The organism is Clostridium sp. KNHs216 (assembly GCF_006714885.1).
In the GTDB taxonomy this organism is placed as follows: Bacteria; Bacillota; Clostridia; order Oscillospirales; family Acutalibacteraceae; genus Caproiciproducens.
In genome coordinates this window covers 3,167,399-3,398,084 of sequence record NZ_VFMF01000001.1, presented here as the reverse complement: position 1 = coordinate 3,398,084, position 230,686 = coordinate 3,167,399, and the positions used below count along the sequence as shown (strand labels likewise).

The window sequence follows — 230,686 nt, the reverse complement described above, 5'->3', positions numbered from 1 at the left end:
TAAGCGTTCGCCTAATCATGATCCACCATCCTTTCTTCCCGTATGCCCTCAGGCTGTGTGGTTAATCGTTATAGAGGTCGAGAATTAAACGCTGCGGTGGGGTAGTAAACTCGGACAGGTCTATCGTTCCTCCGTTCATTAAAAGCCCCCGAATGATATCGCCGCGCTGTTCTTCTGTGCATTTGACTGCCTCGTCGAAGGCAGTCATGTCTGGGTACTTAATAACATTGTCGCCGGTGGTAACTTTGATGCCGTCGAAAATTTTGATGGTTTTCATTACGCTTGCCCTTTCTGCCCTCGTTACCTCCGGGGCGGGAGTCCGTTAGTGGTTGATTCTGAATTCGCACCAGGCAGCGCTCTGTTCGTGGTCCATTGGTTCCGGGGAATCCGTTTCGATGTAATCCTGCGGCCCGAAAACCGTCAGCTCATCGGAAAGGAAGTCAGCCTGCGTGATTACCTTTGCCGGAATAAATTCGTTACTGCTGGGAATTTGAATGCGGTGCAAAAACAGGTTGCTGTCAAAGAAATAATCAGCCTTCAGGTATCTCTCTTCGGCGTCAGTCATCTCGATCTCGTAGATGTACTTAGCAAGGCCGCCGAATACTTCCAGTCTAGCCGGTGCTTTGCTTTCGTCGTTGATGTCATAAAGTATGATCTCTGTTGCTTTTCCGCTCTTGTAAGTGAGGCTTGAGATTGTTCCCTCATACTTATAGAGTCTTTCCATTTTGACCGCTCCTTTCTTTACTGTAACTATAATTATACACTAATAATAGTGCATAATCAAGATAATATATGCACAAATATCAGGGCATATATTTGTTTAATAATGCACTGTTTTTTGTGTATGTTATCAGTTATACTATTTAGAAAAGGAGATGAGTAAATGCCTATCAAGTTTGATAAATTATTTATAATGATGAAGGAAAAAGGTCTTTCGACATACAGGATAAGAAAAGAGAATATTATAGGGCAAGCAACGCTTCAAAGCCTGAGAAGCAACGAGCCTGTCAGTACGGAAACTATAGCGATCCTATGTGATACTTTAGATTGTCAGCCCGGAGATATAATGGAGTTTGTGAAAGATGATCCGAGTCGGCCGGGAACGCCTAAAGCAGAGAAAAAATAACATGTTTTTTTCAACTGCTGGGCATAAAAAAACCATCGGATTTTTGTTTCCGATGGCTCTAAATGATATCTGTTATTCTAATGTAATTTCCTGTTCTTCAGGTTCTTGTTCATGCTCACTCAATTCCTCATAAATGTTCAAGGATGATGCTCCTTTTGGCATCACATGTCGAATGTATTCTTCCTGCTCTATAGACGATATGGGCGATGTAATCCTTCGGAATATATCTGTCATTTTGCGGTAGTCACAGTTAAAGGCGTCGGCACTGGCTTCTATCATATCGTGGGCTGACACATTTGTAAAGTTCACTTGATATCCCGCGATCCGTGCCAGGCTTTCTATAAACACTCTCTGTGTTCGCCCATTACCTTCCCGAAACGGATGAATAACGTTGATCTCACCCAAATAATAGGCCAGCTTCTCGCCGATCACATTGGGAGCCGTTCCGATCAAGTATCGATCTTCCTGTTTTAATTTGTCAAAGACAGGTTTTGAACCGGATTCAATGTACATGCAGCTGCAGAACTGATTCCCCTTTGAAATGTTCACCGTGCGCAGCTGGCCGGCCCATGAATAAACATCATGAAAAAGGAACCGATGTATCGCCTGTAGATGTTTTAGGTCAAAATCGCCTTCGACCGGCTCTTTCCTAATATCAAGTAGCCGCAGGGCGGTGAACTTTCTTTCGGCTTCATTCAGGATTACCTGATCTGTAATATTTAACTTATTTTTTAGTGTAAAAGAATTGGGATAACAATATTTGTTATCCCATTCATATTCATATTGATAAAAATCATTCATGATACTCACCTACTCAGGTATCACAGTATATTGTTTAATAAGCCGCTTAATCATTTCATCTGTAGAAGTTTCGCCATTCATGCATCTTCGGAGCATGTCTTTATCGTCTTCTGTTAAAGGCATTCCTTCTATAGCTAAGGTACCATTGATTTCACCTATAATTTTCTCTATACGATCCATTGGAAAGCCTCCTTTTATTATTTATTATAGCACATTTTTGGTTAATATAACATCAATCAAAGGGATAAGATTAATCCAATCTTTTCTGAAATATGAGGGTTACGAACGAAAACATCGCGGATACGAGTTATTTCATTATAAGATTGATAATAAATTTCAGCAGATTTTTCGTTATGAAGTCTGAGTATGCTCTTTTGACCAACATTTGCAATAATAGATATTTTTGATTCAATAGACTCCATTAATACATAATTCCCATAAATGCGCAGCCGAGGATGACGTGTACCATCTTTGCGTCTCCCTAAATCCGCAGAATGATGCAATTCAATCCATGCGGAACAGAATCCCTTGTCATCATCTGTTTTCGGATAAACTCTGACGTCATTGTTTCGGAGCGTCCAGCCGAACTTATACAGTTCCTCAAATTCTATGGGGATATTAACGGTGTATTGGATACCCGTGCGACTCATCTGGGTGCGAACATGACCGCCTAATTGTGAAGCTACATAATCGGGGTAATATTTGTCTTTGTGCCGGCAAAGCAGTCTGTTATGATGAGGTGTACAGCACCCCCAAAGAATGCCTAGTAAATAGCCATCCATCATATCATAGTTTCTTTTCCGATTTCCGGAATAAGATTCGGAAGATTTTCTACAGTTATCTTGTAATCTGTAATATTTTGTGGGAATTCTGTCATAGGAACAACCGCTACCGTTCTATGTACTTTTGCAGGTGGATATTGCCCTATGGAATTGTTATGACGCCACCAAAACACCTGATAAACTTCCATGCTGCCGGCAGGTCGCGCGACTGAGCTATCCCCTTGAAAAAGTGAGAGTAACGAGCGATGAATTAGATCCGCATCTGCCTCAGAAAATCCAGTTAAGCTGGCAAGCTGAGGGAATATACTCCCCGCAAAAATGAACAGCCCATGTCGAATATAAGCTTTGCGCCCTATGGTATCATGCCCTTTGGTTTCTGAAGCTTTGCCGGATGTGCTTTTTACAATGATATCTTCCATTGTATCAACCGGAGAGACCGTAAACGCGGTCTGCACTGATACCGGTCCCCGGATTGATATGGAATTGGAACCTTTGAATGGAAAAAGCTGTCCAAAGCTACGGACATCTATCCATTGACTGCAAGCTATCTCTGCGTATTTCTCGTTGTCGTTCACCTGTTCTGCGACTTTCAGGCTTTTTATGGAATTCGCACGTTCTTTTAGGCTTTTAAAGCCATCAATACATTTAGTATCGGGTTGAACAAAAACAGGTTGCCCCATATCCATGAGGCGATTACGAATTTTACGCTTGATGCAGACGTCGGTCATTATTCCGTAACCTTCCGGAGTAATGCGCGGCCTGTTGCCGTTGATCGGATCTCCATTCGCGTTTGCATTGTTAACGAGCAGAAGCACCTTAAAATCGATCCTGTTTTTTAGCATTTCCATCGACTCGTCTCCTTTACAGAGTTCGTATCCAGGCACGTACAAATTCTGACAATGATTTATTTCCGGCAGCAGCACGGACATGTTCAAGTTCAGAAGGTGAGACCCGTACTCGGATCACTTCAGAAAGACTCTCGTTAGATTTATCAAGATTGTAATATGGATAAAGCGATGTTGGAACCGGGACGCCGTGTAGCTTACGTGGGTGCTGACCTTCATATATCGCAGTATCATCCAAAGTTATTTCACGATATGGACTGATAGAAAAAGATATTAAGGCCCCATCTTCCAACTCTGCAACAATGTACCCCGGCAAGCTTTCGATGTACCAGGCACCCGATATTGTAAGGGCGTTCTGATTAAGTTTCGGGACGTGGACGCCTAGATAATGTGAAACGATTTCATCAGGATTGCCACCCGCGCGTTTAAGAGCGGTTTCATGGTCAATCTGTTCGGCTCCTGGCTCTGAAAGACACTTCTGCATATCTTCCTCTCCGAAAAATCTAGTGACACTGTAGCCGGATGCAAGGCTCTTTTTAGGTACGCTTACAAAAAATTCTTTCATAACTTTCCTTTCTTCCCCTTAACGCTGGGTAGCGATAATTAGCACATCTGCCGGTTTCCCGTTGCCCGCTCTCGCCGCTTGGAGGCTGTGTTGTGAGAGCAACCGCCAAAAGGCGGCTGGATTACCATTCCATCCGGAATAAATCATAATCGTAGACAGGTTCATCGTTTTCATCAAGAGCAGTCAGATCGATGTCCAGAATTTCGGCCGCATCCTCAATGCTCATGCTATGGTTGGTAGTAATATCGCCTAATAATTTTTCACCATAATAAAGTTTCATGATTCTTCTCCTTTGCCCTTGTCGCCGGACCGCGTTATTTTGTAATCTTTTTGATTACACATTTATTGTACCACATGTGTAGAACACTGTCAATGCTTTTACTATTTTTGATCTCAAAATAGGATGATTTTTTAGGCTCAAAAGCTGTTAATAAGCGCCTAAAGCAGAGAAAAAATAACAGTTTCTATTTCAGAAAACCCATCGGGTCAACAGCCTTTCCGTTTACACGGATTTCGAAGTGGCAGTGGTTTCCGGTGGATTCTCCGGTACTTCCGACCAGGGCGATCACCTGACCTTTCTGTACGGAGTCGCCTTTCTTCACAAGCAGTTGTGAGCAGTGGCCATACAGAGACATTGTAGAGGATGAATGCTGAATTGCCACAACGTTTCCATAGCCCCCGTAGCCGCCTCCTGTGACTCCGAAATCAGAGAAGATCACCTTTCCTGATTCACCGGCGTAGATCGGCGTCCCATAAGCTGCCGCGAAGTCCACACCCTTATGAAGGGTGTTCTTGCCTGTCGTTGGGTCTGAACGGTAGCCGAAGGGGGACGAGATCGTGTATTTGCCCGCTTTGATCGGATAACCGAAGATGCCGCTTCCGGAGCTTCCGGCCGTACTGTAATAGCGCAGCACATGGCTGACGTAGTTGACGTCACCGTAGCTGTCCCAACCCAGCCGCTCCGCTTGCTGCTGTGAGAATTCGACGGCATTCGCCTGTGTGTAGCCGCCTTTTTTCAGCGCCCAGTTGATGTATCCATTTCCAAAATTGTAGCCCTGCAGGGCAAGGCTGATGCCCTGAACGTCATCAGGAGACTTGCATTTTGCGGCTCTCAGACAGCTTTCAAAGTATTTGATTCCTATGTTGATGGAATATTCCGGATCGGTGATCCCGTTATGCCTTTGCGGGTACTCCGTATTCAAGGGACTCTCGCTGCACTGCATTGGGTCGTTGCCGCTCCCTCCGCTTTCATTCTGCATGACGGCCATAACGAGGGAAGCATACTGAGGAATGCCGTATTGAGAGCAGTATTGGCTGATCAGTCCTTCATAAGCTGTCACCTGTTCCGACACTGTGGACGGGCTGTAATCCATCAAAACCTGCGAAAGGTTTATTATGTATTCGCGCTCTGACTCGCTGATGGAAATCCGGAAAATAGATTCAATCTTCTGAAAAATCTCCGTGGAATGCGTAACCGGAACCGTGTATTCTTTCACAGTGTAGGTCCTGTTTCCGTTTCCATCCAGAACAGGATTACCGTCAGCATCACGCACAAGGACTTTCTTTGTTTTCCTTTCGTAAAACGCCCGGATGAGCTGTTCCCGGATGTTTGCTTTGTCCGGATACCTGGGGTTATCAAAGATGGTGATGTAGGCCGCGTATAGCAGCTGCGTGTTGATCTCCTGCCCATCATCCATATCGCTGTTGACAGACGCGACGAGAGGGGCAAAATCCGGTGCAACCTGGTTCGTCACATATACCTGCAGGTTATGGCCTGTTATGCCGGTGCCGACCGCCGTAGCGACCAACAGGATAAGGACCAGCAGCCCCCCGATTACTTTCCATACCCTTTTATCCTTGGCAAGCCGGATGAGCAGAGCAGACGCCGCGGCGCTCATTATCGCCCACCAGCGTCCCCGAACAGCTCTCTCTTATACGGCGGCGCAATAACATGCAGATGGTATCGTTCGTTTCCACATTTGAACAGGCAGAAGCCCCGGTTCGGTTCGCGGATCAGATTGTATTCGCACTGCTGCAGGGATAACAGACGCTGGAAATCGGCCTCGTCGCAGTTCTCGCCGGGGTTAAACAGGAAGCTGTGGGTCGGGATGCTCAATAGAGGTCGGGTGTATTCCACAATACCCGGCAGCATCAGATCCTCCACATTCTGACTTGCAATGATAACGCCGGAATCTTTTTTGCGGCCGCGCTTCATGAAACTGCGGATATAGTCGATTGCGATTTTGTTCTGCAGGAAAAGATGCAGCTCGTCCACGGCCAGCTCCGTAGCTCCTTCTGTCAGGAACTTATGGCTCATATAGGAGAAGATATTCAGGAACATAGCATTTTTCAGGTTTTCGTTGGTGTCCATCATTCCCTTGACGGAGAAGTCAATGAAATCCGCGCTGACAATATTCGTGTAACCGTTAAAAAAGGTACTTTCAGAGCCGACGCAGATCGACCGCAGGCCCAGCGTCAGGGAACGCAGAATATCTTTTGTGTAAAGCTGACTGCCGGTATCCTGATAGGTTTCCAGTTCATGGTGAGCCAAATGAAACAGATCGGAAAGAATTGGATAATCTTCAGACGTGAGCTTATTGTAATCCGTATCGTCGGTAATTCCAAAGTTCGCATAGAGTTTTTCCAGTAGAATTTCCAATGTGTCCAGCTGCTCCGTCGGAAAATCTTTGTAGCAGCGGAAAAAATCGCGCAGATAGGCGATATGCTGACTCAGCCGTGTACCTTTCCGGAAAGCGGGGGGAACATCTTCTTTTTCGTCAGTAACCGGCTCCAATGTCCATAGACGGGGTTCCAGAACATTGATAAAGTACCGGCCGGCCATCATGTCAATATAACAGCCTCCGAGTCCAATTGTCAGGTCTTTGTACTCGTCGTCCGGGTCAAGAATGTAAAACTTTTTTCCCGCCTGCCTGAAATTTGTTATTAAGAGCTTGAGCAAATACGATTTTCCTTCGCCGGAATTTCCTAAGATCAGGATGTGGCCGTTGGTTTTATCCTGTGCTCTCCGGTCGAAATTGACGATGATATTCGTACCGCTGACATCGATGCCTATGTACATTCCGTCCGGATCTGTCTTGCCGGAATAGGAAAAAGGATAAAGGTTCGCCACACTGCCTGCTGGCAAGCTGCGTTCAAACTGCGACCGGAACACGTTGCTGCCGGTGAGCATGACCGTCTGAAAGCCTTCCTTCTGACGGAGCCACAGGCGGTCATATACGATTTTTGTCCTTGTGCAAAAGAAGATCACCTTTTGCTGCAGATCCTGCAATTCTTTTAAGGATTTTCCTATAATCTCAATGAACACGGCGCTGTGCATCAGGGTTTCTTTGGTTTTATGCATTCTGCGGACAATCACCTGAACATCATTGAGGTCTTCTTCCGCTTCAATATTCTGCTTCATGCCGTTGGCGTTGTTTTTCTTATGCCGGTTCCTCCGTTCCGACTTTTCTATGATTTTGTTTTCTTCATATTCGGAAACTGGCCGGACAAAGATTCGCAATGTAACGCCGTCCATTTCACCGAGTTCCCGCAAAATGGCTTGATCCTCCGTTGAGGTAGGATATTCCCGAATGGCCCATACGCAGCGGAAGGTATTGCCGCAAACATAATAATCCTGATGCTTAAAATCAAGCACCGAGGGCGTAATCATGTCCAGAAAGCTCTGCATGTCACTGCCGGTGACTGGTGCAAAACCGGAAGCACTTCCGCTTTTCGGTAATGCTTTCTCCTTATGGATGCGTTTTTCTTTCTTCTTTTTATTGCTTTGGCTTGCTTGGGATTGCTGGCGTACTGAAAGTAGGACTTGGTTAAAATCATCGAAAGGAGAACCTTGCACGCCCTGAGGGATGATTTTCGATGTCGGCGTTTCCTCTACCAGCTTTTTGTTGCTTTCGCTTGCCAGAGTCCGCCAATACTGCGCAAGGCCCAGATCGCTTTCCCCGGCAAGCCCCTTCTCATAAATGGCGGCGAGCTTCAATTCAATATTGGAATTCGGCCTTTTTCTTTCCTGCTGCTGAAATTCACGAAACGCTTTAATGAACAGTTGATCGGAGGAAGCCTGGTCCTTTTCTAAGCCAATTCCATCACGAAGAATTTTTGCCAGTTCGTAATCTGCAAGTGACAGATCAGGAGCTCTAGAAAACCACATCGCTGCTTTCGTATAATTCTGAGTAAGGGATACGCCCCAATAATACATCATCCCCAACGTATAACAGGCGTATTTATCACCCCGGTTGGCAGCGGAAAGGTACCATTCCGGTTCCTGATTGGGATTGTATACCTTACAAAGCCCCGCTTGTTCCTCATTCCCGTCCGTGACTGCGGCAAGCTCGTACCAGGACTGAGTCCTTTGCTCCGGGGTTTCCTGCTCCATCATCATTTCATCATTTTGTATTTCCGGGTTCATAAGCCTGTTCATAGCTTCATCTCCAATATCTCCGCGTATTTTTCTCCGTCGAAATCCTGCATTTCCGTTTCAAAGATGTTTTGTTCCAGATAAATGGCCAGCATCCGCTTGATATCCGGCTTTGCGGCAAGACGCACTATCATTCCGTTATCCTTGAAAACCTGCACTATTTTGCTCATGGTGGACTGTATCTGCTCGCCTGTTTCCTTCACTGAGAACCGCAGAACGGCCAGAAACTCTCGACTGGTGGCCATTGATATCCGCACCTGGTCAAAAAATTCTATGTCCTTCTGATCGAGATCCCTCAGCGTATCATTTGTTTCCCGCTCTTTCAGCTTTGCCAGATAGTGTTTATTGCTGTCGTAGCTCTGAGAGGAATTCAAGCACAGGAAATCCACAGTGCCGATATTTTCGAGCGTATCGGTCATCTTCGTGATCCTGCTCTGGATGTTGATCGATGACAGAACATTCAGATTGACAGGCGTAATCATAATGAAGCACAGCCGATCTCCGGAGTAAAGAGCGAGGCAGCTGTCCTCAATGCCAGCTGCCCCGATAAGATCCTGTACGCTTTTTCGTTTCTTCTGATTTTTGTCGGTTGCTTTTCTCAAGTCCGGTCCTCCTTCTCCCAATAAAAAACAAGCTGCTGCGTGATGAAATACCTGCAGAGCTTGCTCAAATATTTGAATATGGAAATGTCATCAAAGGTGACGGTCATAAATGCATAAAACGCGGTCATGGCCAACGGAACAAGGCTGTGCGTCAGGGGAAACAGGACTAAGGAAAAAACGCCGGCCAGCCCGAAGATGAAGATATCGCGCAGTTCCCAAAGGCCCAGTAAAGGCGGCGCCTCCATGTTGGACGGATAATAGTATTTCATTTTACATAACCTCCCGTTAGTGTATAAATGTTCTTCCCAGATTAATAATGGACGTAGTCGTGTGTACTGCGCTGGATAAATTCCCCTTCATTGAAGTGTCCAGCCCAAAGGATTGCGCAATTCGGGGAACCTCCGACGCTGCCAGAATCACGCCGGTTGCAATAACCATCTGATCTTTGAAGATGTTCAGGCCGATCATGAGCATAAGGTTTTGCAGAAAAGCGGTAAAGCAGATGCCAATGATCTGCTTGCACCAGGAAAGAAACTGGTCAAGGTATCCTCGTGGAATACTGAATAAGTACAGGGAACAGACACAGATCTGAATGAACAGGATTCCTCCGCGTTTCAAGTTTCCAAACAGGATTTTGAAGAAGCCGTAAGCAAACGCGATGATGAAGAAAATATCTGTAATCTGCGGTACATGCTGCTCAGTCCCCGTAATGCCCGCTAAGACGCTTCCGACCGCTCCCGTGACGTTGACCAACGGGTTTGACGCAATCAGGCCCAGGAAGAAATTAACAGTATTTGAAATGGTGCTTCCAGAGGAAACGGGTTCCGACAAGGCCGGGTCGCTCATAACGCCGGCGATATTCATGAGCTTCCCCATCACAGCCTGCATATTCACAGACAGCTGATAGAGCTTCACGGGAAGCGTAGTAAACAGAAGCAGGACGCCCAGCCCTTTGAAAATGTTCATGCCGGTGTCCTTCAAACTTCCTTTTCCCTGTTCGATCGAAGCAAAATACTCTAATATTGCCAGAACGAAACCTACGGCAAAGAGGCCGTTCCCCAGCAGCTGAAAGAAATACAGGATTCCCTGGACGTACTGGTTGTCAAACAGATCGGCCCCCATATTTCCCATATATTGATTGAAGGAATTAATGGCGTTCAGGATAGTGTAATAGAACCATGCTTCCAGCTGCTCCATGGAATTTCCGACAGTAAACATTTATCTCACCATCCAATTGCGCCCCACATCCAAAATGGGGCTGTAATTGAGACAATCAGTCCCGCAAAAAGACCGGCAGGAACCTTCCATTCTATTTGCCCACCGTGCTGCTTGTAATCCACAACCGCGGTAGAGAGTTTTGCAACGAACTGTACCAGCAAATAGGCATCAATCGCCCCGAACACAGTAATATTAACACCATTTTTTATTTGGGGCTTAACATACGTATTAAAGGCATTGTTAACTGTATCAGATACGTTTGCCGTGGCATAGGCCGGGATGGCAAATATTGATACGAGAACCGCTATCACCACAATCAGTAATAGTGTCTTTTTATGTTTTTTCATAGTGCATACTCCTTTTTATGAACGGAATCACTGTTCCATTTCCATTGTGTTTTCCTCTACCGGTGCCTCTGCATGTTTCCGGCTGCCTGCAAAAGCAATATAACGTTCCACCTCCTTGACATCTTTCTCACTCATGGAGCTGTGAGCTTCTTGCGGAAGAATTACGCTGGTAATGTTCCCTCTGACCTCATCTTTCGTAAAAAAAATTTGACCGTAATTCTCTTGTATTTCTAAAATCTTCTGCTTCATTTTTTGGTCGTAGTCCTCTTTTGGAGGAAATGCGATTTGGTTCTGAAAAATAATCTTTGGGAAATACAAGATGTTCATATTGTGCTTTTCAGCGTATTCGATTTCCTGCCTCATACCTTCTGAAATAACATCACCACATACCCATAGCTCATCACATCGTTTGAGAAGTTCCAACCCCATCTGCAGTCCTTTCTGCCGCTGCTGCGGGTTCGTATCATCGAGATACTGGGTAAAAATCGTATGCGGCGCCAAAGGAATAACACCCTGCTCCGCAGCATAGGAGCAATACGAAACCGCTTTTTTAATGTTTTCCTGGATGTCCCCCCTTAACGGGGAACAGATATAAACCATCTTCATAAGGATCTCCTTTCTTAAAAAGCGGAAGGACTTCCGCTTTTCTACATGGCCATTTCCGGTCCTTCTTCTATTTCTTCTGAATCAATCACCTGTTCCTGATCGCTGATATCTGCTGCCATTTCAATACCAAGCTGATTCAGCCTTTCCGTTTTTTCGTTGTATTCCTGTTCATGTTCCCATGGAACAGCCAGCTGCGCTTTTGCCTCTTTCAATTGCTCCTGTGCTTTATCAATCTCAATCTGACATTTGGATACTGCTGTTTCCAAATCCCGGAGAAGGTTATCCATGCGCGCGGTGCAGCCGATCGCACTGTGTCCCATCTCCGTAATCCGGCGCGTGGCTCCGCAAAGGACAATGGAATGTGCCTGCTCCCATTCACTATACGTCAGCTCTATCCGGAAGCCTCTGTATTCTCCAATTGGAAGATATTCGCCGGCTTTCCGGAAGCTTCCCGCCTTTTTTAAAATGGCTGCGCCGGCGTCCTCTCTCTTCACGTATGTTTTCCCGGATAACTGAATGGAGAAATCATCGGAAGCGTTGCTGTCCCGCAGGGCAATGTCTTTTCTGAGCCCTTCCATAGTCTGCTGGTTAAGCTTGATCTTTTCCGGCAGATGCTTCAGTACGTCGTCCTCCAAGTCGTATTTTTCATGATTATATTCCGCTCTAAGCTGAGAGAGCTGTGCGACACGCACCCGCAGTTCTTCACGCTCCTTGATACGGGGGTCCTTGCTCGCGATCATCTTGACGGTCGCATAGTCGAGCGCGGTGTTGTCGATGTCGGCCGCATGGCGGTCCACAACATTTCCTCGCGAGATCTGACTGATGAATCGCTGTTTCTGCTCGAGGATCTGCCAGGAATAGGCATCGAAAGTTCCTTCCGTCACATACCGGTAGATTCCAACCTCCGGATTTTCATTTCCCGGCCGGAGAGCTCTTCCTTCACGCTGTTCCACATCAGATGGCCTCCAGGGCGCGTCCAAATGATGCAGGGCGATCAGATGGCGCTGCGCGTTGGTCCCCGCCCCCATGAGGGAAGTGGAGCCTAAGAGAATGCGTACCTTTCCGGTACGCACGGACGCAAATAATGCTTCCTTCTGCTTTTCCGTTTTCGCGTCATGGATAAAGGCAATTTCATCTTCCGGCACGCCCAGCTGCAGCAGCTTGTGACGGATATCATAGTAGGCGTTAAAGCATACCTTTCCGTTCGGGTTTACCATCCTTGCCACACCGTCGATCATTTCCATGTGGATCACTTCATGCGGTGTGGAAAGGTCGCAGAAGACCATCTGAGTCCCTTTGATGCCTGCCGTTCGCTTCCAGATGTCATAAATATTGCCGACAGCCATATTGATTTTGCTTCCCTTGAAGTCCTCCGCATATGGGTCGATCATGCGCATATCGAGCGCACAAGCCCTTCCGTCATTGGTGGCTTTCAGCGCGTTGTCCTCCCATGGCTCTACATCACCGTTATGGATTTGCTCAAATCGGCGGACAATTTCATTGACATATCGGACCTGTCCCTCGCTTGGTTTGGATAAGACAATAATGGGTTTACCCGTTTTTAATGCGGGGACAGGAAGTTTGAAGGAATTCTCATCAGGAAAGTCAGCAACGAGAGAAAAAATAGACATCAGCTCTGGCAGATTTACAAACTCTGCAAATCGTGACTTGTACCGGTACTGCGTTCCATCAGGGGCAAGCTCAAGCGATGACACAACCCGGCCAAAATTCGCCGCCCAGGCATCAAAGTGTGACAATCCCCGTTTCTCAAGTTCGTCAGGCTGCAGGTAAATCTGTGTAGTGTATTGCTCTGCCATCGAATTTGAAACATGAGTTCCTGTCGCAAATACTATTCCGCGCTGTCCGTTATGGATCTCATTGATATACCTGCACTTCATCAGCATATCGGAAGCCTTCTGTGCCCTTTGCTGCCCGATGCCGGCAACGTTGATCATTTTGGTGGCGACAAACAGATTCTTGTAATAATGCGCCTCATCCACAAACATCTGATCCACTCCGAGTTCCTCAAAGGTCAGAAGGTTATCCTTTCGGGACTGGTTAGTGAGTTTTTCCAGCTGTTCTTCCAGACTCTTTTTGGTACGTTCCATGGCCTTGACGGTCCAGTCCTTTTCATCCTCCTCTTTGGCTATCTCCATGGCTTCCATGATGTCATCGATTTGCTTGTTCAGAAGCCTTTCAATCCGCTCCGGGCTGACCGGAATCTTCTCAAAGCTGCTCTGGGCAATGACCACCATATCGTAGTCCCCTGTGGCTATCCTGCTGACAAGGCGCTGGCGGTTATGCTTTTCAAAGTCTTTCTTTGTTGCAAGGAGGACATTTGCTCCGGGATACAGTTTTAATATATCCGCACCCCACTGATCTACCAGATGCCCTGGAACCACCATAATATTTTTGCTGCATAAACCAAGCTGTTTGCTTTTCATTGCTGCTGCAATGTTGGTAAAGGTTTTACCCCATCCTACTTTATGAGGAATCAGCGAATTTCCGCTTTGCAGAATACGGGCAACCGCATTCTTTTGATGCGCCTGCAATGTGATTTCCGGGTTCATCCCGGGGAATGTGAGATAGGAGCCGTCATATTTTCTGATACGGGTGTTGTTATAGATCTGATTGTATTTCCATACAAGCCGTTTCCGGCGCTGCGGCTCCTGGAACACCCATTCCTCGAATTTCCGTTCAATGATGCGCTGCTTTTCCCGCGCGGCTGCGGTCGCGCGCGGATTCATTTTGTAGGAGTTGTCCAACTGTTTATCCCGAATGGTGGGTATTTTTTGATTCAGTGAGATTTCTATCAGCTCATAAGCATCAATTCGGGAAGTTCCGTAGGTTTTCCCCGGCAGCACTTTCTGACGCTGCCCGGCATGATATACGCCGTTTATTTTCCATGTTGCCTGCGACGGGATATATCTTACCTTCAGATGCTGTTCGTCGGAGTCGTCCGGCTTCAACAAGTCGACAATAAACTCTTTGATATCATCCCTATCCAGCAAGGGAGAACCTAATTTTACTTCAATCTGAGATGCATCCAAATCCTTTGGCTGAACCAGCCTGAGAGCCTCCGCATTTGCAGCGTATTGATCGTCTTTCTCCGCCGCCGTTTCCGCTTCGGTCAGCTTTTGCCGAACGTTTCCGGACAGATAGGCATCGGCGGTTTCCAACATGCCTGTCTGCGGATCCCGGTAAATCAATCCCTTCAGATCATCCAGTATCTCATTCTCCGGTTTCCCGACAAGCTGCGCTATGTAGGGGATATCCACGCAGCCCTTTCTGTCCAGACAGTGAGGCAGGGCTTCCACTGCGGTTTCGCAGCTGGTGATCTCCACCGGAGGGCGGATAGTGCGCTTGGTAAAGATGGCCGCTTTACTGGCCTTTCCATCTTCATCGACGTTTTCCAGACTGGTCAGAAGGGGGTAATCGGAATCGCTGGAAAAGGCAAGCTTGTTGCCGATTCCGGTCAGATAGCCATATTTATAGGTGAAACTGTCATAGAGCTGCTCCAGCTTGGCCTGTGTCTTGAGGATGACATCATCAGGATAATTCTCACTTTGTACCCGGATCACCTCTCGCAGAGTGTCGCGGATTTCAATCATGCCGCGTATTCTCTGTTCCCGGGTTCCGGTGATGTTCTGAAGAATCATCTGAGAGTTTTCACGGAAATACAATTCATTCTCAACAATGGTGTACGTGTAATTCCTGACGTTCGGGTCCGCCGAAATGCTGATCGCCGCTTCGCCGTCTTCCATTTCAATTTCCGGTTCCTGCACCTTCCAGTGCAGGGAATTGATGGCCGGAATCAGTTCTTCCCTCCAATCTTTCCCTTTGTGCGGTATCAGCGCCGTATCCTTTGCGTTGCCGTACATGCTCTCGTCAAACACCATGTCTCCCAGCATCATTTCCGGATGGTCCGCAAAATAGGTGTTTACCGGCACCCCGTTATCAAGATAGGTCAGGTTTACCCACTCCGGCTCAATGTCCACCATGCGGTCGCGTTTCTGCAGAAAAATCAGATCGGACGTTACCTGCGTATTGCCTTCGGTGTACATCATCGTGTTGGGAAACCGGACCGCGCCGATCAGCTCCGCTCGCCGGGCAATGTAACGCCGTACTTCCGGATTTGCTTTATCCAGTGTCCCCTTGGACGTCACAAAAATGATTAGGCCGCCCGGACGGGTCTTGTCGATCGCTTTCGCAAAGAAATAGTCATGGATCAAGAGATTCTGTTTACTGTAGCGCATGTCCGGTACTTTATACTCTCCAAACGGGACGTTCCCAAATGAAAGGTCAAAGAAATTATCCGGGAATGCCGTTTTCTCAAAGCCCCGGATCTGGATTCTTGCCTTTTGATACAACTGCTGGGCAATTCTGCCCGTAAGGCTGTCCAGCTCAACTCCGAAAAGATTGCAGAAATTTTCGGTGTTTTCCGGAATAAAACCAAAAAACCGCCCTGTTCCGCAGGACGGTTCCAAAATATTGCCGCCGGTAAACTCAAAGTTTTTCAAGGCGGTGTGTACGGCACTGATGACGGTCGGCGGTGTGTAGAATGCGGTGAGGGTGGAAGCACGGGCGGCGGTGTATTCTTCCGGTGTCAGTAATTGATTGAGTTCTTCATATTCTTTCTGCCATTTCTCATTCTTTTTATCAAATGCCTGCGGGATGCCTCCCCAGCCGACATAATTGACCAATGTCTGCTGTTCTTCCCGGGTTGCCAAACGCTGTTCCTTTTCAATGGTTTTCAGAAGTTTAATCGCTTCCACATTCGCCTTGTAATGGGTTTTCTGCCCTCCGGCAAATTCTTTCGTATCAGGATACCGAAAATTAATTCGTTCCGTGTCCTCAGACGAAACCGGAAGCACTTCCGCTTTTGCTGGGGACACAGGCAATGAATCAATTGTGCTGGTATCACTATTTGCTTCCGAAAATTCTCTATCCGGTTTCTCAAAAGCGGAAGTGCTTCCGCTTTTCACATTCTCATATTCAATGACTGATTCCTGTACCGGAAGACCTGCAGGCTTTTGCTCCGGGATAGCGGCTGACACGGGGGTGAGAGTGCCAAAGGATAACTGCTGCGGCCCATACGCCGGTTTCCCCTCTATGAAGTCCCCCGTGTCAATCAGATTCCGAATGTACTTCTCGCATTCATTCCAGCTTAGTTTTCGGGAATAGTCTCCCTCCTTCATAGCAATGTCAAGCGATATTCCGGTTGGCTGAAACCAGACCCATGCATCGCCGCCGGTGCTGTGAACGATCATGGAAGGATGTTCGTTGAATGTTTTTTTCAGAAACCGCGCCGCTTCTTTTCTGTCCGGCTCTTGGCCGACATAAAAAGAATATATTTTCTCCCGGATGCCGGCCAGCGATTCGTTTCTTAAAGCAGGGAAAAAATAGGAGTGAAGAAAATCATAGTCGGAAAGGAAAGCGGTGTATGCCGGTTTCCCATTCATTGTTGGCATTAAACGAAAACCAACGGAGCTTTCTTCTTGAAAAAGCCCCGTTGGTTCGTTTTCTGTTATAGAGGTTACCGGTTCCGGAACACCACGTTCTCCAGCGTCATTTCTTCCGCCGTCTTGTACAGCCAGTTGTTGTACTGCACCGTCTTCAAGAAGTCGTCCGTTTTCGGTGCCGGGTGATCTTTGCGCAGCTGCCGGAGAAGATCGTCCTCGTACTCGTTCGCTTCCCGTTCCACCCGATGGCAGACCGCCATCAGCTCCAGATTGTTTCTCAGAATTGCGTACCGTCCCGGATGTTCTTCCTTCAGGTATTTTTTGAACCTCGTTCCGTACTTCGTCAGGGGTTTGTCGTCCTCCGGCTCCGCGACTGCCAGTTCCGGATACAACAATCCGTCTTTCTCCTGATACTCCATGGCGCATTTTTCCTTTCTGTTCATGTTCTATCTGTCTGACTGTGCCTTCGATCTGCCGCAGCAGGGTACATGACCGCCTGATGGTTTCCTCGCCCAACAATGTGAAATGCTCTGGATGCTCTAAAAGGGATAGCCCGGTGAAAGCCAAAGATGGAGGAATTTCATGCGGCAGAACACGGCTGTAAACCATGTGCTTTATGCTGTCCGAAACAGTCTCCATAAACATTTCCTGTGTGTTAATGCCTTCTAGCTCCGGAAGCGGATTTTCCTGCAGAGCATCCATAATGCTGTCGCAGTCGTGTTCCAGCGTATGTGTGATAACGGTGCTGAGAAAGTCCCCGAACGGCGCACCGTCCGCGGTGATGCCGTATCGGTCCTCAAAATCCGTGATAGCTATATTATATTTATCGGGCGAAAGCTCCCAATGTTGAGGAAGTGTTTTTTTCTCCCCATTCGTATCGGACACGTCAAACAGAAATTTCAGTGTTACCCAATGGTCGGTGTCGATGATTACCGGAATCCCCTTTGCGCCTGTGTTCACTCGGCGGCCGACACGGTTCCACGTCTCGATCGGAGCCAGGGCGGTAGCATCCGGCCGGCGCGCGTAGATCAGAAGGGCCGACGTAAAATCATATTTGTAGATTCCTGACGCAAACCGGAGAAAGGATGTCCATTCCTGCGTGGAGGATACAACACGTTGCTGAGTCTTTTGCAGTAATTCTTTGCATTCATTTAATCTGTCCAATTGCAGACCTCCATTCACATAAAGTGAGCAGCCGAATTGCTCCGGCTGCTATAACCTATAGTTTAAGATTGATCTGAACAACCAGAATTGTTCAAATAAAACGGTGCGCGGTCTGTAGGAAGTAATTGAACTGAAATCCAGCCGTCATTACCATCCCATCCGCTTGGAAAACTATATGATGTACAATTCACGAAAACTTTCATGTTAGTAATTGATGTGAATTTAGAAGTGTCTATCGTAAATGTTCCTGCTTTTGATGAACTCCATACAGAAGTACCAGAGCTACCACTTGCGAAGTTTCCATTTGCATATACACTAAACGAAAAACTCTGCACATTACCGCTGCTATTTATGTCCTGCCCGCCGGTTTTGATAACAATGCCTCCGGATGATGGTAAATTAATTGGTTCTGAGAATGTAAATTCCACCGATCCTCCTCTGGTTTTGCTGCTACCGCTTTTTTCCCAACACTGTGAAGCTGCTGTCGTTTCACCAGAGTAAACAGAAAACCAGTCCGTACCCTCTGTGTTATATGAACTTGGTAGTTCCGTGTAAGTCCATGTTACTCCGTTAATAAAGAAGTTGGCAGTTAGATCTGCATCGCCAGTTACCGTATAGGTACGGGTTTGATCGGTATTCCCATCTGACCAGTCTACAAAATGATAATGAGAGTCTGGCGTGGCAGTCAATGTAATAGTACTGCCATAAGCAAAGCTGCCACTACCTGTGACAGAACCATTTGCTCCGGCAATTACAGTGACCGTGTGGTAATCGATTGTAAAGTTGGCCGTGATGGTCATGTCAGCGTGTAATCCGTTAATGACATAAGTCGGCGTTGTTCCTATTATCGCTCCACTGGAATTAGTCCAGTTTGTAAAATGGTAGTGCTCATCAGGGACTGCTGTCAGGGTGACAACATCTCCGACATGATGGTCACCGACTCCGTCTACGTGACCATTTACACCGATTCCAGTGATGGTATACGTGTCCGGAGTTACCGAAATCGCACAAACGTCAGTAAATCCTCCGTCCTCTGTGGTTGCGCGGATCAGCGCTGTCCCGGTCCTAACGCCGGTTACATTACCAGAGCTGTCCACAGAAGCGATGGACTCATCAGAGGAAGTCCAATTGACATTTTTATTTGTTGCATTCTCCGGTTCAACCGTCGCAACTAACTCAGCGACGGTACCCCGTATCATACTAATAACGCTCTTGTCCAGTGAGATGCCGGTGACCGGCGTAACAACATTCGCTGTACATTGAGCGGATAAATTCCCGTCTTCGGTTGTGGCTGTGACAATCGCAGAGCCAAAATCTTTCGCAGTAACTTTGCCGGTGCTGTCCACAGATACGATGGAGTCATTTGAGGAAGTCCAAACGATTTTCTTGTTGGTGGCGTCCTCCGGTGTAATGGTCGCTGTGAGTGTCTCAGTTGCATTTTTCATTATGGACAGAGTATTTGCACTGAGGGTAATTCCCGTAACCGGTACGGAAACCGTTACCCTGCACTCCGCAACATGGGAACCGGCCTGAGCCGTTATAGTGGTTGTGCCGCCGGTGACCGCCTGAACGTTGCCGTTGGCGTCAACAGTGGCAATCTCAGGATTGACGGAAGACCACTCGACAGTTTTATCATCTGTGGTATCCGGCGGATCTATTGTTGCGGTAAGCATCTCCTGAGTCCCTTTGATTAGATTAAGTTCACCTTTATCTAAAGTCAGAGTTGATATAGAAATTCCTACGGAAACATCACAGGTGGAAGCTATTTTGCCGTTTGCGACGGATGCGGTGATTACTGCCGTACCCACATCCTCTGCGGTGACTCTTCCGTTGTGATCAATAGACAACACGTCCGCGTTACTGGTTGCCCATGCAATCTCCCGATCTGTTGCATCATTAGGAGTAATTGTGGCGGTTAAGGTTTTGCTGGAACCCTTATCGATTTGAAAAGATTCGGAGTCGATGTGTATAGAAGTGGCCGGAACTAAGACCGTAACCTCACAGACGGCGGTTTTACCGTTTGAGGTATGAGCGACCACCTCTGTTTTTCCTGCCCCGGCAGCAGTGATCTGTCCGGAAGAATTTACTGTGGCTACGTCTTCATCGGATGATGACCAGGTAACGGTTTTATTGCCGGTTGCATTGGAAGGCGTAATAGTTGCAATCAGCAGATCTGCAACGTCGCCTTTGTCCAATGTAATCTCTGTTCTGTCAAGGCTAATGCCGGTGATGCTCCTTGTTTTGCCGGATCCGGATCCTGATCCGGATGAACCGGACCCACCGGGGCCCCACGGATTGTCGGGATTATTGGGAGCCGGAGAACTGGGTGCCGGGGGGCTGGTCCCGGGATCCTGTGGAGTCGGATCAGGATCTGCCGGCTTTGACGATGCTCCATTTTCATTTTGAGGCGTCGTCACACCTACCGGTATCGTCGGAATGGAATATCCGTCGGAATAACTAATTTGGTTTGTATCGTTGTCGATTTTCGCGTCCGGGTCAAACGGATCCTCCGAAGAATCTTTATGGGTAACGGATTCTGAATGGGAAATCTCACCTGGATCAATCACTAAATCGGGGGAATCCTGGGGATGAATCAAATTGCTTTGTACAGTGCTTTGCGCCGGTGAAGAAAAAACGCCGGATGAAATCGCGCCTAAAATCGGCGGAACTTTCCCTGTCACTACCGCGTAACCGGAGATCCCGGACACGGAAATCATGTACAGCGAAAAGAGGGAGAGAAAAGCAACCTTCCTTTTGTTTTTCATAGCAATAACCTCCTAACACAAAAAAAGCGAAATCAGTTCCGCTTTTTAAAACTTTGCGGAGTAATCCGCTTTTACTTTCATAGGGATTTCTAATGGGGGTAAATTCCTCCATCCAAAGGACAACGGAATTATTACGGTATAGGTGGCAGTACCGGAAAATTTCTGTTCCCTCTCTGGGTCTTCCGGAGTCAGAGGAGTGTTGGTCATTTGAATAGATAAATCTGTAATACGGAATTCCAATGTACTGCCGTTATATTTCGCATGGCCGGAGCCGTCGGATTTGGTACCGAATTGCTGATCCATGATGGCGTAGGCGTCATCTGTATTAATATCCTCTTTCCAACTGCCCTTGTCTAATTGATAGCCGCCGCTATATCCTTCCCGAAGCCCGTTGTACAGTCTGTCATAATTGGCGGTGCAGGCCTGAGTGATTACCGATTCCATACCGTTTCGTGTTCCCTGGGCAATGACATTCAACCTGAGATACTCAAGTCCAGTGGCCACTACCACAATCAGAAACATGGCCACAGCAACAATCCAAAAACTGGTACTGCCTCGATTGCTTTTCAGTACCCCTTTCAGTTTATTCATTTCCAATAGACCTCCGAACGGCCTGTTTGTTTGGCTTTTAGGGGGACAGGAAAGGAACCGAATGAGCCAAAGCCGATATCTTTTGTTATGCTGCAGGTCACAGTGAATTCGTCATCCAGCTGTATCTTTCCGGTTTTTGACCACTTAATTTCAGGATTCAGGCCGATTTCCTCAGAAAGCTGCTGTGCTTTTTGTGTGGTTTCCGTTCCGATCATGCCGCTTAATTCAGCGGTGCGTTTGAGCTCTGCAGCATAAGTGTCGAGTTGCTGCTTTGCAATAATAGCGGGGAACGAATAAAGAGCAAGACAAAGAATCATCACAACTATCAACAGCATGAACGGAGCATCAAATATCACACTCCCTTTATTTTCTTTGAGAATCTTTGAAAGCTTTTTCATGATGTTACCTCACACCATTCCATTAATTAAATTCATAAGATACATTCCGATTGGCAGCAATAAAGTAATAAAAAATCCGGCCAAGATCAGGTAATTAAATACTCTGACTTTGTCCGGGCGCTTTTGAGCTACCATTTTCAACTGTTGCAGTTCCTGCTGTTTAAAGTCATTGGCAAGCATGGCAAAGTGCATGGTTCCGTTATCTCCGCGAATTACCGCCAACAAACCGCGAACAGTCTGGCTCATCATGACGGTATTTACACGCGATTCCAAATGGATCAGCGCTTGTTCCTGCGAACCGGTTTTCATTTGTGCGATCGTAATTTCCAGCTCGTACCGGAAAGCCCGGCCGGCACTTGCCTTATAATCCTCAAGGATTGATAAGATATTGCTCGTACTATTCAAATCCTGTTCCACCGTGGACACAAACCGGGGAAGCTCCCGGTTGATTTCCTCATGTCGCTGTCTTACCTTTTTCTGTGCTTCTGAAAAATCGTTGAATACTCCCCATACCGCCCATATCAGAACAGCTATATCCATGATGGGTGCCAGAATAGAAAATGGAATCAGGAACAGGAGCTTAAACAGGGCTTTTACGAAACACCTTGCAAAATAGGTTTCCGGCCGCATGGGAATTTCCGCTACTTTCAGAGCTGATTTCCAACTTTTTTTCTGAACATCATTCAGGCGAATGAACTTGCTGAGCCGCGACGCCAGCCACATTTCTATATGATCAATACTGAATATTCGATGCTTTTCGGGCTGCATGATGTTCATTACTGCGTTTGAAGCCGCCAGTGTGGGAACATGACATAAATCACAAAGTATCATAAAAATACCGAATGCCAAAAATATAACAAATAAGATTTCCATGTCTACCTCCTGTATTCAACAGGCCGGGTGTTTCGGATCACCGCAACCAAAGAGATAATCAGTATGACTGCATCAATCGCAATCACAATCTTTCCCGCTAAGGATGCCATTAAGAGATTTGACCACTCTTCATTCATCATTCTGATAATAGGTATTTCAGCAATCAGCAAGAGGGCCATTACCACAAATTCCTGCAAGGGTTTATACATCAGATAGTCCAGTTCTCCCGCAACAGAGCGCATGTCGGACAGTTTATTTACAATTGGCAGCAAGGTGCTTTTACGGTTGCGGTCCTCCTGACATAATTCCAAAGCATCTATCCACTCATGAAACACGTCGCTGTCTATCCCGGATTTCATTTGTTCCAATAATGCAGGAATATCAGAGCTGATCATTTCAGCCTGTATCAGAAAACGTTGGAAAGTGGGTTTTACCTGAGGATCAAATTGGTCAATATTCTCTGCGACTGCTTTGAGGATAGAATCTGTACGGATATAAGTAGAGGTGATGGTCGATAGTGCAGTTTCCAAAGCGTTATTGAGATTTTTTCTGTTTTTTGTTGCCATGAGCAAAATACTTAAAAAAGGCAGCAGAGAAAATCCGATGCCTAAGACCGGTGCCAAAAAGAGATTGTTCATGGCACTGGAAATCAAAATTCCGATAACGGAGAGGATTCCCGATGCGGTTAGCAGTTGAGCAAACCGATTGCTTTTGTTTTCCTGTTTAAGGGTATCCTGAGTATCCTTTACGATTTTTTTAATTCCTCGTATTTTTGGGGGCCGTATGCTCTCTTTCACAGCTTTTTTTAGCTTTCTTTTTCGCTGGATCGGGAGACTTGTGAGTTGGCCGATAAAATCCGCGGGAGATAACCCCAATAAAATAAAGCAGCCTCCTACCATGAGGAAAAAGGCGATCGCATAAAAGAAAGTCAAGCTGCTTCACCTCCGATCAGTGTTTCCAGCGCCTGTTCATCAAGACCTTTTCTTCTCAGCTTTGCTTGAAGTCTTTCGGAAATCGGGTTGATCTTTTCGAACCGGCCTTTTATTTCCGTCTTTCCTGTAATTGGATTGATTGTGTTTTGAAACACACGATATTGGTACAGCGTGTGGACACGGTATTTGCCGTTTCCCAAGCTTTCCCCCTCGGCGATTTCGACAATCCGGCGAACGCCGTCTTCCATGGTATCCGTGTAAAATACTACGGGGAAAGCTTTGATAATGAGATCCATCAGCTTGTTTTCACTGAGATTGGTAGACCTTTGCACACATAGGGTAAGAATGCGGTCGTAAATATCATCACAGGAATCCGCGTGGACGGTACTCAAATCCGCATGGCCGGTTAAGGCCGCCTCCACAGTCTCATAGGCTTCCGAACCCTTCATTTCGGACATACATATGTATTTGGGGTGGAAAGTCAAGGCCTGTTCCAAAAGCATCTGGGCGGTTACCACCTGTTTGGGGTCGTTGGATTCCCTGGTAACGGTACTCATTACACTGTTGACGACTTGTTCAGAATCATTCCTCAAAACTAAATCAAATTCCCGGTTGCCAACCTCTATGGTAAACAACCTGTTTTTCTTGTTCGTTGCTACGGCGGAGAGAATATAGCCCATGAGCGTGGTCTTCCCTGAGCCGGTCGGCCCGGCAAGACACATAGAAACGCCGTGACGGTACAAGGTCACAAGAAAGTCCAGCATTTCTTCGGTGGCAAGTCCATTCTTTAAGAATGCATCCCTCCCCAGGTGCTGAGGATTTACGAATCGGATGGATGCCTGAACACCAATGTCATCATCAATGACGCCCGGCCCGTTCACTGTTACACGGATATTTTTATTTAGATGTCCCCGGACACAGGGATTAGAACCGTCAAGGGTAATTCCTGACTTGGAAAGAATCCGTTTAACCACATTTGTAGCATGGATTGCTGAATAGAACTGACCGTTGGCCGGTTCCACTCTACCGCCGCTGAACCAAACTTCTACATCGTCCCATGCATTGATATTCACTTCTTCCACCCCGGGGACACGTAAATCAATATACTGAGACAGAAAGGAAAAACCCGCCATTTCGTCATAGAGCTTATCAACCAGCTGGTCGAAGTCGTAACCCTCCACGGCATATCCCTTTTCTGAAAGGTACTGCTGGATATAAGATCGAAATTGGGTACTGTTTTTGCTGTCCAAACTGGACGTTAATTCACGGTAATTTTCAGTCATATACGGCTGAATTTCATCCAGCAGATCAGGAAAAGGCAGGATCTTCTTCTGTGATGAGAATATTGCCGCATTCCTACTCATTCAAAAACACCTCTTTAATTAGCTGTGACATGACTGGTTCAAACTGCCGGGCGTCCTTCCCAAGCAGGGGATCGAGCAACTTTTGCTCATGGTATTGATTTTCAAGTGATGGACAATGGTTGAATATATAGGGCGCTCCGCCCAGTGCTTCCCGGTATGGGTAGGTATCCTGATTAGGCAATACATTATTTAGCACATTAATGTGGTCATTATAGCGAAACTTTTCTTCACGGAGCAATGACCGCTGAGATTCCAAATAAATTGTGCTTCTCAGGTTTGTGTTGGCAACCTTAATGACTGCATCGGCGACCTCCAACGCTACCGCCGTCAAAAGGTTGTCCAGAATATGGTGGGAACAATCGACCAGAATATAATCCACACTGGAAATTGTACGGCATAGCTGAAATATTTTCTTTGCTTCTCTTTCACTGTATTGACGGTAGGAAACGGCGCTTTCGCCCAACTGATAACCCAGGAGACTGATATAGCCACTCCGTCCGTATACTGTGCAATGCTGCAGGACAGAGATCTGAGTCGGATTAGACATGTTCAGAAGATCTCCCAGTGACTGATGGCACTGGGAGACCGGCACAAGCAGGGGCAAAACCGGGGTTTCATCATCACAGTGAATGATCAGAACATTCTTTTTGTTTGATGCCAATTCTTTTGCTATTTTGATGGAAAGTGTGGTTTTACCGCTCCCGCCTCCGCCCCAAATTGCTACAAATCGGTTATTTGACAACTTCGCTACCTCCGTTCTGTGTTTGCTGATTTAAATATCGCATCTGCTTATCCAAAAACTTCTGCGCATTTTCCTGCGTCCCTCGATATACCAACGCAGCATGTAATGTGCCGTTGTTTTCATAGTCTACCAGCTTTTGCATCTGCGCCGGGGTAACCAGTACCGTCAATGTTGACGGCATATCCTCCTGCTTGGCATCTTTGACGTTTTCCGCATCATTGTCAGATCCATTGTCATTGGTCGCTGCGAGCAGCTGCACATAACGCAGTTCTTCCGGGGCGAGGGTTTGTTTCAGATCTCCGTAATTCGCAACATCCAAACAAATGATGTCGCCCGACTCCAATTTCCCGGATACTCCGGATGCAAAATTCTTTATTGAAATGGACACTGCAACCTGTTTGCCATTCAGCTGCGATAGGTAGGCGCTTGGAGCCTGTTCGGCAATCTTTGAATCCAGTATGTTATCTCCCGGCTGTAAGGTGGCCGTTGCATACCTGCCAATGACTTTATTTGGATCGGTTACAGTATTAGATGGTAAATTATAGCCGCCAACTTTTACGGTTTGAACCATGTCTTTGGTCACCTGAGCACTCTCCGGAATTTTTTTGATTACCCGTACTACCTCCACTTGTCGGGATCTTGATACACTCAAAGTCGGCGCAATGACAAGGCAAACCAGAACAGCAAGCAGGATACTTCCAATTCCTAAGAAAGTGCGGCTTCGGAATAGTTTTTTCATATATGTACTCAACTCCTAAATCAAAATAAATGCAAAAAAGCACCCAATGCTAAAGCTGGGTGCTAACGCATAGGTACTCCTTTTTTTATTAATGTGTGCATAGAGATGTGTGATAGTGAAAAGGGTAAACCCGAACAGCATACCCATGATAGCGCAGCGCCCCAGGACAAAGCCACAGGCGGCGAGCATCTTAATATCGCCGCCTCCAATAACATTTTTGGTTGCAAGGGCAAAGATTAAAAAAGGTAAGGCAATAGCAATGCCTGCAACAGATTCCCAGCCTACATCTATTAAGCCAATCGGTATTAACAGGATGAGCAGAGAATCGGGAATCGTTTCCGTCTTTGCATCGCAGTAACTGATGGCTGTCATGCAAAGCGTGAACAAAATGCCCTTTATGACCAATATCGGGTTAGAAAAAGTGTAGAGAAGGATAAGAACTGCGGCAATCAGAATAAGGCATGTCACAATAGCCTCATAAGGACTTATGGTTTGTTTCATATCAGGCCATTGAGAAGATGCCTTTTATTTTATCCTGAATACCGGGAATGATGGTATCGGAAAAGATTCCGGTGAATGCGTTAATTAAGATACAAATCAGAACAATTGCCATTACCGCAGCTCCGGCGATTTCTATTGCAGATGCTCCTCTTTCATCGGTCAAGATTTCATTGAGCCTATGAACACCACAACGCAACTGCGCTCTGAACACCAAAATCTTTTGTCTCTGATTCTCCACAAAATTATGAATTGTTTTCATTGTTTTACCTCCTAATTTTTAGTGTAGTATGAAACTTGAATGAGAACTGTGTTACCACTTCCTTTAAAGCGGAACTGGTTCCGCTTTTGCTATGTATATAAAATAAGAATCGTCAGATATAAATCCGCGATTCTTATATGTTTTTACTTTCCATAAATTAACTTTGACATATTAGAACACATGTTCTATACTTGATATGCATAAAATAGAACATGTGTTTGAATCGGTGGTGACGAAATGGAACGGGTAATACTGCATAGCGACTGCAATAGCTTCTACGCATCGGTTGAATGTTTGCATCACCCGGAGATACGCGACAAGCCGGTCGCGGTTGGCGGGGATGTAGAGCAGAGGCACGGGATAATACTGGCCAAAAATCAAATTGCAAAGAGGTATCATATCCAGACCGGTGAAGCTCTATGGCAAGCGCGCCGTAAATGTCCCGATCTTGTCATTGTGCCGCCCCGGTTTGAGTTGTATATGCGGTTTTCTAAACTTGCACAAAAAATCTACCTCGACTATACTGACCAGGTCGAGTCGTTTGGCCTTGACGAGTGCTGGCTTGATGTCACTGGCAGCGGAATTAAGGGTGACGGTATGAGCATCGCTCGGGAGATCAGCTCCCGCATTAAGTATGAGCTTGGAATCACCGTTTCCATCGGAGTATCGTATAACAAAATATTTGCAAAGCTGGGAAGCGACTATAAAAAACCGGATGCCATAACCCGGATCGGCAAGGATAACTACCGAGAAGTCGCATGGCCGTTACCGGCCGGTGATCTGCTCTATGTTGGTAGAGCGACGCGGAGAAAGCTTGAAAGCTATGCAGTCCATACAATTGGAGAATTGGCAAATGTGCCGGAGCGTACTCTTAAAAGCTGGTTTGGGAAATGGGGAGAGGTCTTATATGCGTTTGCAAACGGATATGACATCACTCCTGTAGCAATTTTTAACAATACACCTCCTGTGAAATCCATCGGGAACAGTCAAACCACACCGCGCGATCTGAATACGGATGAAGAAGTCAAGATACTTTTATATGTTCTTACTGACAGCATTGCCCGGAGGCTCAGAGAGCAGGGATTTAAGGGTAGGACGATAACGATATATGTCAGAGATAATGAGTTATCCAGTATTACCAGGCAACACACCTTAAAACATTACACCAACATCACTTCTGAGATTGCCAACGGGGGGATGGAGCTGTTCCGGATGAATTATCGTTGGTACAACCCTATCCGGAGTATTGGCATCAGTATATCTGATTTGGTCGCGGACACGACGCCGACGCAGACGGACCTGTATTGTGACGAACGGGCAAGAGAGAGAAAGGAACGGTTGGATGCTGCAACTGATTGGCTCAAAAAGCGATTTGGGACGACGACAATACAGCCGGCCGTATTGCTGACGGATACGCAGCTCTCCGGCTTCGATCCCAAGCGTGACCACAACATTCATCCGGTCGGATATTTCTAAGCAGGAGGGTAACAGTGGCATATAAAAAATATGTAGAAATGATCGTAAAATATCTTGAAGACGGAACAATTATGCCTCTGGCCATTCACTGGGGGGAAGGAGAACTCTATGAGATAGACCGTGTCGTTGATATCCGTCCATGTGCTTCACTTAAAGCCGGTGGCGCTGGAATTCGTTACACCTGTATTATACAAGGTCATAAAAAATATATTTGGCTGGAGGAAAACAAGTGGTTTGTAGAGGCTAAAGGTGATAAACTAAATGTGGGGTGATAGAAATGTGCGGACGCTATGTGCTTTTCAGCGATACGGAAATAGCTGAAATCCGGGAGATAATTGAGGAAGTGCAGCGCAAGATCAACGGAGAGATCAAGACCGGCGAAATTTTCCCGACTGATAAAGCACCAGTGCTGATTCAGGAACAAGGCATCATCACGCCCGAAGCTGTTAAATGGGGATTCCCTAAAAAGACTAAGGGCGTCATCATAAATATTCGCACAGATACGACAATGGAAGATCCAAAGTGGAAATACAGATTAGAGACCAGCCGTTGCATCATCCCGTCTTGTGGTTTTTATGAGTGGACGAAAAAGGAAAAAAAGATAAAATATCAGTTTAATTTGTCCGATTCTAGAGCGCTCTACATGGCCGGTCTCTGGAAGGATTTTAATGGAGAGCGGCGGTTTACAATACTGACCACAGAGGCAAATGATTCAATAAAGGAGATTCATAGCCGTATGCCTGTAGTTTTGACTCACTCGGAAATGGAACGATGGATGTGGAGCTATAAGGATGCCCTTGATATATTGAAAACTGAGCGGCCAGAATTGGTCAAGGCACCAGCTTAATAATTATTATATGAACAGCCATAATAATACCATCTTAAGAGAGAGGGTAATGTCATGGCTGTTTTTCATGGATTAGTAAGGTTAGAAGAGTAATGGATATATTTGAATCACGGAGCGCCAAACCTATGCTGATAGACGAGACAAGAGATCCTTTTGATTCGCCAAATTATATCTACGAGTTAAAGTTTGATGGTATTCGATGCATATCATATCTTGACCCAGACGCTTCTACCATCTTACAAAGCAGGCGGCTTTCTAATCTGAATCCCCGTTTTCCGGAGATTAATGAGATTCATAAAGCAGTTAGTAAAAAATGCATCCTGGATGGAGAAATAATAGTTATGACCGGCGATCAGCCAAACTTTCAAGAGGTTTTGCGACGCTCCGTAATGAGCAATAAATATCGAATTAAGGGGGCTGCAGAGGAATCCCCAGCATCCCTTGTTGTGTTTGACATTTTGTATTATATAGATCATCCTGTCTTTAATTTGCCGCTAATGGAGCGCAAAAAGCTCCTTGATGAAGTTGTAAAGGAAAACGACAGGATATCCATATCACGTTATATAGACGAAAAAGGAACTGCATTATATGAAGCTGTAGCTAAACAGGGGCTAGAGGGAGTCGTTGCCAAAAGAAGGGACAGTACTTATCAGATGGGGAAACAAACAAAAGACTGGTTCAAATTCAAGAATCTCAAAGATGACGATTTCATAGTCCTCGGCTACATCGAAAATGAAAGTAATACCGTCAGCGTTATATTAGGTCAGTACCGAGGCGACACGATTGTTTATAAGGGGCATGTATTATTAGGTAAAGCTAGAGAGGATTACAAGATCATATCCCGGACTCCCAAAACAGAAAACCCGTTACCGACATTACAAGGGAGCGAAAGCGCACATTGGATTGTCCCTGAGTTGGTTTGCACTGTGCAGTACATGGAGATTACAAGTGGCGGCGGTTTGCGTCAGCCAATGTATAAGGGGCTGCGTGATGATAAGGACCCGGAAGATTGTATTGAATCAAAGGAATGACCCACAGGATTATCTGTGGGCCATTCCTTTGAAGACTCGGCAACAAAAATTCTATCCTGCGTGGATCGCGGCATCGCGTTCTTTCGTGATTGCTCTCCAATATTCCTGTAAAATGGCACCTTCAATCATGTGGCGTGTCTTGGGGTTGAGCGGAACAATGTATTCCAGATGATTTTTCTTTGCGAACTGGTGCTTTGGGAATTCAGCAAAAAAGCGGCCGTCCGATTGAATGATTTTGATATCGTTTATAGTAAGGTCACCATCCAAAGTGATACTGGACAACCCCTTAAGGCGCGGCTTGTCAGGAATCAGCCTGACTTTTACTCTTGTTATCTGCATCATTATTCTCCTTCATCAATGTTTTCTAAGTGTTTGCTGAGTACATCGGAAACCTCTTTTTCTGTCAGTAATCGTCCTTTTCGTATCATATCCCTGACATAGCCGTCAACCTGCGAATAGTTGAGCTGCAGATGTTTTCTGTTGTATTCAATATCCATATGGGACGAATGGCAGGTGCAATCTCCATGCACTCCATCCGGAAACATCACGCTGCCGCCGGAATAGCCGTAGGTCGGCTTAAGAACCTCTTTTATTGCTTCCGCCGTCGTGGGAACCTGAAAGGTGTAAAACTGAAAAAGCCGCCCTGCATCATAGTGGCTTTTGATGGCAAACTCAATTTTTGATTTCCAATAGGAATCGCTAAAACCGGAAGTGCTTCCGCTTTTTTCCTCCTGAGCTGTTTCTTCGGTTGGGGTGCCGCTCTGAATTGAAACCTTCCGTTCATTGGCAAAAGGAAAAGCAGCGTCGGTATTATTGTTCTCTCTCGGTACAGGAGCCGTAATGCTTGTATTCACCATCTGATCGTGATTATCCTCTGAAACAAAATCATCCACATCATCAATCACCTGCTCCTGCCGATCTTCTTCCTTTTGAGATTGGACAATTTGGTAAGCAGTGTCAACACTGATCTCTCCTTTCATAACCTGCTGTTGATCTTCGTCGGAAAGATTTTGAAGAATGCCTTTATATTTTCTTACCTGACGTGTGCTGACGCCCAGCAGCTCCGCAAGCCCCTTTTGGATAGGGCCGTGATAGCTGCCTGACTCTTTCATTCGGGTCAGCAAAAGTTCAAGTTCCCGATAACGCTTGAATTTCTGCTCAGAAGTATATTCTCTTTGCCGGTTGGCTTCGTACAGTTTTAACTGGGCCTCATCATCGGAGATACCTTCAAAGACCATAGAGGAAATATTCTTGAATTCCGGAAGATATTGCTTGATTGCAGTAAAGCGATGTTCCCCAGCGATCAGCTTATAGCAGGTGTCGGATTTTTTATTCAGGACAAGCGGCTCCAGAAGGCCGTTCGCCTGAATGCTCATGGCAAGTTCATACCGGCTTTCATCCGTATCGTTTTCAGCAAACGGATTATTATCTGCCGGCTCAATGTATTCTGCCGGAATCATTTCATGACGCGATACCTTTGACAGCGCCTCTGTCAGTGATTTTACTTTATTAAGACCCGCCGTGATATTGCCGACGTTGATTTTTCCCATAGCTGTTGCCTCCTCTATCTGCCTTAATACGATCTGTTTTTCGTCTGCGGGTGAAACGTCTTTTCTGCTCCCATCCGGATTGAAGAATTTTTCAAGGATGAGCTGCTTTGCCCGGATTCCTTTCTTGTTCTGCTCCGGATAGACAGCCAACCGGTATCTTCCGTCACTGCCGTATTCGGCCGGTCTGCTGGAAAAGGCTTCGTGTGAGGGATGAAGTCCATCCAGCTTGTCAGCAAAATCCTGAATCCGCTTTAGAAAATTGAAATCAAGGCTGTAAATGCTGCCAACACTTTTACTGCCAATAGACAACTGCGCATAGCTTTCGTATTCCAGCCGCTTGCTGCACCGGCATTCATAGGCGGTTACTTTTCTATTTGGCCACCCTTCATAAATCGGAATGATAAAAGGGCAGCCATAGCACTCGTGACCTTCTCCGTAACCGGGCAGTCGGTATCCCGTAGTGTCGGCAGGTGTATTTTTCTGAAAGGTCTTCCCGCATTTACAAACAAAAGTGGTTTTCATCTTGTCACCAGCTCCACGATTTCATCAGTCAGAGCATTGTAGTCTATATTTCCGTTGCTTTTCGGCTCGTAGAGATTGATCGGCTGGTGGGCATTGATGGCTTCCGAAAGCTTTGTGTTTTTCCGGATCGCGGTTTTAAAGCAGGGAAAAATATCCTGATTCTGCAAAGCTTCCTTGTAGGCCATTTTGTTGGCCGTCCTCTCATCGATGGTGATGAGAACTCCCAGCACCTGCAGCTTTGGGTTAACGCCCTGTTTGATATCCACAATGGTTTCTGCCATACACTGGAGGCCGTGTACGGCGTAATCATCGGGAATGGTGGGGAGTATCAAGTAGTCGGCAAAGGCAAGAGCATTTGTTTTTACCCTGTCGCCGCTCGGTGGGCAGTCCATCAGGATGAAGTCATAGTTGCTTTCAACATCTTTCAGAGCATTTTGGAGAGTGTATTCCTGGCGCGATATCTTCATCATTAAAACAGTTTCCATGGCACGGAAAGAGTAGGTTGATGGCACCATATCCAAATTGGGGATCCCGGAAGGGACAATTACTTGCTCCGCTTCCGCAGCTCCCTGCATCAGTTCAAAGATTCCCAGCCGGGTATCGTCATACAGGGCATAGTAGCTTGTGGCATAACTCTGATGGTCAAGGTCAACTAACAGGACTTTGTATCCCCTGTCGGCGAGGATCGCGGCCACATTCACAGCAGTGGTTGTCTTGGCTACGCCGCCTTTTTCGTAGGTAATCGCAATTTTAATACTCATAATCGTCTGTCTCCTTTTCGTTTTGAATATAAAAAATACCGGCTTTTATACCGGCAGTCTTACGGATATTGAATTTCTGAACAGGGATTGCTGGGCCTGAAATGCTTCCAGACGGTTCCGTGCCTTTCTATATGTCCAGCAGTCTTTTTCAAAACCTATGTAGTCATAGCCCATTTCATAACAGGCAATCAGGCTTGACGCGCTTCCGACGTGCGTATCCAGTATTTTGTAACCCGGCGGCGCAAAGTCGGTCAGGCATTTTCTGTAAAGAGCGACAGGCTTTTGTGCACAGCAGATTTTTTCTTCGCCGTTACTGCCGCCCGTATTGGAAATGCGGTACATCTTGGCGGGTCTGTCAAAAGACGTCCATGCCATTTCCCATTGAGAGAACGCATCCCATGGCTGTAATTTATCCCAGCAGATAACGCAGCGTGTGGGCGGTAGGTCAAAATAGTTTCCTCCCCAGATGATCTGATTCTGTGAAACTCGGAAAAGCTCCTGAAAGTATTCTTTGGCCGACGGTTCCGAATCCCACGACGAATCAGCGCCGGATCTCAGCAGTTTTTCAGTCGTGCTGGTAGAAGCATAACCGTTTTTCCTTCTGTGCTTATTGGTTCCCATGCTCATCTTAGGTGTGTCTATTCCGTACTGGGGATCTACAATGGCAAGATCAAAGTATTTGTCAGGAAATTGTTTTAGCCCTTCCATGCAGTCCATGTTATAAAATCCGTTCAGTTCAAACATATCGTTCACCCTAAATCTGAAGTTTCAGAAGTTCCTGCGCTCTGAGGAAGTTGATGAAAGAGGAACGCCAATAGGCATTGACATTTTTTACTTCCGACATATCTTTGCCTTTCATCGCCTGTAGGAATTCCCGGATTGTGCAGCTGTCCACCCGGTCTATGTAGGCTTTCAGAGCTTCCCGGCTCTGAACGATACCGCCGATCTTGGTGGAAGGGGATGAAAGCATGTCCGCCATAAATCCGACAATCGTTTCAATGCCGGCGATATCTTCCGGGCAGTTTTCCTCAAAGTACTCATACTCAACCTGCTCTTTTAAACTTTCTCGAATTTCATCGATCTCTCCTTCCTTCTGATAGATAGATTGAGTATTATTAAACTTATTCTTATTAGACTGATTATTATTATTACCACCCCCATTAAGCATAGCATCCTCGGAGCATACGGTGCTTTGAGCATACGGTGCTAAATGGGGGGTATGGTCAGAAGGGTTTTCCTGATTTTCACCATATACCCCCTTTTGGGGGGTATGGTCTGATTCTCCATTTCCGGTCTGCTTTTCAACTGGTTTCGTTGCTTCTCCGTTCCTATTAAAATTAACGATAGAAGGGGTCGAGAGATCTGCTAATTCCAACAGTTCATATTCATATGTGAACTTTCCCTTTTCTCCGCTCGGAATGCGGTACTGCTTTAAGTATCCAGCCTTTTTTAATTCCATCCATGCCCCGTCAAAGGCTTTTTTTCCTTCCTTGCAGGACTGAATCAACTTCCATTTACGAAGGTCGTAATTGGGGATATTGATATAACTCTGAATGAGGGCGTAAAGCCCTTTTGCTTTCAGAGACAAATTCTCATCCTGCAGAGCGGAATTGGATACAGCGGCAAAATTTATTTTTCGATGGCGAAATCTGCCGTTTTGGTTTCCTTCCACATTGGTTCTCTCCTTTAAAACTCTTATTCGTCTATGAGGAATGTAATTGATCAGCTTATAGGCCCATCGACATTTCATCTTCCTCTATTTCTTCTTCTGCTTCTTCATCAATGCAGGTGCAGCACTGCATACAGTCAAGCAGTGATAATTGGGTGCCTGGTGGAACAGGGGTTTCCTTGATCTTTTTAGCGTTCTTCAAGCATTCCTTAAACGAGTTCAGATATCGATCAGGATCCCGATGCCTTCTCATTGTCACCAAATCATCCTGTGAAATTGCTCGCTGAAGCGCTTCCACATATCCCAATACTCCAATAATGGAACAAGCTTCCGCTTGTTTCGAAGAAAGGATGTCTTGCAGCTTCACAAGGCTCTTATATGAAGAATCATTCAAGTAAACTTGTAGGGTTTCTTCCGCTTTTGCCCGAATCAGATCGGCCTGAGCCATATAGTTGCTATCCACTTTCTGGGGAGTTGGAATATCCGCTTCCGGAGGGACCGGCAACGCATATTCTTCACAGAGCTTTTGAATGTCCATCTTGTATGAAATGATATGATTCCTTGTCAAATTCAGTCCGCTTCCGTCAGGCCAAAACGGGTCCTGTCCCCCAATTTGATAAAGGTAGTCCCACTGCTTAAGTTCCCTTTTGATGCACAGTGCATATTCAGCTATCTGAGATTCCGGCGTTTGCTTTTTCAAGTTAAATCCCCCTTTCGATTATTATCCCAAACGTGAATTTTGTATAATTAGGCACCGCTCAGATCATCTATAAAAGTCAACCCCGAGAAACGGCCAATTTTTCAAATTAGCTGTTTTTCGTGGTCAAAAATGGTGGCCAAAAAGCCACAATATGTAGTGCTTTGATTAAGGAAGTACAATCTCCTGAATTCTCACATTTTCTTATGTTTTCTCTCAATAAGCTTGAGTAAGCCACTCCTTCACGCATTCTACACGCTTTTGAGGTGTGCAATATGATTTGTTATCTAAGCACTTGTCACTGCAATACGGGATATCGTGATCTTCGGCTTTTAAAAGAAGCAAGGATAATTTATTCAACGTCAACGGCTTGTTCTCCGGGGCGGTGGCTTCCCTTAGAATTGATATTGCATACTCCACAGCATCAACATCTAAGGCCCAAACCCGCGAACCGTCGTCGGTTTCGCTTTCATCCATGCTCTGGCAATAGTCGCGCAAACTCTCTAATTGCATAAGGGACGGTTTCAATACATCCATTACTTATCCTCCCATGTACTCAAATCAACAATTTTCCGCACCCTATCAAATGCTTCCTGGGGATCGTCAAACGGCCCTTCTTCTTCATATTTCACAGCTAAGTTATTAATATCGGTAAGCCGTCGTCGCAAATCAGAATTCTCTGTACGCAAATCATGTTTCTTGATTTTACTTTTAACCGCATCGGATTTTTTTGATGAAGTACGGCGTCTCTCGTCAATAAAGGTGACTATTACCGCTATAGGGCTAAGCAAGGCTATTGATAATAATACAAAGGGCAAAAGCCAATACATAATAACATCATTTTCAATTACCCCCATTTTTGCTACCTACTCCTTCTTCCGCACACGAGCTGCAGAGATCATCTTCCACCCACCAGCACCCTCCCGGACAAGAGTGATACCAATCACAGCCGCATACTCGGCATTTACGATTAAAGAGATCCGGGTCCATCTGCTCTATCACTCCCCGGAGCTGGGCGTTTTCATATTTTAGTAGCTCTGTCTCATTTTCAAGCATGATCGGTAGCCTCCTCTGCTGGTGAAATCTGGTATTCAATGCTTTCAAATACTTCAAGTAATTTTCTACAGTGAGGACATTCTACTTCGTAGCTGTGGCCCCATGCAGATGACTTTAATCTGACTGGATCAAATTTCTTTCCGCAGCAAGGGCAAATTCCGTTATCTATGCATCGGGTTTCTTCTGGCATTATTTTCTCCCTCCTGAATTGAAATTGTGATTATTCATACATAAAAAAAGTGTGTCTTTCTAATGGGTCTTTAAAATGATCGCCAACATTTAGTTGGTCGTAAGTTGTTTTATCCACTTCAAAGGTGGTTGTTTCCCACCGATCAGCTGATGAATCATATCTCCGAATATTGATCTGCCATTGCTCCGGATAGAATTCCGTATGGGATGCGAATATTGAGCTATAGGTATTGCTGTGTGCTGCACAATATTGTTTTCCGCTCACGGTGCCTTCTGTAAGAGCGCTTACCCCCCTTGAATTCAGGTACTCGTCTGCGAGAGCGTTCGTCATTTTTGGCACAACAAATGATGAAAACAAAACGATAAACACAATAATTATTGCTATGGCTGATATGTAACAAGATGATTTTTCCATTTTCTTCCCTTCTTTCGTTGCTTTGGCGGCTACGTATCGGCCGGGGGAACTTCCGATCGGCAGCATTCCTGATAGAGATCCTCTAATGGAATTCCCAGCACATGTGCGATATCTCCGATTGATTTGAATCCAGGGCATTTGTTATAACCAGTTTCAATCCCATGGATAGTAGAAACGGCATGTCCGCTTTTTCGAGCAAGCTCGGATTGCGACATGCCGATTTTAATTCTAATATCGCGAATTTTGTCGCCTAACATCTTTATTCTCCTTTCGATATATGGTAAAATAACTTCGTTGGATTTATGTTTCTGGAGGATTGAATATGGATACTTTGGATACTATCTTGAAAGTTGTATCTGTTTTTACTGCTGCAATTACTCTTGCTAAGACTATTATTGATATAAGAAATAATAAAAAAGATACTGAAACTACTAATTACACCCATAATATAAAAATTAAAACTAAAACCAAAAACACTCAAATTAATAATTGTAAGACATATCAGCAGACCATTAACCAATATTCTAGTAGTAATCACCCTGCTCAAAGCAATAGTCGTGTTAATGATGATTCTTCATATTTTCTCTTTTTACTTATTCTTTCTGTCATATTCATATTTGTCGCTTTTATTGCTTTAAAAAGATTAAAAGTTATTATTGTATCACTATTGCTTTTATTATCAATTTTTACAATATTATATAATTGGATTAAGCTAAACCATGAACCTGAACTAAGAAATGATCGAGAATACTTAAATCACATTATTTTATGTGTAATCGGATGTTTTCTTCCTTTGGCCTCATACATACAAATTGCACCACCATTGGCTTATGATGTATTTTATGATCAAATATTCGCTGGAGAGAAATCCAATCTAAGTGCCATTATAGCTAATATGTTTTTACATATAATTAAACTTGAAAAACCGACCTATTACTACCTTTCTGTTTTTGTTGGTATTATCTTAGCGGCAATGGTATTGATTTTTAACTTGAGAGTTAGTGTTAGTTATTACAAATTTAAAAGACCATTAATAATATTTCGGCTTTGTTTAAGCGTTCTTACGATACTTCTAATTACCGGCTGTCTATTTTGGATCATGACAGGAACAATTCAGACAATTAATAAATTGCTCAGTTGGGTTAAGGATCTTATAATATCTTCGGTTTGACCTAAAAGAAAGTATCAATTAAGACCAGTAGAATAAATAGTGGTAGCCATATTTGAAATAATCTCCAACAAAAACGAGATCGCAATCTGGATTTTCGTGAAACTAGCTTTTGGTAATTTTCCCACCCATATAATGAAAAATAAGTATAGAATACTTCAATAAAACAGTCTTTAAGTTCCTTTGGAAGACAACACTTTAGAGTATAGCAAAAAACTATAAAAGCTATAAACACGAGTGTCCATTGTAGAGTTTCATTTTCGACAATAAACGAAAGAATTTCTAAGCAAAGAGTTATTACAGCCCATACCCATTTTTTCATATCTTTCATTTCCCTTCCAAAAAGAGGGCCTCCTGATCAATCAGGGGGCCTCTTTTCGCAATATACAAAAAAATCAATCCACCAACTTCGGGCCAATATGCCAATCGTCGTAGACGCTGCCGTTTATTGTTACGGAGTCGTTCAAATTCAAGCACAGCATACCGGCCGGTGTCCATGCATCTTCCAGGTATGTGTACGCCTTGTAACTGGTATCTGGAAACCAAACCGGTGTAAAATGCACTCGCCGGTTATAGGTGGAGTAGATATTGTTCTGAAACTGGAAGACAGATGATTCACCAGACTCTAATAAATCCAACTGACGCCAATAAGTTTTATATAAGAATTCCGGGAAGTATGTGATTGCTGTCTGAGCGCCGGTAATGTGAGATGACGGTGCTGATGAGCGGATTAGAGTATCAACGGTCTCTTTAATTCCGTATCCGGATCGCATTTGCTTTCCTGTTGCAGTTGGTGATTTATCGTCAGGAAAGATTGTCATATTTGCAGAAAGCGTTGCATGATAGCTTGTAAACGAATATTCCCAGTACCCTTCATCAACCCATTTCCCATGGTCTTCCCATTCGCCACCCGATGGCCAATCAGGATGATCTACCCATACCCAATTTTCATGCCACACCCATACCGGTATCCACTCAGCATTCCAAATGCCCCACGAGCTGGCGGTACGTTCAGTTTGATTTGGAATGTCCGGGACAATAAAGCTATTATTCCGATCCTTCGCGGTGGGGTCGGGTGGCTCATGGCCGATGAGGCTTTCTATTTTGGCCGAAATTGAACGGTGATCCAGAGATCCTTTTGAAGAAGTGACAGAGATGTTTACATCCTGCGGAGTTGACGGGGTATGCCATTTCACCCATACTAGCTGTGATTCATTCTCCGGGATGACGATGTTATTAACGGTGTAGCTGCCACCCAAAATATGAAATGTTACGGAAGCCGGGCTGTTGGGAGTGATTTCAGAATTTGTTGACAGTGTCACGGAGGTTATTACATCGGTATTAACACGATATGTTGCGCTACTGGCATCACTGTCATCACCTTCATCATCTTCACCATCTGAGTCAGGCTTAAACTTTACAATGCCTAATCCAAGATAGGAGATAATAGTCGCATCAGATTGAGCCTTGCTGGTAGATCCGGTATAAGCAGCAAACCCTAAATCAGAGCGTTCGAGAAATAAAGAGAGCGGTAGGTTTTGATGTGTCAAAGAAACCATCTTTGACCGTAACCCGCCGCTCAATTTTTGATCATATAGTGCTGCTTCCGTAGCTGTCATTGCAAATTTGTTGCCCTGAAATGTAAAATAGGCAATTGGTTCAATCAACAACTTGTAATTGCCGTTTACCAGTGTGTTATATGATGCACCGATAATAGAAGCAATATTTTTAAGAGCCCATTCCGAGCAAAAATATTTTTTTATTTCTGTGATGTTTGCATTACCACGATCACTAATAATTTTTGGCAAAGGAACAGATGGTCTATCAGCATAATATTTAGAAGAAGATGGGTATAAAACGGTGCCGTTCCGATATTGCATTTTGCAAACTTTTCCAAAATGATAGCCTGGTAAAATACCACTTTCGTTCTTATTTGTAAGATCGATCGGTAGGCTGACCGCTTTGTTATCACTGGCACGAATTATAGTAACTCTTACGCCGTCCTCACCATCGTGCCAAATGTTATTGTTTGTACCGCTGCCCATATCACCCCCGCCGCCATCCATATTTCCATCCCCGTCAGCGCTGGCTGCGCACGGGATGGAAAATACAATGATCACGCATAACATCAGTGAAATAATCCGTTTCATATTTCCTCCCAAAAGAGAAAGCATGGTCATTATCAACCATGCTTTCACAATGTAATCATTTGTTTTTATTAGTCCATGATGCCAACTTGCTTATTAATATCTCCACCAGCGTCAGAGACTGTTTTTGTTTCCCCAGGAGTATTACCTGCAGTTATCCACCCGAAGCCCGGAACATATTTCTGTCCTGGCTTGCCACCGCTCGGAGCGCTACTAGATGGTTTACTGGTCGTAGCGGTAGGCTTACTGGTATATGTCGGTTTCTTAGTTTTATCGGTCAGAGCCGAATTGGTGGGGGGTGTGGTTTTGCCATTACTGGCAGTACTGGCATCACCTTTAACTACAGGCTTTTGTGGCGTAGAGGGAGCTTTCTCAATCTTTGTCAGATCTGTTGTTTGGCTTACTCCGCTTGATGGGTCAAAAACCTTATTCCCTTCTGTGGGGGATACGCTTGAAATAGTTTGAATATCTTCCACATTAACCGAAACTGAGGTAACCGTAGAATCGGTTGAGTTCGTTTGGTTTGTATCTGGAGCCGTAGCTGCCGTGGAAAAGGATACTATTAATAAGACCGTTCCTAAGCAAATTACTCCTGAACCCACAGCGAGAAGGCTTTTCTTAGCCTTAGAACTTAATGTCATAATATTTCCCTCCGATCAATATAAAATTTGTTCTACAATAGCTCCATGCTCTGTTCCTCATCCTCATCTAAATCAGGTTTGCTTTCCTGCATGAGAATGTCAAACTGGTCAATAATCTTGGAGCAGTATGCTTTCAATTGTGGAATATCTTCTGTTATGGTTTCCCATAGGCTCTGGCTATCAATTTTACCGTAATTATGAGCCACTATATTCCGAAGGGCCTTGATCTGTACCCATGGGACTTGATTATAACTCTGCTTAAAGTCATCGGTAAGATGCTTAGTAAGCTCTCCGATCTGCAGGACACACAATGCCGTTGCATTTTTATAAACGGGGTCTCCTTCAAATATATCATACTCTTTTCCGAACCGATGGACAGTGTCTTCTATTTGATTACAATACGATATGATATGTTTAAGAATATCTGCGTTGCGGGAATTGTTCTGCATATAAAAGCACCTCCTCATTTTTTATCCGGTCAAGAAAATCATCATCCAGACTCGCTGTAGTTAGCAGGTCAATTTTTTTATTCAATGCAGCTTCCAACTCCGTATACAAGCCGCACAGAGCAAACATTCCTCTTAATGCACCTTTATCAATACGCAGGTCAATGTCGCTGTTATCGTCAGCATCTCCGCGGGCATAAGAGCCAAACAGATAAACACGCTCAACATTGTATTTTTCCGCAATTGGAGCCACTGTACTTCTTATTTCATCAATTGTCTTTTTCATACCCGTCCCTCCTGACGTCGATTAGCATTGTTCCTTGATTTAATTATCCTCTTTTGTGCTAAATTGTCAATAGATTGCTTCACATCTCCATTTCAGGACCTTCCTCTTCAATAGTGGATTCTTGAAAGGAGTGATGGTTTGAAGATGTCTCTTTCGCAAACATTTGCGGGATGGTTATGCATTTTTCGTGTAACCCGTCTGGCCTACGACCTGTATCGTAACATAATTGCCTTTTGCCATCCATTGAATAAGGCTGCCAATCCTGATGCTCGCGATCCCACTGGAACATAAGCCATCCCGATGTTGTTTCCTGGTTATTGTTGACATCCCTCGTTACTTCATTCATCCACCATTTCATCTGAGTCTCGTCAAAAGGGCCGGTTTCGGAGTAGGGCTTACCTTGTAAATCACAAACGCGGATTTTGAAAAGATCATGCCCGTGTAATAACTTCCCTTGAAAATTGTCCCATGCAGCTTGCTCCATAATTCGCTGATGTTCAAGCTCTTGTTTCTCAGACAACTTGCCCGGAATGGGAATGTTTTGTTGGCTTTGGCCGTGAAAGTGGTTCCAGCTTTCATCCTGCGCTTCTCTTTTCAAGCGATGTAAAGTAGGATCAGCTTTCGAATTCTCCATGGATTCACAGAATATCTCTCGATTTTGCCATTCGGTATACTTGTTAGCATATTCAAGAGTATCTCCGAAAAAATACTCCGTTGTACCTTTAGAACTATTTTCGTGAGTAATGCGTAATGCGACCATCAAATCAGTGTATTTCCCTTGATTGATTTCTTGTGTGTACACGTCGATTCTCTGGGTGCCGGCAGAAATGGTATACCATGGGCGATTCGGATTTCCGTTCATTTCAGCTGGTGCGGTAAGATCTATAGAACTAAGTCCTATTTCGCGGTTGATCAGGCTCCCGACCTGACTGATAGATAAGCGTTCCATTTTTGCATCCTCCTTTTATTTTCATATATAAAAAAATGAGCCATTCTATTGGCTCATAAAAATTGGAATGATATGATTGGTAAAAGATGGTATAATTATTGAGTTCGCGAACAGAACAAAATTTGGAGGGCTATCATGGACATCATTAACCATTATTGCTTATTAAACAGTAATGATTCTTTTCGGCAATGGGGAGAAATGTTTATTAAAAAGAAGCAAAATAAAGTCTCCCCCTCTCAATTAAAGAACTTGAAATGTTATTTATCTCATCTATATAATTATTTTGGTGAAATCCCTATTAAAGAAATTCGCACCGATGATATGGATTTTATCCTTGACGAATTGACTAGAAATAATCCTAACACAAAACGACCTGCATCGCATCAATATCTAACAGATGTTCGCAGTGCGGCTTCCAATGTTTTTGAATTAGCAATTGATCGTGACGCTTTAGCGAAAAACCCGGCACGGAAATGTGAAATTTCAAAATATGCTCCAAAAGAAGAACGACGTGCCTTGACATTATTAGAGCAAAGGCTTATTGTGTTTACTCCCCATCGGGCACGAATTGGTGCTCTTATAATGATGTTGGCCGGTTTGAGAAGGGGTGAGTTAATTGCTCTTACATGGGATGATATCCACTTGGATGATCTTTATATTAGTGTAACCAAACGTGTTGAAGAGCATCAAGCAAATCATTTCGCCATAAAAAATGGGACTAAAAATGGTAAGTGGGGAAGAAATATTGGCATAACAATTGATTTGGCTTTAGAAATTCAGAAAGCAAAGGAAAATGCGGCCAGCAAATATGTATGCTGTAAATTGGATGGTACCATGCATACACCTACTTCCTGGAGACGAATGTGGTCAAACTATATTAAGACTATAATAGATATTAATCCAATTGCAAAACAAACAGGAATTAATGAGATAACGGCTCATTATTTGCGGCATACTTTTGCAACCCTGCTTTACATATCGGAAGTCGATCTTGAAACAGCTTGTAAGCTATTAGGTCATGCTAATATAAAAACCACTTTAGAAATATATATGCATTTTGATGAAATGATGCTTATAAAGTCGGTTGATAAATTAGACGATTATGTTTCAAAGACAATTTTCAGACCATTCCAGTAAAAACCAAATTGGACTATAAGCTTGACGTGCGAAAGGTCATAGATTCGAGTTCTATAACGTCCACCATAAAAGGCAAGCAGTTTTTCTGCTTGCCTTTTTTATTTTCCCGATTGGCGCTGACTACTTTCCCAATCACCCCAAGTCCTTCCAACCATACCGCCGCGTCCCAATAAGCTCTGCAATTTTCAAGTCCGTTAAAGGAAAGCCGCAACCATTCCAATCGGTTTGGCTGCGGCTTTCTGATAGGATATCGTGCTGAATTTTCAGATGCTCCGGATAGTATGTAAGCGCAGGAAAATGAAGCTACAGATAGTATTCGATCGACAGGGAAGAATCCTCGAAAAAATGGGTGTAAATTTCTTTGCGGATTTCGATAAATCGGGCGCTGCTGCGGTCCCTGGGGCGGTTCAGACCGACGGAGATCACTTTTTTGACCTCTCCCGGACGATTTGACAGCAGCACAATCCGGTCGCTTAAAAAAATCGCCTCGTCCACGTCATGGGTGACTAAAACCATCGTCGATTTTTCTTTGTCCCATATCCGCAGAATCTCATTCTGCATGTGGATTCTGGTGAGAGCGTCCAGCGCGCCGAACGGCTCATCCAGCAGAAGCACGTTGGGCTGATTGATCAGCGCCCGGGCGATGCTCACCCGCTGCTGCATTCCGCCTGAAAGCTGCTTTGGCAGCGCCTTTTCAAAGCCTTTCAGCCCCACCAGTTCAATATGCTCCGCGATGGACCGCGCCCTTTGCTCTTTATCGATTTTTTGATGGATACCGAACGCGATATTTTGCTCTACGTTCAGCCATGGGAACAGTCTGGATTCCTGGAAAATCACACCCGTAAGCACGCTGGGCCGCTCCACTCTGCGCTCGCCGATTCTCACCTCGCCCGTGGTGGCTGTTTCCAGCCCGGAAAGAATCCGTAAAAGGGTGCTTTTGCCGCACCCGCTGGCACCCACCACACTGATAAACTCACCGCTTTCGATCTGCAGATCGATGCTGTTGAGCACCGGGAGGTCCCCGGACGAAAGCTTAAAGGTCTTTGAGACGCCTGCTATATTTATGTTTTTATTTTCAGCCATTTCGATATCTACTTTCCATCAGTCTCGTTCCAGCGTAAAACGTACTTTTCGATCCGCTGCAAAACCGTATCCAGAAGCAATCCCACCAAGCCGATGGTGATTACGCCGGAGAACATTACGGGCGGCTGTGAAAGCTCGCGCGCATACATGATCAGGTAGCCGATGCCCGAGGCGGCCGCGATGGCTTCCGCCGTTACGACACAGGTCCACGCGCTGCTCACTCCCAGACGCAGGCCGGTAAAAATAAAGGGAAACGCGCCGGGCAGAACCACCTTGGCAAGCATCTGGAATCGGGTTTTCTCCAGAATGGTGCCCACCTCCAGCAGCTTTTTATCGCTGTTGAGTATCCCGCGGCTGGTGTTTATCACTACCGGCCAAAAGGTACCGATTGAAATGAGCGTCACCTTGGAAGCTTCGTCGATCCCCATCCACAAAATGAGCAAGGGGACCCACGCGATCATAGGGATCGGGCGCAGAAGCCCGATGATGGAGGCCGCAAGGCTGTTTGCCGTTTTGGAAAGGCCGATGACAACGCCGATACCCAGCCCGAGCGAGGAACCGATACAAAAGCCCTTGATGACCCGCCCCGCACTTACGGTTAGATCCTTTTGTATGCTGCCCTTCCGCACCATATCCAGATAGGTTTCAAAAATACGTGTGGGATAGGGGAAGATGGAGCGGTTGATGATTCCCTGCCGCCCCAGGATTTCCCAGGTGAGGATCAGCACCGCCGGCAGAACGCACCCCAGGCCGATCTTGACGAACCGGTTTTTCAGGTTTGAAGTCATACAAAAGCGTCCCTTCCGGTTAATTTTTGCTGATTCCTGCTTCCTCCAGATAAGAGGTGTCGATAATCTGGTTTAGATCCACGTCTTTTATGGTACCCTGTTCCTGCAGGAACTCCTTGGTGTCCTGTAGAGTGCCAAGCCGTTCTTTGTCCAGATATAATGAAAAATCGGTGGAAGCAAAGGACGCTTTATAAGAATTTTCCGCCACGCCGTTTCTCTTGGAAAGAATCTTGATCGCCTCGTCCTCGTGCTCCTTGCAATAAGTAACCGTTCTGTCCAGCGTCTTCAGGATGCGGGGAATCAGCTCGGGATATTTTTTGGTAAATTCCTCCGAAACGATAATGACGCTCGATGTTCTTGGAAATTTAGAGCCGTCCACCTCCAGCAGGGTGGCAGTCCCGTTGTCGATTACAGTCTGCAGCTGCGGAAGCTGGCTGACGCCGGCGTCGATATTGCCGGCTTCCAGCGCGGTGTTGATGTCCGTGAAGGAAAGGTTTACCAGCTGGATATCTTTTTCGGTCAGGTTGACCGACTCCAGAATCCGCAGCAGGAGCATATGGGAATTGGAGCCGATCTGCACGCCGACTTTCTTCCCGCGGATATCCGCGAGGGCATTGATGCCGGAACCCTTTCGGGCAAGCAGGCCGTCGCCCTTGCCGTTGCCGGTCATATAAGCGGCGATGATTTTAAGCGGAATATCGTTGGCGGCCGCCTGAACAGCCGGCTGTGCGCCCACCTGGCCGATATCGATATCGCCGGCGGCAAAGGCCTCGATGATCGGGGGGCCGGAAGCAAAGGTACGCACATCGAAATTGATGTTGTTCTTTCCGAATTCCTCTTTAAAATAGCCAAGCTCCTCCGCCAGGGCGGGCTGGGTCTGGCTGGGCTGGGTGGCAATATGGATGGTCAGCCCGCCGTAATCTTTTTCGGACTCCTGCGCCGAAGCGGGAGCGGAGGACGCAGGAGCGGAGCCGCCCGCCTGCGAGGTACCGGAGGACGGAGCCGCGGACGAGCAACCGGATACCGACAGAAGGATCGCCAGAATCAGCACCGGAATGAAAAGCTTACTCCTTTTTAAATGGTTTTTCATTATGAAATTTCTCCTCAAATTTTAAAAATAGTTATTGACCGGTTACGGTCAGGCGGTCCAAATGCTGCAGCAGGGGATGTGCCGCCTCTTCCTCCACCCTGCGTTTGTCAAAGCTCTGTTCACAGGTCGCAACCGGTTCGATCACCCAGACAGCGGCCAGATCGATATCTCCCCGTTCTTCCCGGGCCGCTGTGTAATGCGTACGGAATTCCCTTCCCGCTATCAGCACCCGAAGGGGACGCCCTACGATGTTGTAGCTGCGCCGGTCCGGGGTAAACAGGCTGATGGAAACGGTTTTCCCGAACCAGATGGAATACACAAGATTTTTATTGGTTTGGGATGTTTCGATCCCTTCGTCGTACTCAAGGTTTCCATCCCTGCGCAGCCTGAGAGACTGTTTGAATGCGATATGCGGATCGCCGTCCTTCCCCACGGTGGACACGGCCCGGACCGTTCCGGGATCGGCAAGCGCCCGCCTGATTTCCTCGCTGAGTATCACGCTCATTATGATTCCCCCCTAAATTCTGGAAAGATCCGTATCGGGATGGTTGCCGCACCGCCGGTAATTGTCCATATCGATACTAAGGTTGTATTTCCGGCGTATTTGGTCAAGCCCCAGGGCAAGACGCACGTAATATTCCAGGCTGGGAGACGTCTGCTTACGAAAGATAGAACCGGGATGCACCTTCCACACGCAGCCGACCACGCCCACGCCGTGGGAGGATATTTCGTCCGCTTCGGAGAGGGTGGATTCCAGCGCCTCTTCCTCGGTTTGAAAGCCGTTTGGCTGCGCAAGCTCCACACCCGCCACGATTCCGGTGTCCACATTGCCGCGCCCGAATATCTCCACAGCCTCATACAAACGGTTTTTCCATTCCTCATAACCGATCGTCGCCGCCTTGCCCGGGCAGATCCATTCAAACAGGCTTTTATTGAGCACCTCGAGGTCCGCCGTATAGGAAGTAAGGCCCGTGCTGTCGTGCAGGCGCCGGAGCTGCTCCCGTGAGAAGGCCGTGCTGATCAGCTGGCTCGGGAAACGCTTTCCCCCAAACAGCCCGGTGATTCCTGCCAGAATGTCAATATAACAGTCGAGCTCCTCGTCCAGGAAATTTTCCCCGCCTCTGAGCGTTCCGCCCGTCAGGAAGATATTGACATTACGCCCCGGCTCCTTGAGCGCCTCGGCGACGGTCTCCACAATATCCTGCGTGTTCAGCAGCTCCGGCTTGTTGCCCGCATGGTAAACGGCGGACATGGTACAGAACTTGCAGCCGTAGCCGGGCGTTTTCCAAAAGTCGCATTGCTGGTGGGGATGGATGCACAGCCGCTGCGGGCGGGGAGAAACCATATGCCACATGGGAGTACCCCGTGAGGTTACTTTTTCATAATAATCCGGCTTTTCCCAGTAAGAAACCTCTTCAATGACGTTTCCTTCATCCACCAGTACGATTTTTCCATCCACCACATCCACCTGATAGGGGTCTCTGTCGCCATGTGCCTCCCCGCTGCCCTCGTCCCCGACGTTAATGGAGGTGCCGTCCCTCATCGTAAGAGAAACAGGCGTCAAATCCTCCTTATTGCTGTAATCGCTGCGCAATTTGGTAAGATGGACATCGGGATCGACGGCGGCGAGAGCTTTTTCGGTATAGAAAACTCCTCTGCGCTGCACATCGGTTTTTATAATGACAAACGGGGAAACGTCGGGATATTTCCGAATCACTTCCGAAAGGCTGAGCTCTTTTTCCCGCCAATTGCGATCATTACTCAAGCTGTATCCGCCTACTTTCTTTTTCATTGAATAATCAACCATTCCTTTGAATACGGCCGAGCCGGGGCCGTTCCCATCTACAGGAGCCGCAACAGTACTCCCGGACCCCCCTTGGGATTATAAAATGATAAAGCATGCGCATCTCCCCCTGTTTCTGCCTTGTCAATCAGTTCCTGATCCGGGCGCATCATAGCAGAAACAGGAGCATAGAAACTTCTGTTTCCGAGCGTTTTACAGATAACCGGGGCTACCGATAAAACCACCGGAGCAGGCCTTTCCGGTCTGTAATGCTGACAGCAAGGTTTATAATCTACTAAACATATATAAATTATATAACTTGGAAATCTTTTCTACAACATGACTAACTTTTGCATGATAGCAGAAATTGTTTAGATAGAACTTTACAATGCTGTGAACCGCATAAAAAACACCCCGATTATCGTTCCGTATATGGAACAACAATCGGGGTGCGGTTTGCGCATTGGACCGGCAGATACGATCTATACGGCAAAGGTGCGCTCCCATACTCTGGAAACGCACCTTTCCATATTTACATATATCAGAGGTTCATGAGCTATAAAAACTTCGTCCCGCTTTGGCTAAAGGATGGGGAATTTCATGGATGCTTTCAGGCATCCCGCTTTCCCATCCGATCTGCGGTGCAGGAAAACCGCCGTCTATTTTTCACACGGATAGGCCTTATGAATGATCTCAACGATCCTACGGGTAAATTCGGCGAACATGCGGTCGCCCTTTTCCTTTGTGGCCAGCGTCGGATCGCCGTACACGCCGCTCTTGCTGATTTCCCCGATTGACGAGTCGTCCATGCCGTAGAAATCCGGGCGCGGAGGATACTCCTTACAGACCAGCTGCATGTTGACCTTCGATTCATCCGCGGAAAGCATCAGCGAGGTTTCAAATTCGCAGGCGTGGAACATTCCTCCCCAAGTCGGGGATTCCATATATTTTTCATAGACCTCGCCCAATCCGGGATAGAACATTCCAAGGACTTTCATGGAGGTATCGTCGGATACGTCCCGGATTGCGTATTTCATCGAAGAGCCGTTTGCTTCGTGGCCGTTCAGGAAGATCAGAAGCTGAACCCCGTAGCGTTCCATGCTTTTCACGATATCTGTCAGAACGATCTGAAAATGCTCCCGCTTCAGAGATACCGTGCCGGCAATGTCTCGCCAGCCCCAGGAATAGCCGAAATTCAGTGAGGGGAACACCAGCGCCCCCGTTTCATCCGAAACGAGCTCCGCCAGCTTTTCCGCCAGAAAAACGTCGGTGCCCAAAGGGAGGTGCGGCCCGTGCTGCTCGGTGGAACCGATCGGCACGATGGCGACCGGATACTGCCGGATGCGCTCCGCAACCTGCAGCCGTGTCATGTCCTGTACGCGATATATCATTCCTTCGCCTGCTTTCCCAGTGCGCCGACGAACGCTCTGGCATTCTCCGCGATAGCGGGCAGGTCCGCGTCGGTGGCCCTGCGCGGCACCAGCCCGCCGCCAATGGCGGCTCCGTGGAAGCCGTGCTTCAGAAAATCGGTAAAATTGTCTCTGGTAACCCCGCCGACCGCGACAAATTCAGCCTGCGGAAACGGACCTTTCAGGTTGGAAACATAGTTCATCGGAAGAGAATCCGCGGGGAACAGCTTCAGGAGAGTGATTCCCCTGTTCAGCGCCTTCTGGACTTCTCCCGGCGTAAACACGCCGGGCAGAATCTCCATTCCCTTTTCCTGAGCGTATCCGACCAGCTCGTCGTCATAGCCGGGGGTAAGGATGAAATCGGCGCCCAGCTCCGACACCCGGTCCACCTCGCTCCTGCGGACAACGGTCCCCACCCCCAGATGAAGCTGATCCTTTGAAAAAGCGCGCTGTAAAGCCTCAATGCAGGCATATCCCCTTTCGGGGTTGCTGAGGGAGACTTCTACCGTGTCGATGCCTTCCCGGAGCAGTACCTGCACAATGCCGGTCACGTACCGCGCGTCCACATCCCGGATAATCGCGACGAGTTTACTTTCCGTCAGCATTCCGGACCCTCGAAGACCGCGAGCCAGCGCTGCGGATTTTTGATAAAGATCTTCTCGATCTCGGCCTGCGTCACTCCTTCATCCAGAAGGCGCGGAATAAACTTTGTTTTGATATAGCGGAAGCCGGGTCCGCCGCCGTAGGCTTCCAGATAGGAGGCCCTTCCCATATCGCCGGAAATCAGGAGCTGGTCAATATGACCGTGGGCGATCAGGGATTTGATCAGGGCGACGCGGACACTGTCCGGATAATACTTTACTTTGCCGGGGCCGTCAAACTGGATGTAGATGCCGCGGTCGGCAAGCTTCAACAGGTAATACTCGTCCGCGTTTCTGTCAAGGTGGCCCAGAGCCGTGGTGGTCAGGTCGACCCCGTTGCCCTCCAGAAGATCGAGCACTTCCATGCCCATCGTTCCGGCCTCGGTGTGTCCCCAGATAGGCGCTCCGCATTTTTTCTGGGCAATCGCCGTGGCGGTAATGGTCTTTTTCTCCAGCGGATGGATCAGGTTGTAATAGGTACCGATTTTCATGAAACCGGCCCTTGAGCTGCCCCCGTCCCCGCCGACCAGAACGTCGTTGCTGAGGAGGTCCGCAATTTCTTCCACGGATTTTTCTTCGACCCATTCCGGATAATAAATATGCTTATTGAATCCGGAAGTGGCAATAACATTTACCCCGGTTTCTTCGGACATTTTCCGAAGCACGTTGAGGTCCCTGCCGTAATCCAGAGTGGAGGCCTCCACCAGCGTGCAGCCGCCCACTTCCTTAAAATTCAGCAATTCGGCAGTACTCTTTTCATAGCTGCTGAGTTCCAGGTCCCTGTCCTTCTGGCACGGAGGCGGAACCGCGTGAAGATGCTCGTGCGTATATGTAAAGCCCATCTCCTCCGCTTTGATATCGCCAAGAACCGTTCTTGCATATTTCATTTGAATACCGACCTTTCCGGCTCACAGACACAGGAATGCACAGCTTAACGTGAGCCCGATTAAGATGTACATAAAACGGAATGAGGAATCAATGTGCGATGCCGAACAGCATGCCCAGCAGTTTCATGACTGCGGAAACAATGATCGCGTCGGAGGATGCGAACCACAGTCCCTTTACGCCATAGCGCGCCACATCGATCAGCGGGTAAGCCACCGCGACCAGCATAGTGAACACAAAGCCGAGGAACAGGCCCGACACGACGGCGCCGCGCTTGCCGCCCAGCTTGTCGCCGAACACACCGGCCGCCGCGCCCATAAAGTACAGCCCGATGACTCCGGGCAAAACCACGACGGACATCTGTGAGGTAATGGTCGTTGCAATGAATCCGCCGACCATCGCGGCGATAAATCCAACGGTCGTAGCAACCGGGCCGCTGGCATAGAAAATCGGGATATCCAGCGCGGGACGCGCACCGGGAACCAGCTTTTCACTGATGCCCTTGAACGCGGGAATGATTTCGCCAAGGAACATACGCACGCCCTGTAAAAGGACGATGACGCCGGCAACGAAGGTCAGGCCCTGCAGGAGCGCGTAGATAATGTAGTTTGACCCGCCGCTCAGTTCATTGACCACTGTAGGTCCGGCAGCAATCGCTGTGACAACATAGACAACAGCCATGACGATCGCCATCAGGACGGACATATCCTTTAAAAAGCTCAGCTTCTCCGGAACATTGACCGATTCCCAGGTGTCCTTTTCAGGGTCTCTGTCCTTCTTCGCCGTCAGCCCGCCGACCCAGCCGCTCAGGCAGACAAGGGAGCTTCCCCAGAAGCCGAAGGCCACGTCGTCCGTTTTCAGGATCTTGCGGACAAAGGGCTGGGCAATGGCCGGGAACAGAACCATGGAAACGCCTTCTACCACAGAGCCGATCGCGACGGCAGTCCAGCCGCGTATGCCGAGCTGGTCGAGCACAATGGCCATGGTTCCCGCAAAGGAAAACATCATATGCCCTGTCAGGAAGATGTATTTAAACGGTGTGATTCTCGCGAGAATCAAGTTAATGACAAAGGAGAACAGCATAATCAGCGGCGTTTCAAAGCCGAGGACCGTCTGTACCGCCGCCACAAGGGAATTATCCTCCGGGACGATTCCGGCCAGACCGAACGCCTGGGTGAACATTGTGCTGAACGGGACTAAAGCGCCGCAGATGATCGTGGAGCCCGCGCTCAGAACCATAAAGCCCAAAATGGTTTTTACCGTTCCGGTAACGACGTTCGAGGGCTTGTTTTTCATCGCAATCAGGCCGACACATGCCACAAGACCCAGTACGATAGCCGGTTCGCTAAGAAGTTTGACTAAAAAAGATACCATGGTGGTCCCTCCCTTTCGCTCGTTATTTCGTTAATAACGGCATTATTTTTTCCTCAATTTCACTTTTGCTCAAAAGATTGTCAATGGAAACAACCGGGACATTTTCCCCTTGAATCTGCTTTGCGATTTCCGAGGACGCCGCAATGAAATCGCATCTTTTTCCCTTGTATGAGCCCAGGTCAACCGCTTCGCCGCTGATTTCCATGCCATGCTTTTTCCCAATATCCTTGATCGACATCAGCAGCATCAGGCTGGTTCCGAAACCCATACCGCATACTGTAACAACGTGTATCGTGCTCACCTCCTTTGAGGGATTTCCCCTCTGCTGATCATCTGCCGTTCCCCGATTACCGGACGCTCTGAATGAGCTTTTCCAGTTCCTCGTAACTTTTTAAGGAAAGCAGCTGCTCTATGTTCTTCTCGTCGCCCAGCAAGCCGCTCAGGGCCTCCAGAACTTCAAGATGTCCATTATGTTGAACTCCGCCCAGCGCAAACACCAGTTTGACGGGGTCGTTTCCCGGATGATGGAATGCAACCGGATTTTTCAGCCTGACGAAAGAGATACAGGGCTCCAGAACATCCCCCGAGGGTCTGGCGTGCGGAAGCGCGATCCCGGGCGTCATAACCATGTACGGCCCGATCGTTTCATACGCCTCCACCATTTTTGCAACGTATTCCTCTTTCACTTTTCCCGCTTTCACCAAAAGGAACCCGCTATAACGAATCACTTCCTGCGGAGAATGCAGGCCGTCCACATCCAGCGCGACCAGTTCTTTCGTAAGAATTTCCGACAACATTCCATTAGCCTCCGTTAAATTTTTAAATTTTCCAGGAATTCATTGTAATTGGTACTTGATATTAAATTTGCGGTCCTGCGCGGGTCCGAAACAATGGCAAACAGCTGGGACAGCAGCTTTTTGATCTGAACGTCCCCCTCGTGGAAACAGCCGAAAATCAAAAGGCTGATTTTTGCCTTGCCCCACATGACCGGCGTGCGAAGGATATAAAAGGAGATAAAGCTCGGCCCCTGAATGATGCAGTGCGGCATGGCGATATTTTCAGCGATCTCCGTCGACACCAGCGCTTCGCGGTCAAAAACCGCCTGCTTCTCTTCGGCGGTGAGCAGTCCCCGCCGCACAAAATCGTCGGTCAGCATTTCGAGCAGCTCCGTCTTTTTACAGGGCTTTTCAATAATGGAAAACCGTTCGGGGGAACAGATGTCCTGAATGGTTTCCGTCTGGGAAAGCTTTGCAAGCATATCGGCCAGCGCCTTTTTGTCGTCCTCTTTCAGAAACGGGGACAGCAGCAGGACGGGCTTGCCGTTCAGGGACATCTGCTTCACGGGGACCGTGGTAATATAGAAATCGACATCGGAGCGGATTCGCTTCGCATCGTTGATCGCGCACACATCGACGACATTGATTTCCTCATACTGGGTAGAAATCCGGCTGTTCAGAAGCGCGGCCGTACCAAACGCCGTATTGCAGAGGATGATCACACGGTACTTGTCGTGCTTTTCATTTCGCTCAATGGACGATGCGAAATACAGCGAAATATAACCCAGCTCATTGTTGGAAATCCGTATTCCCGTCTGCTCCCAGATGCACTCGGACAGCTCAATGGAATAGTAATACGCGCTGGGATAGTTCTTTCTCGCTTCCGCAAGAAACGAATTGTCCGTTTCCAGATCCAGAAGATATTTGCCGAAGCAGGACGAGATATGATCCACAAGCCCAGTGAAAAGGTTCGTGTCCTTCGTAAGATCGACCCCGTACTTTTCCTCAATGTTCTCCAGAGAATTTTGCACGAGCGTACGGAAAAACGGCGCAGAGGACGGATTGTTTTCCTTTCCGGGGCTGCGGGTAAAAAAGGACTGCTCCCAGATCAAAGTAAGGTAGGTAATTTCCTCTTTTACCGAATGGGCCGATTCAAAATTGGGGATAAAAAGGGACAATAAGCTGAAAAGAAACCCACGGTTCTCAGAAGACTGCGAAGACAGGGCAGCCTTTACTAGGGAAACCGCCTGCCTGTCAAAGCGTATTCCATGACCGCCCCTGATCCGGTAAACCGTCACAAACAGATATTTCAGAAACTGTTCGCAGCTCTGTGAGGTACAGCGAAGGCTGTTTTGTTCCACAAAGCCGTCAATGCTCTGTCTGGCACCGGAAATCTGCTCTTCGGAAAGCTGCATATTCGCTGCCGCTTCCTCAAGCCCGGCGCCGGAAAAGAACACATGGCACATGCAGTTGCGCACGGCTGTTTCCTTCCCCTGCACGGTCAGGCCCGCGTGGGCCCTGCTTCCCAGACGGACGCCGTAGCTTTTGAACAGCTTTGCGACGGAAGCGGTCATGCGGGACATGCTCGAGCGGCTGTAATGGAACTCTTCCGCCAGATCATCCAGTCTGATATTGTCATAAGTAAGAATGAGCGCGGCAACCTTCATCAGAATTTTCTCCGAGGACGGCAGAGGAAGACTGTCGCCGCCTTCGCCGATAAACCGCCCGAACTTTTCCTGATCCGTAACCGTCAGCGTATATCCGCGCCCTTTGTGGGCCCGGATTTCAAAGCCGTTTTCGGCGCTGACCCGCTGCGCTTCCTGAACGTACCGGAGCGCCGAACGGCTGCTTACGTTCAGAAGGGCGCTCAGCTGCACGGACGTTGTATATTCTGTTTTCGCATTGGCCAAACATTTGACAACCGCCATTCCTTTTGCACACATTTGGCTGCCCCCGCTTCTCATTTTGCTTACTCCTTTTCATCATTATATTTTTTTTGATTTGGAAAGTCGACATCAACAAATGACAGCTTGTAAGTGACATTTTCCATCTGTTTTTAGCTGGGAAAATGTCGTCCGGCAACCGAAGAATCCTTGCGTTGACACTCTTTTCAAGATGGGATTATAATTTTTTTATTGATAATCAGGCGTGACAACACCTTAGAAACGCCGTTATTTTGGAAATGAGGAAGAAATATGAAGAAATTTAAATGGACGGTACGTGACGAATACGGGCTGCACGCAAGGCCGGTCGGCCTTCTGGTGAAAATCGCGGGCAAATTCCCCTGTAAAATCACCATCGCAAAAGACGCAAAAAGCGCGGACGGAAAGAAGCTGTTCTCCGTAATGGGTCTGGCCGTCACAAAGGGCGAGACCGTAGAATTCTCTTTCGACGGGGAAAACGAGGACCAGGCCTGTCAGGAAATCAAAGCCTTCTGTGAAGGAAACCTGTAACCGGCAATATACGATGGGCAGATCCCGGAATCCGGAAATTGGGTATTTCTATTTTACAGCAGACACAGGGTATCGGTATTTCCGCAGATGATTTGCTCCCGCTTTTTACACAGCGTTATCGAAAGCTTAGCTTTATATTCCCCCTAAACGGAAAAAAATAAGCCCTCCCGGCGTTTACAGCTGGGAGGGCTCTTTTTTGACGGAAAGGAAGCTTTCACACACCCCGGAATTTTCACATATATTGTGAAAAAAGAAGGTGACGTTTTATGTTTATTCATGTAGTCATGCCGGGCGAAACGCTTTGGCAGATTGCAAATCGATATGGTGTTTCCGTGGCGGAAACAGTGGCGGTGAATGGGCTGCAAAATCCCAATCGGCTTGTTATCGGTCAAGCCCTGGTGATTCCCAGTGAGGATTTTTATACCGTACAGCCCGGAGACACCCTGTGGAAGATCGCTCAGACGTACGGAACCACCGTACGGGAGATCGTACAGGCCAACCAGATCACGGACCCGGACAGTATCCGTCCGGGAATGATCCTGTATGTCCCCGCCCCCCGGCACCGTGTACAGCCCGGGGAAACCCTGGGAGGGATCGCGCAGATGTACGGCGTATCGCTGCAGTCCCTCATCACAGTCAACAGAATTACCGATCCGGACAGGATCCTTCCCGGGACCGTACTGGTTATTCCGCGCAGGGCAAGGCCCCCTCTCAATGTAAACGGCTATCTTTATACGCTGGGGGAGGACGCCGTTCCGATCGTCAGGGAGGACGGCAGATTTCTGACCTACCTGAGTCCGTTTGCTTATCTGATCAAAGAGGACGGAACGCTGCAGCCGATCGATGACGAGCCCGCCGTACAGGCCGCTCTGACGGAAAGAGTGGTCCCCATGATGTCCATCACCAACTTTACTTCGACATCCCAGGGAGCGAATCTTGCGTCCGTCGTGCTGAACAGCCCGCAGCTCGTGGAACGTCTGCTGACCGAGATCATTTCCCTGATGAAAGAAAAAGGATACCGGGGGCTAAACATCGATCTGGAGAACGTGCTCCCAGCCGACCGCGAAGCTTACAACCGCTTTCTCCAGCGCGCGGTGGACCGTCTGCATGCGGAAGGCTTTTTTGTATCCACGGCGCTCGCACCAAAAACGTCCGAGGGGCAGGCCGGTTTGCTCTATGAAGCGCACGATTATGCGGCTCACGGCAGGATTGTCGATTTCGTGATTCTGATGACTTATGAATGGGGCTATCGGAAGGGGCCGCCTCAGCCGATTTCTCCTTTGAATCAGATCGAGCAGGTTCTGGACTATGCCGTCACGGTCATTCCCCGGGAGAAGATCTACTTCGGCTTCCAGATTTACGCCAGAGACTGGTTATTGCCCCATACCGAGGGGCAGGAAGCGGAAACGTTCAGCTCCCAGGAAGCAATCGCGAGGGCCGTCAGATACGGTGCGGAGATTCAGTACGATCCGGTCGCCCAGGCTCCTTTCTTCCGGTATTGGGACGAACAGAGCAGGGAGCACGAAGTGTGGTTTGAGGACGCGCGCAGTGCCCAGGCAAAATTCGATATGGTGAAAAGCTATAACCTGCCGGGGATAAGCTATTGGGCCCTGGGCTATCCATTTCCACAGAACTGGACCTTGCTTGAGGATAATTTTACGATCAGAAAATGGAATTTTTCCTCATAATCCCTCCCGCAATGCTGCTGCGAAAGTATTCTCCTCCGAAGCATCGTCCGGCCGCACTCCCATGTCCCCAAAGAAATTCCACATACCCCGCATTCAAATGCAAAAGCCCGAAAAAACGCGAAAAAGCGTTTTCGGGCTTTTTTTGTGTGATGCTGTTTTACGGGGCTATTTTGCAGCAGCTTTCCATGACCACCGGGCAATTTTTGAGCTGCAGGCTCCGGTACTCCGCCGGGCTTTTGCCAATGTAGCTCTTAAAGAGTCTGGAAAAGTAATTGATATCGTGATACCCCAGCTGATAGCAGATTTCATAGGTTTTCAAATCCGTATTTTTAAAAAGGTATTCCGCGCGCGCCATCTTTACCATCGTGACGAAGCTGTTGTAGTGCATTCCGGTTTTGACGGCAAAGGTATTGCTCAGATAAGTATTATTGATATAAAATTTTTCCGCGAGCACCTTCAGCTTGATATCGTCCTCCGAATGGCTCAGTATGTAAGAGCAGATTTCGCTGATGGTGCCGTCTTCCACCTCCGGCTGATACCTGCGGATGAAGTTCAGCAGAAAAGCTATTTTCCCGCAGTAATATTCTTTGTAGGTATCCGGTCCGCTTTCCTGCAGATATTCCGTGGCGTCAAAGAAGCGGATATCGATGAAATCGCCCAGCCAGGGAATTTTTGAATAAACCTCTTCGATGATATGGTGGTACAGCTTCCGGACAAGGATGTCGGCCTTGATCATATTGTCCCCCATCATGGTGTACACGCTTTTCACGGCGCTTTCAAAAATCTGCACCGTATCGGCTCCCCGGTTCAGGAACCCGTCGACAACCCTTTTTTCCTCCGCAGAGGGGTACGCCCAGCCAAAGTCGGCCTCCAGCGGGTTTCCATAGCCGTTTTCCCCTTTTTTGCGGGTTTCCAGAAAGCGGTGCGCCCGCTGGAACAGCTCCAAAATCTTTTCCCGGCTGGGGGGCTTGACAAGATAATCAAAAGCGCCCAGCACAATTCCCTGACGGGCGTAATTGAATTCACTGTACTCGCTCAGGAGCACTACGCAGGAGCACAGGTTCTCCTGATTGATGACCCGCAGGAGCTGCAGGCCGTCGACCACCGGCATGCGGATATCCGTAAGGACCAGATCATAGGAAGAGGATTTCAGCATTTCCATTGCCTGTCTTCCGTTATTGGCCTTTCCCGCTACCTCGAACCCGGAAACATTCCCCCATACCTTCAGCCTTTTCAGCTCCATGAGAAAAATATCCCGGTCATCCACCAATAAAACCCGATACATCTGCCGACACCTCCTAACAGAACAAGCGAACCATACGGCTCTATTTTAAAATATTGCCCGGGGGAAGGGTAAAATACACACAGGCCCCCTTTCCGACCTCGCCGGTTATCCAGACTCTGCCGCCCATTGCCTGAATGAGCTTTTTCACGATGGAAAGGCCTACGCCGCTTCCCTCGAATTCATCATCGGAATGCATGCGCTGGAACATGCCGAACAGATTCTGGGAATATTCCATATCGAACCCCACGCCGTTATCGCGGATATAAAATACATCCTCCCCATTTTCGGGATGGAAGCCCGCGGTAATGACGGCGGTCTGTTCTTCGCGGGTAAATTTCAGCGCGTTTGAGACCAGATTCACGACCACCTGATGCATCAGGGTCCCGTCGCACAGGACGAACGGAATCTCTTCCTGAAATTTCAGCACGGTAGCTTTTTTGCTTGTATAGCCCGCCGCAAGTTTGTCACACACGTCCTGGATCATCTGCTGCAGATTGACCGTTTCCTTGACGGGCTCCACCCCGGAAAGCCGGGTGTATTCCAGAAGCCTGTCAATCATGGAAAGCGTTTCCCTGCATATCGCGCGGATATTGGAGATCAGCAGCAGGCCGTCCTCATCGATTTTATCGCGGTAATCCTCAATGAAAATCCGCGCGTAGCCGTCAATAGCGCGTACCGGCGCTTTGATCTCATGGGAGATCGTAGAACTGAGCACCTGCAGGTCATGGCTGCCGCCGCGCGGGGATTTCTGCTCCTGTTCCTGAATTCCTGCAAAAGCCTCGTGTTCACGGGGGTCCATGACAAACTCACTCCAAACTTTTTATTTCTTCTTTCTCCACGGATTGATTCCGTATCAGAAAACTGTTCAGCACCGGCTCCCGACTGTTCGCAAGGGAAAGGATCAAATAGCTCAGCGACGGGTCAAAGGCCAGCCGGATGTCCTCCCGGGAAGGGCGGGACGGCGTCTGCGGATGGCTGTGAAAATTGCCGATCAGCTTCCAGCCGTTCTTTCTCATATCCGCGACCGCCGCAAACTGCTCCCGCACGTCCATGGAAAAATGCTCCGGGCTTTCGTCGATGTTCCTCAGCAGATATACCCTTTCAATCGTTTTACAATCGTTTTCGACAGTTCCCGCAATCAGCCCGCAGCTTTCGTTGGGAAGCCCGGCAATGCTGTGGCGTATCATTTCCCCTATCTGCTGTTTTTTTAATATTATCACAATAAACCTCCCGTATCTTCTAAAAAAGATATTAACTTAATTTAACATATATGTTTTATATGTTATAAAAATGTTGAAGAAAAGGGTGTACACTTCAAAGCATCTTCCTGAAATGCGGCGCTTTAAAGTATATAATATACATATGTTTACTATATTCACCATGAAAACAGTTTAACATGCCGGCGGGCAAAGTCAATCGTCCGGTTTTGACAGCCAAAGATATTCCCCCCTTATGCTAAATTTATTCGCCTTGTCAGAGCGGGGACCGTATTCTATAATTAAATGTACATTTTAGAAGTACGGTAAGGAGGGATACTCAGATGGATGAGTCGATATATAAAGAGCTTAAAAAAGGCGGATTTATGAGGCAGATTCAAAATAATAAATTTTCGCTGAGAATCCGGGTGGTCGGCGGTCAGCTGCAGGGAAATCAGATCAAAAAAGTCAGCGAGATAGCCGATCGGTACGGAAAGGGCTATATCCATATGACGTCGAGGCAGGGAATTGAAATCCCGTTTATCGACTTTGCAGACGTGGAGGCGGTAAAGGGCGAGCTGGCCGAAGTAGGGCTTCAGCCGGGGGCATGCGGCCCGCGCGTGCGCACGGTCACTGCGTGCCAGGGCAGCGCCATCTGCGGAAGCGGTCTGATCGAGACCAGCGGCCTCGCCAGGGAACTGGACGCCAAATATTTCGGCAGGGACCTGCCCCACAAATTTAAAATCGGCATTACCGGGTGCAAAAACAACTGCCTGAAAGCGGAAGAAAACGACCTCGGTATTAAAGGGGGGCTTCGCCCCGAATGGCACAGCGGAGACTGCACCTACTGCGGCGTATGCGCGGCCGCATGCCCCGTAAAGGCGATCAGCGTCAGCCGCGGGCCAAATTCGCTTGCGTTTGACGAAAGCCGCTGCATTTACTGCGGGAAATGCGTGAAATCCTGCCCAACGGATGCCTGGTCGGGGAAAAGCGGCTACATTACCTCCTTCGGCGGCACCTTCGGGAACGATATGGTCTTTGGGAAGCCGCTGCTTCCGCTGATTACAGAGAAGGAACAGCTGTTCCGTGTGGTAGACGCCGCCATCGCCTTCTTTCAGGAACACGGAAAGCCGGGCGAACGTTTCCGCCGGACGATCGACCGCATCGGCGAGGATCAATTAAAGGAAAAACTGGAGGAGGCAATCCGATGAGCAAGCAAAGCTATGACGCTTTTGTCGATATTACGGATGTGGTGTGCCCGATCACCTTCGTAAAGACAAAAGTCGCACTGGAGGAACTGGAAAACGGACAGACCCTGCAAATCCGGCTGAATGACGGAGAACCGATTCAGAATGTTCCCCGCAGCCTGAAAAATGAAAAACACAAGGTGATCGAGGTGGTTCAGAACAGCGACGGAACCTACCTGCTCGGCGTGATAAAGGGCGGATTGGAATGAGGTTCAATACTGCTCTGCTTCACAAAAACAACGGACCGGACAGGGCGACGGGAGCCACCCATACGCCCATTTACCAGTCCAGCGCCTTTGAACACAAAACCGCAGAAGAGCTGGAGGCGATCTTCAACAACCGCGCGCCGGGCTTCTCCTACACCAGAATCAACAATCCCACCGTCGAGGCTTTTGAGCGCCGCGTCGCCGCGCTGGAAGGCGGTATCGGGGCGGTGGCCTGCGCTTCCGGCATGGCCGCCATCTCCCTGTCCGTTTTGAATCTTTTAAGCGCGGGGGACGAAATCCTTTCCGCCGCGGGAATCTTCGGCGGAACGATCGGCCTGTTCCGCGATCTGGAATGCTACGGGATCACCACCCGTTATGTCGCGGACAGCACGCCCGAAAGCTTTGAAAATCAGATCATCGGGCGTACCAAACTGATATTTGTCGAAACCATCGGAAACCCAAAGCTGGACGTTCCCGACATCTCCGCCCTGTCGGAAATGGCGCACAGACACAAAATCCCGGTAATCGTCGACAATACCGCCGCCACCCCCTTCCTTGTGCGCCCCATTGAGCTTGGCGCGGACATCGTCGTACATTCCGTATCCAAGTATATCAACGGCAGCGGAAATTCCATCGGCGGGATCATTGTTGACAGCGGAAACTTTGACTGGGACCCGGAACGATATCCCGCAATAGCAAAATTTGTCAGGTTCGGGGAATTTGCCTACCTTTCCAAGCTGAGAGGCGGTCTGTTCCGCAACACCGGCTCCTGTTTTTCCCCGTTCAACGCCTTCCTGTGCAGCTTGGGGCTGGAAACGCTGGGCATCCGGATGGAGCGTCTCTGCGGCAATGCCCAGAAGCTCGCGCAACAGCTTTCGGACAATCCCAAGTTAGCGTACGTCAACTATCCGGGGCTGGAATCCAGCCCGTGGCACCAAACGGCCCGGCGGCAGTTTTCCGGCGGTTACGGGGCGATATTGACCCTGCGGGCCGGCACGAAGGAAAACGCTTTTTTCATCATCAATCATTTGAAATACGCGTGCAATATTGCAAATATAGGCGACCTTAGGACGCTGGTCATCCATCCCGCTTCCACGATCTATGCAAACAGCAGTACGATGGAAAAGGAAAACGCAGGCGTTTACGAAGATCTGATCCGTGTCAGCGTCGGTCTGGAAGATATTGAGGACCTGACCGAAGATTTTGAAAACGCTGTCGGCGGACTATAAAACGATACGGAGGATTGCCGAATGCAAACCATCAACGTCCTCATTGTGGAGGAATTCCGGTATATTGCCGATCTGAATGTCCTGGAACTGAAGCGGGGAGGCTACAGCGTCTGCAGCCGGTACGTTTCCAGCGAGCTGGCCATGTGCCAGGCACTGCTGCAGGAAAAATGGGATATTATTCTTTCCGACGATTCCACGCCGCACTTTAACGCCATTCAGGCGCTGTCCGTGCGCAACCGCCTGACACCGAAAACGCCGTTTATCATCGTTTCCGAAGACGTTGCGCCGGAAAGTATCCGCTATGCGATGAAGAACCGCTGCTGTGCCTATCTTCTGAAAGAGAATTTGCATCAGCTTGCCATTCTTGTGCGTAAAATACTGGAAAGCCAGTCCACCGGCCAAATTCAAAAGGAGACTTCCCTATGAAATTCACGAACGAACAACTTGAGCGGTATTCACGGCACATTATTTTGAGCGATGTCGGCGTAAGCGGACAGAAAAAGCTTCTGAACGGGAAAGTGCTGATCATCGGCACCGGGGGACTGGGCGCGCCCGCCGCCATGTATCTGGGTGCCGCAGGCGTGGGCACCATCGGCCTGGTCGACGCGGACTGCGTGGACCTTTCCAACCTGCAGCGCCAGATTATCCACGGCACGCAGGACGTCGGCAAGCCGAAGGTACTCTCCGGCAAAGAGACGATCAACCAGATGAACCCCGACGTAGACGTCGTTACGTACCACGAGTATGCGACTTCGGCAAACATTCTGGATATTATCAGGGACCGGGATTACGACTTCATCATCGACGGCACGGACAATTTCCCCGTGAAATTTCTGATCAACGACGCCTGTGTCATGCTGAAAAAGCCCTTTTCACACGCGGGAATCATCCGTTTTCAGGGGCAGACCATGACGTTCCTTCCCGGGGAAGGTCCCTGCTACCGCTGCGTATTTAAAAATCCCCCGCCGCCGGACGCCGTTCCGACCTGCCAGCAGGCCGGGGTGCTGGGAGTCATGGGCGGCGTCATCGGAACGATTCAGGCGGCCGAGGCGATAAAGTATCTGCTGGGAGTCGGCGATCTGCTGAACGGGAGCCTGCTTACTTACGACGCGGCGAAAATGGAGTTCCGTAAAATTAAAATCACCCGTGACCCTGAATGCGCGGTTTGCGGAGACCACCCGACCATCACTCATCTGATCGACTATGAACTGAAGGCGTGCAGTTTTTCACCTGCCGGCCGGCACGAAGAAAGTAAGGAGATTTAGCTATGATAATTACGATCAACGGCAAGCAAAACAGTTTTGAAGCGGAAATGTCCGTTCAGGAGCTCCTGGAAAAGACCGAGGTCGATATGCAGGAATATGTAACGGTGCAGCTGAATGATGAGATCATCAGCCGGAAGGATTTCAGCTCTATCCCCGTCCGGGACGGGGACCGTGTGGAGTTCCTTTATTACATGGGCGGTGGACAGTACAAAAAAATCGCATGATGAAAGCGTTGAAAAGACAGCCGTTCCGGCAAATGCCGGAACGGCTGTCTTTGTTTCGCAGGATTCTCAGATATAGTAATCCGGCGTGATTTCGGATTCCTCCAGAAATTCGCGGTATACCTTCTGGCGTATGACGGCAAAGTTTTCACTCGTCCGGCTGCGGGGGCGGGAAAGCTCCACAGGGATGATCTTTTTGATGGCCCCGGGGCGCTTGGACATGACCACCACCCTGTCCCCCAAGTAAATCGCTTCGTCAATATCGTGGGTGACAAGCACCATCGTTGTTTTCTCCGCCTCCCAGATGCGCAGGATCTCCTGCTGCATATTGATGCGGGTCAGGGCGTCGAGGGCTCCGAAGGGCTCGTCGAGCAGCAGCAGTTCAGGCTGTCCGACAAGCGCCCTGGCGATGCTGACCCTTTGCTGCATTCCGCCCGAGAGCTGGTTCGGCCTGGCCTTTGTAAACTCGGTGAGCCCCACCAGCGCGATATGCTCGTCAATCCGTTTTTTCCGCTCCGCCGCGCCGACGCTTTTCGGGATACCGAAGTCAATATTCTGCTCCACGTTGAACCAGGGAAACAGCCTCGATTCCTGAAAGACCATGCCGCACAGCTCCGAAGGCTCCACAAGGGGCTTGCCGTCCAGAGTAATCTGTCCGTCCGTCGCGCTTTCCAGCCCGATGATCAGCTTCAGCAGCGTGCTTTTTCCGCATCCGCTCGAACCGATGATGCTGATGAATTCCCCTTTATTTACCTCCAGGCTGATATCTGAAAGGACTTCCACCTGTTTTTTATCGATGATAAAATTCTTCTTGATGTGATTGATAGACAGTAATCCGCTCATAGCTACCCCCTCAGTCCTTCGTTTCCGTTTCATTCCAGCGCAGCAGGCGCTTTTCGAGGTGAACGAGCAGAAAATCGATCAGCAGGCCGAACAGTCCGATCATCAGGATACCGACCAGCATGACGTCCGGCTGAGACACCTCTCTGGCAAACATCACAAGGTAGCCGATTCCCGACGAGGCGGCGATCATTTCCGCCGCCACCACGCAGGCCCACGCGTTGCTGGCCCCTAGCCGGATCCCCGCAAAAATGGACGGGAGGGCGGCGGGCAGCACGATCTTCAGAAGCGTCTCCATGCGGCTTTTCTTTAAAATAAAGGCGACCTCCACCAGCTTTTTGTCGACGCTTTTGATTCCATAAATCGTATTGATTAGAACGGACCAGAAAGAGCCGACCGTAATCACCGCGATTTTTGAGGTTTCATCGATTCCCATCCAAAGGATAAACAGAGGAATCAGCGCAATCATCGGAATCGGTCGGAGAACGCCGATAATCAGCGTCAGGGCGCGGTCGATTTTGTGGAACAGCCCAATCAGAATGCCCAGCACCAGCCCGCCGGCACTGCCCAGCAGAAACCCAGAGCACACGCGAAAAGCGCTCATCCGCATATGCCTTGCGATTTCACCGCTGGTAAGCATGGACCAGCAGGTAGAAAAGATGCTTGACGGCGCGGGCAAAATGGCAGGGTTGATGATGCGCCGTGTGCTCAGTGTCTCCCACACGAAAAGCAGCAGCAGGGGAAAAAGCACGGGCAGCACCAATTCCGTAAAAACGCCGCTGTTTCCCACCTTCTTTTTTTGATTGATCATAAGAATATTTCCTTCTTTGCAGGTTTGTCAGAATCGGTCAAGGTGCCCGATCAGCGGGTAAGCTTCCCGCTCCCGCGAGGCCTGCACGCTGAACGTTTCCTCCCTGATTTCTTCGGGATCAATGATCCATACGGTCGAAAGGTCCGCGTCCTTACCGAAACGTTCCCTTACGGCAATATAATTCTCTTCAAATAATTCTCCGCAGATCACGGCCCGTACCGGAGTGCCCTTGATCTGATAGCTTCTGGAATCCTGTGTAAGGATACCGACGGCGACCTGACGCCGGAACCAGATGCTGTGCACCAGATTCCTGTTTGTCTGAGAGGTTTCGATGATTTCAAGATACTGCAGCTTCCCGTCCGCATTGACGGAGACGGAGCCTTTAAAGACCACATGGGGAATTCCGTTTTGATCGGCGCTGGCCAGTACCTTCAGTGTTTTGGGATCGTTGATCAGTGCGATCACCTGATCGTTCAATTGTATGCTCATTTTTTCCGCTCCTTATATCCGCGCCAGATCGGTGTTGGGATGGTTTCCGCAGGTACGGTAGTCGTCGAAGTACGCTTCCAGACGGTACTTGCGCTGAAGCGTGTCAAGCCCCTTTGCAAAAGCGGTCAGGTAATCCAGGGACGCCGCCTTCTGCTTCTGGAAGTACGAGCCTTCCGCCACACGGTAAACCGTCTGGGCGACTCCGACGCCGTGCCGCGCGAGCTCCTCGGCTTCCGCCAACCCTTTTTCCAGCGCTTCCTCTTCGGAGCGGAAGCCGTTTGGCTTCACCAGCTCCACACCGGAAACGATCCCGGTATTGACGGCTCCCGGACCGAAAATTTCAGCCGCCTGATACAGGCGCCTTTTCCATTCCTGATAGCCGATGTACTTCGCTTTGCCGGGGCATATCCAGTTAAAGATTTCTTCGTCCAGGACTTCGATGTCGGCGGTATACCCCGTCAGGATCGTTTCCTCGTGCAGGCGGCGCAGCTGCCGTTCGTTATGCGCGGTGGAAATAAGCTGGGTCATCACCTTTTTATGGCTGAAATTCTTTTCCAGCAGCTTCAGCATGGTGATATACTGATCAATTTCATCGTCCAGCAGCTCCTCCCCGCCCAGCAGGCTGCCCGAACAGAGCTGGATCATCCGGAACCGCCCCGGCTGCTTGAGCGCCTCGGCGACCGCCTCCGTGACGTCCTGATAATCCAGATGCTCGCACTTTACTTTTTTGGTTTTGCTGTACGTCGCCGCGATCGGACAGAATTTACAGCCCATGCCGGTGTCCTTCCAAAAATCGCAGTTCTGGTAAAGGTTGATATCCATGCGCTGCGGTCTGGCGACCAGCACCTGCCACATAGGCTTGCCGCTGCCGGTCACCTTGTCAAAGTAATCGGGCTTCGGCCAGTATCCGACCTCTTCAATCACTTTGCCTTCATCGGTCAGCACGGCTTTTCCGTCCACGATATCAATGAGATAGGGGTCACGGCCGCCGTTAAACCCGGAGGAGGAAACGACACGGTCGGCCAGAATCGTTGTTCCGTCCCTAAGAATCAGCCCGTTGGGGATACGGTCGTTTTTTTCGCTGTAAATCCCGCGATAAACAACCGCGTCCCGGTCGGGGTCCACCGCGTCGATCGCGCGCTGTGTGAAGTCGACGCCTCTTCGCTGAACATCTGTTTTCAAAATCACGAAAGGAGACACGTCCGGATATTTCTGTATGACCTCCTGCAGGCTGAGCTCATCCTCACGCCAGCTGTGTTTGTTCTCTGCCACGCTGTCGGCCCCCCTTACTGAATGCCTGCTTTTACGGCGTACTCGTCGTTAAAAATCTGTTCGACCGTCAGGTCCCTGCGGATGATATTGTTGTTCTTCAGATACTGGGCGGTTTCCAGAATCGCCTGTTTATGGCTGTCCTTCAGCGCCAGAAGCGGCGGCATGGAGGAAGCGCTGGCGCGCAGGGCTTCTTTGTCGACGCCGGTACGCTTTGCAAGGATACCCAGAGATTCTTCAAAATTGGAATCGCGCCACTCCGCCGTCTTCTTGATGACCTTCAGAAAACGCACCGCCAGATCGGGATGCTCCTTCGTAAATTCCGTCCTGCCGACAATGACGTTGATAATTTCCTTGTAGCCCTCGGCGTCGCTTATTTTCTTGATTCCGCCGCCCGCCACGGCCTTGGTCAGGCTTGGCTCAAAGGTAACGGCGGCCTGGATGTTTCCGGTCTGCAGCGAGGTGACGATATCGCCCGCCGCCAAATTGACAAGCTGGATATCCGAGGTTTTCAGGTTGTTCTTTTCGAGCATCTTGATCAACAGCTGATGGGCCGTAGTCCCGACGGGCACGCCCACTTTTTTCCCTTTCAGATCGGCTATCTGACTGATTCCGGCGTCTTCACGGGCAATCAGGCCGTTTCCGTGCGTGCCGTCCAGCAGACCGGAAACCACCTGTATACCGATTTCATTCGCGACACCCTGTACCGCCGGCTGGTCACCCATCAGAGCAAAATCAAGGTCTTTCGCCGTCAGCGCTTCCAGCTCCGGCGGGCCGGACTGAAAGCTTTTGATTTCAACGGTAACGTCGTCCTTTGAAAATTCTTCTTTAAAAAATCCTTTTTCATCGGCGTCCTTGATCAGCTCATAGCTGGCAAGATCGCCGACACGGATCGTAACGCCCTTATCGCTGGAAGAAGCCGCATCGCTTTGGCCGCCGGACACTGCCGCGGATGCCGACGTATCGGAACCGGTATTTGCGCAGCCGGCGCCGGTAAGGGCAAGGGCCGCAATCAATAACGAGATCAGTAATTTTTTCATAAGGCTACCTCTTTCATATGTTTTTTGCATCAATCACTGTATGGTTCATTTTTCATCCGTTTGTCATTTCATGGGAACATCGGCAGCGGCAGCCGAAAGAATCGTATTGTTTGATTTTCATATGAACGTTCAGTAACCTCCCATCCATTGGTCTGCTGGAAAAGCTTGATTGGCATAACGGCCATATCCCAAATTACAAGTATTTTTTGATTTCATCAACCTTGTCGAGTGCCTCCCACGGCAGGTCGATATCGATTCTCCCGAAATGTCCGTACGCGGCCGTTTGCCTGAAAATGGGCCTTCTCAAATCAAGCGCGTCTATAATGGCGGCCGGTCTGAGGTCAAACACGTTTTGGATGATCTCGATAATTTTGCCGTGTTCGATCTTCCCCGTCCCGAAGGTATCCACCGATACGGATACGGGAGTCGCTACGCCGATTGCATAAGCGATTTCAATTTCCAGCTTATCGGCTACGCCGGCCGCCACCAGATTTTTCGCTACCCATCTGGACGCATACGCCGCGGAACGGTCCACCTTGGTCGGGTCCTTCCCCGAGAAAGCTCCGCCGCCGTGCCGCCCGGTCCCACCGTACGTGTCTACGATGATCTTTCTTCCGGTCAGTCCGGCGTCACCCTGCGGGCCGCCGATGACGAAGCGCCCTGTCGGATTGATAAAATATTTTGTATTTTCATCCAGCAGGTCGGAAGGGATCACCGTCCGGACGACATGCTGGATGACATCCTCCCTGATCTGCTCTAAGGGTACCTCTTCACTGTGCTGAGTGGAAACAACAATGGTATCCACTCTGGCCAGCTTTCCGTCATCGTCAAATTCCACCGTGACCTGTGATTTTCCATCCGGCCTTAAATAGCCCAGTGTCCCGTTCTTGCGCACCTCCGCCAATTTTCTGGCCAGCCTGTGGGCGAAGGAAATGGCGGGCGGCAGATATTCCGGCGTCTCATTCGTCGCATACCCGAAGATGATTCCCTGGTCTCCGGCTCCGGTCCCGTAATCCTTCTCCGTATTTCCCTCTTTGTTCTCATATGCCTGATCAACGCCAAGCGCAATATCCGGCGACTGCTCGTCAAGGGAAACGAGAACAGAGCAGGTATTTCCGTCAAATCCGCCGCCAAGGCCGTCGTACCCGATTTCACGGATGGTCTGGCGGGCTATTTTGGAAATATCGACATACGCTTTCGTCGTCACCTCTCCAATAATCAGCACCAATCCGGTGGAAACGGCCGTTTCCACCGCTACGCGTGAAGACGGGTCCTGAGAGATCAGCGCGTCCAGTACGGCATCGGATATCTGATCGCAAATTTTATCCGGATGTCCTTCGGTTACTGATTCAGATGTAAATAATTTTCCCACAACATTTTCCTCATTTCTTTTCTTGGTTTACAAACAGTGCAAGAACCACAAATCTTTCTGAATGGAATCTGTTCTGCTGGCTGGAGCTACAGCGGCCCGAAATATTCATAGTATTCATATCTGTTTTAATAAAAACATTATATGTTTTATGCGGCGAATGTCAATCACAGGATGACAATGCATAAACTTTTTCTTGGTAACACATAAAGAATATCTACAGCGAGCCGCAGCCTGTTTTTAAACCATTCCAAATCGGAATAAAAAAAGCCGGAAGCTTTCCGGCTTCCGGTTTTGCTTATTGTTATGAAAAATAAAGGCGTGCCATATAAAAAACAATTCTGGTTTTCAACCAATGTCGTCCCCCGGCTGAAGAAGCAGAAATCAATGTGGAAGGGAATAAGAGAAAGAGGACGGATGCTTTCTTCCCCATACCACATACAAAATCAGGGACACTATGTTTGCAGCAGAAAGAACCACAAACATCTGCCGATATCCCAAAGCAGAAATCAGGCAGCCCGCAATTCCTCCGCCGAGACCGATCCCGATATCGTAAGCGCACAAAAATGTGGAGTTGGCTGAGCCGCGCCTCTCCGGCGGGGCAATGTGAACGGCCATTGACTGAAGCGCGGGTTCTATGCCGCCGAATCCATATCCGGCCAAAGCGGCCGCAATAAGGAAAGTTGCTGTATTGGGGATGAAGGCCAAAAATAAAAAAGCGGCAAACATGGAGGCATTGCATGTATAAACAAAGATTCCTTCCCCCCGCTTATCAGCGGCCTTGCCGATCGTAGCCCTCGTCAGAAAGAGCATACAGGCCATAATCGTAAAAAAGATCCCGCCGCTGGGCAGTCCGTTCTCACTCGCAAACTTTGCCGTGAAATTTTCCAGAGCTCCAAAGGTCAGCAGGAACACCAACACTATGGTGGAAGCGGGAAGCGCGTCTTTATCGACCAGTTGCTTAAAATTCAGCGGCGTTTTCCCGACGGAAATTCCCGGCACCCTGAGCATTAAAAAAAGGATAAATGCGATTACTATTGCCCCTGTTGCAGACAGGAACAGCGTTCTGTATCCCATTTTGTCCATCAGAAAGAGACCTAAAGCGGGGGCAAGTGCGGTGGCAAAAGCGGTACTCATTCCAAACATGCCCATGCCCTCCGCAAACCGTTCCTTCGGGATGATATCGGTTGCGATCGTACTGCTTGTGGTGTTGGAACATGCGAGCGACGCGCCGTGCACCATGCGTGCCACAAATGCCAGAAACAGAACGGAAACCGCCATATATCCCAGCGGCATCAGAGCCATTCCGACAATACCGACCACAAGGATCGATTTCCTTTTCCCGTTATTCAGCATCCAGCCGATAAAGGGCCTGCATAAAACGGCTACGAGAGAAAACAAAGTGGCCGCCAAGCCGGCGACCGCCGCCGTGCCGCCCATAGTTTCAATGTAAAATGGAAATGTGGATAATATCATGATGTGGTTCATAAATACGAGAAAATTGATAAGGATGATAAAGACGAAATTTTTTGTCCATAATTTTGGGCACTCTTTGCCGACAGCACTGCTTTTCTTTTTATACATATTTTCTTATGCTCCTTGCCCTAAAGTTTCCTTCGTTTCTTCCTGATGGCTTTCCGCATGGCAATCAGAAACCAACTGCTTTTTGAAGATCGTTCTGAAAAACAGCCGGACGATGGGTCCCGCAAAGAACAGCTGCCAAAGCAGAGCCATGGGAAAATTCTTTACAATCGTTGCGAACCAGTCCGCAATAAACTGCGTACTGACACCAGAAAAAACAGCCGTTGCTACCAGACTCATTGCGGGACACATAAATCCAACCGTACAGCTCGATATCATGACCGTAATAAAAAACGGATTGTCCTTTCCGGACGAGACATGTTTAAAAGCCAGCTTTCTCCCGATTCTATTCCCGCACAGATTCGATATTGCAAACACGAACAGACTCATGTAGGACGTCTCAATCAGCGCGGGCAAAAATACAGAATTGCTCATTCCTCCCATTTTTTGTGCAACGTTGTACAATTCCATACCATAGGCCATGATAATCGACATCATTACACTGAAGATAAATGCTTGAAATTTTGTTTTTGGCATTGAGTTTCCTCCTCCTAAGGTCAGCGTACGGCCGCCATCCGGAACGAGCTGCACACTTTACGGCAGCAAAAAACGCGTAAGTCCAGAATCTGGACTTACGCGTTAAAGCTACTCGATTGAATAAATATTAGCACAATTTTTGTTTTGAAGTCAAGCGAATCTCAATGAAAACATTGCCGCTGTATTTTGATGCAATGTGACAAGATCAATGACCACCGCATTGACTGCGGCGTCACACGGCCGAAGCTGTTTTCCCTGTTTGGCCGTTTCGGGGTATAAAAAACGGTTAGAAACCCACAATATGCAGGATAGCTTCAGTAACCTCTGAACCGGATTTTCTTGGCATGAAATCAAATTCCCTCATCGCATTCAGAGTAAATTACCCTATTCTTGAGAATAATAACAATTGCCGATCACAAAATATTTTTGTTCACGCGAGGAAGCAGACAGAATGACAAATTACAAAATAACGGGAAAACAGATGACAAGCCTCTTTTATATGTTCTGGTTTGGGACTCTTGTCCTTTTCGGCTCCGATAAAGATGTAAAGCAGGACTTTTGGGTATCGATTTTACTTGCGGCCATTTTCATGATACCGATGGCCGCACTGTACATCAGATTAGCAAAGCTTTATCCGGAAAAGGATCTGTACGAAATGCTGTTTGCCATCTTCGGGCGTTTCTTCGGAACCGTAATGTCGCTTATCAGCGTGTTTTTTTCCCTGTTTATCGGGTACAGGGTACTGGGCTCCTTCAGTCTTTACATCAAAACTACCGCTTTAGACACTACCCCAAGAAACGTTACCTCCATATTTTTCATTATGGTAACCATAGCGGCTGTTACGTGCGGAGCCGAAACGATCGCCCGTACTTCGAATCTTCTGATAAAATTTGTGATCGGCTTTGTGGCCATTGCAACTCTCATTTGCCTCGGCAGTATGGAATTGGGAAATTTAAAGCCGATGATGGATTCCGATCTGAAAATGATTTTGAATTCATCCTATAAAATATTTATCATTCCATGGTCGGAGGCGTTCGTCTGCCTTTCTTTCTTTTCCAAAATGGAGCAAAAAGCAAACATTAAAAAAATTCTTGTAAACGCTATGCTGCTGATCACATTAACACACTTGGTGATAGGATTGCGGAATGTGTTGGTTTTAGGACCGTCGGCATCCGTCTATTATTTTTCATCCGACGCGGCGATCAGTACGGCTTCACTGGGAGATTTTTTTGAAAGGTTTGAAATATTGGTCGGCATAAATCTGGTGCTTGCCGGGACTATAAAGCTTTGTGTCTTGATTTACTCCGCCTCTTTAGGGCTCTCTCATATTCTCCGCAATACGGAGCAAAAATTTCTGGTCGTTCCCTGTACTCTTATCATATTGACAACCAGTCTGTTTGATCTTCAAAAGCTAAGCGATGTTTTTGACCGGATTCCCTCCCTGGTAATTTCCATGACTCCTTTTGAAGTGATTTTTCCCATAATCATATTGATTTCCGCTGAAATCCGAAACCGCAAAAAAACAAAGCCGACCGCCGATCTTCCCGGCGATCTTCCCGGCATCGTTCAGTAATACTGCGGTCCGATAATCGTACAGCCGGTACGGGTGCTAAAAACACCTGTACCGGCTGTACGGCTTACATTCGCTTCGTACTGAGACTTTCAAACTGAGGGCCGCCGGAGCTCCGGAAATCGTCGGAAGCGCGGAACGGGCTGCCGCTCCTATAAATTGTTGGTAACCAGTACCTTCATCGCGGAGATGGCGGCTTCCTCGTCCTTACCGTCAGCCTGTACCGTGATGACGTCGCCGTGCTTGATACCCATCGCCATCAGGTTCAGAATTTTGGAAACGTCCGAGCTTTTCCCGTTTTTACCACGGATGGTAATCGCACTGCCGAACTTTTTTGCTTCCTTTACCAGCATCCCGGCGGGCCTTGCATGAATGCCCAGTTGATCTTTGATTGTATAAGTAAATTCTTTCATATCTTCTTATCCTAATTCTAAATTTATACGATTTCTTTTACGACCGACAGCAAATTCTTTACTGCGTCAATCTTTGTGTTTCCGCTCTCTTTGTCAATAATGGAGCTATAGACATGCGGAATGATTTTTTCCACACCCGCCTGTAAGATAATTTCCATGATTTCACGGAAATTATCCGGGCTGATCCCGCCGGTCGGCTCCAGAATGAAATGGTTTCCGGCACAGGCCTGGGCTACCGCTTTCAGCTCTTCCCTGCATTTGAGGCCGCCCATCGGGAAAAACTTGATGGAGTTCCCTCCCATTTCCCGAATCATGGCAATGGCCGTATCCACCGGAATGACCGCAGGCTGTTCGCAGTCCTTGGACAGCGGCCCGGTGGAAATCTTCACCATTCCGGCCGTTCCGGAGGGGGACACGAGGGCATTGATATGGCTGGACTCATTTCCCACATTTGCCCTTGTGTAGCCTACCGCGGAAAACACTTGATTAAAGTGATTGGCCTTGACTTCCTTTGCAATTTCCGCGACCGCTTTCCACTGAGCGGGATTTCCGCCGCCCAGCCCGACAGAGAGATTTCCTTCCAGCACGTCCATGTATTTTTTCATATCCTCTACCGCGCTCGGAACATCCGGATAGCTGGCGGAGAGCACGCCGACCTCCACATGTTTTTCCGCCGCCCGATAGATTTCTTCCGCGTTTTTCAGGCTTCCGGCCAGCACGTTCAGGCATACACGATGATGATAGTAATTGATTCCCATGATTTCATCCCTTCATAATTTCTTTCAGTCTGCTTACAATCAGTTCCTTGTCGCCCTCGCACAGCGGTCTCGGGTCAAGGTCCAGCTTGCCCAGATTCAGAAATTCGACCCGGCAGTAAATGATGGGATCCCCGGCACGCAGCTCCCTGTTGATGTCTTCGATCTTTTTATCGCTGACCGCCATGTCCACCGTCACTCTGGCCCGGTAAATCGCCCGGCCCGCTTCATCCTGGATCTGAACCGCCTTCAGGCCGGGAATCCCGTTGATCTCGTCGCACAGATACCGTACCTTTTCCAGATTCTCCTTGACTTCCTTTTCGCGGTCCTTGTTTTCATAGCGGTCCAAAGCCTTTAAAAGGCCCATAATGCCTTCTTTGCCAATCTTCATGGGGCGTCCGATTCCGTGGTACTGCTTTTTGGCATACTCGATATATTCCTTTTTCCCGGTCACAAATCCGGAGGTCGTCGCTTCCAGAGCCTTTGCCCCGCTGTACACCACCAGATCGGCTCCCATGGCAAGGTATTTCCGGAAATCCTCTTCCGCCGCCGCGTCGATGATCAGGGGAAGCTGGTGACGGTGCGCGATATTTCGCATTGTTTCGATATCCAGCATTCCCTTCTGCACGCAGTGATGGCTCTTGACATACAGCAAAGCAACCGTTCTTTCGCTGATGGCCTCTTCCACGTCCTCGGGGACTACTTCATTCACGGTGCCCGCTTCCACCGGCACCCCGCCTCCAAGCCGGAGCATCGTCGCCATCGGCGCCCCGAATTCGATGCTGTGCCCCTTCTGAAGAACGATTTCATTCGGAAGCCCTGCGGAGTCCGGAAGGCGGTCCATAATCGACTTTTTCCCTTTTGAGATCAGCCCGGCCACTGTCAGGCAGATCGCGGCGGAAGCACAGGACGCCACGCAGCTGTCCTCGCCCCCTGTATACCGGGAAATAATCTCGCCTGCGCGGTTGATCAAATCCTCGATTACTACATAAGACTGTCCCCCCGCAACCGCGGCCCGGGCCACTTCGTCGCTCAGGGTGGAAACGCCCAGCAGGGTTACGCGCCCGCAGCAGTTAACCACCCTTTTTAATCCGATATCCTGATATACACTCATTTTGAATTCTCTTTAATCCCTTTCCACTGTTCATTACAGAAAAATTGCACCCAGAATCATGGCGCCCAGAATGGCGCCGCCGGTCATTTCCTTTCCCCACTTGTAGAAAATTGCCGCCCCGACAATTGCGCCGATTCCCGCAAAAACATTATACTGTGTTGCCGCAACGACAATCAGCGGAGCAAGGTAACGTCCCACCGCATTGCCGGCGCCCATCATGATGCTGGTACCGCCGACGGTCATGCCTTCCGGCACTACCTTGCGGATAATAATCAGCACAACACCGATGACAATTCCAATCACCGCGCCAACAAGCAGCGCCGCGAAGAAATTGGAAAACGGGAATTTCCAGCCCATAGACAAAAACACTGCCGGGATACCGATGCCTACGCCGGTCATCAGGCTTCCGCCGATATCCATCAGACCAACCAGCGGCCCTTCCAGAATTCTGGCGATCAGGAACCCTGCGGCAAATCCCGCGGCCGCCGCATAATCGCCGCTGCTCATCCCATCGGTCAGCATGGCGACGATGGAAATTTCATTAAACGCACCGGTGCCGAATTTCACAAACAGATAGGTTCCGGCAAAGATAGAGGCGGCCGCTCCCATCACGAGCAGAATAAAGGTATTGTCTTTCATCATGAAGGCATCAAATTTTTCCGAAAATGTTCTCTTTTCCATCTAAATTTCCTCCTGTATGTATCAGAATCATGAACCGATAACGAATTTGCCGAAGAATCCCCTGAAATAGGCGATCGCGACGAACATGATTACCACGATGCCAATCAATATCTGGACCATTCTGCTCTTATAGCCGTTTTCTTCAGCGGATTTTCCAATCAGAATTCCCAGTACGATACCGGGCACCGCATTTCCGGAAATCAGCGCGGAGACCCCGCCCAGCACGGTTCCCCATATTCCGACTACCTTTCCGGCATCAACAGCGGCCAGCCAGAAAATAGCGGGCATGACCGGATTGATCAGCCATCCGGTGGCGGGGGTCAGTACATTTTTTGCAATCAGGGACAGCTTTTCCGGAATGAGCTGAGACATGGTGTTCAAAAAAACGACGACGACCGCACCCACCGCGGAACCGGCCAGCATCATTTTCCTCGGATTCCAGACCGTCTCCTCCATGTTTCTGTTTTTTAACAGCAGGACCGCCGCGCCCCAGTTTGTAACGATTCTGTGAAACACATCCTGCGTCAATGCACCGGCCGCAACAGCCGAAGCCGCTGAGGAAAAGAAAAATCCCAGTCCAAACGAAAAATGCGCGATCGGGTCTCCGTTGCAGGCATTCATTTCGCCCAGTGTTCGGAAAGACCCCATTGCCTGTACTTCCGGCGCATGAAACATGCGCGCCGCGCCGGCGGCGATACAGCCCCCGCCGACAGCCCCGATAATCAAGGAATAAAGAATGATCTCCAACATTTAAAGCTCCTCCTTCGCAATATCAAGATACTTTACTTTCACCACGATTTTGGCGGTAATGGTATAAGTGACTCTCTCCCTCGGCCAGAAAAACAACATAAAATGCTCCGTCCGGCTTTTTGTATCCACCTTTTGAAAAAAGACTTCCTCGGCTTCCATCTGGATGATCGGTTTCTGGAACTCCGCGAAGATCTGTTTCCGCATATTCTGGAAAAGCTTGCCTGTAACGCTTTCCAAAGAATCTCCGTTTGCGGTAACCACAAGCTCGTGGCTGATTTCTTTCAGCAGCTGCTTGTTTTGCAGATTGTTCAGCATCCTTATTCACCGTGGACCTTGCGATAGGTTTCCACCAGCCTCTGGCCCAGCTCTTCCACATCCAGAAATCCCAGGCCGACCACCTTGCATCCTTCTTCCACGGCAGTACAGGCTGCCTCTACGGAACGAAGCTCGGATTTTGCCGGATAACCGTATTTGGTCTTTGCCGTCAGCGCGCCGGCACCGCCGCTTCCGCAGAAGCTGATTCCGAGGTCCGCATTGTTTTCATACATCACGTCCCCCAGCTTCATGTCCGCTGCCATTCCCGGAATCACGATGGCCGTTCCCCCGGCCTTTTCCACTCCGCGGGCGACGGCCTGACCTTTCCCCATGCGGTGTCCGATCACGACCAGCACCTTTTTTTCGCTCATTGTTCTGTTCCTCCTTTTGTCTTTTGGATTGTCATCTCTATGTGGGTTGCCACAAGAAATACTTCTGTTTGATTGATGGGCAGATGCTCTTTTTCAAACAAACCCCCGACAATGTCTTCCGCCATGTCATACACTTTTTTGGGCACCTGTTCGAAATCTTCCTCTTCCATATCCTCTACAAACGAGCGGGTTTTTACCCTTTTGAGCAAAGCCAGGATATGGTTTGCGAACATGAAGTCCGCCTCTTCATCCATCACGATCCCATACGATTTCAATTTTTCCTTTGCTTCCCGATAGCATCGGATAAACTCGTTTTTTACAGAGATGTCCAGCTTACTGTCATTTAGCAGCGTGTTCCATGATTGCACTTTCATTACCTCTACTGTATATCGTTTTCTTTAATACCAGCTTTTGTTTCAGCTCCAGGGAGTCGCCGATGGAATCCAGCACGGTTTCCTCGCAGGGCGTCAGCTCCATAACGTTAAAGTCGGCGGTCATGCCAACGGCAATTTCCCCCAGCCCTTTCAGGCCGAAATGTCTGGCCGGTACGCTGGTGCACTTCGCCACCGCGTTTTCCAGCTCTTCCCCGCAGTTGATGGTCTTGCTGACAACGGCCGCCAGGCTGTAAACGGGCCCGTTATAATTTTCAATATGTAAATCGGTAGAAATCATATCGCAGTCGAAGCCGTCCCTCAGCGCCCGCTCAAACACGCGGAAACTGAAGCTTGCGACTCCGTGACCCACATCAAACAGGACTCCCCTTTCCCTGGCCCTCCACGCCTGTGGAATCACGTGTCCCTCTTCGTCGAGGATGCCGCCCGCTTTTCCGTGGAAAGAGTGGGTGACCACATCGTTTTTCTGCAGCAGGTCCAGCACCTCCGTAAATTCCGGAGGGCGGTTCCCGACGTGCACCATCAGCGGTTTGCCCACCTCGCGGGCTGTCCTGACCGCAAGCGCGATGGGCTCCAGCCCCATGGTGCCGACGACGCTAGCGCTGGCTCTGGCCTTCAGCCCCACGATGTTGTCCGGGTACTTTTGGAGCATCTCCTTCAGCCGGGGAATGTCGATATTTTTCCTGTCACTCAGCTCATGGCCGTGGGTGAGTCCTTCTTTGGCGAGGTTTAAAAGGGTAAATACTTTTGTTCCGCTTTTTTCAATATAATTCTCCCGGAAATCCTCGTAATTGTCCGCGCCGCTGCTCCCGGCGTCCAGAATTGCAGTAGACCCCCGCCGGATCCCCAGCTCATCCGGTTCCATTCCCAGCGATACCTTCGGGTAACAGTGCGTATGGATATCGATGAAACCGGGGGTAACGATGCATCCCTGTGCATCGACGACGGTCCCCTGGGGATCGATGGAATTTCCGACTGCCGTAATGACTCCGTCCCTGACCAGAATATCCCTGACATCCCCGTGATATCCGTTAACCGGGGAGATCAGCCTCCCCTTTTTAATCGTTAGTACTTTCATCCTCATTTCCTCCTATAATGTATAAGAAAAACGCTATTTTTTCTTCTATGCTGATACTCACCTGCAGGGAGTTTTCCACCAGCTTAAAGAACTGCTCCATGATCTCGTAAATCACCCTGTGCTCATTTGCGATCCTGATGTACTCTTCCGCGATTTCGGGCGGGGCATCGTGATCGGAGCCCTGAAACCATCTGGGAACAGCCATGCTCATATGGATCACCATGCCGAGAAGCACATCCTGACTCATCCTGTAATTCTCTGGGAACTTGGAGGTATATTCCAAAAGCGTCAAAATCAGCTTGCTGATGATATTGGCGGCATAGGTCAGATTATTAAAAGCCGTTTTCTGCTGAACGGTCCCGGCTATTTCAAACGGGTCGTCCTTTGAGTTAAAGGAGGCCCGGTTTTTCTCCTGCAGGGGAATCTCATCGACCAATTTGCCATAGTCCAGAAATTCCTGAATGCGCTTGATGTCCTCCATCGGAAGTATCTGTGAAATTTTCAGCACCGGTATGCTTGTGATGTTCAACGGGATGGTCGATATGACAAAGTCGACCGCTTTCCCGAAATTCATATTGGAAAGCTGGTAAGGAGAAACCTGTCCCGCGATATTCAGCATGGGAAACACATTGCCCAGCCGGATGGCCAGCAGGTTCGACAGGCCCTTGCCCGTTCCGCAGACCAGAAGAACATTTTTCTTCCTGTTTAATTGATTTTTGCAGTTTTTATATAAATAAACGGCAATATAGCAAATTTCCGTTTCCGTAAAATCAATGGAAAAATCCTGTTTCAGTATATTGGAACACTCTTCCGCCATGCGGTAGAAGTCGAGGTAATTTTCTTTTACCTCGCGAATAACAATATAGTTCTCCTCTTTTTTCTCCTTCGCGTTGAGGAACAGGAATAACGAGCTTTTCAGATGCCCGTATAAATCATCGAAAAGAGAGGTCATATCAAACTTGTAGTCATCTTTTTCTTCCTGCGTTTTTAAAAACTCCAGAATCTTCTGCAGGCTGGAATTGACCCTCTGCTCCTCTATCTCCTGAATATTGACAATGATTTCGTTTTCCATCAGAACGGACTTCAGATAGCCCAGTTCCGTTTTGTCGATCTTTTTGTTCAGCCTTTTTAAAAGAGTTTCGGCATACCCCTGCGAATCGTCCGCAGAATCCCCGGGACTGCAGAAATATTTCCGTATATCGCCTGCAATGCAATAAGACAGCAGATTTAAAAAACCGCTGTTGGAAATCCAGACATTATACTGTTCATTTACTCTTTTGATCTCATTGCTGATCGTAATGATCCTTTGAAGGTTGATGTATTTTTTTAACGGGTCGGGCAAAAGCAGATACCAGTCTTCCGCCGTATAGCTTCCCTTGAAATACTGAGCCAGCCGTTCCGCCAGAATATGGCGGATGGTAAATTCGTCGCCCTGAAGCTCATAGCCTCCTGTTTTCAGGGAGGACAGATGAATCCGGTTATCGAAATATTCGTCAAACCTCGGTACAATTCTCATCAGAGTGGACCGGGAGATATAAAATTCTCTGGCGAGCAGCTCCGCCGTAACGTCTCTTTTCTTCACATAGAAATAAAAGAAAAGGTTCAAAATGCGCTCATCTTCAATACTCTTCAGAAATCCCGCGTCCTTTTCAGGCCGCCCGGCAATAATAATTTCCGAACACCTGGGTTTCTGTTCGACCGGTATGTAGAACCCCCACTTTGAACGGTGGCGTATTTCCACGTTTTTTTCCGCACAGATTTTCTTCAGCTCATTGATGTCATACCATACGGTCCGTTCGCTTTTTTTAAGCTCGTCGCGAAAAAACGTGATGTCCAGCGGGGCGGAAGAAGTAACTAAAATTTTCAGTATTTCATACTGCCTTGGTTTCAATTTTCCGTTCATTCTGTCGCCATCCTTCCCAAAAGTTTTCCCCGATCAATCTGTTTCCGTCATTTTGTTCAGCTGTACCACTGCATATTTTTTAACTGGCTGGACGGATTGACAAAGTTATCCGCCGCTCATGTAAAATTTATGTTAAAATTATGTTATCATAATTTTCCTTTCGCGTTACCTTATTCTTTTGCAAAATAAAAATTTTTTCTGCAATTTTGAGACTCAGCAAATTCCCTTATTTTGAAAAAGCTGCATCATTTTTTCTGTCAAGATATAAAAAACCAGCCAATTTCTCATTGGCTGGTTTTTAGTCTTTATGATTTATTCTTTGGTAATCTTCTTTCTCAGTACCACTACGGTTAAAATCGCCATTCCCATGACGGTCCCCAGGGCCGGCAGAGAAAGCGGAGCTTCGCCTGTCTTGGGAGAAGGCCCGGATTTGCCGACATCATCGTCACGAACGGTTTCATTTGGGTTTGAAGAGGAAGAGCTCCCGGGTCCTGCCTGCGGTATCGAATTTCCATCGATGATTTCCGTGGAGTTGACGGAGGAAGAATCAGAGGAAGATGCACTGCTGGACGATACATCCGAATTGGATCCGCCTCCACCACCGCCACCGCCGGAATGGCCCGTGTCGGTGCCGATTTTCGTGTTGTCCACCGCCAGAGTTATATTTTTGGAATCAGAAGAAACCTTTATACCGCTTTTATAATAAGTACTCTTTTTGTACCCATCCGGCGTTTTTGTCTCACGCAAAGAATAGGTTCCGTAGCTCAGTCTGCTGAAAACGATCTGGCCTGTCGGGTCCGTAGTAAGGATCTGCACCGGATTTCCGTATAAATCGTAAAGGGTAAACTCGGCGCCGGAAAGCGGAGTTTTGTCTTTTTTATCCTGCTTTAGTACTGTAATACTGCCCAGCGGAAGGGTTCCCCACCCGTCTCCGCCTGCCGATTGGTCGGTAATTACGACATCTGTGCTGGTTGAGTCCGGAGCCTTGATGACACCCTGAAAGTTCACCGTGTTTTTGAAAGGACTCTTCGTTTTATCCGTCACAAAGGTCCGGAATTCCAGCCGGTATGCCTTGGACAAATCCGTATCTTTCGGGAACGTAAATACGAACTCCCTGGTAGTTTCGTTATAGCCGACATTATCCCTCGTCAGGGACACGGGGGCTCCATTGGTAAAAGACTGACCGTTATCGGAGGTAGTCACAGGGTAAAATGCCACGGATCCGGTATCCAGAGACAGACCTTCCTGAAGGGTATCGGTAACCTTGATCACCTTGTCTTGTCCGACCGGCACCTGATTGCGGTTAATCAGCACCTTCCAGTCAATATAGAGATTTCCGCTCGTATATTCATACCCTTTTTCAATAACGGAATGAGCTATGGTCTGGGTGTCTGTGGAAGATTCTCCGGATTCGGTTCCATTGTCAAAATGGAGGTTGGCCGTATTTTCGTAGGAAAGAGCTTTGTTATTGTCCTGAAACTGGCTGATATCGACCGAAGTCTCATACTTAACAGTGCCGGCTGTGGTCAGATTCCCCAAATGAATCGTCAATTTGGAGCCTTCCAAAGTATAGTAAGGGGTTGCGCCATTCGCCTCTGATGCCTTTTTCATGGTAGTACCGTTAAAGGTAATGGTACTCTCTTGAAGGGTAAGTCCAGCCGGGATAGTGTCGGTAATGACGGCGTTGGTCATAGACATCTTGTTTTGGTTGACATCAATCTGCCAGCTGATCAGTCGGTCGCCATCATAATGGTAGCCGAGAGCGGATTTTTCAACGACTTCGCTTGTGACATTCTGTTGGGCCGTCACAGACTGGTTGATAGCATCCCCATTGCCGGTAAGAACCGCTGTGTTGTACACCGTGTGTGTGCCGTTGACCGCGTAATAATCCGGGTCTGTCACCTCGGAAACGACCGTAAGGACAACGGGGTCCTCGCCGGACCCAAAGTCTTCCAAATGAACGGTCAGCGTCTTTCCATCGATGAAGTAGAATGGAACCGTTCCGGTATCGGCGTCAGTTCCCACGTTGAGCGTAACCGGAACATCAGGAATATCCGGGTCGCCGTTGTGTTTGACAGCGGTGACCCCGATGATTTTCTGGTGGTCGCCCGCCGTTCCGTTTGACATCTTGTCGATCGTATCCGTGACGACAGGATCGGCAATGGCCATTTTATTGCTGTTTACCGTGATTTTCCAGCTCAGTTGGTGAGTGGAAGGGTTGTAGGAACCGGATTTTGCTTTTGAAATAACGGAGGAAGACAGGCCGACGATTGTTTTTGTTGTCGAAGAGCGGTCTTTTCCGATACCCTCATTGTTATTTGGAGTTTTCAAAGTAGCCGTATTTGTAAACCCGTCGGAATTTGTGTTATAGTATTTATCGTCGATCTTCGTGGCAAAGGTAATGGTCTGCTGCGTATCTGTTGCCTCGGCAAAATAAAACGTTACTTTCGTTTTCCCGTTACTGTCCGGGGCGGTGGTCTTGTAATAAATTTTTTCGCTGATTTCGCCAGCCTCACCGGTTTTGTCCGGGATATCCGAACCGTTCACCTGGACGGTATCCGTATCCAGAGTGAGGAATTTGGCCAGTGTATCCGTCACAGTCGCTCCCGCGGGCAAAGGCTGATTCCGGGGGTTGACCTGAATTGTCCACTCGATTTGCTTATTGGCAGAATCGTATTCGCCGCCTTTATAAATCCAGTCCACCGGTACATCGACCGTACCGTCGTCGGAAGGATTTTTTGTAATGTTTTCAGCCCCCAGCTCCGCCTTGTTGGTCAGCTTGACAGTATCTTTATTCGATTGGTAAATATCGTTGGAAACGTCGGAAGTATAAACGATTTTTGCGTCTGTATTCGCGGGGATGTCGCCAAGGTGAAATTCAATTTTACCGTTATCAAGCTTTACATAATACGGCGCTGTCGTACCGCCTTCGCTGATCGGCTGAGGAGCTTCTTTCCCGATCTGCAGGGAAGCATTCCCCGTAAAATCCTGATAGTCTCCGGGGGTATCGGTAACGACCGCATCCGTCAGGCCCGTGTTATCACGGTCGTTGCCGGAATGAACCGTCACCGTCCAGGTAACGCCGGAGTCCCTGGTATAACTGCCGTCCTTTTCGATGGAGGGGTCCTTCACGGAATAAACCGTTTCCACGGGAACCGTAACGGCGTTCCCCTGCACGTTGAATACGATATCCTGATCGGCAGGATCTTCGCTCGATGCTCCGCCAAACGAAGTTTCCACATAAAAATTGCCGCCACGGGACTCATGCGTCGCCGCATATTCATTAAACGTAAGGGTTACCGTCTGGTCGTCGTTTATCTGATAAGTACCCAGCTTTCCAATATCCCCCGTTTTACCCTTAAAGTTGTCGGCAACGGGTAAATTTTCAGGAAGGGAGATCGTATATTTGTCTTCATCAAGAATCACCATGTCATCGGGAAGGGTGAACTCATATTTCAGGCCCACGGTGGTACCAGCCTGTATTTCAACGGTATCCGGCCCGCCGGAATCCGTAATTTTTACGGTGTGCTGTCCCGAATCATTGGTATAAGTAATATCCACGCCGGTAATGCAGGAATCCATGGGATTGGAATCCTTGACCTCCGCGCTTGCGGCCGGGGTCATGATAATAATGGAGCACAACATTGAAAAAGCAAGTAATAAAGCGGTTGCCGAATTTTTAACTTTAATCATTTTCTCTCCTCCTGCAATAATAATCCTTTGAAAAACAATAATCATTTCTATTTTTGTAATCAATTATACGTTCCGCAGGAGGAAAAAGATATTCGCGTTTTACCAGAGAATTTACGTGTTTTGAGCAAAATATCCAAGCATTTTGCGGTGCCGCTGAACACTAAAGGTGCAAAGTGATTTGGGGATATCATTTTTGTGACCGGATTACCCGAAATGAATGGAAATTCCGTCAAAAAAGCAAGCCCAATGCCTTCCAAATACTGGCATCGGGCTTGCTTTTTCATTCACCGGTCGCTTGTCAATCAGCACTGTTCCTTAAACTGGCGGATCATCGAAATAAGCGCCGGTTTATCGTCGTGCAGCTTTAAAATAGTGCTGCCGACAAACGCGGCATCCGCTCCGGCCGCTTTTACCATTGAGGCATTCTGTGGGGTATGCACCCCGACGCCGCAGTAAATCGGGTTTTTAAGTCCTCTGCCGCGCAGGTACCGAATGCAGTCCTTCAGTTCCGGATACGCGGGGTTGATTTGATTTGGAGCCGGTACGGCCTGTAGATATACGAATCCGTTGGATTTCAGCGCGTATTCCACTTCACGCTCCATCAGTTGGAACTGAACATAGCAGCTCACGCGCAGATTGTTTTCAATCATTCTGTTTTTAAGGGTTTCGTCTTTCAATCCTACCAGGATAATGTCGCGGTAATCGTTTTCCAGACAGAAATCAATGAACTTCTTTTCTCCGATTTCCTCGACGGTGTTCTCGTATACCATCAGGATAAATTTTGTATTTGGAAGCAGTTTTTTGACCTGCACCATGCCTTCCATATATTTGTCAAAGTCGTCGCATGCTTTGAGCGCTTCAGCCATTCGGTTCGAAATGTATTCGCTCTCCAGAAAAGGGTTGCGCGAGGGGAAGTCGATTTCGATAATGTCGCAGCCGGCCTCCACATATGTTTTCGCCATTTCAATGCTGTCCGCAATGGTTGGATAACCGTTGGAAAGATAGCAGATTAAATTCATAAATATTTTCTCCGTTCGTCCTGATAAGATTTTATGCGGAGTACACTTTCTTAAAGAGCTCCACGAATTGCTCGACCGTTGGAATAATCGGGTTTGTCTTGGTGCAGCCATCCGCCAGGGCAACAGGAGCCATCTCGCTGACTTTTGCCATATAAGCCGCTTCGTCCGGTACAACCTCTTTGACGCAGGCCGGAATTCCTACTTTGCGGTTCAAGTTCCGGATGATTTCGCAAAGGTCGCCGCCCCCCAGATCCCTTGCCATATTGTCATATACCGCCTTGGCCGTCGGGTCGGCGCTGTTGAATTCAATAATGTAAGGCAGAAGAATCGCATCCGCAAGGCCGTGGGCGACGTGGAAATAGCCGCCCAGCGTATGCGCCATGGAATGCACGATTCCCAGTGAAACATTCGTAAAGGCGAGGCCGGCCGTCATGGAAGCATTCAGCATTTTTTCGCGTGCGTCCATGTCATTTCCGTTCTGATATGCTTTGGGCAGATTATTCACAATGCCAATCACCGCCGCATGGGCGAGAATGTCGGAAAGGTAGTTCGCCCGTTTGGAAGCAAGGGCTTCCACAGCGTGGGTAAGGGCGTCCATTCCGGTTTCGGCAGTAATGTGCGGGGGCATAGTGGCCGTGACCTCCGGGTCGCAGACAGCAATATCCGGCATCATTTCCATATTGCCAAGCCCGTGCTTCATTCCGGTTTCATCATCGGAAATGACGACGGAACGGGAAACCTCACTGGCGGTACCGCTGGTGGAGGGAATGCACATAAAGCGTGCCTTCTCCCTCAGCTTCGGAAAAGGCTTCGCGGTCAGCACTTCGTCCAGAGTGTTGAGCTCGGGATGCTCATAGTACACCCACATTGTCTTTGCGGCGTCCATGACCGAACCGCCCCCCAGCGCGACGATCATATCCGGCTCAAACGCTTTCATCATTTCCGCCCCTCTTTTTACCGTCGCAAAACAGGGGTCCGGCTCCACTCCGCTGAAAACCTTCGTTTGGGCGCCTGCCTGTGAAAAATAGCTCTCCACCTTTTGCAGGATGCCGCTGCGTTCCATGCTTTTTCCGCCGATCACGATCAGGGCTTTTTTTGCCGGGACGGATTTTATGTACTCAAGGCAGCCTTTCCCGAACACAAGCTCGCTGCCTGCCAATTTCATGGGTCTCATCATAATTACATTTCTTCCTTTCACTATGACCATCTATTCCGGTCAATCCATTATTTCCGCAGTCCGCCAAGCACCTCACGCACAAGCTCATAGGAGATGGGGTTTGTGATGACGCCGTCTTTTTTCAGGCTGCTTCCGATGATGGCGCCGTCTGCGATATTGAGCTGCTCGTTGATATTGTGCGCGTTAACGCCGCTGCCGGCGATCACTGGAATACGGGAAAGCTTTTTCACTTTCTCGATCATTTCAATCGGGGTTTCCACTCCGATCGCGGAGCCGGTAATGATCAGGCCGTCGGCGCCGCAGCCGATTGCCGCTTTGGCGGAAGCCTCAATAGTCACCTGGGGCAGAACCATATTGGTATGCTTGACCTGAATATCGGCCAGAACCATGATATTTTCGGCGTCCAGATTTCTTCTGGTCTGCATGCAGAGCCTTGCGCAGGGCTGGATAATCCCTCCGTAAAACTCAACGGTGTCCACAAAAACAGGTACGCGGATAAAATCGCATCCATTGATTTTCGCAATGGAAAGGGCAGCCACGCAGTCGTTAAACGCCGCGTCCACGCCGACCGGGATTTTCACCGCCTGCTTTACAAGCGCCGTGGCCGCGGAGAGCGCCGCCACCTGAGGAGTATCCAGCAGAGCGGCAAACGGGTCGTCTCCCATATTTTCAACAATAATGGCGTCTACCCCGGCTTTTTCAAGCGTAAGGGCATCCTGAACGGCCTGACTCAATATTTTATCGCAGTCCCCGCCGAAACCTGCCGTCCCCGGCAGCGCCAAACAGTGCACCATACCGATTACAAATTTCTGATTGCACGCAATCACTTTCCTGATATCCATATCGATACCTTCCTTTCAACAAGATCCTATATTTTCCTGACTTTCATCCTGTGTATGACAGCGGTAGATTCCTTCCAATACGACACGGCAGAGCAGGTCTTCGGCGTCCGTCCGGTCCTGTCCCTTGAGCGTGTCCTTCAGATTCTCCAGCACGGTCGCCATGGTCACCACACAGGTTTTTACCCCCATCAGACGGCCGAGCGTCAGCATGCACGCGGATTCCATATCCACGCCCGTAACATGCAGCTTCTTCAGCTCTTCAAAGGTCCTGAGCATATCGATTCCGCATTCTTTGGAGAATCTGGAATCGTGCATCTTGCTGTAAAACCCGTCCATGGTACAGTTGATTCCATTGAGATAGCGCCTGCCGAAATCGGTCACTGTCCGGTTCATAATGTTGACCAGACCAATGTCGGCCACGGCGGGGTAGCTTTCTTCCACATAAGTTTTGCTTGTGCTTTCCCGGCGCATTGCCGCAATGGGGATAATAAAATGGCCCAGCATATCGTCCTGCAGGGACATGACCGTGCCCATACGCACCGCCACCTTCATCCCCGCCTCGTACATTTCCTCCATGGCTATGGCCGCCGACGGCGCACCGATCCCAGTGGACGTAACGGTTATTTTCACACCCTTGTACAGGCCCGTGTAAGTATTGAACTCACGCAGAAACGCGACGTGCTGCGGGTTGTCCAGATATTTTTTCAGCACCTCGACACGCCACGGATCGCCGGAGAAAATCACATAAGGGGCTACCGTGGAGGCGTCCGCTCCCAGATATAATGTTGGCATGACTACCCTCTCCTTAACAAATACATTTTTTGAAATTCTCAAACCGCTTCATCAATGCGTCCTGTGAAGGCGCGTTGGTGCAGCAGCCTTCCTTTTCGATGATAAAGGAGGAGAGCGTACTGCCCATTCTGCAGCAGTCCGCCATCGGCATGCCCTTCAGGTACGCATACAGGAAACCCGCCATATATCCGTCGCCGGAACCGGTCGTGTCGACCACACGGATGCAGTCGCAGATGGGGATACAGGCGGTATCCACCGAACCGTCCTCCGTGCGCCGGTAATACTTGCTGCCTTCCTTGCCGTAAGTCGTTACGATGATCTCCGCGCTGCTGAGGCGAAACAGCTCTGTGATATCGTTCAGCTGGAAAAGCTTTTCGATGGTTTCGCGCTCCGCCTCGTTGGTAAAGATGATTTTGCTGTTCAGCAGAAGCTCTCTGAGAAACGGCTCCGGAAACGCGTCGAAATCGGACTTCATGCCAAACACAACCGGTACGTCGTGCTTCCTGCACTTCTGAAAAAATTCCTGATTGTCCGGACGGGACGCAACGGTAATAACGCCCATACCGGCTTCTTCAAAGATCGCGTCGTCCAGAGACCTTGAATACCGGCCGTCCATGGCGCCCGGGTAAAAGATCGTGATGTGCTGTCCCATATTGTCCTGGATCAGATAGCACACCGACGTCGTTTCGCCCTCCACCATGGAAATCCCCTCCGTCGGGACGCCGCCGCCCTGAAGAAAGGCTTCAAATCCAATTTTCCGGTAGTCCTCGCCCACACGCAGAACCGGCATCGCTTTCATTCCAAGCCGGCACAGCGCGTATGCGATGTTGACGGAACAGCCCCCATAATAAATTTCCGAATTGGTTTTATTTTCAATTAAAGAAGTAAAACCGACGGCTGCGGGTGTTTTTATTTTCAGCATGTGGTCCATACTGACATATCCGCTCGTAATCAAGTCGTACTTTTTCATTACCATTCTCCGTTATCCAGTTTTTCAAAAAAAGTATTCATATCCGTAACCGTCCCCAGATATTTTTGGATATCCGTAAGATGCACTTCATTGACCGTCTCCGAATTCGTCGCCACGCATTCACGGATCACGATCGGATGATAATTCAGGTAAAAGGCGTCGGTCACGGTGGCACGGATACAGCAGTTGGTCTTGGTCCCCACGATCACGGTGTTTTTTATATGGTTCTCACGAAGCACAAGGTCGAGATCCGTACCGAAAAATCCGCTGTAGCGGCGTTTGCGGATCACATAATCCTTTTCCTCATCCACTTTGAGCATCGGGTCGATTTCAATTCCGCTGGTACCCTCCAGACAGTTCGGGCGCATGGAAGCGGCTTTTTCATCCGGCTTCCCCACCCGGTTGCAGTGCTGCAGAAAGATAATCAGCTTGCCCTTTTCGCGGCATTTTTCCAGAACCTGCGCAATCTTCGGAAGGATTACGCGGTTCTGCGGATAATACACAAGTCCGTCGGGGTCCGTGAAATCCTTTACCATATCCACGATAATCAGAGCGGTTTCATTCATTCTTAAAACCTCTTATCTTATTGTTCTTGCGTTTGACGATGGAAACCGCCGTCAGCACGCAGACCATAATGACATACGGAACCACGTCGAACAGTCCCGCAGCCGGACCGGCATAAATGCTGAGGTTCACGGACAGCGCACGCGCCAGACCAAACAGGATGGCGTAAAGCGACGACATAGTCGGGGACCCCTGTCCGCAGTAGATAGCGGCGATTGCAATGAATCCGCGGCCCGCAGTCATGTCATTGGTAAACAGCCCCAGCCGTTCCGTGGAAAGATTCGCGCCCGCAAGGCCACAGCACAATGCCCCGATCAGAACCGCGGCATATTTGTAGAAGTCGGTTTTCAGGCCGATGCTTTTTGCGGCATCCTCGTTTTCACCCACCACACGGACATAAATACCGAACCGCGTCTTATACATCAGAAGCCACATAACAAAAATACCGATAAAGCTGATATAGGTGATCAGCGGGTGGCCGCTGAGAATCCTGCCGAGCAGGGGAATGTTCTCAATCACGGGAATATGGATCTGGAAATCCGCCACATTGAGAAAGCTCAGCGTAATATTGGAAGTATCCATCGTCACCAGAACAAACCGGGCGATCGCGGAGGTCAGCAGGTTGATTGCCAGACCGACGATAATAACATTGCCCTTGAAGGTAACGCCCATCAGGGAAAAAATCAGCCCGAAAATCAACGCCGATACCATGGAAAGAAGGATGCCCAGCACGACGTTATGCGTAAGAAACGCGCAGAGAGTCGAAGTAAACGCTCCGATCAGCATCATTCCCTCCAGCGCAATGTTCAGCACATTGGCCTTGTAGGCAAATATGCCGCCCAGGACACACAGGACAATCGGGGCACTGTGATAAACGGTATCGTATAAAATGTTGCCTAAAATATCCATCCTTATGCCTCCTTGGCGGCGGCCGTCTCAGCCTTGCCGGTTTTCTTGCCAAACAATTTTTTCCGGATGTCGGTATGCTCGTCCACAAACTTGACCGCAAGGAAAAGGATGATCAGGCCCTGAATAACCGAAACGATTTCCTTTGGAACAGTGGAATACAGATTGATATGATCCGCACCGGTTTTCAGCGCGGCGTAGAAAACGGCCGCAATCAGGATTCCCACCGGGGAATGACCGCCCAGCAGCGCGATCAGCATCCCGTCCCAGCCAAGGCCGGGATTTCCCGAAAAGCTCAGGGTGTACTTGAACTGCTCGCTCATCATATAGCCCGAACCGGCCAGCCCGGAAAGCGCGCCGCTGATGATCATCAGGATCATGATTTTCCGGTGGACCTTCATTCCGGCCGCCTCCGCGAACTCCGGATTTTTCCCGATCGCCGTCACTTCATACCCCAGTCTGGATTTGTTCATAACAAAATACATGACCAGAAACGCAGCGACCGCAATAAAGAAAAACAGGGTGATTCTCGAGTTTCCGATGCGCGAAAACATAGCATTGTCGTGAATGGTCGGCGTACAGACGTAGCCGGAGCTGTAATCGCGGAACACACCCGTGGAAAGGAACTCCAGTACCTTGATCATCGCGTAGTTCAGCATCAGGGTGACCACCATTTCATTCACATGGAAGTATGCCTTCAGAACCGCCGGAACCAGAGCGAACAAAATACCGCAGAGAACACCGACCGCCAGACAAATCAGCTTTGCCGCAGCCGGGTTCAGGGAAGCAGGCAGATAGGCACCCGCCACACCGGAAAAAAACGCGCCGAGCAGCATCTGCCCTTCCACGCCCATGTTGAAGATATTGGCCTTAAACGTAATGGCAATCGCCAAACCGGTCAAAATCAGCGGCGAAGCGTAGTGCAGCGTATTCAGAAGGCCCTTCGTCGTAAACAGCGATTTCCCCAGCAGAATCCCATATGTATCAACCGGATTTTCACCAATGAGCAGAATGATGATTCCGCCGATTACAAACGCCAACAAAACAGGCAGTATGGAGTTGAGGAGGCGTTTTCCAAAATTAATCATTTTCATTATCAATGCCCCCCTTGTTAATTTTTAATCCCGGCCATCAGCAGGCCGATCGCCGAACTGCTGATTTCCCTGGGTGAAATTTCTCCGATAATACCGCCCTTATACATCACGATAATCCGGTCAGACAGGCTCATCACCTCGGAAAGCTCGCTGGAAATCAGCAGCACCGCGTTGCCTGCATTGCGGAAGTTCAAAATTTGGTTGTGGATAAACTCAATGGACCCGATATCGACCCCGCGTGTCGGCTGACAGGCTATCAGCAGCCTCGGCGAGCTTGAAAACTCCCTTGCGACAATGATCTTCTGCGCGTTACCGCCGGACAGCTGACCCACATTGCCGTTGATATCGCCCACACGAATGTCAAAATCCTTAATGAAGCGGTCGCGTTTTGCGGACACGCTTCTTTTGTTGTAAAAGCCCAGACGGCATACATCCGCAGCGCCGTGATAACCGGCGATACAGTTTTCCGCAATGCTCATCGTACTGCAGAGCCCCTGCGCATAACGGTCCTCGGGGATAATCCCAACGCCGTTGTGCCGCAGCTCGTCCGGCCATTTATTGGTAATGTCCTTATCATATATGGAAACCCTGCCGCAGGTTGTTTTCATCATTCCGGTCAGAACCTTTACCAGCTCCGACTGACCGTTCCCCTCAACCCCGGCTACGCCGAGAATTTCTCCCTTATGAACGGAAAAGGAAATATTGTGCAGCACCTCTTTGCCGTAATCATTGATCGTACAGACATCCTCCACGCAGTAGGCCACCTCGTTTGCCGCTTTGGTCTCCGCCGTGTTCTGTACGGTCAGTACGACATCTCTGCCGACCATCATCTGGGCCAGCTCCTCTTCCGAAGTATCCTTGGTAAGCAGGTTTCCTACAACCTTGCCTTGCTTGATGACCGTCACGCTGTCGCTCAGCTCCATGACCTCGCGCAGCTTGTGGGTAATAACAATAATGGTTTTCCCCTGTGCGCGCAGTTCCTTCAGGTTGACAAAAAGCTCGTCCACTTCCTGCGGGGTAAGCACCGCGGTCGGCTCGTCAAGGATCAGGATATCCACGTTGCGGTACAGCATTTTGAGGATTTCGACCCGCTGCCGCCCGCCGACTGAGATATCCTCGATTTTATCGGTAGGATTCAATTCAAATTTATATTTTTCTATCAGCTTCCGGACCTCTTCGATTTCCGTTTTGTTATCGACAAACGGTGATTTGGCCGATTTTTTCAATTCCGTGCCGAGAAGGATATTTTCATAAACAGTGAGACTGGGCACCAGCTTAAAATGCTGGTGCACCATTCCCAATCCGAGCGCGATGGCATCCACAGGGCTGCCGATCGCGACCTCTTTGCCGTGAAGTAAAATCTTACCTTCTGTGGGACGCAGCAATCCATACAGCATATTCATCAAAGTGGATTTACCCGCACCGTTTTCGCCCACGATACACTTAATTTCCTGCTTTTCCACCGAAATGCTGATCTTATCATTTGCAGTGAAATCGCCAAACTTTTTGGTTAGATCAATCGTTTGAATCATGCTCATTTCAGTTTACGCCCCCAGCGTTTTATTATTTAATGGTTACGTTCGGGTAGGCAGAAGCGTCAAATTTATCGCCGGCCTGTGCATTTACGACCTTAATGTCCGAACCGACTTTTTCTTTGATTTCGTTCAGCTTGGTCTGGATTTCCTTCCACTTTGCCTGTGCCTCGGAGGTTGTGGCAATGTGTTTGCTGATTTCAGCCAGATCCGTAATGCCGGTAGCGCCGGAAGCCAGAGAATAGGACTGCAGATTTCCCATGCCGGCGAGCTTGCTGGTTGCCAGGGCGTCGCAGATGGTCATGACCGGGACATCGGTGTTTTTCAGCACGCTGGTAAGGACATAGCCCGGCTGCTGGGCGTCTTTGTTGGCGTCAACCTGGATCGCCAGCCTTCCGACTTCCTTCGCTTTGGAGGTAATGCCTTCGCCTACGCCGCCCGCGACGCCGTAAACAATGTTGGCACCCTTGTCGTAATAAGTACCGGCTACCGTGCTTCCCAGTGCGGAATCGGTAAAGCCTGCGTCGTATTTTGCATAGTAGTCATACTTTACGCCCAGTTCCTTCGCCATGTAGTTCACACCGGCGATGTAGCCGTAGGAAAATACGGTGATGCCGTTTGAATTGGTTCCGCCGATGAATCCGAGTGCGCGGCCGCCCTGAGCCGGGTCCTTGAATTTGTAGCCATCCGCAAAGAGGACTTTGGCGTTTTCATTTACCAGGACACTCAGTGCACCGGCAAGGAAAGAGCCTTCATGTACGTCGAACAGCACGGAAATAACGTTTTTATACTTAACGGAACCGTCCTCGTTTACATTCGGGTTGTCATTGAATACGACAAAGGTCGTATCGGGATACATTTCGGCAAGAGGCTTGGAACCGCCGACGCCTTTAATCAAAGCGTCGAAGTCATATTCCAGACTGAAGATCACGTTGTATCCGTCTTCCGCAAGAGCTTCCAGAGCGGAGGAAACGCCGTTGGTCGGTTCAACGACCTTGTATTCCATACCGTACTTTTCCGCGGCCTGCTTGGCACCGCTGACGGCGGCCTGATTGTACCCATTGTCATTCTGTCCCGCGGAATCACACACAATGGCAATTTTCTTGTCGCTCTTTACGGTGGAAGAGGCCGACGCAGCCTGACTGCCCTGATCCGTACTGTCCTTGCTGCCGCATCCAGCCAAGGCGGATGCGCCGATCATCGTGGCCATTACGAGGCAAAGGATTTTTTTCAATGTCTTTTTCATTGTCATTCTCCCCTTAATAATGAAGTTTCAATTTAATGAGCGCCGGAATAAAAACTCACTTGACCTGATTAATGTAGAACTTAAATCTGTCGCTGCGGTAGCAGCACTTGAAATTTTCTATGGGAACTTCCTTGCCGTTGACGACGCCATAGGTAACGCAGCCGAAAAGCAGGATCGGGATTCCGGGGTTCACATTCAGATAATCGGCGATTTCATCCGTTGCCAATATCGCCTCTACAGATCGCTTGGCCTTCGTTATTTTCGTGTGATACTGCTCTTCCAGAACCTTGTACAGGGAATCGCTTGAGAAGTCGAATTTCTCAATTCCGGGAAATAATTTATAAGGAAGATATGTCTCCGTGTGGTTGATCGGCTCATTATCCGCGTAATAAATCCTTTCCAGCCGGAACACTTTGTCGTTTTCCCCGATTTCCAGCGTATGGCACCTTTTCCGGTCCGCCTGAATCACGGAAGCCGATATCACCTTTCTTCCGGGCGTCATTCCCAAATTGATAACATCCTGTGTACAGCTGGTAATGGAAATAAGGTCCTGACTGTAATCGTCAGATTTTACGTATGTCCCCTTGCCCTGCACCTTATACAGATACCCTTCATTTACCAGTTCTTCGATGGCCTTGCGCACGGTAATCCGGCTGACATCATACATCTCGATCAGTTCCCGTTCGCTCGGAATCATTTCATTTGCCTTGAATTCTTCCTGATTGATTTTTTCAATGAGACTGCGTTTCAGAATAAAATACTTTGGCAGCATTGACTGTTCCGTAGAACCCCCTCCCAATCCTAATCATATCGTCATGTCGTCATGACCAGTTGAACTATGTTCTAATTATACCTGAGGAGTTTATAAAGTCAATATTTATAAAATGCTGAATTTTTTAACTTTGTTTTGTATAATTTAACATTTCTTTCGGCAAAACTCATCAAAATTTTCAGGATAAATCCAGCCAGGAATATTCTGAAGCTATGTTTCCCCGCATAGGCTTCTGTTTTGAGAGTGACTGTTTATATAACATTTCAGACGCAAAGAACGCCGCTTGACAGCGGCGTTCTTTGCTGAATTCTAATATTGGAAGTCGTTCGTCATGAGCAAGTACGTATAAACAATTGAGAAGATTAAGCCTGATGTCCCTTTTCTCCGTAGTAGACCTCCAGGATCAGCGCTTTCAGCTCTTCCGTGGTAGGCTTTACGGGAGTAAAGGGCGTACAGACGTCGGACATGGCCTTTTCCACAAGCATGTCGATTTTGCCGAGCACATCCTGCTCGTCGGGCACAACATCCTTCATGCATGGAGGCACGTCGATGCGTTTGCGCAGTGCCAGGACCCCGTCCAGCAGGGAAGTTTCCCCCACGAAGGAGGCCAGCTCGTCATAACGGGCCTGCGTGCGGCTGTCGCGGGAGTTAAACCGCAGACCGTACGGAAGCACAATGGCGTTCGCCAGGCCGTGCGGCACGCCGTACTCCGCCCCGAAGGTGTGGGCAATGCTGTGTACGATGCCCAGCGCGCAGTTGGAAAACGCAATACCGGCCATGCAGGAAGCCTCCAGCATCTTTGCTCTGGCTTCCGCATTTTTTCCGTCCTCATAGCAGATGGGCAGATTCTTATATCCGTAAATAAACGCGGCCATTGCCATCCCGTCCGAAAACGGATTGGCGATCGGGGTGACATAGGATTCGATGGCATGGGTCAGCGCGTCCATCCCGGAAGCGGCCGTCAGGCTTTTCGGCATCGTCATGGAAAACGCCGGATCGAGGATGGCGACATCCGGCACCATGCGGCCTTTCAGGCAGCGAATCGAGTATTTTTTCTTCTTTACGGTATCTTTGATCAGAGCCGCGCGGGTCGCCTCGCTGCCGGTTCCCGCCGAGGTGGGGATACAGGCCACGCGCGCCTTTACCTTGAGGCTTTTGATCTCGTTGGGGGGCATCACGTCATCCAGCTCCCGGTACTCCGGATTTTCGTAGAAAACCCACATGGCTTTCGCGGCGTCCATGGCGGAGCCGCCGCCAAACCCGATCACCCAGTCGGGTTCGAATTCCATCATATCCGCGGTTCCGCGTTTGACGGTTTCAAAGCTGGGCTCAGGCTCCACATCGGTATAGGCCTTCCATGTAAAGCCGGCCTCTTCCAGAACGTCCGTGACAATTTTGAGCTGACCCAGTTCCTGAAGGATGGTGCCGCTCATGACAATGTAGGCACGCTTGCGGACGGCAGACAGTTCCTTCAGGGACTGCACCGCGTTTTCCCCGCAGTAAATATGTTCACAGCCGAGCTTGATTGAATACATTGTTGCTTTCCCACTCCTTTTAGTCGTATACGATACAGTTCTTGATGACGCTGCCGGAAGCGTGTTCGCGGATCGCCTTTTCCAGATCCGGCAGCCTGTACTCGTTCTGAATATAATCCTCGCTTAAAATCACACCCATTTTCAGCAGCTCCAGCGCCGTCATGACATGACGCGGAGTGGTGTGGAACACGCCTTTGACGGTAATCTGCGAGTAGTGCAGCAGGGTGGCGTCCACCGTCAGCTCGCTGCCGGATTTTGTGCCGCCGAACAGAAGCACGAATCCCCCTTTGCGCACCATCTGCACGCTGGTTTTCCACACGTCGATCAGGCCCGTGGCCTCGATGACGATGTCCGCGCCGCGCTTCTCATCCGTCAGTTCACGGATGACCTCCACCGGATTTTCCACACCGGTCAGGTTGCAGGTTTTCCAGACCCCCATTTTTTCCGCCAGCTTCAGACGGTTCTCCATCATATCCGTTACAATGACCTTGGCGCCCTTCAGCACCGCCAGACGCGCAAACATCAGGCCGATGGGTCCCGCGCCGTTTACGACGACGGTGTCTCCCAGATGGACGGGGCAGTTCTCAATGCCGTAAACCGCGCAGGAAAACGGCTCCATCAGGGAAGCGGTCTTGTGGGAAACGGAATTGTCCAACACAAACATGTTCTGGCGCACGATGGGCTCGGGTACCTTTACGTATTCCGCGTAGCTGCCGCGGTTAAACGTCATATTGGAGCACATGGAGTAAAGGCCTTTCTTGCAGTAATAGCACTCATTGCAGGGGGCCGTGTTGTGGACCGCTACGCGGTCGCCCTCGTGAAAGCCCTTAACATCTTTTCCCACTGCGGCAATCACGCCGGAAAATTCATGTCCGTAAGGATGCGGCGGCTTTAAAAGAGGATATCCTCTTTTAAAGTTTTTCACATCGGTGCCGCAGGTTGTTGAAATCTTATTTTGAATCAGTACCTCGCCCGGTCCGATTTCCGGGACCGGCACTTCCATGATGCGGATATCCTCCACACCGTACAGCATGGCAGCCAGCATTTTTCCATTCTCCCGTCCTTCAGATTAATAGCCCATTCCGTCCTTTTTCTCATCCGTTTTTTTCGGCTGGCCGTAGCTCTTGAAGCTTTCCATCACCGTATCCATCTCCGCGTCGCTCAGCACAACGGGGGTTCCCATGCAGGAAGCTCTCCACTGCATTTCGGCTACGAATTCCAGATTGACGGCCAGGCCGAAGGCTTTGGCAAGGTTTGGGCCGCTGGTGACAAGGCCGTGGTTCGCCAGCAGAACGGCTTTGCTTTTACCGATCGCCCTGGCGACGTTTTCCGCCAGCTCCGGTGTTCCGAAGGTTGCGTATTCCGCACAGGGAACCGTTGCCGCACCCGCGCCGCCGATGACGTAGTGCACCGCTTTCAGCGGGGTGTTGAGGCAGGCCAGCGTAGTGCAGAAGGTGGAATGGGTATGTACCACCGCGCGGGCGTCCGGTTTGTTCAGATACATCACGGTGTGAAGGCCGTGCTCACTGGAGGGCTTGCGGCTGCCGTCGATAATATTGCCCTTCAGGTCCATGACGACCACGTCTTCCGGCTCGGTGTCAAAATATCCGAGACCGGAAGGGCTGATCGCCATATAGCCGGTTTCCGGGTCATAAATGCTGATATTGCCGCTGGTACCCTTGCTCAGACCGGAAGAGCTCATTTTACGGCCGTATTCTGCGATTTCTTTTCTTTCTTTTTCCATCAACATAAGTCATTTCTCCTTTTCATACGCGGGGAACAGCCCCGCCAATCGGTTCAGCGTTTGATATTTCTGAGGTTCACCACCATATCGCCCTTTCCGGTTTCCCAGAAGGCTTTGATGGTGCGCGCGAGCAGCAGAGGCGATTTGGGAAGGGCGTCCACCACGTTGCCCGCGTTGTGCGGCGTCATGGTCAGATTGTCCAGCGCCAGAAGCGCGTCGTCCTTCGGGATGGGCTCTTCCCAGTACACGTCCAGCGCGGCGCCGCCGATGGTCCTATTCTGCAGCGCTTTCACGAGGGCGTCCTTATCCAGCACACCGGCGCGGGAGGTGTTGATGAGATAAGCGGTGGGCTTCATCAGGCCGATCAGCTTCCCGTCCACGCTGTTTTTTGTTTCAGGGGTCAGGCGCAGGTGCAGCGTGACGATATCCGCTGTTCTGAACAGCTCCTCCTGCTCCACCAGCCGGACCGGCAGCCCCGTTTCATCCAGGGACCCCTGCGTTACGTACGGGTCGTAGGCGATGACCTTCATGCCCACTCCTGCGGCCTTTTGGGCGACCAGCTTGCCGATATGTCCAAGGCCGACCACACCCAGCGTCATTTCGCACATGGAGGTGGTATAGCCGTTATTTACGTATTCCTTACGCCATTCTCCCTGTTTGAGCGCGGCGTGTGCCCGGGCGATATTGCGTGTTTCCGCGAACATCAGGCCGATTGCAAAGTCCGAGGTTGCTTCCGCATTGCGGATGCAGTGGATAACGGGAATGTTGTATTTGGTCGCCGCCGCGACATCCACATGCTCCATGCCGCCGCGGCAGGTCCCGATGAGTCTGAGCTTCTTTCCCTGTGCGATGAGCTCCTCCGGAACCGGGCAGAAATGCGTGAGCAGGATGTCCGCGTCCGCGATTTCACGGTAGACCTCTTCGGGGACCTTCTCCGCCGTCGGGCCGTTCTTTTCTATGTTCTGTGCTTTCTTTTGAAATTCCTGGCGCGTTTCGGCCGGCCACACAATCGGAACGACCGTGTTCTGACCGGGTTCACCCAGGGACTCCGCCGCCTCTGTCAGCAGCTCACAGGGGACGACGATATCACCGATTACTACAATTTTCATAGAAATTCCTTTCTTCTTAAACAAGCATCCATTCTGCCGTTTCAAAGCGGCAAAATGAATGCTTATCCGTCAGTCTCTCATAACTAGTTTCCGGGTCAGGCGTTTACAGCCGGCTGGGGAGCGACATACGCTTCGCCCAGAGCATTCTTTTCCAGATATTCCTGTACAGCGCCCTTATTCTTCTTATACAGGACAAACAGTACCAGATACACGGCGACGGTCGCGGCGATAATGATCGGGTTCATGGTCAGGAAGGCCATGGTGATGATACCGGCCGTGCAATTGGACATGATGAAGCCGATGATGAGGGTGCCCCCGGCCAGAGCGGTAGTGGCCGCCTCAAATCCGGCGCCGGCCGCGACCTGGGTAAAGACGGTCGCCCAGTAGGAAGCCATCATTATCTTGGCCGCGAACACGATGCAGCCCATCAGCCAGGACTTCACAATATTGCCGTTGCTCAGGCATACGGGAATTTCCACCATATATGGCAAAGAGGGAAGAACCATAACCGGAATTACCACGTTGCCCGGGAGGAGGAATGCAAGCAGAACGGCGAAGGGGATGACCAGCAGTCCGGTGGTCAGGGTGGCCGGCTCGCCGTAGCCGAGCGCGTCGTTGACGGCGATAATGAACTCACGGTCTTTCCCGTACTTGCTGTTCTTCAGCGTTTTGCGGGAATAATCGGTCAGAGTGGTAAATCCGGAGGCAAACAGCCCGGCAACCTTCGGGAAGATCGCCATAACGGCGGAGCAGGTCACGGATACGTTGACAACCTGTCCCCAGGCCGCCATATTGTTCAGCGCGGTAATATTGCCGACTACACCCAGAATAATACCGACAATCAGTCCTATGTACATCGGTTCGCCCATGAAGCCGATCTTTTTGCGGATCGTAACGGGGTCCGCCTTGATTTTATCCATGCCCAGCTTGCTGAACAGAATGTTCAGAACAAGATACATCGGGGCGTCGCCGTTATGGTGCGGTGCGGTCATTGCACAGGAAGGATAGTGATAATAAGTGGACCATCTCTTCTGCAGGACCTCCGCAATCAGCAGGGTGACCAGGTTGACAAAGAGCATCAGCGCGAACGCCATCGCCAGGTTTTGCGTCAGCTGGTACAGCATGGAGCCCCAGACGATGATGGAATAGTTGTTCCACAGGTCGGACGGCATAAAGATGTCGGTCCACTTGATCAGCCAGAGGATGATCTGGAAAACCAGACCGACGCCGATGAACATCATGCCGATGTTCGTGGAATAGGCAACGGAGGCGACCGCCTGCCAGCCGATGTCCAGTGCGGGCAGATTCAGCCCGCTCGCTTTTACGATCTGCTGTACCAGCGGGGACAGGACGGCTCCGAATTCGGTGGTGATGAAAGCCATGCCCTTGAGTCCCACGCCGATCAGCACGGCGGAAGAAAACGCTTTTTTGGTGGGGGCCTTAAACAGTTTGCAGATCACAAAAATAATGAGGGGCACTGTGATATAGTTGCCAAAGGTGTCAAATACACTTTTCAATACTGCAAAAAACATAATTCCTTACCTTCCTCTTTTACGGTAATTTCTGTCTGAAAAAGGGGATCTTCCACGTATGCCGCTTTAACCCAGATCCAGCTTGCTCAGTACAGCAAGGAGCTCCTCTACAAACTCGTCTTCATTGATTCCAACCAGAAACCCCGTCGCATTCAGTACCGGGATTCCGTAGATATCGTCTACCGGGCTTGTGTAGGCGATTAAATCATAGCCTCCGTTCGCCACTGCAAGTTCCACGCCGCCCGGCGCGACCTCCGTAGATTCCATTTTGTAGCCGTGCTCCGCCAGCACGTCCTCCAGTTTGGACGACAGCATGGCAGAACTGACCGTACCGGAACCGCATACCGATAAAACCTTCACTGCGCGCATCAAGATTCTCCTCCCTTAGTTTTTATTATGATTCGTCTTCCAGAGAGCTCAGGCAGTCCATAATCTCCGCCTTGCTCCCGGAATTTTTCAGCTTCTCCAACAGCTCACTGTTTTGAATGATCTTCATGATTTTTTTCAGCATCCCTATCTGCTGCTTGGAATCCTTGACCACCAGCGGCAGAATCACTTCGCAGTCCAGCGAGGTTTCCCGGTCCCCCATCATATGAAAAGCAACCGGCTTTTTCGGGATAATGACCCCGACCGCCGGTTTGTTCACCAGCTTGTTGTTCGTATGAGGGATCGCCAGGTTGATCTTTTTTCCCGGAAGCCCGGTGGGAAGGGTCTTTTCCCGTTCAATCACTGCGTCTCCGTATCCGGGGCTGACATATCCGGCTTCTTCAAACCGGGTAGCCATCAGCCGGATACATTCTTCGTCGCTGTTTACATCCGCATCCAAAACGATCAGCCGTTCATCCAGTAATGCTCCTATTCCAGACGCCTCCTTTTTCATTTCTCTTTCAACTAGTTGATGTGAATATCTCGCTGTTTACAACATACCATATTCCATCCGTTCAAAAAAGACCAAGTTTTTTCACAGATTGTACAGTTAATTTTGCAATTAGCTGAACTGTTTTGTGCAAACCGGCACACTTAGTAACAAATAATCAGCAGCAGCGCAAATGCAGAAACCGCCGCCGACACAACGCGGATGATCTTCCGCGTCTTCTCGATCCCGAATTTCTGGTAGCGTTCATACCGGGTAAAAACCAGCGGGCATACAAAAGCGGCAATCCCCATGCCGAATAAAGGCAGGTAAGTCCACCGGGTCGCGGGCTGAAACGAGAACAGCAGAAGATTTGCGATGACGAAAACCAGCAGCACCATATAAAACGGCGTGCGGAAACGGGTATCGTAATTCACAAACCGCCCGGTCTTATGAAAGCATTCCTCGCTGCAGCAGGGCAGCTCGTGCTCCGCCTCCGGATTGATGATATATTTTCTGCAAAGCGTCGGCTTTCCACAGTACAGGCAGGGTTCCTCCCCCACCTTTCCGGCGGCGCGTTCTTTTTGCTTTTGCTTTCTCGCCTCCTGCGCTTTTGCCGCTTCCCGGCTTTCCGCGCGCTTTTTGGCTTCCGATTTCATCCGGCACCCCTTCCTATTCCGCGGAATATTCCGCCAGCAGTTGTTTCACTTCCTCAATGGTATCGCTGTCGAGCACCCGCTCTTTCAGTCCGGCAAGCTTACCCAGATCGCACCGGCGGATCAGATATTTGATTCTGCCCACCTGTTTGGGCACGACGCTGAACTCATCCAGCCCCATTGCCAGCAGCAGGGGCGTCAGCCGTGCGTCCGAGGCGACCTCCCCGCACATGCCGACGGGAATCCCCGCGCTGTGCGCGCTGCGGATCACCGTATCAACGGAGCGCAGCACCGAAAGGTTGCAGGGGTCGTACAGGTGCTGGACGCGCTCGTTCATCCGGTCGGTCGCCGTGGTGTACTGGATCAGGTCGTTTGTCCCGATCGAGAAAAACGCGGCTTCCCTTGCCAGCTTGTCGCTGATAAGGACCGAGGCCGGTGTTTCAATCATGATGCCGACGGGAATCGTTTCCGTAAAAACAGTCCCTTCGGCACGGAGCTGATCCTTTGCTTTTTTCACCATCCCTTTTGCCTGACGCAGTTCTTCCAGTGTCACGATCATCGGGAACATGATCTTGACATTTCCATACGCCGAGGCACGCAGAATAGCGCGCAGCTGCGTCAGAAAAACCTCTTCGCGGTCCAGACAGATCCGGATCGCGCGGTAGCCCAGAAACGGATTGCTTTCCTTCGGGATGTCCATGTAATCCAGCTGCTTGTCACCGCCGATATCCAGCGTGCGGATAATCACTTCTTTTCCCTTCGCGTTCTCCGCAATGCTTCTGTAGGTCTGGAACTGCAGCTCTTCATCCGGGTAATCGTGCTGATTCATAAAAAGGAATTCGGTGCGGAACAGGCCCACGCCGTCGCACTGCTCCGCGCGGAAATTTTTCAGGCTTTCGGCGTCGCCGGAATTCATACACACCGCCACCGAATGGCCGTCCGCCGTGACGGCTGGCTCCTCCGCCATAGCGGCGTAGAGCTTTTTCTGCCCGTCAAGGCAGGCTTTATCCTTCCCGAAAGAGCAAACAAAAGCCTCGTCGGGTTCCAGAATCCCGTAGCCGCAGTCGCCGTCCACAAAAATGGTCTGGCCGGAACGGGCCTCCCGCATAATGCCGGCCGCTCCCACCACAGCCGGGATACCCAGCGTTTTGGCCAGAATCACCACGTGGGAGGTGATTCCGCCCTTCTCGGTGATAAAACCCCGCAGAAAACGCTTGTCGACCCGGATGGTGTCCTCCGGGGAAAGGTCCTCCGCCACCAGAATAAAAGGCTCCCGCATATTCTGCATTTCCTGCCCGCCGTCGGCAACGCCGTTTAGGCGGCGGATGATCTCATCGCAGACGTTGCGGATATCGTTCGCGCGCTCCTGCATATACGCGTCGGGCATGGCGGCAAATTTTTTGCTGATTTTCTCCTTTTCCCGCTCAATCGCACAGTCAATTCCCATATGCTCCTCCCGGACGGCCTGAATCGGATTTTTAAACAGAAAATCGTCCTCAACGATCGTGCGGTAAGCCTTAAAAATACCGGCTGTTTTTTCCCCGTCTTCAGCCAGGGTGGTGCGGTACAGTCTTTCCAGCTCCTCGGCGTACTCACGCTGAACCTCTCTGAAGCGCTCTATTTCCCGTTCACAGTCCTCCACCGCCTTTTTCTCCAGTGTCAGCTTCTTCCTGTGCAGAACCACGGTCTGCGACAGGTCGCGTCCTCCCGCTCCCGCAAGGCCGGTAAATTTTTTCATTTCCGCAATGCTCCTTGTCATTTTGATAGATTTGTTTAATGCCGTTGATATGATTGGGGTCGCTGAAATAGCGGTAAATGCCTTCCAGTACCGCCCAATGGGAATAAGAATCCTTCGTCGCAAGCCCGACCAGAATCCCGGCGGTTCTTCCGTCGGGGCATTCCAGCCCTTTTGGGGCAAGCGCGATACAGACGTCTATTTTCGGATTTGCATCTCCCTGTAGAGGAAAGTGGACCAGTACCACGTCCCCCTGAATACGGTAGGTCTGCAGCTTTTTGTTCTGCATCAGGTTGTACATTCTCTGTGCAAGACGCTGACCGGCCGCCCCCTGCCGCAGCACTTTGCTGCAGCCGTGGAGCGTCTGTTCCAGATCCGCCGTTTCCGGGAGCAGCAAGAACCGGTTCTGCTCAATTTTTTCATAAAAAATATCGCTCTTGGCGCGCGGCCGTTTACCGCGCTCTTTTTCCTCAAAATAACGGAAAAGGTCAAGGTACAGCTTGTCATCCTGCACCTTTCCGTCCACGCTGCCCCTGACCCGGTTGATAATTTCACAGATCATATCGTCGTAACGGGCGACGGAACGGTCCCCGCGAAGGATTTCCATGATCCGGCGCTGCGTGTTTTCCGTGATGATGGGGCCGGTTTCCACGATTTTACTGTAGGAAAAATTTTTGCCCAGCGGCACCAGAGAAACCACCAGCGCGTAGTCCCCAAGCATCCATTCGCGCAGCTTGCTCTGACTGATGACGCGGTAATCCAGCGAAAGGCCGAACACGTCCTGCAGCTGTTCCCGCAGCAGGACCGCCACGGCCATGTTTTCGGCACCCACGATCAGCACGCCCTTGCTGTCCGCATTTTCCTTGACCAGATATTTTTCGCTGAGGTTGCTGACAAAATAGACGCACAGATACGCCAGCTCATCCTCCGAAATCCCCCCCTCCGGAAGATCCATCTTGGCCTCCTGCACGGCTTTTCGGGTAAAGTCAAACACAAACGGGTACATGGCCTTGATATCCTTAACCAGCGGGTTTTTATCGGGGATTCCGTATTTGATGCGGTAGTACATGGGGCGGATGTGATGGCTGAGCTGCCTCTGCAGCCGCTCGCGGTTCGGGAAGGAAAGGCAGGCGATGCGCTCAAAGCTTAACACCAGCTCCTCCGCAAATTCCGCAATAAAGGTATCCTCCTGCTCCTGGGACAGAAAGTCCGTCGTCTGGATACCGAGAAACAAAGTGGTTATGTAATAGGTTTCCTGCATGGCGACTTCCACTCCGTGAACGCGCAGCTTCTGAAGGCTGAACTCCACGGAACGGAAGGAAAGGCTCTTCATCAGAGCAAGCTGTTCGTCGCTGCTCAGCTGGATGATATTCCCCTTGCGGCTGCGTATCCAGGAAACCTGAATCATCATTCTGATTAATTCGATATTTGCCAGAATATAATCGCCGTGAATATCCGTCTCGTACTGTTTGATCAGGCAGCGGCACAGCTCGCCGAAGTCGATTTCATTGTGGTAGAGGCACACAAGGTTTTTCTGCAGGAACTGATGGATATACGTCTGGCAGCCGGGACTGGACAGCATTTGGAACTGTTCCCCCAGCATTTTCCGGATGGTCATTTCCTCTCCCGAAATCAGATAACCGGATTTAATGGTACTGTTCAGGGTCAGGCCCCAGCCTTCCAGCACGGCGCGCACTTCCCTGATATCGCTGAGAACGGTGTTTTTGCTGACCCCAAACAGCTCCATCAGGCAGTTGATGGTAATGTTGGTGCTGGAAAGCGAAATATGTACCACTTCCATTGCGCGCCGCTCTTCCACCGAAAAGAAATAGGTCGTGCTTTCCCGCAGCCGTTGGTCCAGAGGCGACGCGTCCGGCACTTCCGCAAGGATGGTCTGTCCGGAAATGACCACCTTTCCCAATCCGTAGCACTTTAACCAATCATTGATTTTTTCCAGATCGTAATACATGGTGCGTTTGCCAACGCCCAGCTTTTCCAGAAATTCTTCGGGTGCAACACCTTTTTCCGTCGTCAGCAGGACGCGTAAAATATAAATCTGCCTGCTCTTAAGTTCCATTTGTGCCTCCCGTCTTCCGGCCTTAGTCGGAAAGATTTTGTAGAAAACGAATGACCTGAGGACCCGCCGTCTGCTCATCCGCACCATTTACTTGTACCATAAGTTTTGTTCCCTGATACACTCCTCCGCTCAAAATACTTAAAATACTTTTTGCATTGATTTCTTCGGTGCCCTTTTTCAGAATGATGTCGCTTTTGATATTTTTGCAGAATTCCACCAATTCCGACGCCGGACGCGCATGAAGCCCCGTTTTATTATTGATGACGATTTCTTTCTGATACATTTTTTTCTCCTTCCAAGGCTCTGCCTTTTTGTAAGTTTATTAGTTTAAACATTTTATTGCATGTATCTTAACATATATTGTTTATATTGACTATTACCAAAAGCATTCATGGCGAAAAGGGCAATCTGTGCAAAGAATTGTTTCGGTTACTGTTTCCCGTACAGTTTTTTGCGCAGTCACATTCTTCCGTGTCCCGCAGAACGGAAGAAAAGCTTTTTCCCAATCAAAAAAGCCATCGCCCGAAAGCGACAGCTTTTTATAACAACGGATAAATTTCTGAAGGGATTTCAATGAAAAAGAACGTCAGACCACAATCAGTTCATTTTCCTTAGCCATATAGCGGGTCAGGACAAACAGCGCGCACAGCAGACCGCCGTCCGTTATGGAGCTGCTCTCAAGCGCATATCCCTGAAAGAGACGGTACCCCGACAGAGTCCCCACCGTCTGATTCTGCTGGTCGTAAATCCGGCAGGAGCCGTCCCGTTCCATACGGATTGTGACGCCGGACTGCGCGGAATCGTTTATCTGAATATTCAGGCGCTCCGCCCGCGGCAGCTTATCGGGAAAATGCCGCACGTCTTTCCCGCCTGAGGAGACTTCATAGCCTATGGCGGCTGTTATCACCGGTTCCGTTTCTCTGGAACCGCGGCAGACGATATACCGGCGGGATGCAGGTTCGTCAGCGGATGCGGAAGAAGCTTCCGACCCGATAATGTCGGTGTAGTACAAAATCCCATGATGATTGGCCGCGATTACTTTTTGAGGGCTGAAAGGGCGGCTCCTGATCTGATAGAGCGGTTGGCCGGAAGGATCACAGGCCACCATTTTAAACAAGCGGTTTTTCAGGATCAATTTCACCACAATACCCTCTTTCACCATGTATCCACAAAGAAATGCGCGCGCAGGCAGACAATTGTAAAATAATATTATGCTATAAACTTTATATCATAAATCCAATGATTGCAAGGGCAAGGGAAAATATGATCCCAAAAAGATGGAAAGATCGTTCCGGCAGTCAGCCGGAAAAAAGCGCTGCCAAAGCCGAGGGGAGGCTGTGCCGCCTGAATTCCGCCGCCCCGGGACACGAAAAAACCGCCGGAGTTCTGGCCCCGGCAGTTTTTTATAAGGACGGCAGACGGATTCTGTTTCGTTATTTCTTCACGGACGCGATCAGGCTGTCGGCAAGGGCGTCCATTTCCGGCAGGTTATCTTCGTTCATGGCGGAATTCAGCGTCAGCTTCTCATCCAGCACGCTGATATCCTTCATCTCATTTTCGAGGAATTCGCGCATCAGGGTCCCGGACTTGCACGCCCAGGAGCCGTTTTCCACAATCGCGACAGTGCGTTTCTGAAGATTGAGCGCCTTCATATCCATCAGGAAATTGTGCATCGGCGGGTAAATCCCCAGATTATAGGTAACGGAGGCCAGCACAATATGGCTGAGGCGGAAGGCTTCTGAAATCAGGCAGGACACATGGGTTTTAGACACGTCGTACATCACGACATTGGTCATGCCTTTTTCCGCCAGCCTGGTCGCGAGTGCTCCCGCGGCGCTTTCGGTATTTCCGTACATGGTGGCGTATACAATCATGATGCCCTGCTCTTCCGGCTCATAGCTGCTCCAGTGAGCGTATTTATCGAGAAAATATCCCAGATCGGTGCGCCAGACCGGCCCGTGCAGCGGACAGATGATTTTGATGTCGATCCCGCCCGCCTTTTTCAGAAGCGCCTGCACATGCGGTCCGTACTTTCCGACAATGTTGGTGTAGTATCTGCGGGCGTCGTCGATCCAGTCGCGGTCGAAATTCACCTCGTCGTTAAAGAGCTTTCCGTCCAGAGCGCCGAAGGAACCAAAGGCGTCCGCGGAGAAAAGCACTCCGTTGGTCGTGTCGAAGGTCACCATCGCTTCCGGCCAGTGCACCATCGGCGCGGACACGAAGGTCACCACATGTTTCCCGAAGGATTTTGTGTCGCCCTCCTTCACTTCCTCTATGCGGCCGTCGATATGGAAACCGAACTGACGCATGAGCATGAAAGCTTTTTCCGTGCTGATAATTTTTGCCTTGGGGTAGCGCAGCAGGATTTCCTCTATGGACGCGCCGTGGTCGGGCTCCATATGATTGATCACCAGATAATCGAGCGGCCTTCCGTCCAGAAGATACTCCACGTTCTCCAGAAACTGGCGGCAAGCCGACCAGTCCACCGTATCGAACAGAACCGCCTGCTTATCCAGAAGCAGGTACGAGTTGTAGGAAACGCCGCGGGGAATCGGATGAATATTCTCAAAAAGGGCAAGCCGGCGGTCGTTGCCTCCGACCCAATAAAGATTTTCCGTTACTTTTCTGACACAATGCATGGTTCAATCCTCCTTGATACGAAATCATTGTTTTCCGGCTTCCATACCGGGTCAGACCTCAATAAACTGGTCTTTTTCCTCGCCGCACTCCGGGCAGATCCATTCTTCCGGGAGCGCGTCGAACAGGGTGCCGGGACGGATATCGTTTTCCGGATCGCCCACCGCGGGATTGTATTCGTAACCGCAGCCGTTACAGACATAGGTGTGCCAAGAGGGCTTTACTTTCTTCACAACGGCGCGTTTCATTTTCTTCATGGGAGGCGCGGGCTTCTTGGCTTCCCCATTGTCCAGCGCGGTGGTGAGCAGCGGGAGGATTTCCAGCACGTCGCCCACAATGCCGTAGTCGCAGTTTTTGAAAATGGGTGCGTTGGGATTGTTGTTGATGGCAACAATGGTCGTGGCGTCCTTGATGCCTTTCAGATGCTGGCCCGCTCCGGAAATACCGCAGGCTATGTACAGATTTCCGTTGAATTTCTGGCCGGACATTCCCACATAGCGGTTCAGCGGCACATATTTCAGCGTTTCCGCCACCGGACGGGAGGAACCGAGCGCCGCGCCCGCCTGAACGGCAAGGGCCCTGACCAGCGCCATATTTTCCTTTTCCCCGATACCCTTTCCGGCGCTGACCACCCGCTCCGCCTGGGTGATGGGAGTATCGATGTCGATGCCGACGGTAAAGTCGTAGCCGTCCGCTTTCAGAGCTTCCACCAGCGTGTTTACCCGCTCCCCGGCGGCGCCTTCCTTGAGGATCATCTTCTTGCGCACGCCGGTGACCGGCCCGTGCTGACCGCCGGACGGAACCGCGTCCTTCGGCATCTTTCCAATAATATGGGAGGCGATGACCACTCTCTGAATCTCGTTGGTGCCTTCATAAATGGTGCAGATTTTGGCGTCGCGGTAGGCGCGCTCGACCTCCATGCCCTTGAGGTATCCGTTGCCGCCGAAAATCTGAAGGGCGTCGTTGACAATTTCCAGACAGACATCGGAAGCATACTGTTTTGCCATGGCGGACTCCATACCGTAGGGCTCGTGATTTTCCTTCAGCTCGGCGGCGCTGTAGACCAGAAAACGGGCAGCGCGAAGCTTGGTCGCCATATCCGCCAGCTTAAAGGAGATGATCTGCTGCTCACAGATGGGCCTGCCAAACTGGACGCGCTCCTTGGAATACTCCAGCGCGCTTTCATAGGCGCCCTGCGCAATCCCCAGCGCCTGCGCGGCGATCCCGATGCGGCCGCCGTCCAGCGTGGACATGGCGATTTTGAAGCCGTCTCCCTCTTTTCCGAGAAGATTTCCACAGGGAACCTTTACATCGTTGAAAATCAGCTCCGCGGTGGAGGAGGAACGGATGCCCATTTTGTCGTAGTGGTCGCCGAAGGTAAAGCCTTCCCAGCCCTTTTCCACAATGAACGCGCTGATCCCGTGCGTGCCGATGTCCGGAGTGGTGACGGCAAACACCACATAAGTATCCGCCTTGTCGGCGTTGGTAATAAAAATCTTGCCGCCGTTTAAGACATAATGGTCGCCGTCCAGCACGGCGGTGGTTTCCGTTCCGCTCGCGTCGCTGCCCGCGTTCTGCTCGGTCAGGCCGAAAGCGCCCAGCGTTTCGCCTTTGGCCAGCGGAACCAGGTATTTCTGTTTCTGTTCTTCCGTGCCGTAGGCGAAGATCGGCCAGGACCCGAGCGAGGTGTGCGCGGAAAGGATGACGCCGGTGCCGCCGTCCACCCGGGCCAGCTCCTCCACGGCAACGGCATAGCTGACCATGTCCAGCCCCGTACCGCCGTACTCCTTGGGATAGGGGATTCCCATCAGCCCCATTTGCCCCATTTTTGTTACAATGTCCGCGGGAAATTCATTCTCCTTGTCCAGCAGGAACGCCAGCGGCTTCACCTCCGCCTCGGCAAACTCCCGGACCTTCGCACGGAGAGCTTCGTGGTCTTCCGTTGTTTTAAAAGACATATTGATTCCTCCCTTTTCATAACCAATTATATTTCATTTTATGAATTCCATAGGAAATTTATAAAACAGAATCGTAAGGAAATGCGGCAGACCAGAAAAACCGGCCTCCGCTGCGACAATCATATACTTGATAAATCTTATCCAGTTTGACCGCAAAAAAATACCGGCTATGCCGAAGTATTTTAATCCGCCTGAAACAGCATTTGATGAAGGCTGACCGCACGCAGCTCCGCATCCAGAACACCCTGAATCCGGGAAAGCTGCCGATGAACCGTACAGGGAGTGCTGCATTTCTGCCGCCACGCGCACTGAAACCCGGGCTGCATACAGGCGCTGATGAGCTTTTCCGCATCCATCACTTCCGTCAGGTCGTAGAGACTCACCTTTTTCAAATCCGCTGCCAACCGGCAGCCGCCGCCCGCACCGCGGGTGATTTGAACCAGGCCGGCCCGTTCCAGCTTTTTGAGGATTTTATATACAAACTGCTGCGGCAGCAGTTCCCGCCGGCAGATATCCCCGGCCGTAAGCTGTTCCCCATGGGATACCGCGCGCAGGATGCGCAGCGCGTAATCCGTTTCCCTTGTAATCAGCAGATAAAACCCCTCCGCTCCATAAAATGGAAGTTTTTATTCATTGACACCAGTGTATCATTCTGGATAAAGTTTGTCAAGTTTATAACCAATATTTTCTGTAATTCTTCAATAAAATTGTGCCTTCCTTCCAAAAGCCGTCCGTATCGGTTTTGTCCCGCCCAAAAATAAAATATCGATTTTCATCGCGGGAATATTGCATCTCTCCCTTCATCATACTATCATAGAGACAGCACAGCCCGATTTTATTTTAGGAGGAATCTTTTTTGAAAAAATGCCTGATTGTTTACGACTCCTATCATCACGGCAACACGGCAAAGATCGCCTCCGCTATGGCGGAGACTGCCGGTGCAGAGCTCTGCAAAGCGGACGGAATCAAAAATAAAAATCTTTCGGATTATGACATGATCGGATTCGGCGCGGGTATCGCCTACGGAAAACATTACAGCGGGCTGATGGAGGCCGTGGAGGGGCTCAGCCTGAACGGCAAACCGGTCTTCGTGTTTTCTACGAGCGGAATGGGAAGCACCGCAAGCCACAGCGCTCTGAGTGATCTGCTGAAAAAGAAGGGCGCGGTCATCGCCGGGGATTTTGCCTGCAAGGGATTTGACACCTACGGGCCGTTCAAGCTCGTCGGGGGCATTTCCAAAGGGCATCCCAGCGACGCCGACCTGGAAGCCGCCAATCAATTCATTCTGGAAATGGTAAAATAAAACCGCCTGCCGCTTCGGATTGCCGAAGAACGGCAAACGGGCCGGGGCAATCTTACCGATTGCCCCGGCCCGCTGCTCTGTGTGGGGATATTATTCAGAAAAAAGCGGGGTAGATAAATACCTTTCCCCGGTATCCGGCAAAAGCGCCACGATCGTTTTTCCGGCGTTCTCCGGCCGCTTTGCCAGCTCGGCGGCCGCCCACAGCGCCGCCCCGGAAGAGATGCCCGCGAGCAGGCCCTCCGTTTTGGAAAGCTCCCTGCCGGTCTGGAAAGCGTCTTCGTTTTTCACCTTGATAATTTCGTCATACACCGCCGTGTTGAGTACCTTCGGCACAAAGCCCGCGCCGATTCCCTGAATTTTATGCGGTCCGGCCTTGCCCTCGGAAAGGACCGGCGAATCGAACGGCTCCACCGCAATGACCTTGACGCCGGGATTTTTGGATTTCAGATATTCCCCGACGCCTGTGATCGTTCCGCCGGTGCCGATCCCAGCGACAAAGAAATCGACCTTGCCCTCGGTGTCCTCCCAGATTTCCGGACCGGTTGTCTCCCTGTGTATCTGCGGATTGGCGGGATTGACAAACTGGCCGGCAATAAAGGAATTCGGAATCTCTTTGGCAAGCTCATCCGCTTTATCAATTGCGCCCCTCATGCCCTTGCTGCCGTCCGTCAGCACAAGCTCCGCCCCGTAAGCCTTTAAAAGGTTCCGGCGCTCCATGCTCATGGTTTCCGGCATGGTGAGAATTACCCGGTATCCTCTGGCGGCCGCGACGGAAGCAAGGCCAATACCGGTATTGCCGCTGGTCGGTTCAATAATGACGGAATCCGCCTTCAAAAGGCCTTTTTCTTCCGCGTCGTCGATCATGGCTTTGGCAATTCTGTCCTTAACGCTCCCCGCGGGATTAAAATACTCCAGCTTTGCAACGACCGCGGCTTTCAGGTCATGCTTCTTTTCAAAGTTCGACAGCTCCAGCAAAGGTGTTTTTCCGATCAAATCGGTCAGACTATGATAAATCTTCGACATTTACAGGAAACCTCCGTTCAAATTTAATGATTTACAGCATTTTCAGCTGATTTTGCAACAGATTACGTTTTTCCCCGCCCTCGGCGGGGAAAAACGTGCTTTGTCTCATAAACCGAAATGAAATTGCTGTAGATATACAAATTTTCATATATGTTTAATATATAAAAATATTTTAACCGGAACAAATCCGCTTGTCAAGGCCGGCAAAGAGATTGCAAGCGGATTTCCCGGCGCGGGCTATTGACAGGGCCCTTGTTTTCGATTATTATTTAATACATATAATATTACTATGATTTGGAGAATGTGATGAAAATTTTTTCAAGGGCGCACTGTTCGCCCATTCTCATCACCGGCCCCGGACAAAACGGGCGCTGCCGCCGGAACCTGAAATTTTTCATACACGGAGGAATTGCACGAATGCGCGGGCAGATAGCCGCACCCGGTTATCTGCTTAGGATACGCATTTCTCTCTAATATGATTCAGACAGGAGACGGGAATATGGATTTTACCACACTTTGTATACACGGAAGCGCTGACCGGTACGACTGTACCGGCGCCGTGAGCGTGCCTATTTTTCAGTCGGCCACCTTTGCACACCCCATGGTCGGCCAAAGTACGGGCTACGACTACTCGCGGCTGCAGAATCCCACAAGGGAGCATCTTGAAAAAACGGTCGCCGCGCTGGAGGGCGGCGCGGGCGCCAAGGCTTTTTCCAGCGGAATGGCCGCCATCGCGACCCTCATGGAGCTTTTTTCGCCCGGCGACCACATCATCGCGTCCGACGACCTCTACGGAGGCTCCCACCGTTACTTTCACAAGATATCCATCAAAAACGGCCTTACCTTCGACTTTGTAAACACTTCCGACCCCGCTTTGATCGAGTCCCGCATCAGGCCCGAAACCAAAGCCGTGTTTATCGAAACGCCCACCAACCCGATGATGCAGGTGACCGACATTGAAGCCGTTTCAAAGATCACCAAAGAGCGGAACCTGCTGCTCATTGTGGACAACACGTTCCTGACCCCGTATTTCCAACAGCCGCTGAAGCTGGGTGCCGATATCGTCGTCCACAGCGGGACAAAATATCTTTGCGGTCACAACGACACCCTTGCCGGCTTCGTCGTCACCGCCGACCCGCAGTTCTTTGACCGGCTGCAGGTGCTGAGCACGACCACGGGCGCGTGCCTTCCCCCGTTTGACAGCTGGCTTCTGATCCGCGGCATCAAGACGCTCGCCGTGCGAATGGAAAAGCAGGAGGAAAACGCGATGCGGCTCGCCGAGTGGCTGTGCGCACAGGAAAAGATCAAAGCGGTGCACTATGTGGGTCTGCCAGAAGACCCGGGATATGCCATTTCAAAAAGGCAGTCCTCCGGGTTCGGGGCAATGATCTCCTTCGAGGTGGACTGTGAGCAGACGGCAAAACAGCTTTTGGAGCGTGTCGGGCTGATCCAGTACGCGGAAAGCCTCGGCGGGGTGGAAACGCTGATTACCTATCCGATGCTGCAGACGCACGCCGACGTTCCCAAAGAGGAACGGGAAGCAAAGGGAATCAACGAGCGCCTGCTGCGTCTTTCCGTCGGACTGGAAAGCGCGGAGGACCTGACCGGCGACCTGGAGCAGGCATTGCGGTAACCTGAAAAATCCGCGCCCCTCTTGACGAAATCCTTCTTTCAAGATATGATAAATAGGTATTATAAAAAATATGATCTTTATAAAGGAGAAACCCATGAGAATTTCTTCAAAAGGAAGGTACGGACTGGCCGCCATGATTACCATGGCGCAGAATTATACCGCCAACGAATGTATTACGATTGTGAGCATATCGGAAAAGCTGGGGATTTCCAAAATTTATTTGGAGCAGGTGTTTTCCCTTTTAAAAAGGGCCGAACTGGTAATTGCCGTCAAAGGAGCACAGGGCGGGTACAAGCTTGCGATGCCCCCTCAAAAAATAAATGCATATGTAATCCTGCGGTCGCTGGAACAGTCCCTGTTCGAGAAAACGGAAGAGTCGGTGGAAAAGAAAGCCCCCGCAATGGAACAGGCCATGCAGCATTCCGTTTTTTCCGTCATCGACAACGCAATTGAAGCGGAGCTGAAAAGGATATCTCTTTATGATATTGCGGATGACGTGGAAAAGAGGACGCAGGAAGGCGGATTCATGTTCTATATCTAAAGCCGGACCCGGAGGGATGTTTGTAAACATCCCTCCGGGTCTTTTCTGAAAAAGAAGGAAATAGCCCTCACCTCTGAAAAAATGAAAAGATTTCTCGAAATTTTCAAATCAACTTCACCATAAATACACATAATATGCCTATACTATAAACATCGCAAATACATTTGTATCCCCGGTCTTTGTTTGTAACGCGATGTCGGCGCAAGGGCCGGAAAATTAATTACAAGCACCTCAGGTGAGGGTTTCAATATCTTTTTCATATTTCTCTTCTTTCTTAGAATACCGCCCGTAAAACGGCGGTATTTTTCTGTATATAAAAAGCCGCGCGTAAAACGCACGGCTTTGTCTCGGGATTTCGGTCTGTAAACCCGCTTCTAAAGAAGCAGGCTTTATAAAAATGCAGGTCAGGACTGAGCCTGTACCGCCGTCATGGCGACGACGCCGACGATATCCTGTGCCGAACAGCCTCTGGACAGGTCGTTGACCGGCTTTGCGATTCCCTGCAGTACCGGGCCGAACGCTTTCGCTTTCCCCAGTCTCTGTACCAGCTTATACGAGATGTTGCCGCAGTTCAGGTCCGGGAAAACCAGAACGTTTGCCTGACCGGCTACGTTACTTCCCTTTGCCTTGGACTGGCCGATGCTCGGCACCAGTGCCGCGTCAGCCTGCAGTTCCCCGTCGAGCGTAAGCTCCGGTGCTTTTTCCTTTGCCAGCTTCGTCGCTTCCGCCACTTTGTCTACCAGCTCGTCTTTGCCGCTTCCGTAAGAGGAGAAGGACAGCATGGCGACCTTCGGCTCCGCTCCGACCATATTTTTGAATGACTTTGCCGACGCGATCGCGATTTCGGAAAGCTCGTCCGCGTTGGGGTTAATATTCAGCGCGCAGTCCGCGAAAACGAAGTTGCCCTCGTAGCCGTATTCGCAGTCGGGAACGGAAAGAACGAAAAAGCTGGAAACGAGCTTTACGCCCGGAGCGGTCTTAATGATCTGCAGAGCCGGACGGATCGTATCCGCCGTGGAGTGCGCCGCGCCGGAAACCATTCCGTCCGCATCGCCTTTTTTCACCATCATCACGGCCCAGAAAACGTTGTCCGCCATGATTTGCTCCGCCTTTTCCGGCGTGATGCCCTTTGCTTTTCTCAGCTCGTAAAATGTATGAATATAGTCCTCGCGGCTGGATGAAGTCAGAGGATTTACAAACTTGGCTTTTGAAAGATCCAGCCCCCCGGCCTGTTCTTTGATCTTCGCTTCGTCGCCCACAAGAATCAAATTGGCGATTCCCTTTTCCAAAACCTCCGCAGCAGCCTGCAGGGTTCTCATATCGCCGCTCTCCGGCAGGACAATGGTCTTTTTCGTCTGTTTCGCTCTCTCAATGATACTCTCAATAAATTCCATGCTTATCACCTTTCTGCTGTTTTAATGATATCAACGTTTTCACTATAACACTCACGTTTCAAGATTACAATCCCTTAACGCGCTGTTTTCATAAAACGCGTCGGCATTCTGTTACCAAGTCACAGAGAAAATAAAAGAATCCGGTTATATTAATAAAAAAGAAAGGTGATGAAAGATGTTCAAGACATTACTCAGAACAAAAACATATGAGACCGTTTCCCCAAAAGAGGCTAAAAAAAGGCTGGAGGAAAATCCCGATCTTCTTCTGCTTGATGTCAGGACCCCGGAGGAATACAGGGAAATCCATATTCCGGGAAGCAAGCTGATCCCTCTTAACGAGCTTGAGCAGGGAATCAAGAGGGCTGTTCCGGATAAAAACCGGGAGATTCTGGTTTACTGCCTGAGCGGCGCGCGGGCCGCAGCCGCCTGCAGCCGGCTGTCCGCAATGGGATATGCCCGTGTCGGCAACATGGGAGGAATCCGTTCCTGGCCGTATCAGACGGTAAACGGCCGGTAAAAAAGGAAAAAGGCGTTTCCCCCATTACTGGGGCGGAAACGCCTTCACTGTTTTTATAAAAAGCTCCACGATGTACGGGTCGAACTGCGTGCCGGCATTCTGTTCCAGCTCCGTGAGAGCCTCTTCCCGCCTCATTGCCTTACGGTATACCCTGTCGTTCGTCATGGCGTCATACGCGTCCGCCACGGCGAGGATACGGCACTGGACGGGAATGTTTTGATCGCTGAGCCCTCTCGGATAACCCTTTCCGTCCCACCGCTCGTGATGGGAAAGGATGTATTCGGCCACCACCAGCAGCTCCGGCGTGTTCTGCGCAATGCGGTACCCGATTTCGGGATGGCGCCTCATTTCCTCCCACTCCTCGGGCGTAAGCGGGCCGGGCTTCTGCAGGATGCTCTGGTGGACGCCCACTTTGCCAATGTCGTGCAGGATCGCGAGAAGCGACAGCTCGCTCATTTCCTCTTCGGAAAATTTCAGCAGGGAGCCGATGGCGCGGCAGGTATCCCCCAGCCTTTCCGCGTGCTCCTCCGTCTCCATGCTTTTTTCATACAGAGTGGCCAGCAGTGTGTTGATGATGCTGTTCCGGTAGCTTTTGCCCTCCAGAAGCTTCTGGTGGTACATGCTTTCCTCCGCTTCCTGAAGAACGCGCCTCAGATTCTCCTCCGGCTCCGTTTTCACCGCACAGCCAAGGGAAACACTCAGGTGCAGATCGCCCTCGCTCGCCGGAATAAAATCATTTTTCATTTCCTGAATGGTCCTCTGCGCCGCTTCCATCGTGGTATGCGGCTGTAAAATCAGAAATTCGTCCCCGCCCCACCGGGCTATGATATCCCCTGCCCCGCAGTGATTCTGCAGAATTTTCGCGGCCTTCTGCAAAAGCCGGTCCCCCGCCTCATGGCTGAAAACGTCGTTGGTGATTTTCAGTCCGTTCACATCCCCCATGATGACCGCCAATGGGAGCTGGCCGGGGTCGTCCAGCCGGTACATTTCCTTTTCCAGGAACCGGCGGTTATAAAGGCCCGTCAGCAGATCGTGGTAGCTCAGAAAAAGAATCTGTTTCTGCTGTTCCTTATCCTTGCTCACGTCGCGGAAGACCATAACGACCCCGAAAATCTGCCCTCTGTCGTTTTTAATGGGCGCGGCGCTGTCGGCAATGGGGATGGGAACCCCCTGCTTATTGATCAGAACGGTATGGTTTGCAAGGCCGATGACCTTCCCCGTCTGCAAAACCCGGGAAACGGGGTTCTCCACTTCTTTTCCCGTTTCCTCGCTTCTCAGCCTGAAGATTTCCGCAAACGGGCGGTTTTTCACTTCCGTGTTCTTCCAGCCCAGAATATCTTCGGCCGCCTTATTGATGGAAGTGATTCTGCCGTCGATATCCGTTGTGACCGTCCCGTCCCCGATGGATTCAAGGGTCGTGCTCAACAGCTCTTTTTCAAGGGACAGCTCTTTTCTGTATTTTTCCCTGTCGGTCACATCAAAAATAATGGAAAAAAGCTGCGTTTTCCCGCTGTATTGAATCGGCGAGGAATAAACGTCCACCAGCCGGATTTCTCCGTCTTTCAGCCGGTGCGGAAACAGGAAATACCCCGTGCGGCGGTCCAGCGCCGAAAAGCGGCGGCGCTCCACGTCTTCCTGTGGCAGCATATTGATCTCCTGTATGGACATCCGCAGAAGTTCCTCGCGGGAGTAACCGTAAAAGGCGCAGGCGGACGGATTGACGTCCAGAATTTTACCCTCTTTCGGTTCGATAATCATCATAACCGCCGTATGTTCGTTGAACATGGATGCGAAACGCAGCAAAAGCTCGTTTCTGTCCTTCTCCACGGCCTTCAATTCCGTAATGTCTTTTCTGGAACCGATCAGGTATTTGGGGCTGCCGTTTTCGTACACCGGCGTCAGGCTGGTCAGAAAATATTTTTCGCCCTGGCTCAGGTCCAGTTTTTCTTCATAGGTTGCGTCTTTTCCCGACAGCATGCTGTCGAGGTAGCGTTTCTGAATTCCCGGGCCGACCTCCGGTCCCCACACCTCGGCGGGCGTCTTTCCGTGTATATCCTGCGGACGGAATCCGGAAAGCTCCTGATGGGCGGTGTTCAGCCTGACATAATTTAACGTCTTTTCCCGGTATTCGGCAAGGAACATGGCGTCGTGCGTGCTGTTGAAAAAAACATCCAGATCGCGGTACGCGTCCTCGATCTGTTTTTTCTGCCGGCTGAGCTGTTCCGTATTCTGCATCTCCGCAGTAACGTCCTCAACGAGGGCGACAAAGCACCCCGGCTGCAGCAGGAAGGCCGTGGTTTTCATCCATTTTTTCAGGGCACCGACATACTGTGTGGTTTCCCGGGTCTTCCCCGTAAAAACAACATCCCCATAAAACGCAGCCCAGTTAAAGCTGTCCGCCTTTACACCGGCAGCCACTTCCGCCGCCTTTTTCCCGACGACAGACTCCTTTTTCAGTCCCGTCATCTTTTCAAAAGCGCCGTTTACATCAAGAAACAGCCAATCCTCCGCCTCGCCCCGGCTGTTTACAACCAGCCGGCAATAGGCATAGCCAAACGGAAGCTGCCCGAGTAAATCCTGCACAAACCGATCCGTCATCTTCAACTGTCCTTTCGCGTAGCGTTTGGCACAAAGGGATGCGAATAAGGATGAAAATGCTATTGGGAAAATTATACCATTTAATGATTCTGTTGAAAAGATAAGTCGAAAAATAAATACATATAGTATTATATGAAGATTTAATTATGAATTTGTCATAATTTCCAAGGGCCCCGCTCCCGTCTTTCAGCCGTCTGCCTGCGTCTGTTCCCCGGACTGCGGCAGGATGACTGTAAAGGTTGTTCCCCTGTCAACCTCGCTCACCACCTCAATGGTTCCCCGGTGGGCTTCCACAATGGCCTTCGTGATCGTAAGCCCAAGGCCCAGACCGCCGGTCAGCCTGTTGCGCGACCGGTCCGCCCTGTAAAACCGTTCAAAGATGTACGGAAGGTCCTCCGGCGGAATTCCTTTCCCGCTGTCGCTGACGATCAGCTCGGCACCGTGCTCCGCCGTGCACACGCGCACCTGTACCTGTCCGCCTTCCGGGGTATATTTGAGCGCGTTGGAAACAAGGTTGGTGACGACCTGGCTGATTTTATCCCGGTCGGCGCGAAGGATTTCCAGTTCCCCCTCAAAGGAGAGCGCGACGCCTTTTTTGTGGAACTCCGATTCAAAATTATGCAGAATGTGCCGGATCAGATCGGATACGTCGAATTCGGAAAGCGAAAGGGATGCGTTTTCCGCCTCATACCGTTCCAGCTTTTCCAGATCGCCGACCAGACGGTTCAGCCGGATAATTTCTTCATGGCAGCTTTCCAGCCGGGCCTCATCCGGCTCCCAGATTCCGTCGAGCATTGCCTCCATGGAGCTTTGCAGGTTCGCAAGGGGCGTCCTCAGCTCATGAGCGACGTCGGCGGTCATCCGCTTTCTTAAATCCTGCTGCTTCTCCAGAGAATCCGCCAGATAGTTGATGGTATCCGTCAGGCGAGCCATTTCCCTTGTTCCGGAGCTTTCCGTGATTCTCTGCCGGAAATTTCCCTTTGCGATCTGCCCCGCGGCACGGATGGATTTAGAAATCGGCCCGCTCACCCGCTTTGCCATAAAGGTTCCCAAAATCAGCGCCATGACAAGCGACAAAATACCCACCGCAACCAGGATGGTGTTGACGCTGTTCAGGAAGGCGATGTCGTTATCCGTAAAATAATAAGGGCCGTAATACCCCAGCTCGACGTGCCCGACTTCCTTTGCGCCGGCTTTGACCGAATACGTCTTCTGCTCATACCCGCCCTTGAAGCCGGGATAGCGGCTGTTCATATTTTCGGACATATGGGTCAGCATCTGTACGCAGAGGCCGTTGTTGTGGACCGTGGCGTCCCACACCGTTTTCCCTTCCGCGTTCTTCAGCCTGACAATGACTCCCTGTTCCAGGGCGTTCACGCCGATGTTTTCAATGACGTTCGTATTCCAGCCGCCGTTGAGTCCGTTATACTGCTTTTCGATCATGCTGACGATTTCGCTGTTCCTCTGCTCCCGCTGGTTGATGACATAGTCCTGAAAACGGTTCTGCAGCAAAACGTTGATGCAGAAGCTGATGAGGGCGACCATCAGAAGCGACATTACCGCATAGGAAAACGACAATTTTGATTTTAAACTGTATTTCAGCTCAATCGCCTCCGAACTTGTATCCGACTCCGTGAACCGTCAGAATATACTCCGGATTTCTGGTGTCCGTTTCGATCTTCTGGCGGATATTTTTAATATGGGTATCGATGACCCTGTCAAATCCGTTAAAATCGTCCCCGCTGACAATGGCGATCAGCTCTTCGCGGGTAAACACCTTGTTCGGGTGCCTTGCCAGCGCGCCGACGATTTTGAATTCATTGGGGGTCAGACCGGCCGGGCGGCCGCTCAGCATGACGTCGTAACCGTCCATATCCACGATCAGTTCTCCCCGGCGAAAAGAAAGGACCGGGGACGAGTCGCCTTCCGTCCTGCGCAGAACCGCCTCCACCCGCGCCACAAGCTGGCGGGGACTGAACGGCTTGGTCACGTAATCGTCCGCGCCGATCTGCAGCCCGTGCAGGATGTCCTCCTCCTCCACTTTGGCGGTCAGCATGATGATGGGGACGTCGGACTTCTGCCGCAGCGTCCGGCAGATTTCCTCCCCCGTAGTGTCCGGGAGCATCCAGTCCAGGATCACAAGGGACGGCTTCTCCCTTTCAAAGCTTTCATAGGCTTCTTTTCCGCTGAAAACGCCGCGCACGGCGTATCCGCTTTTTTCAAGATAGGACGTCACGACCTCCACAATCTTCGGCTCGTCGTCCACAACCAAAATCCGCTTTCTGTTCCGGTTCAATCCGTTTCCGCCTCCAATGACAAAAGCCCCTTTCTCAAAAGGAGCCTGCCGTTTTGATTATTATACCATATTTTTCTGCCGATTCTGAAAGCGGCGTATTATTTTCGTGGCCGTTCGTTGGTCTGACGGTTCATTTTGCAGCAGTCGGGCACCCCGCCGCCGAACTGCTTCTGGTTTTCCTTTGCCATGCGGTCCAAAGAGCGTTTGACGGAAGTTTTTATTCGCCTAAAAATTTTCAGCATTCAAATTTCCTCTTTCACAATTATCCGCAGCAGCCGGAGCCTCCGCCCGCGGGAACATAGTTCTGCACCTCGGCTTTGATCGCATTCAGATCCGCTTTGCCAAGGTCGTCGACCACCTTTACGTAGCCATGGAGCATTCCCATTCCGCACTGGAAAGTAAAATCCTCCTCGGGCGTAATCGGCGGCGTTTCCTTATCCGTGCTCAGATTCAGCTGACCGCCGTATTCCGGAAAAACCATGATGCTGTTACAGGAATTCAGGCTGCCGGTATCGAATTTGATCTTCGCCGGAATCCCCTTCTGAAGAACGACCACCGCAGGCGTGTAGCCCTGATCGTCCACCTTAACCGTTACTTCCTGCTCCTTGCCGCTGATTTTCGCAACGCCGATGCTGTCCGTGGGGACCCCGCCGTCCGCGAATCTCGCCGGGGTGTTGCCGCAGCACCCGCCCGCCGCAGCCGCGCCGCCCGCGGAAAGGTCGGACTCCTGCGAAACCTCCTGCCCGGTAATATTACCGAGATCGTCGACGACCGTAATATTGCTCCGGATCATCCCCATCCAGCAGGTATAGGTGATTTTCCCGGTCTCCTGCGGGATAAAATCGATCTCGTTATCGCCCGGTTCCAGCGTTCTGGTAATATTGTACTGCGGAATCGTGATGGTCCGGTTGCAGCCGTTCAGCGAGTCCGCGTCGGCCTTGATCGTCCATTTTACCGGGACGCCCTTCTGTACGACAAGCGGGCTGTAGCTGCCGGGCTGCAGCGTTGTCGATACAGTCTGCACATTGTTTTCGATTCGGGCAATATTGTCGCCCCCGGCCGCCGCCGCGGAAACGCCGGGAAAACCGATTCCCGACAGGGCAAAGCCCCGGTTGAGCATCACGACGCCCAGAAGCATCACCAGAACGGCGCTGGCCTTCATCATCTTATGGGTGAATTTACTGCTCAGGAAAGAGCTGAGCGCGCCGAAGCTGAACATCAGCGGCACGGTGCCGAGGCTGAAAACGAACATGGAGGCCGCTCCGGCCAGAACGCTCCCCGTACCCAGCGCGTAAATCTGCATCGCCTGCAGAGGGCCGCAGGGCATCAGCCCGTTCAGAAGACCCACATAGAACGGCCCGTGCTTCCCCTGATTGCGGTAAATTTTGCTGCCGAAAAATTTGGGCATCCGGGGGACAAATTTACGCAGCCACGGAAACAGGTCGAGCATATTCAGGCCCATAATGACCATAAACACGCCGGAAAGAATCGCGACGATCCCTTTTGCCGTCCCCGAAAAGCTGACAACAGAACCCAGGCCGCCGACGATGCCGCCCACAATCGTGTAGGAAAGGACCCGGCCCGCGTTGTACATCAGGCTTGGCTTCAGCTTTGACCATTTGCCCGTATCGTTTTCCCCGTACCGGTAGGACACGCACTGCGAAAGATTGATTCCGCCGCACATCGCCACACAGTGCAGGGAGGTAATCAGTCCGACCACAAACAGAATCCCGTAGCCCATATTCTGGGAGACCTCGGGAATAAAATTCAGGCCGACCGTATTTTGAACGATCAGATAGCCCGCGAAAAGAATCAGGCCGACACCGATGAGCTGACTGACGAATTTTTTGTCCGCCGTCCCGCCCGCCTGTTCCTTCGCGGCGCTTTCTTTTTTTGCGCTCCGAAGGTTTTTATCGTCTGTTACATGATAATCCAGCTCTTCAATCGCGGCAATAATTTTCTCAATGCGAATAATTTCCGGGTCGTAAACGACGGTCGCCGTCCCGCTGCCGTAGCTTGCGGACACCTTTACCACCCCGGAAAGCCCGCTGAGTGTGCTTTCAATTTTCAGGGCACAGTTCGCGCAGGTCATGCCCTCTATTTTCAGTGTTTTCTGTGCCAGCTTCCGTTCCATACCATTTCTCCCGTCCGAAGATGATTGTAGCTGCATCCTACCAGCCCGCTGTGAAGATTTTATGAAGATCGAAGAAGAAATTCTCCGCAGGGTTCCAGGCCTGATCGAAAAAGCAGTACCCCCGGCTGGCGGTACTGCTTTTTATCATCTTTTCCAGTTTTCAAACAAGGTTTTGCTTTGCTGCAGGAAATCTTTTGAAATGGTGATCGTCGTTCCGTCGTCCGTTTTGCTGTCCTCCAGAATCGGCACGGGGTTGCAGCCGTTTTTCTGCTTTTCCACCTGGCTGATCTGGAACCGGTTCCCGCAATTCTGGCAGACCAGCTCGTCGCCCTCCTGCACATAGTACCCCCTGCCGGAGTCATAGCAGACCTGACAGGTGTTCAGCGCCGTCCTGATCGTGCCGTCCGGCGCTTTTACGGCGATCAGTTCCATATTGGTACCCCCGGCGTTATAGGGAATAAACTTCGCCGTCTCGGTAATCTCGCTTTTGGCAATGGAAACGTCCGCGCCCGTCTCTGCAACGCTGGTCAGCGACGCGCCGGACGGAGCAGCCGTTTTGGGGGCGGTCAGCCCTTTCACAAGAAAGAAAGCCGCGGCCAGAAGGACCAGAAAACCCGCGCTCAAATAAATCGTGCGATTGCTCTTTTTCTTCGCGTCCGCCTTTCGGCTGGAGTTTGGTTTTTGGGATTTTGCCATTTCATGCACTCCTCTGATCTGTTTTGGCATCATCTTATCAACAGATTGTGGAGAATTTATGAAGATGGAAGCGAACGCAGAAGCAAATTACCGCCCTACGGCGGCGTTCACCGCACTGCAGATATCGTCCAGCTCGGCGAGCGCGCCTTTTCCCAGAGTTCCGCACGCGAGCAAACTTTCCTTCGGTTCTATAAATTGGTAGCCGTATTTTTTCAATTTAGAAATATTTTCCTGCACAATCGGATTTTCCCACATATTCGTATTCATCGCCGGAGCGATCAGCACCGGTTTGTTCCTGATAGCCAGAATCGTGGTGGAAAGCATGTCGTCCCCGATGCCGGAGGCGATCTTCCCGATGATGTTGGCGGTGGCGGGAGCGATCAGCACGACGTCCGCCTTGGTTGCGAGGGAAATATGTTTGATCTCATGCGGAAAATCGTCCTGAAACACATCCGTGTACACGCGGTTCTGCGTCAGGCTGCGGAACGTGAGCGGCGTTACAAATTTGGTAGCGCCGTTTGTCAGGATCACCTCTACCTGATATCCCTGTTTATAAAAGCGGTGGGCCAGATCGGCGGCCTTATACGCCGCGATGCTTCCGGTCACTCCCAGTATCATATTTTTCATCCTTGATCCTCCATCAGTTTTTTCAGCACGCTGTCCGCGACGCCCTTCGCAATCTGTTCCTTTCCGGAAAACGCCGTATAGCTTCCGCTCCCGTCCACCAGAAATCCCTCGTGGTTTCCCTGTACGACGGAATCCATATCGTTGGCAAGGACGTAAGTACAGCGGTTCTTTTTCAGCTGGCCGTACGCCGTATCGATCAGCACTTTCCGGCTGACCCCGCTGAGCAGCTTGAAACCGACCAAAAGGGTCTTCGGGCTGGCGTCTTTGATCAGGCCGATAATCTTCGGTGTTTTTTCCAGCACCAGCACCGGATGCTCCAGATCGGAGCTGATCTTGTGCTCCGCGCCGAGCGGCCGGGCAAAAACCGCCTGCGCGACCGCCTGTTCCCACTCCGCTTCGGAAAGCGGAAGCGGAGCGCCGCGGAATTTTTCCGCAAGCGCCTGCGCAATGTGCTCCGGCGTCGTCACGCTGCTTACCTTATAATCGCTCACCGCCATGGAATGGATGACCGCGTCGATCTCCTGTTCTTTCAGCAGGCCGATCAGCGTATCCTGCAGCTGGTCGGTCCCTTCGATATGCAGGACGCGTATATTTCCACGCTCTGTCTTCGGAAGGCACGAGCCCGTTCCGCAGAGGAAATAGACGATGTGTTCTTTCCCCGGAAGCCTTTCGGCCAGTTCTTCCGCAATCAGGCTGCCGAGTTTCCCGGTGGCCTCGTTCGCAATGGTTCGGACCGCGTCGATTCTTTCCCGTGTGCCGCCCGCGGTAACAATGAAATTCAAGCGCTCACATCCTTGCTTATCCATATAATTTTACTATGATTTTAATGTATATGATTTCGCGAAATTTGTCAACTCGCCGCGTTCCGGTTCAGCGTATGTCCTGTATTAGAATTCTTCCTTTTTTCCCGTTTACTCCGTCAATTACAGAAACCAAAAACGCTCTTTCAAAATATTATGGAAGGAAGGCCCTTCTGGGACTATTTCATAATGGAAAGAAGCGCGATTAGGATGAATTCGGGCTACAACGGTCCCATCGGTTATCTGGACCGTATCAGACGCACGCGGGGAGCGAACTTCTGCAGAAACGCCTTCCTGAGAACGGAAAGGGGAAACAGGCAAAACGCCGTCAGGCTCATTAACGACGACAGGCTCCTCTTTGCCACCCTGTTTGTCCTGCAGCCGGAGATCTGGGAGCGGAATCTGTATCAGGAGCTCAGTGAACGCAACCGCACTGCGCTGAACATATGTCAAAAAATCAGGAGTGCAAAAAATCCGCAGGACGGTACGGGCGGGGAAATTTCTTTAAAAAGCGAGGACGTCCACTCCGTAATGCTCTGGATGTTCAACACCGGCGCGGGCGAAGACGGGCTGAGCGCCGAATTCGACCAGATTCTGGATATCACCGCGTCCGTGCTGGTGAAAACGCACCATGAAAAAACGGTTCTGCCGGTCATTGCAGACCTGATTTTCCGGCGCAACCGCAGGGGCGTATACAACCACGACCTGATCTGGGCTTTCTTCCAGGCCCGCGACCCGCAGTCGCTCACGCACATTGCGGGGAAGCTGCGTTCTTCCTACAAAAAGGACGTCGAGCTGGCCTGTCAGCTTCTGCACATTCCGGAGGATACGCCGCTGAACACAGGCAGGGACAAACAGAAGCAGTACGACGCCTACCTGTCGTGGCTGAAGGAAAACAGCCCCTATGTCTATTTCACGGGGGAAAGCCTCCAGCTGACCAACTCCCCCTCCGTCTGCGGTGTCAATCTGGAAGCAAAGTACCTTTGCAAGGATGTTTCCCCGCGCAACAACAGGCCCCTCACCCCCCTGACCGACGAGGAAATCGCCAATCTGGAGCATTTCCACGAAGTGGAAGATGAGGAAAAGGCGGCACTCGCGACATTTTCCCACAATCTTCATACCAAAAATGAGTCCTCGTGGAACGAATGGATGCAGTATCCTGTCAGCAAGCAGGTCGACATTGCCAAATATGGCCGGAGGGAACTGGCATGATTGTGATAGCAGGAAATACGGTTCAGCCCGACAGCATAGGGGAATACGCCCCCGGCAGCATAGAGAGGACCATCCTCGACATGCTCGCTTCCAGCAGCGCGAAAAGCGTCTACGACTCCGTCGATCAGCTGAAATTCGAGCTGGCGCTGCGCAAAGAAATCATAGCAGCCTCCCTGCAGCTTTACCGGAGCGGGCTGGGGTTCGAAATTTTCCGTGAAACCCGGTGCAACCCGGATTACTGGAAAAGGACGCAGGAGGGGGGCTTCCTGCTGAAAGACGGCGTAAAGCCCTCCAAAGCGATCATGGATATCTACGAAAACGGCTCCAAATACGGCACGGAATGCGCCACCGCCATGATGATCGTTTACTATAAGGCTCTTCTGTCCGTCTACGGGGAAGCCCTGTTCGACAAGACCTTCCCGAAAATCGAACTGATGAACTGGCACCATATCGACCCGCTGCTCCGCGAAGTCGGCTATATCAGCAAAAGAGACGTCTATCTGCCGGGGGACCGGCGGTATTTCGCAAATCCCGACGTCGACCCGCTGGTCCCGCAGTGGCAGGGCGAAAATGTCATCGACCTGGGCGACGGCAAATACTACGGGCACGGCATCGGCATCCGCAACGCGGACCAGATCATCCGCGCGCTCAACCAGAACCGGAGCGAGGACGCGGATGAATCCGCCCATCTGCTCGATTCGGCGGGGCGCCCGAACTTTAACCGGCTTTACGATATCTCCCGCCGCAGCGCCGCCTGACGTGTTGTTTTTCTCCGGCGCCGCCCCTGTAAAAACAGGAGCGGCGCTTTATTTTGCTTGTATTTGACAGATAAGTATTTTATAATAGAAGGCAATCCGTAAGCACCGGATGAATAACGAAGATTTGAGTGATGACAGTGGTCTTAATCGATATCCTGAAAGCGCTTGTGCTGGGAATCATAGAAGGGCTGACCGAATGGCTGCCCATCAGCAGCACCGGACATATGATCCTTGCCGATGAATTTATCAGGCTGAACGTAAGCCCCGCCTTTAAGGAAATGTTTTTGGTGGTCATCCAGCTCGGCGCCATCATGGCGGTCGTCGTGCTGTATTTCCATAAGCTGAATCCCTTCTCTCCCAAAAAGACGGCCGGTCAGAAACGCGAAACCGTCGACCTCTGGCTGAAAGTTCTTGCCGCCTGCATTCCGGCGGGCATCATCGGCATCCTGTTCAACGAACAGATCGACAAGATTTTTTACAATTACCAGACTGTGGCGGTCACTCTGATTCTGTACGGCGTACTGTTTATCCTGATTGAAAACCGCAACCGGAACAAGCGGCCCGCTGTTCGCAATTTTTCGCAGCTGACCTACAAAACAGCCCTTTTTATCGGCATCTTTCAGGTGCTGGCGCTGATTCCCGGGACCTCCCGTTCCGGGGCCACCATCGTCGGCGCTATGCTGATCGGGACCTCCAGAAGCATCGCGGCGGAATTTACCTTCTTCCTTGCGATTCCCGTGATGTTCGGCGCCAGCCTGATCAAGATGCTGAAATTCGGATTCGCCTTTACCCCCGCGGAAGGGATGATTTTAGCGACCGGAATGATTACGGCGTTCATCGTTTCCGTCTTTGCCATCAAGTTCCTGATGGGATACATTAAAAAGCACGATTTCAAGGCGTTCGGTTATTATCGGATTGTTCTGGGCGTTGTGGTTGTCCTGTATTTCCTTCTGGCTGGAAAATAATCTTCATAAAAAAATGCCCGCTCCGAAAAGGAACGGGCGTTTTTATTTCTTTCGGTTTTGCCTCAACAGGCATTTACCGGATAAAATTCGTGATCTGCGGCTCTTCCGCCTCCGGAATGGAAATGCCCACCTGTTTTCCGGCCTCAATGGACTTTAAAAGCCAGGCCATGTTTCTGCCCAGAGTCCTCATGGTCTGCATCCCTTCCAGGTCCTGGCGCACTTCCTCGGGCGTATTCCCGTGCACCATGTTCCAGTACTGGGAAGAAACCACCGGCATGCTCGAAATGGTAAAGTATTTGTTCAGCTGGTCAAACGCGGCCGCTGCCCCGCCGCGGCGGCAGCTTACAACGCACGCGCCCGGCTTGTACTTCAGGACGGTACCCGCATAGAAAAACCGGTCCAGAAAAGACGTCAGCATTCCGGATGCCGCCGCGTAGTGGACGGGAGAGCCGAAAATGAAGCCGTCCGTTTCTCTGGCCTTTTCCAGCGCGTGGTTCACGGGGTCGTTGCCGAACACGCATTTGTTGCCCTTGTTCTTCTTGCAGAAGCCGCAGCCGATACAGCCGCGGATCGGCTGCTGGCCAACCTGAAAAATCTCGGCTTCCATTCCGGCCTTTTCAAGCTCCCCGGCAACCTCGCACAAGGCCGTATACGTGCAGCCTTTTTCATGAGGACTTCCGTTGATCAGCATGACTTTCATTTTGAACCCTCCATACTTTATCATATTTCAACAGCTCCGCAGACGGCGGAGCATATCTCTTCAAAGTCTCCGGAAACAGCGATCCGGCCCATAAGGTGATCAGACCGGGCCGGTTACAGCAACCGGCCCGGTCTGATCTGCACACAGGAAATACAGACTGAATTTTCAAAACGCAATACGTCAACGATCTATTCCGATTAAATTATGACTCCTGATCGCCGTAATGTCAATAATAATATGAGGGATTTTGAAATATTTTCCATCCGTTTTCAGAAATGCCGCGCCGTTCCTCAATTGACAAAAGTTCTGCATTGTGGTAAAATGACAGACAATGTAAGCCATGAAGGCCGCAGTCAAACATTTCTTTTGAATTTGATGAACCCAAAAAGCAGCTACTGAAGTAGTTCTTTTTGGGCTATTTTTTTGTGATTGGAGAGGTTATAACATGCATATTCCCGACAATTATCTGAGCCCCGCCACCTGCGCCGCCTTGGGCGCGGCCGTCGTTCCGGTCTGGGCGGTTTCCGTAAAAAAGGTGAAAAAGGAAATCACGAGGGCGAAAATGCCCCTGCTGGGGATCGGCGCTTCCTTTTCCTTTTTGATGATGATGTTCAATGTTCCGCTTCCGGGCGGCACAACCGGCCACGCGGTGGGCGGGACCCTTCTGGCGATCCTTCTGGGGCCGTTTTCGGCCTGTATTTCCGTTTCGGTGGCCCTGCTGATACAGGCCCTGTTTTTCGGCGACGGCGGAATCCTTTCCTTCGGCGCAAACTGCTTCAACATGGCGTTCGTATTACCGTTTGTGGGATATTTCATTTATAAGTTCATCAAGGACCGGGTTCGTTCCGAAAAAGGCGAATATCTTGGAATTGTCATCGGCTCGTACATAGGCATCAACGCCGCCGCGCTGTGCGCCGCGATTGAATTCGGCATTCAGCCGCTTCTGTTCCGGGACGCCGCCGGTCAGGCGCTTTACAGCCCTTATCCCCTGTCCGTCGCCATCCCGGCTATGCTGATTCCTCACCTTCTGGTTGCCGGCGTTGTGGAAGCGGCCTTTACCGCCGCCATTTTCGCATTCATTAAAAAGGTTTCCCCGGGCACGATATACGAAGGCGCAAAGGAAAAAAGCAAAGCCGTGTATGGGCTGCTTGCCGCTTTGATTCTGCTGACGCCGCTCGGCCTGCTCGCCACCGGCACCGCTTGGGGCGAATGGGGCGCCGACGAAATCGGGGAGGTCGTCTCCAACGGCAAAGCGCTCGGCTTTATTCCGCAGGGAATGCAAAACGGCTTCAGCTTTGAAGCGATGATGCCCGACTATTCGGTTGGCGGCATCCCCGAAGTCGCGGGATACATCCTTTCGGCGGTCGCCGGCGTTGCCGTTTTGCTGATCGTATTTAAAATCGTATCTTCCCTGAAAAAGAACACCCACGGCGTTCACGAATAAATTTGGAAGGAAACCGTAAGATATGCCCGAATGGCTGCTGAAGGATGAAAATTACCAACCGCTTCCCGACAGGGACACCTTTATCGATAAAAGTATTCTCTCCCTGCTGCGCATCCTGTCGCGCATCCGGGCGCAAAGCGGCTACACCGGCGGAAAGCACAGCGTACACGCGCCCTGGAAGGTTGCGGGCACGTTCCTGCTGATCGTGCTGCTTTCCCTTTCCCGAAACCTTTGGTTCCTTGCCGCCGTCGGGGCGTATCTGCTGGTGGCTTTAAGCATGATGCCCGCCGAAAGGATTCTCCGCATTTTAAAAACGGGGCTGGTCATTGCCTTCTTTTCGTTTCTGGTCCTCCTTCCGTCGTTTTTTATGGGGAACCGGTACAGCCTGGTGATGATCCCCCTGAAAACGCTCGCGACCGTCACGGCGGTCGGCATTCTTTCCCACACCACGGGCTGGCACTGTGTCACCGGCGCGCTGAAAAGCTTCTTTATTCCGGATATTTTTATTTTTGTTCTGGATATTACCATTAAGTACATCGTCCTGCTGGGTGAGTTGTCGCTGGACCTGTTTTATTCGCTGAAGCTGAGATCGGTGGGAAAAAACACGGGAAAATACTCCTCCCTTTCGGGAATCGCCGGGACTTTGTTCCTTCGGTCGAAGGAAATGGCGGAGGACATGTACTCCGCCATGGAATGCAGGGGCTTTACCGGCAGCTACCGCGTCCGCCGGCGTTTCCGCTTTACGGCGGCGGATTTTCTGTATGTCATGGTCCATGCCGCGTTCATCGCCATTTTTGTTTATTTAGGATGAAGAAATCAATGATTGAATTAAACGACGTATCGTATTCCTACGAGGGAATTCCCGCGCTGAAGCATATCGGCCTGCGTATCGAAAAAGGCGAGTCCGTCGCGCTGATGGGCGTGAACGGAAGCGGGAAGTCCACCCTCTTAAAGCTTTTGAACGGCATTATCTTTCCCGACGGCGGAGAATACCGGTTCGCGGGGGAAAGCATTACACGGAAAAAAATGCAGGACCCCGTGTTTTCCAAACGCTTTCATCAGCGGATCGGCTTCGTGTTTCAGAATTCGGACACACAGCTGTTCTGCTCCGACGTGTATGACGAAATCGCCTTTGGTCCGCGTCAGATGGGCATGGACGAAAGCGAAGTCGAAAAAAGAGTTGAAGATTGTCTTGCGCTCCTGAACATCCGGGATTTCCGCCACCGCCAGCCGTATCATCTGAGCGGCGGCGAGAAAAAGAAAGTGGCCATTGCCTGTGTGCTGGCGCTGAACCCCGAGGTCCTTGTTTTCGACGAGCCGCTGAACGGGCTTGACCCGCGGACACAGCGGTGGTTCGTGTCTTTCCTGATCCAGCTGCACGAGTCCGGGAAAACGCTGATCTCCTCCACGCATGACCTGGAGATGGTACAGGAGATTGCAGGCAGAGCGGTCCTGTTTGACGAAAACCACACCATTGCCGCCGACAAACCGGCGCAGGAGCTGCTGGAGGACACAGAGCTTCTGAAAAAAGCAAATCTGATCGACGAATACTACCACAGGCACCCGGGAAGCGGTCATCAGCATTTCCATATTCATCCTTTTTAATTTTTTGTTTTGCAAGTTCAAACTCTTTCCAATGATATTTTGCATTTTGATGGACAAAATAGCTGTTGGAAAGGAGGTCTTTTAAAATGATGAACAATGGAAAAAAAGCCAATGAAAGTATAAAATGTTCTGTTGACCAGTGTGAATATCACTGCCAGAGCCAGGACTACTGTAGTCTGGACTGCATTCAGGTCGGTACCCACGAGGCTAACCCGACTATGGAAGAGTGCACGGACTGTGAGTCCTTTCAGCGCAAACAGTAATTAAAACGAAATAATTACGAACCGAACGGGCAAAAACAATTTTGCTTTTTCGGTTCTTTCTATTTTGTGATCATATTCTTCCCAAACCACCAAAAATTTCCTGTGGATAACATGTGAAATGGTGAACGTGCTGAATTTGAAAATACCAGTATTTACCACAAATTTTTTGGTGAATGGAGCCGATAAAAGGAGTACAGGATTTCCGGTTTCCCATGATTTCCCTGTAAAAAGATAAGGAGTGTGATCTAGGAATGAAACCAAAAAAGAGCTTATTATCCAAAATGTTCCTCTTTGTCGGCCTGCCGGCTGCAGTCGTATTTTGCGTCACGGCGGCTATTGTTTTATCCTCTGTGAAACAGACTGTCACCCGGCTGACAAACAGCCAGCTCACCGCAGAATCCCAAGCCGCTTCCTACCAGATTGCAGCGTACTTTTCCAAATATACCGAAGTTGCTACGCAGATGTCGGCGAATTCACAATTCGAGGATCTGTTTTTAAAGGCTGCTCCCGGCACGAAGATCACTTCCGCGGAAGGATTCGCCGCCGTAAAACAATCCCTGGTGAATGTGAAGCAGAGCGACCCGGACAATATTGTGGTGGCATGGATCGCCGATATCGATTCCAGCCAGCTGACGCAGTCGGACGGATATTTATCCGGAGCGGACTGGAATGTTCTGGAACGCCCGTGGTATAAAGAGCTTGTAAAAAAGCAGACGGTCATTCTGACGGAGCCTTACCAGGACACTCAGACGAAGGAGTGGATCGTCAGCGTCGTCGCGCCGGTCTATCAGCAAGGGACCAAAACCCTGCTGGGCGTGACCGGAATCGATTTCAGCATCGGGACCCTTCAGACCATGGTATCGGGCTATAAGCTGGGCAATACCGGCTTCTATATGCTGGCCACGGAGGCGGGAAAGCTCATTTACCATCCCGATCAGGACATGAACGACAAAAATATTTCCGAAACCGGCATGTCCCAGAATGTCATTGCCGCCATTCAGAACAAAACCGCGGGTTCCATTACATACACAGCAAGAAACCAGACGAATTACGGCTATGTGGCCCCGGTGGGAGCCACGGGATGGACCGTTACCACCGGTCTTCCACAGAAGGAATTCAACGCTGAATTCAGCGCGGTCCAGACTTCCGTTTTTACCGTTTTCATACTGGCCCTGCTGCTTCTGCTGGCACTCATCGTGTTTATGTCAAGGGGTATCATCCATCCCCTGAAAAATCTGACGGCCGCCGCCGGCAAAATAGCGGACGGGGATCTGGACGTTGAGCTGAACATTACCTCTAAAGATGAAACCGGCCAGGTTGCACAGGCGTTTTCCCGCACCGTGGACAGGCTCAGGCAATATGTCCACTACATTGAAGAAATCTCCTCCGTGCTGGACCAGATCGCCGTGGGAAATCTGTCCTTCGAGCTGCAGTACGACTATGTCGGAGAATTCTCAAAAATCAAAAACTCTCTCGAAAATATCAAAACGACCCTGACGAAGCTCTTTATGGGGATCTATGAATCCGCGGAGCAGGTCGCGAGCGGCTCGCATCAGGTCGCCGGCGCTTCCCAGGCCCTCGCGCAGGGCGCGGCGGAGCAGGCGAGCTCCATTGAGGAGCTGTCCGCATCCATCATGGAAATTTCCGGCCAGGTCAACCTGACCGCCGCCAACTCGGCGACCGCAAGCCAGCTTGCGGGCCGGGCCTCCACAGAGATTCAGCACGGCAACGAATCCATGCAGCAGCTGATCGCGGCGATGGACGAGATGAGCCGGTCCTCTGATGAAATCGGCAAAATCATCAAAACGATCCAGGATATCGCGTTCCAGACCAATATTCTTGCTTTAAACGCCGCCGTGGAGGCCGCACGGGCGGGTTCCGCGGGCAAAGGCTTCGCCGTTGTGGCGGACGAAGTGAGAAATCTGGCGAGCAAGAGCGCCGAGGCCGCGGCGAACACCACAACGCTGATCGAAAACTCCATCAGCTCCGTGGCCAACGGCACCAAAATTGTGCAGGAAACGGCGCAGTCGCTGAATCTTGTGATGGAAAGCGCACAGAAGACGACCAATCTGGTCGACGAGATTTCCAAGGCTTCCAGAGAACAGGCCCTTTCCATTGAACAGGTGACGACCGGGGTGGACCAGATTTCCGCCGTCGTCCAGACCAATTCCGCCACTTCCGAGGAAAGCGCGGCGTCCAGCGAAGAGCTGAACAGCCAGGCGCAGACACTGAAAACACTGGTGGAACGGTTCAACACGGCAGCTTCTGCCAATGGAACGGAATAATCGGGAATAGAAAAGCACGATAGCCGGCCGCATCCGCGGCCGGCTATCGCATTTCTCAGAAGATTTCTATTTTCTGCTTGTGCGGAGCAGAATATTCAGCCCTGCGGCGTCCAGATAATTCAGTTCTCTGACAGAACGCACAATCTGGTCAGCCGCCAGCGTATCGTATCCGTTGCTGAAATACACGCCGGCCAAAGCAGTCAACGCCGCGGGACTGTTTATGTCGTTTAAAACATACAGCAGCTTCTGAAACAGATCAAACTCCCTTGCGCGGATCAATCTGTCAAAAAGGAGCGTCACTGCATTTAAAACTCTCTTCCAGTTTTCATCCTTCCGGAAAGCAAGCTCGCCGTTCCCCCGGTATACGTTCCAGATCTGCCGGAAGGTACGGACGGTTGTTTCGTCGCAGCCGCCTTTTGCCAGACGGATACACTCTCCTGTTTTTTCATTGCCCAGAATCAGGGATAAAAGATACAGGTACTCCGCGCTCTCCCCGCCGATCTGCCGAAAAACGGCGCCCGCAGGGCGCGTGGCCGCCAGCGGTTCAAACAGTTTCCATGCCTTTTCATACTCCTGCGTATAAAAATACAGCTTCGCCCGCAGAAAAGTTTTGTCCGGTTCGTATCCGGGCTGCTTCGCAAGAATATCCCAGTAAACCACGCCGTAAGCGTAAAGCTTTTCCTCGATCAGAATATCCGTGAGCACGATGAGGTTGGGCGGGTCCTCCAGATTGGAAAAGAACGCCGTCAGCTTTGCGACAGCCGTTCGTTTATCCTCATACATCTGGTTGAGGACATGCCCGACGGAATAAAGCGTCTGGTAGTGGAAAGGTTCCTGCACGACCGCCTGCTTATAGCATTGGAAAGCTCTTTCGTAATCGCAGAGCCGAACGTACAGATCCGCAAGAAGCAAAAGCGGCCCGGCCGGATTGTCCCCGGCCAGCCTCAGTTCGGGCGGAGGATCGCCCATCTGCAAACATCGCTGAAAGCTGTCAATCGCCAGCGTATATCTTCCCCACTCCGAATAAACCGCGCCCCGGAGCTGCTCCAGATCCGTACACTGGGGATAAACGGCAAGCGCCTCTTCAATCGCTTTCAGGGAGCGTTCATACTGCTTCAAGTGATCATACGCGATTGCGCGCCGGTAAACCAGATGGGGCGCGTAGGGCTGTGTCTCATCCATATTGGCGTATGCCCTGTCATAAAAGCAGACCGCGTTCTTATAATCGGAATCCGACAGATATTCATTGCCCAGATGGAACTGAAGGAATGGATTCTCCGGCTCTTCTTCGAGCTCTTTCAGAAGGGCCGCGCAATTCTCTTTTCTCTTTTGGCGTTCCTTTGCGGCTTCCTCAAAGCGGCTGAAGCGGTAAATTCTGAAATCCCTTCGCTCAAACAATCCCTTCGCGACTTTTTTGCCGTCCTTTCTGCAAAGCTGCTCCCGCACCTTCCCCCGAAAACAGTAAAGTCCGTCGTTGCGCAGCAGGCGCAGGGTATTGGGCATTGTACAGCACAGTCCGCCTTCGGGATTTTCCGCGGGACTGAGGACGGTAAAATGGCATCCATGGTTTCTGGAGTGCTGAACATAGTCCGCAAGGGCTTCGCGTCCGCTCTTTTCAAATACCTCGCAGTCGTCCATCAGCAGGACCCATTTTCCTCCCGCCTTGCTGATGGAATAATTTCTGACGTCGCTGATGCTGCCGTTCCACGGAAAGGAATAAACCTTTGCTCCGAATTTTTCTGCGGTTTCCGCGATTTTTCCGGCTGAACCGATATCGACAAGAATAATTTCGTCAGCGGCATCCCCCACGCTCTCAAGACATTCTTCTACAGCGCTTTCCTCCTCTTGCACAATTACACACAGGCTGAGAGTTCTTTTACGACCCATATCTGCATCACTCCCTGTGGATTACTGAAAATGACTAAAAACGGGATTTGCGTACAGCTTTCGTCCTGAGACTGGCTCTGATCCGCAAAAATACGGGCCTGTTTTCTTTCAGGCTTTCAATATATTCACTATCATTCTATGAATTTGGAATATATCTGGTTCGATATATTTTTCCTGTCAGCCGGTATTTTTCGCGGGCACTTTTAAATGCAGGCTGCCGGTTCGCTCACAGGAACGAACCGGCAGCCTGCTAAAAATAAAGGACAGTACGTAAATTCTGAGAAAGATAAAAAATCAGGATAAAAGGTGCAAAATTTACGGCTGTCTGAGAAAACCCAAAATTACATACAGTGCATCAGCGCCCAGGCGACACCGCGGTCGCGCTCTTCCGTTGGAACCACGAGCGCGCCGACGGGCAGCTGCGGAATTTCGGAACCCCGGCGAACAAACACCGCCGTCCCCGCAAAATCGAGCATGGGCAAATCCGTTTCGCCGTCCCCGACCGCCATGACCTCCTCCGGAGAAAGCCCCAGCCGCCCGCACACAATGGAAAGTGCTCTGCCCTTGTTAGCCATCGGCGTGTTGACTTCTCCCAGATAGGGATAGGAGCGCCCCGTTGCCAGATGCCCGATTTTCTCCGGCCATGTGGCCAGCGCCTGTGCAACCGACTGAGGGTCGCCCAGAAGCATGACCTTGTTCACCCGCTCAAGCGGCAGGTCGGCCGGCGCAGGGACGTCGAACCGCTTATCAAGCCGGAACGAGTCCAGAATATCCGACAGCCAGTTTTTGTCCATGTCCTGCGGGAACCAGTAGGGGATGATCTCGGGCTGGAAGGCCAGCACGGAGATGCCGCCGACCGTAATTCCATGTTCGTAAACGGCGCGCAAATCCTCCGGGTTAAAAAAATCCTGATACCACACTTCGTCCCCCGACAGGACCAAGGCCCCGTTTCCCAGAATCAGCGGTCCGTTCATTCCCAGCTCCCGGCAGATGGGCTCCACTCCCTGAAGCGGCCTGCCCGTAGCCAGGATCACCTGGATTCCGGATTCCATGGCCGCTTTGACCGCGGAAGCATTTTCCGCGCTGATTCTGCCCTCTTCATCGGTCAGGGTACCGTCCACGTCCAGCGCAATCAGCCTGATGGACATTCCTCCGCCCCCTTTTTCAGTGATGTATGGCAAGGATGGATTTTACAGATAGGGAATGATTTGCTTAACAGAATCAAAGATCAAATGTGGCTTGACATCCGAATCCGGAAGGTCCTTCAACTGTGCCTCGCCGCTGAGGACAAAGATTCCCGTGAGTCCGTTGTTCACCCCGGCAGCGATGTCCGTATACAGGCGGTCCCCCACCATAGCGGTCTCTTCTTCCGTACAGTGGGTCATTTTCAGCGTATACGCCACAATCTCACGGTTCGGTTTTCCGATCACCTTGTCGGGGCGGCGTTTGGTGGATGCTTCTATAAAGGCGTGGATGGAACCGGCGTCCGGAATAAATCCGGTTTCCGTCGGGCAGTTAAAGTCCGGATGCGTTGCTATGTACGGAAGCCCCTCCCGGACGAAATCGCAGACCTTGCACATTTTTTTGTAATCCAAAGAAGTATCGAATGCGGTGATGACAAGGTCCGGATGCTCGTCGTCCAGCGGGATTCCCATTTTTTCAAATTCCGCGGTCAGCATGGGGTTCCCCAGCAGGAAAACCTTTTTACCCGGAAAATTCTTTTTCAGGTAATCAACGGTCGCGTGACCGGAGGTAATCAGCTGCTCGGGGCGGATATTCAGCCCCATCCGCTCCAGCTTTTCATAGTATACATCCGCGCTCTTGGAAGAGTTGTTGGTCATAAAAACATATTTTCGCCCGGTCTCTTCCACGCGTTTCAAAAAGTCCCTTGCCCCGTCAATCCACTGCTCACCCAGATAGATCGTCCCATCCATATCCAGCGCAAAACATTTGATTCGATCCAGAAGATGGTCCGGATCCGCGTTTACCTTAATACGATTGTCGCTCATGGTTAACCTCCAAAGACTCCCTCTTTCCCCCGCATCAAGAAGTCTGATTTTATCAGTGAGCCGCTGATGAATTCTCAGCGCGCACGGTTCTCACTATTTCATAATATCGGCTGATAATGTCATTTTCCCAATCCATATTATACCATCCCAGGAAATAGGTCAAATCGGCGGAAGTAAACCGCTTGCGCATCAGGTTGGCGCTGCGCATGGCCCAGCGGAAACGCTCTTCCGTGACAGGCGCGTCCAGCTCGTCGAACAGCAGCGGATGCTTCGCTTTATTTAACGCCCGCGCACAGGCAAGCGCCGTGTGTGGAAGAAGCTCTTTAAGGACCGCGCGGTGTTTGGGCCATTCCTTCAGGAACGCTTCAAATTTCGGGCGGTTATCGTTCCATTTTTTCAGCTTCTGGCTGTAATCGTTCCAGCATTCGCGGCCCATTTTCCCCGTGGGATCGATCGGCCGGAAAGTTTCCAGGACTTTTTTCTGCATTTCTTCCTCCGAAGGATAGCAACTGCCGATATCGATTCCGCCGTCCGCCATTTTCTTGTCAAGGCGGGTGACGAGCTTTTCCATATTGATCAGAGAGAGGATATCTGCTTCGCCCACCTGCTGGCCGTGAACCCCTGTCTTTCTTTTGTCGTAGTCCGCAGTCATGTCCAGCAGATGGCTGATGACATGCTCATAGCCGGAAACCGGTACGGAGTCCTGCGCAAACGTCATGGTAAGCCCGGTCACCAGCAGGCATTTCCCCAGCACTTCCATTCCGACGGAAGTCCGGTTGGCCACTTCTTCCATATACGGGATCAAAAGCTCCTTGATGTCGTCCACAATGCGCCAGCAGGCGTCCAGTACCGTTGCGGTGCCCATGCAGTCGGCCAGATACCAGTCCGCGAAAGCACTGAACACCGGGAAAAGATCGCCTACTCCCCCCACCGTATAGTGCAGTGGGCAGTCCATCAGGGTCTGCACGTCCATCACGACAATGTTCGGCGTACGGGAAGGCCATGTCCGCTTGACGCCGTCCTTGGAAATAATGGAAGAACGGGACGTATAGGCCGGTACCGTATTGGCCGTCATAAAGGAAATCAGCGGGATGCGTTCGCAATGGTTTTCATTCTGATAGAGGAAACACGCGTGCTTTGCAATATCCGTAACGGTTCCCGATCCGACGGAAATGACCGCGCAAGCTTTGTCCAGACGGGACTGAACCGTTTCCACCTGCCTTGCGTCCGCGTGAACGACCCCGTATTCGTCTCCCTTGAGGATGAGCTTTTCCACCGCGTAACCCGCCCGGGTGAGCAGCGCCTGTACCTGTTCCTTCAGCTTTTCGCCTTTGCGGAGAATGACCGTCTCGTCCATGACCGCAATCACCCTCTGTCCGGCCCGGACGCCCAGGGACTGCAGCGCGTCGGGAAGCCGCTCGATGGCGTCCCTGCCGACGATCACGTCCTCCAGTTCTATTTTTGGAATCTGATCGTAGTCCGACCAGCGTTTAATCCGCTCATTCAAATCCTTCATATTGCCAACGTCGTACTTGAATACGGGAGGCATTAACCGGTTTAACATGATGAACTCCTTCCTTTTTGCGGGGCTGCGAAAGTCGTTCTCAGGCTTTCGCAGCCGGGAATGCTTTAATTATTTTCCGTAAAATTGTTGAGTTTTTGATAGAAATCTCCCTGCGCAAGTGAGCTGTAGGCGGTCTTGAACAAATCGTACAGTTCGTTATACTGCGGTACCGTCTTCGGATTTGGCTCGTAGGTGCTTACCCTCTTGACCATCGTGTCCACGCCTTCCTGCACGCTCTTGAACACGCCGGCGCCCACGCCGCCCAAAATAGCCGCGCCCATAACCGTGCACTCGCCTTCCCTGAGCATCGTTGCGGGACGGTTGTAAACGTCCGCCTGAATCTGGCACCACAGCTTGGAGTTGGTCGCGCCGCCGCTCAGGATGATCTCGTCGATATCGATAAAGGAATAGAACGCCTCCAGAACGCTTCTGGCTTCCAGAGTCACGCCTTCCAGTACCGAACGCGCCAGGGACGCGAAATCGCTCTTGAAGCTGAGTCCGAGGAAAGCGCCGCGTGCCGTGCCGTCGTAGTTCGGGCAGTTGGACCCGGCCAGATACGGCTGGAAGATGACGCCGTTGCTGCCGACAGGCGCCTTTTCCGCGTGTCTGTCGAGAATCTGGTAAGGGCTGGTCTGCGTAATCGGTTCGATCATTTTGCATACCTGCCCGACGGTGTCGCGGAACCAGCGGTAGCTGCTGGCCGCCGCCATCTGCAGCCCTTCGGACTCCCATGCCTTTTCCGGGAAAGCGGCGGCCGAGAGGGAAACCTTCTTATTGGGATCGTGCTTGGGTGTGTCGAGAGCGGCCAGACTGACTCCGGAGGTCCCGAAGGTCACCTCGCACAGGCCTTCGCGTATGACGCCCGCACCGATTCCGGCACACTGCTGGTCGCCGCCGCCGGTACAGACCGGCATGCCGACCGGAAGCCCGGTGCGTTCGCTCGCGTATTTGTCGATCGTTCCCACCTGCCAGCCGGAACCGACCAGGCTGGGCAGCTTATCCTTGCTGATGCCGAACCGTTTCAGAAGAGGATCGCTGAATTCCATCGTCTGCACATCGAGCAGACCGAAATAGGAGGCGTTCGACCAGTCCTGGAACCAGCCGTCCCTCGCGCCGAGCTTATACAGGAAATATTCCTGTGTGGTCAGAATTTTGGAAGCCCTCTCATAGGTCTCCCGCTCATTATTCAAAACCCATTTTACTTTACCGCTTCCCCAGGCGGTACCTACGGGAAGACCCGTGATCTGGGTGTATTCGTCGCCGAATTCACTCATCCATTTCGCTTCGGCCTCGCAGCGGGAATCCTGCCAGGAAATCCCCATGCCGTTGCGCATGACATTGCCGTCCTGATCGACGTACATATGTAGAATACGCTGGGTGGATAAGCCGATGGATGCAATTTCATTGGGATCCACACCGGCCTTTTTCCCTTTTGCCACAACCTCCGCCAGCGAGTCGTACATCGCCTCGACCATCATGTTGATGTCCTGGTCGATCCATCCGGGTTTGTAGTAAACGCAGTCATACTCGCGGTATCCCTGCGCGATTACGTTCCCGCTCAAATCATAAATCTTGCTCCTGAGTCCCGTTGTTCCGCTGTCCAGACCAATCAAATATTTCGCCATTGTTTTTCCTCCCTTTATAAGCCTTTTCAATACTTTTTCTGCGGCCACAATGACCGCCGCCTTTGATGGTTCGCCTTAAAAAACACACAGCTTTCCAAGTCCTGACCCAACTGAAAAGCTCCGCTGTAACCGATTCCAACCCATATAGAACCTGCTGTCAGGCTCATTCCCCCGAGTGGAACATTTCATATCCCTTTGTACAACGATCTTTGGGTCCGATATAAAATCTGTAATAAGGCTGAGGAAAAATCACACGATGCACGGCCCCGCCGCGCAGTGGGAAAAAGCGGGAGATAGCTGGATTTTTTCAGAGGGTGCTGGGGGATTTCACATTTTTTGTCGCCACAAAAGGAATCCCCGTTCCCGCCGCGTCCTTTAAGATGATATCTCCGATTCTGACCGGAGCGGCCACCTTGACGGTTTTCAGAGCATTTGCACAGTCAAATATTTTTTCTTTGGGAACCGCTTCCTTTGTTTTCACGGACAGTACGCGGATGTCCCCGCCGGACACCCTTACCGAAGAGGTTACGATCCTTGTGGGACATGTCACTTCTTTTACAGCGTACTTTTCTCCGCGCGGGCAGGTATTCCCGGTCACCTTCACCACCTTACCGTCCTGCATATCTACGGTAATCATGCAGCCGAGCGGGCAGCCGATGCAGATCAGTTCTCTCTTCTCCATGATGCTCCTTACTCCCTTTCGATCTTAACGGTAATTTTCTTTAAGTCGGGATATCCCAGCAGTTTTTTCCTGTCAAGGGTAATATCCTCCATTTCCCCGGGGGCCATAATGATTTTTTTGCGGTGCAGCACCCGCTCATCGTCATAATAAACGCTGACATAGCTGTCCTTAAAGACGTTTCCGACACGGAAACGCACCTTGACCGTGTCCTCCATCCGGCCGACATTCACGGTTTTCGGCACGGTGTAGCGGACCCCGTCAACCGCTTCCAGCGTGACGGTATGGGCGGAATTTTCCTGACCGCCGAATTTTCCGAGCACGTATTTCGCGGCGTTCTTTCCCGCCAGAGCGGCTTCTTCGGAAACATAATCCACCAGATCATGCACATGAAGGACATTTCCGCAGGCGAATACCCCTTCGACATTGGTTTCAAGGCTTTCATTGACGACCGGCCCGCTGGTAACGGCGTTCATCTGAACGTTTATCTTGTTCGACAGCTCGTTTTCAGGAATCAGGCCCACGGAAAGCAGGATGGTATCACAGTCGTAATCCTCCTCGGTCCCCGGAACAGGCTTCATGTGCTCATCCACCTGCGCGATGGTGACCCCTTCCACACGGTCAACGCCCCGGATATCCACAATGGTATGGCTTAAACGGAGAGGAATCCCGAAATCGTCGAGGCACTGCACGATGTTCCGTTTGAGTCCGCCCGAATACGGCATAATCTCGGCGACCACCTTGACGTGGGCGCCCTCCAGCGTCATTCTCCGCGCCATAATCAGGCCGATGTCTCCGGAGCCCAGAATGACGACTTCCCGTCCGGGCATATAGCCTTCCATATTGACAAGCCTCTGAGCGGTCCCGGCGGAGAAAATACCGGCCGGCCGGAAGCCGGGGATATTCAGCGCCCCCCTGGGTCTTTCCCGGCAGCCCATCGCCAATATGATCGATTTTGCCTGAATATGTACCATACCCTCCGCCCTGTTCATATAGGTGACGATTTTGGATTGCGTAATATCCATAACCATGGTATTGAGTTGATACTCTATCTTCTGTTCAAGGACTTTCTCAATAAATCGATACGCATATTCCGGTCCGGTCAGCTCCTCCTTGAAGGTATGCAGTCCGAAGCCGTTGTGGATACACTGGTTCAGAATCCCGCCGAGTTCCCTGTCCCTTTCCAGGATCAGGATGCTGTCGACCCCCGATTCTTTCGCTGTCAAAGCCGCCGCAAGCCCGGCGGGTCCCCCGCCGATGATAACAATTTCATATGACTTCATCATTCATCATGCCTTTCTTCCATGTAAACCTTTTACAGTTCTTTGGTTTTGCCGACAACGAGCCGAGAGCCGCCGCCCTTTTTGGTGATTTCGGTCATACCGATCTTCAGCTCCCTGGAAAGGATCTCCATCGTTCTGGGCGTACAGAAGCCGGCCTGACACCGTCCCATGCCCGCGCGGGTTCTTCTTTTGATACTGTCCATGGATTTTGCCCCCAAAGGCCGGTGAATCGCGTCTACAATTTCCCCTTCGGTAATCATTTCACAACGGCAGATGATATTGCCGTACGCCGGATTTTTCTTAATCAGTTCGTTTCTTTCCTCATCCGTGAGTTTTTCCGGCTTTAAAACCCCTTTTCTGGCAGAAACAAAACCGGTCTTTTCTTTCAGGTCCAGTTTCTTCGAAACCATCTTCGCCATCATTACCCCGATCGCGGGCGAACTGGTCAGTCCGGGGGATTCGATTCCCGCGGCGTCGAAGAAGTACTCGGCGTCCGGAACCTCCTGCACAATGAAATCATGTTTGTCCTGATGCGCACGCAGTCCCGAGAAGGAGGTAATCACCTTATTCATGGGAATCGTCCGCTTGGACAAATGATTGGCCCTTGCCTTTTCCGTCAGAAGCTGCAGGATATCCTGTGTGGTATTGATCGATTCCTTATCCTCCACGTCGTTGGCGGTGGGGCCGACGTACAAATTTCCATGAACGGTGGGCGCAATCAGGATACCCTTCCCCATTTTTCCCGGAACCGGGAAAACGGAAGCGGTGAAAAGGTCCCCCACCGTCTTGTCAAACAGCAGATATTCTCCTTTGCGCGCGGTAATATGTATTTTTTCTTCGCTCACCATGTTGTGGAATTTATCCGCATAAACACCGGCCGCATTGACGACACATTTCGTCTCAATGCTTCCGTGATTGGTTTCCAGCTCGTATTTTTCGCCCTTTTTACGGATCTGCAGAACCTCCGTCTCAAACCGGAATTCCACCCCGTTCACATTGGCATTTTCCCCCATGGCAATGGCAAGATTGAACGGGTCGATCACTCCGCCCGTAGGCGCGTAAAGAGCAGCCACCGTTTTATCCGTAAGGTTTGGCTCCATGTTCATGACTTCCTCGCGGGAAAGGATTCGTACGCCCGGAACGCCGTTTTGACGGGCCTGATCGAGCAGAAGTTCCAGATGCTCGACTTCCTCCTCGTCGGTGGCAACCACCAGAGCGCCGTTCTTCTTCACCGGAAAATCCAGCTCTTCCGCCAGCTCCCAGAGAAGAGCGTTGCCTTCCACATTGAGTTTCGCCATCAGCGACCCCGGCTTCGCGTCAAACCCCGAATGAATGACTCCGCTGTTCGCCTTTGAAGTGCCGGACGCGACATCATCGCCCTTTTCCACCACACACGCGTTCAGCTGATACCGTGATAATTCCCTTGCAATACAGCATCCGGTGACCCCGGCGCCGATGATTACAACATCATACATTATGATTACTCCTCCGTCCTTTTCGTCTCATAAGCAGGCCAGGAAAGCTTATGAATCAAAGCCAACACAGCAATTTGGGTAAACGGGGCCCCTATTGCCCCAAGATAAAAGGAATACATAATTCTCCATTGGTAAAACATCTCTTTAAATCTGACAGTTGAATGTGCGCATCGGCACATTCAACTGTCCTGTAACATCACTATTTTAAGGCTGGCGGAAAAACAATCAGCCCTTCAGATCAAAGATGCCGGTTTTGCCTTCCTGGTAGTAGCCCCAGGCGTCAAACGCTGCCTGCAGCTCCTTGTGCTGCTTTGCCGCTTCCAGCATGTTCTGCCCGGAAACAGCGGCGTCGATGGCCTGGCGGAAAGCAACCGCTCCGGCCCTCGGCCCCATCGGATGGCCGTGGATGCCCGCGCCGCTCGCGATCATCACGTCGTTGCCGAACTTTCTGACCACGTCTTCCACGTGGCCCTGCGTCGTACCGCCGCCCGGCATCGGGAACACCGGCTTGATGTTGCCCAGAGGAGACAGCATCCGGTATCCGCCGTCCACAAACGTGTCCATCATCATCGGGAACTTGCCGTAAGGCGTCAGGGCGATGATCATGTCCACACCGGCCAGTCTCGGCAGCTTTGCGCCGATCAGGGCGGCGCTCACGCCCGACCACGGAGACTCGTACAGCGCGCCCGTATAGTCGGAATGTCCCAGGATCGGAACGTTGATATTCTTGTCCTCCGCGAGCATTCTCGTCGCGTCCAGACCGATCGTGTTGTAGTTCACCATCAGGCAGTTGGCCCCTGCTTCCAGCGCTTTGTAAGCGTTGTCCTTCAGGTTTTCCGTTCTGTCCGTAATATTGAAGGCATAGAGCGTCTTCTCGCCCTTCTCCTCATCCGCGCGTTTCAGAGCGGCCATGACCGCCTTGACTCTTTTCACCAGCGGACAGTGGACCGGGTTGGAGATCAGCTCGTCGTCCTTGATGACGTCCACGCCGCCGACGGCGGACTCAAAAGCCAGCGCAGCCGTCGCTTCCGGCGAAAGGCCCGTGCAGGGCTTGATCATGTTGTTCAGCAGCGGACGGTCGTAAACGCCGAGGAGGTCTCGGATGCCCTTGACGCCGAATTTCGGTCCCTGGAACTGGTTCAGGAAGGAATCCGGGAACTCCAGATCGATCAGCTTGACCTTGCCGGAGCTGGAGATATTGCCGATCACGGCACTCAGCATCATCGCAAACTGCGCTTCGCCGAAGTTGGCCCACGGATAAGCGATACGGACGATGAAGTTTCTTTCCTCAACTTCCTTCGGAAGCTCGATCTGGTAGGAGGGCGCTTCATAAACGCCGACGACTCTGCCGATGCATTTTTCACGCACCTCGGCGGTTTCCTGGGGTACCTGAATCCAGGTTCCGCAGGTCTGCTCGCACGCCAGAGCGGCGGCGAACTTCATCATATTCGTGTTCCGTTTCGTTCCGCAGTAATAGGTTGCGATGACAAAACGGTCTTTTTCCAGCCCTTCCGGGTATTGAATGATAATAGGATCGATATACACGATGTCCACTCCTTCTTTGTTTTCTTCGGCTAAGTTATTTCCTATGTCCCTATTATAACTGCCTAAAAATCATAAGAAAATATTGAAAAATATTTCAATATTAACTAAAAATAAAGGCTTGTCCCATCCTGTTTTCCACCTGCGCCTCAGGTGCGGAAGCTGCTGGAAACGACCTGCGTCAGCCCGGGAAATCCCCGGTAACGAATTGCGGGCTTTCTGATTTCGTTTCAGAAAACCCGCAATATCGCAAGGATGTTTCAAAGGAGGTCTTACGTTTCATGGGAAGGTGTTTCAAACCAATATTTCAAAACATCATCTATAATAAACAGCCGCGGGTACCAATTGAGAAGGTAGGTACCCGCACCCGTTTCCGACGTCTTTCAAAGCGCGTACAGAGCACTTGCAAGATAATAGTCAATAACAAGGACGTCGACCAGATTCCCTTTCAGCAGGGCACGGATGGCATGCGCCTTTTTGCTGCCGGAGGCCACCACGATTTTGCAGGGAATCTGCCTATATGTATCAAGTCCGATGGAAAGGGTCCGGTCCTTCAGGCTGCTTTCGCACTCCTGACCGTCCCTGTTGATGAAACGGAGAGCAAAGTCGCAGCAAACCTTCTGCTCAATCAGTTCCTTCATTTCATGGGGCTTCAGATAGCCGGAGGAAGCCAGCAGGGAATCCACGCTGGGATAAAACACCCCGACCCCGCTTACGGAGATATTGATGTATTTCAGCAGGGAAAATATTTTCTGGAATTTCGCGTCATCCTGAATCTGGCGGCAATGATCTCTGCTGTCGGCAAGGCCGTTCGCGCAGATCGATACATTTTTTCCGCCGAAAGCCATGGCGGCACGCCGTACAAGGTTGTTGACCGCCAGCTTTTCGTCGCAGTCGGCAATGCTGCCGTGCATCGTGATAACTTTGGCGTTCACCTTCCGGCAGGGGTTCAGATACTGGATCAGATGATACATCGTACCGCCCCAGCTCATGCCGAGAATATCGTCGTCCGTAACGATCCGCTGTACATAGCGGGCCCCTTCCAGAGCGACCCTTTTCTTTGTCTCCTCTGGATTCAGAAGCTTTTCCGGTTCCAATACCGGGACAACGATCACCGATTTCAGACCGTAGCGGCTCATGATCTTCTTTTCCAGATCAATGCAGTCCGCAAACGGCTTGGAAATTTTGAATTCAACGACACCCTCGTCTACCGCTCTCTTCAGAAGCCGCGAGACGGTAGGCTTGGAGATGCCCAAATCCTGCGAAATTTCTGCAAGAGTCCTTTTTTCAATGTAGTACAGATACGCAACGGAATCCATAATGCAAACAGACTGATTGTACACTTCGCTTTTCATTACTCTTTCCTCCCATAGTGATGTCCGGCACATAAAAAATCCACCATTATGTATTGAACAGCGTCCACTTTCATTATATCTATCAATTATTGTATAATGACAACCATGTCTGAATTTTGGGAAAAATCTTATTTCCTGAATCATACTCTATTTTATCCTGCCGCCCCGCCGGCTACGGACGGCAAGGCGGCATAAGGAGCTGAATGCCCGGCGTTTCCGCTCAGGCGGGGAAGACAGTGAATATAACGAGACTTAAAGTAGCGATCGTGGACGCGGGAGCGTCAATATGGGAGTCCACATTGGAGTTGATGATATTCTGATACAGTTCAAACACAATGCAGGCAAGCACCCCAAACAGGACTCCTGTCAGCACGCTGCCGGAGCGAAGGGTCGCGTAGCCCGCGATCAGGGTAACATGGTGGGTAACGGGAAAATCGCCGTCCCTGAGGAAAAAGATGAGAGAAAGGGCACTGATGTAAAATCCGGTCGTCGCAATGCCCGTCAGATGAACGGCATAGGCCGCTACCGTCGCAACCACCAGACCGACCAGTATTTTAAAGGCCCAGTGCGGGATGCCATCCTTATGAAAAAGGAGGTTTTCACTTAATTTGGGATTTACAATCGTACGGTTGCCGAACAGCAGCCTGACGATAAATCCGGAAAGCATCACCGTCAAAGCGCCCGCGTCCAGAGGCAGCTTGAAATAGACGGCCAGGTTCAGGCACAGAAAACCGAACAGGCCGAAAATCCCCCCGACCAAAACCGTCATCGGGTCCTTTGTAAAACCCAGCGCTTTATTGAGGTTCAAGCCGTTAATATCGTATTTCCTTTTGTTGGCGGCAAAGGCCAGCGCCGCCACGCCGCCCGCAAAACAGATACATGGGGTGAACAGCGTGTATTCCACAGTCTGCTGCAGAACCGCTGCCGCCGGCACGTTTCCCATGGAAAGAAAAGCGACCCCGACAATACCCGCGATGACAAAAGCCGGGTTTCCTCCGACCAGCGCTCCGATACAGCCTCCTGCAAATGCTCCTATTACACTAACAGCGTTTACCATTTTCATTCCTCCTGTAATATAGATTGATAAAATCCGTATAAGAAAGCTTCCGCCCGATCCTTACAAACTGCGGGAAACTCCCGTCGGTTCTTACGGATCGCTCAGCGGTATTTTTCCTGGAACGCCGTAACGGCACAATAGGCTTCCCCGTTGAGCGCCTGATACACTTTTTTCCAGGTCTGGTAAGCATCTTCATAAATTGGAACATTTTTCGGATTCGGTTCGTAGCGTTTTGTGACCTTGACCATGTGCTCGGCGGCTTCCTCAAAATCCTGATAAATTCCGACACCAACAGCCGCGACCATGGCGCACCCAAGTCCCGTAGCCTCTTCCACCGCCACGGTCTCACAGGGTCTGTTGTAAATATCAGCCTGCATCTGGCACCAGAAACCGGACCGGGCGACTCCCCCGGTCAGCCGGACAACATCAAAATTGGGAACATTTCCTTTGACCATGGCTTCCAGCATATCGCGGATATCGAAGCAGATCCCCTCCATCGTCGCTCGGACAAGATCGTTCCTCGTATGGGCGAAGGTCATCCCTATGTAAGTGCCGCGCGCATCCGCGTTGTAATTAGGCGTGTTCGCCCCCTGCAGGTAGGGAAGGAAGAAGCATCCGTTCGCACCCGGGCCGGACTTCTGGGCCGCTTTCGTCAGAAAGTCATATGCCTCCAGCCCCAGGTACTTCGCGGTCATGCTTTCCACATCACAGAATTCGCCCTTGAACCACTTGAAAGCGCTGCCCGCGGCATTCGCCTGCCCCTCCATGACCCATGCCCCGTCGGGTGTTCCCAGTATATAGCATTTCTTTGCCGGGTCCCTCAGCAGCCTGGTGGATTTTCCGGCCGTAATGCCAGCCGTACCGCCGCAGGCATAGCCTGTGCCTTCCCTGACGCAGCCGCAGCCGAGGCATCCTGCCTGCTGGTCGCCCGTGCCCATGACCAGCGGAGTCCCGACCGCAAGTCCGGTCTTTTCCGCGATTTCGGGAGATACCTTTCCGATGATCGTTCCCGTCGTTTTCAGAGGAGCCAGCTTGTCGATATCCACCCCGAACACCTTGCACAGCTTTTCGCTGTACTTGAAATCCGGCCCGTTCAGCTGAAGCCACGGCGTGTCGTTGATATCGTCGTAGTAGTCGTCGGCACCGTAGGCTTTCGTCAGGAGTCCCATCATGGTGTGGATTCTGACGGCATTCTGATATGCCTCAGGCTTCTTTTCCTTTACCCATTGCAATTTTCCGGACGGATTGACGCCGCCCAGCGGCATTCCGCACATGTCGTACAGGTCGTCCGGCGTCATTCCCGCCGCCGCAAGCTGCGCCCTCATTTGCGGGAGCATTTCGGCGCTGCGCAGATCCTGCCAGATAATAATCGGCGTGGTAAAGCCACCGTCCCGATCGCGCGTAACCATGGTGCAGCGGAACATGTCGAAGCTTACCCCGGCAATTTCTTCCGGGTCCACCCCGCTGTTCTTAATTGCCAGGCGGGTCGTCTCATGCAGGAGCTTAATCAGTTCCTCCCCGTCGCACTCCACCCGTCCGACTGCCGGATACGTCAGCGGATTCATGATCTGTCCCGAACCGAGGCAATTCCCTTCCAGGTCAAAGACAAACGACTTGCTGCTCGTTGTTCCACAGTCCACTCCGACCACATACTTTTTCTGTTTCAATACAATTCCTCCCGTAATTTGTTTTACTGCACTCCCTGGTTCTGACCCGGCCAGGAAGATTTTCTCAACCAACTCCAACCCTTTCAAAAAACTTTCCTCCGAATCTATTCATCCGCCTGCGGCCCCCCAATCGGCTGCGGGCGGTTTCGGAACCAGACAATCACGCTGGAAAAAAGATCGGACAGTTTCATAAACAAATATAAGGAAAAGGCACTCCCCCTATTGGCGTCCTTTTACGCAATACGGGAAGAAACCTGTTTTTTCAACTCAAGATTCTGAATATTTTATTAGTTTGTATTGGAAAATAAAGTTCTTAAATGGAGCAGTTGAATGTACGCAGGCGTACATTCAACTGCTTTCAACATCTCAATTCTTTTAAAATCCCTGAAAAACAATCAGCCCTTCAGATCAAAGATACCGGTCTTGCCTTCCTGATAGTAGCCCCAGGCGTCAAACGCCGCCTGCAGTTCCTTGTGCTGCTTTGCCGCTTCCAGCATGTTCTGCCCGGAAACAGCGGCGTCGATGGCCTGACGGAAAGCAACCGCTCCGGCCCTTGGCCCCATCGGATGGCCGTGGATGCCCGCGCCGCTCGCGATCATCACGTCGTTGCCGAACTTCCTGACCACGTCTTCCACGTGGCCCTGCGTCGTACCGCCGCCCGGCATCGGGAACACCGGCTTGATGTTGCCCAGAGGAGACAGCATCCGGTATCCGCCGTCCACAAACGTGTCCATCATCATCGGGAACTTGCCGTAAGGCGTCAGGGCGATGATCATATCCACACCGGCCAGTCTCGGCAGCTTCGCACCAATCAGGGCGGCACTCACGCCCGACCACGGAGACTCGTACAGCGCGCCCGTATAATCGGAGTGTCCCAGAATCGGGACATTGATATTCTTGTCCTCCGCGAGCATTCTCGTCGCGTCCAGACCGATCGTGTTGTAGTTCACCATCAGGCAGTTGGCCCCTGCTTCCAGCGCTTTGTAAGCGTTGTCCTTCAGGTTTTCCGTTCTGTCCGTGATATTGAAGGCATAGAGCGTCTTTTCGCCCTTCTCCTCATCCGCGCGTTTCAGAGCGGCCATGACCGCCTTGACTCTTTTCACCAGCGGACAGTGGACCGGGTTGGAGATCAGCTCGTCGTCCTTGATGACGTCCACGCCGCCGACGGCGGACTCAAAAGCCAGCGCGGCCGTCGCTTCCGGCGAAAGGCCCGTGCAGGGCTTGATCATGTTGTTCAGCAGCGGGCGGTCGTAAACGCCGAGGAGGTCGCGGATACCCTTGACGCCGAATTTCGGCCCCTGGAACTGGTTCAGGAAGGAATCCGGGAACTCCAGATCGATCAGCTTGACCTTGCCGGAGCTGGAGATATTGCCAATCACGGCACTCAGCATCATCGCGAACTGCGCTTCGCCGAAGTTGGCCCACGGATAGGCGATACGGACGATGAAGTTTCTTTCCTCAACTTCCTTCGGAAGCTCGATCTGGTAGGAAGGCGCTTCATAAACGCCGACGACTCTGCCGATGCATTTTTCACGCACCTCGGCGGTTTCCTGGGGTACCTGAATCCAGGTTCCGCAGGTCTGCTCGCACGCCAGAGCGGCGGCGAACTTCATCATATTCGTGTTCCGTTTCGTTCCGCAGTAATAGGTCGCGATGACAAAACGGTCTTTTTCCAGCCCTTCCGGGTATTGAATGATAATAGGATCGATATACATGATGTTCACTCCTTCTTTGTTTTCTTCGGCTAAGTTATTTCCTATGTCCCTATTATAACTGCCTAAAAATCATAAGAAAATATTGAAAAATATTTCAATATTAACTAAAAATAAAGGGCCATCTTTCACGGACAGCTCCTGCAAAGCGACAGGGAAAAAACAAAGGAACCGTTCTCTTCCCAGCAAGGAAAGAGAACGGTTCCTTTGTCAGAATATTATGTTTACGGTTCGTTCGCTATGGATTGGGCGTTCAGTTCGGCGGTCAGATAATAGGTGTCGCCGCGGTAATACGCCTGCAGATATTCTCCCGGTTCATCGTTCTGGTCGTAGGATACGCGCTCAATATAGATGAGGGGGTCTCCGTTCAGGATATCCAGATTGCCCGCCAGCTTCGCGTTTGCGTTGATGGAAAAAATCTTCTGGTGGGCCCGTATCCACACGATACCGTACTGACTTGCCAAAAATTCGCGCAGAGAATTTTTTGCAAAATCCTGCTCCAGTACTTTAGGGCATTTGTCGTGAATAAGATAGGCCGACTCCATACACATCGGCACCCCATCCGCAAAACGAAGACGGATGACGCGGATTAATTGGTCGCCCTCCGAAACGTGCAGCTCATCCGCAATCGTCTTGCTTGCGCAGACGACTTCGTTCGCCAAAACGGAAGTGGAGGACTTGTACCCGCGCTTTTCCATTTCATTGGAGAAATGGAGCACCTTGTTCAAAGTCTGTTCCACCTTATGCTTCTGCACAAAGGTCCCGTAGCCGCGCCGCTTGGCAATCAGGCCGTCATTCATCAGCAGGTCCATCGCTTTGCGCACAGTCACCCTGCTGATGTGATACTGATCAATCAGTTCATTTTCAGTGGGCAATAATTCACCGGGCTTATAAACGCCGTCAATAATGTTTTTATACAATATATCGTACAACTGAAAGTACAACTGTGTCCGTCCGCTAAAATCCAGCTGTGCACTCATGAACACACCTACTTTATTATAATATTATTATAAAGATTATTATATTTCACATAAGGACTTTTGTCAACAAAATCCTCGCTTCGGCAGCCATAAAACCTTATCTCAGCAGCTGCTGAGCATGGATAGCCGCGCCGATCACGCCGGCCTCGGGATCACCGGAGGCAACCGTGATCCGCAGCGATTCCCTGGGGTTCGGAATGCGCAAATTCTGCCGGATACTCTGTTCCAGATACGCAAAGGGAAAGCCCTTCATTTCCGTAACGCCGCCGCCGAGAATCAGGCGCGCCGGGTCCAAAATGGTAACAGCCGTCGCAATGGCAGCCGCACAGTAATACACAACGGATTGCACGTCGGGTTCGTCGCCGTGCTCGAGAAAAATCCGTGAAATGTCGCATTTGTATTTTTCCACCGCAAGGCGGTACAGCACATTCCCGCAGGCGAGCAGCTCGATGCAGCCCTTTTTCCCGCAGCCGCACTCCGCTTCCAGCCCGGGTACGGGAATATGGCCCAGCTCGCAGGCGGTCCCGCTGCTTCCTTTGTATACCCGTCCGTCAATGCACATGGCGCTGCCCAGCCCGGTTCCGATAAAGACGCCCAGCGTAATCCCGCCCGGGTCCATTTTTGCCTTGTTGATTTCATAGAGCAGAAGAATATTGACATCCTTCTCGATGATAACCGGGATGGAAAAACGGCTCTGCAGCTTTTCCACAATGGGGATGTTGTCAAAATCTTTGATCATCGGGGCGGAGTAGAGCACCGTGCGGTCCCTGTCCATCAGGGATGCCAGAGCCATCGTAATGGCCCGGACATTTTCCTTCCCCGCCTGCTGAATCATTTCGCCCAGGAGAGTACAGAGGTACTCTATTTTGTCGGGAGCGTCCGACAAGGTACGGGTGGGGATTTTATGAAAGGCGAGCACCTTCCCGTCTTCGCCGACAATCCCGTACCGCAGATTGGTACCGCCTATTTCCAGACAAACGTAGTATTCTTTCAAAGGATTTCTTCCTTTCAGACCGAACAGCCAAATTCCTTACGCCTTATTTTCGCTGCCCATCACATCTATTTTGTGCTCGTAAAGAGCGGCCAGCTCCGGCCGCACCTTCAGCGTGAAAACACGGCTGTCGATAGCGGCGGGCGACTCCGCCAGAATCTTTCTGGTCAAGGCCAGCGCGGCGATCCAGCCGTCGGAGGCGATATTCACCTTGCAGACCGCCATTTTGGCAGCCTTGGAAATCTGGTCCTCCGGAATGCCGACCGCCTGTTCCAGCTTTCCGCCGTAGGTATTGATCATTGTAACATATTTCGGAAGGATGGTGGATGCGCCGTGCAGAACAATGGGGAATCCGGGCAAGCGGCGCTGAATGTCCTCCAGCAGATCGTAGCGGAGCTCGGGCAGGCTTCCGTCCGGGTTGGGCTTCAGCTTGACAAGGCCGTGGCAGGTGCCGACGGAAACGGCAAGACTGTCTACGCCGGAACGCCTGACGAATTCTTCCACCATGGCGGGGTCGGTGTAATATCCGGCGATTTTCTTTTCGTCGCCCTCTTCCTCCTGACCGGAGAGCACCCCGAGTTCCCCTTCCACCGTAACGTCAAACTGGTGGGCGTACTCCACAACCTTTTTGGTAAGCGCGATATTCTCTTCAAACGGCAGGGCGCTTCCGTCGATCATGACCGAGGAAAATCCGCCTTCGATTGCGCTGACACACTGCTCGTAGGTCATTCCGTGGTCAAGGTGCAGCGCCACAGGGACACCGCGTTCTTCGTTTTTCAGACGATCCACACCCGCCTGAGCGACACGCGCAATCATTTCGTAGCCAAGCTGATTGCGCAGGTTTGGGGAAACGATGAAAATGACCGGCGACTGTTTTTTTCCACAGGCGTCCATAATCGCGTTGAGCTGCTCAATGGAAATAAAATTAAAAGCCGGCACCGCGTACCCGCCGTCATAGGCTTTACGGAACATTTCCTTAGTATTGACAAATCCCAGTTCATTATATTGATACATGATATACCTCTTTTCAAAAATACCGGCCGGACATTACGCCAGATTCATTTTCAGGTTGGCATATTTCGGCAGTTCGCCGACCAGTGGTTCAATGTAATCCAAAAAGGATTCCCTGATATAATTCTTTTCATCTGTTATGTATTCCAGCGGCATGGAAGCGTCCAGGTCACAGATTTCTTCCACATCCGCCAAAGATTCTTTTACAAGATACGGGCTTGAGCTGACCCGCTGCAGCGTGACCATTTTCCCGCTGACACCGTTGAGCGCGGCAGTGACCGCCGCGCCGCCCAGCTGCGCCGCTTCACGCAGATCCACCGGCGCCGCAGTGTGCATACCGCAGCGCTGCATCAGCCCCAGGTCGATCCCGCGGACCTTACAGGAAAACTCGCCGCGGAGCATCATGGTCAGGTAGGGCGTTACGCCGCCCATGCTGATTTCGGGATTTTCCACCGCGTTTTCCCTGCCGTACTCAAACAGATATTTCCCGCCGGAGTCTCTCACGCCCTCCGCGACAACGGCAAGGCATTTCCCTTTTTGCTCATATACCCCGCGGATATCTTTGAGAAAGCGTTCCGTTTCAAAGGGCACCTCAGGCGTATAGATCAGGTCCGGCCCGTTTCCGCTCCTGCTGCTCAGCAGAGTTGCAGCGGCAAGCCACCCGGTGTTGCGCCCCATCACCTCTACGACCGTTATCAGCCCCGTGTCATAGACCCGGATGTCGTGGGCAAGCTCCGAAACGGTAATGGCCACATGGCGCGCCGCGGAGGGGAAGCCCGGGGAATGGTCGATGCCGCCAATGTCGTTATCCACCGTTTTGGGCACTACAACGACATTACAGTCATAGCTCCGGCTGTCAAGATAGCGGATCAGGTCCCTGCAGGCGCGCAGCGTGCCGTTTCCGCCGTTGTAAAAAAGATAACCGATATCATGCTGCTGTAAAGTAGTCAGAATTTTGCGGTAATCGCTTTCATCCGTCACATGGTACCGGCAGGAACCGAAAATGGAGGAGGGCGTCTGCTGTAACAGTTCCAGCTGGGTGCTGTCTTCCGAGTAGACATCAATTAACCGGTTGTTGAGCAGTCCGACCATGCCGTATTCGGCGCAGTACAGCCTGCCGATTTTATCTGAATTTTCCCTGCACGCGGTAATCACCCCATACGCCGAGGTGTTGATCACCGTGGTAGGCCCTCCCGATTGGATATATAGCGCATTTCTCATTTAATAATTGCCCTCCAGACGTAGTATTGCTTTGAATCGTAATCGCCGGACAACCGGTTCCGGCTTTTGCCGCGGGGACGGATCAGCTTCTCCTGGCTTCCCTTCTGGTCCGTACGGCTTCCAAAAATACGACGACCAGAACCAGCGCGCCCTGAATAAACTGCTGATAATAGGCGGAAACCCCCATCAGGTCCAGCGCGTTGCTGATCAGGCCGACAATGACAACACCGAGGAAGGTTCCCATCATTTTGCCCTTGCCGCCGAAGGTGACGCTGGTTCCGCCGATTACGGCACCCATGATGGCTTTCATTTCCAGATTGTTTGCGACCGTCGCGGGCGCGGAGTCCATTCTTGCAATGAAGATCAGTCCGGCGATTGCCGCCAGAACGGAACAGGCGATATAGCAGAAGAAAATCACATGATTATTTTTAATACCGGCTACACGCGCGGCCTCCGGATTTCCGCCGATCGCGTAGATATTCCGGCCGGTGACCGTTTTATTCATGAACCACGCGGCGACTATGTACAGAAGCACAATCAGAATCGCGGGAATGGGAATCGCGCCGAAGACCATTCCCTGCCCGATATACTGGAACTGCTCGGGCAGACCGTTCAGGGTGGAGCCGTGGGAAATAACGGTCTGCAGCCCGCGGGTCATATACATCATGGCCAGAGTCGCGATCATGGGAGGAATTTTCATGATTCCCACGGAGAACGCGTTTACCATGCCGCAGAACGCAGCGATCAAAATGGCCACGGCAACCGCCAGCACCCATGAAACGCCGCTTTTCATCATCAGGGCCGCAACCCAGACGGAAAGCGCCAGCACGCCGCCGACCGAAATGTCGATGCCGCCGCTGCCCGTGATAATTACCATCGTCATTCCGATGGCCGTAATGCCCTGCAGGGAAATGTTCTGCAGGATATTCATGATGTTCTTAGTTTTCAGAAAATACGGGGACACAAAAGGCATTACAATCAAAAACACTGCGATGATGCCCAGACGCACAGCGTCCTCAGAAAAATACTTCCGTATTTTTTTCAATTCGTTTTGCATCGTGTTGACCTCCCTTAGCCGATCAGGCCCATTAAATCATTTTTTGTCATTTCTACCGCATTGACAATGCCGGAAACGCTGCCCTTTTTCAAAATAATGATTTTACTGCAGTTTTCCAGAAGCTCCTCCAGCTCTGAGGAAAAAATAAGAATCGCGGTCCCGGCTTCCGCCGCATTTCTTAAAATTTTATAAATTTCCGATTTCGCGTAAACGTCCACACCGCGGGTAGGTTCGTCCAGCAAAAAGAGCCGGGGTTCACTGGAAAGGCACTTTGCAATAACGACCTTCTGCTGATTTCCTCCGCTGAGCGACACGACGGACTGATCAATGCCGGACATTTTCACCTTCATCTGTTCGGCAAACCGCTGGGAATGCTCCTGCTGTTTTTTCCGGTCGATCGCCCGGCCCTTTCCGCGCATTCTCTCTATAATGGATAGTGTTATGTTCTCCCGGATGGAAAGCAAGGGCACGAAGCCTTCGAGCTTTCTTTCCTCGGTGAGCAAAGCCACTTTGTTTTCGATCATTTTATCGGGCCGCGGTTTTGCCATTCTCTTGCCGAAAAGCAGAATGTCCCCCGAATCGTAGGAGTCCAGACCGAAAACCGCCCGTGCGATTTCCGTTTTTCCCGCTCCCAGCAGTCCGCACACCCCAACGATATCGCCTTCCTGAATCTGCAGATTGATATTCTGGAATTTTTTTGCGCTGGTGAAATCTTTAAGCTCAAGTACTACCGGGGCATCCTCTTTGACCTGAATCACCTCATAGTCGCTGTTTTCCAGCTTGCGCCCCATCATCGCGGTTATCAAATCATCTTTGGTAAAGCTGCCGGCGGTAAACGCTCCGTTGTTTACGCCGTCCTTCAAAACGGTTACCCTGTCGGAAATCTGTATGACGTCCTCAAGAAAATGGGAGATAAAGATAATGCTGACTCCCCGCTGCTTCATTTTGTCGACGATCAGGAAGAAGTTTTCTTTCTCTTTTTCATTTAAAGAGGAAGTGGGCTCGTCCAGCACCACCACTTTTGCGTCTTTAGTAAGGGTTTTCAGAATTTCGATTACCTGTTTTTCCGCTGTGCGCAGCGACCGCACCTTGGCGTCCGGGTCGATACTGACCCCCATCATGTCAAGCAGTTCTTTCGCTTTCGCGGAGGTCGCCTTTCTGTCGTACAGGCCGCGCTTGTCTGTGATCCAGTTGCCGAGATACATGTTTTCCGCGACCGTCATGTCGATGCAGACGTTCAGTTCCTGATGCACAAACGCCAGGCCGTACTGTTCGGTATCCCCGGGGCTTTTGATGTTCACAGGCGTTCCGTCGATTTCGATCGTACCGGATACCGGGTGGTAAATCCCGTTTAGAATTTTGACCAGCGTGCTTTTTCCCGCGCCGTTTGCACCCATCAGCGAGTGGACCTCGCCCCGGCGCAGCTGAAAGTTAACGGATTTCAGCACTTTGTTTCCCGAAAAGGACATGGTAATGTCTTTCATATTGACAATGATGTTTTGATCCAATTCGTTAGCACCACCATTCTTATTACATTAAAAAGAGGGCTTTCTTCAGACTTCAGACGGAAAGCCCTCTCAAATGAAAGTTGATTATTTCTTCATGGAATCCGCGCCCCAAAGGACTCCGTCGGCCTTCAGCTTCTCAAAATTATCCTTTGTAACGATGCGGCCGGAAATCAGGATGGATTTTTCAACGGTTTTTCCGTCAAAAGAATCTTTCAGCGCCTTGACGGCGGAAGCAGCCCACTCATAGGGATCAAGACCGTATGTAGCGTCGATGCTGCCGTTGACGACCTGAGTCAGTCCGTAGCCGTCGCCGTCCACGGAATAAACAAAGACATGTCCCTTTTCCCCGACGGGAGCAAGCTTGTGGCCTTCTTCCAGAGCGGTCATGATGGAGGGCAGCAGGGAGTCGGTGCAGGAGAAGATGCAGTTGATGTCCGGGTTGGCCTGCAGGTAGTTGGAAATGGCGGCCAAAGCGACTTCATTGTCAAACTCAGTAGCGGACTCGCCGACGATCTCAATATTGTCGTGGCCCTTGATGGCAAGCTTAAAGCCTTCGGTTCTGTTGACCGTCGCGGAGCTGGACAGCGGGCCGCCGACAATCAGGACCTTCCCCTTCTCGTTTCCGAGGCTCTTGATGAACATTTCGCCCATTTCCTTACCGATCTTGGAGTTATCGGCTTCAACCGTTGCAAGCGACGTTCCCTGCACCTGACGGTCGATGGCAACAACCGGGATTTTTGAAGATTCCAGTTCGGACATCAGCGGAGCGACCGCCTGACCGTCGATCGGCGTAATGACAAGGCCGTCGATACCGGTGGACATTGCGTTCTGCACCATGGAAATCTGATTTTCCAGATTATCGTTCGGGTCGATAATGGTCGCTTCCCAGCCGAATTCTTCAGCTTGCTTCTTGAAGCCTTCGCCCGCGGCGTTCCAGATCGGACCGGTCAGTCCCGGAATCGCGTACGCGATCTTCTTGCTTCCGGAGCCAGCGCCGGAAGCCGCCGGAGCGGCGGAAGCGTCAGAGCCGGAGGATGCATCCGAATTGGATGCTCCGCAGGCCGTCATACCGAAAGCCATTGTTACACATAAGAGTAATGCCAGTATCCTTTTCATTTTTGTTCCCCTTTTCGTTTTTTACTGATTAAGTAATATTGTTATAACATTACTTTATTATAATATTATCATCTGGATTTTGGAAAGTCAATTGTATACTTGTTCCAAACTTGGCCGAGAAATTCTGTATAACTGTCTTTAAAAACACGCTTTTACCAACCGAAAGGATGGTCCTGCAAACTTATTATTCCACATAAATTCGGAAAACAGATGAAATGTTTCTCCTTTTCCTTTAACAGCTTCCGGGATACCAATCCTATTTTCTCTACTTTTCCTGAACAGCAGAAAAGCCCGGCTTTCGCCGGACTTTTTTTCCTTTATTGACTTTTACATTTTTCCTATCTACAATTGAAATACAGAAAATCTGCATCTCGGAAAGGAATTGATGAATTTGGAAATTTCCGTATCCGTAAAAGGTGTATTAAATAGAAACGGTAAATATCTTCTAAGAAAAAACAGAAGAGAGGAATATGAGCTGTTAGGCGGAAAGCTGGAACGAACCGACCGGTCAACCGTTGAAAGACTGATACAGGAATACAAGGAAGAGTCCGGTATCGGGATAACGGTACAGGAGTTGCGGCATCCATGGCTCTACAAAATCGGCAGGGAGCAGACGCTCATCGTCCCCTATGTCTGTATGGCTGACGATATCCCCGAAGTCCTGTTTGATGAAGACGGAGGCCAATTGGATTGGATAGAGGAAGCGGACATAGAGAACTTGAATATGCCGATCGGATACAAAGACACGATCGGGAACCGCCTGCCGCAAATCAGCATATCCCATGTCCCAGAGCAGCAGAAGCTTTACCATGACGACCGTTTTCAGGTGGTTTTTATTTTTATGAAAAACGGCTGTATCTTTTTAAAAGAAACTCTTAAGAAATACCAGGCTCCTTACAATCTGTTCTGTCAAAACTTTGCCGCGCGGGAAGTCGGGCGATTGAGCCCCCAAAAAGCAATTTCTTCCCCGGATAAGATTGAAATCTACTATGAATATCAAGAAGAACCATAAAAAATTGAGATCGCAAAACAAAGCAGAAAGTCCGCAGACGAAAAATATCCCTTCAGAGAGCGCCCAGCTTTCTGAAGGGATATTTTTATAGGACGTGATTTTCTTCAAGATATCGGGAAAGCTCCTCTGCCCCACGAAAAAGGTGCCCGTGAAATCCCGCTTTTTCAGCTCCGTCAATGTTCTGCTGCAGGTCGTCGATGAAAAGGCATTCGCCGCTGAGAAGATCGTACCGCCCGCAGAGGCATTCAAAGATGGCGACATCCGGTTTTACCAGCTTTTCTTTTGCGGAGACGATAAAGCCGTCAAAGCAGCGGAACATTTCCACCTTATCGCGATATTGAAAGAAACGCAGGCTCGTATTGGAGAGAAGATAAATTTTATAGCCTCTTTCCTTGAGCCGGGTCACTATTTCCGGCATACCCGGCATGGGCGTCAAGTCGGAGTGCCAGTTGTCCATTGCTTTTTTCACTTCCGCGGCATATTGGGGAATTCTTTCGCAGACCTGGACGACCGCAGCCTCCTCCGTAATGGTGCCGGCATCCAGCTGCCGCCATTCCTCGGATTGAAACAGCTCTTTCAGCACGGCGGCCGCCGCGGCCTCATCCTGTGTGATCGTCTGGATGTATTCCTCCGGAGTATATGCCAGCAGAACGTTTCCCATATCAAATACAATGTTCTTTATCATCGGTTATCATGCCTTTCTAACGATTGATAGCAATTCCATTTCAGTTTGCGAGACAAAACACGTTTCTCCCCCGTCCTCGGCTGGGGAGAAACGCAACCTTGCTGCAGAATCAATTGGAAATGCCGTAGGGCTTATTCCAGTCTTTCACGAAATTCTTTTGGAGTGACTCCCACCAGTTTTTTAAAGATCATGCTGAAATAACGCTGATCCTTGTAGCCGATCAGATTGGCGACCTCATAGATTTTCCCGTTCGGTTTTTTCAGCAGCTCACAGGCTTTTTTGATGCGGTAATAGGTCAGATAATCCCCGAAGGTCTGCCCCACCGTATTTTTAAAAAGGCGGCTCAGGTAGCTTTCGCTGATAAAAAGGCCGTCCGCGACGCTCTTCACGCTGATGTCCTTCTGATAGTTGGCGCTGATATGCTTGACGGCCAGAGCAACATAGTCGTTATCCTTTTTTTCATCCAGCAGATATTCCTTAAACAGCATGACGCGGCTGTCCGAAATATCGTTCATTTTATCCTGTATTTTGTGGATGCGCTGCTTATCGTGCACCGCTTCACAGGTGCTTTTCAGCGCGGCGTCCAGATCGTCGTCGTCAATCGGCTTGATCAGGAAATCGCGGACGCCAAGCTTTACCGCCTGCCGGGCATACTCGAATTCGCTGTAGCCGGAAATGATAACAAACTCCGGCTTGATGCCGCCTGCCTTGATCTGTTCAATCATGCTGATTCCGTCAAGGCCGGGCATCCGGACATCCGTGATCACGATATCGGGCCGGATACGGGTGATCTCACGGATTCCCTCCATTCCGTTGGAGGCCTCCCCCACGACTTCACAGCCGTACTTCTGCCAGTCCGTGGTCAGGATCAGGCCTTTCTTGACCAGAACTTCATCCTCAACAACGACTACTTTAATCATTACCGGAACCCTCCACATTCTCGTTTCCAAGGGGTAAAGTTGAAAAAGGCATCGTGATCCGTGTGACCGTACCGATATTCTCTTCGCTCTGGATTTCCAGCCCAAAATCTTCGCCGTAGTACAGTTTGATCCGTTTATCTACATTTGCAATTCCAATACTGTCGCTGTCGAGCGCTTTTGCGCGGGCGGACCGCCGGATGCTGCTCAGCTTTTCTTCACTGATTCCCACGCCGTCGTCTTCCACCTCAAAGATGATTTTGTCATCCTGTCGCCAGCCGCGGATGACTAAATGCGCTTTTCCGATTTTATCCTCGATTCCATGGATAATCGCATTTTCGACGATCGGCTGGATGATGAATTTCGGCACGTAACAGTCCATAATGTCGTCGTCCACCTGTACGACGGCGTCGAACTTGTCGTCATACCGTATTTTCTGGATGGACAGATAGCTCCCGACCAGCCCGATTTCCTCTGAAATCTGAACGGACTCCTTTTCGTTGCGGATACTGTTTTTCAGAAGCTTTCCAAGCTGGGAGACAATCAGCACGATATCGTCCACCCCGTTCAGCTTGGCGAGCCATTTGATGGAATCCAGAGTGTTGTACAGAAAATGGGGATTGATCTGCGAATACAGAGATTTCAGCTCCGCCAGGCGCAGCCGGTTCTGCTTTTCCAGATTGGTGGCAAACAGTTCGTTCAAGCGGTCCAGCATAGAGTTCAGGCTCCGCCCGATATAACCGAATTCATCGTCGTTGCGTACGTCGACGCGCGCGCTGGTGTCTCCGTTCTGGACCTTGTTCATGGTGCGGACAATGGCGTTCAGCGGCTTGGTCAAGCTGCGCACCAGCATGGGTGAAATCAACACGCACAGGAAAATGGAGCCCAGCGCGACCGCGATGGCGGTATCCATGATATAGTTGCTGTTGATGACGACCAGCTCGACCGGAACCGAGGAAATCACCCGAAGGGGATATCCTCCCGGGGTCGTTTCCCACGTAATGATGCGTTTCGGCTTTTCCAGATAGAACCTTTTGCTTTCTCCGGCCTGAAGCATTTGATTGCGGAAGTCCGTATCCATAAAAATCCGGTTCTGTCCGCTGAAGATTTCATCATACAGGATATAGTTGTTTTTATCCACAACGGCGTACCGGACCGGAAGCGATACGTTGACCGAGTCGAGCGCCGTCTGAAAGACGTCCGACGGAATATCGATCACCGCATAGGCAATGATCTGTCCGTCCTTCCGGATACTGTCGCCCACCGCGATACAGTAGTTTTTCCCTTCCTGCGAAACATAGTGATTGGAGTACAGGACGGTACCGTAGGATGCATTCATTTCGCGGAAAATCCCCCAGTCGCCGTGGTTTCGGACATGGTAGGCTTCCGGGATTACGGAGGTGGAAATCCCGAACGACCCGTCCGCCTTGATCAAGTGCATTGCCACGTTGGTCGATTTTCCCGCCAATAAAATATACATCTTCTGGTAGAGGCTTGTGCTGTCCGACTGGGTAATCGCGGGAGCGCCGATTTTCTGGACCGTGTCGTCGTCCTCGCAGAAATAGGACAGGGCGGACCGGTACTCGCCGATGGTCTGCTCCAGGCTCACCGCCGCGTTGTTCACCGTTTTGGAGGACTGGTATTCCACATTTCCCATAGAGATATTGGAAGAGATGGTGTAGGTAAGCGTTCCCAGGATCGCAACGGGAACGATGCTGATAACGGCAAAGCAAATAAACAGCCGTGCAAAAAAACTGATCTTTCCCTTTTTTTCAGAACTCATATGATCACCATCCACTATTCCATTATACAATGGTTGCCTGGATCCGAAAAGCCCATTACGAAAACAGGGGAGCCGACAGTTTCTGTCCGCTCCCTTTTCGTTTCATCAGACCACGGAAACCCTGCCCTTGCTGACCCAGTTGAACAGCAGCAGGGACAAAATGGTGGCAACCGTCAGAATGGACGCCAGCGCCGCGGCGGTTCCAAAGCTGGAACGGACCACCTCGGTATAGATCGCTACCGAGATCGTCGCGGTTTTCCCGCTGTACAGCATAATGCTGGAGCTCAGTTCGTTGATGGTGGTAATCCAGCTCAGGATCGCGCCGGACAAAACGCCGGGCGCCATCATTCTCGCCGTTATTTTAAAGAAGGTGCGCATTGGGGATACGCCGAGGTTGATGGAGGCCTCCTCAATGCTGGGGTCGATCTGGTACAGCAGCGCGCTGCTGGAACGGATGGTATAAGGCATTTTCCGGATAACATAGGCGATAATCATAATGACGGCGGTTCCGGACAGCATGAGCGGGGGCTTGTTGAACGCAACGAGCATGCTGATGCCGAGCACGGCGCCGGGGATCACATAGGGGAACATCAACAGCAAATCCAGCGTGCTGCTGATTTTGCTCTTCTTTTTCACGACAAGGTAGGAAAGAAGCATACCGAAGATAATAATGATGATGATGGCGATAAAGGAGAACATAAACGTATTCGTGATATTCTTGGACAGCTTGTAGAAGATTTTTTCATAGCTTTCCAGACTGAAGCCCTGCACAAAGATCGGCCCGTTCGTCTTGATAAAGGACGTAAAGATCACAACGATCTGCGGTAAAAACGCGACGGACGCGACGAACATGCAAAGCGCGGTCAGAAGGATTCTTTTCCCCCGGGAAAGCTCTTCCACGATCGGGGGGCGGAGCGCGGTCATGACGTAATTCTTGCGCGCCACCACATATTTCTGAATCAGGAGCACCGCGGTGGAACAGCAGATGATCACGACGCTGAGCGCTCCGGCCATGTTGGCGTTGCCGCCCATTTCGCTCATGTACTCCTCATATACGAGGACGGGAAGGACCTTGTAGCCTTCGCCGATCAGCATGGGCGTGCCGAAGTCCGCCAGTGACGACATAAACGCCATGATCGCGCCTGCCGCAAGCGTCGGCATGATCACCGGCATGGTAATCGTCATCACTCTTCTCAGCTTGCTGGAACCGAGGTTTTCGGCCGCTTCCTCCAGAGAGCGGTCGATGCTCGACATGGCCCCCGAAACGTATAAATAAACATAGGGGAAAAATTTCAGGGTAAACACCAGAACGATTCCGCCAAAGCCGTAAATCGGCGGAGTGATAATGCCGATTTTCGCAAGCGCGTTCGTAAACAGGCCGTTTCTGCCGAGCAGCATGATCCAGGAATACGCGCCGATAAACGGAGGCGACATCAGGGACATAATAATCAGCATATTGATGCATTTTTTCCAGTACACGTTGAAGCGGCTGGTTATGTAAGCGAGCGGAACGCCGATGATAATCGCAAAAACGGTGGAGATTCCGGAAGTCGCGAGGCTGTTCCACAGAGTGCGGTAATAATACTGCTTGGTAAAGAAAATTTTATAAAATTCGAAAGTGAATTTTCCGTCGCTGCTGAGAAAGCTGTGGAAGATAACGGAGAAAAACGGATAGACCAGAAACACCAGCAGCAGCAGCATGGAGCCGTACTTTACCAGATTCCAGAAATTGAAGTATTTCGTAAAATTTCTGTGGGAAGTCCTTTCAGCGTTCATGAAAACACCTCAGTTCCGTCTTCGCTGAACACGCTGATTTTCTCCGGACGGAAGCTCAGGCGCACCTTATGCCCGATATCCCGGACGAAATCAATATCCTTTGTGTATTCGTTCGCCTGTACGACCTGACCGTTTTCCAGCTTGACCTCATAGCTGGCGAAGTCGCCGAGGAAGGTGTACATCTGGATTTCGCCTGAAATTCCGGCTTCATTCCCGTCGTCCATAAGGAACTGCTCCGGGCGGACCGAAGCCCTGATCCTTCCCTCAAGGCCCTTCTTCAGCTTTACGGAAAATTCGAAACCGGCGTCCAGCCTCACGCGCGCGATTTTGTCGGGGTCAAGCTGCTCGATCTGCCCCTCCATAAAGTTGGAGGTCCCGATAAATCCCGCGACAAAAGAATTCTGCGGCTGTTTATAAATGGTGGACGGCGTGTCGATCTGCATGATCCGGCCCGCGTTGATAATGGCGATCCGGTCCGAAATGGCAAGCGCCTCTTCCTGATCGTGTGTGACATAAATCGTGGTGATGTTCAGATCCTTTTGCAGCTTGCGGATAATGGTGCGCATCTGAACCCTCAGCTTTGCGTCCAGGTTGGAAAGCGGTTCGTCCATCAGAAGAACGCCCGGTTTGATTACGATCGCCCGGGCAAGGGCGACGCGCTGCTGCTGGCCGCCGGACAGCTCGGAGGGTTTTCTGTCTTTCAGATTCTTGATCTGTACGAGCTCAAGCGCCTCCATTACCCTCGGCTCAATCTCACTTTTGGGCAGCTTGCGCGCCTTCAGCCCGTAAGCGACGTTGTCAAAAACCGTCATATGAGGAAAAATGGCATAATTCTGAAACACCATGCCGATATCGCGCTGATAGGCTTCTATATCGTTAATTACTTTGTCGTCAAAATAAATTTTTCCACCGTCAATCGTATTAAACCCCGCGATCATCCGAAGCAATGTGGTCTTTCCGCAGCCGGAAGGCCCCAGCAGCGTAAAAAACTCCCCTTGCCGGATATCGCATGAAATATCGTTTACCGCGGTAAAATCGTCATACCGCTTCACCACATTACAAATTTTTACTCCATGGCTCAATCTGTTCAACCCCTTTAAACTCACACTGTTGCTTACGCGTTCCAAAAGCAGGAACAGGCGCCCGCCAACCGCCTTATGATAGAAAGCGTGCAGGCGCTCATCTGCTTTTAACGCCTGCACGCAAAGACTCCTGATTTGCGTGGAATCTGTCAGAACCGCTTTGACGCCCTGCGGTTAACCGACAATGACCTCTTTCCACTTTTCCATGACCTGTGTTTTCTGGGAAGACGCCCAATCAAAGTCGTAGTTTACCAGCTTTACGTCCTTCATTTCCGGAAGGTCCTTCGGAACCTGAGTGTCCAGCCTGACGCCTCTTCTGGCAAAATCGGTCGCCATCATGGTCTGGCATTCCTTGCTCAGAACAAAGTTCATAAAGGTTTCGGCATTTTCCTTGTTTTTGCAGCCCTTGACCAGCGCAATGCCATCCGGAACCGCGGAGGTGCCTTCCGACGGATAAATGATACCGACGTCCGCACCGGCCTGAACATATTTAATGGCCTCTTTTTCGAGCGTCAAGCCGACGCTGTATTCGCCGTCGGATACCTTTTTATAGACGTCGCCGGAGGAGCCGAGAATTTTCCCGTCCAGATTGGCGACAAACTTCTGAATGAAATCCCAGCCCTTGCCGTCGTCCTTACCGAACGCGGTCAGCATCGTGCACAGGATGGTGTAGGAGGAACCGGATTTCGCCGGGTCCGCGTACGCAATTTTCCCCTTGAACTTCGCGTCGATCAGATCGCCCCAGCCCTTCGGGACGTCGCTTTCCCCGACCAGCTTTTTATTGTACATAATGACCATCGGCAGCGGGGATTCTCCGGTCCAGAGTCCGTCCTTGCTGACATACTCCTTATCGATGCTGTCGATATCGGCGGGCGTAAACTTGTCGAAATATTTGCTGTAGGCCGCGAGGGAATCCGCTCCGCCGCCCCAGAACACATCGCATTGCGGGCTGTCGCTTTCGGCCTCGATACGCTTGAGCAATTCACCGGTTCCCGCGGCGACAAGGTCCACCGTAATTCCGGTCTTTTCCTGGAATTCCTTGATTCCCGCGTTCAGCGGGTCCGCCGGGTGCGGCGAATAAACCGTGACGTGCTTGGAATTCGGCGTCTGCTCCGCGGCCTGGCTGGCGTCCGTATTGGCCTGTGACGATGCGCTTTGCGTGCTTCCGCATCCGGCTAACACGCCGGCGAGCATGGTGACCGCCAAAAGTGCGCTGACAAACTTCTTCATAACTCTTCCCCTCAGTTCGTTAAAATTTGAATTCCGGGGGCCTTGCCCCGCGTTGTCGTGATCTCATTATTGCATCTTGGCCGTGTAAATACAATGTGACGATCCTGTACTTTTGTAGAGGATTCTAACATATTCACTAAATCCGGAATATTTTTACGTCAAAACTGTGCAATTCGCAGTCATCCAAGCTTGAAAATGCAAATCCGGAATGCTAGAATAGCCCCAGATTCTACGGGAGGGATTACATATGATCAAATTTGGTACCGGCGGATTCCGCGCAATTATCGGAGAGGATTTTACGCGGAGCAATTTGGAGCTGCTCTCCGCCGCATTGGCGAAAATGATAAAAGAGGACCATGCCGAACACCTTCCGGTCGTCATTGGATACGACCGCCGGTTTTTGTCCGACTTCGGGGCAAAGTGGATTGCGTGCACCCTTGCGGCCGAGGGCGTCAGGGTACACCTCATCAATCACGACGCGCCGACGCCCCTGATCATGTTTCAGGTGCTGAAGGAAGCCGCCGCATACGGGATGGCGGTCACGGCGAGCCATAACCCTGCTGAATACAACGGGGTCAAGCTTTTTACGTCCGGCGGAAGGGACGCGACGGAAGAAGTGACCGACCGTCTGGAAAAAGAAATCGCCCTGACGAATCCGGCCAAAATCCGCACGATGGAATATGAGGACGCTGCCGCGGGCGGGCTGATTCTGGAGATCGACCCGCAGAACCATTATATCGACAGTATTCTGAATGTAATTGATACCGAGGGCATTAAGAGAAAAAATCTGAAAATCCTGCTTGACCCCATGTTCGGAGTCAGCAAAACGACCCTGCAGACGATTCTGCTCACCTGCCGCTGCAGCGTGGAGGTCATCCACGACCGGCACGACACCCTGTTTGGCGGAAGGCTTCCCGCCCCGAACAGCTCGACACTGTCCCATCTGGCCCAGATGGTTGTTCAGAACGGCTACGATCTTGGCATTGCCACGGACGGCGACGCCGACCGCATCGGCCTGATCGATTCCAGCGGAAGCTTTATCCACCCAAACGATATTCTTGTGCTGCTTTACTATTACCTGCATGAATATAAAGGCTGGAAGGGCGCTGTGGTGCGTAATATTGCCACAACCCACTGTCTCGACCGGATGGCGGAAAGCTTTGGGGAAGCCTGCCATGAGGTTCCGGTCGGCTTCAAGTATATTTCCGCCAAAATGGAGGAAACCGACGCCCTGATCGGCGGCGAGTCCTCCGGCGGGCTGACCGTGCGCGGCCATATTCACGGCAAGGACGGCGTTTATGCCGGTTCCCTGCTGGTGGAGATGATCAGCGTGATCGGCAAATCTTTGCGGGACATTCTCGACGAAATCCACCGAAAGTTCGGCAATTTCGTCATGGACGAGTTCGACTGCCGCATGACCGGCGAACGCAAGGAAGAATTGCAGCATCTCCTTTTTGAGGAGAAAAAGGTGCCGCGGTTCGACCTGGAAATTGAAAGGATCTCCTACATGGACGGGTGCAAGGTATATTTTAAAAACGGAGGATGGATTATCTGCCGTTTTTCAGGAACAGAACCGGTGCTCCGCATTTTCAGCGAAATGGAAAATGCGACGGAAGCTGCGCGCATCAGCCGGGTATTCCGCGATTTTCTGGGACTGTAAATCTGCCTTTAAAAAGACATCAACAATTTGGGCGGCCGGAAATTCCGGCCGCCCAAATTGTTGATGATTCTGCCTGGCTGTAGATTCTGTTGAAATAATTCCGAAACGCCTTCTCTTTGTCACTGGAACAATAGGAATGAGCGGCGCCAGGTCCGGCCTTTCAGTCAGCCGTAACGATAGCAATTCCATTTCAGTTTGCGAGACAAAACACGTTCTTCCCCCGCCTTCGGCGGGGGAAGAACACAACCTTGTTGCAGAATCAACTGGAAATGCTGTATGTACTCAGAAGCTGTAATGAATGTTGTCCTTATACTCCTCATAGACCCTGCGGTTCCGTTCATCGCCGCCGTCCACATTGGCGCTGTAAAAAATCGGCAGGATCTCCAGCCCTGTATCCGCCAGCGCCTGCGCGGCAGCCGCAACAACGGCATTGAGGACAGACGCTCCGATCACCGTGGACGTTGGGCTTACCTTCTGCTCTATTCCTTTAATTTTTACGCACGCGTCTCCCTTTTCCCCATGGTTGTCAATTACAATATCGCTGACCTCATACAGCTTTTTTCCGGAAGGATACCGCGACGTGACGGATTGGGAATAGCTGAGATTCGTGATGCAGATCACACAGGCGCCCCTTTTCTTCGCTTCCATAGCCACCTCGATGGTGACGGGGTTCCTGCCGGAAACGGAATGAACGATCAGCACATCTCCGTTCCCGATACATGTCTTTTGAGCAAGAAGCGTACCGTATCCCGGCAGCCGCTCCATTTTACTGGTGTGAGTAACAGGAGAAGTATCCAGCATTACCTCTCTGCCGAAGATCGGGTTGACGACCACCAGTCCGCCGGCCCGGTAGAACATTTCCTGCGTCAGAATCCCCGCATGGCTCGCCCCGAACACATAGATCGCGTGTTTGTCCAGAATGGCTTTTACCAACGCACCGACAGCGGCTTCCATGGATTTCGACTCCGTTTTTTCGACCTGATCAAGCAGCCTGCGGATTTCTGAAAAATATAGAAATTCCATGCTCAGACCACCGCCAGAAGCTTATCGATCAGATTTGCGATAATCCCGAAGAGTGAAAGATCGTTGCCGCCGAATATGAGCATCCAATTCTGGATGGTACCGGAATACATAACCGCGGAAACGCCTACCAGAACAACCATGACGACCGCCGCCACCGCAGTTCCAACCACGCAGCCGCGCAGGCCGCCCTGCCCCTCGCCGATGACAGCCGCCGCACCGCACTCAAAGAAGGAGGTAATGACCAGCGGGATCAGCATCAAATGGAAGGCATTCGCCGAATTGCAGATCAGCACGATAATCGTAGAAGTAACCATTGCGGTTACAAAACCAATCAGCACGGCGTTCGGCTTATAATTGAAAATGATCGGGCAGTCAAAGGCCGGCAGCGCATTTGGAACCAGCTTTTCAGAAATGCCCTTGAACGCCGGAACGATCTGGTTGATCAGCATACGTACGCCCTGCAGCATGATGATGAGCCCCGCACCGAAGTTCAGCCCCTGATTGACGGAAACCATAAACAGGTTCTGGTCTTTCGCAACCGAGGAGGGTACTGCAATCCCGACGGCAATGAACATAATGAAGATGACGACTGCGCCGGTAATGGAAATTTCACGGAAGAAAGAAAGTCCTTTGGGAAGGGTAAGACTTTCCGTGGACTTGTCCTTATTTCCCACTTTGCTCGCGACAAAACCGGAAATCAAACTCAAAACGCCGGTCGGATGGCCAAGCGTAAAGGATTCGTCGCCGGTGACGGCAAAGACATATTTGCGAAGCAGCCACGGCATTACGGACCAGTAGAGAGCGGAAAAAACCGCGCTGACGGCAATCAGCATGGGGCCTTTCAGGCCTGCTTCCACACCCGCCGCTACAAAGATGAACGGGAACCACCACAGCATGTGACCGGTAAGGAAGATGGTCTTGATCGGCGTGAACCTTGCAATCAGCAGATGCAGGATCAGGCCGACGAACATGGACAAGCCGACATCTCCGCCATAGGTACCGGTGAAAGTAACGTCATTGAGCCCTTCCGCCGCGCCGGAGCCGGAAAGCGACTGAAACGCCGCATTGATCGGTGAAATGGAACTGACCAGCATGGAAACACCCGCGTTCAGAATCAGCATGCCGAACGCCGCAAGCAGGGTCCCCTTTACCACCTCCGTGAATTCCTTTTTTTGAAGGATCAGTCCCAGCATGGCGATCAGCCCCAGCAGGACGGGAGGGTTGCGCAGAATGTTTGTTGTAATAAAATCCATCATCATAATACCCCCTTAGTATCACTCAAAAACTTCTCAAGCACTTCTTTGACTTCCGTTAAATCCATATACTTTTTCACACTGTATATGGGCACGGTGCAGGAGCTTTTCAGTTCTCCTGCCAGCTCCGCACTGGTAAAAATCGCATCGCATTGGGCGCCGCGGGCCGAATTGATATCGGTTGTTTCCACTTCGCAGGCAATCCCCAACTGTTTACACACTTTATCCAGGCTCATTTTCAATATCATGGATGATCCGCAGCCAAATCCGCAAACCGCTAAAATCTTCATATTATCACCTCCTCACTTTGGACTCCCTGTATAACCGTCGACTGAACGGGTACAAACAATGGAAATACCCCGCAGGATTTTTAATATCTCCGGAGAAGATCCAGAATCTCCTCCTGATCCCCCAAACGAAACACCTGCAGATTTTTTCGTTCGCTGAGGATATCGGACAGGTTCGCCAGCGCGTCCAGGTGGGACGAAGAATCCACCGTCGCCAGCACCAAAAACACATTCACCGGCTGACCGAGCACATCCACTTCGTCCCTGACAACAAGCAGGGACATGGAAAGACGGTTTACACCGCCTTTCAATTTCGCATGGGGAAGTGCAAAGTACTCGTCCAGCACAATGTACGGCCCAAACCGGTTTACGCTTTCGATCATGGCTTCCACATAGGACGGTTCAATGGAATGGTCCTCCACCAACGGCTGGGCCGCGAGTGTAATCGCTTCCTGCCAATTCTTTACATGTTGTACAATATGAATTCTGTTTCCATAGATGAGGTCTTTCAGCACAGGATTTTTTTCCTCCTTGTTTTCTTGTGTCTTCTGGTACATCAGCGTGCCCAGATCGCGGCGGAGCTGGTCTTCCTCGAAAATATCCGCGCTTTTGCGAATCACATGAATGAGCAGCTCAATGTCAAACGTATAGGCAAAACCTGAAAAATCCAGCAATTTGTTCATAATAAGCTGGATATCCATTTTGGTAAGAATCGGATTGACGACCATCACGTTTGAATAGTCCGGAAGTTCAATGGTGGAAATAATGTAATCGTAATCGCCGGTATAGCCGGGCAAGCTGCTCATGGCGATGGTATCGACCACCTCCACTGCGGGAATATACTTATAAAGCTGTATTTTCAGCGTTTTTGACACCATCAGGCCGTTGGGGCAAACCAGCAGCACCCTGTTTCTGCGCACCCCGCTGCTCCGGCTTCCGGAAAGATATCCGCCAAAATAGGCCGTGAGAAATCCGATTTCCTCATCACTCATGCTGCTCAGTTCCGGAAATTCTTCCCCGCCCTCCGTTACAACGGAGCGAATAATCTTATAAAGCGCACCGTGCCGCAGGCTGATTTCCTCCAGGCAGGGATTGTTGACTGGAAAATGAAAACGGATACGATAATAAGACGAAAGCAGATGGCGTTTGATATTGCTTTTAAACTCCTCCTTGGATTCCAGCGTAATCGCGGTTTTGGATTCAAATTTTTCAATCAGCCGATCGACATATCGTTCGATCCTGCTGTCGTCCACCTGATGGTTCCTGCTGGGAAGAGAAGCAACATAGGCCGCAAGATACTGCCGCTCCTGCGGATCGTCGGTCCCGAGCAGTCCGGAAAGAGCCTCGCAGTAAGGAAATTGCTCCGCTTCGGAGAAATCGTCCCCCGTCTGCACAAACCGTCCCTGAGCGATCCTCTGTTTCACAAATGCGAGGAACGCGGAAAGGTTGCCCAAGGAATAATCCGTCAGCTGCAGGTTTTGCTCCCGGTCAAAGTTCACAACCGGCTGTGAAATCTGGTGAATCAGGTCTACATTTTCCTGCATGAGCGACAGGTAGAGCTCCCGTATCTTTATTTCATTACCCAAAATCGAAAAGCGCGGCTTTGTATGAAACAAAAGTCCCTTTTCCTTCAGCAGCAGCTTTACGGCCTCCATATCGCTGATACAGGTGTTTTTGCTGATGCCCATTTCTTCAGCCAGCTTTTCAAGGGTAAAGGGCTGGTCGTCCAGAATTCTTCCCAGAATATAGTTTCTTCTGCTGTAGACCGCGTAGGGGTCCAGAGAACCGGCCCCGCTGATAAACCTGCGCAGCATGTTGTAGTTGCCGATACAGTTGAATTTCTGTCCGATTCTCCGTATTTTCCCCCAGCTTTTGATCTGCTCATTGATATTTTCAATATCATAGTACAGCGTGCGTTTGGAAATCCCGAACCGGTCCAGAAGCTCCTGCAGGCCCGCTCCGCCATTGTAAAAAATAAAGCTCAGAATGCTGTTCTCTCTGTTTTTCATAATTTTTCTTTCCATAACACAAGTTGCAATTGTGTACCCTTTTTTTCATTATAATTTACTGACAACAAACTACAATACCAAACTATTGCACATCTTTTGCACAAACGCTGTGAACAGGCAAAGCAAATGTTCTGTTTCCCGTATCATTTTATGAAACAGCCGCCAGCCCTCATACCGTTTATAAACCGCCTGAAGAAATCGGCGGATTTGCGCAGAGTGCCCTTGGCCGGGGCGCCTCATCCCACTCCTGTGATAAAACAAAAACCGCCTTTACGGCGGTTTCCACTAAAGGTTCTGCTCAAAAAATTTCCTGATCTGTTCCGCGGCCTGCTCCTCGTCCGGACCCTCTACCACAACGGTAACGGTCTCTCCCTGCTTGGCGGCTAAGCCCATAACCGAGAAAATCTTCCCGGCATCCGCCAGATTGTTTCCCTTACCGATTTTCACCGAAGAAGTGTACTGCGCGGCCTGTTTAACCAACAGCCCCGCGGGCCGTGCGTGGATTCCCTCCGGGTCCTTTATTGTGTAGCTGAATTTTTTCATTGATATCCTCCTGTCTATGACGGCGATCTCTTTATTCTTCCGTTTTTTTATCATAGCATAAATCGGAGCCTTTGCAACAACCATTTCTCTGCACACCTTTTGCACAAGTCGACCGGACCCGCTCTGGCCGGCGAGCGATTTCCCTTCCCGCACAAAGGACCTCCTGACGCATTCATCCTGCGTCAGGAGGTCCTTCTATCAATGATTCAGGGAATGGATGATCCCGGCCGTGAGCCGGAATCCCTGTCGGCCACGAACAGCTTACTTCCTTCTCAAATGGATGGCAAAGCCGCCGATCGTCTGTTTAAAGTAAATCGCGATCAGCCCGCCGTTTTCGTCGCGCACCGCCGAACCTTTGTCCAGCTCTGCTCCCATGCACTCAAAATGATGGACCGCGCGCTCGATGTCGTTGGTCTGAATGGCAATATGCCCGTTTTCGCCCAGGAACGGACCCTTCACAATTTCAAACATGCTCCCGGCAAAATAAGCGCCCGGGAACTCCATGACCGGAATGGAAAGAAGGCCGGCAAAGCTGTTCGCCACGTTGGACGCGTCCTGAGCATCCTTGGTATTGACGCCGACATGCAGCAGTTCAAACCCGAAGGCCCTGCGCACGGCTTCCTTGCACAGGCTGACGATCCGGCTGAAATCTCCCGCTTCTACCAAATCTTTCGGCACCATCCAGGAACCGCCGCATGCGGCTACGTTGGAAAGGGAAAGATATTCCTGCACATTGTTTTCATTGATTCCGCCTGTGGGGATAAACCGGAGCCCTTTGTAAGGACCCGCGAATGATTTCAGCGCATTGATCCCGCCGCTGGCCTCTGCCGGGAAAAACTTAACGGTATCCAGGCCAAAGCGGAGAGCCGCTTCCAGATCGGTCGCACTGGAGCAGCCGGGGATAACCGGAATATCGTTTTCCAGGCACCACTCCACAACGGCGGGGATAAAACCCGGCGTCACGATAAATTTTGCCCCGGCGTCCACAGCACTCCTCGCCTGCTCTACCGTATGGATGGTACCGGCTCCGACGGTGATTTCCGGCACCTTTTCAGCCATTTCCCGCACTGCCTGCCGTGCGGAATCCGTGCGGAAGGTAATCTCGGCCACGGGAATCCCCCCCGCGCACAGCGCCTTTCCCAAATCTGCGGATTTGGTATGGTCGTCAATAACAACCACCGGCACCAGGGCGGCGCCCGTGATAATATCCATCAGGTTCTTCATGATCGGTCCCTCTCTTTATTGTAAATATTTTATTTTGCCTGCATAAAATGCTGCAGCTGCTCCCTGGTCGGCAGTCCTTCATTGTCGCCGCGGGACATGACCTGAATAGCGCCGATCGCGTTTCCGCGGCGCACCGCCTCCCTCAACGGCAGGTTTTCCATCAACGCGCTGATGATTCCCACGGCAAACCCGTCGCCCGCGCCGACCGTGTCGACCACCTTCTCTACAGGGAATCCGGGAACAAAGAAGCGTTCCTGTGCACGCGCGGCATAGGCGCCCTTCGCCCCCTGCTTGACCACCACGGTTTTCGCTCCCCGCTTCAGGTAAAATTCGGCGATGGCTTCCGGGTCCCTGCTTCCGGTAAGGATCAGGCCCTCCGAATCGCCGGGAAGAACCATGTCGCTTTTTGCCGCTATTTCATTCAGGACCCGTACCATTTCCTGCTGACTGGCCCAAAGCTGAGGCCGCAGATTCGGATCGAAGGAAACGGTCAGCCCGTTTTCGCGGGCCTTTTCCAGCAAAAACATCGTCGCTTCTCTGGTGGACCGGGAAAGCGCCGGCAGGATTCCGGTAACATGCACCCACTGATAGGCTGAAAAGTCAACCTGAGCAATATCTTCGGCGCTTAAAGTAGACGCCGCGGAATTTTTACGGAAGTAAAAGATATCAGGATCACCGGAGGAAACCATGGATTTCATCATGAAACCGGTGCTGTGCTCCTCGCTCCAGGAAACCAGATCGGTATTGATCCCGTTGCGTTCCATCGCCTTTACGATCTGTTTCCCGAAAGGGTCCCGTCCCAGTTTTGTAAGATAGCTTGCGGAAAGCTCCAGCCTGGTCATTCCCACCGCAACATTAAACTCGGCCCCCGCAACGGCGCAGGAGAAGCCGGGAATATCCTCCAGCCGGCCCTCGGACTGCGCGATAAACAGCCCCATTGGTTCCCCGATCAGCATAATACCTTTTGACATCTTAAAATAAAGTCCTTTCTGAAATTCAATGAAATATTGAACATGATTTGCCCAAACCGCAGCCGGCAGGACATGCAGAATCAAAATGTGGATACATTGGTATCTTCTTTTGTATAAGCCGGTAAAAACGTCTCATAAAGCTTCATCGTGTTTTCCAGATGAGTGCGGATCAGGAGCTCCAGCTTTTTGCCCTCTCCCTCTTCCAGACATTCATACATCAGCTTGTGCTCCTGATGGGCGGCCTCGTGCCGTTCCATAGGATGCCTGGAGGAAGCATAGACAAGGAAAGAGAAGCTTACGCCCATCAGCATATTGTAGAGCTCCGTCAGCTTCCGGTTTTCCGTCAGGCGGATAATGCTTCCGTGATAAATCTGTTCATACTGGTTGGCCGTAACATAGTCGTTTGCCTGAACATCCGCCATTTTCCTTAATACCTCGCGCATTTTTACCTGAATTTCAGGGTGCGCGTGAAAATTTTCCGCCGCCGGTATCGCCGCAAAAGTTTCCATCATAATACGGCAGTCCATAATATTGCGGATTTCGTCCATGCTTAACTGTTTTACAACAAAGCCCCGCCGGGGCAGCATGTCCATCAGCCCCTCCGCCACCAAACGGTTCATCGCTTCTTTGACGGGGGTGGGGCTGATCGAAAGACTTTCGGCAACTTGATTGACGACGACTTTTTTGCCCGGCTCCATTTCGCCGGACATAATTTGGTCCCTGATGTGGGCATAAGCCCATTCCAATAAAGAAAGGGGTTGCTTTTCCATACTTGACCTCCTATGGACGACAGCGCAGAAGCCATCCAATTTTTTTCGCATTTCTTTTAGACTGAAACGGCTGTCGGCAGCCTGTCTGAAAACAATAACGATGATTAACAACTTGTTTATTTTATCACAAACAGAACAGAATGTCATTAAAAAACATGGACATTTTATAAATAGTTGTTAAGTAATCAATCAAATATAAAATATTATATTCAATTTCAAAATCTATTATATAAATAATTTCTATAAAAATCAAGTATTTATTTGCTATATTTCCAGCAAAATGTTTAATATAAATAAAAAGGCGGTTTTTGATTATATTATATAAATTAACGAATTATAAAGCCATTTCAAGCGTGCATTAATCGATTTTTTAGTTAAATTACCTATTATCTGTAAAATTTATTCATTAATTTTCACTATTGCGTAATTATCGACACGCTTATATAATATAGGTCGAAATCAAATTTTAGATTTAAAATTCAAAAAGGAGTGTAGCGAATGCTCAATCGGAATCTTGTGGCGATTACGGACTGCGACCACGACAGCATTACGGTAGAAGCCGGAGTGCTGAAAGCGGCCGGATTGGAAGCGCCCTGGCTCCAATGTAAGACGGAAGACGACCTGATTCGTGAATGCGTAGGATTCAAGTCAGTGATTAACCAGTATGCCCCTTTCACAGAAAAGGTGTTTGACAATCTGCCCGACCTCAAGGTGATTGTGCGTTACGGCGTGGGAGTGGATAATGTTGATCTGACGGCTGCCACAAAGCACGGCGTTAAAGTCTGCAATGTGCCAGACTACGGGATGTACGAAGTGGCGGATCATGCAATGGCGCTTGCTTTGGCCCTTGCCAGAAAAATTGTTCTGAATAACGACAATGTAAAAAGCGGCGTCTGGGAATACCAGAAAGCGATCCCCATTTACAGGTTATCCACCCAGACGGTCGGCGTGATCGGCGTAGGACGGATCGGCACCGCTTTTGCGGAAAGAGCCAAAGCCTTTGGAATGAAGGTTCTCGCCTATGATGAATACGCGCAAAAAGCCGGACGCACAAAGGACTATATGGAAATGGTCAGCCTGGACGAGCTGCTGGAGCGTTCCGACATTATTTCCGTACATTGCCCGCTGGACGGGAACCGCGATCTGATTGCGGCCCCGCAGTTAAAGAAAATGAAAGAAAGCGCCTATCTCATCAACGTGTCCCGCGGCGGCATCATCAACGAGCAGGACCTGTTCAATTCCCTTTCCAGCAAGGAAATCGCCGGCGCGGCATGCGATGTCTTCAGTCCGGAACCGATTGCGAAGGACAATCCCCTTCTGAGCCTTCCGAACTTCCTTGCCACTCCGCATATCGCCTGGTACTCGGAAGAGTCCGCAATCGAGCTGGAACGCAAGGTGGCGGAAGAAGCCGCCAGGGGCGCTCTGGATCAGCCCCTGGTCAACGTTGTCAACACAGCAGCCGGAAAGTAATTTTAAGGAAGGAAAAAGTATGAATTTATTCGATTTAACGGGAAAAAAAGCGATCGTAACGGGCGCCGCTTCGGGTCTGGCCCACGGAATAGCCGAAGGCTTGATGGAATCGGGCGCCGAAGTGGCGATCATCGACATTTCAGCCGGCACGGAAACGGCCGCGAAGGAATTCTGCGAGCGGGGATTCAAAGCCCACGCCGTCCGTGCCAACCTCGGCGACCGTGACGAACTGAACCGCGCGTTCCATGAAGCGCTGGAAAAGCTTGGCGGGAAAATCGACATCCTTGTTCCGGCTGCGGGCATTCAGCGCCGCAGCAAGTCGGAAGATTTTTCGATGGAAGACTGGGATTTGGTCCTGAACATCAACCTGTCCGCCGTTTTCATGCTCTGCCAGCTTGCGGGACGCGAAATGATCAAACAGAAGAGCGGAAAAATCATCAATATCGCTTCCATGCTCAGCTTCTTCGGCGGCTATACCGTTCCGGCCTATGCTGCAAGCAAAGGCGGCGTCGCCCAGATCACCAAAGCGCTCTCCAACGAATGGGCCCGCGAGGGAATTAATGTAAACGCGATTGCGCCGGGTTATATGGCTACACAGATGAATACAAAAATCATCGAGGATGAAACCCGCAACGCTGAAATCACAAACCGTATACCGGCACGACGCTGGGGCACGCCGGACGATGTCAAGGGCGTGACGATCTTCCTGGCTTCTCATGCATCCGATTATCTTAGTGGCGCAATTATTCCGGTAGACGGCGGTTACCTTGGCTGCTGATTTATGATTGACCGTCCTACCGGTTATAATGATAATTTGCAAGGAGGAGAAACTAAAAATGAAAAGGAGCTTCAAAATGAAAAAATTAGGTGCAATTATTCTGGTCATGGCTATGGTTTTGTCTTTGGCGGCCTGCGGAAACAGCAGCACGGCCTCTTCACAGGCCAGTGAGGCGGCCAGCGCAGCCGGAAGTACGGCGGCATCGGGCACAGCTACCGGCAAACCGCTCAAACTCGGTATTTCCGTTCCGAACCTCACAAACGTATTTTTCGTACAGATCAAAGAAGGTATGCAGAAGGCGCTCAAGAGCCCGGACGACAGCCTTGTGGTTATGGACTCCCAGGGCGACCAGAACAAGCAGATGAACGACGTAATCGATTTGATCAACCAGGGCTGTAACGTAATCGGCCTGTCCCCCATCAATTCGGACGGCGTCCGCGCAACCCTGGAAACCTGCCAGAAGGCCGGCGTTCCGGTCATCGCTTTCAACGTAGGCGTTAAAAACCCCGAGCTGGTCGCCAGCACGATCGTTTCCGACAACGAGGCATCCGGACATATGTGCGCACAGGCCCTGGCAAAAGCGCTGAACAACAAGGGTAATGTCGTTGAAATCACTTTCAGCACAACAACAACCTGCCACGCACGTCAAAAGGGTTTCGAAGACGAAATCAAAGCAAACTACCCCGACATCAAGATCCTTCAGAGCAAGGACGTGGAAAAAGCAACCGCAGACTATTCCCAGCCGATCATGGTCGACTTTATCAATGCTTATCCGGATCTTGACGGCGTTTTCACCATTAACGATCCTACCGCCCGCGGCGCTATCTCGGCACTGAAGGAAGCGGGAAAAATCAAGGATGTCAAGGTTGTGTCCGTCGACGGTTCCGATGAAGGAAAAGGCTTTATCCGTGCGGGCGAAATGGTCGCTTCCGCCGCTCAGGACCCGACCGGTATCGGCAGCACCACAGTGGGAACCGCATACAAGCTCATCGCCGGCCAAAAAGTGGAAGCAAACGTCATTATGCCGATGTCCATTATCGACGCCAGCAACGTAGACAAATAAAAAACGATTTTCGATGAGAGTCTGAGTGTGATCGGTCACCTTTTCGCGGATTGGTGACCGGTTACGCAACTAATTTGTGAAATTCATTTGCCTGTTTCCAAAGTAAATGCCGTCTTTCAGGCGGCAAGCAGTAAAAGGAAGTGATTCAATGCCAAGTGAGTATACCCTTGAGATGAATAACATTTTTAAGTCATTTGGCTCCAACAAAGTTCTGGATGACGTATCGATCTCCATTAAACCGGGGGAAGTACGTGCTTTGATGGGGGAAAACGGTGCCGGAAAATCCACTTTGATGAAGATTCTCGGCGGTATTTACCATGCCGATCAAGGCGATATCAAAATAGGCGGAGAAACGGTGCAGATCAATACTGTGGATGACGCCCGCCGTTACGGCATCAGCTTTATCCATCAGGAAATCAGCAATGTTCCCAGTATGACAATCGCTGAAAACTTTTTCCTTGGCAAGGAACCCAAGACAAAAGCGGGGCTGATCGACCAGCGCAGAATGCACCGCGAAACCCGCGCCGCGCTGGACCTGATGGGAATCGATCTGCCGACAAACCGTCTGGTCACGGGCCTGTCGATCGCCAAGCAGCAGATGCTGGAAATCGCGCGCGCCATCAATGAAAACGCAAAAGTGATTATTATGGACGAGCCTACCGCTTCGCTGGCCAACGCCGAGGTAGAGGACCTTTTCCGGCAGGTAAAAATGCTGAAGGAAAAGAACGTAGCCATCATATACATTTCACACCGTATGGAAGAAACCTTCCTTGTCTGCGACACGGTCACCGTGCTGCGTGACGGTAAATTTATCGGTACGAAAAACACGGCGGAAGCAACTGAAAAAGAGCTGATCAGCATGATGGTCGGCCGCAAGTTCGACGAGATCTACGGACAGGAGCGCGCTGTGGGCGGCGAGACGCTGATGCAGGTAAAAGGGCTGTGCAGCAGGGCCGTGAAGGATGTCAGCTTCGACCTGAAAAAAGGCGAGGTCCTGGGCTTTGCCGGACTCGTGGGCGCGGGTCGGACGGAAACGGCTCTCGCACTGTTCGGAATCGATAAAATCCACTCCGGCGAAGTATGGATCGAGGGGAAAAAAGTATCGATCTCCAATCCGACGGAAGCAATTCGCGCGGGCATCGCGCTGGTTCCCGAAGACCGTAAAGGACAGGGACTCTTTTTGGGCCACAGCATCGCGGTGAACCTTACTTTTCAGGTTTTGAAAGAATTTATCCATAATCTCAGAATCAATCGTAAAAAAGAAGCGAATTTGATCTCCACATATCAGAATAAACTTTCGATACGCATGGCATCCGTCAATCAGCTGGTGGGCGAGCTGTCCGGCGGTAACCAGCAGAAGGTTGTCATTTCAAAATGGCTGGCGTCTAAGCCAAAGGTTCTGATCCTGGATGAACCTACCCGCGGCATCGACGTTGGCGCAAAGGCGGAAATCTACAAGCTGATGAGCGACCTGAGCAAAGAAGGGGTATCTATTATCATGATCTCGTCCGAATTGCCTGAGATCATTAATAACTCCAGTCGTATTGCGGTTATGAGCGAAGGCAGACTTGTTAAAATATTAGACCCTGATGTAGACGAAATCTCTCAGGAGATTATCATGTCCTACGCAGTGGAAGGAGGAAACAAATAAAATGGGTAATACTAACCATTCGGAATCCGCGGCATTGAAAGGCAGCGCGGCGGGAAACGTAGCAGTAAACTGGCTGAGACGCAATCTGGCTGCTATTGCTGCGGTGCTGGGGCTGTGCATCGCGCTTTCCATCACTACAAATACTTTCCTTGTTTCTACAAATCTGCTGAGCTTGCTGCGGCAGTCCTGTGTAAACGTTTTAATCGCATTCGGAATTACCTGTGTCCTGATCTGCGGCGGAATTGATTTGTCCGTCGGTTCGTGTGCCGCCGCTTCCGGCGTTATCACGGTACGTCTGGCAAACGCCGGTCTGCCGCTGCCGGTATGTATTGTGAGCGCGCTCGCTTTCGGTGCGCTGCTCGGACTCTTCAACGGGTATGTCATTTCACATACCACGATCCCGGCCTTTATCGTAACTCTTTCCACACAGATTATTGTGCGCGGCGTCGGCTACGTCGTGACTGGCGGCCAGCCTACCCAATGCACCAACGAAACCTTTAACCTGATCGGCACCGGCGATCTGTTCGGAATTCCGACCCCGGTTTTTGTGGTCGCTTTTGTTTTCATCATCCTGTTCTTTATTATGAACCGTACAGGCTTCGGACGCCACGTTTACGCCACGGGCGGAAACGCGGAAGCCGCGAAATACGCCGGCGTCAACACCAAATCGGTTCAGATGCGCGTTTTCATGATGAGCGGTATTTTAGCTGCTCTTGCCGGTGTGGTTCTTGCGGCCCGCCTCTATTCCGGCCAGCCGTCCGTCGGCGAGGGCTTTGAGCGCGACGCGATCGCCGCATCGGTTCTTGGCGGCACAAGCTTTAACGGCGGTATCGGTACTCTTGGAGGCACGGTTGTCGGCGCTTTGATTATCGGCGTGTTAAACAACGGCATGAATCTTCTCCGCATCAACAGCTACTGGCAGTTCGTTGTAAGAGGATGCGTCATTTTGGGAGCGGTCTATATCGATTTCCTGAAAAAGGCCCGTACCCTGAAAAAATAAGAAACGGAACAAGGTATTTAGATGAAAAGACTGGACAATCAACAACTTGTTTCCCTATGCACGCAACTGCGCCGCGACATTATTGAAATGGTCGCCGGCGCGGCCAGCGGACATCCGGGCGGCTCGCTTTCCATGGTGGAGCTGCTCGCCGCGACATACTGCACACAGATGAGAGTAGACCCCAAAAATCCGGACGACCCGGCGCGGGACCGGTTTGTGCTCAGCAAAGGGCACGCTTCTCCGTGTTATTATGCGGTTCTGGGCGAAATGGGATTTTTCGACAAGGCGGAATTCAAAAATTTCCGCCAGCTTCACAGTATTCTTCAGGGCCATCCGGACGCGAAAAAAGTCCCCGGCGTGGACGCTTCGACCGGCTCGCTCGGCCAGGGCGTTTCCATCGCCGTGGGGATGGCGCTGGGAGCCAAAGCGGCGAAAGGCCCCCAGAAGGTCTATACGATCCTCGGCGACGGCGAACTGCAGGAAGGACAGGTCTGGGAAGCATGCACCGCGGCCGCCCACTACAAGCTGGACAATCTGACGGTGATGGTCGATAACAACGGGCTGCAGATCGACGGCACCAACGATCAGGTCATGGCTTTGGGCAATCTGCGGGACCGCTTCGAAGCGTTTGGGTTCGACGTGATCGAGCTGGCCGACGGCAACGAGATCGGCCAGGTGATCAACGCGCTGGAAATTCCCGCAAGGCCGGGAAAACCGAAATGCATTCTGGCACATACGGTCAAAGGAAAAGGTGTTTCCTTTATGGAAAATCAAGTGGGCTGGCACGGGAAAGCACCCTCTCCCGCCGAGCGGGATGCCGCGCTCGAAGAAATGAAGGGCTGATAGAATGAGTGAATTAAAAGCAATACGAGCCGCTTACGGGGAAGCGCTGGTCGACCTTGGAGCAAAAAACGGCAAGGTCGTCGTTCTGGACGCCGATCTGGCGCACGCAACCATGACCAACGGCTTCGCCGAAAAATATCCGGAACGTTTCTTTAACGGCGGAATCGCGGAAGCAAACATGATCTCCATGGCCGCGGGACTTTCCACGATGGGATTCATCCCGTTCTGCAGCACGTTTGCCATCTTCGGCGCGGGGCGCGCGTACGAGCAGGTGCGCAACAGCGTTGCGTACCCGAATTTCAACGTGAAGCTGGGCATGACGCACGCGGGAATCACTCTTGGCGAGGACGGCGGCAGCCATCAGGCCATTGAGGACCTTGCGCTGATGCGCGTGATTCCGGGCATGACGGTGATTGTGCCGTGCGACGCAAACGAAGCGAAGCGCGCCGTCAACGCGGTGGCCGCTATAAAAGGCCCCGCCTATCTGCGTCTTGCAAGGCCCGCGTCTCCGGTATTCGAGCGGGAAATGCCGTTTGAAATCGGCAAAGCCAATGTTTTGCGCGAAGGCAGCGACGTTGTCCTGTTCGCCTGCGGCATTATGGTGGCTACCGCGCTGGAGTGCGCGGCGAGACTGTCGGAAAGCGGAGTATCCGCTTCTGTAGTCAACATCCATACCATCAAGCCGATCGACGAGGACTGTGTGCTGCGTTATGCCTCCCGGTGCAAAAAGGCAGTCACCATCGAAGAGCACAGCGTAATCGGCGGTCTAGGCGACGCGGTATCCGCCGTGCTGATCGGCAAAGGCGATTTCCGGTTCAAAAAAATCGGGGTGCAGGACCGTTTCGGCCAATCCGGAAAACCGGATGAGCTTCTGCGTGAATACGATCTGGACACGGATTCCGTATTGAAGCAGATAAAAACCATTTTATAAAAAATCCCCCGGACGGCGTCATGTGGCCCGAGGAAATAAAGGAGAGATACCATGAAAATAGCACTGATAAACGAAAACAGCCAGGCTTCCAAAAATGAATTGATCTGCAGCGTACTGAAAAAGGTAGTCGAACCAATGGGTCATACGGTATACAATTACGGCATGTATACGGCAACGGATAAGGAATGGCTGACTTATGTACAGAACGGCATTCTGGCCGCCGTATTATTGAACAGCGGCGCGGCCGATTATGTCATTACCGGCTGCGGCACCGGCGAAGGAGCCATGCTCGCGCTCAACAGCTTCCCCGGCGTGATCTGCGGCCATGTGGTCGACCCGAGCGACGCTTTCATGTTTGCACAGATCAACGACGGCAACTCGATTTCCCTTCCCTTTGCAAAGGGCTTCGGCTGGGGCGCGGAGTGCAATCTGGAATATATCTTTGAAAAACTGTTCGGCTGCGAGAGCGGCGGCGGCTATCCGAAGGAAAAACAGCAGGTCGAGCGCAGCAACAAGAAGATTCTTGACGCCGTAAGGGCAAACAATTTCCACGATATCATTACCTGCCTGAAGGGCATCGATCAGGAACTGCTGAAGGGCGCTCTCGGCGGTGCGCACTTTAAAGAGCTTTTTTACGCGAACAGTAAGGACGAGGCTCTTACCGCATTTGTAAAATCAGTCGTAGGCGAATAAGCAAGCGACAATCCAACTGCACAGTGATCTTTCGACATTTCAGCTAAAAGCGGCCATCACGAAAAGTGATGGCCGCATTTTTATCTTGCACTGCTCCATGCCATCGCTGCGGCGACGGCGCGTTTCCAGCCTTTATAGTATGCATCGCGACTTTCCTCGCTCATGGATGGCTTGAATACTCTGTCGATCTTTCGGGTAGAGGCGACATCATCGAGATCTTTCCAGAAGCCCACCGCAAGTCCGGCAAGATATCCGGCGCCTGTGGCGGTGGTCTCAACGTTCTTTGGACGTTCGACATCACAATTCAGGATGTCGGCCGTGAACTGCGCCATCAGGTTGTTTCGGCAGGCTCCCCCGTCCACCTTCAGCATTGAGATTTTCTGGTCCAGACCGGCCAGTGCACAATCATACAGATCTTTCGTCTGATAAGACAAGGAAGCAAGGGTAGCACGTATGATATGATTTTTGTCGGAGCCTCTTGCAAGACCCACGATTGTGCCGCGGGCATAAGGATCCCAGTAGGGAGCGCCCAGACCCGTAAAAGCCGGTACCACATACACCCCTTTGCTGTCCGCAATCTTGTTGGCAAAAAATTCGGAATCGGGGGTTGCCTCAATAAATTTCATGTCGTCACGCAGCCATTGCACAGCCGCACCTGAGCAGTACACAGTAGCCTCTGCCAAATATGTAGGTTGGCCATTCAGGACCCAGCCTAAAGTTGTAGTCATGCCGTTGTCGAACGAAGGGACTGTGTCGCCACAGTTTACATCAATAACTCCGGCGGTACCGTAGGTAAATTTGGACATGCCCTTTTTGAAAGCACACTGGCCGAATGTTCCGGCCTGCTGGTCGCCTGCAACACCGGTAATCGGAATCGGTTCCTTAAAGATTGCCGTAGCTTTGCAGAATAATCCGCTGTTTTCTTTAACCTCTGGCAGCATGTTACTCGGAACTTCCAGAATATCAAGAAGCTCCTGATCCCACTTCAGCTCGCGAATATTGAACATCATGGTCCGGCTTGCATTGCTGTAGTCTTCTATATGCTCTTTGCCTTCGGTCAGGTTGTACATAATCCAACTGTCGACGTTGCCGAAAAACAGTTCGCCATTTTTAGCTTTTTCCCGTGCTCCGGGCACATTTTCAAGTATCCAGTGGACTTTTGTTCCGGAAAAATAAGGGTCCACAATCAAACCGGTTTTTTTCTGGAAGATGGAGCCGTATCCCTTTTCCTTTAATTCGTCACAATACTCGGCGGTTCTTCTGTCTTGCCAGACAATCGCGTTATAAACCGGTATTCCCGTATTCTTATCCCATACAACGGCTGTTTCCCGCTGGTTTGTAAGACCGATCGCTTCGATCTGATCTTCCGTAATGCCTGCATCATCAATCGCACCTTTAATAACCTCAATCGTTGACTTCCACATTTCAACAGGATTGTGCTCCACCCAGCCGGGTTTCGGATATATCTGGGTCAGTTCTTTCTGCGCGATGCCAATCCAGTCGCCGTCATGATTCAAAATAATCGCCCTGGTGCTCGTCGTACCTTCATCGATGCAAAGAATATAATCTTTCATTTGAACTCCTCCTAATAAAAAATAATATTGATAAACGGACCGCTCCGTTTTTTCACTAAATAATTAAGAAGGCTTCCAGATTGCTGCATGAACAGCACTTACAATCAGAAATACGAATCCGGACAGACGTAGTTTGCGAATTACCAGCCTACGGAACCACGCATTATTTCAAGCTTTCAAGTCTAGTCTTCTGTACGTACGGCTTTCACAATATCATAGAACCTTGTGAAGATGTCGTCCTCCCATTGCTTATCAAACCAGCCGAGATAATAGACCAGATCGTCGGAAGTAAAGCGCTTACGCATAAGATTGGCATTGCGCACAGCCCAGCGGACCCGCTCCTCAGTAATGGGGGCGTCAAGCTCGCTGAACAGCAGCGGATGCTTTGACCGGTTAAGCGCTCGGGCACATTCCAGCGCGGTATAGGGTAACAGGCCGGAAAAAACGGCGCGGTATGTGTCCCAATTCTTCAGAAATGCCTCAAATTTCGGACGGGCATCCGTCCAATTTTTAAGCTTGACCGCATAGTCGCTCCAGCATTCGCGGCCCATCTTTCCGGAAGGGTCCAGCGGCTCAAAAACACGAAGCACGATTTTTTCCATTTTGTCGGCAGCCGGATAGCAGCTGTCGATGTTGATCCCGCCGGAGGCAAGTTCCCTGTCCAGACGGCTGAAAAGCTTTTCTATGTTGATCAGTGACAGTATCATTGCCTCACCAACCTGCTGGCCGTGCAGCCCCGTCTTACGCTTGTCGTAGGCGGCGCTCATATCTAACATGTGGCTTATGACATGTTCATAGCCTGACATTGGCACGGAATCTCTGGCAAACATCATGGTTAGGCCGGTCAGATGCAGGCAATTGCCCAAAACTTCCATCCCCTCGTATGTACGGTTCGCGATCTCCTCCATATAAGGGGCCAGAAGTTCCTTGACATCGTCCATAATCCGCCAGGAACCGTCGACAAAATTTGACATGCCCATACAGTCGGCCAGATACCAGTCGGCAAATGCGCAAAATACCGGGAAGAGGTCGCCTACTCCGCCTACGGTGTAATGTAACGGGCAGTCCATCAGCGTCTGAATGTCCATAAGAATAATGTCCGGAGCGCGGGAAGGCCACGTGCGTTTGACATGATCCTTCATAATGATGGATGAAGGCGATGTGTAGGCAGGCACACTGTTGGCCGTCATTAAGGAAACCAGTGGGAGCGGCCTGATCCCTTTTTCATCACAGTAACAGTAGCAGGAGTGCTTGGTTATGTCCGTAACTACGCCGGAACCGATGGACAGCACGGCGCAGCGCTCATCCAAGCGGGCCATAACCTTTTCCACCTGGCTGAATTCCGCATGGACCACTCCATAGGAATCACCCTCTAGAACAAGCCGCTCGATCTTATAACCAGCGTTTGCAAGCAGGCCGAGCACCAGTTCTTTCAGTTTTTCACCCCTGCGCAGCATGACCGTTTCATCCATTACGGCAAGCACGCGGCACCCTGCCTGCACTCCCAAAGACTGCAGTATCTGTGGAAGCTGGAATATTGCATTCTGTCCCTCAATAACGCCTTTCATTTCGATTTCGGGAATCTGCTCATAATCGGACCAACGCGCAATGCGCCGGTTTAAATCTTTCATGTTGCCAACATCGTATTTGTATACGAGCGGCGGCAGACGGTTTAACATAATCGCCCTTCTTTCAGATGTTATTGGCTCTAAAGATGGATTCCAAACGCTGTGAAAATATAGTACTAAATGTACATTTTATCCACCTGTTAGCCGGACTATATTATTCATAATAACCTATCGCAATCCAAATAGACACATTGAAAAAAATTGCAAGGACCAATTATAGAAAATAATTTCAATATTAAACTCAGTTTTAGAAAATAATTTCAAGTGGGTCCAAAACCACCTCTTTACGGACCTGACAGATGCAAATCCTGTGTGCAATTCCATTTCGCGGTTAACAGACGGAATCGGAAAATGAGATTGGTACAACTTGCAATATCCGTAAATTCCGGAAACGGCGGCAAGTCCACATTGGCGTTTGACGGATAAGGCGACGGAGGCATGTGAAAATATTTTCTATGTTGTTGAAAAGTGAAGGTTCCCATATAATACGCATAGAATCACCAAATAAAAAAATGGAGGTATTTTTTAGTATGAACAGATTTTACAGTTCGATTCTCAACCCGATGTACGAAGGAGTCAATCTTGATGAGTTATGTGTTGCAACATATCTGATTGCCTGCAGGAAGAATGAAGATCCTATCATTAAGGCGACTGCAATCGGAATCGAACAGACCACAGGCTCATGGGTCGATGTTCCCGAAGAGACAGAGGAAGTAAGGATCAACTACGCAGCCAAAATTCTTGCCATTTACGAAGTACCTGACTATGAAAATCAGTCAAATGTCAACGACGACATTGCCGAGGACGGCAAACGGTGGTACATCGTCAGAATGGGGTATCCGACCGTCAATATCGAAGACAACATCCCTCTGCTGTTTGCCACTATCCTGGGTAATGTCACCGCTATGCCCTATCTGAGAATTCTTGACATTGATTTTCCAAAAAGTTATGTTTCAAAGTTCAAAGGTCCCAAATTCGGTATCGCCGGCATCAGGAAGATCCTCGGCGCATACGGCAGGCCGTTACTGAACAACATGATCAAGCCCTGCACCGGTTATACTCCGGATGTCGGCGCAAAGCTTTTCTATGAAGCAGCAGTCGGCGGTGTGGATCTCATCAAAGATGATGAATTGATCGGCGGCGACAGGTCATTCAACTCTCTTGAAGAACGTGTAAAAAAGAACATGGATGCCGCACACAGAGCCGACAAGATCAAGGGGGAAGTCACCATGTATGCCGTCAACATTACGGACGAAATCTCTCGTCTTAAAGACAATGCATACAAAGCCATCAACGCTGGTGCGAACTGCCTTATGGTAGATACCTTTGGTATCGGTTTGTCCGCTCTGAGGGATCTTGCCGAAGATCCTAAGATCACGGTTCCGATTCTTTCTCATTGCTGCTTCGGTGCCTCTTGGACGGTTTCACAGTATCAGGGCGTCAGCTCACTTGTGCTGACCAAACTCACAAGGATGTGCGGTGCAGATACGATGCTGCTGGAGCCGCCTTACGGCAAATTTGATATTACCAAGGCAAAATATATCAAGAACTGTATCGCCTCGGCTGCAAAATTCTATGATTTGAAGCCCACTCTGCCGATGGTTGGCGGAGGAGTCATTCCCGGACTTGTTCCACAGCTTGTAGACGACATCGGCCCCGATGTTCTGCTTGGCGTTGGCGCCGGTATACATGCCCATCCGATGGGCCCAGCCGCCGGTGCAAGAGCTATGAGAGTCGCTATGGATGCAACCATGAAAGGCGTCAACCTCAGAGAAGCCGCGAAATCCTGCGAAGAGTTGGCTTGTGCCATCAAAATATGGGGCATCTACGGCGAGACCAACGTGAAAGACAATTACGCTCTTTGATACATACGTTTCCGGTCCGTTCCCCCCATCACTCCACTTTTCTTACGGCGCGGACCTGTCCCCAAAGAGGACAGCGAATAAAACTGTCCTGATACAGAATTCCTTCCGTCAAAAGCAAACTGGCGTCGTTTTAAAGCGACGCCAGTTTGCTTTATGGAGGCCCATAAGCACCTCCATTGCTCTTGTAAAGGGTATGGAGTCTTGAAAATATCAGTGTGAAAATATTTTCCCTCTTGTTAATAATTGAAAGTAGCAATATAATTTACACAACATACAAAATTAATATAAATTAAACAAATATTATATGCAATTATTATATAACAAATTTACTCGTATGCTTTCAAATCAAGAAGATTTGTTGTTTCAATATGCTGCTTGAAATTAAGACGGAGGTAAAATATGGAGTCTGAAGTTTACAATCAATCAACTTTTATTATTCTCAAAGCCGCTTATCTCTACTACATAAAAGACATTCCCCAAAATGAGATTGCCGAAATGCTGAATATATCCATCACGACTGTTTCGCGACTTATTAAAAAGGCAAAAGAAGAAAAGATTGTGGAATTTGTGATTCGTGATCCTTATATAGACTGCATTCGTCTGGAAGAGGAACTGCAAAAAACATTCGGGCTAAAAGATGTCATCATCGCACCCACCCCAATGGCGAATTCAGTTGAAAATAATATCTCCGGCTGCAATAACGTCAAAAAGTTGGTCGCTTTGGAAGGGGCCAGATATCTTCAGAGAATCATCAGAGAAAATGACATCCTCGGGATTACATGGGGAAGCCATATGTATTATTTGATTAACTATTTGAATCCCTGTCAAAAGGTTGACGCATCGTTTGTTACGCTTCACGGAAGTATTGCATGCTGCGACAATGAACTTGATGTGCGTACGCTTGTTTCAAGGATGGCAAAAGCTTTTTCAGGGAGAAAGTACTATTTGTTGACAGAAGGGCTTATGAGCAACAAAAACGTTGCGAATTCAATCAAAAATGAAAAAAATATTCAAACCGTATTTGAGATGTTTGATAATATTGATATTTCAATTAACGGAATTGGTTCCTATTATCCGACCTTGAGTTCGGTGTTGGCCAAAAAAGAGTATTTGAATCAGTCCGAGGTAGAAGATCTGCAAAGTAAAAATGTTGTGGGCGATGTCGCCCTTCGTTTTTTTGACAAGTGCGGAAAGGAATGTAACACCGACTTGATCGACAGGACAATTTCCATTGATTTTGAAAAATTTAAAAAAATCAAAACAAAAATCACCATTTCTTCCGGAGAAGGGAAAGCTTTTTCAGTTTGGTCCGCTTTAAAGGGACATCTCATTGATGTATTGATTACGGATTACATGCTGGGAAACTCCATTTTAAAGCTAAACAGAAAAATGACATCCCACACGCAAAAGCAAGGTCAAGCGATTTCGGTTTAAGCGATCCGCGAAGGGCGGCTTTATCAGTGCTTTTTACATAAGGAAAATATTTTCCATGTTGATAGAATTTCAAGGCGGCAATATAATACTGGCAGAATATTACTTTATCACATTGAAAAGAGGAGTAAATGATGAAAACGGATATTATCATTATTGGGGGCGGAGTCATTGGCTCGGCAATCGCTCATCAACTGGCGCGATATAATCTGGATATCGTGCTGGTCGAAAAAGAAAGTGATATTTGCATGGGGTCAAGCAAGGCTAATTCCTCCATGGTTCATGACGGTTACAATGTGGACAGTCAGAAATTAAAGGGTAAACTGGTTTTGAAAGCAAATCCATATTTTGAAAAACTGTGCAAAGATTTATATATTCCATATGTAAAAAACATCGGATCCATTGTCATTGGCTTTGAAGATGACGATATGAAAGTCATGAAAGAACAAATGGCTAATGGCCAAAAAAACGGGGTAAAGGGATTAAGAATCGTCGGAAAGGAAGAACTCCGTCAAATGGAGCCGAATATCAATCCGGAAGCAATGTTCGGGCTTTACAATCCAAACACCGGCACCATAAATCCCTTCGAATTGACGAGGGCTTTGGCAGAAAATGCGGTCTTAAACGGCGTCAAAGTATTGCTAAACACAGAGGTTCAGGGAGTCCTTGTAAAAAATCAGAAGGTCGAAGCGGTACGGACCAATAAAGGAGTTATTGAAGCTAAGGTGGTAATCAATGCGGCCGGGCTTTTCGCCGATAAGGTTGCGGCAATGGTGGAAAATATCGATTTTGAAATCAAGCCGAGAAAAGGCCAGTATTTCCTGTATGATAAAAAGTGGGGTGATTACGTAAAGCATACCATTTACTCCTCGCCGACAAAAATTTCAAAAGGTATGATTATCGTTCCCACTACAGAGGGGAACATTCTGGCAGGTTCCAACGCCCAGTTGCTGGATGACAAGGAAGACGTTTCCACAACATATGAAGGGCTGGAAGAAATCTATGGAAAGATCATTTCCCGTATTTTCCCGAAACTTCCCCGCATGGGCGACGTCATTACCACATTTACAGGGCTGAGAGCCGCCGCCACAGGAGAAGATTTTATAATCGGATACGCAAAGACAGTAAAGGGATTTATCAATGTAGCAGGAATTCAGTCGCCCGGATTGTCCTCCTGCCCCGCAATTGCGATGATGGTTGAGGATTTGGTCAGAGGCCTTCATTATGACCTAAACTTTACGGAAAAAGGAAATTATCGAATCGACCGTCCGAAACCAATTGTACTTAGGGATCTTTCCTACGGGGAGCGGGATGAGTTGATCAAAAAGAATCCCGATTACGGAACCATCATTTGCAGGTGCGAAACAGTGAGCAAGGGGGAAATTATTGATGCAATTCACCGCCCGATTCCCGCAACAAATATCGACGCTGTCAAACGCAGGACACGCGCCGGAATGGGGCGTTGCCAAGGCGGATTCTGCGGACCCAGAGTATTGGATATTTTAAAACATGAGATGAACATTTCTCCTCTTGAAGTCACAAAAAAAGGAAAAGGTTCCTATGTGCTGGCATTTAATAACAAAGACTTGTCTTTACAGGAAGCGAGGAGAGATCATGAAAAGATTGTATTATGATATCGTTGTTATCGGCGGCGGGCCGGCGGGCCTGTCGGCAGCTCTGGAGGCAAAGAAAAACGGTGTTGAAAAAATTCTTATCTGCGAAAGAGGATCCAGCCTGGGTGGGATTTTAGAGCAGTGCATTCACAACGGTTTCGGTCTTCAGTACTTTAAAGAAGAGCTGACCGGTCCCGAGTATGCCGACAGATTCATCAAAAAGGTGAAAGAAACCGACATTGACGTTAAATTGAACACTATGGTAATCGACGTTCTTGATAATAGAAAAATTATCGCCGTTAACCACATTGACGGATTGTTTGAGATCGATACAAAAGCAGTCATCTTAGCAATGGGCTGCCGTGAACGAACCCGCGAAGCATTGACGATTCCCGGAGAACGGCCATCAGGTGTGATGACCGCCGGAACCGCACAGAGATACGTCAACGTGGAAGGATATCTGCCCGGTAAAGAAATTGTGATTCTGGGGTCGGGTGACATCGGGTTGATCATGGCAAGAAGGCTGACTTTGGAAGGAGCAAATGTAAAAGGTGTTTTGGAGATCATGCCTTATTCTACCGGCTTAGTCCGTAACAAAGTTCAATGTCTGGACGATTATAATATTCCGCTTTACTTAAATCACACGGTTACCAATATTCATGGCAGAGAGCGGCTTGAAGGAGTCACGATTGCCGAAGTGGATAAACAGCTAAAAGCAATTCCGGGATCGGAAAAACGTATAAAATGCGATACATTATTATTATCCGTCGGTTTAATACCGGAAAACGAACTGTCTAAAAAGATCAATGTTCAGTTGGATCCGGTTACCAAAGGGCCGATTGTAGATGAAAAACGCCGGACCAGTGTACCCTGGATCTTTGCCAGCGGGAACGTCCTGCATGTTCACGATGTTGTGGACAATGTGACTATGGAAAGTGAAATCGCAGGAAAAGCCGCTGCCGAGTACATAAACAGCCAACTCAATGCAAGAAAGAAAAGAATATCGGTCACTCACGGAGACAATATCGGCTATGTTGTTCCACAGTTCATAGATTTTGATGACGCAGCAGAGAAATCCGTCAGGCTTTATATGCGTGTAAAACATCCGGACAGGGACGTAAGCATTGTGGTAAAGGACAATGGCGGAAAGGTTATCGCAAATTTTTCAAAAGAAGCTGTAACACCGGGCTCGATGCTGGCGCTTCCTGTCCCTGCAAACCTTTTACGAAGTGACCTCGATAATATTGATATTTCAATCATTAAATAGGAGATGAGAAAGGTGATTGAGAAAAAAACAATCATTTGCATCGGTTGTCCAAAGGGATGCAGCATCAAAATCAGCCATGACGGCGGGAGTATTCAAGATATCAGCGGATATACCTGTAAAAAAGGATTGGAATATGCTCAAAATGAATTGATTTCGCCAAAACGGATTTTGACCTCCACAATAAAAATAAAAAATGGTGATCCCCCCCTTTTACCGGTCAAAACAAAAGACGCGATCAGCAAAGGGAAAATATTCGACTGCATGAAAGAAATATGTAAAATCGAATTGCAGGCCCCGGTAGCATTGGGAACGATTGTCAAGTCCAATATTGGAGGAACCGGCGTTGATTTGGTGGCCACAAACAACATCAGCGTCAAATATGCTCAACTCGTATAAGTTTTGATTTTACTATTCCATAAGAGAGGAAATTTGATTATGAAATATTATGAGCGCCTTAAAGATATTCCAGCCGGCAAAACAGAGCCGTACATTACACATTACATGCTGAAAGAGGAAAACGGATGCGTAGCGGGATGCTCTGCAGGAATTAGTATTCACACAAAAACAGAATATCCGGCTCCTGGAAATCATGCAGATCAGGAAGGCTTTCTAGTGCTGGAAGGAACCGGCTGGGCCAAAGTTGGAAGTCAAGAATTCAAAATTGAGCCTGAAACATCTTTCATTGTTCCTGCAAATATGCCTCATACCATTAAAAAAGATATTGATTCCATTCCCGTTAAGGTTTTTTGGTTTCATGCCGCAATATAGAAAATGAGCTATTCCTAACTGCAACACAGTATGGGTTCCTTCCTTTCTCAATTAGTGCCCGTAACTGTTCTTTATATACTGTGAGGTTTCGGACTTCTGTATCTAAAATAACACCTTCCCTTTATAGCAGACGCCTTTGGTAAATACCCTAAGTAATTGCGGCCTTTCTGAAAATATCAGAAAGGCCGCAATTCTTTTCCAAAATAATATTTCAGCCGGCAATCGGACCTTGAAAACCGACCGCAGAGGCACCCGAAAGGGTTTACGCACCGAATTTTTATTTTTTCAAATCATATAACTCCTTACGAGCCTGACAAGGTCGTCATATCCCGAAAGAAAAGTAGAAAGCGTGTTGCGGAAGCCGCCGTATTTTTCAAACTCTTCGGGCTTCATCCCGTTTTCATCAAACGATTTATGAAATTCTGCCAGTTTATTGAGTTCATTCAGATATCTCTGATTCACCGGCTCATCTATCCGATTCTTTACTTCAATATTACATGCGTTGATCTTTTTATGCCATACATAATTGACTGTCATGGCAAGGTCGCCGCCGATCAGCTGCGACCAGTGGTAATGGTTACGGTTCGCTGCGGACAGCAGCCTTGTCGTATAGCCGCGTTCTTTATAGATCCGATAAGCCTCCTTGATGACGGCGACTCCCGCCCATTCAAGACATTCAGGGTCAAGAACGAAATTTTCATTCTTGACATATTCTTTCAACCAGTCATCCGTCCTGCCGATCATAATTGTACAAACAGGCGACATGTCCTCGACTGGAAGGTTCTCTTTTCTTCTTCGTTCCAATCCGCGCTCCACTGCTTCCGCTACAGCCACAGCCTGAGCTACGGTAAAGGATACCGTAGCGTTGATGCTCACGCCGTGGTAGGTAGCTTCTTCCATTGCTTTGATGCCAGCCTTGGACGCTGGCATTTTTACCTGCATGTTTCTGCCGAGGGAATTAAGAAAGATGGCCTGTTCCAGCATTTTATCCGCATTCCTGTAGTACTTCGCGTTTACCTGAATGGAAAGCCTTCCTTTTTTTCCCTTGTATTTTTCAAATACCGGAAGGAGCTTTCTCGACCGCTCACGGCCCGCCTCATAGATTAGGCTCCATGCAATGTCGTCTTCCGTTGCGTCAGGCATCTCAACCAGAAGCTCTTTGATCTTTTTTTCCCAAAAAGGAAGTTCTTCTTTAATGACCGCGCCAACAATAATCGGATTGCTTGTAGCACCTACAATCCCGCGTTCCAGGCCGTAGTTCAGTTCTTCTTCGCCGCAGGAGTCCATCCAAACATCCGTATTAGGAAATCGAACGGCGGTTTCGTGCAGTTTTCCTTTATACTCACTCATTTCTTTACCTCCGGCTATTCTATAATTTCATAGTCCATCATCTTTGCGAACGCTCTCATGATATCTCTGTATTCGCCATATACCATCGTGACATGGTGCGCAAGGCCCGTGTATACTACCTTGTCCAGCACCTCCGTGATATGCTGTTCGAATTTTACCTTGGCGTAAGTGCCGCAAAGCTGTTTTTCCATATCAACCGCTTCCCCGGCGGCAATGAACATCCTTGTTTTTCCGCGGGCGGTATCGATGCGCATCATGTTTACATGTCCGCTTTTCATAACAAAGCCTGCGGTCACGCCCTTTCCGCCTGCGAAATAGGTGTCGAGCGTTCTTTCGCATTTGCCGTCCCAAAGATTGAGCGGTGCGACGCCACAGTGCCACATCAGGGCAAAATCCTCTTTCAGGTCAACCTGCGAAAGGTCGGCGAGAAACGGCGTTTCAGCGCCCATGGCCCTGGCAGCCAGCATGGAGAGGGTTCCCTCTATGTCCCCCTCACAGCCAAGGATCATTCCGCGGGACTGCAGGATGGACATGGTTGCGCACGGCGACACACCATAGTTTGCCGCGTATTCCGGCCAGCAGCGGATGGCGGCGGCGGTGAGCTGATATTTTCGCATAAATTTCGCCGCGCTCACGCACAGACGCGCGACATTCTCAATTTGTCTGTCGGTGAGCTCTTTACAGTTAAAGAGTCTGAGAATTTCTTCCCGCTCTTTTTTTACTTCGCTGTCGTCAACCGGCTGGGAAAACATATCGGAAATTTCGAAATGATCGATCAGGATACCCGTTTTCCGGTAAACGTCCAGATCGTCGGTTCCCACGTTAAAGAAACCGTGCGCCCGATAGCCCACAAGACCGATCCTCGCATTTTCCATCGCAGCTTTTACCCGCAGCGCCGCAAGCCATGTCTTGTCGATGCTTCCGCCGATGGTACAGGTATAATGGTCGTTGCCCGCCTTATAGAGATTAGACGCGTTCAGGTTCAGACCGCATACGGAATTGAGACGGATTTTCCCGCCGTCATAGGGAAGCTCGTCGAACGCCCACAGCAGAATTGGCTTTTTTATGTATTTATTAAAGATCAGAGCCAGATGACCTAAATGGAAAGTACCGCTGATGATTACAAGTCCGTCCACGTTATTTTTCAGCATCTTTTGGGCAGCGTTCTCAGCGTCCTCTATTTCGATTACCGCCTGCTCTTCAAATACCCATTTGACATCCGGTATTTTCTTCAGGTCTTCCATCGCTTTGTTATAAATTTCCTGGGCAGTTTTATAATCGTAGGTTGTCCTGGTCAGACATACTACTCCCACTTTAACCTTTTGCATATTTCATTCCTCCTTTTCGGTGTGTCAGGATTGAACCGTACTGTCCCACGCTTCACGGAATACGCCGATCCCGTAAGCGGTGAACGGATGCTCAAAGCTCGCCTTGTAAACGTCAAGCCCGCAGGTCACGATATCCGCGCCGATTTCGGCATAATCGCCGATCTGCTTTCCGTTGCGGACCGCCGCCACAATGATCTCCGTCTTAATATTAAAGGTCCTGTAAATTTTAACAATTTTTTCGATATATCCCAATGCGTCGTCTCCGCTGTTTTCTTTCCAGCCCACAAAGGGAGAAACAAATTTTGCCCCGAGCTTTCCGACGGGGATTGCCTGAGACGGAGAGAACACAAGTGTGACGTTAGTGCGTACATTCATCTCCTCCAGCTTCCTTGCGGCAATGAGGCCCTGTTCCGTGCAGGGGACTTTAATAACATAGTTCGGGGAAAAAGAAGAAATTTCCTTTGCCGCGGCGATGATGTCCGCCGCTTTCTCCAGATGAGGGTTAATTTCGAAGGATACAGGAAATCGATCGGCGCCTTCCAGCCCATTTTCCCTGATCCAAGCCGCCACATCCTTTACAATCTGCATAAAAGGCTTCCCGCTTAGCTTAATATGCTTCGGATTGGTGGTAACGCCGTCGATCCCGTAGTTTTCATAAGCGTATTGAATTTCGTCCAGCTTAGCGCTGTCTAAAAAATATTTCATTCTTTTCCCTCCGTCTGTCGATAAATTTCCTCTTCGATATTTTTCACCTGCTCGCGCGCACCCCTGAGGAACTTCTGTCGCCATTCCTCCAGATTCTGGGTAAATTCCGTATGCAGAAAGACATCGGCCATCTCACAGCCGAGAACCTCTCCGATCATCCAGCCACCCATGGCCAGGATGTTCGCGTCGTTGATCGCGCGGCATTTTTCCGCCGCATAAGTACTTTCGCAGGCTGCCGCATAAACACCCTTGAATTTATTGGCCACAACGGACATACCCATGCCCGTTCCGCAAATCAGAATTCCGCGCTCAAATTCGCCGTCCTGTATCTTTTTTGCGGCAACAGGAGCGACCTCGTAAAACGTCATTCCCTTTTCCGGACTTTGCGTTCCGCAGTCCTCTACCTCAAACCCCTGCTCGCAAAGATGGGTTTTGACGGCCTCTTTCAGAGTAAAACCCGATTTATCTGAACCGATAATAATCTTCTTCAATGTTTTTTCCTCCTTAGCCTAAAATGAGGATGTCCTCTGTCATGACTGTTTTTTCGTCTATTTCAAAAGTAAGATAAGGATAATCGCCTGTATGGGTCAGATTTTCAAATCCGTCTTTCGTAATAAAAATGGTATTTTCCGACTTGGTACCCTGCACGGAAGGATTCCACGCATACACTTCATTTTCCCGGATGACATGGGTACTGCCGCTTACGGCTTTCAGCTCTCTGGCGGTATATCCGGTCAGGCCACCCTGATGATGGAGCTTCCATTCATCCGCATACCCCTTTTCCGTATACGCTGCAAGCGCCGAATCAAACACGCTGCCCACTGTGCGCCCCGGCAACGTATTTACCGCAAAGACTGCATCCACATACGCGGAAACCTTCTGCCGCTCCCTGATCTCGTTCCCGGGGTCTTTCAGGGCCGCAAGCCTTGTCGCAGAAGCGATCAGCCCGCCCCTGCGGGCACAGACGGCGATCAGCGCATAATTTTTCAGGGCCGCTCCCGCTGGCACGGGATGCCTGTACCGAAGCGCCCTTTCATCAAAACCGATCAGCAGAGTGATCGGTTCCAGATTGTCTGCCCAGAATTTCCGGGCAAGCTGCCCGGCCAGTTCATACTCGGTAATACCGGACCTGAGCGTACGGCAGACCTCTTCCAGGTCCTTCGCGGCGGTCTGGCAAATATCGCGGTAACGTTCAATATCGTAGGTACTCATCCGCGTGCGCGCATCGAACAGTTCCTTTCCAACCTCACCGGTATCCAATCTTTTTCCGACGCCGCAGATTTGGTCAAGAATTTTACTTTTCTCTCCCGGCTCCTGCCAGGGATACTCTTTTACGGTCACAAAAGGATTTTCCCCAAGCTGTTCTTTATAAAGGCGGGCTGCTTCAATATTTTCCGCCACCAGATAAGTCCTGTCCTTTGTAACCATAACAGTACCGCAGGCTGCGGTGGAAGCGGTGCCAATAAACCCGCGGCCCCCTGTCAGCCAGCTGAAATCGTTCTGATTGCTCAGCAAAAGCGCTTCAGCACCCTTATCCCGGAGAATTCCCCGCAGGACCTGCTCCTTTTCCTGAAAATCAGCAATCTGATTTTTGTTCAGCATTCGATCCCCTCCCATCCTTCATGGCGATTGCTTTTTCGGCGGCTTCCACGATATTTCGGGCCTTGAGTCCATATTTTTCTTTCAGAAATTCGGTCAGTCCGACTTCTCCGAAATGATCTTTTACGCCGACCTTCTGCAGCGGTACGGGAAAATGCTCACTCAGGCAGTCCGCAACTGCGCTGCCGAGCCCGTTGATTACGGTATGATTTTCCGCCGTGACCACCGCACCGGTTTTACGGGCGCTTTCCAGCAGCAATTCGGTGTCCAGGGGTTTTACCGTATGGATGTTGATGATTTCCGCATCGATTCCTTTTTCGTTAAGCAGCCTTCCGGCTTCCATTGTTTCCGCAACCATGATGCCGGAGGCAACGAGGGTCACGTCCCGGCCGGTCTTCAGGACAATGCCTTTACCCAACTGGAATTCGCAGTCATCTTCGAAAATTCTGACCGCGTTTCTCCGGAGCAGGCGGATATACACCGGACCGTCATGGTACATAATCTGAGGAAACGCTTTTTTCAACTGCGCGCTGTCCGTGGGTTCAAACACCGTCATTCCGGGAATATTGCGCATAATGGCGACGTCCTCCATGCTCATATGAGTTCCGCCGTTCAGTTCCGCGGTCACGCCCGGATCGCTCCCCATCATCTTTACATTCAGCTTTGCGTATGCAACCGATAACGTGACCTGATCGCAGACGCGGCGGGTCGAGAACGGTGTAAAGGTATGCGTAAAAGGAATTTTGCCCATAGCCGCCATTCCCGCGGCGACACCGATCATATTCGCCTCTGCAATGCCGACGTCAAAAGTCCTTTCCGGATACTTTTCGGCAAAACGTTTTGTACCGGCCGCAAGCATCAGGTCCGCCTCAACAAGAACCAGCCTCTCATCCTTTTGTGCATATTCCAGCAGCAGGTCCACATAGGTTTCGCGCAGCCATCTGTTTTCCAGTTCCATGTTATGCTTCCTCCCGATCCAGTAAGTCTACCGCTTTTTTCCACATCTCCGGCGTAATCTGCATATTATGGGACTTGACCATGTTTTCACAGAAATATGCGCCCTTGCCCTTAATAGTGTTGAGCAGAATCATGGAGGGTCTGCCCGGTATCTTTTTCGCATTGTCGACGGCATTCAGAATTTCCTGAATATTGTGCCCGTCCACCGATTGGACGTGCCAGCCGAAAGCCTCCCACTTTTTATCCAGGGGATACAGTCCGTTGATGCTTTCAATCATCCCGTCAATCTGCATTTTATTGTAGTCGGTAAACGCGATCAGATGGTCCAGCTGACTGCCGGCGGCAAACATGGCAGCCTCCCAGACCTGGCCTTCCTGGCTTTCGCCGTCACCGATAACGGTATAGACGAACAGGTCTTTATGGTCCATGTTTGCCGCCGCGGCCATACCGACCGCCGCCGAAAATCCCTGCCCCAGCGAACCGGTGGTCATATCGATCCCGTTCGTCAGGTTCCGGTCGCAGTGGCTGGGCAGATGGGTATTCGGCCTGTTCAGCGTAGCCAGCTCGCTTTTTTTCAAAAAGCCTCTCAGAGCCAAAGCGGCGTAGACTGCCGGGCCGCCATGCCCTTTGGACAGTACGAAACGGTCGCGATCCTCCATTTTCGGGTTTTCCGCGTCGATTTTCATAATGTCGAAGTAAAGGGCGGAAAGCACTTCACAGATAGAAAGACAGCCTCCGATATGCCCTACCCCAAGCTCTCCGATCTCCTGTATTGTCAGCTTCCGGATTTCATCCGCTTTCGCCTGAAGCATTTGTACCTTATTATTCATGATAGTGGCTCCTTCAATTGATCTGTGAGAACCTTACAGAATGGATGCCAAAAGTCCGCACACGGTTTCCTCGTTCATTTCGGCAGGCGTCAGCTGGATAATCGCCGCATTTAAACCCACTTCTGCAATATGCGGTATATCGGATTCCCTGACCCCGAGCTGATGAAGACGCACGGGCATTTTCATACTTTCCATCAAACGCTCAACCGCGTCCGCAAATTCATCGATTCCCGAATAGCCGAGGTAACGCATGAGCTTCTCCATTTTTTCCTTTGCCTGTTTGTAGCAGAGACGTATAAACGCGGGCAACGTTATGGAGCAGGCAGTCCCATGGTTGGCCCCGAATTCCGTCGTGAGCGGGAAACTCAGCGCATGAATGCCGGTGGTCCTTGTCTGACTGAACGAGACCCCCGCAGTCAGGCTCGCCAGAATCATTGACGCGCGCGCTTCCTTGTCGGACGGCGTGTCATAAGCTTTTTTGATGTTTTTCAGAACCAGTTCCAGCGCGCCCAGCGACAGCATGTCGCATAAAGGCTGCGACTCTTTGTTCCAGTAAGCTTCTATCGCATGGCAGAACGCGTCCATTCCGGTGGAGGCAGTGACGGCGGGCGGAAGGGTATAGGTGAGTTCGGGATCGATCATTGCGCAGTCCGCCCAGAAGCAGTCGTTTACCATCGGCATTTTGATTCCGGCCCTCTGATTGGTAAACACGCCGACGTTTGTAACTTCACTTCCTGTCCCCGCTGTTGTGGGTATCAGGACCAGCTGTGCTTTCCTTGATTCAAGCGCACGGTTTCCGCCGGCGTAATAATCGTAGATACTTCCCGGATTGGTCACTAGGCAGGAAACAATTTTGGAAACATCCATTGCGCTTCCGCCGCCCAGCCCGATCACGCAGCCTGCCTGAATTTCCCGAGCGGCACGCGCCGCTTTATCCACACTTTCACAGGATGGGTTTGGCTCGATTTCACTGAAATACACAGTGTTTTTTTCAGTCATAGCATCGCCCAGCGTTTTCGCCACGCCGGACTTATAAAGGAACGGATCACAAATCAGGAGGACGCTGTTCCCTTTCACATATTGGTTTAATTCTTTTGTTATGCCGTTTCCAAACCGGATATTAACCGGCATATAAAAACTGAATTGTTCTTTCATTTTTCTTTTACTCCTTCCGTCACGGTATTTTGCTGAAATTGGCTTTTTTTCTTTTGCTCCAGAAGAATTCCCAGGGCTCCGAGAAGAACTACCGCCATACCGGCATATTGCATCGGTACCAGCCTTTCGCCGAAAGCCATATAGGAGACCAGTGCCGCAACAACCGGCATCAGCAGCAGAAAGACCTTTACGATCCATACGGGAAAACGTCTGAGGTTATAATAGTAAACGACATAAATCAGGGATTGGCCGACAGCGCAGATCAGCAGTATCAAAATAACAGATACATTCCCGCCGATTTTTGCAAGCTGCCGGAAATCCCCGGTAAACAGCGCAGACAGCGCGAAGAGCGCCATAGTGATAAAATTGTTATAGAACGCAACCACATTATCGCTTACCGCGCTTACTTTGCTGGTCTGCACGCTTTTGATCAGGAAAGCATTGATAGATACGAACAGGGCGCTGAGAATAAAAAAAACATTGCCCGTATCGCCCAAATGGAAGCTGGAAAAATCGATCCCCATTACCAGAAAAACCCCAAAAAGCATTACCATGGAACAGGCCCAGTCCGCGCGGGTGAATCTGTATTTATAAATCAGCACCGAAATGATATTTACAAACAGAACATCACATTTCAAAAGCGCGGTACCGCTGCCCGCCGGAGAAACCGAGAGACCGATAAAGGCGGTCAGGTCCAGAAGATAACCGAACCCCCCTATCAGAAACAGCCTTTTGGTCACCCCTTTTGTGTGGAACAGGTCCGTAAACTTTCCATCGGCCAGCATGATGGCCGCAAGAATCATCATCGTGATAAAACGAACTGCGATCCCTACCGAAAAAACCGACAAAACCCTGACAGCTCTTTGGGTCGCGACATAGTAAACGCCCCAGATGACTGAAAGCAAAAGCAACGATGTTACAGATTTTAGTTTCATGATTTTTCTCCTCAAAATTTTATCGATTTCGATATAATTCAGCAGGCATGAGGAAAATTTTGTACTTCCCTCAAACTTCTTCCTGCGCCACCTGGTATTCGTTCTCCATGATCATCATAGCGGCTCCGACCGCACCGATATTATCCTGCGCCTTGATGCATTTGACACTGAAATTTTCAATAAGCGCAGAGGGCACGCTGTCCTGAATCACACCATAGACCATATTGGAAAAGACCTCTCCGCCCATTCCGCTTTTGCTCGCAATAATCACCTGCTTGGGATTAATGGCCGCCAGCGCCATCGCAAGGCTTTCTCCTAAATAAACGGCTGTCTCCTTCATCAGATCGACGGAATCGGGATTTCCCTGCAATGCGGACTCTACAAACATGCTCATAGAAAAGCGGTCCATGTCGCCCTGAACCATCTCTTTGATATCGGCAAAATATCCGCATTCCATCCGTTCGATGATTTTGGTCTTTATCGCTTTGAAGGAAGCCTCCGTATCCAAACATCCTTTTTTGCCGCAGGAGCAATAACGGTAACCGTTTACCAGCCGGACATGGCCAATTTCACCCGCTGTCCCATTATTGCCGGAATACAGCTTATTGCCAATGATCATACCCATCCTGAGACCGTATTTCATGGAGAGCAGGACAAAATCGTCTGCTCTTTCCCCATACTCCATCCAGCGGTAGGCTATCGTCATGGTGTTGATGTTGTTTTCAATGATGACCTTATAGCCGAATTTTTCTTCAATCATCCATTGAATGGGGATGTTCCTCCATCCGTTGATATATGCGTACTCCACCCCGAGTCCTTTTTCCTTGTTCACATAGCCCGGCAGTCCGAGACCGATTCCCAGGACCCTGGACTTATCTTCCCCCACGAAGTCCAGCGCACGGCGAATAGCGGCTTCAATCTTTTCAAGGATGCTCTCCGGCGTATCCGTTGAATAAAGCCTGTCATTTACAGAAAAAATCACCTGAAAGGCAAAGTCCACCACCACACAGTTCAGGCTGTCCGCATTGAACTCCACGCCAATGAAATATTGCCCATCCGGACAGATATGCAGCCATGTGGGCCTGCGGCCCACCCGGACAGAATCGCAGTCTTCCTCCACGAGCAGTTTTTTTTCAATTAAGTCATTGATGGTATTCAGCACAGTCGTCATACTGTAGCCGGTCCTTTTTTTAACTTCATGCCTTGAGATCATTTCGTTGTACCGGACCGTACTGATTATTTTATTTCTTTTCAGGTCTTTTCTGCTCTCAACGATTCCCTGTTCCATGGTACTGCCTCTCTTTGCTTTTTTCATAATTATAAATTAATTATGATGAATTTTGAATAGGTCCGCAAAGAATTTCTTCCATTAGGTGATTTTCTAGCGCTAAGCCCACCTAAAACCTTTCAAAACCATCTTTTTACCACCACTTGATCTGATCGGTGATATACTGCCGCTTTGCGATAAAATCCGGGCTGGCGACATTCCTCGGCCTGGGAAGATCGATCACGGTTTCTTCTTTAATGTGTGTGGGCTTATTGGAGAGGATCAGACAGCGTTCCGCCATATAGACCGCCTCTTCAATATTGTGCGTAATAAAGATGATGGTTGTTTTCTCCTTCTGCCAGAGCTTGATCAGCTCATCCTCCAGCTTAAAGCGAAGCTCGATATCAAGCTGACCGTAGGGCTCATCCATCAGCAGCAGTTCCGGATGCACGGCAAACGCCCTTGCGATAACCACTCTTTGCAGCATACTGGCGGAAAGCTGTTTTGGATAGTAGTCGCGGAATTTAGTCAGTCCGACCATTTCCATCACCTCTTCCGCCCGCTTTTTTTGGTCTTCCTCAGGTACCTTTTTAATATTCAGGCCAAACCGGACGTTTTGTTCCACAGTCAGCCACGGCATTGTGGAATACTCTTGAAAAATATAAGCGATGTTGTGCTTTTTCAGGTTCACCGGTTCGCCGTCAATATAAATTTCACCCGCGGTAAGCTCATTCAGCTTGGTCAGGCTGTTGAGAAAGGTTGTTTTGCCGCAGCCAGTCGGCCCGACAATGCATAAAAACTCTCCTTTTTTCACTTCAAAGGATATATCGTCCAGGACAAGCAAATCACCGAACTTTTTTGTAATGTGGTCTGCCTTTACTTTGATTCTGTCTTCAGCCACTTGAACTCCCCCTTCCGTTTAAAGTGTCTTGTCCACTATATTGGTGATTTCTTCTCTAAGACGTAAAAATTCAGGGTCCACATAGTCTCTCGGACGTTTCATGGTGATATTGTATTCACACTTTACACTCGCGGGGCAGTTTGTGAGCACGACAATGCGATCAGCCAAATACAGGGCCTCTTCAATATTGTTTGTAACAAAAATCGCGGTCCTTTTTTCCGATTCCCAGATACGGACAAGCTCTTCCTGCATCAGGTACCTTGTCTGAGCATCCAGATGGCCGAACGGCTCGTCCATCAGCATCACAACCGGTTCGTTGCAGTACGCCCGGGCAATGCCGACGCGCTGCTGCATCCCTCCTGAAAGTTTGACCGGATAGGAGTTTTCAAATCCTTCCAGGCCGACTAGCTTAATATAATGGGCCGTCCTTCTTTCTCTCTCCGCTTTTGATATTCCTCTTACCTTCGGCCCGAACTCCACATTCCCTTTGACGGTGAGCCAGGGAAACAGCGCCGTCGTCTGGTAAACCACTCCGCGTTCGGGGTCCGGTTTGTTTACTTCCTTATTATTGACGGTTATTTTTCCGGAAGTAGCGGGCTCAAGTCCCGCAATCAGGTTCAGCAGAGTAGTTTTACCGCACTGGCCGGGGCCAAACAGAACGAGAAATTCATTTTCCTTCACCTTCAGTGAAAAGTTATCGGCGACCTTAAGGGTTCCCCGTTCCGTTGTAAACTCCTTCGTGACGTTTTCGCAGTCGATAATAAAATTATCCTTTATACTCCCCTGTTGTTCCATGCACATAGCCTGGCCTCCGCTTCTCTCATAATAATGGCAAGGATAAATCCTACAATACCGATCGCAAGGATACCCACCAGAATCTGCGTTGTGTCATTCGTTTGCATTCCGCCGAAAATCAGCCAGCCGACTCCCTCGGAGGAACGAACCATTTCAGCCGCCACAACCGTTGCCCAGCTGCTGGAAAGCGCAATCTGCAGGCCGGCAAAAATGTACGGAACGGAAAAAGGAATTACAATCTTGGTAAAGAGCTGCCGGTTGTTGGCACCCAACATTTTAGCGGCACCAACCAGAACCAGATCAACCGCTTTCGCTCCCGCGTATGCGTTTTGAGTGACATTCGTGAATGCCGCCAAAAAGATCAGGAAAAATTTTGTCATTTCACCGATTCCGAACCACAGAATGGAAAGCGGAATCCAGGCGATCGGAGGAATCGGGCGGATGACCTCAAAAATCGGACGGAAAACCGCCTCGATCGTCCGGTTCCAGCCCATTCCCATTCCTAAGGCGACTCCCGCAACACAGGCCACCACATAAGCAAGCATCACGCGTTCCAGACTCCAGAAAATATGTCCGATCAGCGTATACTGACCAATGTTGGAATAGCAGTCCTTGATAAAATCCTGAAACACCACAACCGGTGTCGGAAGAAGCTTTCCGACTGCCGTACAGGCCGCGCCGTACTGCCATAACAGGATAAACAGCAGGATAGACACCGTTCCGGCCATGACCTTCGTCACATTTTTCGATTTGAGTCTTTTTCCCATTACTGTTCTCCTCCTTTCAGCACAATCTTTTCAATTACGGAAAGCAGCTGCCCAAGCAGGGCGCCGATCGCGCCGATGGAGATCATCCCGACGATAATAACGTCCGGGCGGGATAGCCCTCTGCACTGCTGAATCATAAATCCGAGCCCTTTTGTAGACGCAAGCAGTTCGGCGGCTACCAGGGCTGTCCATGCGGATCCAAGAGCAACTCTGCACGCAGTCATAACCATGGGCATTGCTGTAGGAATCGCGATCTTAAAAAGCAGCTGCATGTTGGAGGCACCAAACGTCTGCCCTACCCACAAATGAACTGCTCTTGTCCGTTTGATTCCCGAATAAGCATTCACAATACACGGAACCAAAGCGGAAAGAAAAATGACCGCAGCCTTGGAGGCAATCCCGATCCCGAGAAAGATGATCATGAGAGGGATCCAGGCGATACCGGGAACAGGTCTCAACAGGTCGAACAGCGGACGGAAAAACATGTCGATCTTTTCGCTCCATCCCATCAGTATACCTAGCGGAATACCGATAAAAAGCCCGAGGAAGTAGCCCAGCAGGGCAACCTGAAGACTTGCTCCGATATGCTGCGGAAGGGTGGCGCCATCAGGGTTAACATCATACATTTTAATAAAGAAGGTTCTGACAACCTTAAGCGGACTTGGAAAAATAGAAGAGGGAAACATTTTTAATATATCTGTGACAAGATACCACACGAATATAACGATAAATACGGATAACACAGACAGCAGCAGGTATTTGGCTCCGTTCTTCTTGTTTTTCATTTTGCACCTCGTTTCTTTATCCGTTAAAATACACTTACTGCGCAGTGCCGATCTTTACGCCAAACGCTTCCTCAATAACCGACGCATCAAAGTTTTTGGGGACATTGGGAAGAAGGTCTTTTTCAATTTTTCCTGCTTCGGCAAAGAAATTTGCCAGCAGCATGTAGCTGTCGCCCAAGGTATAGCCGGACTGCTCGTAGTCCTCCTTTGTGATATAATCGCGCACGGAGATTTCATCGTCCATCATTTCGTCCGTATATACCAGACCGTTATCTTTGAAGAACTTCATCGAGAAGGTATGTCTTTCATCTTTATCCTTCGCAAGTGCTTCGCAGGCTTTTTCGTAAACCTGAATAAATTTCACAACATCCGCTTTTCTGTCTTTGAGAACGCTTTTCCGAACGAGAATGCCGTCCTTCATTTTCATGCCGGAGGCCTGTTCAAACGAAATGGCCCTTACCGCTCCGGCGGCTTCCGCCTGGAAGGAGAACGGAGGAGGAACGGAGATCGCGTCGCCCTCACCGGTCTTGAACGCCTGGAGTGCCTGAGCAAATTCCATGGAAACCTGCTGGATATCCGTTTCTTTAAGGCCGAATTTCTGCGCGTAGTTTATCGTAACATACTGAGACACGGTTCCCAGAGACCCGAGCACTTTGATTCCCTTAACCGTATCCTTGGAACCCAGAACGTCCGGATTACCCTGCAGCTGACCTTTTATCTTAGCGATCGGGCTGTCCTTTCTTACATAAAGTCCCATACCGCCCGCCGTATTCGACTCATACACCAGCGTACTGATATCGTTTGCCATGGAAAACACCGCCGCGGTTCCCGCAACACCGATGTCAAGCTGCCCCGCAGAAAGAGATTCGTTCATCGGCGTACCATTCTGAAACATAACAAACTTAACATTCAGCCCCGCGTCTTTAAACCAGCCCTTTTCATACGCATACTGAGCGGGCACGTTTACGGTAAACGGCATCATTCCAACATTCAGTACCTCTCCGTTCGTTGCTGTTCCGCTTGCGTTCGCGGCGGTGCCTGCGTCTGAAGAGGGGGTATTCGCCTGACATCCCGCAAAAGAGCTGAGTAACAGTGCAGTTGATAAAATCGCCGAAACAATCCTTTTCATTAACAATTCCTCCTTGATTTTAATTGAGAAACTTAAAACTCCCCGATGCTCCAAATAAAACGCCGATAATCCGATATACACTTCCTTCCCGATTTTATTATGTTTCAACAGGTTCTTTTCAAACAGCAGAATCCCCCAAGTTATCTGCTATTCTGCTGAAATTCACACCTTGTCGACACATTAATTTATCGTTTTCGATTATATTTTATCATTATTATGTGGAATGTCAATATATTATTTTAATAAATTTAAATTTATTGTCGAATTTAATTAACAATTTTAATATTTTTTGACTTTAATATTATTTTTTCGATATTTTAATCGTCTGTTATTCCGGGCTTCAGCAAAAGACTTGGAGCAAGATAAAGGACCGGCAGGAAGAATTTCTCTCCCTGTCGGTCCTTTATCTAGTTGGGTCTATTCCTCAGCAATTGCAAAAACACTTAGCCGTCTGTTGTCCTGACAGTTTCGCCAGCACAATGCCCAGAAGATTGTTGTTATCAGAAACAGCGGCCGCGGAGCGGCCTGGTACCAAATAGGCTCAATCGTCTGAATTCAAAATTAAAGTCTGCCGATCTTCCGGCGGCAGACCCGATGTAACCGTGTGCGGTTAGCGCCGTTTATTTTTTCTTTTCCAGTCCGAGTTCCTTCAGCAGAGGAGAGAAATCATCGCGCATTTTGTCCAGATCGGTTTTCAGTTCATCGCCGGTTTCATACTTCAGATAATTGTAATCGCCGGTCTTCTGTACAATCTTAATAAATTCAGGGTCTTCCATGGTCTGTTTAAAAGCGTCATGAATTTTCTGAACAATGTCGTCCGGCAAACCGGCCGGTCCGCTGATTCCTTTGTTGACCTGTACGACCACATCGTAGCCGCATTCCTTGGCGGTTGGGACATCCGGGTAATCAACAAGCTTCTCATCGCTGAAAATTGCCAGCATGCGCAGCTTGCCGCCTTTGAGCTGCTCGCTGATTTCCGTGGGATGAAGCACGCTGGCGTCGATGTGATTGCCAAGCAGTGAAGTGGTCGCTTCGGAAGTACCGCCGCCGAACGGGATTTCATTGGTTTTGATTCCCGCCGTTTTGGTAAATCTCTGCCATGCCATATGATTGGTTCCGCCGGGCACGCCCGCCCCGGCTTTCAGCTTTCCGGGATTTTCCTTGCAGTAATTCACCAGGTCCTCAAGGGTCTTCCACTGGGAATCCGCGTTCACAACTATTGCCATAGGAAGAGATTCAATGCCGATAATATGTTTTACATCCTTGACCGGATCATAAGGGGCTCCCTGCACGATGGGAGTCGTGGTAAAGTTTCCGGAAGAGGTGATCAGCAAAGTATATCCGTCCGGCTTGGATTTCAGAACATAATCCGTCCCGATCGTGCCGCTTCCGCCCGGTCTGTTTTCCACCATAACGGTCGCGCCGATATACTTGTTCACCACAGAGGCAAGCGCGCGGCCGAGAACGTCCGACGAGCCGCCCGCCGCGAACTGGTTGATAAGGGTAATCGTCTTTTTCGGGTAATCGCTGTTTTCTGTCGTTTTGGAATCCGCCGCGGTGCTGTTTACCCCGCCGCCGGACTGGGATTTAGGCTGGCTCTGGCAGCCGCCTAAAAGCGGAGTCGCCATCAGAGCAACCGCAAGCAAACCACAGACTGCCTTTTTAATAGATAACATTTTTCAATTCCTCCCTAATCTTCTACTATGAAATCCGGCCGTAAGGCGGCCTTTCCGCCTCATACGCCCGAATACATCGCCTTATGAAACGACGGGCCGGATCAGTCCTCAGAAATAGAAACCTTATATTTCTTCTTCACCTGTCCGACTATGACCCAAATAAGCACAGCCAGGCAAACCAGATACATGGAGCCGGCGATCGGCCGCATAAAGAGAGAAGCAAAATCGCCGCCCGCAACCAGTAGCGACTGGCGCAGACCCTTTTCAAATACGTTGCCAAGAACAAATCCGACAATAATGGGAGCCGGTGAGATATTCACAATCTTCAGAATGTAGCCGATCACACCGAAAATCATCAGAATCAGAAGATCAAAGGTACTGTTGTTTACGCTGTATGTACCAATCATCATAACGGCGACAACAATCGGCATCAGAATCTCCGGTCTGACCTTGGTGAGAGACGCGAACACTCCGACCAGAGGAAGGTTCAGAATCAGAAGCATAACATTGCCGATATACATGCTGGCTACAATCAGCCAGAACAGGTCGGCATGCCCGCTGATAAACGTAGGTCCGGGTGCCACACCCTGCAGCATAAAGCCGCTGAGCAGAACAGCCGTAGCGGGCGCGAACGGAATTCCGAGCGCCAGCAGGGGAATCATCGTGCCGGAAGCGGCGGCGTTGTTGGCGGATTCGGGACCTGCTACGCCTTCGATCGCGCCGTGTCCGAACTCTTCTTTGTGCTTGGAGAAATTTTTCTCCATCTTATAAGAAACCAGCGAGGAAACAACCGCGGCGGGGCCGGGTATCAGGCCGATCGGGAAACCGATCGCGGTACCGCGCAGAATGGGAGCGACCGACCGTTTCAGTTCTTTTTTTGTGGGGTAGAGATCCCTGAATTTCACCTTGATGAGTTCCCCGACCTTGTAGGGCTCTACCGCGACGGAGAACACTTCCGCCATACCGAAAAGGCCCATAATGACCGGAAGCATCTCAATTCCTTTGGACAGGTCCAGGATATCGAAGGACAGACGGTTGATTCCGGATATCGGATCGATTCCAATCGTCGTGATAATCATGCCCAGAATAAACATTCCGAGGGAAACCAGAAACGACCCCCCGGTCAAATTGCTGAGCAGGAGCATTCCGAGTACGGCAATCGAGAGATATTCCTGAGGTCCGAAGGAAAGGGCAAAATTTCCAAGCGGCGGAGCAAAGATCATCAGCAGGACAACCCCCACCGTGCCCGCAATGAACGAACCGATGGCCGAAACGGCAAGGGCGGCTCCCGCGCGTCCTTTCTTTGCCATTTCGTGTCCGTCAATTGCCGTGACCATTGAGGCGGATTCCCCCGGTACGTTCAGCAGAATAGAAGTGGTGGAGCCGCCGTACATAGAGCCGTAAAAGATTCCCGAAAGCAGAATCAGGCTCGTACTGGTATCCAGCCCGAAGCTAAACGGCAGTAAAAGCGCCGTCGCTCCAACAGGGCCGATTCCCGGCAATACCCCGACGACGGTTCCCACGAACACGCCGGCAAAACAGGCGATCAGATTCTGAATCGTAAGCGCCGACATAAATCCGGTACCTAATTGGTTCAATATATCCATATTTATCAACTCTTCTCCATAAAAGCTCTTGAGCCATTATTTAAATGAAACTAATTAACCCCTGCGGCAGCGGCACCTGCAGTACCATTGCAAACAGACAGTAAAAGAAAGCGGATGTAGCCAGACCCAAAACAGTGGATTTCCACCACTTTTTAAGTCCTGATATTTTGGACAACAACAGAACCAGAATAAAAACGGAAATCAGTGAACCGAGAAAATCGAACATGGGCAGGAACGCAAAGCAGACAAGCACATAGAGTCCCAGCCGGATCAGGCTGGTCTTATCCTCGTCGTTCTCTTCCTTCTTTTCCAGCTTCTGCCGGAAGGCCTGTACGGTCAGACAGGACGACAGAACCGTACCGACCACCCCCAGAAAAACGGGGACGAAGCCCGGACCCGGAGTGTAGAAATCGCCCACCTCAAGCTGCATGCACAGGAGCGTATAAACAATACAGAAAACGTTAAAAGCAACAAAGAATATGCGTTTTGACAAGGTCATCATATTCACCTCTTTTATAGACGACTTCGGATTTCTTGCTCAGGCATTTTGCCATTTCGGATGCCGGTAGACCTCAGGGTTGCATACGTTTGGCCACTTCTCCCCTCTCAGAACAGCAAGCGTCCCTTCCACGGCCATCAAAACCGTTTTTTCCGTCGTTTCCTGCGTCTGGGCCGCCATATGCGGCGTAAGAATCACGTTGGGCAGCTTCATGAGCGGATGGTCGGGCTTCATCGGTTCGTCCACCAGCACATCCAGTCCGGCGCCGGCTATCTCATGATTCGTCAGGGCTTCGATCATATCCGGCTCGTTGACGATGTCGCCCCGCGCACAGTTCAGGAAGAATGCGGTCTTTTTCATCGCTGCAAACTGTTTTCTGGCGAACATTCCGCGTGTGGCGGGCAGGGACGGCATATGGATGGATACGAAATCACCCTGTCCGACCGCCTCGGGCATATCGCAAGAGTAAGAATAATTCAGCGCGGCCACATCTTCCTTTTTGATGTACGGATCATAGACACAGACCTTCATCCCTACAGCGCTGCACAGCCGGGCAGCTTCCCGGCCGATATTTCCGAAGCCCAAAACCGTTATGGTCTTTCCGGCCAGCTCTACCGCGGCGTATTTACTGCGTATTGAGAAATTTCCTTTCCGTGTTTCTTCCACACTTTCAAGCAGATTTTTGCTGAGGGCAAAAATGAGAGCCAGAGTGTGCTCCGCCACCGCATGGAAATTCGCGGCAGGGCAAATCACAACGGGAATCCCTCGTTCGGTGGCCGCGGCAATATCCACGGAATCCACTCCCACTCCCGGGCGGGTAATCACCTTGAGCTTCGGGCAGGCCTCGATCGCTTTCCGATCGATCTTGCCGATCCTTAAAATATAACCGTCCGCCTGTTTCAGCTGTTCAATGATTTCGTCGCTGTTTCCGTTGTCGGGAACAATCAGGTTTGCTTTTCCGGCAAGGGCATCCATGCCGGGCTGGTAGAGTGCGTGCGACAATACAACGGTATCCAAAGCCTTAACACCCCTTTCCGGAACGGTCACAGATTTTTCTTGAATTCTTCGTATTTCCGATTGATTTCTTCTGTCTTATCGATAATCTTCTGTTCCTCTTGCGGAAGGATGGAGTCCTGCGGCAAGATTACCCGCTTATCGGTAAATCCAAGCTGCGACAGTGCGAATTTATTGGCGGAGGTGGCATTTTTGGTCATGCCGAGAATTTCAGAGGTTTCGCGCAGCAATTCATCATATTTCATCGTCAGATCGATATTTTTGGAACGGCCCGCCTCGTATGCCTTCACAAACAGTTCGGTAAACAGCGGCGCGATGGAGGGGACGAATCCGTCCGCACCCAGCAGCATACTCGGCATTGCGTAAGCTGTCGTACCCTGAAGCATGGCAAAATCCTTGTCCTTAAAATAATCCAGACATTTCATAAATTCTTTAAAATCGCCCGAGCTGTCCTTCAGCCCAACCACATGGTCGATCTGGGAGATACGGATAATGGTGTCAGCCGACAGCTTTAAACCCGTAAACATTGGAATGTTATAGATCATCAAATCGATCGACGTTTCCTTCGCTATCTTTTCAAAATGGCGCACCGTTTCATCCTGAGAAGTATGGCGGGCATAAAAAATCGAAGTGACCACCGCGCATGTTCCGCCCATTTGTTCAAGGCTCTTGATGTTATCGATCACGCGGCGGGTGCTGGTATCCATCACGCCCGCCATGACCGGGACTCTCCCGTTCGTCCGTTTCAGCACAACATCGATGGCATGGTCCCTTTCCTTCTGTGTAAGGGCCATTGTTTCCCCGTTGCTTCCGGCCACAAACAGCCCGTGCAGGCCGCCGTCAATACAGTGGTCAATCAGTCTGCCGAAGCCTTCCTCATCAACGTTTTCCTTTTCGTCCACCGGCGTAATGATCGGCGGAATGACACCGTAATACTTCTTATTCATCGATTTACTCCTCCATTGTTTTGAATCTCTGTTTTATGACAGCCATTTAAAGGGCCGGCCCTTTCCCAGTCAGCCGTACGGCGTATTCGATTGCGTTGATCAGGCTCGACTCGCTCGCGGTCCCCTTGCCCGCCTGATCGAAAGCCGTTCCGTGGTCCACAGAGGTCCGGATAATCGGCAGTCCAAGGGTGATATTCACCCCTCTGACGGATTTCCATTTCCCGGCGTCCCGGTCGTAAACAAAGCCCAGAACCTTCAGAGGGATATGCCCCTGGTCATGGTACATCACCACCACCATGTCGTACCATCCGCCCCGTGCCTTCGAAAACACCGTGTCCGGCGGAAGGGGCCCGTCGGCATTGATCCCTTCTGAAACGGCCTGACGGATCGCCGGCAGAATTTCTTCTGTTTCCTCGCTGCCAAACATCCCGTTTTCCCCGGCGTGGGGATTCAGACCGGCTACGGCGATCCGCGGCTTTTCGATCCCGAATTTCCGGCAGGCGCTGTCAGCCAGCCGGATCACATGGTAAACCCGGTCCTTTTTCACCCGATTGCAGGCGGTGCGCAGCGACACATGAGTGGACACGTGTGCGACGCGCAAATCGCCGTCCGCCAGCATCATGGCGTAATCCCGGGTACCCGTAAGCTCCGCGTAAATTTCCGTATGCCCGGAATAGTGGAAGCCCGCAAGGTTCATGGCTTCCTTGTTCAGAGGGTTGGTAACGGTCGCGTCCACCTCATGGGACAGGGCGAGCTCAATGACCTTTTTGACGCACTCGAACGCCGCACCGCCCGACAAAGCGGAAACCTTGCCGTATTCCAGCTTTTCTGTTTGCACATTATGTAAATCGTAAACGTCCATCGTACCGAATTGGAAACGGGAATCCGCCACCCTCGAAACAGGATGGACGTCGATTTGTCCGGTACCGACGATCCCGACCGCTTTTTTCATCACTTCGGCGTCCCCGATGACAACGGGGCGGCAGATGCCGTATACTTTTTCATTCATAAGGGCTTTTACCGTTATTTCCGGCCCGATTCCGGACGGGTCGCCCATGGTAATTCCCAAAATCGGAAGGCTGCTCATTTTTCTCCGTCCTTTCGCATTACAGCACCTGCCGATAGATGTTTCTGATATCGTCAAGACTGAGTTTTTTTCGGTTATTGTTCAGTAAGCGGGTGACCTGACTGCCCGCTGCTACCAAAAACTCAAGGTCCTCTGCCGGAACCCCAAAGCTGCCGAGTGTTTTCGGAATTTCCGTAAACCTGCAGATCTCTTCGATCAGATCAATGAGATGCCTTGCCTTCCGGGTTTCCGTTTCTCCCGGAAAGTCCGGCTCCACGGCCTCACAGATATCCGCCAGCCGGTCTGCGCAGTCCAGAAGGTTACAGTTCATGACCGGGGCAAGCAGGATGGCGTTGGACACGCCGTGTGCGATATGATACGTTCCCCCCAGCGGATAGGACAGCGCGTGAACCGCCGTTGTACCGGAGGAGGTGATCGCCACTCCCCCATAGAACGCCCCGACCAGCATATTGGCTTTTGCTTCGCTGTCGTCCGGGTCCGAATAGGCTCTGCGGATACTGCCGAAAATCAGCCTCGCGCCTTCCAGTGCAAACGCGTCGCTGAACCGGTTCGCCTTGTTGGAGGTGTAGCATTCCACACAATGCGCCAAGGCATCGATGCCGCTGGACGCAATGATTTTTCGGGGCAGCTTCGCAATCAGATCGGGATCGAGAATTACATAGTCGGGAATCATCCCGTCATTTACAATGCCGACCTTCAGTTTTTCCTCGGGTACCGCTACGATGGCATTGCAGGTCGCTTCCGAACCCGTCCCGCAGGTCGTCGGCACCATGACCGTCCGGATTTTTTTTACTGCGAGCGATGGATCCTTTACCAGATCGCCGACCCGGTATTCAGAGCCTTTCAGCATGGACACCAGCTTTGCCGCGTCCATTGTGCTTCCGCCGCCCACCGCGATAATCAGGTCGCAGTGCATGTCCTGTGTCTCATCAATCACCTTCTGCACGTCATCTACGCTCGGTTCCGGGACCAGATCATCGATGACCCGGTATTTTACCCCGCACTGATCCAGAACCTTCAGGGCAAAATCCGTCACTCCGGAATCGCGGACTCCTTTGTCAGTAAAAACCAGAACCTCCTTCGCGTTCTCCGCAGCGACCATCTCCGAAAGCTTATGTACGCTGCCCACCCCTCCATATACGCAGGACGGCATTTTCATTTTGTAATTAACCACCGTAAAGTCTCCTTTCACTTTCATTCCGGTTATCGTCAAGGTAATTAACAACCTGGATCAGGGCATCTCCGTTTCCAAACCCGCCGGATTTCGTGATAATCACCATTCCGTCGGCTTCTCCTCCTACCATCCGTCCAACCGGAATTCCCGCCGCAATCTCATCACACAGCTCGATCCCTTTTGAACGGAACGCCCTGCATATCTGCAAGGAGGTATCTCCCCCTGTCGACACCACCGCACAAAGCCGAATCTTCCGGTATATTTTTTCCACCGTTTCCCCCAGCGCCGCGGCAATATTGACCGCCTCAGGATCTTTGTTTTCCGGTTTTGGCTTTTCCTGTGTTTCAGAAAACAGGCTGCTTACCGCCAGAAGAATCAGTTTATGGCCTTCCTGCACCGTCTGCAGGATTTGATCCGTACATCTTGTAATTTCCTCGCTGTATGACCGGCCTCCGTTTTCAACCTTGGAGACATCAATTTTGACGATCGGTGTCAAAAAAGCTTCTGAAATCTGCTGAAGCTGAACAGCGGTCTCTTTCCTTCTGGAACCGGCAACTACAAGAACCGCATTTTCGGATTTTTCACTCGTAACAAGTTCTTTCTGGAATCTTTTTTCGTTGCCGAGCTGTTTTGCGAAGCCGGCGCTTCCGCAAAAAATCATTTTTCTGTCGATCGGTTTGGCAGCGTTTTTGATCGTTTCCAATTCCAAATCGGAAGTAGCGTCCGCAATAAAAATCTGAAAGCCTTCTTTTTGTTTCCGTTTCATCAGCTGTTTTAAACTTTCCGGGCCCTTCCCGATTTCCTCCAAGGAAAGCTTGAAAGTGGAACGTTTCGATCCTTCCCTGAAAATCTTTTCCACATTGATCCGGTCATCCTGCGTTACCATGATTCCATTGACAAGCTGCCTGCCGTTTTCAGGAAAGCTCGGCACAACAAGCGCCGTTTCGGCCCCCAGCGCGTCCATCACTGCGTCCAGTTCCGCCGCGGGGTTCCCCCGGAGCAGGGAATCGATTTTTTTATAGACGTATTCCGTGGGGATTTCGCTGATCTGTCTGGCAAGATTGTAAACGCGTCTGTACGCTTCCTCCGGAGGCAGCTGCCGACTGTTTACATTAATGGAAAGGGCGTCATAGCAATCGCAGCATTGCAGATATTCGCTCTGCACATCGCTGTATTCCGTTTGAACCATTGTGGAAAATCCGTTTTTCTGAAACTGTACACCGGTATCATTGGCGCCGGTTAAATCATCCGCAATAATGATAATCATATTTCATCAATCCTTTTTGCTTTCAGTACCCTATTGACTTCTGAATTTCGTAAAAAGTCGAATTTCAATTTGTTGCTGACCCGTATATTCCTCCCATCATCAACTATTTCATTTTGAAACAAATTATTCTATACCATTCACTTTCTGTTTCAAATTATAGTATAATATATTTTAAATTGCAATAGATTTTCATAAATAATGATAAAAAATCCAGACGCAAGTTTCAAATTGCATCTGGATTTTTTGTAAAGGTAGAAACGCTAACTTAAATTTGTTCCATTTTTACTAGTCTCTTCGTTTCATTCATTTTTCATACGTCTCCAGATCGTAGTGCGGCTTACCCCAAGCCGGTTGGACACGCGTGTTAGATTTCCATCCTCTTCATTCATCACATTCCGGATGATACCCTGTATCTGTTCATCCAAAGTTTTATCCGATACATTCTTGTGTACGGGCTGCAAATCGGTCTCCGCTTTCAACACTTCGGAGACGCTTTCCGCACTGATATAAGGCTCTTCGGCTTCCATGACCAGCTTGAAAACAATACGCTGCAGTTGGTCAAGATTGGTTACCCAATGGAAATCCGTCAGAAGCTTCAATCCCCCATCGTCAACGGCAACAATTTGTTTTCCGTACTGGGAATTGGCAAGATTAATATAATTGCTCGTCAGGTCCCTCATATCCCCGCTTCTTTCCCGCAAGCTGGGAAGATGGATCCGGTATTCGCCGACCCGCTTGCCAAGCTCTTCCAACAAAGTACCGGCTGCCATCATCGTCTCCGGGGATTCACATACAGACGTTAAAAGCAAATGCGTACGGGTAAAATCCGGAGCAGCCAGCATTTCCAGCAAAACCCTCTGGTTCTGAAGGCTTAGCGCCTGGAGCTGCTTCAGATAAAGTGTTGAGGAAGGGTCCGAATCAATGAGGGCACGGCTGTTTTTCAGGCTGTCGCTGTCCGCGATTTCCCCGTCGATGGTAATAAAGGGATGCTGACGGTTAACGCTCATGGAATGAATCATTTTTGCAAGAGCATCTTTCCCCGTTCCGATTTCTCCGGTAATAAGGATCGGAACGCAAAGCTTGCTGAATTTTTGTACTTCATCATAGGTTTCCCTGAGATAAGTACTGCTTCTGCCAAATACCGTGATGGAAAAATCCGCGGTATTCTGGACGCTTTCGGCAGTGATCCCTTTCAACACCGATTTCTGATCGATACATTTTGAAAGGTAAAACACAGCATACGGATGATTGCCGCCGGCATAGATCCTCGTCCCGGTTTCCTTCCAGTAATGGCCGCCCAAATCCAGCAGCGCCTGCTGTTCTCCGGAGCTCAGCACGATTTTTGAGTATTCAGCCAGTTCAGCCGCCATTTTTTCGGTATCTTCTTCCGGCAGCTTCTGATACACTATATTGCCCGTACAATCGAAGACAGCGCAGTACTGGGGAATTTGGCGGAGCGTTTCCATAAGAAGCTCCGCTTTCAGGCTGTATTTCTGGATATACTCATAGATCTTCAAAGCATCGTTGAAAGCTTTTTTAACGCTTTCCTCACCGGATGTCAATAAAATTGCGTTAAAGCTCATTTCCTTGGCTTTTTCCACCGTAATGGTGTCACCCACAATAACCAGGTAATCTCTCCGCCGCAGTTCGGACAGCAATCCCGGCAGTTCTCTGGAATTGTCAATTGTAAAGATATCGATTTCGCTTCTCAGAAGGGTTTTGATCGCCTGAGCGCCTTCCGTAATGCTGTGGTATCCCACTATGGCCGCTTTGCCGGAAAAGTTATGTGTAAGCGCTATTACACGCATATAATCGTAACCTGAAATATCAATACTGATAACCGGAACGGAAACCGCTTCCTGTATCATTTCGGCCGTACCGCCTCTGGAGATAATCATTTGATATCCGTCCTGCTGCGCACGCGCAGCCGCCTCTACGCCCTGATCAAGGTTGCCGACCTCCGTCCTGATATCAAACATCGGATACTGTCTGGCTATATTGAAAGTCAATTCACCGAGTCCTTCATAAGGAACTACAATAAATACTTTTATTTTCGGCATTCACCTTCATCCTTTCCTATTGCTATATTCCAATTGTGCAAGCCGTCGTTTTGTAGTTACATTATAACACAGGCTTATGCGTTATCAAGTAATATTGATTAAATTTGTAACAGTTCTTGAAGGCTTTTTCGATCTGAAAGCTAAGTGCTTTCTATTATGTACAGTTTTAGTGCCGTTCTCAGGGCGGAATAGTGAGAGGTATTGTTGAGGAGCGCGCCATTGAGATCGGAGAGTACTAATTAAGAACAGAACCACCGTGCGCGGCGCTGCGAAAAAATCTGGCGGCAGCAAAAGTAGCGTACATACGGTTATAAATTAAGTGAACGGTTTTCGAGCGTGGTGAAATAGTCCCATCGCAAACGTCTGAACAGCACACAAAGAAAAAGCCAGGGATTCCTGTGCTCTCCGTTAAACGAGAGCTGGAATCCCTGGCTTTTAATGATTAACCTTCATAAACGACCCTGCCGTCAAAAATCGTTTTCAGCACCGACATTTTACTGATTTCGCGCGGTGTTTTCTCTGTGATCCTGCCGTCCAGGACAACCACATCGGCCAGTTTCCCCGCTTCAAGGCTTCCTTTGATATCTTCGTCAAATCCAGCGTACGCCGCGGAATAGGTATAGCAGCGAATCGCCTCCATCAGGGAAATCGCCTGGTTTTCCGCTACCTTTTCTCCGTTTGCATAGACCGTCCTGTCCATCGCGGATGCAATTCCCTGAATGGGCCGGATATCCGGGATGCACTCCCAGTCGGACGCCGCCGTGCAGACAATCCCTCTGTCGATCGCACTGCGTATGGGAATCAGATATTCCTGACGGCTTCCCTGATAATACTTATTAAAGGAAACGCCCCAGAGATTGATGAATGCGGGATTGAATGTTGGGATGACCTCCAATTGCCTGATGCGTTCCAACAGATCCGGTTCCGCAATCATGCAATGTTCGATTCTGTGTCTGCAGTTTTCACGCGGAAATTCTTTCTGCGCTTTTTCATAAGCATCCAGAATCATCTCGACGCCTTTATCGCCGATACAGTGCGCAGCGATCTGAAAGCCCGCCCGATGCGCCCTTACGACGATGTCGTCCACTTCCTCCTGCGTCATGGAAGGCGGCATCGTCTTGCCGTTATGGCTCAGTGGCTGCCGTGTCGCACAGGTCCCGGACGCCCCCGATCCGTCGACCATGATCTTGACCGGCCCGATTTTCATATACTCGTCGCCAAAGCCGGTAAGAAACCCCGACTGAATCTGGGCGTTTACAAAATCGATGTTTAAATCCTTGCCCATCAGGGTGAACAGCATGGGGTACATCCTGACGGTAAGCTTTCCCGATTTCACCGCTTTCTGCATGGCCCGGATTGTCGTAGTCCCCGTTGCGCCCGCATCGTGAGCCGTTGTGATGCCGACACTGTTCATAAGCTTTGACGATTCCGCCAGAGTCCGAACGAGCTTTTCTTCCGTGACGGGAATAAATTGATCAATAACATCCAGGATCTTGAAATGGCCCACTTCTTTCATGACTCCGTTCGGGATGCTGTTTTCATCCTTGATTACATGTTCGTCCGGATAGTCGATTTGGCCGTCCAGGACATGGCAAAGCTCAAAAGCCTTCGTATTATACAGGCCGGTATGCCCGCTGGAATGAGTGATCGCTACCGGATTGTCCGGGGAGACGCGGTCGATTTCCCATCTGGTCGGCCAGCGCTGTTCCTCCAGATTTTCAAAAGTTAGGCCGTGGCACAGCAGCCATTCCCCCTTTTCCAGGGCGGCCACGTTTTCTTTGATACGGCTCAGAAGATCTTCAATATTCAGGATACCGGACTTTCGGGACAAATCAATTCCCTTGGTCAGAACGATTCTGGAAGCCGTATGGATATGTGTTTCGATAAATCCCGGCAGGACGGTATTTCCTTTCACATCGATTTTTTGTGACGATTCGTCGCACCGCTTGAACGCTTCTTCATCGGACCCAACGAATTGAATTTTGTTTCCTTCGATCAGGACCGCTTGGGCGATTTCATTTTTCTCATTTACGGTAATGACTTCACCGTTATACAATAAAATTTTACTCATGATACTGCCTCCTTCATCTCCGTTATCGGGAACCTCCTAAAGCCCTTAATACAGTTCCTTATAAATTTTGTAAACCCTTTCCTGATTGAGTTCCACAAAGTTATTTGCCATCAGACGGCCTTGGTTTCGCATGACCGAGTCGGTAAACTCTTCCAGGTTTTGTTCCGTTACCCCATATTCATGAAGGGCCTTTTTCGGAATCAGGATATCCAGCAGCTTTTCCAGCTCCTCAAAGACATGACCGGCACCGCAGCCTAAAATATCCGCAAGGAACTGATTGAGCACCGCGATTTCCCCTTCGCTTTTCAGTTCCATGTAATTTTTCAGCACACCGGTGAACATGGCGTAATTGGCCTCGCCGTGAGGAACATGATAGATTGCGCCCAACGGGTAGCTTAACGCGTGCACCGCCGCACAGCCCGCGTTACCAAACGCGATACCGGCGTAATTGCTTGCTGTCAGGAAATCACCGAGCAGCGGAGTCCTTGCATCGGGTCCCTGATCCCGGATTTCCCTGTAACCTCTTAAAATCATATCAATGGCTTTATAGCTGAACATTTTTGTCGCGTCCGTCGCTTTCGGTGAAAGGGCGGATTCAACCGCATGAACCAGCGCGTCGATCGAACTGGTTGAAAAATACCGAAAGGGAAGACTGTTCAGCAATTCCGGAATCAGTACGGCGCTGTCCGCGTACAATTCGTCCGCGGCCAGGCCCTTTTTGGTGCCCCGGCTGCTGAGTGCAAGAATAGAGATATTGGTAACTTCGCTTCCGGTACCACAGGTCGCCGGTACGATCACCAGTTCCTTGTCTTTTACAAGGGGCAGCTTCCCGTCGAAAAGGTCCAGAACGGGCGATACGTCCCTGAGCGCAAACAGTTTGGAAAGATCAATAACGGAGCCGCCGCCGACCGCAATAATGCGCTTATAGCCGCTCCCGATATCCCTGTACATGGCTTCGGCCATCTCATCGGACGGCTCGCCCGCGCCATATTTCTCTTTCAGGAGCACGTCGCACTGCAAGTTCAGCGCCGCCAGAAAGGACTTGTAGATATATCCGTTCGTAATGAGCAGATCGCCCCGGCCGATTTTGAATTCCTCTATAAACTCTGCGCAGGTCGAATATTTGAAGATAGTCGGCCTGATAAAAAGCTGCTTCATGACTGTACACCCTGCTCTTCCTTGGTATCGAGCTTAATTTTAATATAGTCCTTAATCAGCTCCACACATTTTTTCCGCCCTATTCTGGCGCTGTTTAAGGTCATGTCGTAATTGATCGGATTGGTCCAATATCCACCGCCGGTGTAATATTTATAATACTCCGCGCGATATTTATCGGTCCTGTGTATCATCTGGTTTGCCTCGTCCTCATCGACCCGGAGCTTGCTCACAATGGACTTGACGCAGTCCTCTCTTGGAGCTTCCACATACACGCTGATGACATTTTCGTAATTCCTCAAAAGGTAATCGGCGCATTTGCCGATGATCACGCAGGATTCCGTATTTGCAAGATTGCGGATAATTTCCGCCTGAATGTTGAACAGATTGACGTCCGAAATAAAATCCTTCTCGCTTGGTTCGGCCACAGTGGAAAAGGGGACTTTTTTCAGCATATTGGTGAGATAGCTGCCCTTTAATTTTTCGTCGACATCGTAAAACAAGCCTTCCGCAATCCCGCTCACCTCAGAGGCCATCTGAAGGATCTGCTTCTCATAAACCGGAATGCCCAGATCCTGAGAAAGCATGGTTGCAATATCTTTTCCGCCGCTGCCGAAGCCTCTCGCTATTGTAATCACATAATTTCTCATAGTGTTAACCCCTTTTCATACGGTTTCGTCACATACACTTTTGTATCGCGTCTTCCAGAATCGTAAGTCCCGCATCCAGCTGTGCATCCGTTATTACGAGCGGAGCCAAAAAGCGGACAACATTTCCATAGGTACCCGCGTTTTCAATCAGCAGGCCGTGAGCCGCACATTCCTTGATCAGGGCTGAAACAAGCGGAGCGTTGGGCTCCTTTGTTTTCCTGTCCTTGACAAACTCAATTCCGACCATGCCGCCAAGCCCTCTGATGTCCCCGACCACCGCGTATTTTTCCTTCCAGTTGTTGAACGCCGTCCGGATCTTATCGCCGATTTCCACAGAACGTTCGCACAGATGATCCCTTTCCATGACTTCGATCACCTTCAGGGCCGCGGCACAGGCAAGCGCGTTCCCGCCGAAGGTTCCGCCGATCACGCCGGCCGGAACCGCGTCCAGAATTTCCGTACGGGCGATGATCGCGCTCAGCGGCACGCCGCCGGCAATTGATTTCGCGGAGGTAATGACGTCCGGCTCGCAGCCCGCTTCTTTCCAGTAGCAGCTTGCAAACATTTTACCCGTACGCCCAAAGCCCGACTGAACCTCGTCCGCGACCAGAAGGATGCCTTTTTCATCGCAGATTTTGCGGAGCGCTTTCACCCATTCGATCGGCGCAGGAATAAAACCGCCTTCTCCCTGCAGGGGTTCGACCACAACAGCGGCGACCTGATCGGCGGGCGAAGCCTCTTCAAACACTCTGTAGATTTTTCCGATATAGTAATCAATTGCTTCGGCTTCCGTCATATTGCCCGGGCATCTGTACAGATAGGGGAAGTCGGCTCGATAAACACCGTCCGGGAAAGGGCCCATTCCCAACGCGTATGATTTCTTTGACGTCATGGCCATCGTCAGCATCGTCCTGCCGTGGAATGCACCCGAAAAAACGATGATATTGGGCCTCTTCGTATAGGCTTTCGCAATTTTTACCGCATTTTCATCCGCTTCGGCACCGCTGTTGGCAAAAAAGGTTTTTTTGACCGCGCCCCTTACGGGAACGATTTCATTCATCTTCTCCGCCAAAGCGACATAGCCTTCATGCGTTACAATATTAAACATTCCATGAAAATATTTTCCGGCCTGCTCCCTGACGGCCTCGACCACTTCCGGATGGCAGTGGCCGATATTCAGCACGCCCACGCCGCCGATC

The 230,686-nt window shown here is 50.2% G+C and carries 222 protein-coding genes (1 of these 222 only partly in view); 44 read left to right on the top strand and 178 right to left on the bottom strand.

From position 1 onward, the window contains the following. Positions 1–61: 61 nt before the first annotated feature. Together LY85_RS16310 and LY85_RS16305 are read right to left on the bottom strand one after the other, a co-directional pair. Positions 62–277, bottom strand: a complete 216-nt coding sequence (locus tag LY85_RS16310) for a hypothetical protein (RefSeq protein ID WP_141827506.1) — start codon at positions 275–277, stop codon at positions 62–64. Positions 278–322: 45 nt separating this feature from the next. Further along, on the bottom strand, positions 323–724 hold the full coding sequence (locus LY85_RS16305; protein ID WP_141827505.1) for a hypothetical protein: 402 nt from the start codon (positions 722–724) through the stop codon (positions 323–325). A gap of 159 nt (positions 725–883) precedes the next feature. Here LY85_RS16305 and LY85_RS16300 point away from each other — a divergent pair, with 159 nt between their 5' ends. Further along, a complete protein-coding gene (locus LY85_RS16300; RefSeq protein ID WP_141827504.1) occupies positions 884–1,126 on the top strand; it encodes a helix-turn-helix transcriptional regulator in 243 nt (80 codons plus the stop codon). Between the two features lie 72 nt (positions 1,127–1,198). Here LY85_RS16300 and LY85_RS16295 read toward each other — a convergent pair whose 3' ends face one another. The 25 genes from LY85_RS16295 to LY85_RS16185 form a co-directional block, all read right to left on the bottom strand. Next, positions 1,199–1,927, bottom strand: coding sequence for a Fic family protein (locus tag LY85_RS16295; RefSeq protein ID WP_141827503.1), 729 nt, complete (start codon positions 1,925–1,927; stop codon positions 1,199–1,201). A 9-nt stretch (positions 1,928–1,936) separates the two neighbouring features. Then, positions 1,937–2,107: an antitoxin VbhA family protein gene (locus LY85_RS19375; protein WP_185741259.1), complete on the bottom strand. Its 171-nt coding sequence runs from the start codon at positions 2,105–2,107 to the stop codon at positions 1,937–1,939. A 56-nt stretch (positions 2,108–2,163) separates the two neighbouring features. Continuing rightward, positions 2,164–2,712 carry a hypothetical protein gene (locus LY85_RS16290; RefSeq protein ID WP_141827502.1) on the bottom strand — a complete coding sequence of 183 codons (549 nt, stop codon included), beginning with the start codon at positions 2,710–2,712 and terminating at the stop codon, positions 2,164–2,166. Then, positions 2,709–3,557: a type I-C CRISPR-associated protein Cas7/Csd2 gene (cas7c, locus tag LY85_RS16285; RefSeq protein ID WP_141827501.1), complete on the bottom strand. Its 849-nt coding sequence runs from the start codon at positions 3,555–3,557 to the stop codon at positions 2,709–2,711. Before cas7c ends, LY85_RS16290 begins: the two co-directional genes overlap by 4 nt. Before the next feature lie 13 nt (positions 3,558–3,570). After that, on the bottom strand, positions 3,571–4,119 hold the full coding sequence (locus tag LY85_RS16280; protein WP_141827500.1) for a hypothetical protein: 549 nt from the start codon (positions 4,117–4,119) through the stop codon (positions 3,571–3,573). Between the two features lie 121 nt (positions 4,120–4,240). Further along, positions 4,241–4,399, bottom strand: a complete 159-nt coding sequence (locus LY85_RS19370; RefSeq protein WP_185741258.1) for a hypothetical protein — start codon at positions 4,397–4,399, stop codon at positions 4,241–4,243. Between the two features lie 184 nt (positions 4,400–4,583). Further along, positions 4,584–6,017: a lysozyme family protein gene (locus LY85_RS16275; RefSeq protein WP_185741257.1), complete on the bottom strand. Its 1,434-nt coding sequence runs from the start codon at positions 6,015–6,017 to the stop codon at positions 4,584–4,586. Then, positions 6,017–7,807, bottom strand: a complete 1,791-nt coding sequence (locus LY85_RS16270) for a DUF87 domain-containing protein (protein ID WP_243122661.1) — start codon at positions 7,805–7,807, stop codon at positions 6,017–6,019. The genes LY85_RS16275 and LY85_RS16270 overlap by 1 nt, the downstream gene beginning before the upstream one ends. Positions 7,808–8,553: 746 nt before the next feature. Beyond that, a complete protein-coding gene (locus LY85_RS16265; protein WP_141827499.1) occupies positions 8,554–9,156 on the bottom strand; it encodes a hypothetical protein in 603 nt (200 codons plus the stop codon). After that, complete coding sequence (locus LY85_RS16260) at positions 9,153–9,425, bottom strand: hypothetical protein (protein WP_141827498.1); 273 nt, start codon at positions 9,423–9,425, stop codon at positions 9,153–9,155. Before LY85_RS16260 ends, LY85_RS16265 begins: the two co-directional genes overlap by 4 nt. A 16-nt stretch (positions 9,426–9,441) precedes the next feature. Next, on the bottom strand, positions 9,442–10,374 hold the full coding sequence (locus LY85_RS16255) for a conjugal transfer protein TrbL family protein (protein WP_141827497.1): 933 nt from the start codon (positions 10,372–10,374) through the stop codon (positions 9,442–9,444). 5 nt (positions 10,375–10,379) lie between these two features. Beyond that, a complete protein-coding gene (locus tag LY85_RS16250; protein ID WP_141827496.1) occupies positions 10,380–10,721 on the bottom strand; it encodes a DUF3852 family protein in 342 nt (113 codons plus the stop codon). A gap of 27 nt (positions 10,722–10,748) precedes the next feature. Next, positions 10,749–11,327 (bottom strand): DUF4406 domain-containing protein, encoded by a 579-nt coding sequence (locus LY85_RS16245; protein WP_141827495.1) that lies wholly within the window; start codon positions 11,325–11,327, stop codon positions 10,749–10,751. A gap of 41 nt (positions 11,328–11,368) precedes the next feature. Next, positions 11,369–16,798 (bottom strand): helicase-related protein, encoded by a 5,430-nt coding sequence (locus LY85_RS16240; protein WP_141827494.1) that lies wholly within the window; start codon positions 16,796–16,798, stop codon positions 11,369–11,371. A gap of 65 nt (positions 16,799–16,863) precedes the next feature. Continuing rightward, a complete protein-coding gene (locus tag LY85_RS16235; RefSeq protein ID WP_141827493.1) occupies positions 16,864–17,232 on the bottom strand; it encodes a TnpV protein in 369 nt (122 codons plus the stop codon). Between the two features lie 783 nt (positions 17,233–18,015). Further along, the gene (locus tag LY85_RS16230) at positions 18,016–20,718 is read right to left on the bottom strand and encodes an Ig-like domain-containing protein (RefSeq protein ID WP_141827492.1); all 2,703 of its coding nucleotides are present in this window, start codon (positions 20,716–20,718) and stop codon (positions 18,016–18,018) included. Positions 20,719–20,763: 45 nt separating this feature from the next. Next, positions 20,764–21,309, bottom strand: coding sequence for a hypothetical protein (locus tag LY85_RS16225; RefSeq protein WP_141827491.1), 546 nt, complete (start codon positions 21,307–21,309; stop codon positions 20,764–20,766). Next, complete coding sequence (locus tag LY85_RS16220) at positions 21,306–21,707, bottom strand: DUF4320 family protein (protein ID WP_141827490.1); 402 nt, start codon at positions 21,705–21,707, stop codon at positions 21,306–21,308. The genes LY85_RS16225 and LY85_RS16220 overlap by 4 nt, the downstream gene beginning before the upstream one ends. A 9-nt stretch (positions 21,708–21,716) precedes the next feature. Then, positions 21,717–22,580, bottom strand: a complete 864-nt coding sequence (locus LY85_RS16215; RefSeq protein ID WP_141827489.1) for a secretion protein F — start codon at positions 22,578–22,580, stop codon at positions 21,717–21,719. 2 nt (positions 22,581–22,582) lie between these two features. Further along, the gene (locus tag LY85_RS16210) at positions 22,583–23,512 is read right to left on the bottom strand and encodes a hypothetical protein (protein WP_141827488.1); all 930 of its coding nucleotides are present in this window, start codon (positions 23,510–23,512) and stop codon (positions 22,583–22,585) included. Next, positions 23,509–24,876 carry a CpaF/VirB11 family protein gene (locus tag LY85_RS16205; protein WP_141827487.1) on the bottom strand — a complete coding sequence of 456 codons (1,368 nt, stop codon included), beginning with the start codon at positions 24,874–24,876 and terminating at the stop codon, positions 23,509–23,511. Before LY85_RS16205 ends, LY85_RS16210 begins: the two co-directional genes overlap by 4 nt. Then, a complete protein-coding gene (locus LY85_RS16200) occupies positions 24,869–25,618 on the bottom strand; it encodes an AAA family ATPase (RefSeq protein WP_185741256.1) in 750 nt (249 codons plus the stop codon). The genes LY85_RS16205 and LY85_RS16200 overlap by 8 nt, the downstream gene beginning before the upstream one ends. Next, entirely contained in the window at positions 25,608–26,357 is a 750-nt protein-coding gene (locus LY85_RS16195; RefSeq protein ID WP_141827485.1) for an RcpC/CpaB family pilus assembly protein, read from the bottom strand. Before LY85_RS16195 ends, LY85_RS16200 begins: the two co-directional genes overlap by 11 nt. A gap of 15 nt (positions 26,358–26,372) precedes the next feature. After that, complete coding sequence (locus LY85_RS16190) at positions 26,373–26,858, bottom strand: A24 family peptidase (protein WP_141827484.1); 486 nt, start codon at positions 26,856–26,858, stop codon at positions 26,373–26,375. A 1-nt stretch (position 26,859) separates the two neighbouring features. Continuing rightward, positions 26,860–27,117, bottom strand: coding sequence for a hypothetical protein (locus LY85_RS16185; RefSeq protein ID WP_141827483.1), 258 nt, complete (start codon positions 27,115–27,117; stop codon positions 26,860–26,862). A 237-nt stretch (positions 27,118–27,354) separates the two neighbouring features. On the opposite strand from LY85_RS16185, the gene LY85_RS16180 reads away from it, so the two are divergent. The 4 genes from LY85_RS16180 (at position 27,355) to LY85_RS16165 (ending at position 30,471) form a co-directional block, all read left to right on the top strand. Continuing rightward, positions 27,355–28,593 (top strand): DNA polymerase IV, encoded by a 1,239-nt coding sequence (locus LY85_RS16180; protein WP_141827482.1) that lies wholly within the window; start codon positions 27,355–27,357, stop codon positions 28,591–28,593. Positions 28,594–28,607: 14 nt separating this feature from the next. After that, positions 28,608–28,865: a hypothetical protein gene (locus LY85_RS16175; protein WP_185741255.1), complete on the top strand. Its 258-nt coding sequence runs from the start codon at positions 28,608–28,610 to the stop codon at positions 28,863–28,865. Positions 28,866–28,870: 5 nt separating this feature from the next. After that, the gene (locus LY85_RS16170) at positions 28,871–29,440 is read left to right on the top strand and encodes an SOS response-associated peptidase family protein (protein WP_141827481.1); all 570 of its coding nucleotides are present in this window, start codon (positions 28,871–28,873) and stop codon (positions 29,438–29,440) included. Between the two features lie 125 nt (positions 29,441–29,565). Further along, on the top strand, positions 29,566–30,471 hold the full coding sequence (locus LY85_RS16165) for a DNA ligase (RefSeq protein ID WP_243122589.1): 906 nt from the start codon (positions 29,566–29,568) through the stop codon (positions 30,469–30,471). A gap of 51 nt (positions 30,472–30,522) precedes the next feature. Here the strand turns inward: LY85_RS16165 and LY85_RS16160 are convergent, their stop codons facing one another. The 11 genes from LY85_RS16160 to LY85_RS16110 all read right to left on the bottom strand — a co-directional run bounded on the left by LY85_RS16160 (position 30,523) and on the right by LY85_RS16110 (position 37,587). Continuing rightward, the gene (locus LY85_RS16160) at positions 30,523–30,810 is read right to left on the bottom strand and encodes a septation protein SpoVG family protein (protein ID WP_207705557.1); all 288 of its coding nucleotides are present in this window, start codon (positions 30,808–30,810) and stop codon (positions 30,523–30,525) included. A 2-nt stretch (positions 30,811–30,812) separates the two neighbouring features. Then, positions 30,813–32,543, bottom strand: a complete 1,731-nt coding sequence (locus LY85_RS16155) for a ParB/RepB/Spo0J family partition protein (RefSeq protein WP_141827478.1) — start codon at positions 32,541–32,543, stop codon at positions 30,813–30,815. Next, complete coding sequence (locus LY85_RS16150) at positions 32,540–33,304, bottom strand: ParA family protein (protein ID WP_141827477.1); 765 nt, start codon at positions 33,302–33,304, stop codon at positions 32,540–32,542. The genes LY85_RS16155 and LY85_RS16150 overlap by 4 nt, the downstream gene beginning before the upstream one ends. 45 nt (positions 33,305–33,349) lie before the next feature. Then, entirely contained in the window at positions 33,350–34,048 is a 699-nt protein-coding gene (locus tag LY85_RS16145; protein WP_141827476.1) for a DNA methyltransferase, read from the bottom strand. 10 nt (positions 34,049–34,058) lie between these two features. Continuing rightward, positions 34,059–34,976 (bottom strand): hypothetical protein, encoded by a 918-nt coding sequence (locus LY85_RS16140; protein WP_141827475.1) that lies wholly within the window; start codon positions 34,974–34,976, stop codon positions 34,059–34,061. A gap of 55 nt (positions 34,977–35,031) precedes the next feature. Continuing rightward, on the bottom strand, positions 35,032–35,673 hold the full coding sequence (locus LY85_RS16135) for a hypothetical protein (RefSeq protein ID WP_141827474.1): 642 nt from the start codon (positions 35,671–35,673) through the stop codon (positions 35,032–35,034). 213 nt (positions 35,674–35,886) lie between these two features. Then, positions 35,887–36,207 carry a hypothetical protein gene (locus LY85_RS16130; protein ID WP_141827473.1) on the bottom strand — a complete coding sequence of 107 codons (321 nt, stop codon included), beginning with the start codon at positions 36,205–36,207 and terminating at the stop codon, positions 35,887–35,889. Further along, positions 36,207–36,527: a hypothetical protein gene (locus LY85_RS16125; RefSeq protein ID WP_141827472.1), complete on the bottom strand. Its 321-nt coding sequence runs from the start codon at positions 36,525–36,527 to the stop codon at positions 36,207–36,209. The genes LY85_RS16130 and LY85_RS16125 overlap by 1 nt, the downstream gene beginning before the upstream one ends. A gap of 191 nt (positions 36,528–36,718) precedes the next feature. Next, on the bottom strand, positions 36,719–36,916 hold the full coding sequence (locus LY85_RS16120) for a hypothetical protein (protein ID WP_141827471.1): 198 nt from the start codon (positions 36,914–36,916) through the stop codon (positions 36,719–36,721). 30 nt (positions 36,917–36,946) lie between these two features. After that, positions 36,947–37,330, bottom strand: coding sequence for a hypothetical protein (locus LY85_RS16115; protein ID WP_141827470.1), 384 nt, complete (start codon positions 37,328–37,330; stop codon positions 36,947–36,949). A gap of 29 nt (positions 37,331–37,359) precedes the next feature. After that, a complete protein-coding gene (locus LY85_RS16110; RefSeq protein WP_141827469.1) occupies positions 37,360–37,587 on the bottom strand; it encodes a helix-turn-helix transcriptional regulator in 228 nt (75 codons plus the stop codon). Positions 37,588–37,652: 65 nt separating this feature from the next. Here LY85_RS16110 and LY85_RS16105 point away from each other — a divergent pair, with 65 nt between their 5' ends. Further along, positions 37,653–38,501 carry a hypothetical protein gene (locus LY85_RS16105; RefSeq protein ID WP_141827468.1) on the top strand — a complete coding sequence of 283 codons (849 nt, stop codon included), beginning with the start codon at positions 37,653–37,655 and terminating at the stop codon, positions 38,499–38,501. 392 nt (positions 38,502–38,893) lie between these two features. On the opposite strand, the gene LY85_RS16100 is transcribed toward LY85_RS16105, so the two are convergent. The 5 genes from LY85_RS16100 to LY85_RS16080 all read right to left on the bottom strand — a co-directional run bounded on the left by LY85_RS16100 (position 38,894) and on the right by LY85_RS16080 (position 42,967). After that, positions 38,894–40,648, bottom strand: coding sequence for a hypothetical protein (locus tag LY85_RS16100; RefSeq protein ID WP_141827467.1), 1,755 nt, complete (start codon positions 40,646–40,648; stop codon positions 38,894–38,896). Between the two features lie 68 nt (positions 40,649–40,716). Next, the gene (locus LY85_RS16095; protein ID WP_141827466.1) at positions 40,717–41,286 is read right to left on the bottom strand and encodes a DUF6550 family protein; all 570 of its coding nucleotides are present in this window, start codon (positions 41,284–41,286) and stop codon (positions 40,717–40,719) included. 32 nt (positions 41,287–41,318) lie between these two features. Further along, on the bottom strand, positions 41,319–41,735 hold the full coding sequence (locus LY85_RS16090) for a HepT-like ribonuclease domain-containing protein (RefSeq protein ID WP_243122588.1): 417 nt from the start codon (positions 41,733–41,735) through the stop codon (positions 41,319–41,321). Then, positions 41,701–42,018 carry a nucleotidyltransferase domain-containing protein gene (locus LY85_RS16085; RefSeq protein WP_141827464.1) on the bottom strand — a complete coding sequence of 106 codons (318 nt, stop codon included), beginning with the start codon at positions 42,016–42,018 and terminating at the stop codon, positions 41,701–41,703. The genes LY85_RS16090 and LY85_RS16085 overlap by 35 nt, the downstream gene beginning before the upstream one ends. Positions 42,019–42,097: 79 nt before the next feature. Further along, positions 42,098–42,967, bottom strand: coding sequence for a hypothetical protein (locus LY85_RS16080; RefSeq protein WP_141827463.1), 870 nt, complete (start codon positions 42,965–42,967; stop codon positions 42,098–42,100). Between the two features lie 135 nt (positions 42,968–43,102). On the opposite strand from LY85_RS16080, the gene LY85_RS16075 reads away from it, so the two are divergent. After that, the gene (locus LY85_RS16075) at positions 43,103–44,104 is read left to right on the top strand and encodes a site-specific integrase (protein ID WP_243122587.1); all 1,002 of its coding nucleotides are present in this window, start codon (positions 43,103–43,105) and stop codon (positions 44,102–44,104) included. A gap of 303 nt (positions 44,105–44,407) precedes the next feature. Here LY85_RS16075 and LY85_RS16070 read toward each other — a convergent pair whose 3' ends face one another. The 12 genes from LY85_RS16070 to LY85_RS16015 form a co-directional block, all read right to left on the bottom strand. Beyond that, entirely contained in the window at positions 44,408–45,187 is a 780-nt protein-coding gene (locus LY85_RS16070) for an ABC transporter ATP-binding protein (protein WP_141827462.1), read from the bottom strand. 8 nt (positions 45,188–45,195) lie between these two features. After that, complete coding sequence (locus tag LY85_RS16065) at positions 45,196–45,975, bottom strand: ABC transporter permease (protein ID WP_141827461.1); 780 nt, start codon at positions 45,973–45,975, stop codon at positions 45,196–45,198. Between the two features lie 19 nt (positions 45,976–45,994). Further along, positions 45,995–47,065: an aliphatic sulfonate ABC transporter substrate-binding protein gene (locus LY85_RS16060; RefSeq protein WP_141827460.1), complete on the bottom strand. Its 1,071-nt coding sequence runs from the start codon at positions 47,063–47,065 to the stop codon at positions 45,995–45,997. A 31-nt stretch (positions 47,066–47,096) separates the two neighbouring features. Further along, entirely contained in the window at positions 47,097–47,570 is a 474-nt protein-coding gene (locus tag LY85_RS16055) for a hypothetical protein (protein ID WP_141827459.1), read from the bottom strand. 12 nt (positions 47,571–47,582) lie between these two features. Continuing rightward, positions 47,583–48,830, bottom strand: a complete 1,248-nt coding sequence (locus LY85_RS16050; protein ID WP_243122586.1) for a radical SAM protein — start codon at positions 48,828–48,830, stop codon at positions 47,583–47,585. Positions 48,831–49,507: 677 nt separating this feature from the next. Then, positions 49,508–50,239 carry a creatininase family protein gene (locus LY85_RS16045; RefSeq protein WP_141827457.1) on the bottom strand — a complete coding sequence of 244 codons (732 nt, stop codon included), beginning with the start codon at positions 50,237–50,239 and terminating at the stop codon, positions 49,508–49,510. Beyond that, the gene (locus tag LY85_RS16040) at positions 50,236–50,862 is read right to left on the bottom strand and encodes a bifunctional 4-hydroxy-2-oxoglutarate aldolase/2-dehydro-3-deoxy-phosphogluconate aldolase (protein ID WP_141827456.1); all 627 of its coding nucleotides are present in this window, start codon (positions 50,860–50,862) and stop codon (positions 50,236–50,238) included. Before LY85_RS16040 ends, LY85_RS16045 begins: the two co-directional genes overlap by 4 nt. Further along, positions 50,856–51,785: a phosphotriesterase-related protein gene (locus tag LY85_RS16035; RefSeq protein ID WP_141827455.1), complete on the bottom strand. Its 930-nt coding sequence runs from the start codon at positions 51,783–51,785 to the stop codon at positions 50,856–50,858. The genes LY85_RS16040 and LY85_RS16035 overlap by 7 nt, the downstream gene beginning before the upstream one ends. Before the next feature lie 88 nt (positions 51,786–51,873). After that, on the bottom strand, positions 51,874–53,157 hold the full coding sequence (locus LY85_RS16030) for a PTS ascorbate transporter subunit IIC (RefSeq protein ID WP_141827454.1): 1,284 nt from the start codon (positions 53,155–53,157) through the stop codon (positions 51,874–51,876). Between the two features lie 22 nt (positions 53,158–53,179). Then, positions 53,180–53,458 carry a PTS sugar transporter subunit IIB gene (locus LY85_RS16025; protein ID WP_279231003.1) on the bottom strand — a complete coding sequence of 93 codons (279 nt, stop codon included), beginning with the start codon at positions 53,456–53,458 and terminating at the stop codon, positions 53,180–53,182. Between the two features lie 46 nt (positions 53,459–53,504). Beyond that, complete coding sequence (locus LY85_RS16020) at positions 53,505–53,954, bottom strand: PTS sugar transporter subunit IIA (protein ID WP_038323045.1); 450 nt, start codon at positions 53,952–53,954, stop codon at positions 53,505–53,507. A 14-nt stretch (positions 53,955–53,968) separates the two neighbouring features. Further along, a complete protein-coding gene (locus LY85_RS16015; protein ID WP_185741254.1) occupies positions 53,969–55,876 on the bottom strand; it encodes a PTS sugar transporter subunit IIA in 1,908 nt (635 codons plus the stop codon). Positions 55,877–56,128: 252 nt separating this feature from the next. On the opposite strand from LY85_RS16015, the gene LY85_RS16010 reads away from it, so the two are divergent. Together LY85_RS16010 and LY85_RS16005 are read left to right on the top strand one after the other, a co-directional pair. Further along, on the top strand, positions 56,129–56,386 hold the full coding sequence (locus tag LY85_RS16010) for an HPr family phosphocarrier protein (RefSeq protein ID WP_038323042.1): 258 nt from the start codon (positions 56,129–56,131) through the stop codon (positions 56,384–56,386). Positions 56,387–56,652: 266 nt separating this feature from the next. Then, on the top strand, positions 56,653–58,074 hold the full coding sequence (locus LY85_RS16005; protein ID WP_141827452.1) for a LysM peptidoglycan-binding domain-containing protein: 1,422 nt from the start codon (positions 56,653–56,655) through the stop codon (positions 58,072–58,074). A gap of 157 nt (positions 58,075–58,231) precedes the next feature. On the opposite strand, the gene LY85_RS16000 is transcribed toward LY85_RS16005, so the two are convergent. The 3 genes from LY85_RS16000 to LY85_RS15990 are packed head-to-tail and all read right to left on the bottom strand — an operon-like array spanning position 58,232 to position 60,579. Next, positions 58,232–59,359, bottom strand: coding sequence for a response regulator (locus LY85_RS16000; RefSeq protein ID WP_141827451.1), 1,128 nt, complete (start codon positions 59,357–59,359; stop codon positions 58,232–58,234). Between the two features lie 40 nt (positions 59,360–59,399). Beyond that, positions 59,400–60,158 (bottom strand): sensor histidine kinase, encoded by a 759-nt coding sequence (locus LY85_RS15995; RefSeq protein ID WP_141827450.1) that lies wholly within the window; start codon positions 60,156–60,158, stop codon positions 59,400–59,402. 7 nt (positions 60,159–60,165) lie between these two features. Beyond that, the gene (locus tag LY85_RS15990) at positions 60,166–60,579 is read right to left on the bottom strand and encodes a M67 family metallopeptidase (protein WP_141827449.1); all 414 of its coding nucleotides are present in this window, start codon (positions 60,577–60,579) and stop codon (positions 60,166–60,168) included. Between the two features lie 320 nt (positions 60,580–60,899). Here LY85_RS15990 and LY85_RS15985 point away from each other — a divergent pair, with 320 nt between their 5' ends. From LY85_RS15985 to thiS, 6 genes are read left to right on the top strand one after another with little or no spacing between them, the layout of a single operon-like run. Further along, a complete protein-coding gene (locus LY85_RS15985; RefSeq protein WP_141827448.1) occupies positions 60,900–61,766 on the top strand; it encodes a 4Fe-4S binding protein in 867 nt (288 codons plus the stop codon). After that, the gene (locus LY85_RS15980; protein ID WP_141827447.1) at positions 61,763–62,011 is read left to right on the top strand and encodes a sulfurtransferase TusA family protein; all 249 of its coding nucleotides are present in this window, start codon (positions 61,763–61,765) and stop codon (positions 62,009–62,011) included. Before LY85_RS15985 ends, LY85_RS15980 begins: the two co-directional genes overlap by 4 nt. Next, a complete protein-coding gene (locus LY85_RS15975; RefSeq protein WP_141827446.1) occupies positions 62,008–63,237 on the top strand; it encodes an aminotransferase class I/II-fold pyridoxal phosphate-dependent enzyme in 1,230 nt (409 codons plus the stop codon). The genes LY85_RS15980 and LY85_RS15975 overlap by 4 nt, the downstream gene beginning before the upstream one ends. Before the next feature lie 21 nt (positions 63,238–63,258). Next, positions 63,259–63,663, top strand: coding sequence for a response regulator (locus LY85_RS15970; protein WP_038323032.1), 405 nt, complete (start codon positions 63,259–63,261; stop codon positions 63,661–63,663). After that, positions 63,660–64,502, top strand: coding sequence for a molybdopterin-synthase adenylyltransferase MoeB (gene moeB, locus LY85_RS15965; protein WP_141827445.1), 843 nt, complete (start codon positions 63,660–63,662; stop codon positions 64,500–64,502). The genes LY85_RS15970 and moeB overlap by 4 nt, the downstream gene beginning before the upstream one ends. Before the next feature lie 2 nt (positions 64,503–64,504). Next, a complete protein-coding gene (thiS, locus tag LY85_RS15960; RefSeq protein ID WP_038323030.1) occupies positions 64,505–64,726 on the top strand; it encodes a sulfur carrier protein ThiS in 222 nt (73 codons plus the stop codon). Positions 64,727–64,792: 66 nt separating this feature from the next. On the opposite strand, the gene LY85_RS15955 is transcribed toward thiS, so the two are convergent. From LY85_RS15955 to LY85_RS15920, 8 genes are all read right to left on the bottom strand, one after another. Next, entirely contained in the window at positions 64,793–65,566 is a 774-nt protein-coding gene (locus tag LY85_RS15955) for an ABC transporter ATP-binding protein (protein WP_141827444.1), read from the bottom strand. A gap of 10 nt (positions 65,567–65,576) precedes the next feature. Beyond that, positions 65,577–66,374 carry an ABC transporter permease gene (locus tag LY85_RS15950; protein WP_141827443.1) on the bottom strand — a complete coding sequence of 266 codons (798 nt, stop codon included), beginning with the start codon at positions 66,372–66,374 and terminating at the stop codon, positions 65,577–65,579. Between the two features lie 27 nt (positions 66,375–66,401). Next, positions 66,402–66,863, bottom strand: a complete 462-nt coding sequence (locus LY85_RS15945; protein WP_141827442.1) for a pyridoxamine 5'-phosphate oxidase family protein — start codon at positions 66,861–66,863, stop codon at positions 66,402–66,404. A gap of 12 nt (positions 66,864–66,875) precedes the next feature. Next, entirely contained in the window at positions 66,876–68,135 is a 1,260-nt protein-coding gene (locus LY85_RS15940; protein WP_141827441.1) for a radical SAM protein, read from the bottom strand. A 14-nt stretch (positions 68,136–68,149) separates the two neighbouring features. After that, positions 68,150–69,172, bottom strand: a complete 1,023-nt coding sequence (locus LY85_RS15935) for an NrtA/SsuA/CpmA family ABC transporter substrate-binding protein (RefSeq protein WP_185741253.1) — start codon at positions 69,170–69,172, stop codon at positions 68,150–68,152. 193 nt (positions 69,173–69,365) lie between these two features. Beyond that, positions 69,366–70,544 (bottom strand): methionine adenosyltransferase, encoded by a 1,179-nt coding sequence (gene metK, locus LY85_RS15930; RefSeq protein WP_141827439.1) that lies wholly within the window; start codon positions 70,542–70,544, stop codon positions 69,366–69,368. Positions 70,545–70,925: 381 nt separating this feature from the next. Further along, positions 70,926–72,125 (bottom strand): MFS transporter, encoded by a 1,200-nt coding sequence (locus LY85_RS15925; protein WP_141827438.1) that lies wholly within the window; start codon positions 72,123–72,125, stop codon positions 70,926–70,928. Between the two features lie 6 nt (positions 72,126–72,131). Beyond that, positions 72,132–72,659: a DUF2798 domain-containing protein gene (locus tag LY85_RS15920; protein ID WP_141827437.1), complete on the bottom strand. Its 528-nt coding sequence runs from the start codon at positions 72,657–72,659 to the stop codon at positions 72,132–72,134. 451 nt (positions 72,660–73,110) lie between these two features. Here LY85_RS15920 and LY85_RS15915 point away from each other — a divergent pair, with 451 nt between their 5' ends. Continuing rightward, a complete protein-coding gene (locus LY85_RS15915) occupies positions 73,111–74,232 on the top strand; it encodes an endospore germination permease (RefSeq protein WP_141827436.1) in 1,122 nt (373 codons plus the stop codon). 149 nt (positions 74,233–74,381) lie between these two features. Here LY85_RS15915 and LY85_RS15910 read toward each other — a convergent pair whose 3' ends face one another. The 37 genes from LY85_RS15910 to LY85_RS15730 all read right to left on the bottom strand — a co-directional run bounded on the left by LY85_RS15910 (position 74,382) and on the right by LY85_RS15730 (position 113,031). Continuing rightward, entirely contained in the window at positions 74,382–74,642 is a 261-nt protein-coding gene (locus LY85_RS15910; RefSeq protein ID WP_141827435.1) for an HPr family phosphocarrier protein, read from the bottom strand. Positions 74,643–74,665: 23 nt separating this feature from the next. Beyond that, entirely contained in the window at positions 74,666–75,400 is a 735-nt protein-coding gene (locus LY85_RS15905; RefSeq protein WP_141827434.1) for a KDGP aldolase, read from the bottom strand. A 4-nt stretch (positions 75,401–75,404) separates the two neighbouring features. Further along, positions 75,405–76,511 carry a DgaE family pyridoxal phosphate-dependent ammonia lyase gene (locus LY85_RS15900; RefSeq protein ID WP_141827433.1) on the bottom strand — a complete coding sequence of 369 codons (1,107 nt, stop codon included), beginning with the start codon at positions 76,509–76,511 and terminating at the stop codon, positions 75,405–75,407. A 33-nt stretch (positions 76,512–76,544) separates the two neighbouring features. After that, complete coding sequence (locus tag LY85_RS15895; protein WP_042081520.1) at positions 76,545–77,192, bottom strand: DUF4310 family protein; 648 nt, start codon at positions 77,190–77,192, stop codon at positions 76,545–76,547. Between the two features lie 27 nt (positions 77,193–77,219). Continuing rightward, positions 77,220–77,942 (bottom strand): DUF4311 domain-containing protein, encoded by a 723-nt coding sequence (locus LY85_RS15890; protein ID WP_038323013.1) that lies wholly within the window; start codon positions 77,940–77,942, stop codon positions 77,220–77,222. After that, positions 77,943–78,257 carry a DUF4312 family protein gene (locus LY85_RS15885; RefSeq protein WP_141827432.1) on the bottom strand — a complete coding sequence of 105 codons (315 nt, stop codon included), beginning with the start codon at positions 78,255–78,257 and terminating at the stop codon, positions 77,943–77,945. 2 nt (positions 78,258–78,259) lie between these two features. After that, positions 78,260–78,628, bottom strand: a complete 369-nt coding sequence (locus tag LY85_RS15880) for an SFCGS family glycine-rich protein (protein ID WP_141827431.1) — start codon at positions 78,626–78,628, stop codon at positions 78,260–78,262. Next, on the bottom strand, positions 78,625–79,002 hold the full coding sequence (locus tag LY85_RS15875) for a PRD domain-containing protein (RefSeq protein ID WP_141827430.1): 378 nt from the start codon (positions 79,000–79,002) through the stop codon (positions 78,625–78,627). The genes LY85_RS15880 and LY85_RS15875 overlap by 4 nt, the downstream gene beginning before the upstream one ends. Then, positions 78,968–80,098, bottom strand: coding sequence for an amidohydrolase/deacetylase family metallohydrolase (locus LY85_RS15870; RefSeq protein ID WP_185741251.1), 1,131 nt, complete (start codon positions 80,096–80,098; stop codon positions 78,968–78,970). Before LY85_RS15870 ends, LY85_RS15875 begins: the two co-directional genes overlap by 35 nt. Beyond that, positions 80,079–82,001, bottom strand: a complete 1,923-nt coding sequence (locus LY85_RS15865) for a PRD domain-containing protein (RefSeq protein ID WP_141827428.1) — start codon at positions 81,999–82,001, stop codon at positions 80,079–80,081. The genes LY85_RS15870 and LY85_RS15865 overlap by 20 nt, the downstream gene beginning before the upstream one ends. 312 nt (positions 82,002–82,313) lie before the next feature. Beyond that, complete coding sequence (locus LY85_RS15860; RefSeq protein WP_185741250.1) at positions 82,314–85,694, bottom strand: collagen binding domain-containing protein; 3,381 nt, start codon at positions 85,692–85,694, stop codon at positions 82,314–82,316. A gap of 302 nt (positions 85,695–85,996) precedes the next feature. After that, positions 85,997–86,713 carry a tryptophan synthase subunit alpha gene (locus tag LY85_RS15855; RefSeq protein ID WP_141827426.1) on the bottom strand — a complete coding sequence of 239 codons (717 nt, stop codon included), beginning with the start codon at positions 86,711–86,713 and terminating at the stop codon, positions 85,997–85,999. Between the two features lie 31 nt (positions 86,714–86,744). Next, a complete protein-coding gene (locus LY85_RS15850) occupies positions 86,745–87,890 on the bottom strand; it encodes an iron-containing alcohol dehydrogenase (RefSeq protein ID WP_141827425.1) in 1,146 nt (381 codons plus the stop codon). 47 nt (positions 87,891–87,937) lie between these two features. Then, a complete protein-coding gene (locus tag LY85_RS15845; protein WP_141827424.1) occupies positions 87,938–88,732 on the bottom strand; it encodes a BtpA/SgcQ family protein in 795 nt (264 codons plus the stop codon). Between the two features lie 15 nt (positions 88,733–88,747). Continuing rightward, positions 88,748–89,524: a nucleoside phosphorylase gene (locus tag LY85_RS15840; RefSeq protein ID WP_141827423.1), complete on the bottom strand. Its 777-nt coding sequence runs from the start codon at positions 89,522–89,524 to the stop codon at positions 88,748–88,750. A gap of 13 nt (positions 89,525–89,537) precedes the next feature. Further along, the gene (locus LY85_RS15835; protein ID WP_141827422.1) at positions 89,538–90,494 is read right to left on the bottom strand and encodes a PfkB family carbohydrate kinase; all 957 of its coding nucleotides are present in this window, start codon (positions 90,492–90,494) and stop codon (positions 89,538–89,540) included. Further along, entirely contained in the window at positions 90,494–91,060 is a 567-nt protein-coding gene (locus LY85_RS15830; protein ID WP_038322999.1) for an isochorismatase family cysteine hydrolase, read from the bottom strand. The genes LY85_RS15835 and LY85_RS15830 overlap by 1 nt, the downstream gene beginning before the upstream one ends. Beyond that, a complete protein-coding gene (locus LY85_RS15825) occupies positions 91,053–91,967 on the bottom strand; it encodes an ABC transporter permease (protein ID WP_141827421.1) in 915 nt (304 codons plus the stop codon). The genes LY85_RS15830 and LY85_RS15825 overlap by 8 nt, the downstream gene beginning before the upstream one ends. Positions 91,968–91,969: 2 nt before the next feature. Then, a complete protein-coding gene (locus tag LY85_RS15820; RefSeq protein WP_141827420.1) occupies positions 91,970–93,058 on the bottom strand; it encodes an ABC transporter permease in 1,089 nt (362 codons plus the stop codon). A 17-nt stretch (positions 93,059–93,075) separates the two neighbouring features. Further along, positions 93,076–94,596, bottom strand: a complete 1,521-nt coding sequence (locus LY85_RS15815) for an ABC transporter ATP-binding protein (protein ID WP_141827419.1) — start codon at positions 94,594–94,596, stop codon at positions 93,076–93,078. Between the two features lie 25 nt (positions 94,597–94,621). Continuing rightward, complete coding sequence (locus LY85_RS15810; protein WP_141827418.1) at positions 94,622–95,836, bottom strand: BMP family ABC transporter substrate-binding protein; 1,215 nt, start codon at positions 95,834–95,836, stop codon at positions 94,622–94,624. A 55-nt stretch (positions 95,837–95,891) separates the two neighbouring features. Continuing rightward, complete coding sequence (locus tag LY85_RS15805) at positions 95,892–96,608, bottom strand: GntR family transcriptional regulator (RefSeq protein ID WP_141827417.1); 717 nt, start codon at positions 96,606–96,608, stop codon at positions 95,892–95,894. A gap of 362 nt (positions 96,609–96,970) precedes the next feature. Then, a complete protein-coding gene (locus LY85_RS15800) occupies positions 96,971–98,143 on the bottom strand; it encodes an iron-containing alcohol dehydrogenase (RefSeq protein ID WP_141827416.1) in 1,173 nt (390 codons plus the stop codon). A 19-nt stretch (positions 98,144–98,162) separates the two neighbouring features. After that, entirely contained in the window at positions 98,163–99,188 is a 1,026-nt protein-coding gene (locus LY85_RS15795; RefSeq protein ID WP_141827415.1) for an alcohol dehydrogenase catalytic domain-containing protein, read from the bottom strand. A 24-nt stretch (positions 99,189–99,212) separates the two neighbouring features. Then, positions 99,213–99,893, bottom strand: a complete 681-nt coding sequence (locus tag LY85_RS15790; protein WP_141827414.1) for an L-fuculose-phosphate aldolase — start codon at positions 99,891–99,893, stop codon at positions 99,213–99,215. A gap of 47 nt (positions 99,894–99,940) precedes the next feature. Then, on the bottom strand, positions 99,941–100,996 hold the full coding sequence (locus tag LY85_RS15785; protein ID WP_141827413.1) for a 2-hydroxyacid dehydrogenase: 1,056 nt from the start codon (positions 100,994–100,996) through the stop codon (positions 99,941–99,943). A 95-nt stretch (positions 100,997–101,091) separates the two neighbouring features. Beyond that, a complete protein-coding gene (locus tag LY85_RS15780) occupies positions 101,092–102,528 on the bottom strand; it encodes a PTS transporter subunit IIC (protein WP_185741249.1) in 1,437 nt (478 codons plus the stop codon). A 66-nt stretch (positions 102,529–102,594) separates the two neighbouring features. Next, positions 102,595–102,897 carry a PTS sugar transporter subunit IIB gene (locus LY85_RS15775; RefSeq protein ID WP_038322984.1) on the bottom strand — a complete coding sequence of 101 codons (303 nt, stop codon included), beginning with the start codon at positions 102,895–102,897 and terminating at the stop codon, positions 102,595–102,597. 25 nt (positions 102,898–102,922) lie between these two features. Continuing rightward, the gene (locus LY85_RS15770) at positions 102,923–103,408 is read right to left on the bottom strand and encodes a PTS sugar transporter subunit IIA (RefSeq protein WP_141827411.1); all 486 of its coding nucleotides are present in this window, start codon (positions 103,406–103,408) and stop codon (positions 102,923–102,925) included. A gap of 140 nt (positions 103,409–103,548) precedes the next feature. Further along, positions 103,549–104,040, bottom strand: a complete 492-nt coding sequence (locus tag LY85_RS15765) for an APC family permease (protein ID WP_141827410.1) — start codon at positions 104,038–104,040, stop codon at positions 103,549–103,551. A gap of 13 nt (positions 104,041–104,053) precedes the next feature. Beyond that, the gene (ptsP, locus tag LY85_RS15760) at positions 104,054–105,775 is read right to left on the bottom strand and encodes a phosphoenolpyruvate--protein phosphotransferase (RefSeq protein WP_185741248.1); all 1,722 of its coding nucleotides are present in this window, start codon (positions 105,773–105,775) and stop codon (positions 104,054–104,056) included. After that, positions 105,666–107,849 (bottom strand): BglG family transcription antiterminator, encoded by a 2,184-nt coding sequence (locus LY85_RS15755; RefSeq protein WP_185741247.1) that lies wholly within the window; start codon positions 107,847–107,849, stop codon positions 105,666–105,668. The genes ptsP and LY85_RS15755 overlap by 110 nt, the downstream gene beginning before the upstream one ends. A 22-nt stretch (positions 107,850–107,871) precedes the next feature. Next, complete coding sequence (locus LY85_RS15750) at positions 107,872–108,132, bottom strand: HPr family phosphocarrier protein (RefSeq protein ID WP_038322975.1); 261 nt, start codon at positions 108,130–108,132, stop codon at positions 107,872–107,874. Positions 108,133–108,435: 303 nt separating this feature from the next. Next, positions 108,436–108,993 (bottom strand): hypothetical protein, encoded by a 558-nt coding sequence (locus tag LY85_RS15745; RefSeq protein ID WP_141827407.1) that lies wholly within the window; start codon positions 108,991–108,993, stop codon positions 108,436–108,438. Positions 108,994–109,282: 289 nt separating this feature from the next. Beyond that, positions 109,283–110,488, bottom strand: coding sequence for an FprA family A-type flavoprotein (locus tag LY85_RS15740; RefSeq protein WP_141827406.1), 1,206 nt, complete (start codon positions 110,486–110,488; stop codon positions 109,283–109,285). 51 nt (positions 110,489–110,539) lie between these two features. Next, a complete protein-coding gene (locus LY85_RS15735; RefSeq protein ID WP_141827405.1) occupies positions 110,540–112,444 on the bottom strand; it encodes an acyl-CoA dehydrogenase family protein in 1,905 nt (634 codons plus the stop codon). 182 nt (positions 112,445–112,626) lie between these two features. Further along, positions 112,627–113,031, bottom strand: a complete 405-nt coding sequence (locus LY85_RS15730; RefSeq protein WP_279231022.1) for an Rrf2 family transcriptional regulator — start codon at positions 113,029–113,031, stop codon at positions 112,627–112,629. Between the two features lie 269 nt (positions 113,032–113,300). On the opposite strand from LY85_RS15730, the gene LY85_RS15725 reads away from it, so the two are divergent. After that, the gene (locus LY85_RS15725; protein WP_141827403.1) at positions 113,301–113,747 is read left to right on the top strand and encodes a flavodoxin family protein; all 447 of its coding nucleotides are present in this window, start codon (positions 113,301–113,303) and stop codon (positions 113,745–113,747) included. 90 nt (positions 113,748–113,837) lie between these two features. On the opposite strand, the gene cysK is transcribed toward LY85_RS15725, so the two are convergent. Next, positions 113,838–114,770 carry a cysteine synthase A gene (gene cysK / locus LY85_RS15720; RefSeq protein WP_141827402.1) on the bottom strand — a complete coding sequence of 311 codons (933 nt, stop codon included), beginning with the start codon at positions 114,768–114,770 and terminating at the stop codon, positions 113,838–113,840. 499 nt (positions 114,771–115,269) lie between these two features. Here cysK and LY85_RS15715 point away from each other — a divergent pair, with 499 nt between their 5' ends. Together LY85_RS15715 and LY85_RS15710 are read left to right on the top strand one after the other, a co-directional pair. Then, positions 115,270–116,403 (top strand): PLP-dependent aspartate aminotransferase family protein, encoded by a 1,134-nt coding sequence (locus tag LY85_RS15715; RefSeq protein ID WP_141827401.1) that lies wholly within the window; start codon positions 115,270–115,272, stop codon positions 116,401–116,403. Positions 116,404–116,497: 94 nt separating this feature from the next. Further along, the gene (locus LY85_RS15710) at positions 116,498–116,944 is read left to right on the top strand and encodes an Rrf2 family transcriptional regulator (RefSeq protein ID WP_038322963.1); all 447 of its coding nucleotides are present in this window, start codon (positions 116,498–116,500) and stop codon (positions 116,942–116,944) included. 404 nt (positions 116,945–117,348) lie between these two features. Here the strand turns inward: LY85_RS15710 and pta are convergent, their stop codons facing one another. Then, the gene (pta, locus tag LY85_RS15705) at positions 117,349–118,338 is read right to left on the bottom strand and encodes a phosphate acetyltransferase (RefSeq protein WP_038322962.1); all 990 of its coding nucleotides are present in this window, start codon (positions 118,336–118,338) and stop codon (positions 117,349–117,351) included. A gap of 175 nt (positions 118,339–118,513) precedes the next feature. Between pta and LY85_RS15700 the strand changes: the two genes are divergently transcribed. After that, positions 118,514–118,855: a rhodanese-like domain-containing protein gene (locus LY85_RS15700; protein ID WP_141827400.1), complete on the top strand. Its 342-nt coding sequence runs from the start codon at positions 118,514–118,516 to the stop codon at positions 118,853–118,855. A 24-nt stretch (positions 118,856–118,879) separates the two neighbouring features. On the opposite strand, the gene LY85_RS15695 is transcribed toward LY85_RS15700, so the two are convergent. The 8 genes from LY85_RS15695 to LY85_RS15665 all read right to left on the bottom strand — a co-directional run bounded on the left by LY85_RS15695 (position 118,880) and on the right by LY85_RS15665 (position 127,988). Continuing rightward, entirely contained in the window at positions 118,880–121,453 is a 2,574-nt protein-coding gene (locus LY85_RS15695; RefSeq protein WP_141827399.1) for a PAS domain S-box protein, read from the bottom strand. A gap of 186 nt (positions 121,454–121,639) precedes the next feature. Beyond that, complete coding sequence (locus tag LY85_RS15690; protein WP_347562444.1) at positions 121,640–123,010, bottom strand: ATP-binding protein; 1,371 nt, start codon at positions 123,008–123,010, stop codon at positions 121,640–121,642. Positions 123,011–123,056: 46 nt separating this feature from the next. After that, positions 123,057–123,749 (bottom strand): response regulator transcription factor, encoded by a 693-nt coding sequence (locus tag LY85_RS15685; protein WP_141827397.1) that lies wholly within the window; start codon positions 123,747–123,749, stop codon positions 123,057–123,059. Between the two features lie 98 nt (positions 123,750–123,847). After that, the gene (locus LY85_RS19365) at positions 123,848–123,991 is read right to left on the bottom strand and encodes an LDCC motif putative metal-binding protein (protein WP_185741246.1); all 144 of its coding nucleotides are present in this window, start codon (positions 123,989–123,991) and stop codon (positions 123,848–123,850) included. Positions 123,992–124,011: 20 nt separating this feature from the next. Continuing rightward, positions 124,012–125,883 carry a sulfite exporter TauE/SafE family protein gene (locus LY85_RS15680; RefSeq protein ID WP_141827396.1) on the bottom strand — a complete coding sequence of 624 codons (1,872 nt, stop codon included), beginning with the start codon at positions 125,881–125,883 and terminating at the stop codon, positions 124,012–124,014. Between the two features lie 144 nt (positions 125,884–126,027). Further along, positions 126,028–126,579 (bottom strand): Fe-S-containing protein, encoded by a 552-nt coding sequence (locus LY85_RS15675; protein ID WP_141827395.1) that lies wholly within the window; start codon positions 126,577–126,579, stop codon positions 126,028–126,030. Between the two features lie 87 nt (positions 126,580–126,666). Next, entirely contained in the window at positions 126,667–127,206 is a 540-nt protein-coding gene (coaBC, locus tag LY85_RS15670) for a bifunctional phosphopantothenoylcysteine decarboxylase/phosphopantothenate--cysteine ligase CoaBC (RefSeq protein ID WP_038322953.1), read from the bottom strand. After that, complete coding sequence (locus tag LY85_RS15665) at positions 127,203–127,988, bottom strand: phosphopantothenoylcysteine decarboxylase (RefSeq protein ID WP_185741245.1); 786 nt, start codon at positions 127,986–127,988, stop codon at positions 127,203–127,205. Before LY85_RS15665 ends, coaBC begins: the two co-directional genes overlap by 4 nt. A gap of 228 nt (positions 127,989–128,216) precedes the next feature. On the opposite strand from LY85_RS15665, the gene LY85_RS15660 reads away from it, so the two are divergent. The 3 genes from LY85_RS15660 (at position 128,217) to LY85_RS15650 (ending at position 130,941) form a co-directional block, all read left to right on the top strand. Further along, complete coding sequence (locus tag LY85_RS15660) at positions 128,217–129,218, top strand: hypothetical protein (protein ID WP_141827393.1); 1,002 nt, start codon at positions 128,217–128,219, stop codon at positions 129,216–129,218. Continuing rightward, positions 129,215–129,976: a protein-glutamine gamma-glutamyltransferase gene (locus tag LY85_RS15655; RefSeq protein WP_141827392.1), complete on the top strand. Its 762-nt coding sequence runs from the start codon at positions 129,215–129,217 to the stop codon at positions 129,974–129,976. The genes LY85_RS15660 and LY85_RS15655 overlap by 4 nt, the downstream gene beginning before the upstream one ends. 137 nt (positions 129,977–130,113) lie before the next feature. After that, on the top strand, positions 130,114–130,941 hold the full coding sequence (locus tag LY85_RS15650) for an undecaprenyl-diphosphate phosphatase (protein WP_185741307.1): 828 nt from the start codon (positions 130,114–130,116) through the stop codon (positions 130,939–130,941). A gap of 73 nt (positions 130,942–131,014) precedes the next feature. Here the strand turns inward: LY85_RS15650 and LY85_RS15645 are convergent, their stop codons facing one another. Then, complete coding sequence (locus tag LY85_RS15645) at positions 131,015–131,641, bottom strand: flavodoxin family protein (RefSeq protein ID WP_141827390.1); 627 nt, start codon at positions 131,639–131,641, stop codon at positions 131,015–131,017. 445 nt (positions 131,642–132,086) lie between these two features. Here LY85_RS15645 and cbiM point away from each other — a divergent pair, with 445 nt between their 5' ends. From cbiM to LY85_RS15620, 5 genes are all read left to right on the top strand, one after another. Then, on the top strand, positions 132,087–133,085 hold the full coding sequence (cbiM, locus tag LY85_RS15640; protein ID WP_038322866.1) for a cobalt transporter CbiM: 999 nt from the start codon (positions 132,087–132,089) through the stop codon (positions 133,083–133,085). Between the two features lie 22 nt (positions 133,086–133,107). Beyond that, positions 133,108–133,896, top strand: a complete 789-nt coding sequence (locus LY85_RS15635; RefSeq protein WP_141827389.1) for an energy-coupling factor transporter transmembrane component T — start codon at positions 133,108–133,110, stop codon at positions 133,894–133,896. 8 nt (positions 133,897–133,904) lie between these two features. Beyond that, the gene (locus LY85_RS15630; RefSeq protein ID WP_141827388.1) at positions 133,905–134,690 is read left to right on the top strand and encodes an ABC transporter ATP-binding protein; all 786 of its coding nucleotides are present in this window, start codon (positions 133,905–133,907) and stop codon (positions 134,688–134,690) included. Positions 134,691–134,776: 86 nt separating this feature from the next. Continuing rightward, the gene (locus LY85_RS15625; RefSeq protein WP_081928198.1) at positions 134,777–134,953 is read left to right on the top strand and encodes a DUF1540 domain-containing protein; all 177 of its coding nucleotides are present in this window, start codon (positions 134,777–134,779) and stop codon (positions 134,951–134,953) included. Between the two features lie 251 nt (positions 134,954–135,204). After that, on the top strand, positions 135,205–137,238 hold the full coding sequence (locus LY85_RS15620) for a methyl-accepting chemotaxis protein (protein WP_141827387.1): 2,034 nt from the start codon (positions 135,205–135,207) through the stop codon (positions 137,236–137,238). A gap of 66 nt (positions 137,239–137,304) precedes the next feature. Here the strand turns inward: LY85_RS15620 and LY85_RS15615 are convergent, their stop codons facing one another. The 20 genes from LY85_RS15615 to LY85_RS15520 all read right to left on the bottom strand — a co-directional run bounded on the left by LY85_RS15615 (position 137,305) and on the right by LY85_RS15520 (position 162,977). After that, positions 137,305–139,125, bottom strand: a complete 1,821-nt coding sequence (locus tag LY85_RS15615; protein ID WP_141827386.1) for a glycosyltransferase — start codon at positions 139,123–139,125, stop codon at positions 137,305–137,307. Positions 139,126–139,466: 341 nt separating this feature from the next. Then, positions 139,467–140,273 carry an HAD-IIB family hydrolase gene (locus tag LY85_RS15610; protein WP_141827385.1) on the bottom strand — a complete coding sequence of 269 codons (807 nt, stop codon included), beginning with the start codon at positions 140,271–140,273 and terminating at the stop codon, positions 139,467–139,469. A gap of 42 nt (positions 140,274–140,315) precedes the next feature. Next, positions 140,316–141,134 (bottom strand): HAD-IIA family hydrolase, encoded by an 819-nt coding sequence (locus LY85_RS15605; RefSeq protein ID WP_141827384.1) that lies wholly within the window; start codon positions 141,132–141,134, stop codon positions 140,316–140,318. A 52-nt stretch (positions 141,135–141,186) separates the two neighbouring features. Then, entirely contained in the window at positions 141,187–142,698 is a 1,512-nt protein-coding gene (locus LY85_RS15600; RefSeq protein WP_141827383.1) for an iron-containing alcohol dehydrogenase, read from the bottom strand. A gap of 65 nt (positions 142,699–142,763) precedes the next feature. Further along, on the bottom strand, positions 142,764–144,323 hold the full coding sequence (locus LY85_RS15595) for an FGGY family carbohydrate kinase (RefSeq protein ID WP_141827382.1): 1,560 nt from the start codon (positions 144,321–144,323) through the stop codon (positions 142,764–142,766). Between the two features lie 307 nt (positions 144,324–144,630). Further along, a complete protein-coding gene (locus LY85_RS15590; protein ID WP_141827381.1) occupies positions 144,631–145,005 on the bottom strand; it encodes a DUF1667 domain-containing protein in 375 nt (124 codons plus the stop codon). Between the two features lie 8 nt (positions 145,006–145,013). Beyond that, the gene (locus tag LY85_RS15585) at positions 145,014–146,285 is read right to left on the bottom strand and encodes an FAD-dependent oxidoreductase (protein WP_141828163.1); all 1,272 of its coding nucleotides are present in this window, start codon (positions 146,283–146,285) and stop codon (positions 145,014–145,016) included. Positions 146,286–146,317: 32 nt separating this feature from the next. Beyond that, positions 146,318–147,760, bottom strand: a complete 1,443-nt coding sequence (locus LY85_RS15580) for an NAD(P)/FAD-dependent oxidoreductase (protein WP_141827380.1) — start codon at positions 147,758–147,760, stop codon at positions 146,318–146,320. A 225-nt stretch (positions 147,761–147,985) separates the two neighbouring features. Continuing rightward, positions 147,986–149,305 carry a RuBisCO large subunit C-terminal-like domain-containing protein gene (locus tag LY85_RS15575; RefSeq protein WP_052010453.1) on the bottom strand — a complete coding sequence of 440 codons (1,320 nt, stop codon included), beginning with the start codon at positions 149,303–149,305 and terminating at the stop codon, positions 147,986–147,988. A 380-nt stretch (positions 149,306–149,685) separates the two neighbouring features. Beyond that, complete coding sequence (locus tag LY85_RS15570; protein ID WP_038322854.1) at positions 149,686–150,657, bottom strand: sugar-binding domain-containing protein; 972 nt, start codon at positions 150,655–150,657, stop codon at positions 149,686–149,688. Between the two features lie 220 nt (positions 150,658–150,877). Then, positions 150,878–151,714 (bottom strand): hypothetical protein, encoded by an 837-nt coding sequence (locus LY85_RS15565; RefSeq protein ID WP_141827378.1) that lies wholly within the window; start codon positions 151,712–151,714, stop codon positions 150,878–150,880. Positions 151,715–151,815: 101 nt separating this feature from the next. After that, positions 151,816–153,381, bottom strand: coding sequence for an FGGY family carbohydrate kinase (locus LY85_RS15560; RefSeq protein ID WP_141827377.1), 1,566 nt, complete (start codon positions 153,379–153,381; stop codon positions 151,816–151,818). A gap of 395 nt (positions 153,382–153,776) precedes the next feature. Then, positions 153,777–155,096, bottom strand: coding sequence for a RuBisCO large subunit C-terminal-like domain-containing protein (locus tag LY85_RS15555; RefSeq protein WP_052010453.1), 1,320 nt, complete (start codon positions 155,094–155,096; stop codon positions 153,777–153,779). Between the two features lie 221 nt (positions 155,097–155,317). Continuing rightward, positions 155,318–156,073 carry a GntR family transcriptional regulator gene (locus tag LY85_RS15550; protein ID WP_038322851.1) on the bottom strand — a complete coding sequence of 252 codons (756 nt, stop codon included), beginning with the start codon at positions 156,071–156,073 and terminating at the stop codon, positions 155,318–155,320. A gap of 97 nt (positions 156,074–156,170) precedes the next feature. Continuing rightward, positions 156,171–157,067, bottom strand: coding sequence for an allose kinase (alsK, locus tag LY85_RS15545; protein WP_185741244.1), 897 nt, complete (start codon positions 157,065–157,067; stop codon positions 156,171–156,173). Between the two features lie 36 nt (positions 157,068–157,103). After that, on the bottom strand, positions 157,104–158,078 hold the full coding sequence (locus LY85_RS15540) for a ketose-bisphosphate aldolase (RefSeq protein ID WP_141827375.1): 975 nt from the start codon (positions 158,076–158,078) through the stop codon (positions 157,104–157,106). Positions 158,079–158,111: 33 nt separating this feature from the next. Next, positions 158,112–159,296, bottom strand: coding sequence for a diphosphate--fructose-6-phosphate 1-phosphotransferase (locus LY85_RS15535; protein ID WP_141827374.1), 1,185 nt, complete (start codon positions 159,294–159,296; stop codon positions 158,112–158,114). Positions 159,297–159,378: 82 nt separating this feature from the next. Beyond that, entirely contained in the window at positions 159,379–160,353 is a 975-nt protein-coding gene (locus tag LY85_RS15530; protein ID WP_052010452.1) for an ABC transporter permease, read from the bottom strand. Positions 160,354–160,367: 14 nt separating this feature from the next. Further along, on the bottom strand, positions 160,368–161,861 hold the full coding sequence (locus LY85_RS15525) for a sugar ABC transporter ATP-binding protein (RefSeq protein WP_141827373.1): 1,494 nt from the start codon (positions 161,859–161,861) through the stop codon (positions 160,368–160,370). Between the two features lie 84 nt (positions 161,862–161,945). Further along, the gene (locus tag LY85_RS15520) at positions 161,946–162,977 is read right to left on the bottom strand and encodes a sugar ABC transporter substrate-binding protein (RefSeq protein WP_141827372.1); all 1,032 of its coding nucleotides are present in this window, start codon (positions 162,975–162,977) and stop codon (positions 161,946–161,948) included. Positions 162,978–163,362: 385 nt separating this feature from the next. Between LY85_RS15520 and LY85_RS15515 the strand changes: the two genes are divergently transcribed. Beyond that, positions 163,363–163,989, top strand: a complete 627-nt coding sequence (locus LY85_RS15515) for an NUDIX hydrolase (protein ID WP_141827371.1) — start codon at positions 163,363–163,365, stop codon at positions 163,987–163,989. A gap of 85 nt (positions 163,990–164,074) precedes the next feature. Here LY85_RS15515 and LY85_RS15510 read toward each other — a convergent pair whose 3' ends face one another. The 6 genes from LY85_RS15510 to LY85_RS15485 all read right to left on the bottom strand — a co-directional run bounded on the left by LY85_RS15510 (position 164,075) and on the right by LY85_RS15485 (position 171,462). After that, positions 164,075–164,674 carry an HAD family phosphatase gene (locus tag LY85_RS15510; protein WP_141827370.1) on the bottom strand — a complete coding sequence of 200 codons (600 nt, stop codon included), beginning with the start codon at positions 164,672–164,674 and terminating at the stop codon, positions 164,075–164,077. A gap of 131 nt (positions 164,675–164,805) precedes the next feature. Next, positions 164,806–165,594: a response regulator gene (locus LY85_RS15505; RefSeq protein ID WP_141827369.1), complete on the bottom strand. Its 789-nt coding sequence runs from the start codon at positions 165,592–165,594 to the stop codon at positions 164,806–164,808. Further along, entirely contained in the window at positions 165,587–167,374 is a 1,788-nt protein-coding gene (locus LY85_RS15500; RefSeq protein ID WP_141827368.1) for a sensor histidine kinase, read from the bottom strand. Before LY85_RS15500 ends, LY85_RS15505 begins: the two co-directional genes overlap by 8 nt. A 105-nt stretch (positions 167,375–167,479) precedes the next feature. Further along, on the bottom strand, positions 167,480–169,150 hold the full coding sequence (locus LY85_RS15495) for an iron ABC transporter permease (RefSeq protein ID WP_141827367.1): 1,671 nt from the start codon (positions 169,148–169,150) through the stop codon (positions 167,480–167,482). Next, positions 169,147–170,232 carry an ABC transporter ATP-binding protein gene (locus tag LY85_RS15490; protein ID WP_141828161.1) on the bottom strand — a complete coding sequence of 362 codons (1,086 nt, stop codon included), beginning with the start codon at positions 170,230–170,232 and terminating at the stop codon, positions 169,147–169,149. Before LY85_RS15490 ends, LY85_RS15495 begins: the two co-directional genes overlap by 4 nt. Before the next feature lie 174 nt (positions 170,233–170,406). Beyond that, on the bottom strand, positions 170,407–171,462 hold the full coding sequence (locus tag LY85_RS15485) for an ABC transporter substrate-binding protein (protein WP_141827366.1): 1,056 nt from the start codon (positions 171,460–171,462) through the stop codon (positions 170,407–170,409). Between the two features lie 247 nt (positions 171,463–171,709). On the opposite strand from LY85_RS15485, the gene LY85_RS15480 reads away from it, so the two are divergent. Beyond that, on the top strand, positions 171,710–173,122 hold the full coding sequence (locus LY85_RS15480) for a phosphoglucomutase/phosphomannomutase family protein (protein ID WP_141827365.1): 1,413 nt from the start codon (positions 171,710–171,712) through the stop codon (positions 173,120–173,122). Between the two features lie 282 nt (positions 173,123–173,404). Here the strand turns inward: LY85_RS15480 and LY85_RS15475 are convergent, their stop codons facing one another. The 8 genes from LY85_RS15475 to LY85_RS15440 all read right to left on the bottom strand — a co-directional run bounded on the left by LY85_RS15475 (position 173,405) and on the right by LY85_RS15440 (position 181,202). Continuing rightward, positions 173,405–174,145 (bottom strand): SIS domain-containing protein, encoded by a 741-nt coding sequence (locus LY85_RS15475; RefSeq protein ID WP_141827364.1) that lies wholly within the window; start codon positions 174,143–174,145, stop codon positions 173,405–173,407. A gap of 2 nt (positions 174,146–174,147) precedes the next feature. Then, positions 174,148–175,404 (bottom strand): PTS ascorbate transporter subunit IIC, encoded by a 1,257-nt coding sequence (locus tag LY85_RS15470; RefSeq protein WP_243122584.1) that lies wholly within the window; start codon positions 175,402–175,404, stop codon positions 174,148–174,150. After that, positions 175,401–175,688: a PTS sugar transporter subunit IIB gene (locus LY85_RS15465; RefSeq protein ID WP_141827363.1), complete on the bottom strand. Its 288-nt coding sequence runs from the start codon at positions 175,686–175,688 to the stop codon at positions 175,401–175,403. Before LY85_RS15465 ends, LY85_RS15470 begins: the two co-directional genes overlap by 4 nt. Before the next feature lie 80 nt (positions 175,689–175,768). Continuing rightward, the gene (locus tag LY85_RS15460; protein WP_185741243.1) at positions 175,769–177,694 is read right to left on the bottom strand and encodes a PTS sugar transporter subunit IIA; all 1,926 of its coding nucleotides are present in this window, start codon (positions 177,692–177,694) and stop codon (positions 175,769–175,771) included. A 285-nt stretch (positions 177,695–177,979) separates the two neighbouring features. Beyond that, complete coding sequence (locus LY85_RS15455) at positions 177,980–178,237, bottom strand: HPr family phosphocarrier protein (RefSeq protein WP_141827361.1); 258 nt, start codon at positions 178,235–178,237, stop codon at positions 177,980–177,982. 261 nt (positions 178,238–178,498) lie between these two features. After that, a complete protein-coding gene (locus tag LY85_RS15450) occupies positions 178,499–179,461 on the bottom strand; it encodes a bifunctional 4-hydroxy-2-oxoglutarate aldolase/2-dehydro-3-deoxy-phosphogluconate aldolase (protein ID WP_141827360.1) in 963 nt (320 codons plus the stop codon). A gap of 29 nt (positions 179,462–179,490) precedes the next feature. After that, complete coding sequence (locus tag LY85_RS15445) at positions 179,491–180,432, bottom strand: sugar kinase (RefSeq protein ID WP_141827359.1); 942 nt, start codon at positions 180,430–180,432, stop codon at positions 179,491–179,493. A gap of 80 nt (positions 180,433–180,512) precedes the next feature. Further along, on the bottom strand, positions 180,513–181,202 hold the full coding sequence (locus LY85_RS15440) for a GntR family transcriptional regulator (RefSeq protein ID WP_052010449.1): 690 nt from the start codon (positions 181,200–181,202) through the stop codon (positions 180,513–180,515). Between the two features lie 498 nt (positions 181,203–181,700). Here LY85_RS15440 and LY85_RS15435 point away from each other — a divergent pair, with 498 nt between their 5' ends. The 8 genes from LY85_RS15435 (at position 181,701) to LY85_RS15400 (ending at position 189,631) form a co-directional block, all read left to right on the top strand. Continuing rightward, positions 181,701–182,672, top strand: a complete 972-nt coding sequence (locus tag LY85_RS15435; protein ID WP_141827357.1) for a C-terminal binding protein — start codon at positions 181,701–181,703, stop codon at positions 182,670–182,672. A gap of 19 nt (positions 182,673–182,691) precedes the next feature. Beyond that, positions 182,692–183,450, top strand: a complete 759-nt coding sequence (locus LY85_RS15430; protein WP_141827356.1) for an SDR family oxidoreductase — start codon at positions 182,692–182,694, stop codon at positions 183,448–183,450. Positions 183,451–183,526: 76 nt separating this feature from the next. Beyond that, positions 183,527–184,513 (top strand): substrate-binding domain-containing protein, encoded by a 987-nt coding sequence (locus tag LY85_RS15425; protein ID WP_170949879.1) that lies wholly within the window; start codon positions 183,527–183,529, stop codon positions 184,511–184,513. Between the two features lie 148 nt (positions 184,514–184,661). Continuing rightward, positions 184,662–186,164: a sugar ABC transporter ATP-binding protein gene (locus tag LY85_RS15420; protein WP_141827355.1), complete on the top strand. Its 1,503-nt coding sequence runs from the start codon at positions 184,662–184,664 to the stop codon at positions 186,162–186,164. Between the two features lies 1 nt (position 186,165). Next, positions 186,166–187,164 carry an ABC transporter permease gene (locus tag LY85_RS15415; protein ID WP_081928190.1) on the top strand — a complete coding sequence of 333 codons (999 nt, stop codon included), beginning with the start codon at positions 186,166–186,168 and terminating at the stop codon, positions 187,162–187,164. A gap of 21 nt (positions 187,165–187,185) precedes the next feature. Beyond that, positions 187,186–188,007 carry a transketolase gene (locus LY85_RS15410; protein WP_141827354.1) on the top strand — a complete coding sequence of 274 codons (822 nt, stop codon included), beginning with the start codon at positions 187,186–187,188 and terminating at the stop codon, positions 188,005–188,007. A 4-nt stretch (positions 188,008–188,011) separates the two neighbouring features. Beyond that, complete coding sequence (locus tag LY85_RS15405; RefSeq protein WP_141827353.1) at positions 188,012–188,938, top strand: transketolase family protein; 927 nt, start codon at positions 188,012–188,014, stop codon at positions 188,936–188,938. 51 nt (positions 188,939–188,989) lie between these two features. Continuing rightward, positions 188,990–189,631 (top strand): RpiB/LacA/LacB family sugar-phosphate isomerase, encoded by a 642-nt coding sequence (locus tag LY85_RS15400; protein ID WP_038322831.1) that lies wholly within the window; start codon positions 188,990–188,992, stop codon positions 189,629–189,631. Positions 189,632–189,711: 80 nt separating this feature from the next. On the opposite strand, the gene glpK is transcribed toward LY85_RS15400, so the two are convergent. Both glpK and LY85_RS15390 read right to left on the bottom strand, forming a co-directional pair. Next, positions 189,712–191,205, bottom strand: a complete 1,494-nt coding sequence (gene glpK, locus LY85_RS15395) for a glycerol kinase GlpK (RefSeq protein ID WP_141827352.1) — start codon at positions 191,203–191,205, stop codon at positions 189,712–189,714. Positions 191,206–191,387: 182 nt separating this feature from the next. Continuing rightward, positions 191,388–192,884, bottom strand: a complete 1,497-nt coding sequence (locus LY85_RS15390) for an iron-containing alcohol dehydrogenase (protein ID WP_141827351.1) — start codon at positions 192,882–192,884, stop codon at positions 191,388–191,390. A gap of 479 nt (positions 192,885–193,363) precedes the next feature. Here LY85_RS15390 and LY85_RS15385 point away from each other — a divergent pair, with 479 nt between their 5' ends. From LY85_RS15385 to LY85_RS15360, 6 genes are all read left to right on the top strand, one after another. Further along, complete coding sequence (locus LY85_RS15385; protein WP_141827350.1) at positions 193,364–194,698, top strand: RuBisCO large subunit C-terminal-like domain-containing protein; 1,335 nt, start codon at positions 193,364–193,366, stop codon at positions 194,696–194,698. A 399-nt stretch (positions 194,699–195,097) separates the two neighbouring features. Beyond that, positions 195,098–196,132 carry a sugar-binding domain-containing protein gene (locus tag LY85_RS15380; RefSeq protein WP_141827349.1) on the top strand — a complete coding sequence of 345 codons (1,035 nt, stop codon included), beginning with the start codon at positions 195,098–195,100 and terminating at the stop codon, positions 196,130–196,132. A 128-nt stretch (positions 196,133–196,260) separates the two neighbouring features. After that, a complete protein-coding gene (locus LY85_RS15375) occupies positions 196,261–197,763 on the top strand; it encodes an NAD(P)/FAD-dependent oxidoreductase (RefSeq protein WP_243122583.1) in 1,503 nt (500 codons plus the stop codon). Further along, positions 197,744–199,009 carry an NAD(P)/FAD-dependent oxidoreductase gene (locus LY85_RS15370; RefSeq protein WP_141827348.1) on the top strand — a complete coding sequence of 422 codons (1,266 nt, stop codon included), beginning with the start codon at positions 197,744–197,746 and terminating at the stop codon, positions 199,007–199,009. Before LY85_RS15375 ends, LY85_RS15370 begins: the two co-directional genes overlap by 20 nt. A 12-nt stretch (positions 199,010–199,021) precedes the next feature. Continuing rightward, positions 199,022–199,405, top strand: a complete 384-nt coding sequence (locus LY85_RS15365; protein ID WP_243122582.1) for a DUF1667 domain-containing protein — start codon at positions 199,022–199,024, stop codon at positions 199,403–199,405. Between the two features lie 39 nt (positions 199,406–199,444). Beyond that, positions 199,445–199,777 carry a cupin domain-containing protein gene (locus LY85_RS15360; protein WP_038322825.1) on the top strand — a complete coding sequence of 111 codons (333 nt, stop codon included), beginning with the start codon at positions 199,445–199,447 and terminating at the stop codon, positions 199,775–199,777. Between the two features lie 285 nt (positions 199,778–200,062). Here LY85_RS15360 and LY85_RS15355 read toward each other — a convergent pair whose 3' ends face one another. The 28 genes from LY85_RS15355 to LY85_RS15215 form a co-directional block, all read right to left on the bottom strand. Next, positions 200,063–201,127: a transaldolase family protein gene (locus tag LY85_RS15355; RefSeq protein ID WP_141827347.1), complete on the bottom strand. Its 1,065-nt coding sequence runs from the start codon at positions 201,125–201,127 to the stop codon at positions 200,063–200,065. A 14-nt stretch (positions 201,128–201,141) separates the two neighbouring features. After that, positions 201,142–202,455, bottom strand: a complete 1,314-nt coding sequence (locus LY85_RS15350; RefSeq protein WP_141827346.1) for a fucose isomerase — start codon at positions 202,453–202,455, stop codon at positions 201,142–201,144. Between the two features lie 24 nt (positions 202,456–202,479). Then, entirely contained in the window at positions 202,480–203,160 is a 681-nt protein-coding gene (locus LY85_RS15345) for a transaldolase family protein (protein WP_141827345.1), read from the bottom strand. Continuing rightward, the gene (locus LY85_RS15340; RefSeq protein WP_141827344.1) at positions 203,157–203,651 is read right to left on the bottom strand and encodes an RpiB/LacA/LacB family sugar-phosphate isomerase; all 495 of its coding nucleotides are present in this window, start codon (positions 203,649–203,651) and stop codon (positions 203,157–203,159) included. Before LY85_RS15340 ends, LY85_RS15345 begins: the two co-directional genes overlap by 4 nt. Before the next feature lie 13 nt (positions 203,652–203,664). Then, a complete protein-coding gene (locus LY85_RS15335; protein ID WP_185741242.1) occupies positions 203,665–204,762 on the bottom strand; it encodes a M24 family metallopeptidase in 1,098 nt (365 codons plus the stop codon). Further along, a complete protein-coding gene (locus LY85_RS15330) occupies positions 204,737–205,717 on the bottom strand; it encodes a transketolase C-terminal domain-containing protein (protein WP_141827342.1) in 981 nt (326 codons plus the stop codon). Before LY85_RS15330 ends, LY85_RS15335 begins: the two co-directional genes overlap by 26 nt. A gap of 1 nt (position 205,718) precedes the next feature. Further along, complete coding sequence (locus tag LY85_RS15325; protein ID WP_141827341.1) at positions 205,719–206,546, bottom strand: transketolase; 828 nt, start codon at positions 206,544–206,546, stop codon at positions 205,719–205,721. Between the two features lie 33 nt (positions 206,547–206,579). Continuing rightward, the gene (locus tag LY85_RS15320) at positions 206,580–207,701 is read right to left on the bottom strand and encodes an iron-containing alcohol dehydrogenase family protein (RefSeq protein WP_141827340.1); all 1,122 of its coding nucleotides are present in this window, start codon (positions 207,699–207,701) and stop codon (positions 206,580–206,582) included. Beyond that, positions 207,698–208,636 carry a DMT family transporter gene (locus tag LY85_RS15315; protein WP_141827339.1) on the bottom strand — a complete coding sequence of 313 codons (939 nt, stop codon included), beginning with the start codon at positions 208,634–208,636 and terminating at the stop codon, positions 207,698–207,700. The genes LY85_RS15320 and LY85_RS15315 overlap by 4 nt, the downstream gene beginning before the upstream one ends. Before the next feature lie 70 nt (positions 208,637–208,706). Continuing rightward, positions 208,707–209,924, bottom strand: a complete 1,218-nt coding sequence (locus LY85_RS15310) for an ROK family protein (RefSeq protein ID WP_185741241.1) — start codon at positions 209,922–209,924, stop codon at positions 208,707–208,709. Positions 209,925–210,057: 133 nt separating this feature from the next. Further along, positions 210,058–210,804 (bottom strand): ABC transporter ATP-binding protein, encoded by a 747-nt coding sequence (locus tag LY85_RS15305; protein WP_141827337.1) that lies wholly within the window; start codon positions 210,802–210,804, stop codon positions 210,058–210,060. Between the two features lie 18 nt (positions 210,805–210,822). Continuing rightward, the gene (locus LY85_RS15300) at positions 210,823–211,599 is read right to left on the bottom strand and encodes an ABC transporter ATP-binding protein (RefSeq protein ID WP_141828154.1); all 777 of its coding nucleotides are present in this window, start codon (positions 211,597–211,599) and stop codon (positions 210,823–210,825) included. Continuing rightward, the gene (locus tag LY85_RS15295; protein ID WP_141827336.1) at positions 211,578–212,366 is read right to left on the bottom strand and encodes an ABC transporter permease; all 789 of its coding nucleotides are present in this window, start codon (positions 212,364–212,366) and stop codon (positions 211,578–211,580) included. The genes LY85_RS15300 and LY85_RS15295 overlap by 22 nt, the downstream gene beginning before the upstream one ends. Then, positions 212,366–213,151, bottom strand: coding sequence for an ABC transporter permease (locus tag LY85_RS15290; RefSeq protein ID WP_141827335.1), 786 nt, complete (start codon positions 213,149–213,151; stop codon positions 212,366–212,368). The genes LY85_RS15295 and LY85_RS15290 overlap by 1 nt, the downstream gene beginning before the upstream one ends. A gap of 34 nt (positions 213,152–213,185) precedes the next feature. Continuing rightward, positions 213,186–214,280, bottom strand: coding sequence for an ABC transporter substrate-binding protein (locus LY85_RS15285; protein WP_141827334.1), 1,095 nt, complete (start codon positions 214,278–214,280; stop codon positions 213,186–213,188). A gap of 620 nt (positions 214,281–214,900) precedes the next feature. Further along, positions 214,901–215,956, bottom strand: a complete 1,056-nt coding sequence (locus LY85_RS15280) for a tripartite tricarboxylate transporter substrate binding protein (RefSeq protein WP_141827333.1) — start codon at positions 215,954–215,956, stop codon at positions 214,901–214,903. Positions 215,957–216,057: 101 nt separating this feature from the next. Next, positions 216,058–217,563 carry a tripartite tricarboxylate transporter permease gene (locus LY85_RS15275; RefSeq protein ID WP_038322823.1) on the bottom strand — a complete coding sequence of 502 codons (1,506 nt, stop codon included), beginning with the start codon at positions 217,561–217,563 and terminating at the stop codon, positions 216,058–216,060. Between the two features lie 40 nt (positions 217,564–217,603). Continuing rightward, entirely contained in the window at positions 217,604–218,065 is a 462-nt protein-coding gene (locus tag LY85_RS15270) for a tripartite tricarboxylate transporter TctB family protein (RefSeq protein ID WP_141827332.1), read from the bottom strand. Between the two features lie 36 nt (positions 218,066–218,101). Next, complete coding sequence (locus tag LY85_RS15265; RefSeq protein WP_141827331.1) at positions 218,102–219,079, bottom strand: hydroxyacid dehydrogenase; 978 nt, start codon at positions 219,077–219,079, stop codon at positions 218,102–218,104. A 26-nt stretch (positions 219,080–219,105) separates the two neighbouring features. Beyond that, complete coding sequence (locus LY85_RS15260; protein WP_141827330.1) at positions 219,106–220,023, bottom strand: dihydrodipicolinate synthase family protein; 918 nt, start codon at positions 220,021–220,023, stop codon at positions 219,106–219,108. A gap of 46 nt (positions 220,024–220,069) precedes the next feature. Continuing rightward, positions 220,070–221,110: a 4-hydroxythreonine-4-phosphate dehydrogenase PdxA gene (pdxA, locus tag LY85_RS15255; protein WP_185741240.1), complete on the bottom strand. Its 1,041-nt coding sequence runs from the start codon at positions 221,108–221,110 to the stop codon at positions 220,070–220,072. Positions 221,111–221,129: 19 nt separating this feature from the next. Further along, a complete protein-coding gene (locus tag LY85_RS15250) occupies positions 221,130–222,284 on the bottom strand; it encodes an iron-containing alcohol dehydrogenase (protein WP_347562443.1) in 1,155 nt (384 codons plus the stop codon). Continuing rightward, the gene (locus tag LY85_RS15245) at positions 222,277–223,551 is read right to left on the bottom strand and encodes a four-carbon acid sugar kinase family protein (RefSeq protein WP_141827328.1); all 1,275 of its coding nucleotides are present in this window, start codon (positions 223,549–223,551) and stop codon (positions 222,277–222,279) included. Before LY85_RS15245 ends, LY85_RS15250 begins: the two co-directional genes overlap by 8 nt. 299 nt (positions 223,552–223,850) lie before the next feature. After that, positions 223,851–225,611 carry a sigma-54-dependent transcriptional regulator gene (locus LY85_RS15240; RefSeq protein WP_141827327.1) on the bottom strand — a complete coding sequence of 587 codons (1,761 nt, stop codon included), beginning with the start codon at positions 225,609–225,611 and terminating at the stop codon, positions 223,851–223,853. A 442-nt stretch (positions 225,612–226,053) separates the two neighbouring features. Beyond that, positions 226,054–227,682 carry an amidohydrolase gene (locus LY85_RS15230; protein WP_141827326.1) on the bottom strand — a complete coding sequence of 543 codons (1,629 nt, stop codon included), beginning with the start codon at positions 227,680–227,682 and terminating at the stop codon, positions 226,054–226,056. 45 nt (positions 227,683–227,727) lie between these two features. Next, on the bottom strand, positions 227,728–228,840 hold the full coding sequence (locus tag LY85_RS15225; RefSeq protein WP_141827325.1) for a 4-hydroxybutyrate dehydrogenase: 1,113 nt from the start codon (positions 228,838–228,840) through the stop codon (positions 227,728–227,730). Further along, positions 228,837–229,487, bottom strand: coding sequence for a cytidylate kinase-like family protein (locus LY85_RS15220; RefSeq protein WP_141827324.1), 651 nt, complete (start codon positions 229,485–229,487; stop codon positions 228,837–228,839). Before LY85_RS15220 ends, LY85_RS15225 begins: the two co-directional genes overlap by 4 nt. Before the next feature lie 28 nt (positions 229,488–229,515). Continuing rightward, positions 229,516–230,686, bottom strand: partial view of an aspartate aminotransferase family protein gene (locus LY85_RS15215; RefSeq protein WP_141827323.1) — the 3' portion only. 182 nt of this gene lie beyond the right edge of the window; only the last 1,171 of its 1,353 coding nucleotides appear in the window; its start codon lies beyond the right edge, outside the window; its stop codon occupies positions 229,516–229,518.

Excerpts from the sequence above, each read along its gene's own strand:
- LY85_RS16045 (WP_141827457.1), bottom strand. The coding sequence starts at position 50,239 with ATGATATATCGCGTACAGGACATGACACGGCTGCAGGTTGCGGAGCGC.
- LY85_RS15220 (WP_141827324.1), bottom strand. The coding sequence starts at position 229,487 with ATGAGAAATTATGTGATTACAATAGCGAGAGGCTTCGGCAGCGGCGGA.
- LY85_RS15700 (WP_141827400.1), top strand. The coding sequence starts at position 118,514 with ATGTTCAAGACATTACTCAGAACAAAAACATATGAGACCGTTTCCCCA.
- LY85_RS15470 (WP_243122584.1), bottom strand. The coding sequence starts at position 175,404 with ATGATGATGGATTTTATTACAACAAACATTCTGCGCAACCCTCCCGTC.
- LY85_RS16165 (WP_243122589.1), top strand. The coding sequence starts at position 29,566 with ATGCTGATAGACGAGACAAGAGATCCTTTTGATTCGCCAAATTATATC.
- LY85_RS15240 (WP_141827327.1), bottom strand. The coding sequence starts at position 225,611 with ATGCCGAAAATAAAAGTATTTATTGTAGTTCCTTATGAAGGACTCGGT.
- LY85_RS16170 (WP_141827481.1), top strand. The coding sequence starts at position 28,871 with ATGTGCGGACGCTATGTGCTTTTCAGCGATACGGAAATAGCTGAAATC.
- LY85_RS15625 (WP_081928198.1), top strand. The coding sequence starts at position 134,777 with ATGATGAACAATGGAAAAAAAGCCAATGAAAGTATAAAATGTTCTGTT.
- LY85_RS15970 (WP_038323032.1), top strand. The coding sequence starts at position 63,259 with ATGCAAACCATCAACGTCCTCATTGTGGAGGAATTCCGGTATATTGCC.
- LY85_RS15900 (WP_141827433.1), bottom strand. The coding sequence starts at position 76,511 with ATGAGTGTATATCAGGATATCGGATTAAAAAGGGTGGTTAACTGCTGC.
- pta (WP_038322962.1), bottom strand. The coding sequence starts at position 118,338 with ATGGAATTTATTGAGAGTATCATTGAGAGAGCGAAACAGACGAAAAAG.
- ptsP (WP_185741248.1), bottom strand. The coding sequence starts at position 105,775 with ATGAAAAAATTTACCGGCCTTGCGGGAGCGGGAGGACGCGACCTGTCG.
- LY85_RS15315 (WP_141827339.1), bottom strand. The coding sequence starts at position 208,636 with ATGAAACTAAAATCTGTAACATCGTTGCTTTTGCTTTCAGTCATCTGG.
- LY85_RS15740 (WP_141827406.1), bottom strand. The coding sequence starts at position 110,488 with ATGCATTGTGTCAGAAAAGTAACGGAAAATCTTTATTGGGTCGGAGGC.
- cysK (WP_141827402.1), bottom strand. The coding sequence starts at position 114,770 with ATGTCGAAGATTTATCATAGTCTGACCGATTTGATCGGAAAAACACCT.
- LY85_RS15300 (WP_141828154.1), bottom strand. The coding sequence starts at position 211,599 with ATGGAACAACAGGGGAGTATAAAGGATAATTTTATTATCGACTGCGAA.
- LY85_RS16260 (WP_141827498.1), bottom strand. The coding sequence starts at position 9,425 with ATGAAATACTATTATCCGTCCAACATGGAGGCGCCGCCTTTACTGGGC.
- LY85_RS15295 (WP_141827336.1), bottom strand. The coding sequence starts at position 212,366 with ATGGGAAAAAGACTCAAATCGAAAAATGTGACGAAGGTCATGGCCGGA.
- LY85_RS15460 (WP_185741243.1), bottom strand. The coding sequence starts at position 177,694 with ATGAAAAACAGAGAGAACAGCATTCTGAGCTTTATTTTTTACAATGGC.
- LY85_RS15280 (WP_141827333.1), bottom strand. The coding sequence starts at position 215,956 with ATGTTATCTATTAAAAAGGCAGTCTGTGGTTTGCTTGCGGTTGCTCTG.
- LY85_RS15480 (WP_141827365.1), top strand. The coding sequence starts at position 171,710 with ATGATCAAATTTGGTACCGGCGGATTCCGCGCAATTATCGGAGAGGAT.
- LY85_RS16280 (WP_141827500.1), bottom strand. The coding sequence starts at position 4,119 with ATGAAAGAATTTTTTGTAAGCGTACCTAAAAAGAGCCTTGCATCCGGC.
- LY85_RS15880 (WP_141827431.1), bottom strand. The coding sequence starts at position 78,628 with ATGAGCGAAAAAAAGGTGCTGGTCGTGATCGGACACCGCATGGGGAAA.
- LY85_RS16225 (WP_141827491.1), bottom strand. The coding sequence starts at position 21,309 with ATGAATAAACTGAAAGGGGTACTGAAAAGCAATCGAGGCAGTACCAGT.
- LY85_RS15600 (WP_141827383.1), bottom strand. The coding sequence starts at position 142,698 with ATGTTAAACCGGTTAATGCCTCCCGTATTCAAGTACGACGTTGGCAAT.
- LY85_RS15380 (WP_141827349.1), top strand. The coding sequence starts at position 195,098 with ATGGAGTCTGAAGTTTACAATCAATCAACTTTTATTATTCTCAAAGCC.
- LY85_RS15875 (WP_141827430.1), bottom strand. The coding sequence starts at position 79,002 with ATGAAAGTGCAATCATGGAACACGCTGCTAAATGACAGTAAGCTGGAC.
- moeB (WP_141827445.1), top strand. The coding sequence starts at position 63,660 with ATGAAATTCACGAACGAACAACTTGAGCGGTATTCACGGCACATTATT.
- LY85_RS15675 (WP_141827395.1), bottom strand. The coding sequence starts at position 126,579 with ATGGCAAAATCCCAAAAACCAAACTCCAGCCGAAAGGCGGACGCGAAG.
- LY85_RS19375 (WP_185741259.1), bottom strand. The coding sequence starts at position 2,107 with ATGGATCGTATAGAGAAAATTATAGGTGAAATCAATGGTACCTTAGCT.
- LY85_RS16125 (WP_141827472.1), bottom strand. The coding sequence starts at position 36,527 with ATGGGGGTAATTGAAAATGATGTTATTATGTATTGGCTTTTGCCCTTT.
- LY85_RS16100 (WP_141827467.1), bottom strand. The coding sequence starts at position 40,648 with ATGAAACGGATTATTTCACTGATGTTATGCGTGATCATTGTATTTTCC.
- cas7c (WP_141827501.1), bottom strand. The coding sequence starts at position 3,557 with ATGGAAATGCTAAAAAACAGGATCGATTTTAAGGTGCTTCTGCTCGTT.
- LY85_RS16065 (WP_141827461.1), bottom strand. The coding sequence starts at position 45,975 with ATGACTTCAAACCTGAAAAACCGGTTCGTCAAGATCGGCCTGGGGTGC.
- LY85_RS16020 (WP_038323045.1), bottom strand. The coding sequence starts at position 53,954 with ATGTTGTCGGAAATTCTTACGAAAGAACTGGTCGCGCTGGATGTGGAC.
- LY85_RS19365 (WP_185741246.1), bottom strand. The coding sequence starts at position 123,991 with ATGCTGAAAATTTTTAGGCGAATAAAAACTTCCGTCAAACGCTCTTTG.
- LY85_RS16185 (WP_141827483.1), bottom strand. The coding sequence starts at position 27,117 with ATGAAAACAATTCATAATTTTGTGGAGAATCAGAGACAAAAGATTTTG.
- LY85_RS15755 (WP_185741247.1), bottom strand. The coding sequence starts at position 107,849 with ATGGAACTTAAGAGCAGGCAGATTTATATTTTACGCGTCCTGCTGACG.
- LY85_RS15465 (WP_141827363.1), bottom strand. The coding sequence starts at position 175,688 with ATGAAGATTTTAGCGGTTTGCGGATTTGGCTGCGGATCATCCATGATA.
- LY85_RS15405 (WP_141827353.1), top strand. The coding sequence starts at position 188,012 with ATGAGTGAATTAAAAGCAATACGAGCCGCTTACGGGGAAGCGCTGGTC.
- LY85_RS16040 (WP_141827456.1), bottom strand. The coding sequence starts at position 50,862 with ATGCTGACGGAAAGTAAACTCGTCGCGATTATCCGGGATGTGGACGCG.
- LY85_RS15910 (WP_141827435.1), bottom strand. The coding sequence starts at position 74,642 with ATGAAAGAATTTACTTATACAATCAAAGATCAACTGGGCATTCATGCA.
- LY85_RS15870 (WP_185741251.1), bottom strand. The coding sequence starts at position 80,098 with ATGAAAGTACTAACGATTAAAAAGGGGAGGCTGATCTCCCCGGTTAAC.
- LY85_RS15535 (WP_141827374.1), bottom strand. The coding sequence starts at position 159,296 with ATGAGAAATGCGCTATATATCCAATCGGGAGGGCCTACCACGGTGATC.
- LY85_RS15530 (WP_052010452.1), bottom strand. The coding sequence starts at position 160,353 with ATGCAAAACGAATTGAAAAAAATACGGAAGTATTTTTCTGAGGACGCT.
- LY85_RS15455 (WP_141827361.1), bottom strand. The coding sequence starts at position 178,237 with ATGAAAAAATTCAGCTACACAATAAAGGACCCGGAGGGAATCCACGCA.
- LY85_RS15915 (WP_141827436.1), top strand. The coding sequence starts at position 73,111 with ATGACAAATTACAAAATAACGGGAAAACAGATGACAAGCCTCTTTTAT.
- LY85_RS16145 (WP_141827476.1), bottom strand. The coding sequence starts at position 34,048 with ATGTTTGAACTGAACGGATTTTATAACATGGACTGCATGGAAGGGCTA.
- LY85_RS15785 (WP_141827413.1), bottom strand. The coding sequence starts at position 100,996 with ATGAAAATTGTAGTAATCGGTGATATCGTCGTCCCCTGTGAGCTGCTG.
- LY85_RS15580 (WP_141827380.1), bottom strand. The coding sequence starts at position 147,760 with ATGTATGATGTTGTAATCATCGGCGCCGGGGTCACCGGATGCTGTATT.
- LY85_RS16105 (WP_141827468.1), top strand. The coding sequence starts at position 37,653 with ATGGATACTTTGGATACTATCTTGAAAGTTGTATCTGTTTTTACTGCT.
- LY85_RS15840 (WP_141827423.1), bottom strand. The coding sequence starts at position 89,524 with ATGCCAACATTATATCTGGGAGCGGACGCCTCCACGGTAGCCCCTTAT.
- LY85_RS15275 (WP_038322823.1), bottom strand. The coding sequence starts at position 217,563 with ATGGATATATTGAACCAATTAGGTACCGGATTTATGTCGGCGCTTACG.
- LY85_RS16290 (WP_141827502.1), bottom strand. The coding sequence starts at position 2,712 with ATGATGGATGGCTATTTACTAGGCATTCTTTGGGGGTGCTGTACACCT.
- LY85_RS15485 (WP_141827366.1), bottom strand. The coding sequence starts at position 171,462 with ATGAAGAAGTTTGTCAGCGCACTTTTGGCGGTCACCATGCTCGCCGGC.
- LY85_RS16010 (WP_038323042.1), top strand. The coding sequence starts at position 56,129 with ATGAAGAAATTTAAATGGACGGTACGTGACGAATACGGGCTGCACGCA.
- coaBC (WP_038322953.1), bottom strand. The coding sequence starts at position 127,206 with ATGAAAAATATGATACTGGGAGTGACCGGAAGCATCGCGGCGTATAAG.
- LY85_RS16305 (WP_141827505.1), bottom strand. The coding sequence starts at position 724 with ATGGAAAGACTCTATAAGTATGAGGGAACAATCTCAAGCCTCACTTAC.
- LY85_RS16090 (WP_243122588.1), bottom strand. The coding sequence starts at position 41,735 with ATGCAGAACAATTCCCGCAACGCAGATATTCTTAAACATATCATATCG.
- LY85_RS19370 (WP_185741258.1), bottom strand. The coding sequence starts at position 4,399 with ATGAAACTTTATTATGGTGAAAAATTATTAGGCGATATTACTACCAAC.
- LY85_RS16310 (WP_141827506.1), bottom strand. The coding sequence starts at position 277 with ATGAAAACCATCAAAATTTTCGACGGCATCAAAGTTACCACCGGCGAC.
- LY85_RS15950 (WP_141827443.1), bottom strand. The coding sequence starts at position 66,374 with ATGATCAATCAAAAAAAGAAGGTGGGAAACAGCGGCGTTTTTACGGAA.
- LY85_RS16035 (WP_141827455.1), bottom strand. The coding sequence starts at position 51,785 with ATGAAATATGCAAGAACGGTTCTTGGCGATATCAAAGCGGAGGAGATG.
- LY85_RS15890 (WP_038323013.1), bottom strand. The coding sequence starts at position 77,942 with ATGTTGGAGATCATTCTTTATTCCTTGATTATCGGGGCTGTCGGCGGG.
- LY85_RS16005 (WP_141827452.1), top strand. The coding sequence starts at position 56,653 with ATGTTTATTCATGTAGTCATGCCGGGCGAAACGCTTTGGCAGATTGCA.
- LY85_RS15290 (WP_141827335.1), bottom strand. The coding sequence starts at position 213,151 with ATGAAAAACAAGAAGAACGGAGCCAAATACCTGCTGCTGTCTGTGTTA.
- LY85_RS15330 (WP_141827342.1), bottom strand. The coding sequence starts at position 205,717 with ATGGAACTGGAAAACAGATGGCTGCGCGAAACCTATGTGGACCTGCTG.
- LY85_RS15415 (WP_081928190.1), top strand. The coding sequence starts at position 186,166 with ATGGGTAATACTAACCATTCGGAATCCGCGGCATTGAAAGGCAGCGCG.
- LY85_RS15555 (WP_052010453.1), bottom strand. The coding sequence starts at position 155,096 with ATGTATATCGATCCTATTATCATTCAATACCCGGAAGGGCTGGAAAAA.
- LY85_RS15360 (WP_038322825.1), top strand. The coding sequence starts at position 199,445 with ATGAAATATTATGAGCGCCTTAAAGATATTCCAGCCGGCAAAACAGAG.
- LY85_RS15830 (WP_038322999.1), bottom strand. The coding sequence starts at position 91,060 with ATGAATGAAACCGCTCTGATTATCGTGGATATGGTAAAGGATTTCACG.
- LY85_RS15820 (WP_141827420.1), bottom strand. The coding sequence starts at position 93,058 with ATGAAAATGATTAATTTTGGAAAACGCCTCCTCAACTCCATACTGCCT.
- LY85_RS15620 (WP_141827387.1), top strand. The coding sequence starts at position 135,205 with ATGAAACCAAAAAAGAGCTTATTATCCAAAATGTTCCTCTTTGTCGGC.
- LY85_RS16115 (WP_141827470.1), bottom strand. The coding sequence starts at position 37,330 with ATGGAAAAATCATCTTGTTACATATCAGCCATAGCAATAATTATTGTG.
- LY85_RS15440 (WP_052010449.1), bottom strand. The coding sequence starts at position 181,202 with ATGGAAAAGCAACCCCTTTCTTTATTGGAATGGGCTTATGCCCACATC.
- LY85_RS16070 (WP_141827462.1), bottom strand. The coding sequence starts at position 45,187 with ATGGCTGAAAATAAAAACATAAATATAGCAGGCGTCTCAAAGACCTTT.
- LY85_RS15885 (WP_141827432.1), bottom strand. The coding sequence starts at position 78,257 with ATGCTGAACAATCTGCAAAACAAGCAGCTGCTGAAAGAAATCAGCCAC.
- LY85_RS16110 (WP_141827469.1), bottom strand. The coding sequence starts at position 37,587 with ATGTTAGGCGACAAAATTCGCGATATTAGAATTAAAATCGGCATGTCG.
- LY85_RS15805 (WP_141827417.1), bottom strand. The coding sequence starts at position 96,608 with ATGCTGCCAAAGTATTTTATTCTGAAACGCAGTCTCATTGAAAAAATC.
- LY85_RS15585 (WP_141828163.1), bottom strand. The coding sequence starts at position 146,285 with ATGAAGTCATATGAAATTGTTATCATCGGCGGGGGACCCGCCGGGCTT.
- LY85_RS16160 (WP_207705557.1), bottom strand. The coding sequence starts at position 30,810 with ATGCAGATAACAAGAGTAAAAGTCAGGCTGATTCCTGACAAGCCGCGC.
- LY85_RS15945 (WP_141827442.1), bottom strand. The coding sequence starts at position 66,863 with ATGAGCATACAATTGAACGATCAGGTGATCGCACTGATCAACGATCCC.
- LY85_RS15835 (WP_141827422.1), bottom strand. The coding sequence starts at position 90,494 with ATGAAAAAGTACGACTTGATTACGAGCGGATATGTCAGTATGGACCAC.
- LY85_RS15815 (WP_141827419.1), bottom strand. The coding sequence starts at position 94,596 with ATGAGCATGATTCAAACGATTGATCTAACCAAAAAGTTTGGCGATTTC.
- LY85_RS15430 (WP_141827356.1), top strand. The coding sequence starts at position 182,692 with ATGAATTTATTCGATTTAACGGGAAAAAAAGCGATCGTAACGGGCGCC.
- LY85_RS15855 (WP_141827426.1), bottom strand. The coding sequence starts at position 86,713 with ATGAATTTAATCTGCTATCTTTCCAACGGTTATCCAACCATTGCGGAC.
- LY85_RS15420 (WP_141827355.1), top strand. The coding sequence starts at position 184,662 with ATGCCAAGTGAGTATACCCTTGAGATGAATAACATTTTTAAGTCATTT.
- LY85_RS16130 (WP_141827473.1), bottom strand. The coding sequence starts at position 36,207 with ATGGATGTATTGAAACCGTCCCTTATGCAATTAGAGAGTTTGCGCGAC.
- LY85_RS15345 (WP_141827345.1), bottom strand. The coding sequence starts at position 203,160 with ATGAAATATTTTTTAGACAGCGCTAAGCTGGACGAAATTCAATACGCT.
- LY85_RS15370 (WP_141827348.1), top strand. The coding sequence starts at position 197,744 with ATGAAAAGATTGTATTATGATATCGTTGTTATCGGCGGCGGGCCGGCG.
- LY85_RS15935 (WP_185741253.1), bottom strand. The coding sequence starts at position 69,172 with ATGAAAAAATTACTGATCTCGTTATTGATTGCGGCCCTTGCCCTTACC.
- LY85_RS16230 (WP_141827492.1), bottom strand. The coding sequence starts at position 20,718 with ATGAAAAACAAAAGGAAGGTTGCTTTTCTCTCCCTCTTTTCGCTGTAC.
- LY85_RS15605 (WP_141827384.1), bottom strand. The coding sequence starts at position 141,134 with ATGAGCGACAATCGTATTAAGGTAAACGCGGATCCGGACCATCTTCTG.
- LY85_RS15925 (WP_141827438.1), bottom strand. The coding sequence starts at position 72,125 with ATGTATAAAAAGAAAAGCAGTGCTGTCGGCAAAGAGTGCCCAAAATTA.
- LY85_RS15550 (WP_038322851.1), bottom strand. The coding sequence starts at position 156,073 with ATGAGTGCACAGCTGGATTTTAGCGGACGGACACAGTTGTACTTTCAG.
- LY85_RS16015 (WP_185741254.1), bottom strand. The coding sequence starts at position 55,876 with ATGTGTGCAAAAGGAATGGCGGTTGTCAAATGTTTGGCCAATGCGAAA.
- LY85_RS16220 (WP_141827490.1), bottom strand. The coding sequence starts at position 21,707 with ATGAAAAAGCTTTCAAAGATTCTCAAAGAAAATAAAGGGAGTGTGATA.
- LY85_RS16120 (WP_141827471.1), bottom strand. The coding sequence starts at position 36,916 with ATGCCAGAAGAAACCCGATGCATAGATAACGGAATTTGCCCTTGCTGC.
- thiS (WP_038323030.1), top strand. The coding sequence starts at position 64,505 with ATGATAATTACGATCAACGGCAAGCAAAACAGTTTTGAAGCGGAAATG.
- LY85_RS15780 (WP_185741249.1), bottom strand. The coding sequence starts at position 102,528 with ATGTTTTTTGCAGTATTGAAAAGTGTATTTGACACCTTTGGCAACTAT.
- LY85_RS15995 (WP_141827450.1), bottom strand. The coding sequence starts at position 60,158 with ATGGACCCCCGTGAACACGAGGCTTTTGCAGGAATTCAGGAACAGGAG.
- LY85_RS16275 (WP_185741257.1), bottom strand. The coding sequence starts at position 6,017 with ATGAGCGCCGCGGCGTCTGCTCTGCTCATCCGGCTTGCCAAGGATAAA.
- LY85_RS15735 (WP_141827405.1), bottom strand. The coding sequence starts at position 112,444 with ATGTCTTTTAAAACAACGGAAGACCACGAAGCTCTCCGTGCGAAGGTC.
- LY85_RS16215 (WP_141827489.1), bottom strand. The coding sequence starts at position 22,580 with ATGGAAATCTTATTTGTTATATTTTTGGCATTCGGTATTTTTATGATA.
- LY85_RS15565 (WP_141827378.1), bottom strand. The coding sequence starts at position 151,714 with ATGGTAAACGCTGTTAGTGTAATAGGAGCATTTGCAGGAGGCTGTATC.
- LY85_RS15710 (WP_038322963.1), top strand. The coding sequence starts at position 116,498 with ATGAGAATTTCTTCAAAAGGAAGGTACGGACTGGCCGCCATGATTACC.
- LY85_RS15920 (WP_141827437.1), bottom strand. The coding sequence starts at position 72,659 with ATGCCAAAAACAAAATTTCAAGCATTTATCTTCAGTGTAATGATGTCG.
- LY85_RS16295 (WP_141827503.1), bottom strand. The coding sequence starts at position 1,927 with ATGAATGATTTTTATCAATATGAATATGAATGGGATAACAAATATTGT.
- LY85_RS15895 (WP_042081520.1), bottom strand. The coding sequence starts at position 77,192 with ATGGAAAAGAGAACATTTTCGGAAAAATTTGATGCCTTCATGATGAAA.
- LY85_RS16000 (WP_141827451.1), bottom strand. The coding sequence starts at position 59,359 with ATGTATCGGGTTTTATTGGTGGATGACCGGGATATTTTTCTCATGGAG.
- LY85_RS15425 (WP_170949879.1), top strand. The coding sequence starts at position 183,527 with ATGAAAAAATTAGGTGCAATTATTCTGGTCATGGCTATGGTTTTGTCT.
- LY85_RS15845 (WP_141827424.1), bottom strand. The coding sequence starts at position 88,732 with ATGGATATCAGGAAAGTGATTGCGTGCAATCAGAAATTTGTAATCGGT.
- LY85_RS15655 (WP_141827392.1), top strand. The coding sequence starts at position 129,215 with ATGATTGTGATAGCAGGAAATACGGTTCAGCCCGACAGCATAGGGGAA.
- LY85_RS16085 (WP_141827464.1), bottom strand. The coding sequence starts at position 42,018 with ATGAAAAAGACAATTGATGAAATAAGAAGTACAGTGGCTCCAATTGCG.
- LY85_RS16255 (WP_141827497.1), bottom strand. The coding sequence starts at position 10,374 with ATGTTTACTGTCGGAAATTCCATGGAGCAGCTGGAAGCATGGTTCTAT.
- LY85_RS16190 (WP_141827484.1), bottom strand. The coding sequence starts at position 26,858 with ATGAAACAAACCATAAGTCCTTATGAGGCTATTGTGACATGCCTTATT.
- LY85_RS16240 (WP_141827494.1), bottom strand. The coding sequence starts at position 16,798 with ATGCCAACAATGAATGGGAAACCGGCATACACCGCTTTCCTTTCCGAC.
- LY85_RS15860 (WP_185741250.1), bottom strand. The coding sequence starts at position 85,694 with ATGATTAAAGTTAAAAATTCGGCAACCGCTTTATTACTTGCTTTTTCA.
- LY85_RS15320 (WP_141827340.1), bottom strand. The coding sequence starts at position 207,701 with ATGAAAGAACAATTCAGTTTTTATATGCCGGTTAATATCCGGTTTGGA.
- LY85_RS15790 (WP_141827414.1), bottom strand. The coding sequence starts at position 99,893 with ATGTTGATGGAAAAAGAAAGAAAAGAAATCGCAGAATACGGCCGTAAA.
- LY85_RS15795 (WP_141827415.1), bottom strand. The coding sequence starts at position 99,188 with ATGCTGGCTGCCATGCTGTACGGTGTGGAGGATATCCGCATCATGGAA.
- LY85_RS16205 (WP_141827487.1), bottom strand. The coding sequence starts at position 24,876 with ATGAGTAGGAATGCGGCAATATTCTCATCACAGAAGAAGATCCTGCCT.
- LY85_RS15270 (WP_141827332.1), bottom strand. The coding sequence starts at position 218,065 with ATGATGACCTTGTCAAAACGCATATTCTTTGTTGCTTTTAACGTTTTC.
- LY85_RS15375 (WP_243122583.1), top strand. The coding sequence starts at position 196,261 with ATGATGAAAACGGATATTATCATTATTGGGGGCGGAGTCATTGGCTCG.
- LY85_RS16155 (WP_141827478.1), bottom strand. The coding sequence starts at position 32,543 with ATGAAAACCACTTTTGTTTGTAAATGCGGGAAGACCTTTCAGAAAAAT.
- LY85_RS15230 (WP_141827326.1), bottom strand. The coding sequence starts at position 227,682 with ATGAGTAAAATTTTATTGTATAACGGTGAAGTCATTACCGTAAATGAG.
- LY85_RS15400 (WP_038322831.1), top strand. The coding sequence starts at position 188,990 with ATGAAAATAGCACTGATAAACGAAAACAGCCAGGCTTCCAAAAATGAA.
- LY85_RS15770 (WP_141827411.1), bottom strand. The coding sequence starts at position 103,408 with ATGAAAAAGGAGGCGTCTGGAATAGGAGCATTACTGGATGAACGGCTG.
- LY85_RS16270 (WP_243122661.1), bottom strand. The coding sequence starts at position 7,807 with ATGCAGAGCTTTCTGGACATGATTACGCCCTCGGTGCTTGATTTTAAG.
- LY85_RS15325 (WP_141827341.1), bottom strand. The coding sequence starts at position 206,546 with ATGAATAATAAGGTACAAATGCTTCAGGCGAAAGCGGATGAAATCCGG.
- LY85_RS15980 (WP_141827447.1), top strand. The coding sequence starts at position 61,763 with ATGAGCAAGCAAAGCTATGACGCTTTTGTCGATATTACGGATGTGGTG.
- LY85_RS15335 (WP_185741242.1), bottom strand. The coding sequence starts at position 204,762 with ATGCTGAACAAAAATCAGATTGCTGATTTTCAGGAAAAGGAGCAGGTC.
- LY85_RS15475 (WP_141827364.1), bottom strand. The coding sequence starts at position 174,145 with ATGGAATTTCTATATTTTTCAGAAATCCGCAGGCTGCTTGATCAGGTC.
- LY85_RS15570 (WP_038322854.1), bottom strand. The coding sequence starts at position 150,657 with ATGAAAAGCGAAGTGTACAATCAGTCTGTTTGCATTATGGATTCCGTT.
- LY85_RS15310 (WP_185741241.1), bottom strand. The coding sequence starts at position 209,924 with ATGGAACAGGGAATCGTTGAGAGCAGAAAAGACCTGAAAAGAAATAAA.
- LY85_RS15590 (WP_141827381.1), bottom strand. The coding sequence starts at position 145,005 with ATGGAGAAGAGAGAACTGATCTGCATCGGCTGCCCGCTCGGCTGCATG.
- LY85_RS16095 (WP_141827466.1), bottom strand. The coding sequence starts at position 41,286 with ATGACATTAAGTTCTAAGGCTAAGAAAAGCCTTCTCGCTGTGGGTTCA.
- cbiM (WP_038322866.1), top strand. The coding sequence starts at position 132,087 with ATGCATATTCCCGACAATTATCTGAGCCCCGCCACCTGCGCCGCCTTG.
- LY85_RS16080 (WP_141827463.1), bottom strand. The coding sequence starts at position 42,967 with ATGGAACGCTTATCTATCAGTCAGGTCGGGAGCCTGATCAACCGCGAA.
- LY85_RS16300 (WP_141827504.1), top strand. The coding sequence starts at position 884 with ATGCCTATCAAGTTTGATAAATTATTTATAATGATGAAGGAAAAAGGT.
- LY85_RS15385 (WP_141827350.1), top strand. The coding sequence starts at position 193,364 with ATGAACAGATTTTACAGTTCGATTCTCAACCCGATGTACGAAGGAGTC.
- LY85_RS15635 (WP_141827389.1), top strand. The coding sequence starts at position 133,108 with ATGCCCGAATGGCTGCTGAAGGATGAAAATTACCAACCGCTTCCCGAC.
- LY85_RS15775 (WP_038322984.1), bottom strand. The coding sequence starts at position 102,897 with ATGCGCGCAGTGAAGGTTTTATCGGTATGCGGTTCCGGTACGGTCAGT.
- LY85_RS15660 (WP_141827393.1), top strand. The coding sequence starts at position 128,217 with ATGAATTCGGGCTACAACGGTCCCATCGGTTATCTGGACCGTATCAGA.
- LY85_RS15515 (WP_141827371.1), top strand. The coding sequence starts at position 163,363 with ATGAATTTGGAAATTTCCGTATCCGTAAAAGGTGTATTAAATAGAAAC.
- LY85_RS15435 (WP_141827357.1), top strand. The coding sequence starts at position 181,701 with ATGCTCAATCGGAATCTTGTGGCGATTACGGACTGCGACCACGACAGC.
- pdxA (WP_185741240.1), bottom strand. The coding sequence starts at position 221,110 with ATGAGCAGCCTTCCGATTTTGGGAATTACCATGGGCGACCCGTCCGGA.
- LY85_RS15695 (WP_141827399.1), bottom strand. The coding sequence starts at position 121,453 with ATGACGGATCGGTTTGTGCAGGATTTACTCGGGCAGCTTCCGTTTGGC.
- LY85_RS15595 (WP_141827382.1), bottom strand. The coding sequence starts at position 144,323 with ATGGCGAAATATTTGATTGGTCTGGACAGCGGAACAACGGGACTCAGG.
- LY85_RS15225 (WP_141827325.1), bottom strand. The coding sequence starts at position 228,840 with ATGAAGCAGCTTTTTATCAGGCCGACTATCTTCAAATATTCGACCTGC.
- LY85_RS16075 (WP_243122587.1), top strand. The coding sequence starts at position 43,103 with ATGGACATCATTAACCATTATTGCTTATTAAACAGTAATGATTCTTTT.
- LY85_RS15905 (WP_141827434.1), bottom strand. The coding sequence starts at position 75,400 with ATGGGAATCAATTACTATCATCATCGTGTATGCCTGAACGTGCTGGCC.
- LY85_RS15750 (WP_038322975.1), bottom strand. The coding sequence starts at position 108,132 with ATGTATCAGAAAGAAATCGTCATCAATAATAAAACGGGGCTTCATGCG.
- LY85_RS15800 (WP_141827416.1), bottom strand. The coding sequence starts at position 98,143 with ATGTATTCAATCAAGCTCGGCTGTGAACATATTTACTGCGGGGAAAAC.
- LY85_RS15450 (WP_141827360.1), bottom strand. The coding sequence starts at position 179,461 with ATGAAGAACCTGATGGATATTATCACGGGCGCCGCCCTGGTGCCGGTG.
- LY85_RS15645 (WP_141827390.1), bottom strand. The coding sequence starts at position 131,641 with ATGAAAGTCATGCTGATCAACGGAAGTCCTCATGAAAAAGGCTGCACG.
- LY85_RS15865 (WP_141827428.1), bottom strand. The coding sequence starts at position 82,001 with ATGAACGGAAAATTGAAACCAAGGCAGTATGAAATACTGAAAATTTTA.
- LY85_RS15850 (WP_141827425.1), bottom strand. The coding sequence starts at position 87,890 with ATGATGAGACCCATGAAATTGGCAGGCAGCGAGCTTGTGTTCGGGAAA.
- LY85_RS15410 (WP_141827354.1), top strand. The coding sequence starts at position 187,186 with ATGAAAAGACTGGACAATCAACAACTTGTTTCCCTATGCACGCAACTG.
- LY85_RS15630 (WP_141827388.1), top strand. The coding sequence starts at position 133,905 with ATGATTGAATTAAACGACGTATCGTATTCCTACGAGGGAATTCCCGCG.
- LY85_RS15825 (WP_141827421.1), bottom strand. The coding sequence starts at position 91,967 with ATGGATATTTTAGGCAACATTTTATACGATACCGTTTATCACAGTGCC.
- LY85_RS16250 (WP_141827496.1), bottom strand. The coding sequence starts at position 10,721 with ATGAAAAAACATAAAAAGACACTATTACTGATTGTGGTGATAGCGGTT.
- LY85_RS16150 (WP_141827477.1), bottom strand. The coding sequence starts at position 33,304 with ATGAGTATTAAAATTGCGATTACCTACGAAAAAGGCGGCGTAGCCAAG.
- LY85_RS15615 (WP_141827386.1), bottom strand. The coding sequence starts at position 139,125 with ATGGGTCGTAAAAGAACTCTCAGCCTGTGTGTAATTGTGCAAGAGGAG.
- LY85_RS15540 (WP_141827375.1), bottom strand. The coding sequence starts at position 158,078 with ATGTATCAATATAATGAACTGGGATTTGTCAATACTAAGGAAATGTTC.
- LY85_RS15445 (WP_141827359.1), bottom strand. The coding sequence starts at position 180,432 with ATGTCAAAAGGTATTATGCTGATCGGGGAACCAATGGGGCTGTTTATC.
- LY85_RS15715 (WP_141827401.1), top strand. The coding sequence starts at position 115,270 with ATGGATTTTACCACACTTTGTATACACGGAAGCGCTGACCGGTACGAC.
- LY85_RS15350 (WP_141827346.1), bottom strand. The coding sequence starts at position 202,455 with ATGCAAAAGGTTAAAGTGGGAGTAGTATGTCTGACCAGGACAACCTAC.
- LY85_RS15260 (WP_141827330.1), bottom strand. The coding sequence starts at position 220,023 with ATGAATAAGAAGTATTACGGTGTCATTCCGCCGATCATTACGCCGGTG.
- LY85_RS15985 (WP_141827448.1), top strand. The coding sequence starts at position 60,900 with ATGGATGAGTCGATATATAAAGAGCTTAAAAAAGGCGGATTTATGAGG.
- LY85_RS16055 (WP_141827459.1), bottom strand. The coding sequence starts at position 47,570 with ATGAGCGTGATACTCAGCGAGGAAATCAGGCGGGCGCTTGCCGATCCC.
- LY85_RS15495 (WP_141827367.1), bottom strand. The coding sequence starts at position 169,150 with ATGAACGCTGAAAGGACTTCCCACAGAAATTTTACGAAATACTTCAAT.
- LY85_RS15975 (WP_141827446.1), top strand. The coding sequence starts at position 62,008 with ATGAGGTTCAATACTGCTCTGCTTCACAAAAACAACGGACCGGACAGG.
- LY85_RS15510 (WP_141827370.1), bottom strand. The coding sequence starts at position 164,674 with ATGATAAAGAACATTGTATTTGATATGGGAAACGTTCTGCTGGCATAT.
- LY85_RS16030 (WP_141827454.1), bottom strand. The coding sequence starts at position 53,157 with ATGGTATCTTTTTTAGTCAAACTTCTTAGCGAACCGGCTATCGTACTG.
- LY85_RS15690 (WP_347562444.1), bottom strand. The coding sequence starts at position 123,010 with ATGTCGCTTCTGATGGTCGCCCTCATCAGCTTCTGCATCAACGTTTTG.
- LY85_RS16235 (WP_141827493.1), bottom strand. The coding sequence starts at position 17,232 with ATGAACAGAAAGGAAAAATGCGCCATGGAGTATCAGGAGAAAGACGGA.
- LY85_RS15500 (WP_141827368.1), bottom strand. The coding sequence starts at position 167,374 with ATGAGTTCTGAAAAAAAGGGAAAGATCAGTTTTTTTGCACGGCTGTTT.
- LY85_RS15285 (WP_141827334.1), bottom strand. The coding sequence starts at position 214,280 with ATGAAAAGGATTGTTTCGGCGATTTTATCAACTGCACTGTTACTCAGC.
- LY85_RS15680 (WP_141827396.1), bottom strand. The coding sequence starts at position 125,883 with ATGGAACGGAAGCTGGCACAGAAAACACTGAAAATAGAGGGCATGACC.
- LY85_RS15245 (WP_141827328.1), bottom strand. The coding sequence starts at position 223,551 with ATGATTATCATTATTGCGGATGATTTAACCGGCGCCAATGATACCGGT.
- LY85_RS15390 (WP_141827351.1), bottom strand. The coding sequence starts at position 192,884 with ATGTTAAACCGTCTGCCGCCGCTCGTATACAAATACGATGTTGGCAAC.
- LY85_RS16245 (WP_141827495.1), bottom strand. The coding sequence starts at position 11,327 with ATGAAGATGGTTTATATCTGTTCCCCGTTAAGGGGGGACATCCAGGAA.
- glpK (WP_141827352.1), bottom strand. The coding sequence starts at position 191,205 with ATGAAAGATTATATTCTTTGCATCGATGAAGGTACGACGAGCACCAGG.
- LY85_RS15355 (WP_141827347.1), bottom strand. The coding sequence starts at position 201,127 with ATGAGTGAGTATAAAGGAAAACTGCACGAAACCGCCGTTCGATTTCCT.
- LY85_RS16060 (WP_141827460.1), bottom strand. The coding sequence starts at position 47,065 with ATGAAAAACCATTTAAAAAGGAGTAAGCTTTTCATTCCGGTGCTGATT.
- LY85_RS15810 (WP_141827418.1), bottom strand. The coding sequence starts at position 95,836 with ATGAAAAAGACATTGAAAAAAATCCTTTGCCTCGTAATGGCCACGATG.
- LY85_RS16180 (WP_141827482.1), top strand. The coding sequence starts at position 27,355 with ATGGAACGGGTAATACTGCATAGCGACTGCAATAGCTTCTACGCATCG.
- LY85_RS15955 (WP_141827444.1), bottom strand. The coding sequence starts at position 65,566 with ATGAGCGGATTACTGTCTATCAATCACATCAAGAAGAATTTTATCATC.
- LY85_RS15505 (WP_141827369.1), bottom strand. The coding sequence starts at position 165,594 with ATGATTAAAGTAGTCGTTGTTGAGGATGAAGTTCTGGTCAAGAAAGGC.
- LY85_RS15765 (WP_141827410.1), bottom strand. The coding sequence starts at position 104,040 with ATGAAATCGGAAGCCAAAAAGCGCGCGGAAAGCCGGGAAGCGGCAAAA.
- LY85_RS15610 (WP_141827385.1), bottom strand. The coding sequence starts at position 140,273 with ATGTCCATCAGGCTGATTGCGCTGGACGTGGACGGTACCCTGACCGAT.
- LY85_RS15520 (WP_141827372.1), bottom strand. The coding sequence starts at position 162,977 with ATGAAAAGGATACTGGCATTACTCTTATGTGTAACAATGGCTTTCGGT.
- LY85_RS16195 (WP_141827485.1), bottom strand. The coding sequence starts at position 26,357 with ATGAAAAAACTATTCCGAAGCCGCACTTTCTTAGGAATTGGAAGTATC.